Annotated in this window: 204 protein-coding genes and 12 pseudogenes (2 of these 216 cut by a window edge); 117 read left to right on the forward strand and 99 right to left on the reverse strand. The window is 41.9% G+C overall.

The features are described 5' to 3' along the window. The 3 genes in view from KP803_RS10810 to KP803_RS10820 are tightly spaced (at most 1 nt apart) and all read left to right on the forward strand, a layout consistent with a single transcriptional unit that may run on beyond the window. On the forward strand, positions 1-933 hold the final stretch of the coding sequence (locus KP803_RS10810; protein ID WP_248008853.1) for a sensor histidine kinase. It extends 1,368 nt beyond the left edge of the window; only the last 933 of its 2,301 coding nucleotides appear in the window; its start codon lies beyond the left edge, outside the window; the stop codon is at positions 931-933. Next, on the forward strand, positions 933-1,583 hold the full coding sequence (locus tag KP803_RS10815; RefSeq protein ID WP_248008854.1) for a hypothetical protein: 651 nt from the start codon (positions 933-935) through the stop codon (positions 1,581-1,583). The genes KP803_RS10810 and KP803_RS10815 overlap by 1 nt, the downstream gene beginning before the upstream one ends. 1 nt (position 1,584) lies before the next feature. Further along, positions 1,585-2,226, forward strand: coding sequence for an HNH endonuclease (locus tag KP803_RS10820; RefSeq protein WP_248008855.1), 642 nt, complete (start codon positions 1,585-1,587; stop codon positions 2,224-2,226). Positions 2,227-2,248: 22 nt separating this feature from the next. Here the strand turns inward: KP803_RS10820 and KP803_RS10825 are convergent. The 6 genes and pseudogenes from KP803_RS10825 to KP803_RS10850 form a co-directional block, all read right to left on the reverse strand. Continuing rightward, positions 2,249-2,572: pseudogene (locus KP803_RS10825) on the reverse strand (S24/S26 family peptidase); the annotation flags it as partial. A 128-nt stretch (positions 2,573-2,700) separates the two neighbouring features. Further along, positions 2,701-4,629: a PAS domain-containing sensor histidine kinase gene (locus KP803_RS10830; protein ID WP_248008856.1), complete on the reverse strand. Its 1,929-nt coding sequence runs from the start codon at positions 4,627-4,629 to the stop codon at positions 2,701-2,703. Between the two features lie 196 nt (positions 4,630-4,825). Then, positions 4,826-5,797: an ABC transporter substrate-binding protein gene (locus KP803_RS10835; RefSeq protein WP_248008857.1), complete on the reverse strand. Its 972-nt coding sequence runs from the start codon at positions 5,795-5,797 to the stop codon at positions 4,826-4,828. A 524-nt stretch (positions 5,798-6,321) separates the two neighbouring features. Then, a pseudogene (locus KP803_RS10840) lies at positions 6,322-6,420 on the reverse strand (IS5/IS1182 family transposase); the annotation flags it as partial. A gap of 254 nt (positions 6,421-6,674) precedes the next feature. After that, positions 6,675-8,306 (reverse strand): ABC transporter substrate-binding protein, encoded by a 1,632-nt coding sequence (locus KP803_RS10845; protein WP_248008858.1) that lies wholly within the window; start codon positions 8,304-8,306, stop codon positions 6,675-6,677. Positions 8,307-9,258: 952 nt separating this feature from the next. Then, on the reverse strand, positions 9,259-9,885 hold the full coding sequence (locus KP803_RS10850) for a helix-turn-helix domain-containing protein (RefSeq protein ID WP_248008859.1): 627 nt from the start codon (positions 9,883-9,885) through the stop codon (positions 9,259-9,261). 88 nt (positions 9,886-9,973) lie between these two features. On the opposite strand from KP803_RS10850, the gene KP803_RS10855 reads away from it, so the two are divergent. The 6 genes from KP803_RS10855 (at position 9,974) to KP803_RS10880 (ending at position 14,119) form a co-directional block, all read left to right on the forward strand. Further along, on the forward strand, positions 9,974-10,186 hold the full coding sequence (locus KP803_RS10855) for a hypothetical protein (protein ID WP_248008860.1): 213 nt from the start codon (positions 9,974-9,976) through the stop codon (positions 10,184-10,186). A 114-nt stretch (positions 10,187-10,300) separates the two neighbouring features. Continuing rightward, a complete protein-coding gene (locus KP803_RS10860) occupies positions 10,301-10,846 on the forward strand; it encodes a phage regulatory CII family protein (RefSeq protein WP_248008861.1) in 546 nt (181 codons plus the stop codon). A 368-nt stretch (positions 10,847-11,214) separates the two neighbouring features. Next, a complete protein-coding gene (locus tag KP803_RS10865) occupies positions 11,215-12,384 on the forward strand; it encodes a replication initiation protein (protein ID WP_345791559.1) in 1,170 nt (389 codons plus the stop codon). Between the two features lie 105 nt (positions 12,385-12,489). After that, the gene (locus tag KP803_RS10870) at positions 12,490-12,645 is read left to right on the forward strand and encodes a hypothetical protein (protein WP_248008863.1); all 156 of its coding nucleotides are present in this window, start codon (positions 12,490-12,492) and stop codon (positions 12,643-12,645) included. Between the two features lie 379 nt (positions 12,646-13,024). Continuing rightward, positions 13,025-13,513 carry a RadC family protein gene (gene radC / locus KP803_RS10875; RefSeq protein ID WP_248008864.1) on the forward strand — a complete coding sequence of 163 codons (489 nt, stop codon included), beginning with the start codon at positions 13,025-13,027 and terminating at the stop codon, positions 13,511-13,513. 162 nt (positions 13,514-13,675) lie between these two features. Beyond that, the gene (locus KP803_RS10880; protein ID WP_248008865.1) at positions 13,676-14,119 is read left to right on the forward strand and encodes a lytic transglycosylase domain-containing protein; all 444 of its coding nucleotides are present in this window, start codon (positions 13,676-13,678) and stop codon (positions 14,117-14,119) included. 152 nt (positions 14,120-14,271) lie between these two features. Here KP803_RS10880 and KP803_RS10885 read toward each other — a convergent pair whose 3' ends face one another. After that, complete coding sequence (locus KP803_RS10885; RefSeq protein ID WP_345791556.1) at positions 14,272-15,156, reverse strand: endonuclease I family protein; 885 nt, start codon at positions 15,154-15,156, stop codon at positions 14,272-14,274. 88 nt (positions 15,157-15,244) lie between these two features. Here KP803_RS10885 and KP803_RS21910 point away from each other — a divergent pair, with 88 nt between their 5' ends. Both KP803_RS21910 and KP803_RS10890 read left to right on the forward strand, forming a co-directional pair. Beyond that, positions 15,245-15,367 carry a hypothetical protein gene (locus KP803_RS21910; RefSeq protein WP_282437248.1) on the forward strand — a complete coding sequence of 41 codons (123 nt, stop codon included), beginning with the start codon at positions 15,245-15,247 and terminating at the stop codon, positions 15,365-15,367. 268 nt (positions 15,368-15,635) lie between these two features. Then, positions 15,636-17,573 carry a protein-arginine deiminase family protein gene (locus KP803_RS10890; protein WP_248008867.1) on the forward strand — a complete coding sequence of 646 codons (1,938 nt, stop codon included), beginning with the start codon at positions 15,636-15,638 and terminating at the stop codon, positions 17,571-17,573. A 1,374-nt stretch (positions 17,574-18,947) separates the two neighbouring features. Here the strand turns inward: KP803_RS10890 and KP803_RS10895 are convergent. Continuing rightward, positions 18,948-19,496 carry a TetR/AcrR family transcriptional regulator gene (locus KP803_RS10895; RefSeq protein ID WP_248008868.1) on the reverse strand — a complete coding sequence of 183 codons (549 nt, stop codon included), beginning with the start codon at positions 19,494-19,496 and terminating at the stop codon, positions 18,948-18,950. Positions 19,497-19,598: 102 nt separating this feature from the next. Between KP803_RS10895 and KP803_RS10900 the strand changes: the two genes are divergently transcribed. From KP803_RS10900 to ltrA, 3 genes are all read left to right on the forward strand, one after another. After that, positions 19,599-20,057 carry an HPP family protein gene (locus KP803_RS10900; RefSeq protein WP_248008869.1) on the forward strand — a complete coding sequence of 153 codons (459 nt, stop codon included), beginning with the start codon at positions 19,599-19,601 and terminating at the stop codon, positions 20,055-20,057. A gap of 277 nt (positions 20,058-20,334) precedes the next feature. After that, a complete protein-coding gene (locus tag KP803_RS10905; RefSeq protein WP_162497971.1) occupies positions 20,335-20,478 on the forward strand; it encodes a hypothetical protein in 144 nt (47 codons plus the stop codon). Between the two features lie 234 nt (positions 20,479-20,712). After that, complete coding sequence (gene ltrA, locus KP803_RS10910) at positions 20,713-22,185, forward strand: group II intron reverse transcriptase/maturase (protein WP_248009055.1); 1,473 nt, start codon at positions 20,713-20,715, stop codon at positions 22,183-22,185. A gap of 319 nt (positions 22,186-22,504) precedes the next feature. Here the strand turns inward: ltrA and KP803_RS10915 are convergent, their stop codons facing one another. From KP803_RS10915 to KP803_RS10925, 3 genes and pseudogenes are all read right to left on the reverse strand, one after another. Then, positions 22,505-22,804: a type II toxin-antitoxin system RelE/ParE family toxin gene (locus KP803_RS10915; protein WP_248008870.1), complete on the reverse strand. Its 300-nt coding sequence runs from the start codon at positions 22,802-22,804 to the stop codon at positions 22,505-22,507. Between the two features lie 7 nt (positions 22,805-22,811). Then, positions 22,812-23,054, reverse strand: coding sequence for a type II toxin-antitoxin system Phd/YefM family antitoxin (locus KP803_RS10920; RefSeq protein ID WP_248008871.1), 243 nt, complete (start codon positions 23,052-23,054; stop codon positions 22,812-22,814). Between the two features lie 377 nt (positions 23,055-23,431). Next, positions 23,432-23,854: pseudogene (locus KP803_RS10925) on the reverse strand (IS3 family transposase); the annotation flags it as partial. A 92-nt stretch (positions 23,855-23,946) separates the two neighbouring features. Between KP803_RS10925 and KP803_RS22025 the strand changes: the two are divergent. The 4 genes and pseudogenes from KP803_RS22025 to KP803_RS10935 all read left to right on the forward strand — a co-directional run. Then, a pseudogene (locus tag KP803_RS22025) lies at positions 23,947-24,084 on the forward strand (HipA family kinase); the annotation flags it as partial. A 384-nt stretch (positions 24,085-24,468) separates the two neighbouring features. After that, positions 24,469-24,591, forward strand: coding sequence for a hypothetical protein (locus KP803_RS21915; RefSeq protein WP_282437249.1), 123 nt, complete (start codon positions 24,469-24,471; stop codon positions 24,589-24,591). Positions 24,592-24,613: 22 nt separating this feature from the next. Continuing rightward, the gene (locus tag KP803_RS10930; RefSeq protein WP_248008872.1) at positions 24,614-25,777 is read left to right on the forward strand and encodes a YcaO-like family protein; all 1,164 of its coding nucleotides are present in this window, start codon (positions 24,614-24,616) and stop codon (positions 25,775-25,777) included. After that, the gene (locus tag KP803_RS10935; RefSeq protein ID WP_248008873.1) at positions 25,777-27,285 is read left to right on the forward strand and encodes an ATP-binding cassette domain-containing protein; all 1,509 of its coding nucleotides are present in this window, start codon (positions 25,777-25,779) and stop codon (positions 27,283-27,285) included. The genes KP803_RS10930 and KP803_RS10935 overlap by 1 nt, the downstream gene beginning before the upstream one ends. A gap of 576 nt (positions 27,286-27,861) precedes the next feature. On the opposite strand, the gene KP803_RS10940 is transcribed toward KP803_RS10935, so the two are convergent. The 4 genes from KP803_RS10940 to tssD form a co-directional block, all read right to left on the reverse strand. Further along, entirely contained in the window at positions 27,862-28,236 is a 375-nt protein-coding gene (locus KP803_RS10940) for a hypothetical protein (RefSeq protein ID WP_248008874.1), read from the reverse strand. Between the two features lie 549 nt (positions 28,237-28,785). Continuing rightward, positions 28,786-29,121 (reverse strand): hypothetical protein, encoded by a 336-nt coding sequence (locus tag KP803_RS10945; protein WP_248008875.1) that lies wholly within the window; start codon positions 29,119-29,121, stop codon positions 28,786-28,788. Positions 29,122-29,542: 421 nt separating this feature from the next. Continuing rightward, on the reverse strand, positions 29,543-30,271 hold the full coding sequence (locus tag KP803_RS10950; protein ID WP_248008876.1) for a hypothetical protein: 729 nt from the start codon (positions 30,269-30,271) through the stop codon (positions 29,543-29,545). Continuing rightward, entirely contained in the window at positions 30,272-30,781 is a 510-nt protein-coding gene (gene tssD, locus KP803_RS10955; RefSeq protein ID WP_248008877.1) for a type VI secretion system tube protein TssD, read from the reverse strand. 869 nt (positions 30,782-31,650) lie between these two features. On the opposite strand from tssD, the gene KP803_RS10960 reads away from it, so the two are divergent. The 5 genes from KP803_RS10960 (at position 31,651) to KP803_RS10980 (ending at position 36,341) form a co-directional block, all read left to right on the forward strand. Further along, positions 31,651-32,787 carry a hypothetical protein gene (locus KP803_RS10960; RefSeq protein WP_248008878.1) on the forward strand — a complete coding sequence of 379 codons (1,137 nt, stop codon included), beginning with the start codon at positions 31,651-31,653 and terminating at the stop codon, positions 32,785-32,787. 529 nt (positions 32,788-33,316) lie between these two features. Next, positions 33,317-34,387, forward strand: a complete 1,071-nt coding sequence (locus KP803_RS10965; protein ID WP_248008879.1) for a DUF6765 family protein — start codon at positions 33,317-33,319, stop codon at positions 34,385-34,387. A gap of 34 nt (positions 34,388-34,421) precedes the next feature. Continuing rightward, positions 34,422-35,366 (forward strand): hypothetical protein, encoded by a 945-nt coding sequence (locus tag KP803_RS10970; RefSeq protein WP_248008880.1) that lies wholly within the window; start codon positions 34,422-34,424, stop codon positions 35,364-35,366. Beyond that, complete coding sequence (locus tag KP803_RS10975; RefSeq protein ID WP_248008881.1) at positions 35,366-35,698, forward strand: hypothetical protein; 333 nt, start codon at positions 35,366-35,368, stop codon at positions 35,696-35,698. Before KP803_RS10970 ends, KP803_RS10975 begins: the two co-directional genes overlap by 1 nt. A 295-nt stretch (positions 35,699-35,993) precedes the next feature. Further along, on the forward strand, positions 35,994-36,341 hold the full coding sequence (locus KP803_RS10980) for a GFA family protein (RefSeq protein WP_248008882.1): 348 nt from the start codon (positions 35,994-35,996) through the stop codon (positions 36,339-36,341). A gap of 668 nt (positions 36,342-37,009) precedes the next feature. Here KP803_RS10980 and KP803_RS22030 read toward each other — a convergent pair. After that, complete coding sequence (locus tag KP803_RS22030; protein WP_427916946.1) at positions 37,010-37,204, reverse strand: Fic/DOC family N-terminal domain-containing protein; 195 nt, start codon at positions 37,202-37,204, stop codon at positions 37,010-37,012. 215 nt (positions 37,205-37,419) lie between these two features. Between KP803_RS22030 and KP803_RS10985 the strand changes: the two genes are divergently transcribed. The 4 genes from KP803_RS10985 (at position 37,420) to KP803_RS11000 (ending at position 39,829) form a co-directional block, all read left to right on the forward strand. Continuing rightward, positions 37,420-38,193 carry a ParA family protein gene (locus KP803_RS10985; RefSeq protein WP_248008883.1) on the forward strand — a complete coding sequence of 258 codons (774 nt, stop codon included), beginning with the start codon at positions 37,420-37,422 and terminating at the stop codon, positions 38,191-38,193. A gap of 16 nt (positions 38,194-38,209) precedes the next feature. After that, positions 38,210-38,509 carry a hypothetical protein gene (locus KP803_RS10990; RefSeq protein ID WP_248008884.1) on the forward strand — a complete coding sequence of 100 codons (300 nt, stop codon included), beginning with the start codon at positions 38,210-38,212 and terminating at the stop codon, positions 38,507-38,509. A gap of 484 nt (positions 38,510-38,993) precedes the next feature. Continuing rightward, positions 38,994-39,503, forward strand: a complete 510-nt coding sequence (locus tag KP803_RS10995) for a hypothetical protein (RefSeq protein WP_248008885.1) — start codon at positions 38,994-38,996, stop codon at positions 39,501-39,503. 8 nt (positions 39,504-39,511) lie between these two features. Beyond that, positions 39,512-39,829, forward strand: a complete 318-nt coding sequence (locus tag KP803_RS11000; protein ID WP_248008886.1) for a hypothetical protein — start codon at positions 39,512-39,514, stop codon at positions 39,827-39,829. Positions 39,830-40,108: 279 nt separating this feature from the next. On the opposite strand, the gene KP803_RS11005 is transcribed toward KP803_RS11000, so the two are convergent. Beyond that, complete coding sequence (locus KP803_RS11005; RefSeq protein ID WP_248008887.1) at positions 40,109-40,258, reverse strand: hypothetical protein; 150 nt, start codon at positions 40,256-40,258, stop codon at positions 40,109-40,111. A gap of 108 nt (positions 40,259-40,366) precedes the next feature. On the opposite strand from KP803_RS11005, the gene radC (KP803_RS11010) reads away from it, so the two are divergent. Next, a complete protein-coding gene (gene radC, locus KP803_RS11010) occupies positions 40,367-40,852 on the forward strand; it encodes a RadC family protein (protein ID WP_248008888.1) in 486 nt (161 codons plus the stop codon). A 132-nt stretch (positions 40,853-40,984) separates the two neighbouring features. Here radC (KP803_RS11010) and KP803_RS21920 read toward each other — a convergent pair whose 3' ends face one another. Next, the gene (locus tag KP803_RS21920; RefSeq protein ID WP_282437250.1) at positions 40,985-41,107 is read right to left on the reverse strand and encodes a hypothetical protein; all 123 of its coding nucleotides are present in this window, start codon (positions 41,105-41,107) and stop codon (positions 40,985-40,987) included. A 248-nt stretch (positions 41,108-41,355) separates the two neighbouring features. On the opposite strand from KP803_RS21920, the pseudogene KP803_RS11015 reads away from it, so the two are divergent. From KP803_RS11015 to KP803_RS11025, 4 genes and pseudogenes are all read left to right on the forward strand, one after another. After that, positions 41,356-42,535, forward strand: a pseudogene (locus tag KP803_RS11015) (alanine/ornithine racemase family PLP-dependent enzyme). 9 nt (positions 42,536-42,544) lie between these two features. Beyond that, positions 42,545-42,808, forward strand: coding sequence for a type II secretion system pilot lipoprotein GspS-beta (gspS2, locus tag KP803_RS11020; RefSeq protein WP_345791560.1), 264 nt, complete (start codon positions 42,545-42,547; stop codon positions 42,806-42,808). Beyond that, a complete protein-coding gene (locus KP803_RS21975; RefSeq protein ID WP_345791557.1) occupies positions 42,809-43,042 on the forward strand; it encodes a hypothetical protein in 234 nt (77 codons plus the stop codon). It begins immediately after the preceding gene. 474 nt (positions 43,043-43,516) lie between these two features. Beyond that, positions 43,517-44,434 (forward strand): Rpn family recombination-promoting nuclease/putative transposase, encoded by a 918-nt coding sequence (locus KP803_RS11025; RefSeq protein ID WP_248009057.1) that lies wholly within the window; start codon positions 43,517-43,519, stop codon positions 44,432-44,434. Here the strand turns inward: KP803_RS11025 and KP803_RS11030 are convergent. Beyond that, positions 44,414-44,946 (reverse strand): annotated as a pseudogene (locus KP803_RS11030) (hypothetical protein); the annotation flags it as partial. The gene KP803_RS11025 and the pseudogene KP803_RS11030 overlap by 21 nt on opposite strands. A 469-nt stretch (positions 44,947-45,415) precedes the next feature. Between KP803_RS11030 and KP803_RS11035 the strand changes: the two are divergent. The 5 genes and pseudogenes from KP803_RS11035 to KP803_RS11050 all read left to right on the forward strand — a co-directional run bounded on the left by KP803_RS11035 (position 45,416) and on the right by KP803_RS11050 (position 47,789). Beyond that, positions 45,416-45,772 carry a hypothetical protein gene (locus KP803_RS11035; protein ID WP_248008890.1) on the forward strand — a complete coding sequence of 119 codons (357 nt, stop codon included), beginning with the start codon at positions 45,416-45,418 and terminating at the stop codon, positions 45,770-45,772. 37 nt (positions 45,773-45,809) lie between these two features. Next, the gene (locus KP803_RS11040) at positions 45,810-46,196 is read left to right on the forward strand and encodes a DUF7659 family protein (RefSeq protein ID WP_248008891.1); all 387 of its coding nucleotides are present in this window, start codon (positions 45,810-45,812) and stop codon (positions 46,194-46,196) included. Positions 46,197-46,274: 78 nt separating this feature from the next. Then, a pseudogene (locus tag KP803_RS21980) lies at positions 46,275-46,573 on the forward strand (type I restriction endonuclease subunit M). A gap of 31 nt (positions 46,574-46,604) precedes the next feature. Next, positions 46,605-46,860: pseudogene (locus KP803_RS11045) on the forward strand (lytic transglycosylase domain-containing protein); the annotation flags it as partial. A 569-nt stretch (positions 46,861-47,429) separates the two neighbouring features. Further along, entirely contained in the window at positions 47,430-47,789 is a 360-nt protein-coding gene (locus KP803_RS11050) for a hypothetical protein (RefSeq protein ID WP_248008892.1), read from the forward strand. A 17-nt stretch (positions 47,790-47,806) separates the two neighbouring features. Here KP803_RS11050 and traI read toward each other — a convergent pair whose 3' ends face one another. The 3 genes from traI to KP803_RS11065 form a co-directional block, all read right to left on the reverse strand. Beyond that, positions 47,807-53,590: a conjugative transfer relaxase/helicase TraI gene (gene traI / locus KP803_RS11055; protein ID WP_248008893.1), complete on the reverse strand. Its 5,784-nt coding sequence runs from the start codon at positions 53,588-53,590 to the stop codon at positions 47,807-47,809. Positions 53,591-53,907: 317 nt separating this feature from the next. Beyond that, entirely contained in the window at positions 53,908-55,989 is a 2,082-nt protein-coding gene (gene traD / locus KP803_RS11060) for a type IV conjugative transfer system coupling protein TraD (RefSeq protein ID WP_248008894.1), read from the reverse strand. A 251-nt stretch (positions 55,990-56,240) separates the two neighbouring features. Next, on the reverse strand, positions 56,241-56,654 hold the full coding sequence (locus KP803_RS11065; RefSeq protein ID WP_248008895.1) for an antitoxin Xre-like helix-turn-helix domain-containing protein: 414 nt from the start codon (positions 56,652-56,654) through the stop codon (positions 56,241-56,243). Between the two features lie 372 nt (positions 56,655-57,026). On the opposite strand from KP803_RS11065, the gene KP803_RS11070 reads away from it, so the two are divergent. After that, positions 57,027-61,562: an AAA family ATPase gene (locus tag KP803_RS11070; RefSeq protein ID WP_248008896.1), complete on the forward strand. Its 4,536-nt coding sequence runs from the start codon at positions 57,027-57,029 to the stop codon at positions 61,560-61,562. A 640-nt stretch (positions 61,563-62,202) separates the two neighbouring features. Here the strand turns inward: KP803_RS11070 and KP803_RS11075 are convergent. Together KP803_RS11075 and KP803_RS11080 are read right to left on the reverse strand one after the other, a co-directional pair. Next, a complete protein-coding gene (locus KP803_RS11075; protein ID WP_248008897.1) occupies positions 62,203-63,078 on the reverse strand; it encodes an S-4TM family putative pore-forming effector in 876 nt (291 codons plus the stop codon). A gap of 1 nt (position 63,079) precedes the next feature. Then, positions 63,080-64,084 (reverse strand): hypothetical protein, encoded by a 1,005-nt coding sequence (locus KP803_RS11080; RefSeq protein WP_248008898.1) that lies wholly within the window; start codon positions 64,082-64,084, stop codon positions 63,080-63,082. A gap of 190 nt (positions 64,085-64,274) precedes the next feature. Here KP803_RS11080 and KP803_RS11085 point away from each other — a divergent pair. Further along, positions 64,275-64,523, forward strand: a pseudogene (locus KP803_RS11085) (regulator); the annotation flags it as partial. A gap of 29 nt (positions 64,524-64,552) precedes the next feature. Here the strand turns inward: KP803_RS11085 and KP803_RS11090 are convergent. Further along, a complete protein-coding gene (locus KP803_RS11090) occupies positions 64,553-66,289 on the reverse strand; it encodes an ATP-dependent nuclease (RefSeq protein ID WP_248008899.1) in 1,737 nt (578 codons plus the stop codon). A gap of 640 nt (positions 66,290-66,929) precedes the next feature. Here KP803_RS11090 and KP803_RS11095 point away from each other — a divergent pair. After that, positions 66,930-67,643 carry a KilA-N domain-containing protein gene (locus KP803_RS11095; protein WP_248008900.1) on the forward strand — a complete coding sequence of 238 codons (714 nt, stop codon included), beginning with the start codon at positions 66,930-66,932 and terminating at the stop codon, positions 67,641-67,643. 69 nt (positions 67,644-67,712) lie between these two features. Here KP803_RS11095 and KP803_RS11100 read toward each other — a convergent pair whose 3' ends face one another. From KP803_RS11100 to KP803_RS11200, 20 genes and pseudogenes are all read right to left on the reverse strand, one after another. Then, a complete protein-coding gene (locus KP803_RS11100; protein ID WP_248008901.1) occupies positions 67,713-68,267 on the reverse strand; it encodes a hypothetical protein in 555 nt (184 codons plus the stop codon). Between the two features lie 86 nt (positions 68,268-68,353). Further along, complete coding sequence (locus tag KP803_RS11105) at positions 68,354-71,155, reverse strand: conjugal transfer protein TraG N-terminal domain-containing protein (RefSeq protein WP_248008902.1); 2,802 nt, start codon at positions 71,153-71,155, stop codon at positions 68,354-68,356. A 2-nt stretch (positions 71,156-71,157) separates the two neighbouring features. Further along, positions 71,158-72,567 (reverse strand): conjugal transfer protein TraH, encoded by a 1,410-nt coding sequence (locus tag KP803_RS11110; protein ID WP_248008903.1) that lies wholly within the window; start codon positions 72,565-72,567, stop codon positions 71,158-71,160. 226 nt (positions 72,568-72,793) lie between these two features. Continuing rightward, entirely contained in the window at positions 72,794-73,207 is a 414-nt protein-coding gene (gene trbB / locus KP803_RS11115; RefSeq protein WP_248008904.1) for a type-F conjugative transfer system pilin assembly thiol-disulfide isomerase TrbB, read from the reverse strand. Between the two features lie 30 nt (positions 73,208-73,237). Next, positions 73,238-74,029 (reverse strand): type-F conjugative transfer system pilin assembly protein TraF, encoded by a 792-nt coding sequence (traF, locus tag KP803_RS11120; RefSeq protein WP_248008905.1) that lies wholly within the window; start codon positions 74,027-74,029, stop codon positions 73,238-73,240. Positions 74,030-74,051: 22 nt separating this feature from the next. Beyond that, the gene (gene traN, locus KP803_RS11125; RefSeq protein WP_248008906.1) at positions 74,052-75,797 is read right to left on the reverse strand and encodes a type-F conjugative transfer system mating-pair stabilization protein TraN; all 1,746 of its coding nucleotides are present in this window, start codon (positions 75,795-75,797) and stop codon (positions 74,052-74,054) included. Then, positions 75,794-76,501, reverse strand: a complete 708-nt coding sequence (gene trbC / locus KP803_RS11130) for a type-F conjugative transfer system pilin assembly protein TrbC (RefSeq protein ID WP_248008907.1) — start codon at positions 76,499-76,501, stop codon at positions 75,794-75,796. The genes traN and trbC overlap by 4 nt, the downstream gene beginning before the upstream one ends. A gap of 421 nt (positions 76,502-76,922) precedes the next feature. After that, complete coding sequence (gene traU, locus KP803_RS11135; protein ID WP_427916943.1) at positions 76,923-77,930, reverse strand: conjugal transfer pilus assembly protein TraU; 1,008 nt, start codon at positions 77,928-77,930, stop codon at positions 76,923-76,925. Further along, positions 77,927-78,601, reverse strand: a complete 675-nt coding sequence (gene traW / locus KP803_RS11140; RefSeq protein ID WP_282437252.1) for a type-F conjugative transfer system protein TraW — start codon at positions 78,599-78,601, stop codon at positions 77,927-77,929. The genes traU and traW overlap by 4 nt, the downstream gene beginning before the upstream one ends. Before the next feature lie 2 nt (positions 78,602-78,603). Next, the gene (gene trbI, locus KP803_RS11145) at positions 78,604-78,948 is read right to left on the reverse strand and encodes a type-F conjugative transfer system protein TrbI (RefSeq protein WP_248008909.1); all 345 of its coding nucleotides are present in this window, start codon (positions 78,946-78,948) and stop codon (positions 78,604-78,606) included. Beyond that, positions 78,945-81,539 (reverse strand): type IV secretion system protein TraC, encoded by a 2,595-nt coding sequence (gene traC / locus KP803_RS11150; RefSeq protein ID WP_427916944.1) that lies wholly within the window; start codon positions 81,537-81,539, stop codon positions 78,945-78,947. Before traC ends, trbI begins: the two co-directional genes overlap by 4 nt. Positions 81,540-81,541: 2 nt before the next feature. Beyond that, on the reverse strand, positions 81,542-81,928 hold the full coding sequence (gene traV / locus KP803_RS11155; RefSeq protein WP_248008910.1) for a type IV conjugative transfer system lipoprotein TraV: 387 nt from the start codon (positions 81,926-81,928) through the stop codon (positions 81,542-81,544). A gap of 12 nt (positions 81,929-81,940) precedes the next feature. After that, entirely contained in the window at positions 81,941-83,422 is a 1,482-nt protein-coding gene (locus KP803_RS11160) for a TraB/TrbI/VirB10 family type IV secretion system protein (RefSeq protein ID WP_248008911.1), read from the reverse strand. Next, positions 83,412-84,155: a type-F conjugative transfer system secretin TraK gene (gene traK / locus KP803_RS11165; RefSeq protein WP_248008912.1), complete on the reverse strand. Its 744-nt coding sequence runs from the start codon at positions 84,153-84,155 to the stop codon at positions 83,412-83,414. Before traK ends, KP803_RS11160 begins: the two co-directional genes overlap by 11 nt. Beyond that, positions 84,152-84,721 carry a type IV conjugative transfer system protein TraE gene (gene traE, locus KP803_RS11170; protein WP_248008913.1) on the reverse strand — a complete coding sequence of 190 codons (570 nt, stop codon included), beginning with the start codon at positions 84,719-84,721 and terminating at the stop codon, positions 84,152-84,154. Before traE ends, traK begins: the two co-directional genes overlap by 4 nt. A gap of 12 nt (positions 84,722-84,733) precedes the next feature. Further along, the gene (traL, locus tag KP803_RS11175; protein WP_248008914.1) at positions 84,734-85,036 is read right to left on the reverse strand and encodes a type IV conjugative transfer system protein TraL; all 303 of its coding nucleotides are present in this window, start codon (positions 85,034-85,036) and stop codon (positions 84,734-84,736) included. 17 nt (positions 85,037-85,053) lie between these two features. Then, a pseudogene (gene traA, locus KP803_RS11180) lies at positions 85,054-85,395 on the reverse strand (type IV conjugative transfer system pilin TraA); the annotation flags it as partial. Positions 85,396-85,435: 40 nt separating this feature from the next. Next, positions 85,436-85,813, reverse strand: a complete 378-nt coding sequence (locus tag KP803_RS11185; RefSeq protein WP_248008916.1) for a hypothetical protein — start codon at positions 85,811-85,813, stop codon at positions 85,436-85,438. Positions 85,814-86,271: 458 nt separating this feature from the next. Continuing rightward, complete coding sequence (locus KP803_RS11190; RefSeq protein WP_248008917.1) at positions 86,272-86,667, reverse strand: hypothetical protein; 396 nt, start codon at positions 86,665-86,667, stop codon at positions 86,272-86,274. 143 nt (positions 86,668-86,810) lie between these two features. After that, on the reverse strand, positions 86,811-87,395 hold the full coding sequence (locus tag KP803_RS11200; RefSeq protein WP_248008919.1) for a hypothetical protein: 585 nt from the start codon (positions 87,393-87,395) through the stop codon (positions 86,811-86,813). A 396-nt stretch (positions 87,396-87,791) separates the two neighbouring features. On the opposite strand from KP803_RS11200, the gene KP803_RS11205 reads away from it, so the two are divergent. Beyond that, the gene (locus KP803_RS11205; protein ID WP_011082348.1) at positions 87,792-88,076 is read left to right on the forward strand and encodes a type II toxin-antitoxin system TacA family antitoxin; all 285 of its coding nucleotides are present in this window, start codon (positions 87,792-87,794) and stop codon (positions 88,074-88,076) included. Then, positions 88,073-88,351 (forward strand): type II toxin-antitoxin system RelE/ParE family toxin, encoded by a 279-nt coding sequence (locus KP803_RS11210; protein ID WP_248008920.1) that lies wholly within the window; start codon positions 88,073-88,075, stop codon positions 88,349-88,351. The genes KP803_RS11205 and KP803_RS11210 overlap by 4 nt, the downstream gene beginning before the upstream one ends. Positions 88,352-88,641: 290 nt before the next feature. Here the strand turns inward: KP803_RS11210 and KP803_RS11215 are convergent, their stop codons facing one another. The 3 genes and pseudogenes from KP803_RS11215 to KP803_RS11225 all read right to left on the reverse strand — a co-directional run bounded on the left by KP803_RS11215 (position 88,642) and on the right by KP803_RS11225 (position 90,707). Next, complete coding sequence (locus tag KP803_RS11215; RefSeq protein WP_345791558.1) at positions 88,642-89,910, reverse strand: Y-family DNA polymerase; 1,269 nt, start codon at positions 89,908-89,910, stop codon at positions 88,642-88,644. Continuing rightward, positions 89,907-90,296 (reverse strand): LexA family protein, encoded by a 390-nt coding sequence (locus KP803_RS11220; RefSeq protein WP_248008922.1) that lies wholly within the window; start codon positions 90,294-90,296, stop codon positions 89,907-89,909. The genes KP803_RS11215 and KP803_RS11220 overlap by 4 nt, the downstream gene beginning before the upstream one ends. Positions 90,297-90,438: 142 nt before the next feature. Beyond that, positions 90,439-90,707 (reverse strand): annotated as a pseudogene (locus KP803_RS11225) (type II toxin-antitoxin system TacA family antitoxin). 986 nt (positions 90,708-91,693) lie between these two features. Between KP803_RS11225 and KP803_RS11230 the strand changes: the two are divergent. Together KP803_RS11230 and KP803_RS11235 are read left to right on the forward strand one after the other, a co-directional pair. Next, positions 91,694-92,158, forward strand: a complete 465-nt coding sequence (locus KP803_RS11230) for a hypothetical protein (RefSeq protein ID WP_248008923.1) — start codon at positions 91,694-91,696, stop codon at positions 92,156-92,158. Then, positions 92,124-92,432: a hypothetical protein gene (locus tag KP803_RS11235; RefSeq protein ID WP_248008924.1), complete on the forward strand. Its 309-nt coding sequence runs from the start codon at positions 92,124-92,126 to the stop codon at positions 92,430-92,432. Before KP803_RS11230 ends, KP803_RS11235 begins: the two co-directional genes overlap by 35 nt. 1 nt (position 92,433) lies before the next feature. On the opposite strand, the gene KP803_RS11240 is transcribed toward KP803_RS11235, so the two are convergent. The 3 genes from KP803_RS11240 to KP803_RS11250 form a co-directional block, all read right to left on the reverse strand. Then, complete coding sequence (locus KP803_RS11240; protein ID WP_248008925.1) at positions 92,434-93,024, reverse strand: GIY-YIG nuclease family protein; 591 nt, start codon at positions 93,022-93,024, stop codon at positions 92,434-92,436. A gap of 136 nt (positions 93,025-93,160) precedes the next feature. Continuing rightward, a complete protein-coding gene (locus KP803_RS11245; RefSeq protein WP_248008926.1) occupies positions 93,161-93,637 on the reverse strand; it encodes a hypothetical protein in 477 nt (158 codons plus the stop codon). A gap of 205 nt (positions 93,638-93,842) precedes the next feature. Further along, entirely contained in the window at positions 93,843-94,988 is a 1,146-nt protein-coding gene (locus KP803_RS11250; RefSeq protein ID WP_248008927.1) for a radial spoke RSP3 family protein, read from the reverse strand. A 382-nt stretch (positions 94,989-95,370) separates the two neighbouring features. Between KP803_RS11250 and KP803_RS11255 the strand changes: the two genes are divergently transcribed. The 3 genes and pseudogenes from KP803_RS11255 to KP803_RS11265 all read left to right on the forward strand — a co-directional run. Beyond that, positions 95,371-96,042, forward strand: coding sequence for a Rha family transcriptional regulator (locus KP803_RS11255; RefSeq protein WP_248008928.1), 672 nt, complete (start codon positions 95,371-95,373; stop codon positions 96,040-96,042). Between the two features lie 122 nt (positions 96,043-96,164). Beyond that, positions 96,165-96,941 (forward strand): hypothetical protein, encoded by a 777-nt coding sequence (locus KP803_RS11260; RefSeq protein ID WP_248008929.1) that lies wholly within the window; start codon positions 96,165-96,167, stop codon positions 96,939-96,941. A gap of 392 nt (positions 96,942-97,333) precedes the next feature. Then, positions 97,334-97,591, forward strand: a pseudogene (locus tag KP803_RS11265) (IMP dehydrogenase); the annotation flags it as partial. 115 nt (positions 97,592-97,706) lie between these two features. Here the strand turns inward: KP803_RS11265 and KP803_RS11270 are convergent. After that, on the reverse strand, positions 97,707-98,609 hold the full coding sequence (locus tag KP803_RS11270) for a LysR family transcriptional regulator (protein ID WP_248008930.1): 903 nt from the start codon (positions 98,607-98,609) through the stop codon (positions 97,707-97,709). A gap of 92 nt (positions 98,610-98,701) precedes the next feature. Here KP803_RS11270 and KP803_RS11275 point away from each other — a divergent pair, with 92 nt between their 5' ends. Then, positions 98,702-99,439, forward strand: a complete 738-nt coding sequence (locus tag KP803_RS11275) for an NAD(P)-dependent oxidoreductase (RefSeq protein ID WP_248008931.1) — start codon at positions 98,702-98,704, stop codon at positions 99,437-99,439. A 22-nt stretch (positions 99,440-99,461) separates the two neighbouring features. After that, positions 99,462-99,827 carry a VOC family protein gene (locus KP803_RS11280; RefSeq protein ID WP_248008932.1) on the forward strand — a complete coding sequence of 122 codons (366 nt, stop codon included), beginning with the start codon at positions 99,462-99,464 and terminating at the stop codon, positions 99,825-99,827. A 135-nt stretch (positions 99,828-99,962) separates the two neighbouring features. Here the strand turns inward: KP803_RS11280 and KP803_RS11285 are convergent, their stop codons facing one another. After that, positions 99,963-100,523 (reverse strand): Crp/Fnr family transcriptional regulator, encoded by a 561-nt coding sequence (locus KP803_RS11285; protein ID WP_248008933.1) that lies wholly within the window; start codon positions 100,521-100,523, stop codon positions 99,963-99,965. Between the two features lie 87 nt (positions 100,524-100,610). Between KP803_RS11285 and KP803_RS11290 the strand changes: the two genes are divergently transcribed. The 3 genes from KP803_RS11290 to KP803_RS11300 all read left to right on the forward strand — a co-directional run bounded on the left by KP803_RS11290 (position 100,611) and on the right by KP803_RS11300 (position 102,503). Next, entirely contained in the window at positions 100,611-101,354 is a 744-nt protein-coding gene (locus tag KP803_RS11290) for an SDR family oxidoreductase (protein WP_248008934.1), read from the forward strand. A gap of 81 nt (positions 101,355-101,435) precedes the next feature. Beyond that, on the forward strand, positions 101,436-101,831 hold the full coding sequence (locus KP803_RS11295; RefSeq protein WP_248008935.1) for a DUF2141 domain-containing protein: 396 nt from the start codon (positions 101,436-101,438) through the stop codon (positions 101,829-101,831). A gap of 9 nt (positions 101,832-101,840) precedes the next feature. Further along, positions 101,841-102,503 (forward strand): TVP38/TMEM64 family protein, encoded by a 663-nt coding sequence (locus KP803_RS11300; protein ID WP_248008936.1) that lies wholly within the window; start codon positions 101,841-101,843, stop codon positions 102,501-102,503. A 103-nt stretch (positions 102,504-102,606) separates the two neighbouring features. Here the strand turns inward: KP803_RS11300 and KP803_RS11305 are convergent, their stop codons facing one another. After that, complete coding sequence (locus KP803_RS11305; RefSeq protein WP_248008937.1) at positions 102,607-102,969, reverse strand: hypothetical protein; 363 nt, start codon at positions 102,967-102,969, stop codon at positions 102,607-102,609. A 786-nt stretch (positions 102,970-103,755) separates the two neighbouring features. Between KP803_RS11305 and KP803_RS11310 the strand changes: the two genes are divergently transcribed. From KP803_RS11310 to KP803_RS11320, 3 genes are all read left to right on the forward strand, one after another. Further along, positions 103,756-105,597 (forward strand): mechanosensitive ion channel family protein, encoded by a 1,842-nt coding sequence (locus KP803_RS11310; RefSeq protein WP_248008938.1) that lies wholly within the window; start codon positions 103,756-103,758, stop codon positions 105,595-105,597. Between the two features lie 117 nt (positions 105,598-105,714). After that, entirely contained in the window at positions 105,715-106,806 is a 1,092-nt protein-coding gene (locus KP803_RS11315; RefSeq protein ID WP_248008939.1) for an efflux RND transporter periplasmic adaptor subunit, read from the forward strand. Then, a complete protein-coding gene (locus KP803_RS11320) occupies positions 106,806-109,859 on the forward strand; it encodes an efflux RND transporter permease subunit (RefSeq protein WP_248008940.1) in 3,054 nt (1,017 codons plus the stop codon). The genes KP803_RS11315 and KP803_RS11320 overlap by 1 nt, the downstream gene beginning before the upstream one ends. A gap of 347 nt (positions 109,860-110,206) precedes the next feature. On the opposite strand, the gene KP803_RS11325 is transcribed toward KP803_RS11320, so the two are convergent. From KP803_RS11325 to KP803_RS11340, 4 genes are all read right to left on the reverse strand, one after another. Continuing rightward, positions 110,207-110,857 carry a MarC family NAAT transporter gene (locus KP803_RS11325; protein WP_248008941.1) on the reverse strand — a complete coding sequence of 217 codons (651 nt, stop codon included), beginning with the start codon at positions 110,855-110,857 and terminating at the stop codon, positions 110,207-110,209. A 102-nt stretch (positions 110,858-110,959) separates the two neighbouring features. Beyond that, positions 110,960-112,351, reverse strand: a complete 1,392-nt coding sequence (locus tag KP803_RS11330) for a magnesium transporter (protein ID WP_248008942.1) — start codon at positions 112,349-112,351, stop codon at positions 110,960-110,962. A gap of 256 nt (positions 112,352-112,607) precedes the next feature. Further along, the gene (locus KP803_RS11335) at positions 112,608-113,537 is read right to left on the reverse strand and encodes a LysR family transcriptional regulator (RefSeq protein ID WP_248008943.1); all 930 of its coding nucleotides are present in this window, start codon (positions 113,535-113,537) and stop codon (positions 112,608-112,610) included. Positions 113,538-114,041: 504 nt separating this feature from the next. Continuing rightward, entirely contained in the window at positions 114,042-114,251 is a 210-nt protein-coding gene (locus tag KP803_RS11340) for a hypothetical protein (RefSeq protein WP_248008944.1), read from the reverse strand. Positions 114,252-114,727: 476 nt separating this feature from the next. Here KP803_RS11340 and KP803_RS11345 point away from each other — a divergent pair, with 476 nt between their 5' ends. Continuing rightward, the gene (locus tag KP803_RS11345) at positions 114,728-115,108 is read left to right on the forward strand and encodes a hypothetical protein (protein WP_248008945.1); all 381 of its coding nucleotides are present in this window, start codon (positions 114,728-114,730) and stop codon (positions 115,106-115,108) included. 39 nt (positions 115,109-115,147) lie between these two features. Here KP803_RS11345 and KP803_RS11350 read toward each other — a convergent pair whose 3' ends face one another. Then, the gene (locus KP803_RS11350) at positions 115,148-115,720 is read right to left on the reverse strand and encodes a DUF2913 family protein (protein ID WP_248008946.1); all 573 of its coding nucleotides are present in this window, start codon (positions 115,718-115,720) and stop codon (positions 115,148-115,150) included. A 172-nt stretch (positions 115,721-115,892) separates the two neighbouring features. Here KP803_RS11350 and KP803_RS11355 point away from each other — a divergent pair, with 172 nt between their 5' ends. Both KP803_RS11355 and KP803_RS11360 read left to right on the forward strand, forming a co-directional pair. After that, entirely contained in the window at positions 115,893-116,489 is a 597-nt protein-coding gene (locus KP803_RS11355; protein WP_248008947.1) for a hypothetical protein, read from the forward strand. A 56-nt stretch (positions 116,490-116,545) separates the two neighbouring features. Then, positions 116,546-117,064: an NUDIX hydrolase gene (locus KP803_RS11360; protein ID WP_248008948.1), complete on the forward strand. Its 519-nt coding sequence runs from the start codon at positions 116,546-116,548 to the stop codon at positions 117,062-117,064. Between the two features lie 92 nt (positions 117,065-117,156). Here KP803_RS11360 and KP803_RS11365 read toward each other — a convergent pair whose 3' ends face one another. Then, positions 117,157-117,474, reverse strand: a complete 318-nt coding sequence (locus KP803_RS11365) for a DUF496 family protein (RefSeq protein ID WP_248008949.1) — start codon at positions 117,472-117,474, stop codon at positions 117,157-117,159. A gap of 189 nt (positions 117,475-117,663) precedes the next feature. Between KP803_RS11365 and KP803_RS11370 the strand changes: the two genes are divergently transcribed. The 6 genes from KP803_RS11370 (at position 117,664) to luxQ (ending at position 123,959) form a co-directional block, all read left to right on the forward strand. Continuing rightward, positions 117,664-117,909 carry a hypothetical protein gene (locus KP803_RS11370; protein ID WP_248008950.1) on the forward strand — a complete coding sequence of 82 codons (246 nt, stop codon included), beginning with the start codon at positions 117,664-117,666 and terminating at the stop codon, positions 117,907-117,909. 23 nt (positions 117,910-117,932) lie between these two features. Then, a complete protein-coding gene (locus tag KP803_RS11375; protein WP_248008951.1) occupies positions 117,933-118,604 on the forward strand; it encodes a YceH family protein in 672 nt (223 codons plus the stop codon). Positions 118,605-118,657: 53 nt separating this feature from the next. Then, complete coding sequence (locus tag KP803_RS11380) at positions 118,658-118,942, forward strand: GIY-YIG nuclease family protein (RefSeq protein WP_427916947.1); 285 nt, start codon at positions 118,658-118,660, stop codon at positions 118,940-118,942. 93 nt (positions 118,943-119,035) lie between these two features. Further along, positions 119,036-120,175, forward strand: coding sequence for a conjugal transfer protein TraF (locus tag KP803_RS11385; protein ID WP_248008953.1), 1,140 nt, complete (start codon positions 119,036-119,038; stop codon positions 120,173-120,175). A gap of 98 nt (positions 120,176-120,273) precedes the next feature. Next, positions 120,274-121,404, forward strand: coding sequence for a substrate-binding domain-containing protein (locus KP803_RS11390; protein WP_427916945.1), 1,131 nt, complete (start codon positions 120,274-120,276; stop codon positions 121,402-121,404). Beyond that, positions 121,404-123,959: a quorum-sensing autoinducer 2 sensor kinase/phosphatase LuxQ gene (gene luxQ, locus KP803_RS11395; RefSeq protein WP_248008954.1), complete on the forward strand. Its 2,556-nt coding sequence runs from the start codon at positions 121,404-121,406 to the stop codon at positions 123,957-123,959. Before KP803_RS11390 ends, luxQ begins: the two co-directional genes overlap by 1 nt. A gap of 26 nt (positions 123,960-123,985) precedes the next feature. Here the strand turns inward: luxQ and KP803_RS11400 are convergent, their stop codons facing one another. The 5 genes from KP803_RS11400 to yccS all read right to left on the reverse strand — a co-directional run bounded on the left by KP803_RS11400 (position 123,986) and on the right by yccS (position 129,354). Beyond that, positions 123,986-124,612 carry a PilZ domain-containing protein gene (locus tag KP803_RS11400; RefSeq protein ID WP_248008955.1) on the reverse strand — a complete coding sequence of 209 codons (627 nt, stop codon included), beginning with the start codon at positions 124,610-124,612 and terminating at the stop codon, positions 123,986-123,988. A 241-nt stretch (positions 124,613-124,853) separates the two neighbouring features. Beyond that, positions 124,854-126,113 carry a hydroxymethylglutaryl-CoA reductase gene (locus KP803_RS11405; RefSeq protein ID WP_248008956.1) on the reverse strand — a complete coding sequence of 420 codons (1,260 nt, stop codon included), beginning with the start codon at positions 126,111-126,113 and terminating at the stop codon, positions 124,854-124,856. Between the two features lie 88 nt (positions 126,114-126,201). Further along, the gene (locus KP803_RS11410; protein ID WP_248008957.1) at positions 126,202-126,555 is read right to left on the reverse strand and encodes a hypothetical protein; all 354 of its coding nucleotides are present in this window, start codon (positions 126,553-126,555) and stop codon (positions 126,202-126,204) included. Positions 126,556-126,746: 191 nt separating this feature from the next. Continuing rightward, a complete protein-coding gene (locus tag KP803_RS11415; RefSeq protein ID WP_248008958.1) occupies positions 126,747-126,908 on the reverse strand; it encodes a hypothetical protein in 162 nt (53 codons plus the stop codon). A 286-nt stretch (positions 126,909-127,194) separates the two neighbouring features. After that, the gene (gene yccS, locus KP803_RS11420) at positions 127,195-129,354 is read right to left on the reverse strand and encodes a YccS family putative transporter (RefSeq protein WP_248008959.1); all 2,160 of its coding nucleotides are present in this window, start codon (positions 129,352-129,354) and stop codon (positions 127,195-127,197) included. Between the two features lie 203 nt (positions 129,355-129,557). Between yccS and helD the strand changes: the two genes are divergently transcribed. After that, complete coding sequence (helD, locus tag KP803_RS11425) at positions 129,558-131,627, forward strand: DNA helicase IV (protein ID WP_248008960.1); 2,070 nt, start codon at positions 129,558-129,560, stop codon at positions 131,625-131,627. A 144-nt stretch (positions 131,628-131,771) separates the two neighbouring features. On the opposite strand, the gene KP803_RS11430 is transcribed toward helD, so the two are convergent. Beyond that, positions 131,772-132,227, reverse strand: coding sequence for a methylglyoxal synthase (locus tag KP803_RS11430; RefSeq protein WP_248008961.1), 456 nt, complete (start codon positions 132,225-132,227; stop codon positions 131,772-131,774). A 13-nt stretch (positions 132,228-132,240) separates the two neighbouring features. Next, on the reverse strand, positions 132,241-133,317 hold the full coding sequence (gene torT / locus KP803_RS11435; RefSeq protein ID WP_427916948.1) for a TMAO reductase system periplasmic protein TorT: 1,077 nt from the start codon (positions 133,315-133,317) through the stop codon (positions 132,241-132,243). A 109-nt stretch (positions 133,318-133,426) separates the two neighbouring features. On the opposite strand from torT, the gene torS reads away from it, so the two are divergent. Then, positions 133,427-136,402: a TMAO reductase system sensor histidine kinase/response regulator TorS gene (gene torS / locus KP803_RS11440; protein ID WP_248008963.1), complete on the forward strand. Its 2,976-nt coding sequence runs from the start codon at positions 133,427-133,429 to the stop codon at positions 136,400-136,402. 98 nt (positions 136,403-136,500) lie between these two features. On the opposite strand, the gene KP803_RS11445 is transcribed toward torS, so the two are convergent. Next, on the reverse strand, positions 136,501-137,805 hold the full coding sequence (locus tag KP803_RS11445) for an inosine/guanosine kinase (RefSeq protein ID WP_248008964.1): 1,305 nt from the start codon (positions 137,803-137,805) through the stop codon (positions 136,501-136,503). Between the two features lie 193 nt (positions 137,806-137,998). Next, positions 137,999-138,481: a CreA family protein gene (locus KP803_RS11450; RefSeq protein WP_248008965.1), complete on the reverse strand. Its 483-nt coding sequence runs from the start codon at positions 138,479-138,481 to the stop codon at positions 137,999-138,001. Positions 138,482-138,709: 228 nt separating this feature from the next. Here KP803_RS11450 and KP803_RS11455 point away from each other — a divergent pair, with 228 nt between their 5' ends. The 4 genes from KP803_RS11455 (at position 138,710) to KP803_RS11470 (ending at position 141,498) form a co-directional block, all read left to right on the forward strand. Continuing rightward, positions 138,710-139,246 carry a flavodoxin gene (locus KP803_RS11455; RefSeq protein ID WP_248008966.1) on the forward strand — a complete coding sequence of 179 codons (537 nt, stop codon included), beginning with the start codon at positions 138,710-138,712 and terminating at the stop codon, positions 139,244-139,246. Positions 139,247-139,384: 138 nt separating this feature from the next. After that, positions 139,385-140,050, forward strand: a complete 666-nt coding sequence (locus KP803_RS11460; protein ID WP_248008967.1) for an HAD-IA family hydrolase — start codon at positions 139,385-139,387, stop codon at positions 140,048-140,050. Positions 140,051-140,394: 344 nt separating this feature from the next. Then, positions 140,395-140,709 (forward strand): divalent-cation tolerance protein CutA, encoded by a 315-nt coding sequence (gene cutA / locus KP803_RS11465; RefSeq protein WP_248008968.1) that lies wholly within the window; start codon positions 140,395-140,397, stop codon positions 140,707-140,709. Positions 140,710-140,880: 171 nt separating this feature from the next. Beyond that, positions 140,881-141,498 carry a DNA-J related domain-containing protein gene (locus KP803_RS11470; protein WP_248008969.1) on the forward strand — a complete coding sequence of 206 codons (618 nt, stop codon included), beginning with the start codon at positions 140,881-140,883 and terminating at the stop codon, positions 141,496-141,498. Between the two features lie 128 nt (positions 141,499-141,626). On the opposite strand, the gene KP803_RS11475 is transcribed toward KP803_RS11470, so the two are convergent. The 4 genes from KP803_RS11475 to tesA all read right to left on the reverse strand — a co-directional run bounded on the left by KP803_RS11475 (position 141,627) and on the right by tesA (position 147,406). After that, on the reverse strand, positions 141,627-143,282 hold the full coding sequence (locus KP803_RS11475; protein WP_248008970.1) for an ABC-ATPase domain-containing protein: 1,656 nt from the start codon (positions 143,280-143,282) through the stop codon (positions 141,627-141,629). Positions 143,283-143,363: 81 nt separating this feature from the next. Then, entirely contained in the window at positions 143,364-145,277 is a 1,914-nt protein-coding gene (locus tag KP803_RS11480; protein ID WP_248008971.1) for a bifunctional diguanylate cyclase/phosphodiesterase, read from the reverse strand. A 188-nt stretch (positions 145,278-145,465) separates the two neighbouring features. Continuing rightward, the gene (gene fabV, locus KP803_RS11485) at positions 145,466-146,665 is read right to left on the reverse strand and encodes an enoyl-ACP reductase FabV (protein ID WP_248008972.1); all 1,200 of its coding nucleotides are present in this window, start codon (positions 146,663-146,665) and stop codon (positions 145,466-145,468) included. A 141-nt stretch (positions 146,666-146,806) separates the two neighbouring features. Continuing rightward, a complete protein-coding gene (tesA, locus tag KP803_RS11490; protein ID WP_248008973.1) occupies positions 146,807-147,406 on the reverse strand; it encodes a multifunctional acyl-CoA thioesterase I/protease I/lysophospholipase L1 in 600 nt (199 codons plus the stop codon). Here tesA and KP803_RS11495 point away from each other — a divergent pair. The 3 genes from KP803_RS11495 (at position 147,405) to KP803_RS11505 (ending at position 152,286) form a co-directional block, all read left to right on the forward strand. Next, positions 147,405-148,097: an ABC transporter ATP-binding protein gene (locus tag KP803_RS11495; protein ID WP_248008974.1), complete on the forward strand. Its 693-nt coding sequence runs from the start codon at positions 147,405-147,407 to the stop codon at positions 148,095-148,097. The two genes, tesA and KP803_RS11495, sit on opposite strands and share 2 nt — an antisense overlap. Beyond that, positions 148,094-150,547 (forward strand): ABC transporter permease, encoded by a 2,454-nt coding sequence (locus KP803_RS11500; protein ID WP_248008975.1) that lies wholly within the window; start codon positions 148,094-148,096, stop codon positions 150,545-150,547. The genes KP803_RS11495 and KP803_RS11500 overlap by 4 nt, the downstream gene beginning before the upstream one ends. A 293-nt stretch (positions 150,548-150,840) precedes the next feature. After that, positions 150,841-152,286, forward strand: a complete 1,446-nt coding sequence (locus KP803_RS11505) for an FAD-dependent oxidoreductase (RefSeq protein WP_248008976.1) — start codon at positions 150,841-150,843, stop codon at positions 152,284-152,286. A gap of 18 nt (positions 152,287-152,304) precedes the next feature. Here the strand turns inward: KP803_RS11505 and KP803_RS11510 are convergent, their stop codons facing one another. Genes KP803_RS11510 through KP803_RS11520 form a run of 3 tightly spaced genes read right to left on the reverse strand, consistent with a single transcriptional unit; the run spans position 152,305 to position 154,723 of the window. After that, a complete protein-coding gene (locus KP803_RS11510; protein ID WP_248008977.1) occupies positions 152,305-153,243 on the reverse strand; it encodes a 5-oxoprolinase subunit C family protein in 939 nt (312 codons plus the stop codon). Beyond that, a complete protein-coding gene (locus tag KP803_RS11515) occupies positions 153,243-153,938 on the reverse strand; it encodes a 5-oxoprolinase subunit B family protein (RefSeq protein ID WP_248008978.1) in 696 nt (231 codons plus the stop codon). The genes KP803_RS11510 and KP803_RS11515 overlap by 1 nt, the downstream gene beginning before the upstream one ends. Before the next feature lie 32 nt (positions 153,939-153,970). Then, positions 153,971-154,723 (reverse strand): 5-oxoprolinase subunit PxpA, encoded by a 753-nt coding sequence (locus tag KP803_RS11520; protein WP_248008979.1) that lies wholly within the window; start codon positions 154,721-154,723, stop codon positions 153,971-153,973. Between the two features lie 271 nt (positions 154,724-154,994). On the opposite strand from KP803_RS11520, the gene galE reads away from it, so the two are divergent. Next, positions 154,995-156,011 (forward strand): UDP-glucose 4-epimerase GalE, encoded by a 1,017-nt coding sequence (galE, locus tag KP803_RS11525; protein ID WP_248008980.1) that lies wholly within the window; start codon positions 154,995-154,997, stop codon positions 156,009-156,011. Between the two features lie 114 nt (positions 156,012-156,125). Here galE and KP803_RS11530 read toward each other — a convergent pair whose 3' ends face one another. The 6 genes from KP803_RS11530 to napF form a co-directional block, all read right to left on the reverse strand. Beyond that, positions 156,126-156,260 (reverse strand): TIGR02808 family protein, encoded by a 135-nt coding sequence (locus KP803_RS11530; protein ID WP_248008981.1) that lies wholly within the window; start codon positions 156,258-156,260, stop codon positions 156,126-156,128. Positions 156,261-156,274: 14 nt separating this feature from the next. Then, positions 156,275-156,847, reverse strand: coding sequence for a NapC/NirT family cytochrome c (locus KP803_RS11535; protein WP_248008982.1), 573 nt, complete (start codon positions 156,845-156,847; stop codon positions 156,275-156,277). Positions 156,848-156,877: 30 nt separating this feature from the next. After that, on the reverse strand, positions 156,878-157,333 hold the full coding sequence (locus tag KP803_RS11540) for a nitrate reductase cytochrome c-type subunit (protein ID WP_248008983.1): 456 nt from the start codon (positions 157,331-157,333) through the stop codon (positions 156,878-156,880). A gap of 84 nt (positions 157,334-157,417) precedes the next feature. After that, the gene (gene napA / locus KP803_RS11545; protein ID WP_248008984.1) at positions 157,418-159,907 is read right to left on the reverse strand and encodes a periplasmic nitrate reductase subunit alpha; all 2,490 of its coding nucleotides are present in this window, start codon (positions 159,905-159,907) and stop codon (positions 157,418-157,420) included. After that, on the reverse strand, positions 159,904-160,209 hold the full coding sequence (locus KP803_RS11550) for a chaperone NapD (protein WP_248008985.1): 306 nt from the start codon (positions 160,207-160,209) through the stop codon (positions 159,904-159,906). Before KP803_RS11550 ends, napA begins: the two co-directional genes overlap by 4 nt. A gap of 2 nt (positions 160,210-160,211) precedes the next feature. Beyond that, positions 160,212-160,706 carry a ferredoxin-type protein NapF gene (gene napF, locus KP803_RS11555; RefSeq protein ID WP_248009061.1) on the reverse strand — a complete coding sequence of 165 codons (495 nt, stop codon included), beginning with the start codon at positions 160,704-160,706 and terminating at the stop codon, positions 160,212-160,214. Positions 160,707-160,952: 246 nt separating this feature from the next. Here napF and narQ point away from each other — a divergent pair, with 246 nt between their 5' ends. After that, entirely contained in the window at positions 160,953-162,653 is a 1,701-nt protein-coding gene (gene narQ / locus KP803_RS11560) for a nitrate/nitrite two-component system sensor histidine kinase NarQ (RefSeq protein ID WP_248008986.1), read from the forward strand. A gap of 11 nt (positions 162,654-162,664) precedes the next feature. Further along, positions 162,665-163,297: a response regulator gene (locus KP803_RS11565; protein WP_248008987.1), complete on the forward strand. Its 633-nt coding sequence runs from the start codon at positions 162,665-162,667 to the stop codon at positions 163,295-163,297. 218 nt (positions 163,298-163,515) lie between these two features. Here KP803_RS11565 and KP803_RS11570 read toward each other — a convergent pair whose 3' ends face one another. The 3 genes from KP803_RS11570 to KP803_RS11580 all read right to left on the reverse strand — a co-directional run bounded on the left by KP803_RS11570 (position 163,516) and on the right by KP803_RS11580 (position 165,975). Then, the gene (locus tag KP803_RS11570) at positions 163,516-164,307 is read right to left on the reverse strand and encodes an EAL domain-containing protein (RefSeq protein WP_248008988.1); all 792 of its coding nucleotides are present in this window, start codon (positions 164,305-164,307) and stop codon (positions 163,516-163,518) included. A gap of 150 nt (positions 164,308-164,457) precedes the next feature. Beyond that, complete coding sequence (locus KP803_RS11575) at positions 164,458-165,246, reverse strand: lipase family protein (protein ID WP_248008989.1); 789 nt, start codon at positions 165,244-165,246, stop codon at positions 164,458-164,460. Between the two features lie 93 nt (positions 165,247-165,339). Then, entirely contained in the window at positions 165,340-165,975 is a 636-nt protein-coding gene (locus KP803_RS11580; RefSeq protein WP_248008990.1) for a hypothetical protein, read from the reverse strand. A gap of 187 nt (positions 165,976-166,162) precedes the next feature. Here KP803_RS11580 and KP803_RS11585 point away from each other — a divergent pair, with 187 nt between their 5' ends. The 3 genes from KP803_RS11585 to KP803_RS11595 all read left to right on the forward strand — a co-directional run bounded on the left by KP803_RS11585 (position 166,163) and on the right by KP803_RS11595 (position 167,745). Further along, a complete protein-coding gene (locus KP803_RS11585) occupies positions 166,163-166,411 on the forward strand; it encodes a DUF2164 domain-containing protein (protein WP_248008991.1) in 249 nt (82 codons plus the stop codon). A 228-nt stretch (positions 166,412-166,639) separates the two neighbouring features. Continuing rightward, positions 166,640-167,176, forward strand: a complete 537-nt coding sequence (locus KP803_RS11590) for a cytochrome b (protein ID WP_248008992.1) — start codon at positions 166,640-166,642, stop codon at positions 167,174-167,176. Further along, positions 167,176-167,745 carry a YceI family protein gene (locus KP803_RS11595; RefSeq protein WP_248008993.1) on the forward strand — a complete coding sequence of 190 codons (570 nt, stop codon included), beginning with the start codon at positions 167,176-167,178 and terminating at the stop codon, positions 167,743-167,745. The genes KP803_RS11590 and KP803_RS11595 overlap by 1 nt, the downstream gene beginning before the upstream one ends. Before the next feature lie 74 nt (positions 167,746-167,819). On the opposite strand, the gene focA is transcribed toward KP803_RS11595, so the two are convergent. Continuing rightward, positions 167,820-169,271: a formate transporter FocA gene (gene focA / locus KP803_RS11600; protein ID WP_248008994.1), complete on the reverse strand. Its 1,452-nt coding sequence runs from the start codon at positions 169,269-169,271 to the stop codon at positions 167,820-167,822. 377 nt (positions 169,272-169,648) lie between these two features. Between focA and KP803_RS11605 the strand changes: the two genes are divergently transcribed. After that, on the forward strand, positions 169,649-170,122 hold the full coding sequence (locus KP803_RS11605; protein ID WP_248008995.1) for a DUF1097 domain-containing protein: 474 nt from the start codon (positions 169,649-169,651) through the stop codon (positions 170,120-170,122). Between the two features lie 22 nt (positions 170,123-170,144). On the opposite strand, the gene KP803_RS11610 is transcribed toward KP803_RS11605, so the two are convergent. Together KP803_RS11610 and KP803_RS11615 are read right to left on the reverse strand one after the other, a co-directional pair. Continuing rightward, entirely contained in the window at positions 170,145-170,552 is a 408-nt protein-coding gene (locus KP803_RS11610; protein WP_248008996.1) for a hypothetical protein, read from the reverse strand. Between the two features lie 272 nt (positions 170,553-170,824). Beyond that, on the reverse strand, positions 170,825-172,456 hold the full coding sequence (locus KP803_RS11615) for an ATP-dependent endonuclease (RefSeq protein ID WP_248008997.1): 1,632 nt from the start codon (positions 172,454-172,456) through the stop codon (positions 170,825-170,827). A gap of 248 nt (positions 172,457-172,704) precedes the next feature. Here KP803_RS11615 and KP803_RS11620 point away from each other — a divergent pair, with 248 nt between their 5' ends. The 4 genes from KP803_RS11620 to KP803_RS11635 all read left to right on the forward strand — a co-directional run bounded on the left by KP803_RS11620 (position 172,705) and on the right by KP803_RS11635 (position 181,285). Further along, positions 172,705-174,444, forward strand: coding sequence for a bifunctional metallophosphatase/5'-nucleotidase (locus tag KP803_RS11620; protein WP_248008998.1), 1,740 nt, complete (start codon positions 172,705-172,707; stop codon positions 174,442-174,444). Between the two features lie 450 nt (positions 174,445-174,894). Next, positions 174,895-176,037, forward strand: a complete 1,143-nt coding sequence (locus tag KP803_RS11625) for an exonuclease SbcCD subunit D (protein WP_248008999.1) — start codon at positions 174,895-174,897, stop codon at positions 176,035-176,037. Between the two features lie 2 nt (positions 176,038-176,039). After that, positions 176,040-179,081 (forward strand): AAA family ATPase, encoded by a 3,042-nt coding sequence (locus KP803_RS11630; RefSeq protein ID WP_248009000.1) that lies wholly within the window; start codon positions 176,040-176,042, stop codon positions 179,079-179,081. A gap of 173 nt (positions 179,082-179,254) precedes the next feature. After that, on the forward strand, positions 179,255-181,285 hold the full coding sequence (locus KP803_RS11635; RefSeq protein ID WP_248009001.1) for a hybrid sensor histidine kinase/response regulator: 2,031 nt from the start codon (positions 179,255-179,257) through the stop codon (positions 181,283-181,285). Positions 181,286-181,393: 108 nt separating this feature from the next. Here KP803_RS11635 and cqsA read toward each other — a convergent pair whose 3' ends face one another. Together cqsA and KP803_RS11645 are read right to left on the reverse strand one after the other, a co-directional pair. Beyond that, entirely contained in the window at positions 181,394-182,572 is a 1,179-nt protein-coding gene (gene cqsA, locus KP803_RS11640) for an alpha-hydroxyketone-type quorum-sensing autoinducer synthase (protein ID WP_248009002.1), read from the reverse strand. Positions 182,573-182,808: 236 nt separating this feature from the next. After that, complete coding sequence (locus tag KP803_RS11645; protein WP_248009062.1) at positions 182,809-183,762, reverse strand: TDT family transporter; 954 nt, start codon at positions 183,760-183,762, stop codon at positions 182,809-182,811. A 643-nt stretch (positions 183,763-184,405) separates the two neighbouring features. Between KP803_RS11645 and KP803_RS11650 the strand changes: the two genes are divergently transcribed. Both KP803_RS11650 and KP803_RS11655 read left to right on the forward strand, forming a co-directional pair. Then, positions 184,406-185,389 carry a CobW family GTP-binding protein gene (locus KP803_RS11650; protein ID WP_248009003.1) on the forward strand — a complete coding sequence of 328 codons (984 nt, stop codon included), beginning with the start codon at positions 184,406-184,408 and terminating at the stop codon, positions 185,387-185,389. Positions 185,390-185,716: 327 nt separating this feature from the next. Beyond that, on the forward strand, positions 185,717-187,969 hold the full coding sequence (locus KP803_RS11655) for a methyl-accepting chemotaxis protein (RefSeq protein WP_248009004.1): 2,253 nt from the start codon (positions 185,717-185,719) through the stop codon (positions 187,967-187,969). Positions 187,970-188,068: 99 nt separating this feature from the next. Here KP803_RS11655 and ylqF read toward each other — a convergent pair whose 3' ends face one another. Then, the gene (gene ylqF / locus KP803_RS11660) at positions 188,069-189,013 is read right to left on the reverse strand and encodes a ribosome biogenesis GTPase YlqF (protein WP_248009005.1); all 945 of its coding nucleotides are present in this window, start codon (positions 189,011-189,013) and stop codon (positions 188,069-188,071) included. A gap of 650 nt (positions 189,014-189,663) precedes the next feature. On the opposite strand from ylqF, the gene KP803_RS11665 reads away from it, so the two are divergent. The 6 genes from KP803_RS11665 (at position 189,664) to KP803_RS11690 (ending at position 195,532) form a co-directional block, all read left to right on the forward strand. Then, positions 189,664-189,858 carry a helix-turn-helix transcriptional regulator gene (locus KP803_RS11665; protein ID WP_248009006.1) on the forward strand — a complete coding sequence of 65 codons (195 nt, stop codon included), beginning with the start codon at positions 189,664-189,666 and terminating at the stop codon, positions 189,856-189,858. Between the two features lie 128 nt (positions 189,859-189,986). Continuing rightward, positions 189,987-190,496, forward strand: coding sequence for a hypothetical protein (locus KP803_RS11670; RefSeq protein ID WP_248009007.1), 510 nt, complete (start codon positions 189,987-189,989; stop codon positions 190,494-190,496). A 2-nt stretch (positions 190,497-190,498) separates the two neighbouring features. Next, complete coding sequence (locus tag KP803_RS11675; protein ID WP_248009008.1) at positions 190,499-192,337, forward strand: hypothetical protein; 1,839 nt, start codon at positions 190,499-190,501, stop codon at positions 192,335-192,337. 258 nt (positions 192,338-192,595) lie between these two features. Beyond that, complete coding sequence (locus tag KP803_RS11680; RefSeq protein WP_248009009.1) at positions 192,596-192,994, forward strand: hypothetical protein; 399 nt, start codon at positions 192,596-192,598, stop codon at positions 192,992-192,994. Between the two features lie 201 nt (positions 192,995-193,195). Further along, positions 193,196-194,131: a phytanoyl-CoA dioxygenase family protein gene (locus KP803_RS11685; protein ID WP_248009010.1), complete on the forward strand. Its 936-nt coding sequence runs from the start codon at positions 193,196-193,198 to the stop codon at positions 194,129-194,131. 78 nt (positions 194,132-194,209) lie between these two features. After that, positions 194,210-195,532: an aminotransferase class I/II-fold pyridoxal phosphate-dependent enzyme gene (locus KP803_RS11690; RefSeq protein WP_248009011.1), complete on the forward strand. Its 1,323-nt coding sequence runs from the start codon at positions 194,210-194,212 to the stop codon at positions 195,530-195,532. A gap of 352 nt (positions 195,533-195,884) precedes the next feature. On the opposite strand, the gene KP803_RS11695 is transcribed toward KP803_RS11690, so the two are convergent. Next, the gene (locus KP803_RS11695) at positions 195,885-197,054 is read right to left on the reverse strand and encodes a YcaO-like family protein (RefSeq protein ID WP_248009012.1); all 1,170 of its coding nucleotides are present in this window, start codon (positions 197,052-197,054) and stop codon (positions 195,885-195,887) included. Between the two features lie 494 nt (positions 197,055-197,548). On the opposite strand from KP803_RS11695, the gene KP803_RS11700 reads away from it, so the two are divergent. The 7 genes from KP803_RS11700 (at position 197,549) to KP803_RS11730 (ending at position 208,545) form a co-directional block, all read left to right on the forward strand. Further along, on the forward strand, positions 197,549-199,789 hold the full coding sequence (locus KP803_RS11700; protein WP_248009013.1) for a hypothetical protein: 2,241 nt from the start codon (positions 197,549-197,551) through the stop codon (positions 199,787-199,789). A 295-nt stretch (positions 199,790-200,084) separates the two neighbouring features. Continuing rightward, positions 200,085-201,224, forward strand: a complete 1,140-nt coding sequence (locus KP803_RS11705; protein ID WP_248009014.1) for an efflux RND transporter periplasmic adaptor subunit — start codon at positions 200,085-200,087, stop codon at positions 201,222-201,224. Then, positions 201,217-202,476, forward strand: coding sequence for a TolC family protein (locus tag KP803_RS11710; RefSeq protein WP_248009015.1), 1,260 nt, complete (start codon positions 201,217-201,219; stop codon positions 202,474-202,476). Before KP803_RS11705 ends, KP803_RS11710 begins: the two co-directional genes overlap by 8 nt. Then, on the forward strand, positions 202,473-203,687 hold the full coding sequence (locus KP803_RS11715) for an ABC transporter permease (protein WP_248009016.1): 1,215 nt from the start codon (positions 202,473-202,475) through the stop codon (positions 203,685-203,687). The genes KP803_RS11710 and KP803_RS11715 overlap by 4 nt, the downstream gene beginning before the upstream one ends. Before the next feature lie 2 nt (positions 203,688-203,689). Next, positions 203,690-204,973 carry an ABC transporter permease gene (locus KP803_RS11720; RefSeq protein WP_248009017.1) on the forward strand — a complete coding sequence of 428 codons (1,284 nt, stop codon included), beginning with the start codon at positions 203,690-203,692 and terminating at the stop codon, positions 204,971-204,973. Positions 204,974-204,992: 19 nt separating this feature from the next. Then, entirely contained in the window at positions 204,993-205,682 is a 690-nt protein-coding gene (locus KP803_RS11725) for an ABC transporter ATP-binding protein (RefSeq protein ID WP_427916949.1), read from the forward strand. 814 nt (positions 205,683-206,496) lie between these two features. Beyond that, positions 206,497-208,545, forward strand: a complete 2,049-nt coding sequence (locus tag KP803_RS11730) for a type I restriction-modification system subunit M (protein WP_248009019.1) — start codon at positions 206,497-206,499, stop codon at positions 208,543-208,545. 282 nt (positions 208,546-208,827) lie between these two features. On the opposite strand, the gene KP803_RS11735 is transcribed toward KP803_RS11730, so the two are convergent. Further along, positions 208,828-209,205, reverse strand: coding sequence for a hypothetical protein (locus KP803_RS11735; RefSeq protein ID WP_248009020.1), 378 nt, complete (start codon positions 209,203-209,205; stop codon positions 208,828-208,830). Between the two features lie 209 nt (positions 209,206-209,414). Then, a complete protein-coding gene (locus tag KP803_RS11740; RefSeq protein WP_248009021.1) occupies positions 209,415-210,578 on the reverse strand; it encodes a YcaO-like family protein in 1,164 nt (387 codons plus the stop codon). A 438-nt stretch (positions 210,579-211,016) separates the two neighbouring features. Between KP803_RS11740 and KP803_RS11745 the strand changes: the two genes are divergently transcribed. Further along, positions 211,017-211,871 carry a hypothetical protein gene (locus KP803_RS11745; protein ID WP_248009022.1) on the forward strand — a complete coding sequence of 285 codons (855 nt, stop codon included), beginning with the start codon at positions 211,017-211,019 and terminating at the stop codon, positions 211,869-211,871. Between the two features lie 93 nt (positions 211,872-211,964). On the opposite strand, the gene KP803_RS11750 is transcribed toward KP803_RS11745, so the two are convergent. Further along, the gene (locus KP803_RS11750) at positions 211,965-212,432 is read right to left on the reverse strand and encodes a hypothetical protein (protein WP_248009023.1); all 468 of its coding nucleotides are present in this window, start codon (positions 212,430-212,432) and stop codon (positions 211,965-211,967) included. After that, positions 212,425-213,072, reverse strand: a complete 648-nt coding sequence (locus KP803_RS11755) for a winged helix-turn-helix domain-containing protein (RefSeq protein ID WP_248009024.1) — start codon at positions 213,070-213,072, stop codon at positions 212,425-212,427. The genes KP803_RS11750 and KP803_RS11755 overlap by 8 nt, the downstream gene beginning before the upstream one ends. Before the next feature lie 673 nt (positions 213,073-213,745). Between KP803_RS11755 and KP803_RS11760 the strand changes: the two genes are divergently transcribed. From KP803_RS11760 to KP803_RS11785, 6 genes are all read left to right on the forward strand, one after another. Further along, entirely contained in the window at positions 213,746-215,194 is a 1,449-nt protein-coding gene (locus KP803_RS11760) for a tryptophanase (protein WP_248009025.1), read from the forward strand. A 471-nt stretch (positions 215,195-215,665) separates the two neighbouring features. Beyond that, positions 215,666-216,043: a hypothetical protein gene (locus tag KP803_RS11765; RefSeq protein ID WP_248009026.1), complete on the forward strand. Its 378-nt coding sequence runs from the start codon at positions 215,666-215,668 to the stop codon at positions 216,041-216,043. Between the two features lie 135 nt (positions 216,044-216,178). Beyond that, positions 216,179-217,027 (forward strand): fructose 1,6-bisphosphatase, encoded by an 849-nt coding sequence (locus tag KP803_RS11770; RefSeq protein WP_248009027.1) that lies wholly within the window; start codon positions 216,179-216,181, stop codon positions 217,025-217,027. Between the two features lie 161 nt (positions 217,028-217,188). Beyond that, positions 217,189-217,794, forward strand: a complete 606-nt coding sequence (locus KP803_RS11775) for a hypothetical protein (RefSeq protein WP_248009028.1) — start codon at positions 217,189-217,191, stop codon at positions 217,792-217,794. A gap of 184 nt (positions 217,795-217,978) precedes the next feature. Beyond that, positions 217,979-218,452: a sensor protein gene (locus KP803_RS11780; RefSeq protein WP_248009029.1), complete on the forward strand. Its 474-nt coding sequence runs from the start codon at positions 217,979-217,981 to the stop codon at positions 218,450-218,452. A gap of 120 nt (positions 218,453-218,572) precedes the next feature. Further along, entirely contained in the window at positions 218,573-219,013 is a 441-nt protein-coding gene (locus KP803_RS11785; protein ID WP_248009030.1) for a hypothetical protein, read from the forward strand. A gap of 660 nt (positions 219,014-219,673) precedes the next feature. On the opposite strand, the gene KP803_RS11790 is transcribed toward KP803_RS11785, so the two are convergent. After that, the gene (locus tag KP803_RS11790) at positions 219,674-220,252 is read right to left on the reverse strand and encodes a hypothetical protein (RefSeq protein WP_248009031.1); all 579 of its coding nucleotides are present in this window, start codon (positions 220,250-220,252) and stop codon (positions 219,674-219,676) included. 247 nt (positions 220,253-220,499) lie between these two features. On the opposite strand from KP803_RS11790, the gene KP803_RS11795 reads away from it, so the two are divergent. The 4 genes from KP803_RS11795 to KP803_RS11810 all read left to right on the forward strand — a co-directional run bounded on the left by KP803_RS11795 (position 220,500) and on the right by KP803_RS11810 (position 223,126). Then, positions 220,500-220,979 carry a hypothetical protein gene (locus KP803_RS11795; protein WP_248009032.1) on the forward strand — a complete coding sequence of 160 codons (480 nt, stop codon included), beginning with the start codon at positions 220,500-220,502 and terminating at the stop codon, positions 220,977-220,979. Between the two features lie 151 nt (positions 220,980-221,130). Then, positions 221,131-221,772 carry a T3SS effector IpaJ family cysteine protease gene (locus KP803_RS11800; protein ID WP_248009033.1) on the forward strand — a complete coding sequence of 214 codons (642 nt, stop codon included), beginning with the start codon at positions 221,131-221,133 and terminating at the stop codon, positions 221,770-221,772. 203 nt (positions 221,773-221,975) lie between these two features. Then, positions 221,976-222,230 carry a hypothetical protein gene (locus KP803_RS11805; RefSeq protein ID WP_248009034.1) on the forward strand — a complete coding sequence of 85 codons (255 nt, stop codon included), beginning with the start codon at positions 221,976-221,978 and terminating at the stop codon, positions 222,228-222,230. 185 nt (positions 222,231-222,415) lie between these two features. Beyond that, positions 222,416-223,126 carry an HAD family hydrolase gene (locus KP803_RS11810; protein ID WP_248009035.1) on the forward strand — a complete coding sequence of 237 codons (711 nt, stop codon included), beginning with the start codon at positions 222,416-222,418 and terminating at the stop codon, positions 223,124-223,126. Positions 223,127-223,379: 253 nt separating this feature from the next. On the opposite strand, the gene KP803_RS11815 is transcribed toward KP803_RS11810, so the two are convergent. Beyond that, on the reverse strand, positions 223,380-223,973 hold the full coding sequence (locus tag KP803_RS11815) for a hypothetical protein (protein ID WP_248009036.1): 594 nt from the start codon (positions 223,971-223,973) through the stop codon (positions 223,380-223,382). A gap of 192 nt (positions 223,974-224,165) precedes the next feature. Between KP803_RS11815 and KP803_RS11820 the strand changes: the two genes are divergently transcribed. From KP803_RS11820 to KP803_RS11845, 6 genes are all read left to right on the forward strand, one after another. Further along, positions 224,166-224,921 carry a class I SAM-dependent methyltransferase gene (locus KP803_RS11820; RefSeq protein ID WP_248009037.1) on the forward strand — a complete coding sequence of 252 codons (756 nt, stop codon included), beginning with the start codon at positions 224,166-224,168 and terminating at the stop codon, positions 224,919-224,921. Between the two features lie 146 nt (positions 224,922-225,067). Further along, on the forward strand, positions 225,068-225,772 hold the full coding sequence (locus KP803_RS11825) for an EamA family transporter (RefSeq protein WP_248009038.1): 705 nt from the start codon (positions 225,068-225,070) through the stop codon (positions 225,770-225,772). 835 nt (positions 225,773-226,607) lie between these two features. Beyond that, positions 226,608-227,894 carry an aromatic amino acid transport family protein gene (locus KP803_RS11830; RefSeq protein ID WP_248009039.1) on the forward strand — a complete coding sequence of 429 codons (1,287 nt, stop codon included), beginning with the start codon at positions 226,608-226,610 and terminating at the stop codon, positions 227,892-227,894. A 465-nt stretch (positions 227,895-228,359) separates the two neighbouring features. After that, entirely contained in the window at positions 228,360-228,602 is a 243-nt protein-coding gene (locus KP803_RS11835) for a DUF4177 domain-containing protein (protein ID WP_248009040.1), read from the forward strand. Continuing rightward, the gene (gene yidD / locus KP803_RS11840) at positions 228,602-228,808 is read left to right on the forward strand and encodes a membrane protein insertion efficiency factor YidD (RefSeq protein WP_248009041.1); all 207 of its coding nucleotides are present in this window, start codon (positions 228,602-228,604) and stop codon (positions 228,806-228,808) included. Before KP803_RS11835 ends, yidD begins: the two co-directional genes overlap by 1 nt. Before the next feature lie 155 nt (positions 228,809-228,963). Then, a complete protein-coding gene (locus KP803_RS11845) occupies positions 228,964-229,305 on the forward strand; it encodes a hypothetical protein (RefSeq protein WP_248009042.1) in 342 nt (113 codons plus the stop codon). A gap of 124 nt (positions 229,306-229,429) precedes the next feature. On the opposite strand, the gene KP803_RS11850 is transcribed toward KP803_RS11845, so the two are convergent. After that, entirely contained in the window at positions 229,430-230,215 is a 786-nt protein-coding gene (locus KP803_RS11850; RefSeq protein WP_248009043.1) for an AraC family transcriptional regulator, read from the reverse strand. Between the two features lie 96 nt (positions 230,216-230,311). Here KP803_RS11850 and KP803_RS11855 point away from each other — a divergent pair, with 96 nt between their 5' ends. Next, on the forward strand, positions 230,312-230,686 hold the 5' end (the start) of the coding sequence (locus KP803_RS11855) for a multidrug effflux MFS transporter (protein WP_248009044.1). Its footprint extends 744 nt past the window's final position; only the first 375 of its 1,119 coding nucleotides appear in the window; its start codon is at positions 230,312-230,314; the stop codon falls past the right edge of the window.

Here is a 230,686-nt window from a genome sequence, read left to right on the forward strand (position 1 = left end):
ATTAGCAATATTAAAGAAAGTAAAAGAAGTAAAAAAAATAAAGGAAAAAAAGGGAGTAAGCCTAAACTATCACCAGAAAAACTTCTAGAAGCTGAGCTCGCTAAAATCGCGAATTTGGCTAAAAGGCAAGAAGTGATCCAAGATAAAGTAAATGATTTGATTGCTACTTATAGTGAACAGATTTCGGATATGGAGTATCAAAAAGATACTCTATCTAACCTTGCTTCAATCGGGATACTTACAATTAGTTTTGGGCATGAGGTAAGGCAGCATTCCTCTTTAGCTATGAGCGGTATATCTAGTGTAATTAAGAGATTAAACAGAATACCGGAACCGGATGATAATATAGAACGATGTCGACGGTTATCAAAACATGCGTTAGAAGGTGCTATGTATGTAGATAATTTTTCTAAGTTTGCACTAGATAATATAAAACCAGACAAAAGAAAAAGAACGAAAGTTAATGTATTAACAGTGTTGAATTATATATCGACGATGCTGAAAGATACTCTTGATAAGATGGATGTTGAATTCAAAATTATAAATGAACTTAGTATAGATAGTGAATTTAGAGTGTTTTCTTTTGAGATCGATTGGGAGAGTATTATAATTAACATGTTTACCAATGCTATATGGGCGTTAGAAACACAAACGTCAACTCGTGTTATTGAAGCAAGGCTTGAGGATAGTGTCGATGAATATGTTCTTACGTTCGCAGATAATGGTGTAGGTTTAGAGAGTAATAGTGAGGAGAATATTTTCCTCCCGATGGTCAGTGGAAAAAGAGATAAAAGTGGCAATTCGATAGGTACAGGTATGGGGCTTGCCATAGTTAAGACTCATGTTGAAGATCATATGGGAGGGCAAATACAAGCTAGTAACTGCTCATCTCTAGGTGGTGCTAAGTTCACAATTAGGATTCCGAAAAGATAATGAGTGATATAAAATTGAATGTTATATATATAGATGATGAAGAAGCTTCAAGAGATGTATTTTCTGAGGTAATAGACGATTTATACGATGATAAATTTAATGTCGTTAGCATTTCTCCAAATAAAAAGTTAGCCGACATGATATCAGTGATCGCTGATATCCAAGATGTAAAGTCAATAATTATTGATGAGAAGCTTAGTGTTTCAGCTAAAACAGAATATAAAGGGTCTGAATTATCTGAAGAACTAAGGAATATTTATGAAATAATGCCAATTTATATTTTGACTAGTCAGCCTTCTAGTTTGGAGCCTATTTGTGGAAGTGTGGAATATGTATTGGATAAAGGGCAAATAGAACAGGATTCTTATAAAGAACACGTCAAGAAACTTTTATCCCGTCATATAGCTAATACCGATGCTTTAGTCTCAGAGAAAAAAGAAAAATATGATCGACTGTTAACTAAGTCAATGAGTGAAGGATTAAGTGAGGTTGAAATGACTGAACTTGAGTCTTTGGAGTTGTTTAGGATTAAACCCCTTCTAAAAACTGAATCGTTAGTCGGTGAAAAAGATTTAGAGGCTTTAGATGAGAATGACAAGATATTAGGTGAGTTAGAAGAGCTATTAGCTTCGATGGGAGAGAAAAAGTAGTATGTTTTTTCCTGGATTAGTACGCAAAAGTGAAGAGCATTATTATAGCCAGCGAGGTGGTTTTTACGCTTCTTATGCCGAGAATTACAATAATATAGAGAACGATTGCAAACATCGTTGTGTTTATTGTGACATCACTCGTATGGAAAATGGTGGAGATCCATTATCTCTAGACCATTTTAGGCCAAAGAAAGTTTTTGCTACAAAGTTTACAATCACAGCCATTCATCCTTATAACCTTCATCTATCTTGCCAAAAATGTAACGTACTTAAATCAAGTGATTGGCATGGATGTCGTAACACCATTGATGGATCAACGTATTCTAACAATGCTGGTTATATTGATCGTTTTGTTGAAGATATTCATGAATATATGACAGTAAATAAAGGTGTACTTGTACCTTTAAAGAACCCCGCCCAATATATGATTAAGAAGATGCTTCTTAATCGACCTAATAGAGTTTATTATCGCTACCTTAGGCAACTACAGCAAACTAAGCAGGATATAAACGTTCGACTTAGTGAGTTAATGGTACTTACATCGGAAGAAATGAGAGGTGGGCTGATCTCATTTGAAGAGGCTAGCAAAAGAATGGAAATTTTTTCTCTAGCTCAAAGTACCCTAACTGAGATAAAAATATAGCATGGCCTTGCCATGCTACTCATCACTTCTTCTCCATAACCAACGCCACTCTACCCACAACCCTAACTTCATGTTCTTCGACTGTTAGAGTCGAGCCGTTAAAGCTGATCGCTAATTCCTTGCCTGGTAAACGTTGGATTTGGTTTAAAGAGAGTAGGCCGTCCATATCAACTAGGTACGAGCCACTTACTGCCTGGCGAACTTCTTTATCGACAATAAATGTAGTTCCATCGTGTTCGATGCCTATTACATTCTTTACGCCAAGCTTATCTAGATAGCTTTTATCGAATGCTAACGTTTCATTTCCTACCAGCTTTCCATTTACAAGAGTGAAGTAGTCGACTTCCAGCTTTAAGAATGACAAGTTAAACGAGCTTAAACCGACGACCAAAAACAAGCTATATGTTGCATGCACGAGAGCTCATTCATAATAGAACACAGTTAAGTGGTCGTCACCCGGTTGGATCTAAATGGCTAAAGTGTCGATAATGTCCTTGGCAAGGTAAGTGTAAATGTTACTCCTTGACCAAGTTCGGATTCAAACTTCAGCTGACCACATAATTTCTGCTTTATGAGATTAAACACCAAATTGAGCCCTAGACCGCTACCACCCTTACCGCGTTTACTCGTAAAAAAGGGCTCAAAAATTTTGTGGTGTAGGGACGCTTCAACACCGGAACCATTATCTTTGTAGATGAGAACAATATCATTATCACGTTGATAGTAATTAATCGAAATCGTTGGCTTCTCTTGATCGTCGAATGCATGATTAATACTGTTCATCACAAGGTTGGAGATAATTTGTGTTAGAACGCCCGGTAAACTATTCATCGTTACCATTGGATCGCCATCAATTGTAGGTGTGACTGATACTCGTTTAGTCTCAGGTTTTAGGCTCGTCATTAGCGCTTCTAGGACTTGTTGGACTTCAAACTCTATTTGGACTTCTGAAATTTGATCGACGGCGGTTTGTTTAAAGTCTTTAATAAGAGCCGCTGCACGTCCAAGGTTGTTTGTCAGCATGACGTTAGTCTCGCCAATTTGTTCCATCAGTTCATAAAAGTGGGCATTGGGAAAGGATTCACTCGAAACCTCGTTACTGATCTCGATGGTTAGATCTTGGATTAAAGAGGCCGCGGTGACAGCAATACCCAGTGGGGTATTCACTTCATGAGCTACTCCAGCTACCAAACCACCAAGTGCGGCTAATTTTTCAGACTCGATGAGCTGTTCCTGAGCCTGTTTTAGTTGCTCCATACTCTCTTTGAGATCTAATGTTCTCGCCGCAACCGCATGCTCCAAATTTTCATTGAGGGCTTCTAATTTCAGTTGTGCGGATTTTAGCTCGGTGATATTAATGCAAGTCCCCCGGTAACCGATGAATTTGTCATCCGAAAATCTTGCTAATGCTTGAAAAAGCATATGATAAGTCACGCCGTGAATAATGATGGTTTCAGAACACATCGAGAAATCATTTGAAGACCGGATTGCTTTATGAAGTTTATTCAAATCTTTGAACTCCGGGATATCAAAAATATCCGGTTTATTCAACATGTCCAGATCAAGTGCCTCTAACATGGATTCAGAGCCGTAAGTGAGCTTCCCTTGCATATCCGTTTCCCATAACCAGTCCGAGGAAACCTGAGTGAAGTCACTGAGGCGCTCTTGCTCTAATTTTACGTTGGTATATAGCTTCGTTACGTTATTCGTTATTCTCATTGTTTCATCGGCAAGCCAATTGAGTTCGTCATTCTTTTCCATGATCCAAGGTGTATAAAAAAGTACAAGTGGTTCTTCTGGTGGGTGTCTTGGAGAGTAATTTTTGAGATATTTGGCGATGATGAAAATACGACGATTGATGCTTTCATGGAAGACCTTTAAAATGAGAAAGCATACGAATGTGGTCTTTAGGGCATTGAGACCTAAGGTTAGCAAAAACTCTTTAATTAGAGAGTGGTAAATACGTTGGGCATCCGACTCTATGTAAATAACGCCGATCACCTCAGGTTTATCCACATCACTTTCTGCATATACAAGCGGGAAAGTAGACGAAATGGCATCGTCACTCATTTGCTCCCCTGCAGAAAATGAGTATTCTTCTGATGTGATAAGCAAGTAATCGATTTTAGGTAGATTAACCAATCCATCTAGTCTTTGCTGCAAAGCAATGAGTTCAAACCCCCATAGTGACGAGGCGAGCAAAGGCGCATGAACCACTTGAACTTCATGGTGACGCTGATCAACACCATTGAACTCTCTATTGTAATCCCAATAGAGTTGCGTCAAAGTTGTTAACAGAGTAATAAAACCACTCAAAATAAGAATAATAAGAATGATACGACGACCAATCCGACTATAAAGCGGATGATTAATGCTGTCTTCGAATTGCTTACTTTTACTCATAAGTCACCTGATTAGTTCACGATAACAACGGTAGAGCTGTTATTCGACGATATGTAACCTGTCGTGCATCGATTAAACTATCTAGTAGGCCTTACTGTACAATGCCGTTATATCCTTAAGACGCGCTGTTTGCTGTTGCCATCCACTTTCATTTATATACACCATAAGCAGGCCTAACAGGAGTATTTTATGTAACCTAATCCGTACCTGCCCAATGTGCCGGCGGTGTTAAGTTCCAACGAGCCGCTTCATGCTCACTATAAATTGCTTTCCCTTTCTTGCCTGTTGCAATAGGAATTGAAGAGACGGGTTTGCCTTTAAGTATCTGCCGGGCAACCACTCCAGCAGCAGCACCTTGGCTTTCGCCAAATAAAACCACACCACCAATGGTTTTCCCCTTACCAACAGAAAAGTCCCAAAATCCAAACAGAGGAAGGGGCGAATGTTGATTTGTCCATGACAGAACACTATTTGCGTCAACGTTGTTATTGTTATCGTCGATCAGCGTGTGATATAAGCCAATCATTATCGCGTCGTATCCCTGGTTTTTTGCGTCAGAGACTGTGCTCTTCCATTCGTTAATCGTTCCTATATTATGAGAGTCAATGTTAATGTTTAGGTGGGTTTTGGCGGCGTTAAATTTCCTACTAATGAATGAGTTAGCTATTTCAGAAGTCGTTCCTGAATCAAACAGTACCAGGACTTTTCCTTGTTTCAACGACATCAAATCAGCGATATCCTTGATGTTTTTAAGCAATAAAGGTCGCTCCAATATCCCGGTAATTTGGGCTTGGCCTTTATATTTTGAAAGGATCCATCTTGGGTTGGAGTTAATCCCTAAGAAAATAATACTAATGGGCTCGTCATATAATTTAGGAAGCATATATTTGAGAGCATTATCATCACCAAGAATAACAATATCTGGTTTCACTTGTTGGTAATAGCTCCAAGCCTTTTCCGCCATGGGCTCGAACTGCTCCTGTGGGATACGCTTGGTGTTCATTTGAAAGGTATCAAACTGATGACTCGCATCGATTTGACTTTCTATTCCCTGGATATATTCTTTGTCCCAAGGAAATTCAGAGTGATAGCTTTCGATGAGCAATATCTTACCTGCGAGTGCTGGTAAGCAAAAACAGGTGAGTAATACAATCATTAAAGTTTTCATGACAACTACCATATGTCATCTCAAGGTTAACTTTAAGTATAGTCTGATTAGGCAATAACCACTTTTTTAATGTGCTTATATTCCCAGTCTTTTTTTATTTATACGCATCAATGTTCCCTTTCAAAAACGTCTGCTTGCAACTTCAAGCGTCAACGTGATACACACCTGACAAACATGGTGGAACGCAGTCGCTCTCACTATCACCTCTCAATGGACAATCAATAAGGTCTATTGATTGTAGAGCTTCAAAAGCGAACGCCGGAACACATCAAAACGTTTTCTCAAAAAACGTACTCGTATGAATGAGTTGAGCTTTTATTTGAGAAGCCTTACTTGAGAACGCGAGATCTGATTGATTGAGGGCTTTACCGCTCTCGACAAGCTGCGATAGCCACCCTTTCCTAGCAATGAGTTAACGGAATTTGTAAGCTGGTTGCCACAAGAGATTTACTTTGAATGCCCTTAGTTTTCTATTGGGCGGCAAGGACGTTTTCACATCTTGAGCGGCTTTGCGCGCAGCCAATTACAGCCTCTCCATTAATCCAGAAGGTCAGAGATCCACGGTTAATGAGTGATTGGTGATAGTGTTTCCAGTTGGTTGTTTTGTAACGAGGTTTAGGCATAAGGATACGAGTGGGAGTGACAGTGGTTAAGCAGATCGTAGGTTCTGGGTTTAGTTCCACTGAATTACGCAACAAAGTTCTTGAACTGCTCATCAGGGGGCAAAAGCTGAGTCAAAGTCCAAACTGCCTATTTTTATCCTGCTTATGGTCAACGAGTACTTTGTCCATACGTTGACCAAAAGCCGGAGATAGAACATTAAGCCTCACTAATGGTAGGGCTTGACTATTCCTTATATTGGCTTAGCCAATGATAATTACTTGAGCGGTGGGGGTAAAATAATGTACAAATCTTTTGAGTAGACATTATTCTCAGGGTTATCGGAAGAATAACCGCCAACGCGGGGGCTCACGAGTTGTACTTGCACTGACTGATAAAGAGGGGCGATCGGCATTTCATCCGCCAGTAAACTTTCCATTTCTTGATAATATCGCGCTCTCCTCTCAGGTTCGACAGACTGCCTCGCCATTTGAGCGATTGTGTCATAGTCTTGATTTTTAAAATGGATCCCGCCGGCTGTGTTGTTGCTCTCCATCAATGAAGTAAACGTAGATGCTTCATTGTAATCGCCACACCACGCAATCAAACTGCCCTCAAACTCACCCAGGTTTGTGTTGTTGAGATAAGTTTTCCACTCCTGATTTTCAAGGATCACATTCACACCCAACGCTTTTTTCAGCATAGACTGTATGGCTACCGCCAGTTTTTTTCGATTGTTAGAAGTAGGGAACAATAACCGAAAAGATAAAGGGTTGTGGATATCATACCCTGCTGATTTCAAATACTGCTTTGCCAACTCAATGCGTTCTTCTTGAGATAAGGTTGAGTATTCAGGCGGAATTGGCTTGAAGCCTGCTATGTTATTTGGCGTGAGGGTGTAAGATGAACGCTGCCCTTGCTTTAATATTTTTTGAGTAAGTACATCACGGTCAATGGCATAAGAAATAGCCCGACGAATACGCACATCATTAAAGGGCGCGCTCACCGCATTAAAGCGCATGTAATTTGTGCACAGAAGCCCCTGAACAGAGACTGATTCTGGGTGCTGTTCTGTCAGTCTCTGAAAGTGCTCTAAAGGTACCGTCGATGTGATGTCTATCTCGCCAGCTAAAAAACGGTTCATTTCTGAAACGGCATCATCTATCGGTAAAATGGAGACACGATTAATAGTGGTATTGTCGTTATCCCAATAGTGAGGGTTTCGTATGAGGTCTATGCGTTCGTTAATGATCCATCTGAGCACGGTATATGCCCCGTTTCCGACGAAGTTTTCTGGTCTGATCCATTTATTTTTGTATTTCAAAACGGTCGCTTTAGGGACTGCGACGAGACTGGAATGACTGGTCATCATTACGAAATGTGGGGTTGCTTCGTCTAACTCTATTCGTAATGTTCGTTCATCAAGAGCGGTAACGCCAAGTTGATTGGGGGCTTTTTCCCCTGCGATAATCGCTTTCGCGTTTCGTACGGTCGCAAGTTCAAGAAACCAAGCGTAGGGTGAGGCAGTTTGGGGAGCCACTAAACGTTGAAAACTGAAAACAAAGTCAGCGGCGGTTATCGGCGTTCCGTTCGACCACTTAGCGTCAGGTCTAAGATAAAACGTGTATGTCTTATTGTCTTCGGTGGACCAGTGACTGGCTACACCTGGTTTAATGTTTCCAAATCGATCTTGGATCACCAATCCTTCAAGTACATCTCGGATCACATTCGATTCTGCTACACCCTGTGTTTTATGAGGGTCTATGGATGCAACCTCAACGCCATTCCCTTTAATTAAGGTTTGTATGTCTGCTAAACGATTAGCTGCAATAGCACTGGGGCCTGCTAAGAACGACAGACATAGAATAAAAGTGATAACTTTGTTTGCGGTTCCTTGTGGTACATGCATGGCAGGCTCTCATTTCTCATTGAATGTTGTACCCAACTAAACTATATGAGGTTGAACCGTTTCAAATATATTATTGATAACTTATCTCCCATTTCACCCACTTACATCCGTTCACTCGCTTCCATCAGAAAGATCCCCCCAAGCCAGAAGAGCCGTGATAATAGGGAAGAGGTGAGTGATCGATAAAACGCATATCAATAGTGTATGACTGAATATTATTGGCTTCTTGTTCGTGTGTGTCAGTAGTGCACAGAGCCAGCAAAAGACTGAGTCAATACCCTTTAACAAAGCCAGTTGAGGCTAGTGGCTCTGTGCGAAGTTCATTGTGCAGGTATCGATGTAAAGGGGGTAGTAAATAATTCATAAATAATGGTTAAGGTTCATTCCCACCTTCTGAATCGTTTGTATTACCTTTGATTGACGAAATTAAATTCAGAGTTTGTTTTTCTGGGGAGAGTTTTTGTGCAAAGTTTGAATTGAGAGTCGATGGATAAGCGGAACTTCCATCATGTTTAATCCACGGGTATGAAGTTCATTGATCGGAAGGGCGGCCAAGTTTCCCCCGAACTTGGCCTATCCAAACGCAGCAAGCAAAAGCGTTTAGGATGTGTGACTATAAATAGCGTACAACATATCTGAGTGGTGTGTACATTCATAATAGTACTCTGTGGAAAGTGTAGATATGTGCTCTTGCGACAAACGTAATTTTTCTGATACGGCTTTGGGACAACATTGGGGCAAAATGAAAGGTTGTATTAGGATGTATTACGCCACCAATTTCATCTGAACGGAAAATACTAGATATAAAAAAGGCGCTCAAGCGCCTTTTTTAATTCTTTGCGAAAGTGTTCGTGCCATTCCCCCGAGGTCCGGGTGAGAATAGGCTGTTAAGTATCGGTGACGCTATTAATCAAATTAGTTCCGAGTGCTCTTAAACAGATGAGTGCAACCGTTAACGCCTTTCCATCACGAACGCGACTCTACCTACAACCCTTACTTCATCTTCTTCGACGGTTAGAGTTGAACCGTTAAAGCTGATTGCTAGTTTTTTGCCTGGCAAACGTTGGATTTGGTTTAAAGAGAGTAGGCCGTCCATATCAACTAGGTACGTTCCACTAACCGCTTGTTGGTTTTCTTTATCAACAAGGTACGTACAGTCAATCTCTCGAATAGCCATTGGATTACTAACTTCAATCTCGTCCAAATAAGACTTATCAAACGTTAGTGTCTGAAGGTTTTCTAGTTTGCCATTCTTAATAATAAAAGAGTCAATATCGAACAGGAGTTTTGTCTCTATACGTTTTGATTGATGTTTTTGGGATTCTCCGTTCGGAAAAGGCTCTCCTTCACCGAGTGTTAACCACTTCAATAAGGCTCCAGTGTACATGTGAGCTCTAAGAACTATTTCAAACGGGCATAAACCACGCTTATGCCAAGTGGCTATTGTAGAAGCAGAAACGTCGAGTCTGTCCCCGAGTTCTCTAATTGTCTTTGTTCCAAGGATTTTATGAAGCCGATCTGTGACGAGCTTCCCACCTTGGTAATCAAAAGAGGTCAATTTGGCTTGATTTGTTCGCATATACGATCAATAATCCAGTTCAGATGGACTGCGAGCGATAACTCGATAGTCCTTTGTTAAACATTCATGTACCCAACAGGATATCACTATGCTCTCATATCAAGTAGTCCTAAATACGCCTTTCATGACGTACGACCGATACTCTCAGTTCTCTGGAATGCCAAAGCGCACCATCATAGATTGGGTAGCCGATGGTCGCTTACCGATTAAAACTAAAGCAAAAGGCAAAGAAACTCCCCTCATCAACATGATCGCCTTAGTTGAAATGGCGACTCGTGAAACCATGGAAAAGTTGGGGTAGGCCGTCATGCGTTTATCTTGCTTATTTCCGACGAAAGAGCATTGCCCATTGTGGCTCAATGTTCTTGGTTGGGGCTTCGTTTTCGTCTCGTTTGTCTTCCATTGAGTATTGGTTATGAACGACATTGACTCAATGTGCGAATTCCGTGGCTCTAAACAAAAGGCATTTAACGAAGCGTGTTGTGCATTTGCGAATTCAGAGAACATGACCTTGTTGGCTCAGAGTATTGGGATGAGCCCTGTTATGCTTCGCAATAAGCTTAATCCTGCGCAGCCTCATGTGCTCAGTTGTACAGAGCTCATCACCATCTCCAAAGTCACGGGAAATCACACAATCCTGAATTGTCTGCTTCTTGGGCTCGGAGTCGTGACCGCTCGCATTCCTTTGGACGTCAGTGAGGACTCTTTTGTTAAGAGAGCCTTAGACAGCTCGATGTACTCTGGGGAGCTGTCTCGAATGGCGTTAGAGTATGCCGCAAAGCCGAGGCTTACACGGAGCGAGAAGCACAAGGTTGTTCAGACCGCGCAGGCCAGCATCAGCGGTCATGTGTTACTCATTAATAGTCTTATTCAATGCAATCAACCCGTTACTCTGGGTATGGTAACTGATGCGATCGCCATCGATGAACCGGATCCATACGCCAGTTCGGAGGCGTTATGACTGGCCCCTATCATCAGCCTTGCCAGGATAGACCGGCTCACTCATTAACAGAGGGAGAGATGCAAAGGGGACTGCGGCATATCAAGCGGATCCGATGGGCTCTTTGCCAACATCAACTCTCTCCTTTACGACGTGAACTCTTGATTTTGATGCGTGAATTAAGGTGTTCGACGCACGTGCTCGTTCGAGGGCGAATTCACGTTCGACTGTGTCGATTGCAGAGGCGCATGTGGCGAATCAAGCAACGTTGGCTCTAGTTTTTAGCCTCTCATTGACAAGACGAATGGTTTGCAGAAAAGCACGCTTACTGAGTGGAGGGATAACCTATGCACGAACATCGGTCCGTAGCTAGGCAAAGAGGGAAACGCATGGTATCTCAGTCAGAACTCGCGGCGCCTTTATCAGTGCCTTCGTTGACTCGCTTAATGGAAGAAGCGCCTTATTTCGCTAGATGCAGCGATAATAAAACCGCTATGCTCGTAAGACCGCGTTGCTACGCCATTAGATGGCCGTATATGCAGGTCAACCGGCAAGACATGTTGGCGTGGATGGTCTTTGACATTGACCATGAGCATCATTCCCTCCCTAACCCCTACATCTGGCAAGATGAAGGATTGCCACCCCCGAACCTGATTGTTCGTGATCGCTCTAGTAACAAAGCCCATCTTTTTTATGCCATTGTACCGGTTTGCACGAGTGATCAAGCGCGAGCGAAACCCATTGCGTATTTCAAGGCCATTTATCGGGCTCTGGCATTGAGGCTTGAGGCTGACTTGAGCTATTCCGGTCCCGTCGCTAAAACGCCATTTCACCCTCGGTGGCAGACAACCGAACTTCATCGCAGCGTCTACGAACTTGGTGAGTTAGCGGATTCCCTTGAACTTGAGACAGATTGCCCTTGGCAACGCCAAGAAGAGGTGTTCGCTGACTCTCGAAATTGTACGCTGTTTGAAGAGACACGCCAGTACGCGTACAGCATTGTCGCAAAAGCCCGAGAAAAGGGGAGCTATACACAGTTTAAATCTCGAGTGGAGGGGGTCGCGCGATATAAAAATAGCGCGGATAGGATGGGTCGGTCTCCTTTGCCCTGCAGTGAAGTGAAGGCGTTGGTGAAGAGTGTTTCTCGATGGACCTGGGATAAATATTTTGCTCGAACAGACTGTCAGCGCGGTGTGATGAATTTGGATAAGAGGCTGTGCCTATTAGAAAAACAACGGATGGCCGCGCGTCGAACTCATCAGCTTCGGCGGATTCATACCTCTCGCCGTATTGTTCGCGCTTGCCAGCGTTTACTGCGCGCCAATCGAACGGTGACCATTTCTCTTGTGGCGCACACCGCACACCTCTGCCGGCAGACGGTAAGTCGTTATGCGTATCTCTTGGAACGAGTAGCGTCACTACCGATTTTTACTCGCCAGAATCGAACTGACGGTCGTGTTAATTATGCTGTACATCAGATATCTGCTCCTCCGGTACTTGGTTGGAGTAGGGCGATTGAAGATCAAATGAACGTACGGCCTAAATGGTCATCCCCTTGAGGCACCATGATTAATAGTTATTAGCCACTACAATGTGATGGCGCCCTCAGTCAGAGCAAGAGAATGGTGTTCACTGGTCTACTCAATCATTCGTTGGAGGTAGGTATGTCCGATCTACAGGAAAGTGAGTTACTTGAGGTGATGGCTTTTATTATTGACTCGGTCGCGCAGGAAACACAGAGCTCGGGTCGAGCTGAAATGGGTCTCTATCTGATCAGTTTGGTCATCGCAGAGTGTCAACGCAATTTAAATCGGAGGTGATAAACGGCTTCATAGGTCGCTTGGTATAACCGGGTTAGGGATCGTCTAAGGTTATATTCATGGCGCCGCTTGTCGCTACGAGCTGGGCTTGCGCTTGATAGAGTCCGTGGTAAGAAGCCGAGCCCTGCTCACCGTTCACCGTGTCCTCCGGCTGAATAGGGCGCTTTGTCTGTACAAGGAGACTGGGTGTGGGCAGCAGAAAGTGTGGTTATCAATCAGGTTCTTTTGTCTGTTGGCTCTTCGTACCTTCCTTTGAACCGTGCTCTGACAGAACTGGACTTTCAAGGGTGAAATGCACGCTTCGCGCCCTTGCAAATCAAAACCGTGTCAGCTCGCCGGGCAGTCAGACGAAAACGACACAGATAAAAAGGATCACCTGATGATTGCACTGACTCTGACATGCCAAAACCACACCCTGTTCACTGACGAAGAAAAAAAGGCGCTTGAACTCGCCGCAGACATCCTCAGAACTAAGCTGTTCCTCAATACGCTGCCAGCGCTGACTTCTCCGGATTTAGCCAAAGCCTACTGCCAAGCCTCACTGGTCGCGCGCGAGCACGAAGTGTTTGGTGCCTTATTCCTCGATAGCCAACATCGAGTGCGCTTTACTGAAGAGCTGTTTACCGGGACGATTGACGCAGCGAGTGTGTATCCTCGTGAAGTGGTGAAAGCCAGTTTGCAGAGAAACTCAGCTGCGGTGATCTTTTTTCACAACCACCCTTCCGGTGTGGCAGAGCCGAGTCAAAGCGATCGCAAGATCACTCGTCGCCTCACGGATGCACTGGCGTTAATCGATGTGCGAGTCCTTGACCATTTCGTGATCTCTCACGACAGCGTCGTGTCCTTTGCTGAAAGAGGGTGGATATAACGGTTTGACCGCTTCATCGCCTGAGCCCATGGCTCAGGTTTGTTTGGGCGTTAACCGTGATTTACCGGGTCGCTGTCTATGTTGAGTGAGACGTGACGAATACTGTGACGCCGCCATAAGCGTGACAATAAACCATCGAATTTAACGCGGAGTATTGTGATCATGAAAAGTTCGGGCTTACTGTTGCTCTTTCTTCCCGGTGCGGCCTCAGCGTTCTGTTTTGATGAGGCTGGCGCACATTACAATGTGTCTCCTGATTTACTCAGAGCCATTGCACAGGTGGAAAGTCATTTTAACCCAAGGGCATATAATGAAAACATCGACAAATCAGGTCGAGTGCTCAGTCGCGACTACGGGATCATGCAGATTAATTCGTCCTGGTTTACAAAACTTGCTGAGTTCGACGTCAATGAAGTGAGCGTTTACGATCCTTGTTTCAATGTGTCATTGGGGGCATGGATTTTAGCGTCAAACTTTGCAAGCCATGGTTATAACTGGAACAGCGTCGGAGCTTACAACGCTGGTTTTTCAGAACGCAGCAAGTGGGCACGACAAAGATACATTCAGAAAATCCAATCCGCCTATTCAGCCGCAGGCTATAAATAATCCCGGCATTTCTGATTGATAGCCCGTTCATGGAGCGTAGTTGAGCATTCGGTAACGAACTCTGTAAGCTTATTCAAGCGAATTGAACATGGCGTAAGTTTCACAAATTGTGCATCGTGACTTTTTAAAAGGTCAGTTCGCGAAACTAGCGGCTAGCATTGATGTCCCCATATCAGTTGCGCCCAGCCAGGTTCATCGATAAAAGGATTTCGATTCCCTTGAATGATGGCGACGCGATCGTTTCGTCTGCGTTCAAAGTCTGTCGGACCAAATGTGTGGTGCCATTCCAGTAATGTACAGAGATCGCCAATCTTTCCTTCTTTGGTGATCTGGTTTCCATGGATAAGTTGTAAATCTCCCATTTTTTCATCTGGCGTATTGTCTGTTTCTTCGTATCTCACCGCCATATAAAACAGCATTCTTGCGACTTGTCCTTTAGCTCGATCAGGCGGCTCGAATGACGATTGTGCTTTGTCCTTTTTCGCTTCAGTCCTTACCTTTGTACCATCTGATTTCTTATCAAACAGACTTTCCCCACCGACGTTATACCCTAGATTAGAGTGAGCATTGTTGATATTCCTATCTGCGGGTCTTAGGTGGTGCAGGTCTGTATAGCCGTCTTGGGAGGGCTTCTTGAAGCTTCGTGACTTGGGCCAGACGTGCTCTCTTTCCCATGTATCATGACCTCCGGAGCCTCTATTCGCAGTATCTACTGACACGATGTTCCCGGTGTACAGAAGAACGACTTCGTCGCAATCAAATCCATCGTGCTCACACGCAGCGTCGGTATAGGTAAGTGCTTCCCACACATCGATGTTTTGCCCATCTTGCCAGTTGTCATTACCGGACTCTGTGTACCTCAAGGCTAAATGACCGTCGAGAATGGAATGCAGGGCGACCTTTAACTCCTCCCCGGACTTACCTCTAGCCTCAGTGTAATAATCAATAGGGGGCGTAGCATACGTGATCAAAGGGACCGTTAGTAGGCAGCCGACTGTTAGTCTTCGAAACATTGTTCGCTTTCCTTGCTTAGTCATATTTTGAACGCACTGACTCGGTTAAAAACACATCATTACATTACTACGTTTTAGACCGCTAGGTAGTTCGGCACTTCACAAAGTGGAAATGGCTCACTCTGATGGGGCCGGTTTTGAACCAGTGGTTTGTGCCCATTCCATTGAGAACGTAATGATGATGGGCAGCGTTAGCTCGCCGTGGAGCCGCCAATACTCTGAGCAAGGCGGCTGATAATTTACGATTAATGAGTGTCATTCGATGGCGCGCTCTTGTACAAGTGGAGGGGAGTGAGGTTTTCAGTGCATGCAGACCTTCAGCACCTTGGATCCGACTCCAAAGGAAATCATGACGATGATAAAAATGCGGCGACGGCTATCTTTCTTTGACCCTTTCCTGCTTAAAGTGACAGCTCAATAACACTTATGACTTGAGTATAAGGCGTGAGCCGATCACGTAAAAAGGGGCATTGCAATATTCAAAAAACAGTGAGGATATAACAATGGAATCTAATCATTTTCTTTCAAGAGTTGATAGTGTGAGGGTTAACTATAATGTCCAGGTGGGGGCTTTAGTACTTGTCAACATTCATGGACTTAAAGTATTTCATGTTGAAAATGATGCATGGAAAGAGTTTGCCTTAAATACCCCAGTACACGCCCCTTTAGCGTATGAAGGGACGGTTAGCATCCAAGCCCTAGTCGCGGGTAAAAATAAAGCCACGCTCATTCATGTAGCTGAAGATGGTAGTGAAATCGATAGAATTGAAATCAATGTGGATGTATGTCGTGTATCTATAAAAAATGACAGTGATCGTGATGGTGATATTGACCTAAGTGATACGGGTAACGATGGTTGGGTTTGGGGGAGCAATCAAAGAGGGGCTGTCGTACTCGTAAATAATGACCTAGAAACAAACGAGCATGATCCATCAGGTCGTTATCATTCAGAATGGTCTAAATTAGTGGTGGAAGATACGTTGCTAGACGAGTTTCCACCAGGTGTCTTCTTGACTTTATCAACAGCTGAAGGGGCGGCATCAAGATTTACGGTCTATACAAAGTCAGACAGTGGAATCTATGAAAGAATATTAGGAGTAGATCCGTCTGGGGAAAGTGAAACGTTGCTCTCCTCTCCTCCGCTTTCTACGAAGGGGCAAGACTTGTATCTTGAAGCACACGAATACCCAAGTGCTAGTTTTGAGGGCTTAATCACTTTAGAACTATTGTTAGTCAAAGGTCAAAACGTTGTTTCTAATGACTCCGTTGTTTACCGGGTAGCCCCATGGATTATGACTCCGAACACACGTCCACCTGAGCGTGTATTTACGTGCAGGATTGTTAATGGGGATAATACAAATGAAAAGTTCATTGAAGGTCTCACAGAGGCTTTAGACAATATAAATGTTCCTTTAACAATCATAGAACCACAAGATCACCTTGGGGATAGATGGATCCAAGATGAAATAGAGTTTGGATATGCTCAAGGGTCGAGTCACATCTTACCAGTGGTTATGGATAGCCCAAGAGATAGAGGATTAGACGGATTTCCTGAGAAAGAACTACTCGGCGAAGACTTTGGCCATTTTCAAGTTGGTGGAAGTACACCGAACTCATTAGATTCATTTGGTAACCTTGAAGTTAGTCCACCAGTCTCGGTTAACGGGAGGGATTATCCTTTCGGAAGAATTATATTTGGCGGTAAGAAATATGGGGATTATTCTGAAGCCAATAGGCAAATGATGCCGCAACTGAGGAAGTTCTTATATTCACAGAAAGTTCAATCCCCTTTTGAGGTTTATACTGACTGGTTGACGGTTGGTCATGTGGACGAAATTGTTTGCTTTGTGCCCGCCGTAAATGACATTGGATTTTTGGTACTTGTCGCCTCTCCAGGGAGAACAAAGGCTATTCTAGAAAGATTGTCATTAAATGGTAACGGCAATACTGTCATGTTTGAAGGAATGAAACGTGGTCAGCCAGGAAGTCCGCAATCTGCTGAAATAACGGTTGATGAACTATTAAATGATGAGGTTTTTTGGCTGCACAATGATGATTATCAGAATGTCATGGACACCAACATCTCTATCATTAAGCGTGAATTAGGGGTTAGTGATGAGCATATCGTTCAAATACCTGTTCTTTTCCACCCCAGAGGAACGAAAAGAACAGCAGCATACTTTCCCGACATGGTTAATCACCTTGTTATTAATAATGTAAGCATCGTTCCAAAGCCACATGGGCCTATTGTTGAGGGAGAATGTGTTTTTGAAAAAGCATTTAAAGATGCAGTTCCAGAACGGGAAGTCGTATTCATTGAGGATTGGTATTCATATCACGAAATGCTTGGTGAGGTACATTGTGGTACGAATATTCAGCGCAAACCGTTTAATAATAAAACGTGGTGGTCATGTAAACCCGACGGAGGGTACGATATTTAAAACGACTAACGTCAAGCATACAAAGGCAAAGGAGTGAGTCACTGGATGGTCGACAGTTTGTATTTTGAAAGAATTCTTCCATTTCCTTACTTGGGTACAGCGATAAGCAGTGCTTGACTGCTTAATGGTAGCTAAATTAGAGGAATCACTGACACGTCTTTGTCCCTAAACGAGTCAGGGTGTCTCCGCTGACTCGGATTTTCCCCATTCAGTGCTGGCAATTAGGAAGAAACCCTTCTCAGTTGCTTTCCAGCTCATAAGTATTCCTCGCAGTTGAACTGTTGCCAAATGTGCAATACTTGCCTGAACGATGAAAAAGTTCAGTTGTTGCTGATTCTGCAACAGCACCCACCGACTCCATTTGTGCAACAGCTTGTTGCACAATTTGCCTAAAACACTTCTGCCCCAAACCTTCTCAGCCCCCAATATATTGACCAACCAACCAGTACTGTAATAGAGCAAATTAATCTAATCCGTACTTTGGGCACTTATACGGAAGTTTTCCATAATTCTGCCCAGGAATTCTTTGTCAACTCATATAACAGTTTGATACCTATTGAGTTTCATAGTGAATGGCAGCAACATAGACGGAATAAAAGTACGGAATTATTCCGTCTAAGAAGCGTTATAGCGCCGTGGGCTTGGTAACGTAAGGCAAACAAAATTATTACTTTGTTAATCTCAAGCCATACATCAATCAGCTGATTGCTAGTTGTATTTTTAGTTAGGCTTCAAGGAATGAAAAATGGCTATAATTCTATTTATGTATCTTGGGTATTTTATAGTTGCATGTCTTATCGCAAGCGCATGTATGCGAATTAGGTACGGGCTTATCAAGTATATCAATGTTGTGAGTCCAAGACGGAGAATACTACTCACAAAAAATACATATTCAGGTTTTTATATTCCTTTCAACCTATGTTTTGCTTTGATCGTCGCCGCCATTCTATTGAAAGCTGAGCCGGTGGTATTCTATACAATAATATTGGGTAGCTTAATCTGGCTGATTCTAAATACTATTAAGTTTATAAAAGAAATCAGTGATATAAAACTATGTACTCTAATAATACCTGTACTTTACCTATCATTGCCACTTGCGTTCATAGGTGTATATGGTGGTTTTTTTGTAAACCTTATATGGAGTGTAGCTATGCATTCTTCGCGCTATCGGGGCAATACAGATATTATTCGTAGTTACATGAGGTAGAGATATGTTTTACATCTGTGTTTAACCTCAGTAGATGCAGCGCCATAACAAGGCGCTCAACCGGACATACAAACGCTGGGCAATTTTAGTTTAGTTAGGCTTTGGTATTTACGGTGGTCATTTTTTAGCTAAGTGGTCGTGTTTGTCTACCAGTTAGCTTAGCGTTATCATTCAAGGCGGTGTAAAATCTTCACACTGTTCTCTATTACTTCAGAACTTGCGCCTGTCATATAAGCTGTTGTGATTGCCCCTTCTTTGAGTAAACATATCGCATTGAGCAAGTCGTCCGAATCTTCACTTAACTTGTTTTGTATTAATTGGCGCACTTGCGCTTTGTGGAAGCTACAATAACGAGATATTTCACTTTTAGCATCGTGGAATTCCGCAGAAGTATTTATAAAGAAACATCCGTTAAAATCGCCTAGTTCAGGCTCATGGCTTTCAAACCACTCCTTTAAAGAGTGAAATAGAGTGTCAATCAATTCACTATTATTGGTTGTGTTTTCAAGTTTAGCGCCCAACCATTGCATAAAGGTTAGATGCCTTTTCTCTAAAGCCCTAAGTACCAAATCTTCCTTGCTGCTGAAATGGCTGTACAGTGTCTTCTTTGCAACACCAGAAACCTTGATTACTTCATTAATTCCAATGGAATTAATGCCATGTCGGTAAAACAGTTCTAATGCCGTGCTTAATAGTAAGTCTCGTTTCTTGCTCATAAAGACACCTTAAAGTTGGTTTTGCGTATATTGACAAGGGTAGACCGATCTGTCTACAATTAAAAGTAGACAGACCGTTCTACTTTTAATTGTGAGGTTTATATGAATCATTATGTGTCTGCTTTAGTGGCAGGAGTTGGGGCTTCAATTACTCTTGGTCTTCTCTTGGTCGTGGAAGCCAATGTAGAAAGTGCAGCTTTGGTAATGGCCCCATTTGGGGCAACAGCAGTACTAGTTTTTGGTTTACCACAGAGCCCACTTGCTCAACCCAAAAATGTAGTTTTTGGTCATTTGGTCACAGCCGTAATTGGTATAGTATTTTCTCAGTACGTAGTTATAACACCCGTGAGTTTGGCTATTGCGACAGGGTTAGGTATTACATGTATGTTAGCCTCTAAAACAACGCATCCACCGGCAGGAGCGAATCCAATTCTAATTATGTTGGCAGGTCATGGCTGGTCATTCTTAGTTACTCCTGTCTTGATTGGCTCTGTCGTGATAGTTCTGATGAGTAAAGGTCTTCAAAAAATTCAACAATACACTTTAAAATCAGAATGCTAACAACGTTTAAGGTTTCAAGATATTTTTTCTAATCTGATATAAACGGTTTAGAGCAAGATGGCTAAATCGTTTATGTCCGTGCGACCTGAAGTCGTATGAAGCGTTGTTCACCGCTTTATGAGTGAACCGTCTGTATCACCAGATGAACCTACGAGCCTGAATAAAGCAGCGGCTCGGACAATGTAACGAAACTTGGCCGTTTGGCTGAGTGGGAAAAGAATCGTGAGAGGGCGTTCCTCCTGAAAACCACAATTCGGGTAAGTGCTAGGTAGTCAGTATGATGAACGTATGTGAATCCATTCAAGGTGCGTTATACGATGAAGCAGCGGAAGTGGTTAATACGCTGTGGCCAAAAGGCAATGAGAGTTGGAAAGAGGTTGGACAGTACTTTTTCGTGGTCGCCGTACTCTCCGCACTATAGTGGGCATCTAAGCTGACATTTTACGTAACATACGGAACAGGGTAAGCCTGTATCACTCCCTTTGGGAAAGCCTTTGTGGCCGATAGTGATGCAGGTATAGGAGGTCGGAAAAAGCGAAAGCTACATTGTAATGATGCAGATACAGACCTATGTCTGATCACGAAAGTGAGCCCACTTCCGACTGGTCTCCCATTGCGAGAGAATTTGAAGAACTTTATTCAAGGAGAAAAGCAAATGATGATCTCGAAAGAGATTAGTGCATCTTCTGACGGCGCTCAATGGCAGTCCATCGACTGGAAATCCATTGAAGCACACGTATTGAAGCTTCAAATGCGTATCGCAAAAGCAACTAGAGAAAAGAAATACGGTAAGGTGAAGTCCTTACAGTGGCTCTTGACTCATTCTCGCTCAGCCAAGCTTCTTGCGGTTAAGCGAGTCTCTCAGAATAAAGGCAGTAAAACGCCTGGAATAGACGGTGTCACCTGGAACACAGATACACGCCGTATGAAAGCAATCAATCAACTGAGCCGCAAGGCTTACTCTGCAAAACCACTCAAACGTATCTACATTCCCAAAAAGAACGGCAAGCTCAGGCCATTGGGCATTCCATGCATGATTGATAGAGCGCAACAAGCCCTCCACCTTCTTGCATTAGAGCCTGTGTCCGAAACGTTTGCCGACCTTAATAGCTATGGTTTTAGACCAAATCGCAGCACGGCTGACGCTGTCAGTCAGTGCTTCAAATGTTTGGCTCTAAAGCAATCAGCGAAATGGGTTCTTGAGGGAGATATTAAGGCTTGCTTCGACAAAATAGGGCATGAATGGCTGATGGACAATATCACTGTAGATAAACGAATGTTAGAGCAATGGTTAAAATCTGGCTATGTAGATAAGGGGCTGTTCTACGATACCGAAGAAGGTACACCTCAAGGCGGAATAATATCTCCAACCTTGATGCTAATGACTCTCGCGGGAATAGAGCAACAAATAAAATCTACAGCCCTGAAAATGGGTGCTAGGGCCAACTTTATCGGTTATGCGGATGATTTCGTGGTCACCTGCTCTTCAAAGGAAGTGCTAGTGAACGATATCAAACCGTTGATTGCTGACTTTCTGGCAGAAAGAGGGTTAACCCTCTCCGAAGAGAAAACGAAGGTCACTCATATTGATGATGGCTTTGACTTTCTGGGTTTCAATCACAGGAAGTACAAAGGGAAATTGCTCATTAAACCGAGTAAATCCAACACGTTGTTATTCTTGAGAAATCTACGAAAGCTCATTAAAAAGCACGCAACCATCCCTGTTAACGATCTTATCAAGTTGATAAATCCGAAACTCAGAGGATGGGCGAATTACTATCGCCACTGTGTTGCTAAACAAGTATTCGGGTATGTCGGCCACAAACTATTCCAAGCGCTATGGCACTGGGCAGTTAGACGTCATCCAACCAAGTCCAAAGACTGGGTTGTTCATAAGTACTTCCTCAATCGTAAAGGCCAGTGGCAATTTCACGGTTGGCAGAAAATCATGAACATGGACTGTCACTTCAATCTGTTCAAAATAGCGAAAGTGCCCATCGAGCGACACGTGAAAATCCGGAGTGCTGCGACCCCTTTTGACCCTCAATACCAAGAGTATTTGGTGAAGAGAAAATCTAAAAGGTTAGCTCGTAACTCTTGGAAAGAGCCTGTCCCGACTGCGTTATAAGTTGCTGGGTATCAATGATGCCTTAATGGAGGCTTGAGCCTAGTGCAGTGAAAGTTGCACGCTGGGTTCTTAGGGAGACGGCACTTGGTAACAAGTGTCGTCCACCCGACAGATATGTGTTAGGAGCAGTTTCTGCTAAGTTTCAAATATGTAGAACTAGAAAGCTACACATTTGCTACATGAGACTTTGATTTTTAGTGGGGTTCGCTGTTAAGTTGTTGAAATTTATCGTTTTATTGCTTGGGTGTTGTTCGTGTTAATGCGGCGTTAGTTTACCAATCAGAATAGCACCCTAACTGAACATGCTAGGGTGTGGTCATTATCGCAGATGGTTTTGCGGTAATTGCGATTGTCCAAGGACTGCAACGACCAAAATAAAGTCATCTTCTTTGGTAAAGTAAGCCGTGTGCTTGCCGATCGGGAAGTAAAAACCGTTTTGATATATATCGTTGCAGCTTCTACCTACTGCCGGGTTTTCAGCGAGCATCTGAAACCCAGTAAGAAGAGTGTCTTTATATGAGTTCCACTGCGCCTGGGAAAAGTTTGTAACAGTATAATTTTTGATTTTGTGTAAATGAGCCTGTGCTAATTTACTTAGTTTATATTTACTCTTGTGCATACTTTACTTACAACGCGCTTAAGAAGTTTTCACCGTCAACTGCATTACCTTGTGCTAAGTCTGCTTTTGCAGTCTCAAAGCAATGTTTTATATAATCGGCTTTCATAGCTTCAAGTTCTTCATAGTCTCTAATCGACATAACAACAACAGCATCTTTGTTGTTTTTACTAATTTTAACTGGCTCGCGTTGAGCGTTTAGAAGCAGTTCACCAAAATTACGTTTGGCATCATTTGCTGTTAATGTGTACATGTTTAAGCTCCAAGTCTGCAAGTACGGTATTATTATAGAGCATCACACTAAATGTGCAATTTAATTAAATCGTGCGATTTATTGGGGTGATTTCCCATACAAGCGTTTAAGAGGGGTTCTTTGCTTCTCTTTAAACTATTGTTTTATAATGGTTTGAATCTTTATTTTTCCCTCTAGGGGAACTGTAGAAAATAAGTGTTAATTGTGACTTTAATCACGGGTTTATTCTACTTATTGTTTTCGGTTCTTAACCGAATAGCTGCTCAAAAATAAAAGTACTGAAGAAACGGTTCAAGTTAATGGAGTTAATCTCAGTCTTCGAGGTACTTTTAAGATAGCGCACAAGCTTTTTAAAATAATATTTCAAACACGTTTTTGCCCTGGTTTGTCACAATGCTCGCGATGGTTCGAGCACCAGCAGAGCCGTTGCTTGCAACGTGGCTTTCGCTTACCAAGCTTAACCTTTTCAGCATTGATAACAGCAAGGTCTTTTTCGCCAATATTGATAGCTGCTTCGATGAATGCTGAACACTTCACACAATGTTTTTATGCTATAGCTCTGCCTGAGTTTCTCAATTATCGAGAATTGTTCAACGAGTCCGACATCAAGAGAGCGGTTGCCTTTTTTAATATTTTGTTATGTTCCTCAAGACGAGCTAGCTTCTTTTTAAGCTCGCGTATTTCAATTAGTTCAGGCGTTATTGGGCAGCTTCAGTAACTGAGTGGTTTTGATCGAGGACTAGCTGTGCTGCCTCTAGCTTAAATTCAGCGCTAAAAAGTCGTCTTGTACGTTTTGTCATAATGTCACCTGTTAACTTATGAGGTGATGATATCACCTCTAACTAGGTGGCCAAATTAACTATGCCACTACAACCACTACAATGAGAACAATAAGCATATTGTCAAAAGACGCAAAGCCACATCGAACGGTTTGGTTAAAGAATGGATCTGTGCGCGATTAGGTACAGCTTTTGGCTTGCCAATCCCAGATTTCTCATTAGCGTGGGCTGTGGTAAAGAATTTGAAATAGCAGGGGACACTTCTTGCCCTATTTCTACTTAGTTTTTGTTTTTGCTAAGAGGCTGGGTTATCGATTAAAAACGCCCCTATTGGAAGGGGTTGGGGTGCAAATTTGACCACACTGTTTTGACATTGAGACCAAGCCTCTCTTTTTCACGGGCACTTTGACTCAAAAATACAGGCTAAAAATGACAAGCTCATAGAGCGTGTTTATCGTACTAACGCTTCAAAGATTGCCAAGAAAATCCATTTAAAGCCACTCACACTAAAATATAATTAAGTATAAATAATTTAAACAACTTCAATGGGTCAGATAAGTTCAGGTCGACTGTGCACACTAATTCTTAGTCGGTACAGTCCACTTCATCTCTTAATGTAATGTTAAGGAAAAACTATGGGTAAAAAACGTACTGAAATTACCGAACCAACTGAGCCACCTCTGGGAGTAAGTCTTGAATTTGGCTTCTCCGAAAGCACAAATAGCAAAGAGCGCGATTTCTTAGCCTTCTTGGCTTAGCTTAAAATTTGAGGAGTGTTATATGTGTACATACCCAATAGAGCGCGAATTCAGTGGTCAACAGGCTGTCGAGACGATGAAACTTTGGTTAAAGGAGCATAACATTCACTCCTCACTTTACTCCACGGAAGACAATCTAGTGGCAACTGTCGAGCTTTCCTCTTTAACAGGAAGCCCCTTATCAAGTGGGTCAGGAAAGGGAAGCTACGCTGTAACAGGAGCGTATTTTGAGGCTTTTGAGCACATGATGTTGCAGTATCATTTTACTTCTTCACATATTCAAGTGGTTCCGTTGAAGGAATGGTTGAAATCAAAAAAATGCCACTCTCAATGTCTCTTTGGAAAGACACTGGCTGAATACGGGAATGAGTTATTGAAATTCTCAAGTTATCACTCCCTTTTATCCTTAGAAAACTATCTTGTGCCTGAAACTTTAATTAACCCTTTTTACATTGAAACTCTTCAGCCAAATGATGCGTATTGTTTCCTTAATAAATACACGTCAAATAGTGGTTGGGCATCTGGGTCTTCATATGAAGAAGCCGTGCTTCATGGAGCAAACGAAGTGGTAGAGCGCCATTGTTTGAGTGAATTATACAAACAATACATAGGTTATTCAGATTACTCTGGTGAATTCTACCGAGTCATCCCCCCATGGGAACTACTGGAAAAATATCAGCTATCTCTTCCCAATGTTGATGAGCTTTCTTTCATCATGTCTACCACACTCTTTGGTTCCCATTTTTGTGCGTGCGTGATGCACTCTGCAGCTAGCCCTATGGCATTTCGTTCGTCTGGTGTTTCGTATTCAGAATTTCATGCCGTAGAAAGAGCGCTCTCAGAGCTCATTCAAATTATAGAGAACTATGACGCTGTCGAACTTAATGATGATATTAAGGCAAGCGAATTGCTAAATAAATACGATAGATTATGTAAAATTACAGATCTTTCTGAGTTAGACACGCTACCTCTTATGGATTGCTCTGCCATGCAACAGGATTCAAGAGATTTTAAGCAGCATTACGAAAATCTAGTGAGTTCAGTTAAAGCTAAAGGGTATGACTTACTAGTCCATACGGCATTTAATCAGGAAAAAATATGGCTTACATCGACATATATACCCGGATTGGAGCGCTTCAATATTATAGATAAGGGGAAGTTGGTCGTACCATTGGGAGATATGTAATGCTTAAAGTCACCCACCTAAAGTATTTTTTGCTCTTTTTTATCTTACTTTTGCTTAAAGCTAACCTGGCGCTCCCTTCGTATTTAATCGGGCAGATAATTAACGTTGCTTCTCAGTCTATCTCGCTAGAAGGAATGGAGACTTTGTTAACGTATCTACTGTTGTCGACAGTAGTGACTATTAGTATATCTCCTATTTTTACCTATTTTTTTGAGCAAGAAGTACAACTCAACGTCGAGACCAAATCACGGATATTGTTTAGTCAGCTAATTCGTAAACCCTTTAGTCATTTCAAACGGTTAGAGATAGGTTCATTAGCCAGTAAGTTTGAAAGAGGCATAGGATCTTACGAGCAGTTCATCAATCTAAGCGTATCGCGAGGCTTACCTTTAGTCATTGAATTGCTGGTCTTTTGTGGCGCTATTGTTCTCTTTAGTGGATGGGGAACCTTTGCTCTAGTGATTGTTATCCTAGCGACTGCCGCATTGATTAAGACTCTAATTATCAGGCTAAGACGCCCTCACATCCGTCGAGTTAATGAGGCAGAAGATGAAATACTCGATCAACTTGTTGGTGTCTTTTCGGGTATACGCACCATCCAGTCTAATCGTGTCGAAGGGTTCTTTGAAAAGCGCATTGCTCCATTTTTCGAACATTATAGACAAACAACTGTATCGCTTGCCGTCAGCCGGAGTGTATTTGATGGTGTCGCTATAGCGACACACAGCTTAATGTCACTTTCCATTATCGCATTGTTCATATTTTACTTGTTTCCAGTGCAACACGCTGATGCTGGAGCGCTTGTCACAGCACTACTTCTCTCTGCTAGTTTAACGAGGGCATTCGCAGGGTTATTGGATGTCTATAGATTGCTTGATCAAAGCCAAGAAGATTTTTCAGCATTAAAGGAAATTTTAAGTCACAAAGGTGAAGGTTCTGAAGTGAGTGAGTTATTAAGTAAGGCCCTAGAAGAACTGGCAAAGCCAAATGTAAAGACCATTGCCGTTATAGGTAAAAGTGGACAAGGCAAAACAATATTACTCGATACTCTGGCAGGTTTGTTAACCCCAAAGCCCGTATCTCCTCTCTCTTCTAACTATCTAGAACAAAACAACTTTGTTTTCTCGGGAAGTGTTTACGACAACCTTTCCCTTGGGAAAGAAATGGATAGTGATTGGTTGACGAGTCAGCTAGATAAGATAGGACTGTCTTCTAGGCTGTCATTAGATTCGGAACTACATGGTAACGGTCAGAACCTCAGTGGCGGTGAAAAGCGAAGGCTGTGTTTTCTTAGAGCTTATATCCATTCCCCTGAATTATTACTACTCGATGAGCCGACAACAGGCTTAGATAGTCAAACTGGCCATGATTTGTGGAAGGTGATTTTTAGTCTATTAGAGCCACAAACCAAAATGGTTGTTGTAACGCACGACAATTCATATTTAGACCATTTCGATAAAGTCATCACTTTAGATGAAGTTGGCGTTGTACCATACCAACCTCCATAAACGATTAAAGACAAGATATATCCCCCTTAATTCAAAGGCGAATAACGACAAAGTCGCTTGGTAGTTAAGGTACGACAGAATCGCTTGGTGATCACAATGCTGGGATATTACTAGCGCGTTTGTGCCCCAAAGTGAGCCAGAGAGGGATTGAACTCAGTTTCAAATCCTGCAACTTGCCTTACTTTTCCTCATGGCTAGAGTTCCAACAATGTAGCTAAATGTTTTAATCCACAACAAACTAACCTTTAATCACACTTACGCACGAATATGTTGTTCAACTACTTTTAAGTCATTGAATAATAGAGAACTAACAGAAAATTTTTGATTGATAACGTGCCTTGAATCGGAAGCAATATGTGCTTACACGGTTTTCAACTAAAAATTAGAATAAAACTGGATTATATTTATAATTTTCAGTTGGTTAGGTAAAGATCTTGAGATGTGCTGAATACATCAATTCGCGCTGGCACGATATTAAAATGTTAGTTTACTTTGTGTCATGACGTTCATTAAATAACCTCAAATAAGGCGACTACTTTTTAATACTTGCCGCCTTTATGTTTATCTTTACAGATTTTAGTCTTGAGTATCTTCCGCTTTTATGACTTTTACTTCGTCATTTGGGAAATACCTAAACTCAAAATCTTTTTTACAACTACCATAAGATTGTTTAATCTCATCAATAGCCTCGGATAAAGTAATACTTCTTTCAAAGTGAGTACCATTAACAAACCCCGCTTCTAAGTCAATAACACCGTAGCCATTGGTACACTTTGCGACCCTAGCTGGTGCGAGATGACTTGGCATCAAGTACACTAGTTCACCCTCGGCCTCTAGTGTGAAGCGATCATTTGACGATGTAAGAAGCACGGTCTTAGAGTCTGAATCCGTAATTTTTATAACGGAGTTTGTATATACACGCCCGTTGCTATAAATTTGGTAAATAATCATTCGTAGATCTCGCAATTAAAAGTAGATTATAAATCTTAGTTGAACTTGCGAATATACATTTTGTCAAATTTAATCTGGTGTTAGCTATTGCTGTGGTTAAGTAAACCATACAAGGCGCTCAAGACGGATTCTGCAACGCTTGTCGTTTTCGCTTCGCTCAAAGTATAGGCAAGCGCAGCTCACACCTTGATCTGCACCATCAATACTGGACGCTACGTTAAGCGACTTTCCATACCTTTAGTTATCTATAAATTGCTAATTTAGGGGAAGCTATAGCTCATTTATGTCCACCTTCGTTTCAGTCAGAACTGGCTGAAACATTTCTGCCCCTAAACGTGTTTAGACAGAGGTTAGCTTTCATTAGGTTAATTTGGCTAAAAAGGGGGTAAGGCAAGATTGAATGCCAACTATATAAGAAGCTCTTACACAAAAGAATCAACACACCTTTCCCAAGAAATTAGCTATTACTCGACTTTAAAAAAGTTGGAGATAATTAAGTCTGCATTTTGATAGCGTAGAAAAACAGACTAATTAGGGTGTGATATTCCATCATAAGCAATTGATAAGGCGGGAGTAAATGGCATTGTAACCTAGCATTCCAACTATTAGTACTAAGGTGCCAAATATGGTTGTTAAGTGTAATTGGTATGAAGTTTTAATTTTATCATCGTCACTTTCAGTCGAGGCTGAACAGCCAAAAACAACCATATTTTTACCCTTGTTATAGTTTCTTAAGTGATTTTCAGAATGTAAGAAGGCTGCAACTGCAATAGCAGCAAGGATAGCGGCCTCTGTTGGGCTATAAATAATATTTAAAAGGATCGCTGACCATTGCACAATCTGAAGAAGATTTAATGCTCTATTGTTAATCGCGTATTTATTCATTTAGTATTTTTCCTGCTCAACTATTAGTAAGTGTAAGAATCAGTTGAGCTATCAGGCACTAGTGATTCAATACTTCAGCTGATAAGCAAGCATGTATGGCTCAAATTATTTTTGGTAACTCTAAAGTACACTTTTAATTAGCGTCAAAAACATGAAGACAAATGCAAGTAAAACTACTCCAATATTGAGGTAATAAGTCGTTTTTATTGAATCTACATTATCTGGGTTTTCTTCTGTTAGAGTACCAAATATTTTCATTGGTTTACCCTTGAAATAGTTCCTCATGTGAACCTCTGAAGCTATAAACGACATACCCCATAGACTAGAAGCTACTGCTGCTGCCTTTGGTTCAAAAAACAAACAAGCCACGACTATCATTATCTTGAAGAAGGTAAGGAGATTGAATAGCTTTAGTACATTTTCATTGTTCACGTTCATTTAAAATACTACCTATTACATAAGATGTTAAATTTTCAACTCTTGAAGTGACTGGGCGCGGAACACCCAAAAGACTAAGTCTGTAAGCTGCCCCTTTCCCTGCAGCATAAGCCCATCCAGGATTTAAGTTCATATCTGTGTAAGCAGATTGAAAGCTGTAGCTATGAGCTAGTACCTCTAACGGTTTTGCATACGGTGCGGCTATTAGCCCTACGTGCACAACATTCATGATATCTGATTGCTTATCTTTTGAAGCTGCTTCAATGTATTCTTGAAAAGCATCATCTTGAAGGTCATAGTTGGCTCCCCGCATTAAGCACTCGGAGGTAGCACAGCGAGCTCTAAAGCGGACATTAAATGATTGGTTGTTTATTGTCATATTACGACGATAGCTACCCTCGGCTATCGGTCTTTGCTCTGATCTATGCTTTCTATTTCTAGAAGCAGTGTTGATACTTCTAACTCCATCAATAAAGCCATATTTCAGTTTTACCAGTAGCTCCTCAGCTTGTGCATAGCTTAAGTTCTCTATTTGGTATGCTTTTAATATGGAACTCACAGCCAAGCTAAACTCTTGAACTGCCTTAGAATGTGTAGAGCGGTCTAAATTAAATTTAGATAGTTGCATTAATATGGCAGTGATAAATTGGTTAGATTTTTGCTCTAATTCCCAATAATGCTCATCGACTCTTTCTCTTGCAGTTATTGTCATTTAGTTTCCTAACAGGCTATCTTTAAGGCCATCTAATCCGTTTAACCAAGAAGAGTACCCATTAGTTGTTGCAGCTAAGTGTTTCCACTGAATATCGCGATATGAAATATCAACAATTTCTTGCATCTCGGATTCACCTAAATGGACGATATTTGGCATTTCAACATGAACATTTCTAATTAATGCACCAAGTAGCTCTATTTCATAGAACTTTTCTTGGAACCCTCCTGTTGGAGCATTTCGGTAAAAGGATATTTTACACTTCATCTCTTCACCATCGGCACAAGATTGAGCTAGCAGCGGGCTAGATTTATCAATTTTCTTGACTATCTGTACTGGTGAGTGAATCGAGCGACTTTCCCAAGCAAGATTATGTGAGAACCCTAGTACAGTGATCTCGTTTTCATGATTATCTTGAAATCCATTCCCCATGGAAGAGGCCGTATTACAACTTGTTGATAGACAGCCGTTATTCATGCTCTCAATAGTCATGTATGCGATAGTGGTCAATGGTTTATCTCCTTGATTTTAAGGAGTAAATAATAGCAGGGTATAAGCTGTAATGCACCGTTGCATACTGACTGGTAAAGTAGGCATATCTACTACCTAAACCTACAAATGTACTCGTGTTAATAGTGACTTTGGCATGAAATACTAAGCAAATAATAATAGTCAAACATGTGATATTCCAGCATGTAGTGGTGCGCTGAATTGAGTGAATTAGCTTAGGGTCAATGATAAAGACCTCTAGCAGTTTGCATTACCAGATATTATCCGAAAACAAAAAGAGGAATTGAGTCTCTAAGTAGCTTTTGTCCAGATCCTTCATAACATGAATTTACTCGTGTGTGTGATCACTAAGCAATTCTGTCTAACCTTAAATATCAACTCCTGTTAATAGCAAATTTTAGCTGCTCCTGTAGTTGTGTAAGTTTCTGACGCTACAACTCTCGTCTTTTTAATTAGGTGTTTTAAAAAGGCATCTTATGGTTTCAAGTTAGGACGTATTACGATTTCAATGAGCGGATTTTCGCTATCTACATAATTACTAATCAATACTTTATTCTTGCTAATTTAATCATCTGATCTATTGCGACTAAGCGCAGTGGCTAATAGGAATTAGGTTTATTCGTAATCAAATGTTGGTCAAAAGATAATTAATGTCGAGTACGTTGAGAGTACACAATTGAGAGCTCAGCCGTTAAAAACCACATTACTCTAGACTCGCTTATAGAAGAAACTAGCTAACGAAACTCCTTTCTGGACAGGAGCCTTCATTATCTTGCTTTACTTTTTGACTTAGCCATTTTGTGTACTAGTATTATGCATGCAATATCATATTGTACAATAATAACTAACAACTAAGAAGGCTTAAAGATATGGGTAGTACGACATTAATAACTTATCTAGATGCATTGAAATCAATTTCGATGCAGGACAAAAACGATCATAATATCAATGAGATAATCAATGAATTTGGAATGTTTCCAAAACTCTATAAGGAAGCGAATCCAACTGTTCAAATTAATGCAGAATTTAATTGCTTACAAAAAAAGTTAGACAAGTTCATCGATGAGGCAATCGCCAGTGAAGCTGCACAAATAGCAGCAGATGCCGCGATGATCGGATCTATTTTCAGTTTTGGTATCGGTGTTGGCGCGTGGGTGGTCGCAGAATCTGTAGCCATTGGAACAAAACTCGCTGCAAGTGCTGATGAAAAGGACTTTCAAGTGTCTGTTGGTAACATTGATTCTGAGCTAAATAAAACACTTCCACCTATGCTGGGAAGTTTCTCGGAAGCTGCGAAAAATAACAACAGTTATCTAGCGGGGCTGTTCCCTCTTTCTAGTGCTGAGCTATCAAGATCAATTTTTTATCAGTTCATGGGCCATATTACCAGTACTGGGGAAGCTCTTAATGTGGCTTCATTTAGAGAAAATGCAGAAGTAGCTAGGCACTACTACGAATCAGATGAGATAGATAAGGTCTACGATATTCTTGATAGCGTCAAAAACCCCGACGAGCTCGCAGAGGCACTAAAAAATATCAATAAACAGCTAGCTGATATTGCTGCTAAATCACCAGGTGTTGAAAGTGTAGGCCTAGGGATTGGGCTAATTTCAAACCTATCAACAATGATTTTTGCGAGAAAATTCTCACTTAGTAAAGCTGAATTATCACGAATTATGGTCAGTGCGGGTATAGAAGGTGAAGTTGGAGCTATGGCTGTGATCCGAAATATGTCGATAACAGGCAAGGTAGCGGGTGCGTTTATGGCTATTACGGTTATCGCCTCTGTCGTTATTGAAATACTCTCGATAATAAGCCTAGAAGATAAGCGCAAGAAATATCAGAATATGTTGAATGACGGTAAAAGTGGTTATCTTGATTTCTACACCTCACTTATTGATGCATCTAAGAAGTATGCCGATGATACTTCTGACATTACAAGTAATACTGTTAGCAATACCTTAGATAATGAACCAGTATTACAACCTACCCCAGAAGTTGCATAGTGAGTGATTTTTGTTATCAGTTGTAGCTATTTGAATGGACCGAGCTCGATAGAAGAGCTCGGTCTTTTCTAGGCGAGGACGTGGTGGCGGAGTGCAACACGTAAATGTCCCATTTTGATTCAGTCAATAATGTGTGATTATCGAAGGATTCCCGTGTTGTTCCTGTTGATGTTAGCTAATGGCCTTGTTCGCTAAATTCTAGTCAGTTACTTGCTAAGTATGCCTATATCACGGTTGGGCTCTGGGAAAAAACTAGTGTGTTTTTTCTTCAGCGATATCCTACTTAGATCAAGTGTTTGATCAAAGTTCATAACTATTTGTGACCCACCTCGTTTACATATTGGCGCCTCATATCAATTCGATTTCTTTATTTGTTATATTACCAATGTTTCATATTTGGTATGCGGTGACGAATCGATCGTTCACGAAGCACGAACCTCCCGAAATATATACGGTATAGCCGTTCGGGGTAGTTGCTTTATTCCCTGCTGCGTGCTCAATGTTAACAGTCATGCCAGTGGAGGCTAGAATGCAAATAGATGGACATCATACACTCACTTACGTTATCGCTCGATATGCTGGGGTTGAGCATCATGAGGCTGAAAAAGTTGCATATGCGGCACAATATGTAGATGAGGCGACAAATGATAAACCAATCCATTTTGAGAATGGTGCGATGTATGATCGTATTGTATCCGCTCATAAAATGCTCGACTATCGAAACACACAAGAGCTTGCAAATCATCAGGTGTGGATACCATTCCACTTTCTTCCTGGTAATAAGGGCTTTCCTTCAAACGTTAAATCAGATGGACGGTTCATACACCGACTAGTTTGCAAGCCAGACAGCCCTGTTGCAAGAGATATGCTGAGAATGGCAGCAATGCATTGGAACAAGCCTTACGGCGTTCATCTGATGGGGATTGCCATGCATGTTTATGCGGATACTTTTGCCCATCAAGGTTTTGCTGGGGTGATCCACGACTACAATAAAGTAGACAAGCTTGAATCTTCCGCCAGCTCTTTGTTGCAACGCATTAAAGATGACTTGGTTAGTGGTGGGGTATCTGCTTCTTCTCCTCTTGGACATGGTGCGGCTCTATCTTTTCCTGATAGACCCTACGCTTCATGGACTTATCAAAATGGAGAGGGGGAAAAAATAGTAAGAGATAATATCTCTATATTTTTACAAGCCGCCGATGCGATGTGCAAAGCACTGCAATGTTGGAAACAAGGTGATGTTGAGATAGATATCGATAATCAACCAGGTTTGACCTCTCAACAGCGCTCTATAATAGAACATGCCCTAAAAACCATAGATGATGAGGATGGTGAAATTCGCCATGCCGAGTGGCTTAAGTGGTTGCGAGAAGGAAAGTTTGGCTTTGCTACAGTCGATCTGTCGTTTGATAAGGATGGAGAGAGTAGTTGGAAACATAGGGCAAGGGGGCAAGGTTTCATACAAGATGGTCAACTTGTTTATCGCTATTCGTCATCCTTTTTAAATTCAGACTGGAAACTCTTTCATGATGCGCTCAAAACCTATCGCATAGAAGTGATCAGAGATGTCCTACCCAAGTACGGGATTTGTATCGCTTAGTGCGCCCACTCCTTAATACTAAAAGAGAAAATACATGACTAAATGGTTTGAAATCTCAGTTGTTCCAAGGTTACGGTTTATAACAACGACTTCGTTGGTCATGATAGGCCTTAGTGGTTGTGCATCGAATGAGTCGATTGAAATGGTGGGGGAGTACGCCAAGCAATCTACAGAGGTTCAAGGTGCCCTAATTGCTGTATATGAATCTGCCGATGACGCACGCATTAACGCAGAATTGATGAAAGCAACTAGGGATGGTATCACAGGGGCAGACCTAAATATTTCTACTATCGACAATGCTGGTCAAGAGGCTTTGCTAAAGACCTTGAATACATTTTCCCAGAGTATATATCTGCTTGCGACCGATGATAGAAGTGAAACTCTAGATAATTATTCAGAGAAGCTAAATTCATCGTTGGTATCTTTATCCCAGATGTCCCAAATCGGAGAGATTGATGTAAACGACGTTGAGTTAGTATCAACAAGCGTCAATGCGATCGCGCGTGCTTATACAGAGAAAATGCGTTATGACCTATTAAAGAAAATAGTCATTGATTCGGAGAACATAGTTCAAAGCGCATTTAAATCACTTGAAGGTGAGTTGAACTCTTGGAAGGAAGCGACAAGGGTTTCTTTGGAAAAAGAACTACGTATTCGCTTGTACCTACTCAACAACCCCAACCGTTGCGAGAACAATGACAACAAACGCTGTGTGACGTTCTATCATTCACTTGAAGATCGAGCCGATGCTTACAAGAAAGCTTATCAGATCAGAGTTCGCATAAATGAGTTAGATGCGAAGTTTGCAAAACTCGAAAGCGCTCTAGTTGATATTCAAAAGTTGAACCAATCGATAGTCATATCTTTAAAAAAAGATGACGACTTAACAAAAGAAGCAGCTAAGAAAGCACTCAAGTCTACTAAGACCCAGATCGATGCGATCAAAGAGTTTCGCGATAACCTAGAGGACTCTAACTAATGAACCATAGCCACAAGACCGCATACACTGAACTGAAAAGTATGTATGACGAACTTCAAAGCTACCTTGATTCCGTCATGTTAGATCCAGAAGATGAGTCGTTGTTACTACAATGCGAACTACTGGGAGATCAAATTTTTGCCTACAATGCGGCCATACTAAAAAACAATTCAGTCATACTCGCTAAAGGGCAAGGAAGTCTTAAGGAGCTTATTAATCAAGCTAAAGACGCTAAGGAAGAGTTAAAGAGCGCAGAGGATAAGGTCAAAGTGCTGGCTCAGGTAGCGAATGCAGTCGATAAGGTATTGGCACAGTTGGCTAAATTCTTATAAGTGCTGTGTGCAACTTAACTTCTAAGTATGGTGTTACTGGCTGAGCCAATAAGTTGGAGATATCGAAGTGTCGGACAGTTTCACGGGTACTTTAAGAAGCATGGCTAGTTGCACTTTTAGTTAACCCAGAATAGCTTGGTGATCCCCGGTTCTTGCAAAAACGAGCCGACGCATTCTGCGCCAAAACAGTTTAGAGTCCATACTCACACTCATTTCTAGGGAATGCGTTTGTTATACAAGAGCTATCCAAATTCAGAACATTTAGAAATTATTTCTCAATTAAGGGAATTATCGAATGAAATTAAGGTGTCACTGTGGAAACGTTAACTTAGTATTGGGCTCACCCCCTAAAGAAGTCGGTGAGTGTAACTGTACTATTTGTCGTCGTTATGCTGCGGCTTGGGCGTACTTTTCTCCAGAACAAGTACAAATCAACTTGAGTGAGAAAACCGCATTTTATTGTTGGGGTGACAAAGAAGTAGAATTCCACCGCTACAACTCATGTGGTTGTTTAACACACTACGTAACAACGGAGAAATGCTCCGAAGATATCTTGGCGGTAAATATGAGAATGGCTGAAAGTAAAGTGCTTTCGAGTATTCCAGTTCGCAAGATCAATGGTGCATCGTACTCATTCACCTAACAAATAAGGGTTCAGCGCTGCGCAACCAGCGTTAAATCCCGAGAGTTGAACAAGCAAGATGCTCTTATACAAGTAAATTGTGTGTTCATTGATGCAGGTGCGGGGCCAAGAGAGCAGGCTCAAGGCAATAGCTTCTTGATATGACGAAGATTATACGTAATGAGTTTTCGAGGGAGAGTTCATCTTATTATGAATCAACCTTCACTTTATCGTCCATGTTATGGTTTGTCCTCCAGAATGTGAAGAACACGTAAGCAGTATAGGTAGAAACGGTCAATAGCAGGAAGAGTACAATTACCTGAACTTACCGATGAGGAGGTTGAACGGTTTAGATATGAAATGGATTTTTGGGAATGGTGATTAAAATCTCTGTTGGAATAATATAAGTGCATCTTGAATGAATTCTAATATTATTATAATTCATGGCTAAAGAAGTGCTAAAAGTTAGAGGGTTACAAGGAGGAATAAGATGCTAACGCGAAAGCTTGCTATGGTAGCGATGCTTATCACACCAGTAGGTAAAACTGAGCAATTTTTGGGATTAAATTCGCGCGCGGTCGACATTGATTTTAAAATCATCCCAACGATGCTCCAGCGGTAAATAACCATGCGCGAGAAGGCTGTTCATTCCCTGGGTTATCCTTATTACTGGTGGCGTGTAAATGCTCTCACTCGTTCGTTGATTCTTTAAGTTCGTTCTTATGATCCACGGAGGTCGACTTGTTTGTCGATATGCTCGATCCAAATACGGCACTTGAGGAATCAAATTTATGCTTAAACAGTGTACCCGTCGTTGTCACAATATTTTCAATTTCAGAACTCGACTTTGATTCGAGTCTTGAGGTTTGGTTAAAAACAGGTATTGATTGGTGAGAAGCCTAATAACTTAATTCAACGCGGATAGGGCTCTCGCGGCTGGTGCCATCTTCTTTAGGGTTTTTACAGCCTTGATATTATCGATTAGTAACGGTAGATAACTTTAGGCGCTAATGAAAGGTGTAATACATATGTAATACATTGACAGGGTGCTGTTTGTTTTTTATTGTGTATTACGCATGTAATACACAAGGTGTCTATTATGAAAACAAAGATCATCAGTGCAGCGAACCAAAAAGGTGGCGTTGGAAAAACCACGACTCTTGTCAATTTAGGAGCTGAGCTTGCACGAAAACGAAAAGTGTTAGTTATTGACCTTGATCCTCAAGGGAACTGCTCCAAAACGTTAACCGGACAACGTGATTTTAACTTTGAAGAGACGATTGCTGCTTTGTTTGATAAGCCTAAAGTTGTGTCCATTGTCGATTTAATTCAACCTGCAAAGCTTAATGGAAACTCTATTGAAAACCTCTATGTCGTTCCCGCTGATGTTCAGTTGTCACGTGTCATTGAAACATCACTGACAAAAATTAACCGTGAACGAATTTTAGAGAAGCAATTGGCGAAGTTAGGTGATACCTATGATTTCATTCTTCTTGATACACCACCAAACTTATCCCTAACGACTCTTAACGCAATCCAGGCTTCAGACCTTATCTTAATCCCTGTTGACTCAGGTGCATTTTCATTAGATGGCATTAGCCCTTTACTCGAAGCTGTATCTGAAATTAAGGAGGATGAAGGTAATTATCTGATCCTGAGGAACGAGGTCGACTTAAGAAACACTATTATCAATGAGTTCATTGATGAGGAATTGGAGGTAGTGCAAGATAAATTGTTACCAGTATCTGTCCGTCGTTCTGAGCATGTAGGCCAAGCTAATGCCGTTTCTTCTCCTGTGCGTTTTTATAAATCGGGCTCTCTTGTTAATAATGATTACCGTAAACTCGCTGCATTTCTTCTAAATTTAATGTAATACATAGGTAATACATATGAGTAAGTTAAAGAAACGAGGAGCTATAACAGCTATCTCCACTCACAAGAACGAAGGTTCAAGTAAGTCGACTGGAATTACGACTGTCAAAAAGAAAGTGACGACATCTTATAAGGTGCCTCCTCTGACTCTTAGAATGTCACTGACTGATAAAGAACGGATAACTGATTGGGTAGCAAATCTGCAAGAGCAGACAGAGAGAAATGTGTCTGCAGCAAAACTGTACCGAGCCTTGGCTTTATATCGAGACAAGATCGATGATGAAGATCTCATCGAGTTGATCAACAAAATGAATTAAACATGTATTACCTATGTACTACATGTCTGATATAAAGGCTCGTTATATACTTTAAGCGATGTCATAGAGCCTACCTCGAACTTAACTTCAAACGCTGATGAACAAGAGTCTTGTTACCTGTTCTGAGCCTCATTTCCTTGTAAAGACAAACACTTTAAACGTGTCTTTATCACGACTCTTATGTTGCCTTAGGCGTCACCCTGCGGGCTAGGCCTGACTGCCCTAAGAGTCTGAGCGCCTTGTCGTTCCCTCCTCGTTGCTCTCTCTGTCTTTGAATAAGTTCGAATAAGGGCTTGTTTTCTTATGCGCCGATTTCTTTCACTCGCCTCATTTTCGGGCTCGCAGGCTGTTAACCGTCTCTCCCCACAACCTGTTTTTCAAGGGAAGCTTCGCCGCTGCGCGCCCTTGCAAAGCAGAACGATGTTGAGAGAGCGGACAGCCAAGCGGCTCCGAAAAGTGATACTCAAACAGAAAGGAAACTCTCATGGCGCAACAAAACTCAACCCCAACTCTCTCTAATTCAAATTCATCGACCAGCGTTTCGCCGCTGGAGCACGAAAGCTCACCAAAAAATGATATCTCTAGTCCTTTGGCGGTATTGAAGTTGCGCTATCAAGTCAAAAAGCGTCGTGATGAGACGAAAAGAAAGTCTGATTTTGTTGCCAAAGTCCAGCGTTTGAAAATGTTCAGTCGTCGTCAGTCGCCAGAGCAACAGGCTGATATCGCAGCGTTAAAAGAACAAGGGTTCGTTGAAGCTATCAAGCAGCAGTTTCCGCAATTGGTGTCGCGTCGTTTTGCTTTTCATGAAATCCGTGATTTTTTCATCGAATTAAATGGCGCTGGCTTTGGTGAATGGTTTCTTCACGAGCGAGTGGATCACATCATTATGTACACCACTTACGGGTCTGTGTTTCCAGCGTTTCGCTTTGTGGCAACGGGGGAGGGAACGTTTAAGTGCTCAGGATTTTGTTTCGATGTGCGTTTTGGCGCTTAGGGGGTCACATGACAGTTCGTTCTACAGGATCCGCAGACATATCCATGCACGTGATTTGGGTGAATTCAACCGACTTTGACTCCACCGTAAAGGTCGTCAAGGTTCATGAGATTTTGGTGAATGAGTTTGGGTATACCGACTCTTTAATACTAGAGGAAGGCAACCGAGGGAAGGGGGTGAGTATCAGTGTGTGCGATAACACTACCACCATGAAGCAGATGCGAGAAGACTACGCCTACGCCAAGAAAACGGAAAGGACGATAGAAACCACCTCCGAGCATCGCGAGTCGGCAAAGGCTTTACTCTCTTCTCTGTATGACGACTGAAGCCTGCTTATTGTGTAACGTCACAAACACTCATAAGAGAAGGTCATTAGTGTGTCTGGATTTTGTTTCGATATTCTAGCCGTTCGCGGCATTCAAACGGGTTGTGTTTTTCGACGAGCAACGCCTTGTTCGGTCCTGTACTAAGTGGTCAACGTTATCGAGTGAGTACGTTTAGGTTTTTTTGTGACAAATATGAGCACGTCGTCGGAGGGGGACGAACATTCGGTGTGAGAGCTCCCAGTCAAGTAAACCGAGGAAAACGCCTATCACGAGCTGGCATTAATCTCGAGCGGCGCAAGTCGAGTAACCGGCAGGGCGTCCTCTTAGTGGGGAAGGAACCTTTCTAACTGGGCGACGTGCTTTGGGTTGAGGTACTGGATCAGGCTGTCCTTTTGGCTTGTTGTCGCGACTTCCTTTAAACCGTCCCATTTGAGAACCCTCGCGCCAGGGAGGCTTCGCCGCTGCGCGCCCTTGCGCTACAGAACCTGCAACTGGGTACGGACAGTCAGACGCTCACCAAGACCGAAAGGAAATACCATGTCAGCACTTGTTCAATACTCAAATGTTTCGTTATTCACCTCAGAAGAAAAGGGCATCCTTGACCAGGCCGCAAGCATTCTCAAATCCAAACTGTTTATTTCAGAACAAACGCCATTAACCTCGCCTGAGTTGGTGAAATCGTTCTGCCAAACGTCCTTGGCCGCTTGTGAGTCTGAAGTGTTTGGGGTTATCTTCCTCGATAATCAACATCGAGTGTTGCGCACCAAAGAGATGTTCTACGGTACCGTTAATGCCGCTTCGGTCTATCCGCGTGAAGTTGTGAAAGCATCGCTGGCCACGAACGCGAGTGCGGTTATCCTCTATCATAACCACCCAAGTGGCGACGCCACCCCAAGTCAAGCTGACCGACACATTACCCGTCAACTGACGGATGCGTTAGCATTGGTTGACATTCGATTACTGGACCACTTTGTGGTTTCGTTTGAGAGTGTGGTGTCTTTTTCTGAGCGAGGCTGGATTTAAAAAAGCGGCTTATGGCCGCTGATTGAAATAGGGTAGGAGACTACCCTGTCATTACTGAGGGAACATGACGGGATAAGTACCAACCGATTCTGTCATGCCTTTATATTCTAGTATTCATACCGTTCGACTGCCTCACACATCGATATTCATCGACTGGGATTGCTTGACTCGCATCTCTCGTGTGTTGAGCTTCTCTCTTTTCCAGATAGTGATCTGCACCATCAATACTGAACACCAACCTAATCGACTTTCCATACGAATCGTTATTCATTAGTCGCGAATATTCTATTTTCCAAAACTCATTTCCATCCACCTTCGCATTCGCATTCGCCAGTTCTGGCTTGCCCCATTTAGTGGCTAATTATTAAACATAAATTATTTGTTTCGCGTATGGCGTGGGGATAGGTTAGCGGTATAACAAGCGGTTAGGTGTTCAACAATCGTCGCGCTCTAAGTAAGCAAGTACACCTAGATAAGCGTTATTTGAATTGGAGGTATTAAGGATGAGCTATCCTAGGTTAGACATCGATTGTGGGAAAATTCACCATAACGCTCAGTTCCTGATTACTCAGCTCTCACTGAAAAATATATCTGTTACGCCTGTAACAAAAGCCTTCCTCGGCCACCCTATCATCGCACAAGTTCTTATTGATGCTGGTGCAAAAATGTTAGCGGACTCAAGAATCGAAAATCTTCAAAAGATGACTGAATTTGGCATTGCTATCCCTAAAATGCTGATACGTACACCCATGCTCAGTCAAGTGGCGAGCGTAATAAAATACAGTGATATGAGTTTAAACTCTGAAGTTGAAGTGATTCAGGGGCTTTCACATGCAGCGGAACAACAAAATTGCTGTCACGATATTATTATTATGGTTGAGCTTGGCGATCTAAGAGAAGGTGTGATGCCTAATCATGTGATTGATTTTATCCGTGAGATTGTTTCTTTACCGAACATCACGATAAAAGGAATTGGTACGAATTTAGCCTGTCGGTATGGGGTCGCTCCAGATGATCAAAATATGAAGATTCTTTCTGGCCTTGCCGATGGAATTGAAGCTACATTTGGGATCAGACTAGAAATAATTTCAGGGGGTAATTCTGCTTCAGTTAACTGGGCTCTTCAGAGAACAGGTCTAACTCGAGTAAATAACCTTCGTATAGGAGAAGCCATTTTTTTAGGCTGTGAACCTTTAGAGTATGAATGTATCAAAGGTTTACATAGTGACGCAATTTCTTTGACCGCCGAAGTAATTGAATCCAAGATCAAACCGACTTTACCTTGGGGAAATCGAGGGTTAAATGCTTTTGGTGAAAAAGAAAACGTTCAAGATAGAGGATGGGTCTCACAAGCTATTCTGGCATTAGGTCGCCAAGATGTTTGTGTCAGCGGACTTAAGGCTCCAAATGGGATTAGTATCATATCTTCAACCAGTGATCATCTTGTCCTTGAATCCTCAAACAAGCCATTATATATAGGGGAAACAGTCACATTCAGTCTAGATTACAGTGCTCTTTTATCTTCTATGTCTTCACGTCATATCCAAAAATATTTTAAGGCACCTAAAGGAAGAAGGAGGACATAATGCTACGAATAACAGTAACTATCTTATCTTGGTCAGTGTCATGCTTAATGGCTGCCAGACAACCTCAATGAAATCTGATGAGCTTTGCCGATTATAGAGGACGGTTATCTCTAGCCAGCTGCCACAAGATTTAGGAGCACTCACGCTTGTTGGTGCTAAATCAAAAGCCAATATTGTGACCCTTGTTTTAGTAAAAAAGAAAACTGTAGATATGGACAGATTAGTTGCTCGAGTAACGGTCAGTTTTTGTGAAAATATTGAAATAAGACCTTTATTGGAATATGGGATTTCCTATCGAATTTTTACTTTAGGAAAAAATGATAAAGTAGAAAATATTAATGTCGTATCTCTAGCTAAGTGCTCTAGTTGAATGTTTAACACTCGAATGGATAAAAGCCAATACGAGTTGTTCAATCTCCTTAATGACATCATTTTATTGAAGTTTGATCGCTTTACGCCTTGGGGAAAAAACTTTATCACGGACCTGCACCACAAAGCTTTAACTAAGCAGACCATTTCAACTAAACAAGAACAACTTGTGTTAAAAATCTCAATGAAAGCTCACAAGCCAAAGAAAAAACGTACATACCAAGGTTTAATTTAAGTCTGTGTCTACCTAATGTTTTCAAGGTGTTCGGTATCTAGAAAACATTAATCGCATTTGGTTCAATGAGCTTAAGGTATTGATATGTATATTTAAAGGATAGCAACTTTCCAAGTAGTGACGATTGGTACAGCTAAGTATTCGAGCTCCTTTTCGACCAACAGTCAGTACCTTCCGAAAGCAGCAATGCATCTTCTAATTCAACTCCTAGGTAGCGGATAATTGCAAAAAGGTTCTGTCTAAAACTCTTACGCCATGCCATTAGCTCTGGTAGGGCAAAATTGATGAGGAACCTGATGATGAGCTTTTACTCTAAATAGGAAAGGGGCAAAGATTACTTAGAGTAAATAAACTAAATTGTGTGAATGGACTAAATTGATGTGTAGAAAGAAACCAACGTGGTGCAGGATTTTTATCCTGGTACGGATTTGACTTATTTAGTGTTAAGGTAATGGTGTGAAAAAGACCACGCCAATGCCTCACGATGCGCTCTTTAAGCAGTTTCTCACTCATCCTGAAACCGCTAAGGACTTATTGGATATTCACCTGCCTGCTGAGCTGCGTGAAATCTGTGATTTGACGACCTTAAAGCTCGAATCAGGCAGCTTTATAGAAGAAAACTTACGGCCTTATTATTCGGATGTCCTTTATTCTCTTAAAACGTCTCACGGGGAAGGGTACGTCTACGCGTTAATCGAGCACCAGAGTCGACCAGATAAACACATGGCGTTCAGACTGATGCGTTACGCTATCGCCGCCATGCAACAACATCTTGAAGCTGGCCATGAGCATTTACCTCTGGTGATCCCGTTGCAGTTTTATCATGGCAAAGTCTCGCCTTATCCCTATAAAATGAATTGGTTAAAAGGGTTCGCTAACCCTGACAAGGCTAAAGCACTTTATACTCAGGACTTTCCTTTGGTCGATGTCACGGTTATCTCCGATGATGAGATAATGCAGCATCGCCGTATCGCGTTACTTGAGCTTGTACAAAAGCACGCGAGGCATCGCGATATCATGGATTTCCTTGAGCCTCTGGTCACATTGCTCTTAACCGATTACACTACAGATAAGCAAGTACAGTCATTGATGAGCTACCTACTCCAAGTGGGTGAAACGAGTAACCTAGAAGCGTTAATTACGTCACTGGTCTCATCAGTACCTAAACACGAGGAAACACTTATGACTATTGCAGAACAATTGCGCCAACAAGGCGAGCAACGTGGCCGCCAAGAAGGGCGCCAAGAAGGTATACAATTAGGCGAGGAAAAAGGTCGCCAAGAAGCACTCAAGGAGATGGCGCGTAAGATGCTGCTTAATGGTCTAGATCAACAAACCATTATGGATGTCACGGGATTGAATACAGACGAACTAGCACAACTTTCTCATTAGCCGCTCAAGCATAAAGGGTTGTGTGGCAAAGTGGTGGTGCTGATAAAATCTGCCTGGAGATAAAGCTACATCGTCTATGGCTAACCGTGGGCTTCTAACTGGCATACCTAGAGCTATAATTTTGTTTATAGTTTTGACATTTACTATCATTTCACCTATTTGAGCGTTGTAATATATCAAACTCGCTTTAGCGCTTTTCCGCTTCATTTATTGAGTAACTCTCTTCCCAACGCCTTGCATTCTTTCGAAGTGCTCTCAATGAGGTAAAACCTTTCGCGCAACAAAACTGACTTCCACACTCATGGTTTCGAGTATATCGACATGAACAGCTAAGTGCAGCTTTTGCTATGTTCTGCGTTTCTTTGCATCAAGCTTTTTCACTTTTCACTTTTCACTTTTCACTTTCCACTCTCCCTGACCAAAAAGGTGGGGGCTAATTGAGTTAATGGCTAGACGGCGAATCGCCCTTTAGATTTATTGCTATATTTGACTTGAACCGCCTTCGAACGCTTACCTTTGAAAATTGAGTACGGACGGTTCTTTTTCTAACGCCAATCAACCTATAAAGTACGCATTAAACTTAAATATTGGGCGTTTTCCCTTCGGTCGACTCATTCCGTCGCTTCACTCCTCTCGCGATAACTTATGGCACTGTTATCGAGCAAGATCGATGTGACATTAAGTTACGGCGAACAATCACCCAACGCCTCCGCTACTGCGTAGCTGCGCATCGTCGTGCCTCCTTATTGCCTTTCACTGGCTTCAATTAAGGTCGAGTAAGGGCTTGTTTTCTTATGTGCCGATTTTCCTTTCGACTCGCATCACTGGATGGCGCTCGCAGACTGTTCACCATCCTCAATCAGAACCTTCTCTGCAAGGGTTAATAAACGCTGCGCGCCCCTGCAGAGAAGAACCCTGTTTGAGATCTGGACAGCCAAGCGGCTCCATAAAAGTGATACTCAAACAGAAAGGAAACTTGTCATGGCACAACAAAACTCAACCCCAACTCTCTCTACATTGACGCTCAGCGACCAGCGTTTCGCCGCTGGGCACGAAAGCTCACCAAAAAATGATATCTCTTTACTGCGTATTCCTCAGCGGACAGAGGAAGAAGAGCACGGCTTTTCTCTTACGCCGTGTAGCGACATTACCTTAGCTGAACTCAAAATCGCAGGATTTACTTCGCGTGATTCTAAGTTCTACCCATCCACTCAGGCTGAGGTTGAGAAGAGTATCTTGCACCACTTTAAAATAGGGGACTTAACTGACAATTTTATTGTGAAGGATGTATCAACCCCTTCGAGATCCCTCTTTTCGTTTCATCGATGCCCGTTTTAATTCTTGGGATATTTTTTAATAACGTAAGGAGTAAGTGATGAAATATCTCTCTCACTATATTCAAGCCAAACAAACGCAAGCATTTAATGAGGCGGGGGCGTTCTTTGCTTTTTCTAATAAGCAGTTCGATGGAGAAAAAAAAGAGGGCGTGAAATATGCGTCATTAGGTATGGGTTTAATTTGCCCTGTTGATAATGCGAAGCAATTAATGACCCGTTTAGATTCTATTGCTCAAGAAGGGATCGCCGAAGACATCGAAGAGAATGGTAAAAAAGCGATCATTCGCCGTGAGCTATTCAATCACGAATGTTTCTATACCAATGACATTTGTGATTGTGTCGAAAAGCTCGAAGGGTATGGCATTTCTTACGATGAAGTGTATGAGGTTTTTAATCACATTCGTAAAACGGAAGACGTTTATTAAACGCTAAAAGTAAAGCGCCTTGATATTTGCTGTATCAAATATCAAGGCAAATTCAATTTAAATACAGGGGTAAATAAATTGAACATTAAAAATGTCACATCAGGTAACGAAGAAACAAGAGAAAAAATCATGTTTGTACACAAGGCATTGCTGAACTGCTAAATAACAATATTGGTGTGAATTTACCGAATTACTTACATCGTCACCAAAATGGTAATTGGGGAAATGTCTGTGTTGAAGATAAACTTACCAATGACGAAGCCACCAAGACAGGCGATCGGGTTTTATTCAGTTACACCATTTGTAATAAACAAGTCTGGATAATTACCGAACGTGATCGTAGTTGCACTACGATTTTGCTCCCTAATAAATATTGATTACGTCAATTCACACGATATAATGGAGTTCTTTGGACTCATGCAAATTAACTCTAGATGGTTTTCTCGACTGGCTGAATTTAATGTCAATGAAACCAATGTTTACGAACCTTTTTTTTAATGTTTCATTAGGTGCGTGGGTATTAATCTCTAACTTTTCCAGTCATGGCTATAATTGGAATAGCGTAGGCGCTTATAATGCAGGATTTCTTAAACGTACCGAGAGCGCCAGAAAAATATACATCAAAAAATTTCAAAAAGTCTATTACCAGTCGCCATTTAAATAACCTTTATTGCACCATAACGGTGCAGCGCTAGTTGTGTCACGATCTTCTTTTTCCGTTTTACATTCCTTCCCTAATGGTCTCAATCACCCTAGATTCAATCGCCAACGGTTCGGCTTTTGAGCTCGACGTTCCTAAGACACACCCCAAGAAAACAAACTAGATGCAGACTCATTGGAGGTCATTGTTACCACTTGGGAATAATTCACACCCCACGGCGGATTGATTTTCAATCCGAATGGTTGTCTGTGGTAAAGATAAAGACTTTAAAAACAATGAAATAGTACGCTTCAGTGCGTAATCTAGAATGATGAAAAAATTTTCAAATTCTTCACTAAAATTTGGAATGAATGTTAATTGAAAATACTATAATTGTATTGCATTGTTATTTAGCCCTTTACTGGTAAGGGCTATCGGCCAGTTAAATACAGAATTAATGTTAGTGTATTTAAAGTGTATTTAACCCTTGCCTACCAAGGCATCCAAGATAATTCTTATCTTGTGTGTATTAAGATATTATTTGATAGTTATTGTAATATATTACCCACTTCTAACAGTAAGGAGAGTGGATTATGGCGAGAAGTCGAGTGTTACAAGCCTCCGTTAAGGGAAAATTGGAGACCGATTTTGATACCTACCTGCAAAGAGAAAATCTTACAGATGCGGAAGCGGTGCGCGATCTTTTGAGTTTTGCTTTACGGATCAAGTTGAATGATAGCGATGACGATCGTCCTTCGAACAGAGAGCTGCTGGAAGAAATGTATCGTCGTATTAGACAGACGCAGGGCACGGTCAATTTGGATTATACGCAAGGTTTCGATGGTGAAGCATTTTATCGAAATAAGCCGGAAGCAAATGAAATGCGTAATGCAGTAACAGCGGATGTTAATAATAAAGTCGATGAGTATCTTGAAGGCAAAAAAAAAGGGTAGCCAATGGCTACCCTTGTTTATCGTTCTAACTCCCAACCCTTATCAATGTTCGGCTCTTTATTTAAATCAAGTTCTCTTTGAGGAGAGTGTTCGTTATGATCAAAGTGCTCCAGTTCTTTACTTTCTTGAATTTTATGACTAGAAGAAATAATTTCATTAGGATGATTATCCGATTTTATCGGTAACTCCTCATGGTTGCTTATATCAATGTGAGCGTTCTTTTCCTTCCCTTCAAATAACCGCACACAATCGGTTATTTGCTTGATCATATCTTCTTCTGTAACAAAGTGGATGTTAGGGGAGGAGAACTGTTCAATGATCTTCTCCATGTTATTTGAATTGATTTCTAAGTTTTGGTTCGTTAATACAATAATGATATTTTGTCTTACCTCATCAGGGGATATGTTCTGTATATCATTTTTTTGGTTAACATTGATGATGTCATATTGGCCTTGAGTATGTTCGTTAATAATGAATGATTGCTCTATTCCTGTGCTGATAATAGTGGTGTTTAAATCCTGTCCTTGGTTAAAGAGGGTCATTTGCTTCGATTTAGTCCCTAATACTCTTGGGTTAATGTCCATATCGCTATCTTTATTGGCATCATGGTCAAGGTAGGTAATTTCAATCGCGCGTGTTTCTCCTTTCTGGTTATGAATGTTTACGATCATAGCAGGGTGAAACGCTTTATCTTCTGACGAGTAAACCGCGGGGTGGAAACGAACGTTATCGTTCTCAACGTCTTGAACGCCTAACTTATTGAGGTACTGTTCGGCTAATTTTCCTTTTAGCTCTTGGCTCTCTTGTAAATAATCTTTCGCTCGTTGTTCAAATTGAGCAACGTGTTTTGGTGTTGTATTCATAAGCTTTTCGTGGTCCTTGTTAATCGTAACTTGATAGTGGTCAGGATTATTTAATAGGTGATGAGCCTCGTTCATCGCCTCTTGATAGCTGAGGTCTTGCTGACTCATCATTAGATTAATCAGCGAGCCTTTTTCTCCTGTTGTGTAATCTTTGAAATAACCGCGATAGTCCCCCGTTAAACTGACTTTAATGGCGGACTTACCCGTACCAAACGTTAAATAGTCTCGCTCAGATTTCGATTTGTTCGGTGCTCCTAATAGGTGTGTCGCTAGGCTTTCTGTGTATTTAGGTAACTCAGAGTTAATGTGTTCTCTGAATTTGTTGTGATCAAAATCTCCACTCTTGTCTTGATAACGAACGTCTTCATGAGGAAGTGCGTTGTCATTAAAATACGTGGTGGATTGAGGGGCTATTTGCTTAACGGTTTCAATCGCACTGGCTTTGTTGACCTCTTTGGATAACCAGCTCTTCATCATCTGTTTTGGGTTATCGGTGTAGAGTCTGACGTGTTCACTCGCCCTTGTTAAATCGATGTAAGCACGTCTTAGGTTGGTCAGAGCGCCTTTCCCTTTGATAGAGGTAATGACGTGTTGGTACGTGGCACCTTGCGCCATATCTGCGGTTCGGGTGTAGGCGTAATCCCAATGACCATCCTTAAGTTTGTCTGGATCGATCGTTAATGATTGTCCATTTTTGGATTGGGCAATCACGGCGTTATTGTCAGCTTGAACAATGTGGTGTACGACGTTGGCCTTAATGCCGCGAGTTTTGTCTGTAAAGCGGGTGATGATCTTATCGCCTGTCGATAGCGGTTTATGCGAGGCCGAAAACAGGGCAGTAAACTTATGATCGCGATGCCTTGGTAAAAACGCGCTTTCTTTCCCTGTCTCGTGGCTCTTTACCATGACCACACCCTGTTCAGAATCGACTTTGGTGATGCTTGCGTATTGCCCTGGCTTGGTACTGAGCACCAGTCCTTTTTGGTACGGCATCATGGTTTTGAGCTCTTCGCCACTGGCGCCGATAGAGCGAAGTCTTGGCACAATGACATTTTCTCTGCCTAACTCGCCCTGTTTCATTAAACCGTGGCGAATGTGTTCAGTGATGGCATCTCGCTCACTGTTCGTGTAAGCGATGATAAGCGTATTTTCGCGCGTTTCTTGAGTACGTAATAGGTAATCTTGCGCCACTTCATAAGGAAGCTTCTCAGTCGCGATTTGCTGCGCTTTTCGAGGGTCTTGAGGGGTATCGGTGAGTGTTGAAATGACATGTTGCGTTTTTCCTTGTCTATCAGCGCCTTGTTGACTGAGTTTGTCGAGCGCACTGTCAGGTTGTTTATCGAGTATGTTATGCACCGCACCTAACGTCGCGCTATTGCGCTGACGAATGATGTCGGTCATTTGCTCTGAGTCGATGATCTGCGCGGTATCGATGATGCCTTTTGTCATGGCTAGCTCGAACGGCTTACCCGCATTAAGAGACAGTAATTGCTCTTTATCACCTAATAACACCGCTTTAGATTGGCTTTGTAGTACCAAGTCAGTGAGCTCCTTCGCTTGCTTATTGCTGACCATCGAACTCTCATCCAGAAAGAATAAGGTGTTTTGATAGTCTTCTGGTGAGGCTCGGCCCTGGCGAAGGTCGCTGAGTAAGCTCTCCAGTGTGTGCGCTTTGACGTCTTTACTTTCCAATTCCTCCACCGCTGAGTGAGTTGGGGCAAGACCAATAATCTGATCTGGTTGGTTTTTCCCCGCTTGGGTGGCGTGCTCGATGAGTTCGATGTTGGTGTCGAGCATCGTGGACTTACCCGTACCGGCTAAACCTTGAATACCGACAAAGCTATCTGGTGTCGTTGAAATCAAATGAATGGCATTACCTTGGCCATGAGTAAGGCGAGGGTGGTTTTCAAGGTATTGATGAACGTGTTTAGAGGTGCTGAAAGGCTGATGCTGTCCTTTTCCTTTCTCGATGTTTCCGAGGATATGCTTCTCGGTTTCGATTGCCGCCTCTGTCGTCCAACGTGTACCGTCACTGTATTCGGCTGAAAGGGCGTCACTGCGTTTCGCCAATTCGGCTTCAATGTGCGCTTTGGTGATCGGACTATGGGTTTCCTCAAAGGCATAACGTACCGCTTCAATCACTAGCTCTTTTTGAGTAAATCCGGCCTCTTTTTCTGACAGGTGGTTTAGGGCGAAATTAACCGCTTTCTCTGACACGGGCGCTTGTTGCGCTTTCGCGAGTGCACCGATAGCGTGTTCAATGTCGTGTCTGAGGATTGGGGGCGTGGCTTCAGATAGATAGCGGTCATTGATGTTCTGAGTATGCAGAACTCGCTCGATAGATGATGGCCTCATTTCGCCTTTCTCCAACGCGTGCTGCGCTTTTTCTGGATGATCGGTGAAGATATCTAAACGACGACTGTTTTCTGTTAGGTCATTGAGCAACTCTTTTGAGAGCGTAAAGGCTTTTCCCGACAGTAAGGTATGTGTTCTAGGCTCAAAGTGATTGGCTGAATGAGCGTAGTCATACGTGAGTGGTGCGTCTTTCAATTTATCTAAAGGGCGCGTACTTGATTGCCCTTGTTGATTGGTTAGCGTTATTGCGTTTTTAGAGATGGACGTGACAAGGTAATGTTGCCCAGCTTCGAGTTGAGAAGGAACGTGCTTATTTGTGGCCAGAATACGTTCACCTTGTGAGATCTCAAGGGCGTCTGGTTTGTACAATTGCATATTCATAGATTGAAACGCTTTAGACGAAAGGTCAAAAGTGCTTGTTTTGCCGTCCGTTTTGCTCAACACCTCTAGGGTGTTAGAGACTTTATCGACACTGGCGATCACAAAATCGTGAGGTTTTCCCTTATCCCATTGTCTGAGAGTCATACCGGATTGGTAATGCTTCGCAAATGCTTGTTGTGGCTTTGAAAGGTAATGAGGTTGCTGGGTGAAGACAGTGACACTGGTGCGTGAGAGTTGGCCATCGTTTTTCAAAGCGTCACGTATCTCATTGGTTAATCGCCGCTGTTCGACGCCAGAGGTGGCTAATACTTGTGCATTGGTTTTGTCGGGCAAGTCGGCGTAAGTGAGGGCAATGTTGTGCTCCTCTCGATGATGCAGTCGCACAACACTATCTGCTTGTTTGCTGTTGACCCAGGTGTGCGTCGTGACATTCCCTTTACTGTAAAGGTCGATAGCGCTGTGCGCTTTCATGCCTTGGCGGTTTGAGACACGGTTAAGTAAGATGACTTTACTGTGGCTCTTACCGGCTTTTTCACTGAGTGAGAGCAGTTCATTTGCACTCATTTTGTTTGCGTTATCGACCAAAATAATGTCCTTGTTGGTCAGTGGGTGCTCGGCGTCAAGTAGACCTTGTAAGGTATGACGCTGATCATCTTGAAATAAATGCTTAACCCAAGTGGCAAAGGTGTGGCTTTCTCGGGGGATGTTTTGTTGATTATGGCGGTGGTGTTGGGTGTGTTGAGAGACAAGCTGTACTCGCTTACCACTGTGGTTGCCTGCGTTAAGTAGGTTTTGCGCGATTTGCTCGGAAGAGCCAAACACGTTGACCACGTGAAACTGTTTGGTTGAGCCATAAATGTCGGCCACTTTTTGGCGATTATCTTGGGCAATATTGAGACGGTTTAGGGTCGGCTCATCGATGTTGGTGCGCATGTTATGAGTCCGTCCCTTAGTGATGTCCATGAGCGCTTTTTCGTTTTTCAGCATCGCTTGGGAGGTGTAGTGTCCCTTCTCAGCCAGTGGTACAAGCTGACCGTTTTTTATCCATTCATCGGCGACTTGCTTTAAATCAATCACGTTGGCTTGCTGTGCTCCTTTAGTAAAGTCTGAGGCCGCAACCTCAATCACTTTCTCAAGGCGTAATGAGGTTGAGTACTGCCCCAAGTGCGTCATTGCATGTGAAAATGCGTCACGGGCTTGTTGCATGGCATGGCCGCCTTTTTGAGGCAATGCTTGGCTTTGTTTGACCAAAAGGGCAGGGTCAAAACCTTCACCTTTTACGGTTTGTTGCCATTTGTGGTTTAAGGTCGCATCGCTGTGGTAAGTTTTTCTTTGTCGGGTATCAAGGGCTGCGGTGTCTCGACTTGCTTGGGTGTCATGACCAAACGCCATGACTTGCTGGTCAATTTGTTGTTTGCGTGTTGAGAACGCTTTATGTAATGACTCCGGGACACCATCGATATCAAATTGAGCGTTACCGAGTCCCTTTGTTTGAAAACCCAATTCTTCGGATCCTCTGGCAAACTCGCTTTGGTAAAGGGCAGTGTAATACTTCTGAAAGTTATAGATGCGTTCGCCACTGCCATTAATGACGCCGCCTTTCTGTTTTAAGTTCGACGCGAGTGTACGTAAGTTGCCTTCCTGAGCTCGGGTCATATTGGCAGCAAGGGCATGGGAGTGAACTTGTGGATCGTTGTTGCGACTGGTTTTATGACGAACGACCGCAAAAATCATGGACTGAGTATTGTGAAACTCGCGTTCCCCAGCTTCGTTGGTGTGCGTCGCCTGAGCTACGTCCTTCTCTAACTCTGAGAGGGCAAATTTCACCGCGTTGTTGTGCGCTTCAATCAGACGTGGATCACCTCCGACCAATGCCAGGATACTGGCGTTTTTAGGGGCAGAAAAAGTGAGGTCAAATCCGCTTTTATGGTCTTCTCGCTTGCCCTTAATGGTTTCATCATTGAGTGTGCCAGAGAGGATAGTCTCTAAGGTTGTTTGTTCTACCGGTTTACCGAGCAATCCCGCTTCTTGTGCTAATTTTCCATGCCAAAAGGTGTTCTCACCTTGTTGTTTTTCCTTGAGGTAATAGTTCTCGTTGCTGTCTTTTTCGAGAGAGGTGTCCGGTAGGTTTTGGGTGTTTTCTTCGTTTAAGTAGTATTGAGCTGCGTTAGAGGGCGATCTTAAAGGGCTGATGGACATCATAGTGGTGTTTCCTTTATGGGAACCACCAAGAGTAGGGGCGCTTAGAAACCAAGTTCACAAAGAGGCTACTATCAAGTTGCTTATACATGATTGAGGCCTCGCTTGAATTTATCGTTCATTCGGGGCTTTTTCATATCCATGTTTTGGCTAACGCGTCGACATGGTTATGTCTAAGTGCCCAGGAGCATTGTAACAAAATGCAGGGGATGGCTACTCTGGTGATTTTTGTAGGGGGAGAGGGTTAATAACAACGCTTGGCAAGGATAGGCTTTGAGTGTCTTTCATCGTCTTATCCTCATGGTTGAGTACGAACTTCATCAATCGCACATATCACTCACCTCAACCTCTTGAGTCATGGCGGCTTCGTCGATATTACGTTGAGCCTCCTCTTGATAGGCTTGCGCTTGTTTGAGCTTGGCCAGCTCGCTCACTGTCTCGCTTTTTATCGCCTGTTGAATCTGATCGGTTTCTGCTTTCATCTGCTCTTCGTTTTCAAAGTTCGCCTCTTGAGCGTCCGTTAACTTACGGCGATCTTCTTCGTTCAGATACAGTCCAGGCGCCACGCATTCATGGTAAATCGCCTGCTCATATACTTTGCTCATGGCGGATGAAAGCACAATGGAGCGTTTATCAAATGATGAACAAACATCGCGCATTTTGTCGAATTCCAGATCGAGCCGAGTAATGAGATCAATGCCAGGGGAACGTAAATAGCACTGTAGATCATCCAAGGCTTGGATTTCGCTCGCAGACACGACAGGGCGTGTAATGGTTTGATGGCCAAGAGAGACACCGTCACGCAAGGTATTTGCACCGTAGGAAACATTTTCTTTGGACACATCGACTTCTTGTTCACCCAAATCTTTAGCAGAGATACGCGCCATAGGCGCAGAAGGCGCTCGAAAGAAGAAGCGCGTGTTAAGTAAATCGAACATCTCTTCAGCGGCATTTTTTCCGTAGGTTTTGACGAGCTGCGCATACGACTGAATACCAATTAGATAGCATCCCCCAAACTTACGAACCTCGGCAATGATAGAGCCAAGTTCAGGTAATTTATGCAAGCTAGGCATTTCATCCATAATGACCCAGATACGGCGATCGTCGTCTTCTTTAAGCCCTAAAATTGCATTAGAGGCAATGGCTAACCACATCGATATCAGTGGTCTTAGTGAAGCATGTTGCTGAGCATTACTGGAGAGAAACAAAAAGCCTTTTTGGTTTTCATCTTGTACCCAGTTTGTAATTGAGAACTTTTGTTTGAGCTTATCGGGGCGATCTGCGTTATTCAGACCATCCAAAAAACGCAAGCTTTTGATGTAGGTGGCCAACACCGATTTGATGGAAATCGCGGTTTTCTTAATATCCTTTGAGACAAGGGAAGCGGACTCAGTGCCTTCTAAGAAGTTGCCTAGAGTTTCCAGTTCAGAAGTTAAGATCAAACTGAGCAATCGCTCAGTGGTACAAGGTTTGTCATCTTGACTCATGCGATAAGCGGTGGATGAGAAGATGGTGCGCGCTGAATCGACCCAGAACGGTTCGCCTTCACCGTGTTGAGGAATTAATGCGGCGGCCATGTTTTCAAAGTCAGGCGCCTCGATGGCATCACTCCATACATCCCAGTTAGCGCAGCGTTTATCAAACGGGTTGAGGAGAACGTCGGTCGCTGGGTTGTAGAATTTTCCTGTAAAGGTACATCCCTTATCGTAGATGATGGCTTTATCGCCCCGGGTGCGTACCCAGCGAACCAGCTTGCGGATCATGATGGATTTCCCCGCCCCTGTGGTGCCATCAATGAGTAAGTGCTGAACTTCGAAGTACTGCTTTAAAAGCGCATGACCATCGATTTCAAAACTCGATATTGACCCGTCCCCATAGCCTCGCTTCTTCTTGGCTTTTGCTCGTGCTTTGAGCTCTTTGGTGATGGCTTCTGGCGGGGCTAAGCGAAAGCCTCGGATATGAAAATCTTCACTCTGTTTTTCGCCTTGCTCTTTAAAAAAGCGTAGGACGATCATGAAGATGGCCATGCCTATCACTAAAGCAATCAGAAAGTAGATTTGAACGTTGTGCCAAATGGTGGCGTGAATATCGAGGAGGACAGAGTTTTGCAGTTGAGAGGTGAGGGTATCGGTGTAGCGCTCACCTTCCCAAATGGTGGTGACGGTGCTATCGAGGGGTTTACCTAGCTTTGCGTAGAGAACATTACGCAAGTAATAAAATTCCCCCCAAAAGGCATTAGGTGGCGAATTTAGGTAAGTCAGTAATAAAGTGAGAGCAACGACCCCCCAACCAATGAATTTCACAAGTTTATTGTTCACTTGGAAGAACATGGTGATGGCGTGAAAGGTCACTTGTCCGCCACGGGTAAAGTGGTTGCTTTTCTTGCGGGTAGGCGTGTGCATACATGCTCCTTTTTAGTAAAAAGAGAATAAGGTGGAGTAGGCTAAATTCAGATTAATAAGATAGATCTAACAGGGAAAGGGAGCACTTTCGAGCTAGACAGTGCAAGGGTAATTCAGTCTATGAAGGTTCTGGACAAAAAGTGCTTTAACTTATCTTCGCCGTCTAACTTGATATAGCCAAAAATAGATCAAACTATATTGGAGCTGACAAGCGTTAATGTTTTCGGCCATTTACAGCGGGGATCGCTGATTTATAGAAGTCGGGTATCGAAAGAAATTTCGTGTTTTTTTGCCTTATCGATAGGGCGGCGGTTACCCAAACCAACCACAGGGGATTTAAGCCATTCACACGTGGCTAAAATATCACCTTCAAATAAGTTGATTGTTTGGTTGAATATCTCAGCAAAACGATACAAACGATCACTTTCGTCTTTGTTAAAACGTCCTGCTTTCGATCTGCGGTTTAGTGTGGCTGGTGGAATTGTAACAGCGGTAGCTAACTCTTTCTTTTCCAATTTAGAGTGCTTGGCTAGCTTGTCAAAAACATCAAATTCCAAACCTTTATGAACAGACTCATAAAGGGTTACCCCTCGCGATGGAATACCTACTAGCTGCCAAAAGCTAGCGGGCTGTTTAACAGGCTTGAATGCTTGCATTTGTGACATAATCACAAATTCTTATCAGGTGATAGTGTCATTATGTATCAGATGATTATGATAGGAAAATTTACAAGTACATAGCTTGGAAAATTGGAGATTAACAAGTAAGTTTAGATCTTTATCTGGTTTTTTTGATTAAAGAAAGAAACGCGCAATTCCAACTGTCGCGAGACAATAAAGTCTGATCAGTTTCTAGCATGTCACCTACTAGATGATCAGTTTAATTGGTTTCGAGGCTTCTTTTTCTGATGTTCCTTTTTCCGTTCTAATATTTCCAGCCTACCTACTAAGCCTGTTATTGGCAAAGCAACTAATCAGTGATACTAACTTTGCATATCTACATGATATAATGGAATAAAAATATATAGGGCAATGTATTTGAGTAACTTAGACCAACCCAGCATAATTGAAGCAGAAGATGTGCTCTCATTACGAAGCGAAATAAAGTTAGCTGATGTCATACAAGCTGAAGTTCGCTCAATGCCATTCCACTTATTGACTCCAGATGAGTTTGAAATACTGTTGTGGGACTTATTTTATAGCGGCAGCAACGACACTGACTTACCGTTCGATAATGCTCGCCTAATGATAACTGGTGCTGATCAGGGGCGAGACGTTTGGTTTACACTCAAAGGCAAGCCATCAGGGCTCATTCAGTGTAAAAGAGAAGAAAAGAAATATAGCCGAAATGATGTATTAAAAGAAGTCGTTAAGTTTCTTCTTCATAGTGAACTCAATCCCTCTTTATTACCTCAGCCGAAAACCTTTACATATATCTTAGCGTTAAGCACCGACCCCAAAGGCGAAGTCGATGATTTCTTTGAAAACCCGTTAGCTTGGTTGAAAAATAACAAGTCAGAAGTAGGGTCTACAATTAAGAAAGTTATTAAAAGCTATCAACGCTTCAAAGACACAAAATCTGAAGATGTAATCGATAGTATATATTCGAATATCAAGAGCCTAAATTACCAATTGATTCGCCCACACGAGCTCAATCGTTGGCTTGATGCACACCAAAGTGTTCGCAAGCGCTTTTTTAAGTTGCCCCAAGAGAACTCTTTACCATTTTATGATTCTAATCTGGTGATTGGCGATCTAGAACAGGCAAGCTTACCACTCCGCAATTGGCAAAAAACAATTGAAAACCATTTTATCCAACGTACTGAGCTAGATGAATTAGAGCAACGCTTAAAGACAGATGAAAGCGGGTGTTACCTATTAACAGGCGGAGCTGGCTCAGGGAAATCATCTCTGCTCTCTTCACTCTATGGACGTCTACTTGACTCCAAAAATAAAGTATTAGCAATTAAAGCTGATGAATTAAGCAACGAGATCAGTGATCTAGAAGAGCTAGCTTCTTTCTTAAAATGTGAAGGCCATGGTAGCTTAGTCGCATCACTACTTGATCTTTCCAAAGAGTCACACCTTGTATTAATAATCGACCAGATGGATGCTGTTAGTGAGGTCATGGATCAGAGTTCTAATCGATTCCGAGTATTAATTGATCTAATCTTAGGCCTAAAAACACACTTTAAAGAAAGAGAAGCATATCCGATCCATATCATTGCATCTTCAAGACCATTTGAAGCTGGCTTTGATACTCGATTTACTCAACTAGAAGCGGAAGAAATTTATCTTGATCCTCTACCAAAAGAAGATGTCGAATCATTTTTTGAAGAGATAAACATCGATAAAGCTAGTATCCCTTCTTCTATGTACCCAACGATTCAGGTTCCATTTGCCCTAAGCTTGTATGTCAGCCTAGTGAAAGCTGGCTATAATAAAATGGAGATTACTTCTAAAAACCTACTGTCACGATGGCGAGAGAAAAAATTATCTAATGACCCTTTAAAACAGCAATACGATGAGTTCTTACAACTCTTAGCATCCGATATGGTACGTGAAGAAGTTCTTAGACGCCCAATTGGTGCATACTCTCTCAATTATCAGTCATTACTAACTAAGTTGGAATCTGTCGGCATATTAGTACGTTTTGGGGACAATATAGGCTTCAGTCATCAAGCGTGGTTAGACGACTTTCAAGCACAGTCATTCCTCACGAACGGAAGTAACTTTTACGACTTCGTTATCGAAAAACAACATGGACTCTTTTCTCGAAGTACGATTTTAAGAGGGCTTGAGTTCCTTCGAGAGCATGATAAACCTTTGTATCATCAAACAATAGACAAATTGTTGTTTGATCCATCCATACGTCGCCATATCTTTCATCTCTTAATCGATGTAATGACCTCTACACTTACGCCTGACTATGAAGACGCTGAACGAATATATCGCATCTTAGAAGAAGATGATGCTCTCGCGTCTAGGGTTATCTTAAAAACCGCAAAGAAATGGAGCCTGTGGCGTGACTATCTAGCGGATGAATTACCACTCGTAATGCAAAAACCATCACTTCTTGAAGATGCGACATCATGGCTCATACAGGAAACTTACTATGAAGAAAGTAATGTTATTTCATTGATTAATAGTTGCTGGAATGACGAAAAGTACCATTCATCTAGCTTTAACGTACTATCCCATTCAAAAGCATCTTCGGATGAAGCTATCAAATTGGCACAAGCTATCATCTCAACAAGAGAAATTAGTAGTTATGCTATATCAAATTACATCAATGACTTAATCAAAGATTCTAAACTTTCATCTGCATTAGAGTTATTTACAACGTGGCTATATGCTGAAGGTGACAAGGTCTTATGGGAGCGTTCTTTATCTGTTGAAGATTATGTACCTGTTCATTCATCAGAATTCATCGAGGTTCTATTTCCTTGGTTTATAAAGGTACTGGATGAAGGTGAAGTGCAAAAAGAAATTTCAAGAACTTTCAGAAGGTCAGCAGCTTTAGGCGGTGACTTTGAAGCTATATCTGATAACGATGGGATGGTTGGGATATTACTACAGGCGTTAGTTCACTTAGCCACAGACAACCCATCTGAGTTTATTGTGGTTGTAAAGAAATATTCATGTATTGATTTTGATGAGGTGCAGTCACTATTAGCAATAGCATTCGCCTCAAACCCAGTCGCACTGGCTTCTAATATTGCAACTTACCTGTGTGAAAATGAAGCTAGACTTGGCATTGGTTACGGCTGCTTTAACGATGAAGAAAATGTGATACGTTTGATAAATGGGCACCTGACTATGGTATTGCTTGAGGAAGCATCCCCCCACTGGTCTACTCTACAAGCAGAGTTAGTTAGAGATGCTATTGAGAATTATACCCTTCATCCTCTAAACGCTTACACTGACGCAGAAACTCGTCGATATATTCGCACAAGAAATGAAAACTATCGTTTATCTTTGCTAGCGCGACTACCAAGTCAAGTGTTAGAACCCCGTAGACAAAGACAAACCTCTGAACGAGATACATATGGACAACTTAAAATTGGTCAACGATGTAAAGTTGGAATTGCGTCACTCATCTCGTCGCCGATGTCTTTCGAGCAAATGAAATTAGCAACCTCTGAGAATATTATAAACATGCTAAATGCCCTAAGTGATCCATCTACGGATTGTGAAACAAGGCAGTATCGTTGGAGAGGTGCTGAGCTTTCTCAATTCTCACAAGTCTTTAGCCAGTTTGCCTCTACAGAGCCTCAAAAAGCTATCTGTATGTTAAAAACAGATTTTGTTCCAAATATGCACGAAAGTGTTGCTGGTGATGCCATAGCCCAACTCAGCTCCAATCAAAGCATAACTACAAGTGACGTCAAAGCACTAATTAACCTTCTAATTTCGAAGGGGTTCAAAGATAAAGAGTGGGTAAGCGGAGTAGCACGAGCCTATAAAGAAATAGCACGTAGGGATAAAGGGCTAACATCATCTGAAATCACTCTACTTACCGATTACCTCAACATACATATAGACATTGATAGTGATTGCCATGAAAGTCTTGAGCAATCGCGTGATGAAGGCATCCTGTTTGGACATCGAGGAGGGTTCTCTTACGGCTCTACTACGAGTATTGATCTATTGGGTGCTATCTATATGGGTCTATTGGCTAGGAAAAAAACAGCTCACAATCAATGGGCAGATATTCTCTTAAATTATCTGCGCAGTTCAAGCTCAGAAAGCACATGGCAATTTGTGCTAACTATACAAGGTGAGCAACTATACTGGGCTGATAAAGAAAAGATTAATAACCTTTTTGAATCATTACTGATATCCATCCCAACATTGTTTGAACGTCCTGTTCTGGTGCATACACTATGGAAGCTAGTTGAGCGGCTTGATGAACGGTTTTTAATAAAAATATTAGGCTTGTGGCTTTCAAGTAAAAGTGATGATTGCAAACAAGCCGCAGCAGAGTTGATATCTGGATTAATTATTTCAAACCGAGCAAGTGAGCCAATGATAGCACTTTGGGAAACAGCCCTGAATTCAGGAGCCCTAGCGGTGAAAAAAGGCGGTATTTATGCCGCTATTTCTGGCTGGTACTATCAAGGTGATGTGAGGACAAACTCACATAAGATGCTTATTCGCTGTGCACAATGCGATGCCAATCTTATTGGTTCAACATTTAGTTCTTTATTTTCCTTCAACAAGCGACTACCTCAAGATGCACATACACTAAGTCTACTTAAATTTTTATCTGAGCACTTGGATTTGGTCAAGACATTGGAGTCTAGTTGCCTACTTGAAGCTTTAGTGAACATTAACCCTCGACCAAGAGCTCTTCCTGCGATACTACTTATAGTCAAAGCTATTACTGAAGAAAAAGTAAAGGAAACACCTCGTAGTTATATTCCAGATGTGGACAAACTCATAGAGTTAGCCGTAACTTTGCAGCGAAGCACTAAATCAATAAAAACCGAAGCAATGTCATTATATGAGATGCTACTCGACGCTGGATCATATCAAGCAGAGCAAGCTGCTGAGGTGGCAGCAAGGTCTTAATACCCTTCCATGAAGCTAGATAAAAGCCTTCATGAAAAATGTCATAACGACCAGGCATGACTTCGGAGGGGGGGCTTCTTGTTGTCGCAGTACTTATAAAGCACAATCATATATTAGGGCAGAAGTGTTTTAGGCAAATTGTGCAACAAGCTGTTGCACAAATGGAGCCGGTGGGTGCTGTTGCAGAATCAGCAACAACTGAACTTTTTCATCGTTCAGGCAAGTATTGCGAATTTGGCAACAGTTCAACTGCGAGGAATACTTATGAGCTGGAAAGCAACTGAGAAGGGTTTCTTCCTAATTGCCAGCACGGAATGGGGAAAATCCGAGTCAGCGGAGACACCCTGACTCGTTTATGGACAAAACCTTGTCAGCACTATTGCTAAACTAGAAATTAGCGGATTACTTCCTGTAAGGCTAACGTGTTTATCAAATAGGCCACTACATTCACTTTGTTGGAAGTGTTGTTTTTGAGCTTCCACAGCGACAAAAAAGCAAGCCCGCATTTCCGTCTCATATTTGTGAGTTTTTATATATTGCAATATTGGTTGAAATTATCTTTCTATAAGCATTCAGAAATAAAAATATATCTATGAATTACACAATTAATGAAGTAAAGAGGCCCCACTAGGAGCCTCTTCTATCTTGTTTTAGTAACCGTCGTTACTAACTCTTGAAGATTTTTAGATTTAATTCGATTGAACCAATCAAATATCAATGGGTTAGATTTCCGATTTGTATATATCTGGAATTGAAGACTCTCGATTGTCTTTAAAGATACTATTGGTTTAGATAGTGCTTCATCTAAACTAACGCTTAGAGCTTTCTTTGAGTCGATAGCCCGTCGCTGCTCAACGTAAACTCCTCTAAAGTACGTTAGCAAAGGTAAGCTAGGAATTATATAAGATAAAATAAAATCAGTTAAAGATACCTTTTCATATAACGCAGTTGAAAAAATTGCTAGAAGATACAAAACGATAAATACACTTACGTAAAAAATGTAAGACGTTCTCAGCTCTATATCCCACCCCAAACTCTCGCTTTGGCATAAGAGAATGCCTTTTCTTTCATTGTGGTTGGAAACTTCTTCGGAGTACCAATTATTAAGCTCTGTTAGATTATGCTTATTTGAATAGGTAACAGCATGTTTACTAATCTCATGGATGGATACTTTGTTTCCTAGAGAAATAGGATTCCAATGCAAATTGTAGACATATCGGTCAAATTGCTCTTGAATCGTTGCAGCTTTCTCTTGTAACTGGATCACTTTAGTCTTGAGCCACAATACATCAAACAATGTCAATACAAGGGCCAAAATAGCTATCCAATTTGTTAAATCTATATTGAACAACGTGATTGCGTAATGTTTTCCAACTGTATTTGCCAGAATTAAAAATGGGATAGCCAGAAAAGCATAAATACCCAGAAGCCATTTGGCTGAAGAGTAAATATGCCTTTGTGCTGCGATTAACTCTATTGAACTGCGCTCATTTTGTCGCTGATTAATTAAGTTCACTTTAACTGACCTCGCCAGTGAAGCTATCCCCAAATATGGCTTTTAGTTCTTTAATTGCACGGGCTGGATTCTCAAACTCGTATTGGTCAGCAGTTTTAAGTCTTTCAGAGTCAAGTTTAGCTCTTGCACTAATGGAATTTTTACTATCCAAGTCAAGATTGTTTAGATCGCCTTGAATACCCTTTGGGTCACTAACAGGGAGATAAATAGCTTCAACAATGTAATTGAATAAATCGCGTATTGAATGCTCGATGTAATTGCTACTCGGTGAGTGTGTTTCAAAGTAATCTAGAACCATATTCTCGAGTAGGTACGAGCCCATTGTGGACATAGTCTGTCGCTTGTTCCAATATTTTATGATTCGAACCAATTGGAGTATTTGCCCGTTGTGGGATTGGTTAACTCTAGACGAACGATCTTTATCTGATCTAGGATCAGTTTTCTTCCAGTTCCCCTTGCCATCAGGTATCAGGTAATAGTCTTTACCTTGAGCGTCAGATGCAGTGAAGAAACATGGAACGATGTCGAAATTCCAATCATAAGCACTTGCTTGCAAGGTAGCAGCCTCTCCATTTCTATGGGGCGTATTTTTGTACTGTCCTATACTGTCCAAAGACGTAACCATGAGGTTAACCATTTTGATTGAGCTTATTTTGGTATTGTCGAGAGTACTGGCTAGGTGCTTGTATGTATCATTGTCACTATCCATATTAATGAAAACAGTGCTTCCTTCTTCAGAGTAATGCATATCCCCACGAGCAGAAAAACAAAATAGTTGATCGATATCGTCCAAAGGCCTTTTTTTCGTGCTTCTATGAAATGAACCAAATCCCTTATGTTTTCCTGAGTATCTAGGAGGAAAATTTGCTGTTTTTTTAGCCATTGATTCAAGCTGTTCAAGAAGCCAATCTCTACTACCTCTGCCTTTATCTACTGTATCTTTATTTAAATCGATGTGACCAGAGACAAACACTTTAATCGCATTGTTAATTCTAAAATCCGACATATAAACCTCATTGCAATGAAATTAAGTGATTATACAACGTTATGTCTTTGTTCGAAAAGGAACTTGGACTGATTTTTACCTCTAACAACATCACGAAGTTCACAAACAGAAATCGGAAAATGGATAACTTTTGGTTGGGGAAACGCACGTTAACAAGATATGAACGAGTATTTAATCTAACTGATTTTGGGGCAAAGATATTCCTAAAGAGTGCAGGCGTCTAATGCGGTTAGCCACAGGAAGGCAGTTATCTATTGGCGAGGACTGGAATCAACTCAAAATACATCTCAATAAACTTGAACTACCAACAGGACAGTTGGTTAGTCCTCAACAAGTATAAGCAGGGATCGCGTTGCTAGAAATACAATCTGAGCTTGAAATCAAAAAAACGACAAAATTGTTAAAATACGCGCGAGCCATATCTAAGTTCAAACAATAGTCAAAAGGGCTCGTTAGAGCCCTAAAAGATTAGTGTTCAAGCATTGACTTTAGATAGGAGATAAAAGGCACTTTGAAAAAATCAGGGTGATCCAAGTTTGGATACAGTGTGTTCTTCCAATAAAGATTTGCATTGTAGGGTTTACCTGCACTGGTGCTAGTCTCACTAAACCTTAATTCTTGAGGTAAAAGTGACGACTGATGTGCTGGTTCAAATGTTGTATCATGTACACGGAGTAACCCTACAGAGTACGTAGTTTTATCTTCAATAAATTGCTTACTTATCGAACCTTGAATGTGAGTATCGAAACGAGGGTTTCCGTCAGTGTCAGTAGAGGAAATTGCTCTTCCATCTGTATCAAAGATAGCGTGATACTTAATCTTAAATTTAGATAAGATTTTTTGATAAAACGGAATGTTAGTTACGGTTCCACAGTTTAAAATGAAAAAATCTTTTGACGTGGGAAACTCTTGTAAATATGCGCGCGCAAGAACTTCTTCCGTTGGTCCTTCAATCAACAAAACTTCATCAGAGTAAAACGCTTCGCAGACATGAGGGTTGAATCGAAGCATTTCGTTCATTTCCTGCTTTAGTTGCTCGTCCGTAGTGATGTTTTTTGCCGACTTCAAAAAGTGGTCATTGATTTGATAGATATTTGTTCCTGACTGATCTTTTACTAAGCGGATAATAGAAGACTTCGGCTTTGATATATCAATCATCGAGGGAGAATGAGATGCACATAAGACTTGATAAGGTAAGTCATCTTCACTAACTTTATAAATTAGCTCTCTTAGTTCTTTTATTATGCGGGGGTATAAGAACAATTCTGGCTCTTCGAACAGAACCATATAGTCCTTTCTACCTTCTTCACGTTCAAACTTTTCTGCTACATCCTTCATTAATAGTAACGTGAATATCGCCGTTCTAATCGTCCCATGCCCAACCTTGTCAGAAGTTGCAGGAATTGACGAGTCGATAGAACCCAGATTATCTAGCTTAGCAAATTCAACATTAAATTCTTTACCTAGCTTGTTTTCAGTCCATGCCAAGCGATCTTTTGACTCCGTGATTCTAAGTACAGTATCGCCAAAGATCTGTGAAAAGTAAGAATTAACTGACGTTTGATAGGATTCGATTAATTCAGGATTATACATTTTTGTCTGCAACTCCTGAATTTTTGTTTTTGCCTCTTCTAGAGCTGCCAAGTCATCCGCCATAAGAGTATTTTCTGCCATACTTTTCAAGATAGAATTCAGTATCTCTTTTGCTTCATCTTCAGTAGGCATTGCCTTAATAAAAACTGGTTGAGGGAGACAAGATTGAAATACTTGGTGAAGACCAATACTCGCGTAGCCAATATCTTCAAATTTTTCGGTTTCATAGTTATATGTTTGGTTTATCGGCTTCGCTGTTTTACCAACCTGATTCCAAGTTTTTTTAATCCTCATACGGTCATCGTTGAGGTACTTTTTATAAGATTCTCGTTGCTTTGGAGCCGCAGCTTCGATACGAGTTTTATCAATCGGTAACAAACGCACTTCAATTTCAAACTCAAGATGGTTTTTGACATCGCTTTTATAGAAATCCTCTTTAACCGGCTTCTCGTCTTTATAAAAGTACTGATAAGCCTTCAAGAAGGTTGATTTTCCAACGTTGTTTTGTCCATAAATGAAAAGTGTGTTTGTATCTTCAAAGACAATCTTGTTTTGATCTAGTCCTCCAGAGATTCCACGAAAGTTATTGATAGCAAAATAGTTAATTTTCAAAATGAGCCCACCGTGTAGCATGTTGTATATGAAGTCATATTACACAGGTTGAATATTTCAGTCTTAAAAAATATTTTGTCTTTTCGATAAAACATTACTAGGGAATCTATTAGAGACTTTCACCCCGTATCACATCTCGGGGATTAACAGCCAACAACATGAGAAGAATGGATAACTTTTAGTAGGGCAAAACCCCATGAACAGGATATTAATGAGTATTTACTCTGCCTTATAAAGGGGCGAAATGATTTAGGGTGCTCCCGGCCTTGCTGCACTGCCTCCAGCAACAGCCTTGAACAAATACCAACGATATAGAACATTGACACCCATTCTAACACCCCCCATAATCCCGTTAAATCACTGGCAAAATCCAGTGTCGGGCGTAGGAACCCGTTTTGTTTTCTCTCGGCGCATAGACGCCAGCTTTTTGCTGGTTTTTTTATGTGCAGCTTTGGCACACCTAAACATGGTGGCTTTGCTTATCTATTAGGCAAAATGCAACTGAATTATGGTGGGCTGGGCAGGGCAGTTTCGGCTGGCCGTGTTCCGAGAGAGCGGTATTCCTACCCCTGTTCAGTTCACCACCCAAAGCGTAGGAACTCTGAGTGGTGACTCAATCAAATTACTCTCGGAGGCCATCATGGCTAATCTAACAATCCTTTCCAAAGACATTCGTTTACTTGATAACTTGTGCTCGTTAAATGACCTGCATAAAGCGAGTGGCGGAGCACCCAAGCACCAACCAGCTCTCTTTATGCAGAACCAACAAACAAAAGCACTCATCTACGAAATTGAAGGTGATCTAGGAATTCCTAGAACAGTGTTAACGCAGCGCGGTGGAGCAAATCGAGGCACCTGGGTATGTAAAGAACTGGTCTACTCATACGCAATGTGGATAAGTCCCAAGTTCCACCTCAAGGTGATTCGTGCCTTTGAGAGCATAAGTACCAATCAAATACTGCCACTACCATCTCCAATTCCCCAATCTGACTTATCACTGAACGACCTCATCTACGAACTCGCTAAAGCCAAAAACGTCAACACGCAGAATATCCACATTCATTACAACTCGGTCTTCAACTCCAACGCTTGGTCACATGAGCAAGCCTTCGAGCATGCGCTAGCAAAAAGAATATTAAAGCAGGACTTAGCCAACGCACTGCGCACTCAGTCACCTCAATTACAGCAAATTAAACAACAAGCCAAACAACACGGCTTAACGCTAATAGATGAGCAAGAGTACCAAGGATTCCAAGGCCGGATGCAGATGCAACAGCAGCAGATTGATAAGCTAGTCGATGAGGTTATGGCTTTAAGCCGAAACCACAACGCTTTGATGAGTCAGGTGTTGTGACGCGCGGAAAGAAATCACTGCGTGACACAGCAAGTGTCACGCAGTAAGCAGGGGCTGTTAGTATAATGATTAGTAAGCCCAGGTCCCAACTCGGTGCGCTTGAGGGACTTTATCGTAACAAGGGTACTTTATTTGTAAGCCATACCGGATAAGCCCAGACATGGGTTTAAACATGCCTTTGCCTTTTGGCAAATTATTTGGGCGGCGTTGTATATCTATTTCCAATGTTTCCCAAATCAAGTTCTCAATAAATTGAGTAGGGTTGTCTGCATTACGACTGAAAGCAGGCAAGGGCCCACCTTTCGGGCAGAACCAAGGGACAACATTAGTTTGGATTTGTTGATAATTACTATCAATGTGTGTTTGTTGCACCCCCCATAAATACGCCTTAAGCAGCTTGTACTCAGGCGTATCTGGTTTATCGATGTACTGAATAAAAAAGGACAGGTTATCGACTTGAGTCATTTTTTCTTGTTTTAGTTCAGACAGTTCATCAGACGCATAGTGCTGTTTTAATTCAACAATCAAAGCGTCAAGCTCTAGGCTTTTGCTCCAAGTGCTAGCCTGTGCCCATACGGGAGCGATGAGCAACACACTTAATAGAGCCGCAAATGTCTTTTTCATAAACCGTTCTCCTTAAATATCCCTTCATTCAGCGGCTATAATAACACTGGTTGCACTCTGTATAAATAAACAGTATCAATTATCCACTATTTTTTGGAATTGGAATCGTATAATTGATAGCCAGTATGCGGGGGTCTGTCCGTATCCATCTTTGGTGGCGTAATAAGTTGGTCTTGGACGGTTTTGGCGACATCCGAGTTTGGGTCAGTCGTGGGGGTAACAGGCTGCTCTGCTTCGTTTTGCATGTGTCCTCCGGCCACTAATACATTGCCTTTCACGTTACGGTACACATCATTGTCATACAGCTCGTCAATGCCTGGGTAGTTGATCATATCGATTGTTACCTCCTCGATCTTACCTTTCGCTCTTTCTGAGCCACTTTTGATCCCGGCTTTCTGCTCAGCAGACGAAGTTGGCATGTTCCCCAGATTGCGAGGCTGATACATAGCAGCCAGACCCTCTAAATCACTGCTAGAGGTGGATACCCCAAAGGCGTTTTGAAAACTCTCTGTTCTTGTGTAGTCATTGAACTCTCTACGTACATCTCTTAAATCTTCTGGCTTGGTGGCGTTCATGAGGCGCGTGATTTCTCTTTTATCATCAAACTCCGACTCCAGGTATGTTTGGAAACCTGTTACCGCACTGGCACTAAAGTTGACCGAGTTGGTATCAAGGCGGGATTGAATGTTTTGTAAGCTGTCAACTTCCGCATTCGATTCACTGACGGAGGCAGCGCTGCTTTGCAGGCGTTGATGGTTAAGCGCAAAGTCATGGGCGTATTGCTCCACCGCACTGCGGTTATCTTTGGTATCCATGGTTCGACCTGCTCGCTCCATTGAGGTTGAGCCTTCACTGTATTGCTGCGTCGCTTGTTCAAGGGCTTGTTTCTGCTCTGCGCTCATGTTGCTGTACGCCTCACGTTGGTCGGTGCTCCACTGAACGCCCGCACTGGCACCACCGCCCAGCACACTTTGACCGGGCGTTCCTATGCTAACGCCTGCATTGGCTGAAATGGCATAGGCTCTGGCTTGGTCATGTGTCCAGCCCATCGTTTGTGAGATGGTATCGATGGCCGATTCCATCGTCGTGTAAGATTGACTGATTTGACCTTCGGTAGAGGCACTATGGCTATCCCCATACGAGAGACTGCGTGACCAGTTATCATTCCAGCGGTCGCTTTGCTGCATGCTGTTTGAGTAGTTATCTGTGAAGGTGTTCATATTCTGTTTTTGCGCCGTCAGGGCACTGGTGTATTGGTCACTGACGCTGTTTTGCAACATGGTCGAGGTTTGCGCTTGCCAAATCGGTTTAGATTCAGCGTCTTGCGCGTTATAGAGTTTGCGTCCTCCATCATTTATGAGGGTAATAATTGAGGCGCCATCTTTTTGTTGAATCGTGGCCATACCCGCTTTCACTAGCATGTTGTCATCTAACTTATTGGCACTGGTGTTATTGAAACTGTGGTTTTGCATCTGCAAATTACCAAAGTCCATATTACCGGTTGAGCTAGCCGCGGAGACCCGGGCGTTGGTGCTGTTAATCATTCCTGCTAACTGGTAGTTCATGGCTTGCGCCGCTGCAACGCCCCCTTGCAGCACTTTTCCGGCCAAGACCGGAATGGTCATCATAAGAAAGCCTGCCATGTAGCCAAAGCGAGTGTGGAGCTCATCAAGGGCATTGGCATTCGAAAGAGAGAGGCCATTCATGGGGTCTGCGGTGGCCGATGAGGTCACTTCCAATGGCCAAACCATAAGGACATTTAATATCGCAAACAGGGGAGGCCAGGCCGCTAAATACGCAAAGGTCTTGATGTAGTTCACCAAGACCATTTTGGTGAGCGCTGGAATGAGCGCGGCGGCAGCAATCATAAAGCTTAAGCAACTGAACAGGAAAAACAGCATGGTGTGCATCATGGGAATGAACTCCCGTGCTTGCATGCCAAGTGTTGCCCACATCGAGGTTTGCTGCATTTTATTGGAGGTGTAGGCGTAAGTCATCGCACTGGCATTCGGGTTGAGCATATGAATGCTGCGGCGCATCGCATTTATCGTCATATTTTGTCTAAGCACGTCCACGGCGTTATTGCTGATGCCAATAAAGTCCTGATAACTGTTTTGCAGCGCATTGCGAACGTGAGGGGCGTAGGTCGCCGCTTTTGCGCCATGAAGATACGTGCCCATCAGGTCAAGCTCGTCTGCAGACGCGACGCCGAATTGGCTTTTTAAGTCCGGGTAAATCTCACGGCAGGTTTTAAAGTCCTGATCCATGCCGTTTATCATGACGCCGCGAAGAGGGCTCATCGATTGCCCATCGAGAAAACCAAAAATATCAGGGGCGCTCAGTAGGGCTTGCCATGTGTATTTACGATTGATTTCGACGTCACCAATGATGCAGTTTTTGAAAAAGTCATTCCAAGTTCGACGGACTTCTATATCTCTTAAATCCGCTTGTCTGGATAACTGATACAACTCTGAGCCAAACATCATCCCTGTCCGGCCGTAACGTTTATCGTCCGTGGTCATGAAGATGGTTTCAACGGCTTCCGTCACACCCACCATCATGGTGCTGAAAAACCATGTGGGGACGGCGACAAGATAAGGCACATTGTCCACCGAATAGACGCCGCTTGGTTCGGTTTTATCAATGATTTGGACGCGCGCGGTTTGTTGCAGCAGCATGGATGGAACAAGAGTAAAGACAATCGCCCAAACAAAAATGTGTTTGGTGTTGCGGGTGGTAAAGAAAAGCGCCATGGTCATGATGGCCCCAATCATTAAGGCGATGGAGGTCATGGAGGCAAAACTGGCCGATTGAAAGAAGGCTGCGATGGCATTAAGGGCGCGTTGCAGCGTCGCGCCTTGGGTATAAACGTAGTATTCGAGTGTCATGATTAGTCTCCGAAAGTTAAGTTTTGTTGGAGTTGTTCGTTGAGTTTTTGCCAGGCTTTTTGGTCATTGCTTTTATGCGCTTGGATAAGCTGCGCTTGCTCAAGCAGTTGTTTGGTGGCCTTGTCGGCCAACCCATCGGTGAAGCGTTTGGCTCTGTCGATATCACGAGTAATAAGTGCAATGTCTTTATGGCTGACTTGCGTGTTCGCCAGCGAGCTCTGCACAACGTTCAGCATATTCGCTAAGTAGCGGTTGAGTAATTCGATAGAAATGAGTCGTGAATAAGCAGAAAAGTTTGGAGAACGGTTTGCTTGTGTCGCACTGATGAAAATGGCTTGTATTGGGGTCTCGGTGTACTCAAGAAACGACTTTTGAGTGCGTGTTAACGCGCTGTCGTTAGCAATCGCCCTATAAAGCTGCTCCAAAAGGGTTCGAAGTCGCTCTTGAAGCCCTTTTGATGAGGCTAATGTTAAGGTGGCTTGGCTTGGGTTTAGGCACTGTTTGCGGTGTGTGTTATCACATCGGTAATAAGACACTTCGCCCCCTTCAAGCAACGCTTGAACCACGTTATTGTTGTCGGTCAGCAAGCTTGCGTAATAACGAGGTTTACCACTGGCGTCATAGATGTACGTACCCGATAAGCTCATCAGAAATTCCGCGAGCGCGGTATCACGGGAGAGAAAGCGGTTTTTTAGCGTGGCTGACCAAACGATGTTGTGATTGATCTGGGTTAAGTCTTCCAGTGCGGCGTTATTTCGCGCATTGGCCAATTGGGCATTCGCTTGACCGCCGACACCACACTCTTGCTGTGCGGCGACCCAATCCGAGAACGCGTTGTTGTGCGTACCCATAGTCGCGCAAATGTGCTTTTTCGTTTGAGGGTTATCAAACGCGCCAGCAAGACCGCTGACCGCCGCTTGCGCGGTTTCACATGAATTGATGGATTGGTTAAGCCACTTATCGGCAATGTTTTGTAGATTATCTCGGATTTGCTTGATTTGAGGCGCCCAGGTTTGCAGCGCCAAATCGACCGCAAACGGCACCGCATTCGAGACGACCGCTTGGCCAAACTGAACCAGTTGGTCTGAATTGATGTGACTGAATCCCCCCATAAAGGCATCGATACCGCCACACCCCATACTGATGGATGGGACGGTCGCAGAGACCAATTGAGCGTTTTTCATTGGGGATCGTACATACAAAGAGCCGCCATTATAGTAGTTGGCGCCTTGGCCTTTGTATGCGTTTGGGTTAGACACGTTAGTGTGATAGCCCAAATCGTTAAAAAAATTATCCAGTGAGCCACTGACGCCAGCGGCGTGTACTTGACAGGTGAGCATCAAGTAAAAGGCAAGATATTTCAATCGTTTGAGTGTTTTTTCCACAGCTACTGTGGATAAATAGGCGTTCATCTTTCGACTTCCTTATGGCAATGGTCGTCAAATAACCTGGTTCATGTTTTGCGTATGAGACAGGTAATAAATTAAGGATCAATATTTCTGTTCGTCGTCAGGGCAAATTGGCGGGGAGGAGAAAGGTCGGCGCGGACATAGGGTATCGGTTTACTGTGTGACCTGGGTTATGGCTGCTTGTTATCGCGATGATCTTACTCCGTGCTTTTTACTCGAAGTCACAGGATCACTGCATCGCCTCTAATAGGGCTTTATCACTCAATATGCCCTTGACGCTTTGTTCTAGCGCGTCGTAAGTCACGTCCCCAACGGATACTTTGACAAACTTTTGGCTGTTGACGTTGAGTAAAAATGTCGCGGGAACCGTGATGTTTCTTGGGCTCTCAAAGAACAATTGAATGATCTCGAGCGTGGCCGGAATAGGCACGGGGTATTGTGCTATCGGTCGGTTATCGAGTGAGAAGACGTAAGTTTGTAACTGCGCTTGCTGAGTAAAGGCTTTGAACTTAGGGGCAAACTGGTGGCAGTAAGGGCAGTCACTACGATAGAAAAAGACCATCGCATACTCATCTTGCATGACGGCATAACTTGACGAGGCAATGGTTATGAATAAAAGGAAAAAGAGTGCACGTTTGAGCATGGTTTTTCTTCCTATGTGTGTCGTTGATGGTTAAAAGTCAGGGGATTGGTAACTGGTTGCGACGTTATAGAAGCGCCCCAATAAGTCGTTTTGTGAAATAAACCCGTAAGCGAGTGGCTTAAACTCTGAGGTGGTGGGATTGACCAAGATCAGGGCAGGGGTAAACGGCACGACAACTTTGTCATTATTGAGGCGGTTTTGACGGATAGTGTCGATGAACACGCCGTCGTTACTCACGCCGAGCAGTTCAATGTTGTACGTATCGGCAAATTGCTGCATTGAGGGAGCCAGACTCTGAGTGAGCGGATCGTCCCCTTCATAAACAAAGAAAAAGCCCCAACCCTCGTTTTTCATCTGCTCCACCATATCGATCTTCTTTTGGCGCTCTTGTTGGTGATAGGGACTTCTTGCGGCTTGCTCCACCGGGCGATCTTTGACGTAAGAGTACTCTGGATATTTGAGTAGCAGCTTTTTAAACGTCATGCCTGTTTGGGCCGCCTTTTCACCAATGAAGTGATTGAGCTGCATCAGTTTGAGATACTTCTCTTCATCATCGGAGTGAAGGGTGGCGTCAGCCTTTACCTCCTCATAAGTCTGATGAAACCACTGCATCTGCTCAGTGGCGCTCATTACGGTGGTCTTCGTATTTGAGGGCAGGGGGGTGGGCGTAGGCTTTGGTGTCACTGGGTGGGTTTTCGGTTCGTTATACCATTTCCAGCCTTTCGGGGTGGTTGGGTTGGCAGAACTTATCTGGGCATGACTGAACGCCCAGATCAACAGGGCCAATAGCCACGCTAATTTTGTCTTATGTAGGTATTTCATCATCGCTTCCTTTACGCATGGACTATTGCCCATACGTACTTTGTAGGCGGTCTTGGATTTCGGAGGCGGAAGGAAGGTTCGTGTTCTCGTGCATATCCTCATAGAAATCAGAAAAGTCGATGTGTTCGAAGTTGATTTTCTGTAGCTGCTCAGGGGGGATGGGCTCGCATAACGGGTGTTCGGCAGAGCCCAAACTGATGCCAAGCTGGCCTTTCACGCCTTGCTCTTGAACGATGCGAGCAAGCTTACTGCCGTAGACGCAATAACCCTTCTTTTTGCGCGTGCAAACCCCTAAGACTTTACTGGCACAATATTCCCCTAATGCAATCGTGATACCTTTCTCTTTGGCCTGTCCGAGGGCTTTCTCTTCTTCACTGCATTCAGCCAGACCAACCCCCGTTCCCCAGCCCCCATCTTTGCAGCAGTCGGCAAAGCCAAAGGCTTTGTCAGTACACTGCATGCCTTTTCCGGTAAAGATTAAAGGTGGATCGCCTAATCCCTCTGCGGCTTCTGCGATAGCCGCCAGTCCCGCCGCGGATTGGTTAAAGTCCTGAGAGCGAGTGGGTGTGCCGTTATAACAATCGCCATCGAGACAAAAGGTGGTGTCGAGACATCGCAAATGGGTGGTGCTGCATTTTTTTTCAGGGCATGACTTTTGAAGCTCTTGCTCAACACACACGCCATTTTGCATCAGACTGCAACGGCTTGAGATCGTCTCACAATCGCTGGCAAGCGTTGAGCAGGTGTCCGGTCGGTCGCATTGGTGGTTCACTTGGTATTTCCAGCAATCGAGCGTGGTCGGAATGCCATTGATTATGCGAGTTTCTCGTCCTTCAATGCATTGTTGACTGGTGATCTTGCACGAGTTCATTAGGGTGCATTGTGTTCGCCAGCTCATGGTGTTCTTGATGCAGTTACCACCGGAGAGGGTGAATCCATTTGAGCAGCGTAATGTGGCTTTGATGCTCTGTGGGACAGGGCCGCAAATTTCGTACCTGTTTGTCCAGTTGGTTCCTTGACACGCGCCCCAGGTTGTAAAGCTTTTTAGTGCGCCCATACGATAGCCTTGGCTAGGAAGAACGCGTTGGCCATTCCATGTATAGCGTGTTCCTCGAGAGGCGCAGTGACTATTGCTGCCACTTCGAGAGACCCTATTGTGACCATCGTAACGGCACTGCTCAATGGTGCGTACACAATTGACCCCTTGCCTTGTCCAGCCCGCAGGACAGCGGTAGGAGACATGGCCAGTCACAACGGTGGCCACGGGGACTTTTGTGCAAGGGACGTTGTTGTTCGTTGGGCGATGACACTGCTTAGAAATGTGTTCGATGATGCACTGGGCGCCATTCTCGCAATCCACATAGGTATTAGAGATGCCATGGGTAATTTCATACGCATTTTCCTGACCCAATAGTGCATATTGGTAAGTGGGGTCGGACTTGACGTTAGGTCGGCCTTTATCAAAGTTGTCTTGCATGGCGCCAGCGGTGTCGTTGGAATAGAACTCCGCGGTTTTTTGGTTATTAATGGCGCTGTCATTGAGCCCTTTTTGTGGCGGATCATTCACTTGCCGGACACACTCTGCATCATCACAATAATCCGCGAGTTTAAGATTACCATTGGCTTTATTGGGAATACCTTGTTGAGCACTTTGCGCCCAACCCACGTTGTCTTGATACTGTTTCTCTTGCTCTACAATAGTGAGGTTGGAGGCAAAGGTATGAGCGGTGAGCAACCACGATAAACACACGGCGATGACGACGTTCATTGTTTTCTCCTTTGCAGTACTTGGCGAACAACCTCAGGATTTTCCCCCTTCGCAAGGTGCGCCAATGCGTCTGGAAGAGACACGTTACCTTTGACGATGTCGTGATCACTTTCACTGCAAGGCTGCTTGGGTAAGCAGCGTCCTGGTTTTACCACAACGAACGTGGGCACTTCTTGAATGTTGAAGGTCTGAAACCATTCTGGACTGATGGCGAATCCGCTGTTGATGGGGGTCTTTTCGTTTGTTTGTAACAGGGATTGAATGTGATTGGCGGTGGACAGAAAGCCGTCAGGTAAAACCCCTCGAATAACCAAAGGCACTTGCCAAGTCTCGCTTTGCTTCAATAAGGCTTTGAGGCTGCTTTCGGGCATGGTCAGAGAGACAAACACCATCACACCCGTGGGGGCGGCATTTGGGTTGTCTGTTGGTGTGGGGATATCGACCATGCCTTGCAACGAATTGGGGTCAAGTTTCTCCTGCCATTGCCGAGCTTGTTGTCTTGCATAGGGAATAAATTGATGGCTGGCTTGTTGTTGTGTCTCAATGGCCGATAGGGGGTGTTGAGAGGGCGGTTGCGAAGAGCTTTGTTGCTCTAGCTTAGCGAGCGCTTTGAGCTCGTCTTGTGTATAGCCGATGTTCGCCAGAGCAACATGACTATAAAACAAGGTCAGTGATCCTATGAAACATGATCGAATGAATATCATGGGGTTTCCTTAAATTTGTGTTCCCCCTATAGGCATATCGCTTCAATAAGCAAGAACCCTTGTGTCTTCCCATTCAGGGGGGAATTGTTGACGTACTTGCCATCAATCGTAAGGTGTCCAACCTTGGCGCGGGGCAGCGCAGCGAGCATGTTGTGGGGGGAGTGCTTTAAATTCTTGGGGGTTTCTGTAGAGGCAGACGGCCCCCTATTTCTCTATCAGTTCGCTTTGCTCAGGGTGTGTGAGCGTTCAGTGAGTGATGGCCGCAAAGCGAAGCGCTTTTGATGAAGTGATGTACTGTGCCCCTTGGCCAGCGGCGAACGCTATAATGATTACGGTAAACAACTACGCTTTTAAGAGTGCTTTTAAGAGTGCTTTTAAGCGTGCTTTTATCGGGCTTGGTAACCTCATGAATTATCCCTTGTTATAAAAAGACACAGTTGCGTTTACGCCATTGGACATATCCAAAGTTATCGCCAGTGGTGGGGTTATCGTGTCCCATTTCCCAAATTGCGGTGGTGGTGGTGTAAGGGTGGCACCATCCTGCATCAGGGATCGGGGCGCTCATCTGATAGCGGTAACGAGATTTGGGTAAAATAGGCGTTGGGTATTGATAACAGATTGCGCCATCTTCACCACTCGTTTCCCAGACAATGCCTTGCCTGTGCAGTTTGTAATTCAACCTTTCCATGATGAGTGTGCCCGCTTGGACTGGCGTATCTCGGTAGTTAGTATTGCCCGTTAACGGATAGGCGCTGCCTTGAGAGCCTAAACACCAAAACAAAGCATCAAAAGGCAATACGGAGTTCGTAGTGGTCGCAATGGCTTCGGGGACACAGGCGAGCTGCGCGATGGGGTTGCCAAATAAAATGGCTTCAGGGTTTAAGATGAAAGACAGTTCATCATCATCCCAAAGGGGATCGAGCTCTGTCAGGTAGGCAACGTCAAAGGCATCGGTGGCCATGCAGGCGGTCGATTGCATTAACTGGAGCCAGTAAATGATAGGGTACTTGTACCAGTGAGCATGATAAAACCCGCCGTCACTGCTGCCAGACTCTCTCGCGGTTGTGCGTCCTCCTATTCGTTGCATGTTAGCGCCGCCTAGCGCCATCCCCATGTTGACCATGCAGTAAGGCACTCGCGTGACATCGGTGAGAGCATACGGCTCCCAATAGCCGATATTGAGGCCAATTTGCATAAAAATGGGCGGGGGTTTCGGGCAATAGGATATCGGCATGCTGGGATTACGTGTGTCGGGGTAGCTCGATGCAATGATAGGGGCCGAGCCCACGGTCATCGGAAACATGCAGCTCCAACAAATGTCACTGATGGGGTTGATAAAATGGCCAGAGCACGTCGCACTGGCCCGCGTAATAGGGCTAATGGCTAGCGTCACCATCGTTACTAATACGAGACTGATTTTGTGTCTCATGGTTTGAAGACCTCGTTGCTGACGTCAAACTCCGTCACTTTCCAGTGAATACCAGATTGCTCAACTAAGCTTGGCACGGCTTTGATGTGCATCTTTTTGGATAAATCCCCTTGTTGGTCAAAGTAAATGCGACTGTTGAGGTGCTCTGAGGCTTGATTGGGGCGACCTCCTGTCAGTATCCACTTAATGGGCTTTGTTGATTTAAAGGTTTGAGCAAAGGCCAATTGTTGCTCATCCCTGGCATCAAAGAAGACCAATACTTGTGAGTATTCAAAGGGGTGAGGTGGACGACTGTGCTCTGGCCAAGTGGTTGTATCGAAAGGATTAATGCGTGTCCCTGCTTGCGCAAAGACCTGGCCTTTGGCATCGGTTAAGTCCTTAGCCAGCGTTAAACTGGGATCAACCAAAAACGTATCGGGGGTGGGGGTGGTGGTCAGTGAGAGCGGCGGCGGGATCTCAACACTCTCAGCCACTTTGTCGATAAACTCTTGTTGCATATCCGCCAGTTTGCCCGATTGTTCAAACCCCTTTAAACGCTGCTCTATCCAGATCAGCATATCGATTTCTCCAATGGGAAAGGTCGCCCCAATTCGACCTAAATCTTTCGCCCCAACATCGGGCTGAAATAAGAGCGCCACGCCCCATAGGGCGAGCGGCGTTATTTTTTTCATGGTCACTCCTTGTCTTGGTAGTGTTTGACGATGGCCCTTTGGATCTGAGGGGTGACATCCACTGCGCCGCCGACGACGGCCGCGCTGACGAACGCAATGGTGTTGTGCTGTGCGTTATATGCCTCGATTTCTTCGTGCATAATGTCGGCAAACTGCGTTAACCGCTCAGTTTGCTCGTCAAGGCTCATCTCTTTTTTAATGAGCGCTTGGTGATAGGCATCTAATGTGCTTTTCACATCCACACTGACAAACGTGGGCGAGGGTTGACTGAGAAAGGTGTGAACCGTCAGCGTCGAAACAGCGCTGATACTCACCATCATCGCAATCAATGAAAATGACGGCTTCATGGGGCCTCCTTAGCGTTGAGCGCGTGTTCAAATTCGGCAATTTCCTTACCGTAAAACTGCTCAGCGGTGGCGTTAATGGCTTCCATTAACGGCACGCCTTTATTCATCAGGGTTTCACAGAACTCAAACTCATGAGGTTCAGTACTTAAACAGGCGCGTGAAAAAGGGTCAGAGAACATGCGGTGATACGAGGTATGCCCACCGGCTTTGACGCGAACACAGCTGTAACCGGCGTCACTGGCTCGCGGAAAACTTTTAATGATCCGCTCTTCCACCTCACTGAACGCTTTCGGGTTTTCGGTTAAGAACTTATCGAAGCCGTCACCTTGTCTCAGTACCATATGGATATCGCTGTTGTCGTAACTCGCCCGGGCTTCCTCATTCGCAAAGAAGTCAATAATGCCTTGTGTGACGGTGCAAAATGAGCCGCCAAACTTACGGGCCGTGCGATAACCAGTATTGATGAAGCTTCGGGTCTGAGCGTTAGCGCCACTCATTAAACTCCAGGCTTCTTCAATGATGCACATCTTAGGCGTAGAGCGAGAGCCAGATAGGTACATCTGTTGGTTGATAGAGACAATCAGAGCAAAAATGACCGGACGCAGAACGTCTTCGTTGAAACCATCCAACTCCAAGGTGGTGATGTCGATGCTTGGGTCGAGCATCGACGGTTTATTAAAGGTGTCGCCGTAAATGCCATGGCTGCAATATTTGTTAAGCTGCACGGCAATATCATGGATACGGCGATCGTCGTTGTATTCGTTTGACAGTTCAAACAAGGCGCGTTGAACATCGTCCACCAAGGTTTCGGTGTGCTTTCGCTCCCAAGCGCGAATGATGGCATCGCCAAGTACCGCCATTTGGTAGCTTTCTAGCTCTTGATAAGGGGAAGCGATAGTGGCAAACAATGCGGTAATGTTACTGAGTGCTTCTTTGATAGGATCAACCGCTTCATGTTGGCCATCGTCGTTAACAAATTGCAGGGTTTCTTTGGCTTGTTTCGCGCTGTCGATCACTTTACCAAGGTGAGTGAATGGATTGAGGTAGATGTTACGGTGGTCGAGGTATGAGCCACCGAGCATCAGGGTCAGCTTTTTGTAGCTGGCACCTTTATCTAAGATCCAACATTTCCCTCCATACGCGTAAACCGACTTGGCCATGCTTTGAACGAAGAAACTCTTCCCTGCGCCCGAGCCGCCTGTTAAGGCAATGTTCTTATTGTCACTGCCACAGTTGAACGGGTCAAAGAACGAAATTTGGCCACGCATGGTCGGCAGCAATAATCCCCCAGTCACACGTTTGACATCCAGCACAATAGGAAAGAAGTTGACGAGGTTTGAGCTTTTCATCGAGCGTACTTTGCCCGCGACACCACAATCTCGCCATAGCCCTTCACTCATCGTAAAGGGCAGAGCTGTCAGCAGACTTTGTGTTTGCAGCATAATTTGAGGCCGGATATCAAGGCCTGTTGCCGAAAAGGCTTCTTTCGCCGCTTGTACATCACGGCGTTGTTGCGTCTTGTTGGTGAACAGCGTTAGGTTCAATACCATTGAGCTGATGGTAAACTCTTTGTCGCTGAGTCCTTTTTGCAGTCCTTTTCGCTCTCCCAGTTCATCTTTGGCCGTTGGCATGATCATGGCCAGCGAGGAGCCGACCGTTTTGGTGAGATCTGAAATCTTGCGGTTATTTTTATGCTCAAAGTTTCCCGTCACTTCTTGACGAAAGTTTAAGGTCAGGACGTGAGGACACGTAACATGCCGAGCGATATTGCGGATCGATGCGAAGCACTCGGGGAGCGAGTAGAGCCGAAAGTCGCTTGGGGTTCTAGCCAGCCCCATGCAGACCGTGCGTGCTCGCGTGTCGACGCCTCCTTGGTTCGTATGACGAGTGGCGATATGGTTGCGACGAATAAGCAGCTCAGTATCACTCGACATCACCTGTTGATTGATGGGATCATAACGGTTGTAGGCGCGCTCGGTAGGGCGCGCTTGCATCGCATCAAAATTTAAGATGTCGCCAGTAAAGGTAATAAGCCCCTCAGGTGACAACCTTTGAGTTTCAATGCCAAGCTGGCTGAAGGCCGTTTCAATGGTCGCTCGTAAGTCGCATAGCGATTCATCGTCTTTTGTCGTGGTGGAGACAAAGAAATACGCTTGGTGATCACGGAGATCAAAATGATGGCGTTGTTTGTGGAAAAATCCTTGTGTGGCGGCAAATTGCGCGTATTGCGCCTCCTTCGCGGCGAGGGTTTCACAAATCCCCCCACGCTTACTCATAAGCGCTTGATTCGCTTCAATGAAATGCGCCACTTTGTTGTGGCCAAACAGCGACAGTTGGTAATCCCATTTATCCCCTTGAGGCAATTCGCACACCAACGTATTGAGTGAATGAATGAGCTCATCGTTAGCGCCGCCTAAGACGTTGAGCGTAAACCCAATACCATGGGACGCTCGATTGAGGAAAATCTTGGTGTCATTGTCGAAGGTGCGATAGGGGAGCTCATGATGGAAGTGATTTTGATGCTTTTTGACGTCTTGATAAAACGCCCCTAACGTGCCCGTTTTGGGCGTTGAAAAAAAATTCATGAACATAATCAGTCCTTCCATATGGCGCGCACTGGGCGACCTGTCCAACGGCTGTCATCAAGAATGATATAGATGTCTGTGGTATCAACGTAATGACCGTTTTTATCAATAAACGGAAAGACGGTGACCTTTTTCACGACATCGTCCGTTCGGGTTGGCTCACCTTGTCGTGTGCGCCTTGGTAAAGTCATAAAATCCATTGGAACGCGGTCAGCTTGCGCAGCGGACGTTTGGTTTTCTGAGGTGGCGTAGAGATCGATATGTCGACGGACTTCGTCCATGCTGGTGCAGCCTTGTACGCCGCCGACTTTGGTGCAGCTGTAATCTTCGCCAAGACCTGCTGCGCAGCCTGTTAAGAGCAGCGCAGCAAAGAGCATTGATGAGAGTTTTAACATACTCATATTCCTTTATTTGCGGCCAAATGGAGTTGGGGAAACGTCAATGCCTTGTGTAGACAACTCTTTCGCCAATGGATTAAGAGGGGTGTTGGTGATCACATCGAGGAGTTGATTCGATTGACTCGACATGCTTTGCTCTGCCAATTGCTGGCGTTCGTACTCTTCAGCCATGAGTGGATCCAGTGGGAAGCCCTCTAAGAAGACAATATTGACAACCGCGCCTGGGTTGATTTCTACGATGGGGTGGTAGAGCTCAGCAAGGCCAATGTAGTAATCGGAGAGTTTTTCTCCCACACTTGAGGTTGCATTGCCCAGCAAGTTCAACGCGGCATCTTGGCTGTTGATGCTTGAGGTTGTGCCTAATGCTGAGGTGGAGGTGGTTTGTGAGAGCGCTTGACCTGTCTCGCCGATGCCAGTCAAAATGCCGGAAATCCCTGCCATTTGAACAATCTCACCATTTTTTAGAATGGTGGTGCCACGTATGCCATTGCGCCCGAAGTTGAACGCCGTTCCTTTGATGGCGACGTCTAAGATACGCCCTTCGTCTTGGATGCAGCTCATGCGGTTAGTGCGGACAATACCTCGACTTGACGATATCTCACCATAGGATGAGCCTGTAATGGTACAGCTGTTGAGCTTGGATTGTTCACCATTGGGTAAGATACCCTCGTGGATGGTTTGAAAGACGACGGGGGTGGTATCGCCTTGGCCAAGCACGCCAGCATTGGTGTCAGCACCTCCTGTCACCACTGCAGTGACAAAGGTGCCCGTTGGCACATAGTTCTCAGTGGTGCGGTGATAGGTGTTCTCATCGCTTTCCCAAAAGAAATCAAAGCTATCAAACTCATTACGATTGAAAGGGGTTTGCTCTGAGGGCGGATAGTGCATCTGCGCCATATCCGGGTTGTCGTTAGAGGAGGCAACGGGTCTCGGCGGAAGCTTGTGCTGCCCAAATGTTTCTGAACGGTTAATGGCTCCTTGAGTATGGACGCTACGGTATGGCTCGGTATTGACGACCTCCGACGTGCCTTGTTCGAGTTCATCAATACGGGCTTGAAGCTGCGCGTCTTTACGTCGAAACTCGTCACGTACTTGCTCCTCAACTAAGCGAGCGGTCTTCTCTTTTGCTTGCTCGATTTTACGTTGCGTCTCTTCTTGATGAGTGCGCACCGAGTGGGTCAAGTCGGCGAGTTGCTTTTCTAGGCCAGACAGCGTGTTTTGTTGTAGGGTGAGCGCCGATTGGTTGTCTTTTTCGACAAAACCTTGATCAATGATGGCACCAAATTCGACAGGCTCTTGAGGGCTTTCTTCTTGTGATGGCGCAGGCGGTCTGGTGTATTGATACAGTCCTAATGCGGCAAGGAGCAGGGCAGAGACGGCGATAATGGTGACGGTGTTGTTTCTTGATGCGGTGCGTTGATTAATCTCGCCACCTTGCTCAAAGTCACCATCCGTGTCACTAAAAAGGCGTTTTCTCCAGTTATCGAGCATGATTCACTCCTCCCCCCGTCACCACATACAGGTGCGTGGTTTGATTTGGGCCGAGCTCAAATGTATCCAGCGCCGCACTTCGAGCGGCATAACTGTAGAACTGTGCGGTTGTGAGCGTGACGGTGTCACTCGAATTGTTTTTGACTTCGTAAATGATGCCTGAGTGATCCCTGCCAACGAACACGGTTTGCGGAGTGACGGGCAGTAAGGAGTCCTTTTTTGGCAAGGTGTTAGGGTCTACCGGATGAAGGCTAAATCCTGAAATTGGTGTGCCATTTTCTTTCCATGTCATCATGGCTTTGGTGAAGTTAGCGATGGCCGAAGGGTAATCAAAGCCGCGCTCAAACACGGAAGGCTGAGATAGATGGCGGTCGGTGGGTGTAAACGCAGTGACGATGCCTGGTGTTGCTTTTGGGGTAATGAAGAGCGCGAAAAGACGCCCTTTTTGAGTGAGGACATGGGCGGTAAAGGGGAGCGCGACATTCAGCTTTAAGGACACCGAGCCCGTTTTATCTTTTTGGATACCGTTAGTGGTACAAAAACCGTGAGGGCAGGTGATGTTAAGGATTTTATCCTCTTCGACCACGAGGCGGTTGATGTTCACAGACGATAAACTCACGGGAATGGTGTCGCCGTCAGCAAAGGGAAACGTGGCTTTTTGGACATTACTTGCTAACACGAAAGGGCTAAGCGTGGCGATAAACACGGTCATCAGCCATGATAATGGTTTCATTCTTTTTCTCCTTGTTTCTGGATGCCAATGAGTTCAATCACACCGTTGCTGTAATCCATTTGAACGGTATAGGTCACAAGCTCTGATGGCAGTGTGCGGTCGCCGACGGTCTTTGTCAGGTGGCCTGTCTGTTTGAACTGCCTATTTTCAATCGAAATTTCGGTTCGCCCAGGCAGGGCGTCAAAGCGACTGGTCGTGTTGTACTTTTTAAGATGCTCGGCATCTTGGATTAATACCGGTTGAATGGCTGACCAGTTTTCTGCTGGAACGTACTCAAGCAAAAGGCCGTATTGTCTAACGACATTCGCAGGGGTCACGTTGAGTTTGAGTTTTAAAAAATATTCGCCCATAAGCTGAAGGTAAGGCGCATCAATGGCCGTATCTGAAATCGTAAACGCTTGTGAAATCTTTGGGGGAACGAGAGTGCGACTCTTTTCTGATGAAGTTTTTGCCAAGCTTAGACCTAAGGCCACGTTCACGAGCATCGATGTCGCAAACCCAAAGACGAGAAGAAAGTTCAGTAACTTACTCAGTGCAAGTAAGTTACCTTGGTGTTGGTTATCCATAATGTGTCCCTCTTAAGAGAGCCAGTAACGCTTTTGCGCCGCGGGAGTGTGTTTGAAGACACTGTGATTGAGTGAGCTGTTCCCCCACCAGTAGAGGGTTAAGGCGATGATGTTTTCACCGTACTGAACTTTGATATAGCGAAGTCCCATAAACCAGGTGGCCGCAAGGATAAGGCCTATCAAGTATTTACCGGCTAAGAAGAAGAGCACAAAGAGAAGAAACCCTGGCAAGACTTCGTCTCGGGGTAAGCCTGATATGCGCTTGCTTTTATTGAGGTGTTTGGGGATAGCAAAAAAGAGCGGTTGGTTATCCATACATCACCTTCCGAGTCTTAAGCTAAGCCGACAAGCGGTTTAATGACTTCCCAGAAAATCATACCGCCAGCAAACCCCCCAATGGCGGCGAACCAGTTTCGTGTCATAAATCCGGTTGCTGCGGCGCCTAGTGCACCTGCGGTTAGTAAGGCCATTTCAGCCGCTGAATCGTCACCTGCGGTTGATTTGATGGTGGCTTTACCACCTGCAAACAAGTCTGCGGTGAATGATGGTGCAGCGAAGCAGAGCAGTAAAAAGGTGGCTAGCAATAGAAAAAGAACGTGGTGGGGATGTTTTTTATTAATAAGAGGCATAAATGGCTTCCTTATTTGAGTTGAAATAAAAAAAGACTCAACGCTGGATGACGTAGAGCCTTTTCGGGATTAAAAAGTGATGAGATTACGCCGCTAAATGATCGCGTACCCATTTAAGACCTCGGTTGCGACTGATGTGCAGTTTCCAATTCGACGTATTTAAGGGCTGTCTCTTTTTGAGTTTTTTACAATAGGTTTTGCGCTGCTTGGCATCCATAACCGCCGTATTGACGAGATGGGGTTTATAAGGCTTGTGGGTGTATGTTTGTTCTTTTACAAGAATGCAGTGGGGGAGAACGACTGGGAAATGAATAGGCTCAGGGCTATCAACCAGCGCGGCAAAGGTTAATCGATTATCAATGCGTCCAATAGGTTTGGCCGCAATGAAAGTGCCTTGTTGGTCAAGCGTTTTGCCAATCAGTTCCATGGGATCGTCCTTGTAATATCCGTAGACGATGATCATAGGCACTCCTTGTAGTAGGACATTGTTGTGTAGACTGTAAAATCCACACAACAATGGAGCCCCTTACAGAGCTCGTGCTACAAACTGGCTTGTGAGTTTGTGTAGTCAAACTCAATCCCTTTAGTTAAGGGTTTAGGTAATACTCCCAATTAGTTCCAACGAACCGAGAGATGATGCTTGCATACATACTCAGAACATTGGCATTGGTCTGCGCCTACCTAACTGGCGCCTGAATTTGGTTAGGTTATTTAAGCTGTCCTGCGCCCATCGGTGGCGCTTTCAGCAGTAAGAGCAGCCAACTCTCACGATGTTGCGATGCGCGTCTCTTTAAGATGTAGGGTACTGATCTTTAAAACACTGCTATGTCAACGCAATCAGTATCGCTGAAATGTGCTCATGCAACAATGTGCGAATACATCGTAAACGCACAATTGGACACAAACGTTTATTAGATATGTTTACTCTTTACTAGCTGGTTGATTCAAACCAGGGAAGCTACCAGCGAGCTGCTCTTCAAGTTTATTTACTTTTTTACTGGCTTCAGAAGGTGACAAACCTTGATCTCTCATTTCCCTATGGATAGAAATCAACCTCCGTCGGTAATCCCAATGCCACTCAGAACGTTGTTCCCATTTAAAAGTTTTTTGAAGCAAAATTATAAATGCAGGAATTGAAGCAACTGCAGCAATAACAGGTGAGTTGTCATACCCGAAAACCTGTGAAAAACCAGCAAAAGAGCTTGCTATAACGGTAATAAGAACAAGTACATGGTTGAGGATGAAATCAAATCTAGAATAATTCCTCCTATTTTTTATTTCGCTCTTTATTTCTAGCAAAATCTTAGAATCGTCCATTACAAAATCTCCATATTCTGCTTAACTTTATATATACCTAGCGCCCTATTAAGGTATGAGCAACGCAATACCAATGATCCCGCATACGACCTTAAACACTAAAACCAACACATAGTAAACATGCCATGCGTTACGAATCACTCTTAAACAGTTTGGTAACTTGACTCCATCACCTTAACTTCAGAAACTTTTTGCTGAAGCTTTGCAAAAGCTTTTCCTAACTCTCTTGTATTTAAGTCTATTTGTTCGCACAGATTTCTTGAGCCTTTATACTCTCCATCTCTCAATCCTAAGTAGGCTTTAATTGCGAGTACATGAGCTTCCCGGAAGTCAGACAGTTCACTCTCTATTTCTGGAAAGAAATTTGGAACATATACATTGATATTGAACATTGGCTTTGCAATATCTGTAAGTAGGTTAAATTGTTTATGAAGATAGTCTTTTGCCTCTAACTCATCCGGCTCATTTTGACGGCTAACCCAGGCAAAGTCTCTTTGGTTCATAGAAGTTTGGTTAACTAATGAAACTAATTCAGAAAGCTCTGACACTACTTTTTCGTACACCGAAACTTTATATTGATATTTTTCAAACTTGAGCTTTTCGTAAAACTCTTTTTTAATTCGATAGTTCGCTAGAGCTTGCACGAGAGCAGTTGATATTAAGGCTATGACAGCCGTTGTCAAAGCTACATGCTCTGGACTTATCTTGCTCAAAATACTTTCTTCCACTTATTCCCTCTCATGTCTAATTTGATTAGCAAGTAAACGCTTATCAGACGGATATTTTTCACTGTTTTCATTCCACCTACAATGCTTATATACAACATAAAGATCATATATTATCAAGCTGTTATGTTTATCAAAAATTATTTCGGGGGACAACTACGGAAAGTTTCCGTATAAGCGTCCAAAGTATAGATTAGATTAATTGGGTCTACTGTAATGCTCGCCTGACGGTAAGTTTATTAGGGCTAACAAAGTTTGGGGCATAAACAATTTAGTCGTCTTGCTCTAAGCCGCTTAAATTTTATTAGAAAAAATATCTTGAAACCTTAAGTGTTTGTTAGTTGCCCATCTCAAAGGCTAGTGCTAACATTTGTACTCACATCAACAAAGGAATACATCATGGACACTAGAATTCAATTTCGTGTTGATGAAGAAACAAAACGCCTAGCTCAACAAATGGCTGAGAGCCAAGGTCGCACTCTGAGTGACGCTTGCCGTGAACTAACTGAGCAACTCGCTGAACAACAAAGAAAAACATTATCTCACGATGCATGGCTAACTGAACAAGTAAACCTAGCATTTGAGAAGTTTGACTCAGGAAAATCCGTTTTCATTGAGCACCAAACTGCTAAATCTCGAATGGAAGAGCGCAAAGCCAGAATCCGTAATCGAGGTAAGCAATGATTTTATGGGAAGAAGAGTCACTTAATGATCGTGAAAAGATCTTTGAGTTTCTCTATGACTTCAACCCTGATGCGGCAGAAAAAACTGACAACCTCATTGAAGCAAAAGTAGAAAACTTGCTAGAGCAGCCACTTATGGGCGTGCAGCGAGACGGTATTCGTGGGCGATTACTTATAATTCCTGAGATTTCGATGATCGTCTCCTATTGGATAGAAGACGACATTATCCGAATCATGCGCGTTCTCCACCAGAAACAAAAATTTCCTATGGATTGATTGCTTCCTATGGGGGAACTAACGCTTATAAGACGGAATAATTCTGCTTTTGCTTTCCGTCTATACTGCTTAGATCTCATATGTAACTCAAGGCACATAAACGATTCATGTGAAGTACGCTCAGAGAGTTACGGAAAGAATCCTCCTAATAAACTAGGAACCGAACATTAGATAAATTTGGCTAATTTAGGAAAACAAAAATACTGTCGAGTGGACACTCTAAGACAATTTGTGGCATAAGTTTGTTACATCTAAGCCCTCAGCATATTAAAGAGAAAAATATTCTTATTCTACTGACAATGGGCTGTCGGCAAATCAGCCCATTTAGTTAGGTAGGCCGGTGAAAGTCGGTCTTGAGTCATCTTAGCTTTAGCGTCAAACCCTTCTGCACCTAAGCGTAAGATACGTTTACCTGCGTGAGTATTAATGATATCCATCGCCTTCATCAAACGCGTATCTTGCTGCGGAGCAAACATGTCCCCCTGAGCCTGCTGCATGTCACACAATTCAAGGCAGCGGCACCCTATCTTGTAATAGCGCTGCCCCTCCTGATATAGGCTATTGTTCAGCGCCTCAGTCATCGCCTTTGTTAGGGAGCGCGTATCATCAAGAGCCGTTACAAATCGTACTGTTTCACTACGAGAAAAAGGCTCTGTGGCATGTTGACCTGAAGAAACATGAAATTGCACACATCGGGTACCAAGCCCAGCTTTACGAAGCTTAACCGCTGCTACTGCTACTCGTCCACTAAGTGCCTGGTGAAGCTCATCAAACGTTTCAGCTCGAACAGTAAGGCTTAAACTTGCCCCTATCTCTTGCTTGCTTTGAACATCTGGAAAACTACGGAAGTTGTAAACTAATTCACCATTAAGTTCACGAACAACTCTCTCCAAATTAATCGACCCAGCTTGCTTAGCCAGTTTTAAAGGCATTCGGGCGAGTTCTGCTGCGGTAGATATTCCCTTAGAGTTAAGCATTGCTGCCGTTTTCCGTCCAACCCCCCAGACTTCACCAACAGGAATCTGTTGTAACATCTGGTATTCATTCTGGCTTGTTAATAGGGCGATACCCCGATAGCCATCAAAATTTTTCCCAACGTAACTGGCCACTTTCGCTAACGTAAATGTTCTTCCAAGACCACAACCTATTGGTAACCGAGTGTTTGTCCATGCTAGTCGACGAACCTGTCTTGCTGTCATTATCCATTCACTATCAGTGAACGAGACGTTATCAATAGCAGCGAAAGCTTCATCAATGCTGTAACGGTGATAGTGTGTGAAAAGTTGTGAGTCTTCCAGCGTACTGTGTAGCCTGTTAGACATATCTGCATAGAACTCATAGTTAGAGCTGAACACGGCAACATCAGCAGCCTCTAGTAAGGCTTTTTGCTGAAAATATGGTGCAAATTTTTTGACCCCTACGGCTTTGGCTTTTTTATTGGCTGCCACTATCATGCCATCCCCATTACTGAGTACAACAATGGGTTTGTCACGTAGGTCCGGGCGAAATACAGTTTCAACTGAACAGTACATAGCATGAACATCACACAGGAAAATCATGGATTCAATGGGCGATGACAACGAATAGATTGGACGACGACGCCCTCAATCAGTGAAGCAGAGTTAATAGCAACTGGGGCATACTCTTCGTTTGCACTAATTAAGCGCTTTTGGTTTAAGTCTAAAAGCTTGACCACGAAAAGCCCTTCATGAGTTGCTACCACCACATCTCCATGACGAGGAATACAGGCTCGGTCTATCACTAGTAAGTCACCATCATAGATCCCAACTCCTGTCATACTGTCACCTTGTGCACGAACAAAGTAAGTTGAAGATTTACGTTCACCCACAATGAGGTCATCTAAGCTTAATGATCTTAGCGCTTTATATTCTGCTGCAGGTGATTCAAATTGACTAATTCCTGCACTAGCACTGAGTAGTGACATTTCTGCCTCGATAGTTACTGTTTTTATATACAGTAATTATCGCTAATCGGTTTTGGCTGTCAAGCTAATCGATCTGGATAATGGTTTGCTTGAACAAAGTCTGTACACAATACTTTGCTTGACGTTAAATCTAATCCCCAACTCACTTGATGCCACTCTCATCTGTGAATTTTGCTGCTTCAAGCAAAGCTTGATTAGGTGCTCTTGCTTTATTACATGCCATTATAAATTCATCGAAGACACTATCTTTAACTACGATACTTTCGTGTTCTTTAATAACATGAGTGCATCTTCGTCCATTAACCTAACTACATACTCTGTTAGGCTTTTAAGACCAAGCAAAGCCGATGCTTTTTATGCTTTTGCCTTGATCTCTTCGTCAAGGCGAATATCTAAACGTGCTGTTGCCATAGAACCTCCTACGTACGGATATATTCCGTAATAATTGCGATTATAGTGCAAAGATTGGACTTATATAATTTGTACGGAGAGTTTACGGAAACATGCCGTATGACTTCCTCAACATTTGGATTAGATTAGATTAGAGTATGAGCTTATCATTGTTTTTTTAATGGTAGATGAAGAAGTGCAGTGCGAAATCAACAAAAGCGAAGGGGCATTAGAATTCAATCATGACAGGAATTCCCATAATTAATGGATAATTAATTATTAATAATCGAGTTATCGTTCCATGATCAGGTTGGTATGAGTGGACGAATATCAATGGAAAAAGCAAAAGCACCTATTCAAGCACCCTGATGATTTGCCAATATATATAGCGACTCCTTTATTGCCTGAAAGTTGGAAAGTGGCAACACCTGAGATACGCTATATTACGTCAATATAATCATGGTAGAGAGCTTTCCAACGATTTAAGCAACAAAGCCCATCTGTAGTTATAAAACTGAATTAAGAAAGCAGAGATTATATTAAAAAATCTGTTATGAAACCAAGCTAAGAAAGTGCCTTAACGCCCAAAGTATTAATATGAAACTACTCTAAGAAATTAAGAAAAAATTTAATTAATATTCTATGTGGTATCCAAGTCATTCAAATCTTTATCGGTGTTGTAACGTGTTGATATCTATTAATTTTATATAAATAATTTGATATCTTACTTAATTTTTTAAATTATACACAAAGCTAAAGCTCTAAATATTTACTTGTAATAGTCGTGTTAATTATTAAAAATGCATTTCAAATTATTTGATGGATGAACCAATGAGCAATATCGAGTGTAATAAATTTTCATGCGCTTTCTGCAATGAGGCCCATATTATCGAAAGGATGATAAATGTGTCTGTAATGTTATTAAATGGAAAATTGTACATACTAACCTCAGATGAGAAAGGGAAGCGATATGTGCTTCCAGTTATAAAACTATCAGGTGGAATTGTATGAAAAATATATTAATAGCACTGATTCTATTGCCTCTTTACGCTCATGCAGAAAATGTATCGAAACAAGAATTAATTGGTAATTGGCAGTGTAAATTCACGTTTCCATTGGTGGGTGACCGTATACTTTATGAAAGTATACAACTGAAAGATGGCAAACAATTTACCGCACAAGGTGACTTTACCTACTTTCTTCCTAAGGAGTCACAAAATGCCACGTTTAGTTTTGAGTCTGATGGAAAGTGGGAGTTTTACAACTTCGAACTCAAACTTTTCTATCAGCCATTTGAAATCATACCGCTTGACGATTTCAGCAAGCGATTCCTAGATGATCTTGAATCCGAATACATAAAACCATCCTTACTAAAAGGTACAAGAAGGGTCTATTATTTCTTGGAAAACTTAACCGCTGAAGAAATGATCTTGGGAGATGACTACGACAGTTGGCAGTGTGTTAGAAAATAGCAGAGATTACATAATCAATGCATTAATAAATTACCAAAGGCTACAAGCCCCAAAGACATGGATAGGTTCAAAAGAAGAAAATGTGCTGATATTGCTTTCTGAACTGATGCAGGTCGTAAAAGAACTAGCGGATACCCTCGCCACGCACACCCACAGTGGCGTAGTGGCTGGCCCTGCAACAACGAAAGGGCCAGTTCAAGCGAGTGTGATTACTGAGCATGGTGTTGATAGTGGTGACTTTAAAATCAGAGTCGATGTAGTAACAAAACGATAAACTAAACATAAACACATACGTCATGTTTATCCTGAAGTAACTGAGCCATAGGGGTTAAATCAGTTCTTCGTGGTCTAATTACTTTATTGCTCTTACCCTTTTTACCTTTCTGCTTTTTCTTTCTAGGATTTAAATTATCTTCATCTCTAGGTTTCGCGAAAGGCATTGGCTTTTTATTTAAGTGTCTAACTTTAGTGCCAAAACGCTTAATTGATTTGTTGAGTTCACCAACTTCTTCTGGCAGTAAACGATAACGCAAAGCATCGAGAATAGTATCTAAAGGGCAGCTATATAGCTCTCGGCAGTATCCATTCTTTGCGCTAAAATGACGGTGCATATTGAATCTCTTTAATGAAGTGGCGAGTTGAGTTTCAATAACCCCTGTAATTCGAGGACCAATCTTTATATACCCAACGTAGCGCCAATCACCGCTGTCGTCAGGTCGATGGGAATTCAAGTTACGTAAGCGGTCATGGATGTTTTTAGTAATACCGACTTTATAGAGGTGCGAACGTTGTGAGTATGCAATGTATAGATGAGTTGCTTCATTGTAGCTAATCGAGAAACCTTCATTTCTATTTCGTTTTGTCATAACTCCCCCAATTTTCACTAGAATCTAATGGTTAAATTATGTTCGAAATTGTAAGCTCTGAACATATGCTAGTAGTTATGTCTGACATAAACGGTGGTTATGTCCTTCAAAAGTGAATCGGTCGTTGGAATCACTTTTAGAGCGCTTTATTTACGGTTTTGTCAAACTTCCCCAAAGTAACGTCTGTCATAGCTTTTTTATAGTCATCAGCTTCAAATGAATAGGCCATAAAAACACTTATATCAGTGCCTTCGCGTAGCCTTGAATCTACCCATGCATTTCCTTCTGGTGACTTGATTACAAATGAAGTTTTATTGTAGTCAGTACACCAAACCCAAGTTTCAATTCTTTGGTCATTGAACTTGATTGTTTCGCTAGTGGCACTAGCAATATCCTGCCTACCATCTACGCAAGTGTTTGGGTATTTTTTGACAAGTGCGAATACACCTTCACGGTTTATCAATTGAGTGCTATATGTATTCGATCCTGAACCAAAAGAATTGGCTGACGATATAACAATCGCTTCACCTTCATAATTTATTGTGGTCCAGTCTTTAGCAAAAGAAGAGAATGAAATTACTATTGTTATGGATAGAGTTAGAATTCTCTTCATGCGCAAATTCTCTTTAATTGAATATAAAAATATAAAGTTTTTAGATAGCACTTAGAAAACGCCATCTGATGCTTCAACTATATTTGACAATAAGGCACATGTTTGAGCATTAGAAGACTCATTTATGAGTGTAGGTGAGAGTGCAGAACATAAAAGGACTGCAATGACAATCCTTTGGGCTTGATATATGAAGTGATACTGAACTTTAAACTGCAACTGTCGACAGTAACTCCGTAACCTTACTTAATTTTAGAGCGGTATCTGCGGCAACACCTACACTTTTTACGATATCGGTGGCTTTACCCAAGTACTTTTCAACGCGAGAAGGATCTGGATTTCCTTCTTCAACTAACTCTTCGTGTGCATTCTCGAAATGACGAATCGCAGGTGCAAGTTCAGGTTTTTCTTCATCCTTTAATGCTGAAATTAGTTCCTGTAATGCTGTTGCTTGTTCATTGACTTCGGATACATTCTTGCCGATTTGTACGTTACTACTTTCAATTACATTTCCACTGTTATCACCTTGAATAACTCCAGATGAGTTATCTGCGGAATAGCTGCGATTATCTTCTGACATTTTGTTCCCTAGTAATTGTTGTTGGGTAATGTATATCTGAGGTGTATTGGTCGTAAATGCTTGTCCAAGGGATTGAGAGAGGTTTTGGTAGAGGTCTCTCTGTTGTTTCAAATCATTTACTTGGCGTTTTAATGTTTTTAGCTTCTGCATTGTCGTCGAAGCATTATCAGAGTGTATAGGGTCGGCATCTGGTGGTGCCGAAAAACCCTTCCGTGTATGAGTCATCGCTTTTAAATATTCAGTAATGTTCTTTTGAATTTCATTATGTGAATGAAATTGCTCTCCAGGACGCAATGAAAATTTGTAGCCGATTTGATTTGATATACTAGAGTCAATTGATAATGAAACCTCATAGCCAAGAAGGCGAGCGTAATCTTCAAACCCTTTCAGCATATCCGAAAAAGTTCCTTTAATATCCTCATCGATAGGGATAAAGAAAAAGCCTGATTGCTGATCTTGAGATTTGGACTCTTGATTTTCTGGACTGCTAGATTGTTCTTTCTTAAGCTTAAGTGCGTTTGGGAATTCAAGTTCCAATCGCATTCGCTGTAGTTCAGCTTCTTCAGAAGCTTGCTGCTGCTCAAATTTAGCTTGTTGTTCTCGAAGTTGAAGCTCGGTTTGTTCCTTAACCATACTCATTTCAAACTGGCGTTCTTCTCGTCTACTGCGGGTTTTAACACTAAATGTTGCAAGCATTAATATGCCGACTAGCATGACAAAAGAAGCTACCAGCACCACGTTTATAATTCCTCCAAAAGCCTCGATGGATGACAAATTAATACTCCCAAATTTATAGATATAACGTATGAGAGTTTATACCATATTATATGCAACGATATTAAACATTTGACACCGATCTTTGACGTAGCTACTCTATAAATGCACTGGCAAAATCCAGTGTCGGGATTAGTACCCCGCATTTTTCTCAAGGCGCATAGACGCCAGCTTTTGCTGGTTTTTTTATGTGCGGCTTCGGCACACTTGAACATAGTCGTTTCGTTTAAGAATCGTACTATCAGTATTATGGTGAGCTGGGCAAGGGCGCTTCGGCGCGCCGTGACCTTGAGAGCGGTAGTACTAACCTTGTTCAGTTCGCCACCCGAAGATTAGTACCTCCGTGTGGTGATTTAGTGAAATTACTCTCAAGGAGGCCATCATGCCTACAACTTCCCTTACCCTGACTGTATCTGATCTTGTCTTTAATCAAGGCGAGAAAATTCGCACCACTTCTCTTAAAGTCGCAGAAGCTTTTAACAAGCAACACCGCGACGTTATTCGTAAGCTAAACAACCTTGAATGTTCCGACGATTTTAACGCGCGCAATTTTACGCACGTTGAATATGACGATAGAAAAGGGGAGTCACGTAAAGCGATTGAAATGACCAAAGACGGCTTTATGTTTTTAGTCATGGGCTTTACGGGAAAGAAAGCCGCGCACATCAAAGAAGCCTACATCAACGCCTTCAACCAAATGGCAAACCAACTTCGAAGCTCATTACCCACGCTACCACCTTCTCAATATCAATTACCGCCAAGCCGACTACCAAACTTCTTCGACTCCGGTTGGTTACCCGCCCTCTACGAACGCTGCGATTCTAAAAGCCATTGGACATATCACATCAAATTCCAAATCCGCCCAATTGGTGGCAAGTACTGCGCAAAGTTTGAATTAGGAATAGGCGGCAAAGAAGAAACCCAACCGTGGTTTTCATCCAGTGGCGCAGAGTTCATCGACAGCGGCTTCTACCTAGAGTACCGAGACCTAGATGAACTATGGGAAAACGTAAGAACCGTTCTAGAAAAGTATCAGGCCTATAGCCCGTATTAGAATCTAAATCAAATAATATACAAATAGCATGTGCAAACTGGTTCGTAACGTGATCTCGCTTCCAAGGAGTCGTACTTTATCATCCTATGCTTTGGTTGCTTTTTAACCAGAAGGAGCGTCAGATGGCTAATAAATTTGGAATACTTACCCTTCATGGTATGGGTAAACAAAGCGTAAACTACCATGAGAAGTTCATATCCAGAGTCGAAAAAGAACTTGGAGTGACTAAAGGTTCAATTCCGGTTGAGTCAGTGTATTACCACACAGAAATGCAGAAAAACGAATATGCAATGTGGGATCGAATGACAAAAGCACATGATTTAGATGTACGGAAGCTTCGTAAGCTAATGCTGTTTTCATTCAGTGATGCCGCGAATATTCAAGACTATAGTACGCCAGAGAGTATGGGATCGATTGTCACCAGTTGTGTTCATGACAAGTTGAATCGACTCTTGGCAAGACTTGACCCTGAAGCAGTGGTTGTAGTGGTAGGGCAATCACTGGGTAATCAGGTGTTTTCTAATTATGTGTGGGATATACAGCATGAAACGGGAATCTTTTCTCCGGGAAGAGAAGATGTAATTGCGGCACTTGAAAACCTAAAACGGGTGCGAATTTGGTTTAGTACAGGAAACAATATGCCAATGTTTGTGTCTGGATTACCGGAAGAGAGAATAAAGGCGATATCGAAACCAAACGAACAGTTTGAATGGTGGAATTTCTTTGATGTGGATGACGCACTTGGTTGGCCAGTGTGTCCTATGGGAGGGGATTATCAAAACAACCTAAACGTAAGAGACTTTGAAATAAATACGGGCTTCACTGTGATGTGTCATTCCAAATATTGGAAAGATAGGGATTTTATAGAACCGTTCTGTGACAAGGTTAGTTCACTTTAGGAAGTAAACCCGAGCTCAGTAAGAGCTCGGGTTATTTAGTAATAGAGCTTTAAAGGCGTGGCCGAGCTTCCCCCGAAACTCGCCCGATTCCAAAAGCAAGCGACTATATGGAACCACCTCCATAAGAGGCACATTAGGATTATAGGTGCTATAACATTAATGATTCATTACCAAAGGCGGTTGTTGCGAGTAGGGTGGTTATTCGAATGTAATCGCCTAATCAGTCAGTTAGACGTGCTATAGATTGAGAATACGCCAAACTAAAAGTGGCGGCAAAAATGGCGACACCCGCTGATATTTAGCGGATATAAGTGTTAAAAACCGTAAATATCCATGTATATCCATACAGTTGATTTTGTATATATTGTTGTTATTTAGGGTTATTTTGTTTTTTTATAAAGTTCTACGGCATGTCTTCTCAGTCAGCTATGTCTAAGCACTCTGGCGGCGTAGCGAACTACCGTGCAGCTGAAGGTAAAACCGTACTGTTACCATTCCGTGGTGACGTAAACGACACTATCAATGACATCCTTGGTGGCGTACGTTCAACGTGTACCTACGTAGGCGCAGCAAAGCTTAAAGAGCTAACGAAGCGTACCACGTTCATCCGTGTACAAGAGCAAGAGAACAACGTTTTCGGTAAAGAGTAATCCGAAATAGCTTTGTTATTCTGAATATTAAAGGGTCGCTATTAGCGGCTCTTTTTTTTGCCTGAATCAAGTAACAAAGTCATGACAGGTCTATAAATCACACTAGTATGGAAAACTAAACGTTATAAATCTTTTTAAGTTCTGATGACAGAAAATCGAAAACAAACCGAACTTTAGCACTTGTTCGAAGTTCTTGGTGGCTGACTAACCAAACGGGTAAGGTCATCAATGGTCCCATATCTTCAAATGCTCGTTCTAGCTTTGGTTCGATATCGCCCATCTGTTCTGGAAAAAATATCAAGCCTTGCCCTTCTTTACATAACTCCAATTGTAGTAATTGAAAGGGTGTAATTATGGAAAAGTTTTGCGGTGATAAATTCCAACCTTGTTGATTTAATATGTCGGTCACGGCACTGGTTTGATCAAAGCCGATTATTTGAATGTTTTCAGGTTTTTCTTTAATTAGTACGTCAGGCAGTGTACTCAAATACTTTTTTGAACCATATAACCAAATCACTTCATCCCCGACTTTTTTGGCAATTAAATCATTTTGTTTAGGGTGAAAACTACGAATGGCAATATCAGCTTCCCGCCGTTTAAGGTCACTAGGTTCGTTAGTGACAACGACTTCAATCTTGATACCAGGTTCAGCCCTACGAATTTTGGCTATGATCTTGGGTAATAGGTAGATTGCCGTTAACTCTCCTGCTGAAATTACCACTGTTCCTTCTAATTGCTGTGATCGGCCAGAAGCCGCCAAAGAGAAAGCGAGCGCGCTGTTTCCTATAACACGGGCGTGCGTTAATAACTCTAAACCGCTGTTCGTAAGTATTAATCGTTGGCCGACTCGTTCAAATAGAGTGACATTTAGCTCAGTTTCTAGGGCGCTAACTTGTCTGCTTAAGGTTGGTTGTGTCGAGCCCAATTTAACGGCTGCAGCCGACAAAGTTCCAAGCTCTGCCGTGGCTAAAAATGCTCGAATATGATTCCAATCAAAATTCACTGAGTTCCAATTCATACAAAAATGTATACCTAAAATGCATTACTGCGTCTATGTGTCGTCAAAGTGTATAGGTAAACTTGTTCCAGTGAAATGATTTGGAGAACAACATGGAAGTACTGGTTCTAGGGGCGAGTGGAAAAACAGGGCGATTATTGGTTAGTCAGCTATTGGCGAAGCAGCTCTATGTTCGTGTAATAGTAAGATCTACAACAGATTTTCTGGCACTATTTCCTAACGACTTAAGTAAAGAGAGTCGGTTAAGTGTGACAGAGGCGAATATCCTAGAGCTGTCAGACCAAGCTCTGCAAGATCAAATAAAACCCTGTGGCGCTGTTATTTCATGTCTTGGACATAACTTAAATTTGAAGGGCATATACGGCCAGCCAAGGCACTTGGTGACTGACTCAGTTAAGCGTATTAGCGAAATTGTAAACAACAGGGTTGAACACGTACCGATTAAATTTATTTTAATGAACACCACGGGTAATCAGAATCGCAAAGAAGGCGAGAAAGTATCATTCGCGCAACACGTTATTATTTGCCTAATAAGAAAGCTGATACCTCCGCATAAAGATAACGAAGATGCCGCTGATTACTTACAACATCATATCAAGAAAGCCAGTGAAAAAATGGAATGGTCAGTCGTGCGTCCTGACGGCTTAATTGACGAACCAAGTCACTCTGAATATGACCTTTATTTTTCACCGATTCGTAGTGCTATTTTTGATGCAGGAAAGACGAGTCGCATTAACGTTGCTCATTTTATGACGGCGTTAGTCACCGATTCAAACCTATGGGCGCAATGGAAAACCAAAATGCCTGTTATATATAATAGAGAAACCTAATCTCAATATTTGGAGTAACGTGATGAAAATGAACTATTTTGTGTTTGGAACCAATGACAAAGAAAAAGCAGTCATTTTTTATAATGAATTATTTGATGGATGTGGATTAAATAAAATTCACGATCAAGGGCGAATGACTCTTTGGGGAAATGACGAATTTATGTTTGCGATTGCCGAACCATTCGATGAACACCCAGCCTCAAATGGAAATGGCACTATGCTTGGTCTTCATGTGGACTCAATGAATGAAGTCAATCGATTACATAAAAAAGCCCTTGAGTTAGGCGGCGTTAGTGAAGGTGAACCTAGAATACGCTCGAATATGCATTCTGCTTACATGAGAGATTTAGACAATAATAAAGTCTGTTTTTATACGAGTAATACCTAGTCAGAATGGAAGGTTATAACGATATTGCATAGGTATTAGAAAGTGTCGCTCGGTATTTTTCATTTCATGGGAAGAGGGCACTATTTAACTTGATGAATACTTGAAGTGTCGAGCAATCTGACGATTATTGGATGACTACTTCAAAGGCGAATTGTGCTTAGATTTGCTCGCATCAATCAAGCGGTGTTTAATGCGGCTTAGACCAACTGGCGTCACCCCCAAGTACCGCGCGATATCATTTTGAGTCACTTTCTCCATAAGAGCCGGAGATTTATCTAACAGGTTTTGATAACGCTGCTCTGCACTGAGGCACAATAGTTCGCGTTCTCTCGCTTCTTTTTTCATGGCAAATGCTAAGAGAATATCGATAACTTCTCGTGCTAGCTGGTGGTTGCTTTGGCTTTGCAGGTAAAGCTGTTCGAAATTAAATTTAAGTAACTGCGTGGGTTCTAAACATATGAGGCCAAAGGTCGCTTTCTGCTTTTGATAGGCTGCAGACATACTACCAATCACGTCATTGTCAGTAAGAAAAGACTTTACTCGCTCTTGTCCATCAGAGGTCAGGTAATAGGCTTTCACTACCCCCTGTTTGATTAGATACAAAGAATCATCACTGTCACCCTGCATGAAAACATGGTCTCCTGAGTTTTTAGATATTTGCTGTCCTTCGCTTTCAATAAATTTCGAAAATTCCATTCGTTTTAACCCAAGTTAACGCCCAAGGCGAATCGATTCATTAAATTAATTCCTAGCTTAACGCACACCGCGTCATGGGAGAAGCGAATGAAGTTATTAAACCAAGTCATTATTATAACCGGCGGCACCTCGGGAATTGGTCTAGAAATCGTCAAGCGACTAAGTAAAACCAATGAAGTGATTGTCCTTGGTCGAGGCGAAGCCAAACTTGCTCAATTGTCTGCAGATTATGGCGTAAAAGGTTACAAAGTAGACCTTAGCGATTCGAATGAAGTAGAGTGGGTAGCCAGTGAGCTACTCAAACGCTTCCCTAAAGTGAACGTGCTCATCAATAATGCAGCCGTTCAATTTCCTGCTGCATTTAACAGTGATGACTTTAATTACGATACGATTCAGTCGGAAATCACCACCAACTTTACTTCAGTTTGCAGTCTTTGTTACCTATTACTGCCTGCGCTTGGTCGTTCAGGCAATAATGACATAAGCAAAAGTCTCATCCTCAATATCAATTCCGGTCTTGCCCTCGCGCCAAAAAGATCCTCTGCGGTTTATTGCGCAACCAAAGCAGCGCTCAACTCTTTTTCGATCTCATTACGGTATCAACTTGAACACTCGAATGTTTCTGTGATGCAAGCGTTGATGCCTTTAGTGGATACAAAGATGACTCAAGGAAGAGGAACCAACAAGATGACGATTGTGGAAGCCGTAGACCGACTGATTTCTGGCGTAGAAAAAGGCATTGAAGACAATGATATAGGTAAAGTGGGACTGCTTCGCTGGTTGAATCGGTTGTCCCCTAAAATGGCGTCCAAGCTGATGAAAACCACTTAACTAAACGAGCCATTCATACTGTCGAATACAATCGGTAAGGAGAAAGTGATGAATTGGATACAGGTAAGTGTAGGAGTATTAATGATGAGCACAACAATAAGCACATTAGCGAGCGAAATAAAGGTAACGGGAATTGAACACAAGCGTGGTGGCAATATTATCGTGTTCATTTTTTCGAACGAGGGGTTTCCCAAACAGCATGAGTTGGCTATTCAACAGCAAACGCAAAGAGCACAGGGTGACACCATGACATTTCATTTTGATGTAAATGAGCAGGAGGTCGCAATTAAGGTATTGCACGACGAGGATGAGAATGGAAAAGTGACGAAGAACTGGACGGGAATTTATCCTGCTGAAGGGCTCGGTTTTTCTAATAAACAGAAAGTGTCTTTAACGGGGGCTCCCATTTATAAACGATCTAAGATCAAATTGGCCGACCTTCAAGCTGGGCTGACGATTGAAATGAATTATCCATAGGAGTGAGTGATGAGACACTTAATAAAAGTCATGTTAGTTGTAGCCATGGTATTTGCACTCACCTTTATATCGTTAAAAGCAGCGGGGGTTCTAAGTGTTGAACAAATCGAAGCTTGGTTAACGTATGCACAAGGCTTGTCGCCTATTTATGCTGGTGTTCTAACAGTCGCGTTACTGCTTGCTGATATTGTGATCGCGATGCCAACACTCACGGTCACGATTCTTTCTGGGTTCTTTTTAGGCAGCAGTCTTGGTGCATTATCTGCGATTATTGGAATGAGCTTAGCGGGTGTTACCGGGTACCTCTTAGGTAAGCGCTATGGTGATAGTATACTGATGCTGTTACTTAAAGATGAACACAAGATCAATGACGCTAAATCGGCATTTCAGAGCCATGGATTAGGGATGATTCTTCTGAGTCGAGCGATTCCTATTTTACCAGAGGTGACCGCCTGCCTAGCCGGCGCCACTAACATGACCTTTTCACGATTTATGTTCGCATGGCTGTTGAGCACGGTACCATATTGTCTTATCGCCGCTTATGCGGGCTCATTAAGTTCGTTGAGCGATCCGAAGCCAGCGCTAATTGGAGCCGCTGTACTGACAACAAGCTTGTGGATTGGTTGGTTTGTATTTAGAAAATTCAAATTAAAAAGCAGCGCCGTTAATTAAGGGTGATCATTTAACGCTAAAAAGTCTGCTTTCGCGTCACTCTAAATTTCAAACTTATGGCTAAGTATCAAAAGCTAATATGACCATAAATACCTTTAAATCACTATAAAGTATTCAAAGAAAAGCATCGATTGCCAAGCAAAGACGTTAAGGTTTTGTGCATGGGCTTGTTAATGTAATCACTTTCTACGACTACGTTATCGAGCCAATACACATCGGCAAGGAGATGAAGATCGTCAATCAACGCTTGGCAAGCCTCTTCTGTCATTTTTGAAATGTCACTAGGGTAATCATCACTAAGATCGACAATGATCACCCGTTGATGCTTTTTCAGCTTCAGCCTTACAATACCTTCCAAATCGTCCATGGCTATTTCCCTGTGGAAAATAAACATCACACTTTGTCCTTCTCCGATGTCGTAGATTTTATAACGTTGATCATTGAGATAAATAATATTGAATTTCATGTTATCGATTCCTCTAGATTGATATAACCCGCCAAAGTGACAATACGTAGTAGGGTTAGACGTTTGTTTCAACCTAATGTGGCTTGACGTTAGTTTGCTTTACTTGAATTAGGGACTCAAAGAATTCGAGAAATTCAAATGTGAATCGGTCAAGTCATTTTTGAATTTCTGTAAACCGTATTCAGAACGTTGTTAGTTATTTATGATCACCGCATTCAAGGTTTCCTAGGAAAGGAAACTCAATGCAGCAAAGGAGATAGGCTCAAAAAGAACCTATGTAGCTTCAATACCCTATTGTTAAACCAATGAAAAAATCAAACAAAAAGCTTTTGTTATTCTCCCTTATTGTGAGTGGCTTATTCTCACGTTTTGCATGGTCTTCGAACTTAATGCTGAAAGACGCTTCTGCAAAAACCAAGCTTATTTATGACAATGAGCCTCAAAACGTTGCTTATAGGGATTACCCTAGGGACTTGCCCTTCAGCGGTGATCAGTACAACAATAACGGACCGGTTTGCATCAGAGCATTATAAGCCCAACGCCACTTTGTTAGATGAAGGTGGTGATCCTACACATCTTTAATGTGATTCTTAGCAGCTAAAAATAGCTGATTAAATGTTTAACCATAGGTGTTTAGATACATGAGAAAAATAACCTCACAACCATTAATTCTTTATGGGAAGTTGCCATTCAAATATATCTACCTTTTCTTGTCTTCTTATGTGTTGGTCATGTGCGGCTTTTTATTTGCGATGGAAGGATTGAGTTGAAAGGAAGTAAATTTATATGAACCTAGCTCGTATCTCTTTACTAAATCAAAGGCCAATGATGCTAACTCGACTATTAACTCTTTTCTTTGCTATCCACATTGTTTTGTATAGTTCATTGGCTTACAGCCAAGATAAGCTCGGTTTTGTGGACACCGCGACGCCTGAAAGTACTTTGTCGGGCTTTGTTACGTATTCTGAACTCGTAATTAAGTATTGGCAGCTTGAACAACTTCATTTACCCGAAGCCCAACATGCTTATGCCCAAGTCATTCGAACTATGGATTTGTCAAACCTTCCTAACCGCAGTCGAACTGTGGTCGTGATGGAAAGAATCATTTTGCTGCATGAGATCCTAGATAGATTAGGTAAAGACGTTCAATTACATTCTTCAGTAATTACATCGCCAACAGATGACTCCACGAGCCAGTGGCGTTTAGGAAATACTGATATATTAATTGCCAAGCAAATAGATGGAGATAAAGTCGGCCAATATCTATTTACGACCACTTCCATTAATAGTTTATCCAAATGGTATCGTTTGATATTAGCGTCTACGGAGAAAAGTGAACATGAGGCTGACTTGTACCATGAGTTTTTAATTCGTCCTGGCCCACTGTTTTCAACTCCTTTAATCCAGTCTTTACCGGAAAGCTTTAATACCTTATACGCATCGATTCCTCTCTGGCAGTGGTTCGCTTTAGTCAGTGTATTTTTGTTATGTCGATTCATGATTAAGGTTAGCTTTTCTCTTGGTGAACGTTGGAACTTACGTTGGTATAGGAATGGGTTGAAATGGCAGGTTGGTCGGCAACTATCTCTGGTTGGGGTCGTGTTAATCCTGTTTATTACTCGAAAAGTGATTGATGACGGGATATGGATCACCGGGGGGATCTATCAGTTTCTGTCGACTTCATTCTTGATAGGGCAGTTTTTCTTTGTGGCTTGGTTAATCATGACCATCTTCAATTACTTCGCTGAGCTGTATGTGTTTAACAAACATGAAGGTAAATATGTCGACGCCTCTTTAATAACGGTACTCGCGCGCATTTTTGGTGGTCTCACGATCGTTATTCTAGGTATTTATCTAGTTGATTTTATGGGCTTCTCTATTTCCCCAATTGTCACGGGTTTAGGGGTGGGCGGTTTAGCGGTGGCTCTCGCCATTCGTCCGGTTTTAGAAAATGTGATTAATGGATTAACTTTGTACGCTGATGGTGGAATAAAAATTGGTGAACTGTGCCGTTATGGTAACAATCTAGGGACGATTGAGAGCATAGGGTTACGTTCTACGCGAATTAGAACGCTAGAGCGTTCTTTAATTACTATCCCTAATTCCGAGTTTGCCAATATGGAGATTGATAACCTAGAGCGCCGTGATAAACGTCGGATGGATCATCGCTTGAAGTTGCGCTCCGAGTTGACGCAAGATCAACTCAAACTCCTTGTCGTTGGTATCAGGCGACTGTTGTTACAACACCCCAAACTCGATGACGATCCTGTGAGAGCAAGGTTTGTTGGCGTCGGTGAATTTGCGATACACATTGATATACTTGCCTATATCATATGCAAAGATCATGACGAGTTTCTTGCTGTGCAAGAAGATGTGATGTTTTCGGTGATGCAGCAAGTTGAGGTGGTAGGGGCGCAATTGGCATTTTCTAACCAATATCAACTTGCTCAGGCACTTAAACCTATTGATGATGAACTCAAAGAGAAAGCGACCGAAACCGTAATGCAGTGGCAAGATAATAATAACTACCCATTTCCTGACTTTAGCTATGAATTTAAAGATGGAATTAAAGACAGTATTATATACCCAGCGAAAAACTCAGCGGTTCGCGCAAATGGGAATGGTTAATTAAACAAGCTTTACCGTAGGTGATTATCGCTAATTTGAATTTCTCTAATTCATCGTGTTTGCCTTCTATTTACTCCAAAGTAGCGTCAAAATATTTAAGCTACTTTGGAGATATCCATGCCTCGTGTTCGTCCTTCACGCATACTTCTTTCTTTTTCTATTTTACTTATGTCGACCGGGTGTTCGACCGAAGACTTACCACTGATAGGTGATACGCCTCGCCCTGTCCGTTTGACTGAAGTCCAGCCTGTGGGTCATCAAGAGATAAGACGTTTTCCTGCTCAGGTCTCTGCATCTAAGGAAGTTGAGCTCGCTTTTAGAGTGGGTGGGGAGGTGGTCGAATTTAACTTAAAACCGTCTCAACGAGTGACGAAAGGAGAGGTCATTGCTCGACTTGATCAGCGAGATTTTAAAACTGAAGTCGTGTTAAAAACAGCGGAGTTTGATTTAGTCAAAAGGGAATTCAATCGAGCGACTCAAATGATGAATCAGAATCTATTGGCTCAAGCGGAGTTTGATGGTATTCAGGCTCGTCTTCAAGTCGCACAAGGTGCTTTGCAACTTGCCCAAGATAGATTGAAAGATACGGTCATTACTGCGCCTTACAGTGGCCGAATTGCGACGACTCACATTGAGAACCATCAACAAATACAAGCTCACCAAGGTATCGTGACTCTGCAAGATCATGAAATGATTGATCTTACTATCCAGTTACCAGAGAGCATTATTAGCCAGATGAATGCTAAAAGAATTGACCCATATTACCAACCATTGGCAACGTTTAACGGTTCGTCGGTTTCTTACCCTGTGATTTACAAGCAGCACAAGACGCAAGCAACAACTGGTACACAAAGCTATGAAGTAACCTTTACTTTGGTCGCGCCAACAGATAATCATACGGTATACCCCGGAATGGGAGCAACGCTTCATCTCGACCTCGATAAAGTTATTATCGATAAACAAGAAGTGAAACACTTTGTCGTTCCTGCTAGCGCCATTCTAGACAATGACATGATTGGTCAGTCTCAGGTCTGGGTATTTCATAACGGGCAAGTTTCTCCGTTAGATATCACCATTCAAGGTGTTTCGTCACGTGGTGCGATTGTTTCAGGAGATCTTTCTCAGAATAGTTATGTGGTGAGCGCGGGTGTCAGCCAATTATTTGATGGAATGAGAGTCTCACCCATCGTTCGTGAGCGAGGTTTATAATGAACCTGACTAATTACGCACTTAAAAATAAAGTCATTAGCTGGCTAGTGGTTGCGATCTTATTAGTGGGTGGTGTGCTGTCGTTTCGTGGTTTAGGGCAACTGGAATTCCCTGCATTTCCTATCCCACAAGCTATGGTCAATACAACTTACCCTGGTGCGTCGGCAATGCAGGTTGAAGAAGAAGTCACCTTACCGCTTGAGCGTGCAATTTCTGAGCTCGAATATGTCAAAGATGTCGAATCTTTTACCAGCGCAGGGCTGTCTCAGATCGCGGTGGTGTTGAAAGAGACCATACAAGCAGAACAGCAACCTCAGGTATGGGATGAATTGCGCCGCAAGGTGAATGATATTCAACCAAAAATGCCGCCAGGGGTTAATCCATCGCAAGTCATTGATGATTTTAGCGATGTGTATGGCATTCTCTATAACATTACGAGTGATGAGTACAATTATCGCGAACTGCAAAATTATGGTGAATACCTTCAACGTGAACTTCTTACCATTAAAGGCGTTAAGAAAGTTAATTTAGCGGGGCTAGTCTCTGAACACATTGTGATTGAGATTGCTCAACAAGATCTCAATACGTTGAACCTTGATCCTGCGTGGCTATCTCGTTTGATTCAAAATCAGAATATGGTGTCTAACGGTGGTGATTTGCTACTTGATGGACAGTCGATACGTATCCATTCTTCTGGTGAGTTCAATGAAATTGAAGCGTTAAAGTCATTTAAATTTAGCCCGCCGGGAAGCAATGACCTGATCCAATTAGGTGATATCGCAGAGGTAAGCCGCCAGTTTCAGGATAAAGCTTATACCTTGTATCGTAGCAATGGTGAACAAGCCATTTCTCTTGGGATCTCGTTTGCGAACAGCGTCAATGTGGTTGATGTGAGTGAACGTGTCAGTAATAAATTGTCTGAACTCGATTTTGCTCGCCCAATCGGGATTGAATTAAACAAGGTGTACGACCAAGGCGATGCGGTTGATAAATCGGTATCTGACTTTGTGATGAGCCTAGTCGAAGCGGTATTGATTGTTATTGTCGTACTGTTATTTGCGATGGGCTTGCGTTCTGGCATTTTAATGGGGGCTATTTTATTACTGACTATCCTCGGTACCTTCATTGGAATGAGTATTCTAGGCGTTGAGATTCAAATCATTTCACTTGGTGCTTTGATCATTGCACTCGGGATGCTGGTTGATAATGCGATAGTGATAACTGAAGGTGTCTTAATCGGCCTGAAGCGTGGATTGACCAAACGTAAAGCCATTGAATCTGTGGTTAAACAGACCCAGTGGCCGCTGCTTGGTGCAACACTGATTGGTATTATTGCATTTGCCCCTATTGGCTTGTCTGCCGACGCAACGGGGGATTTCTTAGGGTCTTTATTCCAAGTATTAGCGATTTCTTTATTACTAAGTTGGGTGCTTGCTATCACGTTAACGCCGTTCTTCTGCGAACTGATGTTTAAAGAAGAAATCGCTGAAGGTGAGTCAGAGCATATCGATCCTTATCGAGGGCTGATATTTACCCTGTATCGCACGGTTCTTAATACCGCACTAAAAAACCGTGTCGCGACTATGGTTATAACTCTGGTCTTGCTTATTTCTGCTGTGATCGGGTTTGGCTCTGTAAAACAAGCCTTTTTTCCGCCATCGAATACGCCAATTTTCTATGTGGATGTCTGGCTGCAACAAGGCACAGACGTTCGTGAAACCGAACAGCGCCTAAAGCAAATTGAACGTACCGTGAGTGAGTTTCATGACGTTCATAATGTAACGACCGTCGTCGGTGCGGGCGCTCAACGATTCATATTGACTTATGCCCCTGAAAAATCATACAGCAGTTACGGGCAATTGATTGTTGAAGCGAAAGACTTAGCCGCGATCGAAACGATGTTGCCCCAGATGAAATCAAGGCTCGAAAGCCTACATCCGGATATTGATTTTAAGTTTAAGTTAATGGACTTGGGCCCTGCCCCTGCCGCTAAAGTAGAAGCACGCTTTTATGGTGCGGATCCACAGGTGTTGAGACAACTTGCTGCTCAAGCGAATGAGATCATGCGTAATGAGCCCAAAGCAACCGCGGTTCGTCACTCATGGCGAGAAAAAACTCAAGTGCTTGAACCGCAACTTGATGGCGCAGCAGCAAGGCGTGTTGGGATAACCAAGAGTGATCTTGATAGAACCTTGTTACGTAATTTAAATGGTGAGCAAATCGGTTTATTCAGAGATGGCAGTCATATCATGCCGATTGTGATGCGCGCGCCAGATGAAGAACGTTTTGATATCGACAGATTACCTGAGCTACAAGTGTGGAGCCAAGATCAAAGCCGTTATATCCCAATAACACAGGTTGTTTCCGACTTTAGTTTGACGACGGAAGACTCTCTAATTGTTCGTCGTAATTTTAAACGCGTGATTTCCGTTATGGCCGATGTGACGCCATTTGGTGATGATACAGCTGAGTCTTTACGCCGTTTGGTCGCTCCTCAAATCGAAGCGATTGAACTCCCTCAAGGCTATCATTTTGAGTGGGGCGGTGAATATGAAAGTCAGCAAAAGGCGACCAACAACCTAATGGGTTCATTGCCAATGGGATACCTGATCATGTTCTTGATTACGGTCTTGTTATTCAACACCATTCGTCAGCCTTTGGCTATTTGGTTGACAGTACCACTGGCATTAATTGGTGTGAGTGCGGGCTTACTATTAATGAATATTCCGTTCTCGTTCACGGCATTGCTAGGACTATTGAGCTTATCAGGCATGATTGTGAAGAATGGTATTGTGTTGGTGGATCAAATCAATATCGAAACCGATCAAGGTTCAAACCTTAACCGTGCGATTGTGGATGCGAGTGTGAGTCGCGTGCGACCGGTCTGTATGGCGGCAATTACTACCATGTTAGGTATGATCCCGCTGGTATTTGATGCCTTCTTCCAGTCGATGGCAGTGACCATCATATTTGGACTTGGGTTTGCCACGTTGTTAACATTAATCGTACTGCCTGTGATTTATGCCTTGCTGTATCGAGTAAGCTATCGTTAACACGTCAATGTTTAATACCTCTCATTAGAAAAGAACGTCCAGAGTTGTTAAAGATAAAGCTGATGCCAACAATGTTGGTGTCAGCTTTTTCATTTGTGTACTTTGAATCAGATGTGTAGGTAATACGTTTTGTCAGATAATTTAGTGCCAACTTATGGGCAATTGATGCGTGAGCAAAGGTAAGTTTTCAGGCAGGAATGAAGTTCAAGCGGGCTATTGGAAAATGATTGGGTGTAATTAATAGGGGTAAGCATCGTGGTCGTTGGAACGAAAACAGGAACTCTTTATATTAAATGGCCCCCACATTGTAGGCTCTCAATCTACAGCGTGGGGTAGATGACACAGAATTAAAGCAATGCGCCGATGTCTTGTACGATCTCAGTAATACCGATAGTAAAGAACTGCACACCCATACAGATAAGCAGAAAACCCATAATTCGGGTAAACGCGTTAATCCCATTTTGGCCCAGTGCTTTAAGTAACGGGTAAGCCATGCTGAGAATAAAAGCGGCAATTAAGCTAACGACCCCAAATCCAGCTATCACCCCAGTATAAATACTAATTTTTTCTAATTCTTCTTCACTGGATGCGATTTCAGCGGCAAGGCTAATGATCAGTGCCATTGTACCGGGCCCGCACAGCGATGGAATGGTAAGTGGCACCAATGCGATGGAATCTTGTCCGACACTGCCGTCCATACTTTCTGGTTTTGGAAACAGCATGTTGAAGCCAATCGCACAAATGATAATCCCACCACCTAAACGTAAGCTTGGAATGGAAATACTAAATAACTCAAGAACAGAAGCGCCAATGAAAAAGGTAATGCACATGGCGATAAATAAATAGAGCCCAACAGTTTTCGCTTGTGAAACGATGTAACTCTTGTCTCGGCCTTTACTTAAGCCAAGAAGAACGGTGGCAGCAGCTGGCGGGTTCATCATCGGCAACAAGCCGAGAACGGTGAGAGTCAAATAGGTGAATAACGTTTCTAAATGCATACGGTTCTCTTTAAATTTTGGTGGATTTCTGTGTAATTGGTGGCGTTTAAATTATTAGGAGATGGTTTAATATCGAATCTAAGTAATGACTAAGTAACGAAGCTAAAGAAGCATTAGCTGGGCGAGATACAGAACACTAAAGAATGAAATCGCGTCGGTTAATGTGGTAAGTAGTGGACTGGATAGCATGGCTGGGTCGAGGTTGACGCGCTTCAGAAGTAGAGGCAAGGCACCACCGATCATGACAGCTAAAGTGGACGATATGGTGTAGGCAGTAGCAACCAGTACCGGTAATAAATGACCTTGCTGGCCATGTGTAAACAACATGAGTAGAGCAATAACCAGACCAATAGCTAGACCATTTATAGCGCCAATAGGCAACTCTTTGGCGACGACAAATAACCAGTCTTTAGCGGAAATATGCTTAGTCGATAGCTCTCGAATCGAAACGGCAACGGATTGGTTGCCCGCAGCCCCAGATAGATTAGCCACTAAAGGCAAAACGGCGGCTAATACGGCAACTTGCTCGATAATATGTTCAAAGGAAGCGATGATCGATACGGCGGCGTAGCTCAAGATTACCGACGGAAGTAAAAAGGTGAGGCGTCGGATATTACGCGGTAATAACGGCATAGTACGAAATTCATCGCCACCAAATATACCGCTTGTTTCACGTTGTTGTTGTTCAGATTTTTCATATAACGCCTGGTTTAATTGCGTGTGACCAACAATGCCAATTTGAAAACCGTGTTCGTTGATGACAGGAACGGTAGAGTGTGAGGTAGAGTCGAGCACACTTTTTAATGATTGGAGATCAAAACTTGCTGGTACGGTGGGAACACCTCTATCAATGTGGTCAATCAATTTGTCCCAAGATTGAGCAAGAAACAATTCTCGAGTTTTGATTGTACCTAAGTAGTTGCCATGCTTATCGTGCAGGTAAACGTAACGCCATTCGATTCGTTCTGAGCTTTTTTCACCTTCACGCAAGATAGTTTCTAAGTCGGAAACGGTTGCCCAACTTTCCAGTTTAATGATCTCATTTTTGCAAATACGTCCGACGGAGCCATCAGGAAATGACATCGCAGCTTTTTCTTCGTTTTCCCAAGTTTCGGGCAGGGAGGATTCAAGGGCTTTATGAAGCGATTTAGGTAAGCTGCGTAATAGAGAGCGGCGAACGTCTGAACGCATATGTAAAAGAATGTCTTTTGCACTGTCGATCGGAAGGTTTGAAAATAAAAGAGCACGCTCTGGCTCGGTTAAGTAATCCAGAAAGTCAGCAGCCAAATTCGGCTTTTGAGTACAGAGCAGCTCCCAAAACCGTGCACACTGTGCGCTGGTGAACTTTCTTATCACAAATGGAAGATTGGTTAGGTTTGCACTTTCTATCTGTTTGATAATGCAATCACTCGTACCAGACTGCATTGCTGAAATCAACTCGGAGTACAGTTGCTCTGCTTCTGAGTTAGGTAATGGGACGGTTATTAAGGTCATGATAAATGGCTACACTTCAATGTAATTTTGTTTATGGATAACTCGAATAGAGAGGGCTATGAAAGCAATCACCATTGGTGTCAAACTGGCGGGTAGTGATTTGCTTATAGTTTATGGTTGTGGGGAGAGGTTGAATATGAATTGGAGAAATTCATAAATGCATGAGTATTCACCTCAAATCTGAGCTTCACTCATCAACGGTATTCTTGACACGTACAGCTTCGTTGTACTGGTTGAGTAACTTGAGATTAAGAGGCTACTTTTCTGGTTGAACTATCTGATCGAAGTAGCTTTGTATTGTTTGGTGCAGCAGCTGGTTCAGTGGAAAACCACGTTTAGATTGTAGGTATCCGCCGTTTATTTGAATCGTTCTCATCTCTTTAGGAACTTTAGGAAGTGGGTAACAACTCAGCTCGGGATCATTATCAGTCACTAACGTACTGCCAAAAGACAAGGCGTCAGAATGTTTTAATTCATTAAGTAACACTCGTATACTGTGAGTTGATAAAACGATATTAGCTTTATACCCTCTCGCCAAGTAAAAATCTTCAACAGGGGCGCGCTTTGAGTTAATCCCATCAGCCAGTATCCGAGTGATAGGGAGGTGATGGATGTCTTCTAGGGCGCTACTCTTACTCAATACTGGATGATCTTTACGAGCAATCAGGCAGAGTTTTATTTCTTTCAAACGGTGCTGATATACCTCTTGTGGCAATTGGTACTGAGAAAAAAGGAGTAAGTAATCTATTTGACCATTAAGCATTTCATTTAAGCTTTGTTCTTGCCAATAAACCAATTTAAAACTGGCGACAGGTAACGCTTCTCTTAGAGCACTAAAAATGCCATCTCCCCATTGTTCAAGCATGAAAATGTTCATTGCGACTGATATTTCACCAGTAAATGTTTGAGGGTCAAAATTTTGATAAGACTCAACGACTTTAACCAATGGTGTGAACATTTCATCGGCCGCTTCGGCAAGTTTTTCGGCAAGTTCTGAAGGTTCGACACCATGAGCTTTACGGATAAAAAGCTGATCGCCAAAGGTTTCTCTGAGCTTAGCTAAACCGCGGCTTACACTCGTCTGAGATATTCCTAATCTGTCCGCAGCTTGATGTGTGTTACGTGTTTCCACAACGGCTTGCAATAGCTTCAGCAGGTTTAAATCTAAATCGCGAAGTTCTTTCATTGTCAGCTCTTATCTATTGAGAGACTTCCATTGTAGTGTTCGATGAGAATGACGCAAACATCTTTCTGTTCAATGGTAAGTTTGAGAGCTGAATGGCCAGTTGACGAATATCGAATCCGAGTAAAAAGTCAGCGGCAGGATAGCGCCATTACATATTTACCAAATGCGCTTTACCTAGTTTGTCAGTTCACAAAGATATTAACTTATGGCAGTTTAGCTAAAAAATAAGATAGGTCTGTTTTTACATTTTGAATATTTAGGGAGCGATTTTAGCGGCTCGTATTTTTCGAATGGAGGAGAGTGATTTGGAGTGCTGTAAGAAGAGTGAAAAAACAAATTTGATTTATTGAGCCGCAGGCTGTTTTCTTTATAGAGGAATTAAAGAATAAACAGCGGAACTGATATTTAGTGAGCGAGGGTGAAACTGAAATGCATGCGACTAAAAAATCGTTCAATTGCGGCTTTGTACTGATTTGTTTTTACTTTACGTTTTACTTCTGCTCATCATAGGACTGTGAAATGTCCTAATTTGGCACCTGAGACCTTCATAACATGACCGATTTGTGAAACTTCATCGAATTGGAAGTTTATGGGGCTGCTGAGGTTTTGGAGCTTTGGCAATATATGGCGAAGTAAAATATCACTGTTGAGCTGGTGTATCTCTGCGACCCAAGATAGGTCTTCGTTGTATAAGTTTATTTCTATTTTGAACATTTATTTCCTTTTGAATGAAGCGTGTTTTTCTTGTTTTTTAATGTGTACCAATGGATTTGGCGGCTCGTTCTTCGAGACATAGTGTGTACCTTTTTAATAAATTAATTAAGTTCTTATCCTAGATTTAACATTTCAATATGAAACATTTATGAAGGACAAATTGGTTTGGTCTAATTAAAAAGCTATTGAATGAACGATTGAGGTAAAGCTGACGCAGAGAGGGTTGTACGAGGTTATCGAGAACGATCTATGAGGGAACTTGGACTAAATGTAACATTAACAACTCTTAGGTAAGAGCCAAGGTTGCACTATACTCCAACTTTTCAAGATAGCTAGTGTTTCAGTGCATATTTTTATACTTAGTGATTGGTAATCACCCAAATCCTCACATTATGATTTTAATCCTCAGATCAAACTGCCAAAAAATTAAGAAAATACGCTATACTGTGTTTCTGTACAGTTGTTTTGGTTTTGCTATGTATCAATCTATTCAAGTTAGTGTCGGTTTTAGTCTTTTTAAGGTAAATGAACAAGGGCCGATAGGGGTAAACAAAAACAATGACGGAAAGGTAACGGCACTCTTAAAGCATGGTAATCAATTTTCAGCGCCGTTTGGTGGTTTCATTGAGGCAAAGAATGTTATTGGTCTTAAACGAGTCAAGCTGATTGATATTAAGTATCTATGCACAGATGCAGAAGCAGAGGTTGTTGAATACGTTATACAAAAAGATCACTACGTCGTCGGCACATACCGAGACAGCAGGCTCTACATTCTACTGTTTGGCGGAGATCCTAAGCATCACCAAATAAGAGGCAAAGATCAGGATGGGAAAAATAATGTGGTTGGGTTGTTTTGATGTGTAAATTGAGGCTTATTGCCTTTTTGATTTACCGCGTTAACAGCGGAGTAATTCAATGCGTAAGTGCTGTTCATCTTCATAAGCAACAATGGCTTGAAAATGAGCATCTTGTTCCACGATATCTGAGAATAGATCTTTACGCGCCATATCCCCAATAAACAGAAGCTGAGTTGTTCGGGTCATCAGCCCGTCTTCATCAAAGCTGGCGTTTAGGCTTTCATCGACAACACAAATGAGTACGTCACCAAATCGAGCGTCCAGATCGATATCTTTCGCCAAAGAGTACTGCACTTTAGTTTTAAGCTCAGATTCAACACGCATAATAAGGTTTACAAACTGATGCAAATCGGTCGCGCAGGTTTCGACTAAGCTTGCATGCTCAAGTCCAAGAAACGCTTCAAAATCAATATTCGGGCGGCGACCCGCTAAAAGCCACTGCTTTGTGGTTTTCTTTACCGCGCGAAAACGGCTGCTCTTAACCACTGGCTTAATAAATTGAACCAGCAACTGATTTTTATCAGCAGTGCTTAAGTGGCGTTCAAGTTTTTTAAATTCAATGTGCAGTAATGCGTGGGTACTGATGTCTAAGAGTAGTTGTGATGGGTGCATGTAAATATAAAGTAACGATAGATGCCAAAGATCATAACATACTGAAACGGTGTAGAGTTACCCCTGTTTTGGTATTAAATCACTTATTTTCATTGTGATGGCATCTCTTTGGTGCATCTATTAAGATGTGCGCCTATCGCCATGAATAAAGTTATTAGAGAACGAGTTTTAAATGAGTGAACTGACGCCCCAACAAGAACAGGCAATTGCAACGTTTAAGAGTAATCTTCACCTGCCTAATGATGGCTTTCACACTTTGATTACCGAGCTTTGTAAGGAGTACCAACTGCCATTCCAAAAGGTTCGCTCAACGGTTGTTAAAGCGCAAAGAACGGTAGAGAAGCGGATTCGTCATGAGTTTGAGCAATTGAATGACAATGATTTAACCAAAGAGCAATGGTTAAAATCGATTAACCTGTCGCTTGTGGCGCTTGCCAAAGATAATCAGTCGGTGATGGAACGGTTAGAGTCAGACACTAACTATGTCAAAGCCCTTGAAATGTTAGACTCTTCGATAGACTCTGAGGATCATCGTGAAGAGCTCCTTGAGCTCCTCTATTTGGCTTACGAGAAAACGGTATTTAAGCCGCTGGCGGCGATGCTTCATACTAACCCGCTATATTGGAAATTGATGCTGGCGGAAGAGTTATATCAAATGACTGAAGAGACTCGACAAAAATTCAGTGATTACCCTCAATACATGGAAGCGGCTGAGACACTATTTGAGCTTGACCAAAAGGCACGAGCGTTAGAGCTCGGCATGAAGTAACCGCAAGTATTCTATTGTGGTACTATCGCGCACATTAAATTTTACGAAGATTCATTATGAGACACCTAACCACCATGGTTCATCCTAGTTTAGAGCACTTAGATGAACAGTCTATTTATAAGCGAAATGCCGCGAGAGCGATTGTTATCGATGGCGAAGATATCTTGCTTCTCTATACTGAGCGTTATCACGATTACACTATTCCTGGTGGTGGTTTAGATGAAGGGGAAGATGTCATCGCGGGTATGGTACGTGAGCTTGAAGAAGAGACAGGAGCTCAGAACATTCATGCGATTAAGCCGTTTGGTATCGTTGAAGAGTTTCGCCCTTGGTATAAAGATGATGCTGATGTCGTGCACATGATCTCGTATTGTTATACCTGCAAAATTGACCGTGAACTGGGCCAAACTAACTACGAAGATTATGAAATTAAGAATGGTATGAAAGCATTGTGGATCAATATTCACGATGCCATTGCTCATAACGAAAAGACCATTGCTGAGAGCGATAAGAAAGGCATGAGTATTGAGCGTGAAACCTTCTTACTGCATCTGATCGCTAAAGAGATGATCTAAACCACACTGACCAGTTGTTGAAAAGCAAAGGTCTCTAAAACAAAAAATCCGAGTCTAGAGAGACTCGGATTTTACTTTATAAAGAAGCGAAATTATTTTTTAGCTTGGTTTGTCTGCTTGTCTTCTTCAGTCAGTTCGCGGATACGACGGCTGATATCACGACGCGATTTTGAGATTTCTGCGCTCTTGATGATGTGGTCATCAACACGGTCTTCGTAATCGGCTTTCATGTTCTTCACGATAGCAACAATCTCATCGTGGCTCATGCCTGAGTGGATGTAGTCTAGTAAGTTTTCCAGAAGATCAACACGCTTACGGTTATCACGAACCTTCTTTTCATTGTCTAAAAGTTCACGTTTCAACTTATTCTTACGACGTGCTTGGCTTACGATTTCTAATACACTACTCATAGGTTTCTTTTCCTAAAAAATTAACGTTAACTACCACCGATTAAAGCACAACACCTTGAGACATAAAAGGCTTAAGATCAATACGGGCTAGTTCTTGTCCAATTAATCAACAACTGTTCATGAACACGTTGTTTTATCAAGCGGAGTCGCTATATTATGACGTTAAATTGAAAGAGAAATGAAATTCCCATGAATCGTTCAGACATTATCATTCCGATAGAGACGTATGCAGAAGCTGCGGATGACGCCTGCCAACAAGATATGAATGCCCAGACTGCAGAGCAACCATCGACGCTTTTAAGTAAGTTGGGTACTGCTTATCGTTCTGAACGACATAAGCTTGAAGTTACTGAAATTGAATTGAATCGCTCTCGCATTTTTATGATGGATAAAAATGGCAATATGAAAGTTGTACCACTAATGTCATCACATTAGTGGCGATAAATAAGGAAAATACAATGACCATAGAACTAAGCCCTATCGAAGCTCGAATTATCGGTTGCCTAATTGAAAAAGAAGTCACCACGCCTGACTACTATCCACTGACTCTCAATAGTTTAACCACCGCGTGTAATCAAAAAAGTAATAGAGAGCCGGTTATGGCGCTGACTGATGCAGACGTTCAAGATGCGTTAACAGGTCTAATTTCTAAGCGTTTAGTGAGTGATGAAAGTGCTTTTAATAGCCGTACAAGAAAATATAGTCATCGCTTTTGTAATACCGAGTTTGGAGATTTGAAATTCTCTGAGCAAGAGCGTGGCATTGTTTGTTGTATGCTTCTTCGAGGTGCACAGACACCCGGTGAAATTAGAACCAGAACAAACCGTTTATGTCAGTTTACTGATGTAAGAGAAGTAGAAGCAATTTTAGAGGCTATGAGCCATCGTGAAGCGGGAGCCTTGGTGGTCAAACTGCCTAGAGAAGCGGGTAAACGTGAATCTCGTTATCAGCATCTGTTTAGTGGTGAGGTTGATGTAGAGGCTTTAGCTGCGGCAATGCCAGCACCAGTCGCGGGAAACTCTAGAGTTGATCAATTAGCGTTAGAAGTTTCAGAGTTAAAAAGTGAACTAGCGAGTCAAAAAGCAGACATTGCCGAGCTTAGAGAACTCATTGAAAGCTTAACAAGTTAATGCCCCACGACTCTGCGTTAGAAACACACATAGAGTTAACCGTGAATTCAGATATGAGTTCTAACTGGTACGTCTATTTGGTTAGGACACCGAATAACTCCCTCTATTGCGGTATTACTACTGATGTAGAACGTCGCTTTAAGCAACATTGTGAAGGTAAAGGTGCGAAGGCGTTAAAAGGTAAATCACCGTTGATCCTTGTCTGGCATGACAAGGCTGGCAGCAATCGAAGTGAGGCTTCTCAAATTGAGTACCGTCTTAAACAATTACCCAAATCTAAAAAAGAAGCACTGGTTCTAAAAAAAATAACCTTAGATAACTCAATTAACTCTAATTAATCATTTTAAAAACAGATGGTTATAAAATGTCGGTGCAAGTTGTGATCATGTATTAACCTTATTATGGGAACATTAAAAAAGGTTGGTAAGGAAATGAAACAACTAACAAAAATATCAGTGGCGTTCGGCTTATCTCTTTTAACTACACACTCTCTAGCCGCTACGTCTGTTGCGGATGCGCGAAGTAACGGTATGGGTAATACAGGAGTGAGTACTGCAGATTATCTATTAGCACCATTTCACAATCCGGCATTAGTTGCCGTCCATCGAGATAACGACCGTTTTGGCGTACTCTTTCCAGGGGTAGGGGCAAATGTTAGGGATACCGATAATACAATTGACGAGATAGATGACCTCCAAGATACGATCCAAAATTATGAGAATGGTGATGTAAGCGCAATTGAGACGCTAAACAGTCAACTGGATGCATTGGAAGGAAATAAACCAATTGTTGCAAGCGGGGGGGCAACAGCAGCCGTCGCTATTCCACTAAATGCCCTTTCGATGAACGTATTCATACGTGGTTATGCTGAGGTATTAGCGTTTCCAGACATCGAGCCTAATACAACACCTGTTCCAGATCGATATGAAGACTCTACCGTTGATATGGTGGCGTTTGGTTATAGTGAATTTGGGGTCGCGTTAGCTAAGCGGTTCTCTTTTGCGGGGCAAGATATATCACTCGGGGTGACACCAAAGTTCCAAGATATGACCACCTACAAACAGGTTTTAAGTGTCGAAGATTTTGATATTAGTGATTATGACCAGAGTGAAACATCAAAAAGCTCATTTAACTTAGATCTTGGTGCTGTATGGTTTTACAATCAATTTAGAGCTGGGATTGCGGTTAAAGATCTGTTTTCCCAAACTATTGATACCGTTGTTGCTGTTAATGGTGCTACTCAATATAAGCTAGATACTCAGGTAACGGTATCAGGTGCGTATACGATGGATTACTTTATCGCGACGATGGATTGGGATTTAACCGATCAGTCACGTTTTAGCGGCTACGATGATGACACTCAGTTCTTGCGCTTTGGAGTTGAAGGAAATGCATTTGGTTGGGCACAACTTCGTGCGGGCTACCAAATGGATTTAGAAGATACGCTTGATGACTCTCTGACCGCCGGTATTGGGATTAGCCCCGGGGACTTAGTAAGCCTTGATTTTGCAGGTAACTATGCAGGGGATAACCAATATGGTCTTTCTGCGAATCTGGCGTTTACTTTCTAATAGTGCCTTAGCGCGTTGAAATTTAGTGGAGAAATGCAATTAATTACATTTGCGCTCTTACCTTTCGTGATAAGAGCGCCTATAGTAGCCACCCAAATATGAAAACTATCTTAACGACAACGCTTATGCCGTTTATTTTAAAACTTCTTGCTTTCGTTTTCTGTCTGACATCATTTTCTATTAATGCACACTCTACACAAGAGTTATCAGACTACTGGGATTACAATGAGTATTTAGACGCTCACCCTGTACAAGCTGAACTTACCGATCATTTTACAAAACTGGTACGTGATGAACCAAAGCCACTTAGAGTGGAGCAACAACGACCGGTGATTATCTCCCTTGTCTATCCAGGTGATCAGATTTCAGATTATTGGGTGAGAAATATCAAAGCGTTTGAAGTACGAATGAAAAAGCTTGGTATCGATTACGAGTTAAATCCGGTAAAAACTCGAGTAAATAGCGATACTAGGCAACAGAATCAATCGTTAATGGAAGCACTGAAAAATAAGTCTGATTACTTGGTGTTTACTTTATATACCGCAAGGCATCGAAAGTTCATTGAACATGTCTTAGGCTCTACGGACACTAAACTGATTTTACAAAATATTACCTCTCCAGTAAGAGCATGGGATGATCGCCAACCTTTTATGTATGTTGGCTTTGATCATGTACAAGGAACAAAAATACTAGAAAACCACTTTAAGAGAACGGTTCCTAAAGGAAGTTCATATTCAATGCTCTACTACTCTAAGGGCTATATTAGTGATGCAAGAGGCGATACCTTTATTGAGGGGATGACTCATCATGGCGACTATCATCTTGCTTCGTCATTTTATACACAGGCAAACAGAGATTCAGGGTATCAAGCAGCAATTAGAGCGATTAAAAACCAATCCGATATTTCATTCATCTATGCGTGTTCAACCGATGTTGCTTTAGGCGCAGCACAAGCGTTAAAGGAAGCGGGTCGACAAGATATCCACCTAAATGGTTGGGGCGGTGGTAGTGCGGAACTTGATGCGATTGAGTCGGGGGATCTAGATGTGACAGTCATGAGAATGAACGACGATACGGGTATTGCAATGGCAGAAGCGATTAAACTCGATTTAGAGGGAGCAAGTGTACCGCTACTTTATTCTGGAGAGTTTGAGCTAGTAACGACTGAGGATGTAGGGACAAGAATTGACGAATTAAAGCGTCATGCATTTAGGTATTCAGATCTGTAATGTATCTTCAATTATTTTCAAAAAACAAAACGATTAAGCTTGCCACATTAATTACACGTGCTGTTTATACGGTCATGTTAGTCGTTACGCTTTTTGTGCTTTTTCAGAATTTTCAAGCGACATCCAGAGCGGTAGACAACGAGATAGAAAGAACGAGAGTTCAAACAAACAGCTTAGTTCAAGCTCTGTTTAATTTAGAGCTGACATCATTAAGAAGCCAGCAAGACAGCTACAGCCGTAATGATACCTTGGTTCATGCTTTAAACACGGGCTATGTTGAGCTGCTTGATGAGTTCTTTGCCAATATAGACGAGTTAAACCCGCAACTGACACCAGACTTTCGCTATATTATTGCCAATGAAGAAATATCTTGGGGTGATAACAGCTATACGTTTTTTGGTATTGAAGAAGAGTCTCTGATCGAGTTTAGCCATGATCTGACTCGAAGCAATAATTGGCACTTAGTCAAAACCCCCTCATTATTGGGTACCAAGCATTTATTGATAAGGCGAACGCCAATTGTTGATTCAAGAACCGGTGAAGTGTTGGCAATGTACTATATTGGTACGGTACTCAACCAAAACTACTCCTTGATTGACGCATTGAAAGCAGACAGTAACTCAGACAGTGCAATTATGGTTATTGATGGTGAGGTTATAGCTTCGACCATCGTAAATCAAAATACGGCGTACACTGAAGAACATGTCCTTACTCGTTTCGCTGAGCAATCAAATTCTGAAAACTATATTGTGATAGAAACACCGCTTAAAGTGAGCGGAAGTGAAACATCTATCGTTATTTATGCGGTTCAACAAAACCTGTCTGCCGCCGCCTTTCTTCAGCACTACAACTTCTTAGGCCGAGTTTTACTCATTTTTATGCTTATTTTAGGTGCTGTGACATGGTATTGGTTTAACAAGCGAGTATCCCTTGAACTTGCGTCTTTGACTCAATACACAACACAAGCGGTCACAAAGCGAAATAATATTACGTTCACTGGTAGCCCAATCAAGGAATTCGATCAAATTGGTCATACGTTAGAGAGCGCCTTAAAGCGTTTAACCGAACAAGAGAAGCAGTTTGAAGATCTGTTTAATTTCTCTCTGTCACCCATCTTATTTTGGAGTGTTGATGGGCGGGTAAAGAAGATAAACCCCGCAGCTGAACGACATTTCAGTGCCTTTAAAGCGCAGGATGAGACGTACCAACAGCTTGTCGATAATCTATTTCCTCAGATAAAAATGGCGGCACAAGGTGCAACATTAACAGGGGTCAATATTCCTATTGGCGAGCAAGTATTTCGTTGGAACCTTTCTCCGGTAATTTTAGATGAAGAAGTTAAACTGGTCATTGCACAGAGCCAAGATATCACAAGCCTGATTGCCGCGGAGAAGCAGAGTGAATTGGCACGTGTAGAGGCGGAAGAACTCGCCAGAGTCAGGGCCGACTTCTTAGCCAAAATGAGCCATGAACTACGCACGCCTCTTAATGGGATTTTGGGGGTATCACAACTGCTTCGAGATTCATCTATCGACGCCAAGATGCTTGAGAATGTCAATGTTCTTTGTAACAGTGGTGAGCATCTATTGGCGGTTCTTAACGATATTTTAGATTTTTCTAAAATGGATCAAGGGAAGTATTCAATCCAGGTATCCGAATTTGACCCTATTGAGACACATCAAGCGGTCGATAAAATTTTCTCATCATTGTGCAATGAGAAAGGCGTTGAATTTATAATAACCACTGACTTTTCCCAAGGTACCGTCATTTCAACAGATAAAGTCAGGCTAACTCAAATCCTGTTTAATCTAACCAGTAATGCAGTGAAATTTACTCATAAGGGCACCGTTAAAGTTGCGCTTACCCATAGCAATAAAGGCGAAAACTCAACGCTGCATATTGCGGTTTCTGATACCGGCATTGGTATTGAAGAAGCCTATATAGATCGAGTATTTGAACCCTTTGTTCAGGCCAGTGAGTCTACGGCCAGAGAGTATGGTGGAAGTGGTTTGGGGTTAACCATTATTAAGAACCTGGTTGAAATACTTGGTGGTGAGTATCAAATACGAAGTGAGTTTGGGGTGGGAACATCGTTTACCGTTGATTTACCAATCCGATGCATTGAAATTGAAACAGTGGCTGAACAAGCGTTGGTAGCAATTTCACCAGAGAGTTTATTTGATCGAGAGTTAAATGTACTTCTAGTGGAAGATAACCATACTAATGCGTTTATCGCGCGAGCGTTTTGTGAAAAATACGGTATGAATATTACTTGGGTGAAAGATGGGCAAGAGGCAATTGATGAGGTTAAACGCAATACGTTCGATCTTATACTGATGGATAACCAACTGCCTAAAGTGGATGGGGTTGAAGCCACACGAATTATAAGAGAAGAGTTAAACAATCAGGTACCTATCTTCGCCTGTACAGCCGATGGTCATCAAGATACAAGGCAAGATTTTATGAGTGCGGGTGCCAACGATATTATTCTAAAGCCAATTAAAGAACACGAACTCTATCAGGCCTTTGAAAATCTAAAAAAAGAGTATTTGTAAGGCGATTAATCAGAATATGAATACGATTACAAACTGTCAGAGTTGACGGCTAGCTCTAGTACTTTGCGCTTAATGTTATCATCCATTTCAATCTTTTGATTAAAGTGGACACCGATTTTATGTCCATCTTTATGCTTCTGAATATTGGCAATCGTATATTTGATTGTTTGTTTAATGAGGTTGGTAACATCGGACTCAACCTCGATAACACTACTCAGTGTTAGTTCATTTTCACCCGCTACAAACAACGCACACCCTGAGATTGAAATGTCGATTAAATGTGCGTGATAGGTTTTCGTCCCTTCACAAATAGTTGCTGGAATATCGAACGAGAAGCGCTCGTCAGTACGTGCTGGCTTAGAAATAAAGTGTTTAGGGATACGCAAAAACATAAGACTTGCTGGGCGAGATATTTTATTCAGTATGCGTGTTTTGAAAGCGATGACATGACCAAGCTTGGTGTTGCAAATACCACGAATAATGATAGAAACATTGTCAGTCTTTCTCATCAAAAGCGCTTCTCTTGCTTTCGATGGAATATCAATAATGATGTAGTGGTCAGTTTTGAAACCAATGATGTGTGTTGGAAACGAAAAACTGTCTCTTGGACCAAACTCTATCGACGCTGAGAACTTAAGCCCAGGTACGAGCAAAGGATAAAGGTCATTAATTGAGTTTGAATTTGGCGCCATAAGAAATAAAGGTGATTATTCAATGGTTAAATTATACACCGCATAATAAGGGGCGGTGTAAATTTGTTAAATTAAGCACCATAACCGAGAACAAGCTAACAATTTACATAAGAGAAGCGTCAATATGGTTAAGGTGCTCTAGAGCAAGATGTAAATGTCCAATTGTGTTGTGTTAATCACTGTTACCTCGAATTTCAAACGCTTACCGAGCGAGCTTATGATGCGCTCTTGAAAAGTGCCCAGCACAAAATGCGCCTACGATCGAAAGTTCGCCAGCCAAACAGAGTACCGCAGCGACTTCAGCCAACGCTTGTGATTTTCCATTGCCATGCAGCCCAAGTATATCAAGACACGCTTTTTGACTGGGTAACCCAGTGCCACCGCCGACCGTCCCAACCATGATATTTGGTAGTGTCACACTTGCATATAGTCCGCCATATTTATTGATCTCCATTCGCGTCATTCCCACTGCGGATTCGCCCACACATGCCGCATCTTGACCACAGGCAATGTAGAGTGCAGCGAGCGCATTCGCGTAATGAGCATTGATACCAATAGTGCCGCTAAGCGCCCCTCCGACTGTTGTCATCTGCCCAAACTGCATCATTTTTTCAGGGGTTGTATGAAGATACTTAGCAATGAGTTCTTTTGACAAGTGGACTTCTGCGGTGACTTTTTTCCCTCTCACACTGCGTAGAGAGTGAGCATTCGGTTTTTTGTCACCCGATAAATTACCATCTAAAAATGCGTATTCAGGAGCAACAGGGGTCGTTGACAAAATGTATTCAAAGACAGCGTTGGTCGCGATGGTGACCATATTTTGACCAGAAGCGTCGCCAGTTAAAAATTCGAAGACCAAATACACATGGTTACCTTCGATATTGACATTAATATCGGTCAGCTTGCCGTGTGATGTCGTAGATTGGGCGATGTCTTTAAAGGTGTCGTACTGGGAGACGATCCAAGCCACAAACTCGCCGGCTTCTTTCAAACTATAGAAAGCGAAACCAGGGGTACGAGTAACACCTTCATTGAGTAGCATGGCACTCGCACCACCCGCTGCTGTGATTAACTGCGAGCCACGATTATAAGATGCAACGAGTGCCGCTTCGGTTGTCGCGAGGGGGACTAAGTAATCATCTTGAGCAAATAACCCGTTGACTCGCAAAGGCCCCGCGATTCCAACGGGAACTTTGACTGTACCGATAAAATGCTCAATGTTTTTAGAGTAGGCATCTTTTTGTTCTAAGGTCGATGGATCGAGGAGCTCTGACTTATCAGTCATCGATTCTAACCTGCTCCAACGTTTCTCTAGGTTTCTTTCGGTGAGGTAAGGGCTAGGGGTTAGACGAAGGGACGACTTACTGAGATTAGGCTTAAATATTTGCTCTAATTTAGTGGATTCATCATCCTGAATCAGAATGGAAACATAATCACGTCGATGTAAATTGAGTTTAGGCATAGTAAGTCAAATCTATTATTTTCCTGCGATTTTACTGTGAAAGTGAATAAACTCAACGCCTGTTATTCACTTAATACCAAAAAAAGAGCTAAATATGAATATCAAGCAGAGTCCCAATCATATCTTGATCTCTTTGTAACATGTTTGTTCCGATCTTGTTGTATTGGTGGGCTTGACTGAGTTCAATTAGTGGGTCAATCAATGGGGGCACTGATTCTTCGTTAGCGTCGAATTTAACTTTGTTGAATGCCAACTCGCTATCAGCTGCTGAGTATGCGCTATTGATACCAGAGGGAGAGATCTTGGTTTCATTAGGGTCGATTTCTGCCTCGAAAGAGGGCGGTGGTAGGGATTGTTGTTGGATTTCACGTGCAGCGTCTTCAGTCATCCGAGATGACTGCTCAATAATATGATATCCAGACTGAATATTAGACACTGACATAGGGCGACCTCTACTATTAAAAGCTTAAGACCCGTTTGCTATTTTCGCAAGTTGTGCTAGCTGGTTGTAAACACGTCGCACATGCTAGAAACTTGTCAGAGTAGGTAACGTCAACGCAATGCTATTGATATATAAAGAGATTAGGCGTAAGAATCGCGTTTGTTAAACAGGGTTCTTATCATTTATGGTGTTTAGTTGAAAAGACTAGTAATAAGATTAAGCTCTTCATCGGTCACTAGTTTGGTCTGTGATGTACTTAAGTTACTGTGAATTTCATTCTGGAGTGACTTAAGTTGTTGCGGCGTCAATAATTCCAGCTGCATTTTTAGCTGTTCGAATTGAATCTGTGTCATGTTTGCTCCCCTCATCGTGGGCTCTTTGCCGCTACCTTGGCCTATCAAAACTCTTTCATCCTGAATAAAGCGTAATGGTTAACACAAATACTATGGAATGAGAGCGCAATGAATGTCCGAATAACGTAAATGTTATGTCAATCAGTGGCGTTATTCCTTATGGAATCTTGGTTAGTTAGGTGTAGATATTGAAGGGGTACATAAAGATAGAGAAGAGCCACTTAGATAATGACTCTTCTCTGAAAACTAAAATATAGGTAAGTGTATAACGCTTGTCAGCCTATCGTTACGATGTTTTTGTTCTCACCGCAAGTTTTGAGGCTAGCGAATGAAGCTCTGGAATCATACGGTAGACTAGGTGAAGCTGCTGCAAAACCATTCTTGCAGAATTCTCGTCATCTTCTCTCCATTCGTTCAGTCGCCTTGTGAGGTCCAATTCATCAACCAGTGTGATGTCGCAACTGTCACATTGGTTGTTTAGCTGTTGCTGAATCATATTCAGGTGCTTATGAACAACATTGTAAGTGTCGAGTATGAGCTGGTGGATCTCTAGATCGTTAATTCGTGTTCTATGAGCACCAAGTGCAGAAACATAGCTAAGTAATGCATGGTTTAGAGTTAGGAATCGAAAACTCTCATCGATTGCAGTTTGATATTTACCCGGTTCGGCTAGCATGGCGTTAATGGCGTACGTTAGGTTAGCATCATTGTCATGAGCACTGCGACGAGCAACACGGTAATTGAGAGTGTCCTTTTTACCTATTCGATATTGAGCGATGACCTGTCCTAAATATTGGTTATTTGCTTTAACTGCACTTGCCATGACTTTATGTAACCTTTTAGATTGCCAGTCAGGGAAAATAAACATGACTGCTGCTACGGCTAATGAACAACCAATCAATGTATCAGTTAAGCGTGGCAGTAAAACGGCGTACCCTTCACCTAGTTGGTTGAAACAGAACAGAACCAGAAGAGTAATAAACCCCGTTGCAAAACTGTAGTTATTCATCCGGAATGCAAAGAACATGACACCAGACAAAATGATCAGAACGAGTTGGCTCTCTTGCGAAGGAAACAACATCAGCAGGGGGGCACCAATAAGTAAGCCGGATACCGTTCCGATGACTCGAGCGGTTAGCTTTTGTTTGGTGGCGCTGTAGTTAGGTTGGCACACAAACAATGTGGTCAACAAAATCCAATACCCACGTTCAAGTTCAAAGAATTGAAGTATGGTGTAACCGAGTGTTAATGCGATTGACAGGCGCACGGCATGCTTGAACAGCAAAGAGTCTTTGTTGAAATTGCTCTTAATACGTAGCCACATAGTTTTGAGGGTATGGGCATCGGTATCAAACAAGTCACTCTCTTCTAATTGATTTACCTCAGGTGAACTCACATGGTTGAGCTGCTTCTCGACAGTGGTGAGGTTATTGAACAGATAGCCTAATTGAGCGAGTGACACTCTAGATTTTGGCTGCTCATTCTCTTTTAGGTGATTGAGTGAGGCCTGAAGTTCATCGAGCGCCGTAATGGATTCTTGCGGGTGTTCATAAGGACGCCCTAAGCGAATGGACTGTGCGATGTTTCGGCACGCTCTGGCTTGTGACTCTAATACATGCTTAAAGCGGAACATCACATCGGAACGCTGGAAATCTTGCGCCAGTTCTTGGTAACGATAATGGCTTGAGCTAACACGCTCATGAATATCCTGAGCAAGAAAATAGGTGTTCATATAGCGACTATTACGACTGTCGACGCGGCCTCGTTTTGAACGTGCTAATAGCGTCGATTTACACTGGTTTAAGGCCGTAACTGTCGTGGCATTGAGCTTTGCCTCGGCAATTCTGTGTGGCTGTGGGATTAAGTTGGAAACGGGATGAAATAGATTACTTTTCGATTCCAAGTAATGAGCCAGTTGTAGAAATACATTCGCTAGATTCTGCTGTACATGCTGCATTGGCCATACAATGTGCCAAATCATCGACATAAAGTAATACCAAGCCGCGCCACTTATCAGCAATAAAGGTTGGAACCAGATGTTGGTACTGTTGTGCGCACCTAACATGGCATAAACAGCAATGAGCAAGGAACCAAATGCAATACTGGCGTAACGAGGGCCAATGGCACCGAGCATAATAAAAGTAAAGGTCGAAAGCGTTAGACCTAGAGCAAACAGGATTGGGTGATTAAAGAGAATTTCAATTGAAAAAGCAGCAAAAGCGAAACAACACAGTGTTAACAGTGATGATTTAAGCCGGCCTGTAAATGAATTGTCATTTTCAGCAAGTGCTGCGGCAATAACCCCAAGAATAAGCGGAATGATTAGAGAGTTAAGCTGATAATACCAAGCAGGGATAACGACCCCTAATAAGGTAACTAAAATGAGGACGCTGTAATTTATGGTTTTGTTTGCCCAATATTGGCGAATTTGATTGGAAAGCGGCACGATTACTAGCTTTAAGTAGAAAAGGGCAGTGTATCGGTTTTAACGAAAGGACGCTAACCTAATGAGCCTCAAACGAAACCGTTAAACCTAATTTATTGATCTTAATTAATTTCATATCGAAACCTTCAAATTTTGACATTATTTTATTATTAGGACTAACGCCTGTAATATACTCATCCAACAGCAATTGTGGACCTATTTCAATGCAGTTAACCGCCAACAAAACCGCCCAATATTTTGTTCAGACCGAGTATCACCATGTTGAGCTTCAATCCGCTCTGTTAATTCTCTCCTCTCAGTCAAGTGAGGAACACATTCCATTTCATGTTTGGAATGGGGCGTTGACACTAAAGCGTGGCCTATTTTGGGGCAGTATTCAATTTTTCGCTCATGAAGAAAATGGTGAGCAACGCTCTTGGTTAGTTCAAGGGTTACCTTGGGGGCAGTGTCGTGAGTTTGTTCGACGTGTGGTAGCAAGTTATCAACGCTGGCATAAAACCCAATGTGACCAGCTGAATCGTTGTTTGCCACAGTGGGAAGAACAGCTCACACTCCTTACTAAACGACCTGCATACTTACCACACTCACAAGTGTCAGCTTGGTCCAAGCAGGTATTAGATGATCTCACCGAAATCGAAATGACGCTGGAAGAAGCTGCACAGAGAATGCCAATTCGAGTGAAAGCGATTGAACCTTGGCTGACGGATTCCGAAACCTCGCTATTGGGGCGTAACGAGTTTTGGATCGAGACGGAACGACTCAATTGGGAAGTGCTATTCAGTCAGTTGGAATCATCACCTCTTAATCTTTCACAACAAAAAGCGGTGTTGTTGAACAATGATCATAACCTAATCTTAGCGGGCGCGGGCTCAGGTAAAACGAGTGTGTTAACCGCTCGTGTCGCGTACTTGCTTCAAAGTCATGCAGCTCAAGCTGATGAGCTATTATTGTTGGCATTTGGTCGAGATGCCGCCAACGAGATGAGCCAAAGATTATCGGAAAAAGTTGGCCTGGACGCTGATAAGGTGAAGGTGAATACGTTTCATCAACTTGGGCTGCACATTATCAATACTGTTGAAAGCCAGCGTGTTGAACTTTCTCCTGTTGCGGTTGATGACAATCTTCGTCAGGCATGGTGTATCGATTGGTTGAAAAAGCACTGGATGACGCCAACCAATTTTAAGCGTTGGCAGAAACACCTTTCAAAGTGGCCTATTGCTTACCTTGCGGGTGACGATGAACTTGGAAGTCATGTCGAAAACCCTAAGTTGATTGCATGGCTTGAGAAGCAATTGACACAGCTTTCAGCCACAGGGGCGACAAAAAAACAGATTCAAGAGAGACTGCTATCGAGTGACGACTATACTCGCTTAAATAGCGAATTGGGACTCGTATGGCCTTGCTATCAAGCGTGGCAACAGATGTTAAAAGAGCAAAGCCAGATTGATTTTAACATGATGATTCGCCGGGCCACTCAATACGTGACTAAGAATAAATTTAAAGGTAGTTGGCGCTATATCATGATCGATGAATACCAAGATATCTCGCCAGATCGTTTAGCCCTTATTGAAGCGTTATGTAATCAAAACCATCATGATGATTCGTGTGTCCTCTTTGCCGTGGGTGATGACTGGCAGTCCATTTACCAATTCGCTGGGTCAGATGTGGACTTAACGACAGGTTTTGAGGCTCGATTCCCTCATTCTACGGTGCATTATTTAGATACGACGTACCGTTTCAATAGCCAAATCGGCGCGGTTGCGAACGCTTTTATTCAACAAAATCCTGCTCAGTTATCTAAGGAACTAAAAAGCCATAAAGAGGTGAAGCAGAAGTCAGTTTACTTAACGCCAATGAACCGCGTAGAGAAAGTACTGGATCAGCTAAATAATCAAGCTAAGGGTTCAAGATCGGTGTTGTTACTAGGCCGCAATCACTACCACAAACCAGAGCTGTTTAATGATTGGAAAAAACAGTTCGGTGCGTTAGAGATTGAATTCATGACCTGCCATGCCAGTAAGGGTAAAGAAGCGGACTTTGTCTTGATATTGAATGTTGATGAAGGGCAGTTTCCAGCTAAAGTAAAAGCTTTGCATTTGAATAGCGCACTTACTCAATCAAAGGATAACTTTACCGACGCTGAAGAACGACGTTTATTCTATGTGGCAATGACTAGAGCGAAGGAAAAGGTGTGGATTTGCCATTCTGGAAATGGCTCTCGCTTTGTTCAAGAGTTGGCGGATTCGGATTATCCGATTGTGAAGCAAAAATAGTCGGCACCCTGAAATGAGTGCGCTCGCTGAAGCTAGTGTTTAGTTAAGCGTTGAAGTAGAAAAAAAACAACGGCTTTCTATCATAAATAAAATACGCCCTAATACCATTGTGTATTAGGGCGTATTTTATGGTGTTCAATTGAGTTACGTTCGGTTAGCTAAATAAGCGGCGTAGTCCGGAATCTCAATGTCCACTTCTCTATCTAGTAGAGGAGACTCAATCATAAAGTTTGCCGTTGCTCTATTGGTAGCAACAGGAATATTCCACACACTAGCAATACGTAATAAAGCTTTCACATCTGGGTCGTGCGGTACAGCATTTAACGGGTCCCAAAAGAAGATCATCATATCGATCTTACCTTCAGAGATAAGCGCGCCAAGCTGCTGATCGCCACCCATTGGGCCACTGATTAAACTTTTAATGGCAAGCCCCGTTTCTTTGCTTAGCATGTGGCCAGTTGTGCCAGTCGCATAAAGAAAGTGACCTTGCAATTTTTCTTTGTTCTCCTGAACCCAACGCAATAACTCAGGTTTATAATGATCGTGTGCAACCAGTGCGATGTTCTTGTGCGCTGGCATGGTGCGAGTCGTCTTTTCCATGTAGGAATCCTTATTAGTTGTTATCCCTATCATTATTAATATTTTCCAATGAATCAATAGTGCCGACTGAAAAAGTAGGTCTGTAACCAGAAGGAGAGAGAGAAGCACTAATATCACTCTTCTCTTTAGCCATATTGGTACTGTCTAAGGAAAACGTTTGAATCTTTGGGGACAGAACGAGCTCGTAGTGTCTGTTTACTAGAAAACTGTATGCCTGACGAATGGATAACTGCCCTTGTTTGACCATTTGATCTGTTGGAGCAAACTCGACTCGGCCGCGGACGATGCCACGGTAGACACCATGACTTAAGTACATTGAGACAAGTTTAATCTCTTCCTGCTTTTGTGATGTTCTAATCTCTGTTATAGCGGCCTCAGTAGCCACGGCACTTCCCACGATATAATCAATGTCATTTTCAGTAATGAGTTGTTGAACTAGGTTGCGTTGAAGTTCTTTATCGTTATCTGCCCATAATGTCTCAATGACTCGAATCTGTGTATTTTTTATGGCATCGTAAAAACCGTTTACAGAGGGCTTTGTTCCGCCGCTAGATTCCGGCCCAGGAAGAAGCGCAATATCGACAGGCTCAGTCTTGTTTGAGTACTTATGTGCTAAGTATTGTCCGGTATAATACCCCATCCAATACCAATCAACGCCAACTTCACCTTTTAGGTACTGTTGATTCTTCTTGTTTAACGATAAATGGTTAACCGTCGAGAAAATAGGCGTATTACTAGTATATTCATTGAGGTCATCATGATACAAATTAGGCGCTACCGTCCCTAGAATGATGGCATTAGCCCCCCAGTCTACACACGCCTTTAACTGTTGTTTTTGTTTTTCATGGTTGGGGTAGCCGCCCGATTCAAACACTTTCAAGTTAACCCCCAATTGTTGGGCTTCTATGACCATGCCATAGTTTACTGAAAGCCAGTAGGAGTCTTTTAGATGAGGGTATACAGCACAGATACTTAATGGACGTTCAATCTCCTGAGCAGATACATAGAATGAAGCCCCAAAACAGAGAGATAAAGCCCAGAATAGTAAACGGATTCGTTGATATCTGATAATGTCACCATAGCCGTACATAAGAGTGTGTAGAAAGGATGAAGTAAGCACATCGTTATTCATTGGCATCTTAATCCTAAACACTGCAAAATATAGTCGATTAATCAAAACTTAAGAAGTGAAGTCTATCATGTTGTTGGCCAAAGCGAGTATTGGACGCAAGTTACTTATTGCCTTTTCATCGATGGCTTTGATTGTATTGTTGTCAGCCTTGGTTGGTGTTTTTGGCTTTTCGTTTGTCGCACAAACGGAACGTAACGTAGTCAACCGTAGTATTCCCTCAATGATTGAGGCACGGAAAGTCTCTGAACTCAGTGCACGAATCATCACCTCGGTTCAGATGCTCGCAGGCGCAAAGACAAAGCAAGAACATACTGATGCAGGTGTGGTTCTTTTTAGCCAATTAGAAACATTACTTTTTCACATCACTCAGCTTGGTGCTGATACGTTTGATTCCAATTTACTTAATACTCTTGAGCAAGATGTTCAGCTTATTATCGACACCTTAGCCAAGTTAGGCATCGTTGTTGAACAGAAATTACAGTATTCATCTGAAATAAATCAGCAAGTCAGTGCAATGAGAAAGCTTGCAACAGAACTTGAGCAGCTGGCACGTACACAAGTGCTGAATACCAGTACCATTGCCGTTGCCAATGTTACTCATATTTATGAGTTGCTTGATAAAAAACAGACCAACAGTGTTTATCAAGCGTTGGATGATCTTGTCGAAGTTGATCTTGACCTCTCAGAGCGCTTACACGAATTTCATCTACTCGCTTATAAGGTTCTTAACCAAATTGAAGAGATTCCAACCGTCACCGATATTGAACGGATATCGCAAATAGGTCGCGAATTTAATCACAACGTATCTATCATGCTTAGGCGCTCGACGATGGTAGAAGATCCGACACGTTCTCAGCAGATGGTTGTGTTACTGCAAGGGCTAGAGGATAGAGGCAGTATTTTTGAACTGTTACATCTAAGGCATCAAAGTAACTTATCCTTGCAGCAATTGATGCAAGAGAACATGCTGCAAATGGCTGCGATTAACAATACGGTCAATCAGTTGGTGGATGAGTCTAATGCCTCGACTCAAAGAGCGGTTGAAAATGTGAAGTCAACGCTTAATACCGCTCAGTGGACATTGACGGTCCTGACCATTATTGGCTTTATTATTGTGGTATTAATTGTTTGGCGTGTTGTCTATATTCAAGTCGTTAAGCGTTTAGATGAGTATTCATCGGCATTACTCTCTATTGCTAAAGGAGAGCTAAACGTTGATGTGTCAGTCAAAGGCAGCGATGAGTTGGCCGATATGGGGCGAGCGATTATTACAGCTCGAGATACCGCACAGACCCTGCAAGAGCATAAAGAGCATTTAGAAGAACTCATCACAGAGCGAACTTCACAACTACAAGAAGCGAATGATAAGTTGAACATTGAAGTCGTTAATCATGATAGAGCGAGAGAATCGGCAGAGCTTGCAAACCGAGCAAAATCGGCCTTTTTGGCAACAATGAGTCATGAGATAAGAACGCCAATGAACGGGGTTCTCGGGACGGTGCAATTGCTACTTGATACAAAGCTTGATTCGAATCAAAGCCAGTATGTCGATGTGATAAATCGAAGTGGTAAGACCCTTCTGGCCATTCTTAACGATATTTTAGACTACTCGAAAATCGAAGCGGGGTATCTAGAAATACGCCCAGTGAACTTCAATTTACACAACCTTGTGTCTGATGCTCATCAACTCTTTGCGGCACGCGCCGGTGAAAAAGAATTAGAATTTAACCACTGTATTGAAAGTGATGTCTCGCCATTTTGGTATGGCGATAGTACTCGTATTAGTCAGGTACTCAGTAACCTAATAGGCAACGCAATCAAGTTTACTCACTCGGGGTATATCGATGTGTATGTACATATCGAAGAGGAGGTTAATCGAAACAGTGAACTCGTCTTTGAAGTGTCAGACTCAGGCATTGGAATTTCACATGACGATCAGCAAAGGCTGTTTGATGCATTTACTCAAGCTTCCAAAGTAAATTCGTCTCATGGTGGTACAGGCCTTGGATTGGCGATCAGTCAGCGCTTGATAGAAGCGATGGGTGGGCGCTTACAGGTCGAGTCAGAGTTTGGTAAAGGTAGTGTTTTTCAATTTACGATTCCTTTGGAAAAAATAGAAGAGAGTGATTGGGTATCGACCACTGAGCTAAAGGTGAACCCTAAACCCTTTCAGGTTCAACTTGGTGATAATCATCGTCTAAGCGTGCTCTTAGTAGAAGATAACCCTGTAAACTGCATGGTTGCGGAGGGCTTTCTTCATAGCCTAGGGCATGAAGTCGTCGTTGCTAACAGTGGAGAGCAAGCTCGACAATACTTCCTAGGCAATTTGATGAGCGAAAATGTTCATGCTGACAAAGGCGATACTGATGTAAATTCATCTCATGATTTTGATCTACTGTTGCTCGATATCAACCTACCTGACTGCTCTGGTCTCGATTTATTAGCCGAGTTTAAGGCCCACAATAATAGTATTCCGATAATTGCCGTCTCTGCGCATGTATTTAGTGAAGAGGTGGAGAAGTATCTCTCTGCTGGTTTTGATGGTTATCTACCAAAACCACTGGATAGGTCAGCCTTAGGCGAAATGTTAAGCTCTCTCACTCCGGAAGATAAACAATTACACGCGACTAATAAAATGGCGAAAGCAGCGTGCCGAGCGAAAAAAGAGAAAATTGAAACGGATGACCTCATAGAAGAACAAATGATTAACCCCAATGTACTTATTGAGGACATCAACATTCTTGGCATTGATACGGTTGTTAAGATTGCTCGCCTTTTTGATAAAGGATGCAATGAAGCCACGACGAACTTACATCAAGCAGAGCTTAAAGGTGATCCTGATTTGGTCAAAATGACCGTTCACAAGTTGAAAGGTTCTGCTTCAAGCCTTGGTTTAGGGGCGTTGTATCAAACTTGCTTGGCGATTGAAAAAAGCCCGAATCCGTTGCATGAGTACCAAAGTAAGCTGCAGCAACTTAATTTACAGATCGAACAGTCAAAGATAGCGGTGGCAGAGTTAATTGATTCGAGAAGCGAGCGTTGACACTTTAGGGGAGTTTGATTTAAGCATGGTAATGAGACTTATCGTTGCCCAATCAGGCTAAGCACTTCACTTAGCCTGATTGAATCTAGCTCTTGCGATTAACGATCCCAGTATGTCTCTTCTAGGCTATCTTCACGCTCAGGTAGCGCTCTTGATAGGCGAGGAGAGTGTTGGGTTAACACTTCGTAGCTCACACGGTTCGCGTACTTACACACTTGCGATAACGAAGAGTAAGTCAGGTATGGATGGTCGTGCTTTGCAGAGTTAGGAACATTTGATTCATGGTAGCTATTTGCGGCCATATCGTGCAGCACTGCTGATAAAGCGCCATCGCCCGCGCCATTCGTGTTCTTAATTTCTAATGGGCCACCTAGGTAAGGGCCAATATGAGAGTATATTTTAACCGGAGTCTGGCAGTCAGACTTACGCATTGAGCGGCTAAACTCATATTGATTAAACTCTGGAATATTGCCTGGCAGCAGAGGTAGCTCGGTTAATCGTTTCGCTGAGTCATCAACATAGCCCGCCATGTAAAGTCCGATAGGACCTGCCGTACATAACACAAGATCAACCCACTCTAGCGCTTTATCTGCAGCAAGCAATGGATCTTTTTCACCGGTAAGTGCTTCACCTTCTTCTTCATTCATCGCAATGATAGTGACGTTTTCTTTAATGTAATCTTGCCACCACTTTTCAGCCCCTTCGATGACATACTTAGTACCCAAAGTCAGTACTACTGGGATGTTTTTCTGCTTAGCAATTTCAACCGAGCGAGCGACAGCTTGAGGCATTGGGTCTTCGGGTTTACCTCTCATGAGATACGAAGAGACAACCAGAGCGGAGGCTTTATCAAATACATGCTCAGGGACACTGTCTGGACGTAGCTTATTCATGTGACCTTCGTTAATCGCAAAGGTACGCTCGCCATCTTCAGTAATGAGCGTGTAACACCGACCAATTGGGCCATCAACCATCTGTAAATTGTTGAGGTTCATGCGCGAGGATGTGCGGCAAAGGTAGCGATACGCATAAGAACCAACTTCAATGTTTTTGGACATAACACCGAGTAGAACAGATTTACTGTCAGCTAAAACGGAGTAATTATGCAACGTATTACCAATGGTATCGCCCGGGTACTGATGAGTAATCAGTTCTTTTTCTACGAGCTCTTGGTATAAAGCGTCCGCTTTACTCTCTTCTAATACTAATGAATGACCTTTACTCAAGTCATATCTTGCAAGAAACTCGCTATCAACTCTCGCTTCAATATCGACGATCGTTTGACCAACACCGACGATAATAGGACGGTGCAATTTCGGTGTTTGCTGAATTTGGTTAACTAACGGATCGCGAGCGTGAGTAGGGAAGTAATGCTTAGACTTTCTTTGGCCAGGAAATTTCATAAGAGAAGAGTTGTTGAGGATTTTGTTGAAGTATATCACATGATAATTGGTTTATTACATTCATTTGCATTAGATACGACTGGTAAAACGTTTGGCTAGTTAAGAATTTTTGCCATTTCTGTTTTAGTAGGCAGTTATTGTGCGTACAGCAGTCTAACGGTTAGTAAGACTGCTGTGACGTAGTGAGTACTTTTTATTGAGATACTGATGAAATCTCGGCGCTTTCGGTATACGCTTTGGTTCCCCATAGCGGCACTGTAGAAAGGCTGTGCTTGAAGCTTCCATCAGTCTCTTTAGTTGTATACGACAAGTAGAGTAGTGTCTGATTTTCAGCGTCATAGATACGTCTAACCTTCATTGTTTTAAAGAAGATGCTTTTAGACTTTTTAAAAACGATTTCACCAGACTTACTTTTGTCGATTGTTGCGATCATTTCAGGAGTAATATCTCCCGTTTGACGACATGAAATAGAGCTATCACTAGGGTCAGATAAGCTTAAGTTTGCTTCAATAGAGGCAATATGACACGTTACCCCTGCAATTTTTTCATCGTCGAGATTGGACACTTTGATGTCTTTTAGTGTGAATATACCTAAGCTGACATCGCCCACTTCGCTACTGTCACACGCGGTCATTGAAAGTGCTAGTGCGGCGATGAGTGCAATTTTCTTAATCATTATTTATTTGCTCATGTAATTTAGGCTAAGGATCAGTGTATAAAGGGAAGCTAACTAGGTAAACCTATTTATTTAACGTTATGCCCCATTCTGGACTATGCTGTGATTCTTCTGATAAATGAGATATTTATACAGAGTGTGGGGCCACCAAATTTATCAACAATAACGCTTGTGACTCTTACGTTGTGTCGTTATCCTCAATCTAACTCCTTAGTTTGGAAAATCAGCATGTCCCTCAGTTCTTTGCCTATCGCTAATGTCAAAAATCAATGGTTACTTCAGCATGTAGATGTTAAATACCCAACTAAAGAGAGCCTCGAAGGCAAAGCGTTATACGAACAGCGTATTAGCTCCGTAGAGTATGACAAGTGGGACTCTAGTGCTTCTTATGATAAGCCTCTCTTTGACGTAGAAAATGTATATCGAGTCGATTTTCACAGATTAACGGTTATGTTTTCTCTACTCCAATCATCCCAATGGAAAGGTGAAAAGCAGCAAGCTAATGTATTAGAGTTCTTTACCCAAATTATTCTGTCGCCCCCTTGCGAGTTATACATTGCTTTTCTAGATGGAGAGCCTTCTGCGGCTGCGATAGTGACAGAGTCGGACGATACATTGCTCATCTCAGATATTGTCGTTACTGATAAAAACAATACGATAGCTGAAGGCCAAGACGCGCTGAGAATGTCGTTTGTTACCCACCTTATTGGCCTCACAAATGAAAAAACTGAGTCAGATAGAGCGGTATACATTGAGTTAAAGTAAAGTAACGTGCCCCAATTTAGTGACTGAGCCGTATTTTTTCATTGTTAACCAACGTGATTATTACGTAGTGTTATATAGATCCAATTTTACGTTGCGACTTCTAATATGATGAGAACGTATGCAACGTGAGGATGGAAAATGGCTCGAGATATAAAGTGTGTTATTTTTGATTGTGATGGAACTCTTATTGATAGTGAACGCTTATGTTGTCAGGCGTTAGTGAATGTTTTTGCAAGGTTCAATATAGAGTTTCCGCTTCAAGATGCCCTTACTCATTTTGAAGGAGGAAAGTTAGCCGATATTCTATTGGCTGCTTGTGAGCATGTTGGCGTTCAAATCTCCTTGGATGTTTTAGAACCTCTGTACCGAACTGAGCTAAAAGTTCTGTTCGAGCGTGACCTCAAATCAATGAATGGCTCAGTTGAGTTACTTAATTACCTAGATAATCAAGGTATCGAATACTGCGTTGTCTCAAACGGCCCTTTGGACAAAATCAAATACTCCCTAGAACTGACCGAATTAGCTTCTTATTTTAATGGAAAAATGTTCTCTGCGTTTGATGCAAATAGCTGGAAGCCAGATCCTGATTTGATCTGTTACGCGGCAATGAATATGGGCTATTCACTCTCTGAGTGTATTTATGTAGATGATACGGTGAAAGGAATTGAGGCAGGACTTAGTGCGGGCGTTAAAACGTTTCTACTTAGTAGCTCTGGGTCTAACAAGCACCAAGTAGAAACATTTTCTAAACTCTCATCAATTCAAGAATGGCTTAATGAATCGAGTAGCTTGCAGAGTGTATAAGTTTGTTTTTTAGTGACGCGCAAGGGGACAAAATTGCTGGCTGTAGATGGGATACTTGAGTCAAATGCGAGCCGCATTGGGCACAAATAAGGGTTTCGTTATCCTCTGATAATAAGAAATCATCGCTGGCACATAACGGACAGCTCGTAGGGTTGTTTATTATATTATTTTTTTTTGTCATAAAGTGTTCTCGGCAGCTTTACAGCACCTTAAGCAAGATGCATAGAACTATCTTAGCCTAGATCTCAATTTGTTAAATCCCTTCGATAGTTTTCATGTGTACTTTGAGAAGCAATTCATAAATTTTAACATATGGTTGTTCCATTTATAAGGAAACGTTGCAAATGAAGAACTGCATGGTCTTGACCACGGTACCCAATGACAAGCAAGCAAAGCTGATTATTCAAAACCTTTTTGATTCTCGTCTAGCGGCATGTATTCAATCGATGCCGATCGAAAGCCATTACGTTTGGGAAGGGGAGTTATGTTGTAGCAAAGAAATTCTCCTTATTATTAAAACCAATCAATCGTGTTATCCCGACATTGAAGGGAAAATTACCGACCTTCATGAGTATGACGTTCCCCAGATTGTCCAAGTTCCTTTTAGTGATGGCTTAAGCCCTTATTTAGAGTGGATCAAAGCGAGTGTAGATGTCTAATCTCCTTGTACTCACACCCCAAAGGAGTATGGAAGATCTTTACGAAAAAATGGGGAAAAACGTCGATTTTTGCCGCAGGGCTCATATCGCGAAAAGTGAAGCATACAAATTATTCGACAAATTACCGTTCCTGCTTTTCAATTAAACTATGAGCCCAAAACGAACTAGACTATGACGGAACAACACGAGCTTACCGCTACTTTTCAAAGTTACATGGAAAACCCTTTGGTCTGGCCCATCTTAGATGTGTTGAGGAAAAAACCTTCTGGTTGGAAGGTACACACGCTCGCGTCACATATTACCGAGCTTGGGTTTGTTCCGTTACTTGATGCTCAACCAGAAAAAGACTTGTTCAAACGTAACTTTTTGATAATGAATGCACTGTATCAGTTGCAAGAGACGCTATACCCGGATAACTGGTTGCAAGTAAAGGCGATGGATATTGCTCTATTGTCGTCTTCTACAGCCCCTCAGTGCTTTATAGATGTTGAAGACCCGTTACGAGAATATTATACCCAGTGGGTAAACTATGAAGCGGAAGAGGGTGAGGTTAAACGGTTGTTGAATGAATTTTGGTCGAGGTACCGTGAATTTGTTGGTAGTACAAATGGGAAAGATATGGACAGGGCAAGAGCACTTTCTTTGTTTGAACTGAGCACAGATGCGAGTAATTCACAAATTCGCAAGACATGGCGAAAGCTCGCTTTGAAATGGCATCCTGATAGAGATAACGGTAACGCTGATAAATTCAGAGTCCTTTGCGAAGCGTGGAATATTCTACGGCATTAATCGTCGTAGTTTAGTTATTTAACGACAGTGAATGAGAAACAAAAAAAGATGGCTAACTAGCCATCTTTTTTCATTTCATTAGAGGTTTGAATCTCTTTCGCTTTGGTAAACCTAGTGACTGACTTTAACTAGCTACTGGCTTTAAATTGCGATTTGCGCATACGGTTTAGTGCTGACATAACATCAAGTACACGAGGCTTGGCAAGATCACCGTGATTTGGCATGTTAACGTGCCAATCGTCACCGAGCAGTTGATCAATTGTTTTCGCAGGGTTTTGGCACCATCCTGGTGTTTGAGCAAATTGGAACCATGTCCAACCAATTGCGTTGATCTCTGAGCTCGATTCAAGCTGCTCAAGGGCGGAAATGTCAGTGAACTCTTTACCAAATCGAAGCGCGTCTTTTCCTTTCGCCGAGACGCGAAATTTCCCTTCGGCTAGCTGAGTCTGCAAAGCGGCACAGTGAATGGCACGAGGCTTGAAAGTCTCAAACGGTGACTCACATTCGTTTGTTCTTTCTGTTGGGTGTTGAAGAATCACTTGCTTAGCTTTTTCTGTTACATCAACAGCTTGATAGTCATGCATCTGGATAACGGTATCCGCGACATCAAGATAATCACCTGAACCACCCATAACGACAATCGTTGAGACATCAAGGGAGTCTCTTAATTGCCCTATACGGTCAACGAGAGGAGTAATTGGCTCTTGACCTTTTGATACGAGCGCTTGCATACGTTCATCGCGAATCATAAAGTTAGTCGCCGAGGTATCTTCGTCTATTAATATAGCATGAGCACCCGCTTCAATGGACTCTTGTAACCAAGCTGCTTGAGATGTCGAACCAGAGGCATCTTGCGTTGTAAAGTCAGTGGTATCTTTACCCATAGGCAAGTGGTTAATATAGTTTGAAAGATTCAAATGATGCACACAGCGACCATCTTCAGCTCGAATTTTCATTGCTTTTGTATCGGTGACGACACCTTCACGTCCATCCCCAGGAATATGGTTGTAGATTGAACGCTCTATGGCGTTAAGCAGTGTAGATTTACCATGGAAACCACCACCGACAACCAACGTGATACCTTTAGGTATGCCCATACCCGTCACAACACCTTGATTTGGAGTGTCTAGCGATACGGTTAGTGATTCTGGAGCCTCAAAAGCCACGGCATCTTTCATTGGGAAATCACAGTTACCAGCAACACGAGGTAACACGCTGCCGTTAGCAACAAAGGCTGTTAAATTCTTTTCAGTAAGTTGAGCACGCATTGCAGCTTGATCTTCGATTACCTGACAATGGTGAATGAGTGCCTCTTTATCCATTTCACGTTCAATGGTTGATTTACGAATGAACTTAGGAAGATGGAAGGTTAAGATATTATTGGCTTTCTTTGCCAATATACTACGCCCGTCTGCCGGTAGATTAATTCGAAAACGAAGCTCAATGCCTTCTTCGGTAAAAAGAACAGAGGTACTGTCTAATACGGTTTGACCAGATAGGGCGATACTTACATTATTGTCTTGCTTTGCGTACTCAGCGAAGTTTCGAGCAATAAAATCACGCGCTGCAATTTGGTAATCAGCGGACTGATCTTTTAACCAGTCTAGGCCAGTTAGGGACCAAGCTCTGGTCGCTCTAAATCGTGAGGCAGAAGCATAAGGATCAGCTTGGATATGGTCAATATGTAATACAAAATCACCGAAATCATATTGCCCTTTGATTTGCTGGTAGGCACGGTAGTTTTGTTTTTCTAGTTTCTTAAGGACGGCAGTTAGTTGGTCCATATCCATTTTGCTCACGTAAAAATATTAAGGCGGCGATTATAGAAACCACCGCCAAGAGAGTAAAGACAATTCAACACATTATTAGGGTAGCGCTATCTGGTTATCGCTGGACTGATTTTGGTTGAACAAACCGAGCTCAAACTCATCACATGGCATAGGTCTGCCATATAAGTAGCCTTGCCCAAACTCGCATCCTTCACCTATGATAAAAGCCTCCTGGCTAAGCGTTTCAATCCCTTCGGTCGTAACCGTTAGGTTTAACTTTTTCGCGACACTGATAATAGAGCGCACGATCGCACGATCTTCTTCGCTACTGTCCAATTGCTGAATGAAGCTTTTGTCTATTTTGATGCAGTCAAATGGGTATTTTTTAAGATATTGGAATGACGCATAGCCTGTTCCAAAATCATCAAGTGACAATGTCACACCAAGGTTGTGTAATGCGGTTAATGTGTTCTTGGCCACGAGTTCATCACCAATGAGTCCACTTTCTGTTACTTCAAGTTCTAAGTAGTGTGCAGGGAGTTGATAGGCTTCCAACAAATCTTGTACCTGATTAGCAAAATTGATGTTCTTTAATTGAATTGCTGAGATGTTAATTGCCACTTTAAAGTCTGAGACTTTTTGTGCCCATTGAGCGGCTTTTTCGATTGCCGAACGTAAAACAAAGTTACCCACCTCAAAAATTAACCCGTTTTGTTCAGCTATATGGATCAGTCTTTCGTTTGATATGTCGCCTAAAATTGGGTGACGCCAGCGTAAAAGCGCTTCTGCTCCCGTCCACTTATGTGTCACAGGGGCCACCTTAGGCTGAAAATAGAGCAACAAATCATCGCTTCTCACTGCTTGAAGTAAATAGCTTTCTAACTGGTTCATGTGGCTATGGCTTTCAGAGAAGGTTTGAGAATAAAAACTAAATTTATGACCGGAGTCTTTGCAAGAAAGCATCGCTTCGGCGGCAAATTTTAGTAACTCTGCGCTTTCATTCGTGTCTTCAGATGTCGCAATACCAATATAAGCGTGTAGGTGAACATTTTCTTGCTCAATCACAAACTCGGAATGACTTACCTCAACAAGTGTATGACAAAGCGCCTCAACTTGTCCCATAAGTTGATTCGCTCTAACGAGCAATACTAAGTCTGTAGAAGTTGGCCTAGCGGTAATTATGTCTAGATTTTTTATGCTAGTGCTAAGTCTATGGCTATAGTGCGTTAAAATTCTGTCCCACTCATTGTAGCCGTATTTAGATTGTAACCGTCTACCGTTAGTAAACCCTATGTGCACCAACGCAATATGCTCTCGTTGTTCAATGGCGTGATTCAGATGATAGGCTAATTCTTTTTCTAGGGCGTTTCGGTTGAGAAACCCAGTGCCTATGTCGTGATGTTTTTGGTAATGAACCTGTTCTTCTGCTGCTCTTCGTTTATCGATTTCTTTGTTAAGAGAGAAGTTAAGGCTTGCTAGGTCTTTGGTTCTATTATTCACACGATTTTGTAATTCGTGATTTAGTACATAAAGCTTTTCATTTTGATAAAGAGTGGTTAATTGTGATTCTAATAAAATACGAAAACGGTCTAAAAGTTGACGGTAGGTTAAACTAAACTGATTCTCTTTTTCGTCGAGAATACAGATCGTGCCAAAGTGTTCGCCTGTTGGCCAGTTAAGCGGTAAGCCACAATACGAAACCATTCCAAGTTTAATGTCTGGGTTTTGAGACCAATTCGCATCCTTGGTGGCATTGGACACAAGTAATTCCATACCTTCATTGATTACTGTCTCACAGTAAAGGCCTTGTCCAAGGCGTTCTCTATCACCCACTTTGTATGGGTTAGGGAAGTTAGTATTCGAACAACAGACTTCAATGGTATTTTTATGTACCCGCATGATTAGTGCTGAAGGGACTGCCACTATCTCTGCTAGCAAGTTCAATGTACTTTGCCATCCGTCCAACATTTCTGGCGGGACGCTGAGTCTTTGAGCATCGATCTTGGACATATCTATTGCTCCTTGAGGTTTAAGTTCATGCAGTGCTTCCGTTGCTTCAACATCTGTAAGTTGTGTGCTCAATGTTTGTTAACTTCTTAATTATAAGAACGCTTTAGTAATGTAACAAAAAAAATCCCTACATTGAGTTAGGGATTTTACTCTTTAGTTGCAGTCTTGTTAGTGAGACTCTATATTTATTAGTTGTTTGAATTGATAAATACATCAGTATTAACTGGAAGCATGTAATCAATTGTCTCAAAGTTGAAACCATTTAGTTTAAGGAAATCAGACTTAAACCCATCGTAATCGCCAATCTGGGCAAAATTATTGCTATTCATATGAGTTAAAATCGTACTCACCTCTCGTTGAACTTCTGGTAGAAGTTCCCAATCATCCATTCTGATCAAACGTTCGCAATCTAAAGGTACCTGTTTTTGGCCAAACAAGCGGTCACGATAGAGACGTTGCATTTGTTCTATACAACCTTCATGTAATCCTTTTTCTTTCATTACTTTGTAGAGCGCAATCATGTAGGGCGTAAGGCCTGGAATAAAAACACTGGCTTTTGTTACTAGCGCCTTACAAACCGTCGCATAGGCACCGCCTCGGTAGTTGGCTAGTTTAAGGTTGAGTGAATGACTCGTCTGGTGCAGGTCGATTTTTGCACGGCCTAATGTTCCATCAAGATAAAGTGGGTGTGTCACTTCGGGTCCTACATAGGAGAAAGCGATGGTTTGACACCCTTGTGCGATTGACTCTGAATTAATTAGCGTATCTATCCAACTTTCCCAGTCTTCCCCCCCCATAACCTTAATTGTTGTCTGTGCTTCTTTTTCAGTAGCTGGCTCCAGAACCACATCTGACCATCGATCATCTTCAAGGCTAATTAGATTGCTCTTGATACGTTCACCAATGGGTTTAATGGTAGAACGCCAAAGTTCGCCTGTCTCTGGATTAGGTCTAGCGCCGGTTGCGAGGCTATAGATGATAAGGTCTACTTCACCCTCAAAATACGTTTCAATAGCCTCAATAACATGTAACCGTGTACTTTCTGCGAACGCGTCTCCGTCGATATTGATCGCAATATGTCCACTGGCTTCTGCGTGCTGTTTAAAATAGTGGTTGTTGAACCACCCAGCGGATGCCCCTCCTTTGGCACAAGGCCCTCGCTCTAGGGAGACACCGATCGTATCCGCTGAACAACCACCAAACGTCAGTGCTATTCTTGAAGCAAGGCCAAACCCCGACGAAGCACCTAGGATAAGAACTTTTTTAGGCCCGTCTTTAATGGGGTCTGATTGTTTCGCGATTTTAATTTGTTCAAGTACGGCTTGTTCGCAGCCTAGTGGGTGAGCGGATCTGGCGACCATGCCTTGGATAATCGGTTTTATGATCATTGTAGGACCTTATTGATAAACCGATGGTGAAAAAGAGCGAGCTTTCTAGGTTTGTTCATGCTCAATTCACCATCTATACGACAAACTATTTGTTAAAATAACGTAAAGTCGTGGCACTTGAATTGAGCTAGACCATTAAAACTATAAATGTTCGTACAAACTTGTCGCTACAAATTCAGCGATCCAGGGCTGAGCTTCAGGTTTTGGGTGTAAACCGTCATCCATCATCCACTCAGGTTTGATCACAACGTGTTCGAGGAAGAAAGGAATGATGGGAATGTTTTCTTGTTCCGCGATTTTTGGGTACATTTGATAGAAAGCATTGCTATACCGTTTACCATAATTGGGTGGAATACGAATTTGCATTAAAATAGGCGATGCATTTGACTGTTTAGTGATCGATATTAGGTCGGTTAACGTATTGGAGACGAGTTTAGGGGAAAAGCCTCTTAATCCGTCATTAGCACCGAGCTCAATGAGTACGTAATCTGGTTTATGTTGTTCGAGAAGTTGTGGTAAGCGAGATAGACCATTACCCGTTGTATCACCAGAAATACTACCGTTAACGACTTGAATAGTTTTATTATGTTTTTCTAACGCTTCGCTGAGCAATGAGGGCCAAGCCTTTTCTATCGGCATATTATACCCAGCGCTCAAACTATCGCCTAACACCAGTAACGTACTGCTGTTAGCGACTGCAGAGAATGAAAAAATAAAAATTAAGGAAAATAGCCGAATCATGCAACCATCCATTATCAGTGCAAAATGTGTATCAAAAGTTATTTCTAACAAACGAGAATCTCTTACCATCCTTAACGAAATTGATATCGATGTCAAAGAAGGTGAGACCATTGCCATTGTCGGTACGTCAGGCGCTGGGAAATCAACCTTGATGACGTTACTTGCTGGGTTAGATACGCCGACAAGTGGCAGCATTGAGCTTCTTGGAGAGCAAATTTCTTCAATGAGCGATGATGAAAGGGCGTCACTAAGAGCTAATAAAATTGGGTTTGTATTCCAAAGCTTTCTTTTGGTACCGACCTTATCTGCATTAGAAAACGTCACGTTACCCTGCTTGTTAAATGGCGATGAGGTGGATGAGTCGAGAGCAAAACAGTTGCTTGAACAGGTAGGGTTAACCAATCGACTTGAACATACGCCTTCACAGCTTTCTGGTGGTGAGCAGCAGCGTGTTGCGTTAGCTCGTGCATTTATGATCAAGCCGAAAATACTTTTCGCGGATGAGCCAACGGGTAACTTAGACCAAAATACCGCTTCAACAGTCGTCGAGCTGCTGTTTGATCTGAACAAGCGACATGGTACGACGTTAGTGTTGGTGACTCACGATTTATCCTTGGCGAAACAATGTGACCGCACCATCTACTTACAGTCCGGTCAAGTTGAAGCAGAAGAAGTCGGTGAGCGTGAATGAAGACTTCAACCATAACTAAGCCAAATAAATCTAAAAATGCATGGTTGTTCGGTTGGAGCGTAAAAGAGATTCGCCATGGTCAATTATGGCCGATTACGTTATCACTATCACTCATCATAGCCTGTGTTTTTGCTCTTTCTGCACTGGCAGAGCGAATTGAACAAGTGGTTGTCAAACAGGGTAAAGATGCATTGACGGCTGACCTCGTTTTTCAATCGTCTAACCCGTTACCATTGTCGTTAGAAGAAATTATAGAAACGGAACCTGTTACAACAGGACGGGTCACAAGTTTCGCTACGATGGCTTTCAGCGACAGCGAAATGCAGCTGGTGTCCGTTAAAGCAGTGGAAAGTCGTTACCCACTGCGTGGACAGATGCGTTTAGCCACGCTTGCGGGTGAGGTAAACCGTGTTAGTAAAAATCAACTTTGGTTAGATTCACGGTTACTAACTCAGTTAGATACTGAGATTGGCGAAACGCTTGCGATCGGTGATGCTGAGTTTGTCATAACAGGTACTATTGCTGAAGAACCTGGGCTTTCGTTCAATCCGTTTCAGCAAATGCCTACCGTGTTAATCCATTATTCGGATATTGAACAAACCGGAGCGATTCAAATCGGTAGCCGAGTACGTTATCAGCTCTTCATTAATGGAGATCCAACATCATTAGATAACCTCAAGCAACACGTAGAGTTAACAGCAAGTGAACGTTGGAAAGATACGGATACCGCAAGTCGAACCAGCGATGTGTTTAACAATACAACTCAATACCTATCATTAAGCGTTGCAATTGTTATTTTGATGGCCTCTGCGACCTTGATATTGACCTGCCAAAGTTATGTGGCATCTAGGCGTACGACGGTTGCAATGCTTAAGAGCCTTGGCGCTACGAAGCAGTGGTTGAAACGGTGGGTAATTATGCAAATGGGAATTCTCTTAACGGTATCTACTGTCGCTGGGTATAGTTCTGGATTGCTCCTTGAGTATCTATTGAGACTACCTCTTAGTGGTGTATTGCCAGAGGAGCTCCCTTCGTTCGGTTTTTTACCTTACTTATTGTCGTTATTGACTTGTGTCCTAATAGCGATTCCGGCGCTAGGTATTCCTTTGCTTAATTTATTGAACATCGGAGCGGCGCAAGCAATGCAGCCTGCCTCAACACTCTCTATTAGCCGTCGATATTTGGGTTTGATAGCGGTGCCTATTGTGCCTTTGATTACCTATTATGCAACCAACCAGTTAGTTTGGATGTTACTCGGTGGTTTAGTAGGTTTGATTGCTTTACTCGCGGCGATGAGCCTAGTTGTGACGAAAGTCTTTGAAAAAATGCCACTAAGTCCACCTTATAAATTAGCACTCAATCGCATTCATCGAACGCCAGTGATGACGGGATTACAGTACAGTGCGTTAGGGCTCTCACTCATGCTTATTGCAACACTATGGCTAGTGCGAACCGATTTATTACAGGATTGGCAGAAAACGTTGCCAAGCAATTCTGCGAATGCGTTCTCGTTAAACATATCAGAGCAAGAAAAAGACCGATATTTGGCGGAACTTGATACTAATGGTATTGAGCGTTCACCGGCATTTCCAATCATTCGCGGACGTTTGACTGACATTAACGGAATGGATGCTAAGGAATACAGCGGTAGTGAAGATAAAAGCGATGCACTAAGGCGAGAACTGAATTTTACCTGGGCTAACACATTACCCGATTATAACCCAGTACTCGAGGGCGAGTGGGGCAAAGAAAAAGGGGTATCTGTAGAATCTCAAGTTGCCCAGGATTTAGGAATCAAGATAGGAGATACGCTTGCGTTTACGATAAGTGCACAAAGAATTGAGGCGAAGGTTAACTCGATTAGGGAAGTCGAGTGGCGAGAAATGAAACCGAATTTTTACTTTATTTTTACGCCTGACTTAATGGAAGGTCATATGGCGAGTTATCTTGTCAGTTTTCGAGTTGAAGCAGAAAATGAAGTGTTGCTATCTCAATTGTCACGCCAATTCCCAACGGTCAGTTTAATGGATATTCGCGAGATGGGGAGCAAAATTGAATCCTTACTTCGACAGTTTGTCTGGGCGGTTACGTTACTCGCCAGTCTTGGAGGCGTGGCTGGATTACTTCTTATTTTTACATTATTGCAGTTAAGTATCACACAGCGCCAAGATGAACTTCGGCTATATCGAACGTTGGGGGCAACGAATAAGTTCATCAAAAGCACAATATGGGCAGAGTATGGGCTAATGGCATTAGTAGCAGGACTAGTTGCATGCTTGGGCGCTGAGCTGGTTGTAGGTGGTATTATGAAGTTTGGTTTTGAGTTACCTACCACGTGGCATGTATGGCTGTGGCTTGCGTTACCGTTGGTTGCTTTTTGCACACTTTTGGCCGTTGTGGGTAGTTTAGTTAAAACTCTGTTAACCCCCGTGAATAAAGCGATTGCTTAAAGTTAAAGAACTCATTTTATGCAGTTATCCACAAAAACGGTGGATAAATCCTTGGATAACTTACCCTGTAGATAACTGCAATCTTGGCTCAGCCCTTTAAGGGCTTTATCTGCGTGATTTAAATTATTCACACAGTCGTAAAAATCTGAATTTAGAATTATAGCGTCAAGCTTTTTTTAGACTTTTTTAACATTTACATTTGCAAGAAAGAGTCACTGCTAGTTGCAAATATCGGTTGAATAAGCGCTCTAAGGTTCTAAAATACGCAAAGAATTAATTTACTGATGTTTTTTATGGAAAAAGAAGTAAAGAGCTTAAAACAAGTGAAAGCCGCGATTATTGGCGGGGGGGTTTCTGGCTCAACTGCAGCGGTTCATTTAAGCGAGTTAGGTATTTCTGTAGCACTTCTTGAAAAAGGCGACAGCTTAGTTAACGGCCCCCCTATTTGCCACTTGCACGCGGGTGGTAATTTGTATCGTGAAATCTCATCCAAACAGTGCTTGGAGCTTTTAGAGCAATCGATAACAACCGTTCGACTTTTTCCTCATACGGTAAATCGTCGACCTACCGTAATTGCGACTCCAATGGCTGATAGTGGAGACCCCGAACAAGTACTTAATCGACTAGACGATATAAAACATTGCTATGAGGCGTTAATCGCTCAAGATGGTCGAAATGAAGTGTTAGGAAAGCCGTGCAATTATTTCAAGTCTTACACGAAATCAGACTTACTTCACCTACAGAGTAGGGCTCAACCCTCTAGTCCTGAATCATTTGATGATTGGATCATTCCTTTTGCTCAACATGCAAATCTTGATTCATTGAAATATCCAGTCATTGCCGTACAAGAATATGGATGGAGCGTGTTTCGTTTAGCCGCGAGTGCAGCACTTATCCTTGATAAAGTCGCTACTTGTGAGGTGATGACAAATTCAGCCTTAATTAGAGCACAATATGATGAGTTAGGTTGGCTTTTGACGTATCAAGATAGCCATGGTGAACCGCAGCAGATTCGAGCCGAGTATCTGATCAATGCATGTGGTTATCAGACGGGTTCAGTGGATGACGAAGCAGACTACTCTAGAGACCGTATGGTCGAATTTAAGGCGGCTTACCTAACAAAGTGGGATTCATGTAATCAAGAGTGGCCTGAGGTAATCTTTCATGGGCCGAGAGGCACGCCACAAGGTATGGCGCAGTTAACACCTTATGCTAACGGTGTATTTCAACTGCATGGTATGACAGAAGATATTACTCTATTTAAAGATGGCTTAGTGTCCTCTACGCGCAGTTCTGCGCAACCAGTATTACCGTCTCGACTACTAGGTAAGATAAGCAGTGGTTGGCCTGATGAGGTTATGTCTGAACGAACGTCGAAAGCGATTCATCACATGGGGCAGTTTATTCCCTCTTTTGATAACGCAAAGATGGTTGCAAAACCTCTGTTCGGAGCGCAGCAAATCCCAGGTAATGATGCAACTTTACGGTCAACTGATGTGAGTTTTGAGTCTCAAAATTATGCTCGGATTGAAGTTGTAAAAGGATCTTCAGCATTAGAAGCGGCAAAAAAATTGGTGAGTCATTGGCAATTGTCGTTGCCTAATAATGACAGCATAGAGGAGCAACACCCTGTATCGCTTTCATTGGATTACCAACAAGTTGAAGAGAAAGCCAGACAATTGGCCGACGAACGTGCTTACCCACAAGAGCTTGCTTTAAGAACCGGGAGCGTTCAGTAAATTCATGCGAGCATAGCGTTAGTAACCGAAAAAACGAGCCCATTGACACCATACGTCTTGTAATCCCGCTAAGTCCCCTTTAATAAACTGAACGGCTTGACCCGGCCTAGCTTGAGCTAGGCGGGGGAGGTCTATTCGAGCGACACAGCCAAGTTTTGGATATCCACCTATCGTTTGTCTATCATTGAGTAAAATAATAGGTTCACCGCTAGGGGGAACTTGAATAGATCCTAGAGCAATGCCTTCACTTAGGATATCGCCTTTTGGTGGCGGGATTTTTCCACCAGTAAGTCGATAACCCATACGGTCAATGTATTGGCTAACAGAAAATGGCTGTTGATAAAAACGCGTAATTGATTCTGATGAGAAATTGGCAAATTGATAGCTTTCAATCACTCTAAGCTTAAGTGGTAAATTGTAATTCGGTGTAAATCTGAAAGTGAGCGACAATGGCTTCAATTGCTGGTGGTGTGGTGAAAATGAGAGGATTTCGCCCCCTTTTAGTGGCAAACCATTCTGTGTGAGACCTCCTAGCTTATCTCTTGTTACACTGGAGCAACTACCTAGTTGTGGAGAAACGTTAAAACCACCCACGACAGCCAAATAGGATCTCAGACCATTCTTTGCTAAACCAAACTTCAGGGTTTGCCCCTGATAAGCATTGAAAGTACTCCAGTTGTTAATCGGAACGCCATTTAACGTTACACCTAAATCTCCACCTGTAATGGCAAGCGTGCAAGGTTGTAGTACCTCATATTCTGCTTGGCCTAACGTTATCTCAATCGTGGCACAATTGACGGGATTACCTAGTAGGTAGTTAGCCCAGCTATACGCATAGTCATCAACTGGACCACCTTGCGTCACGCCTAGGTGACTATAACCAAAGCGGCCATAATCTTGTATAAGACTCAATTGACCAGGCTTAACAACTTTTAGGCCTTTTTTATCAATATCCATTAAACGTCCTTACCGGGTATTACTCCCCCAAGAGAGAGAAAGGCTTCTTTTGACACCGATTTAAACCTAACTATCGAACCGATTGAAAAGGGCGTCATAGGCTGCTCAAGAGGGTTGTATAGAGGAATTGGACAATTTCCAATGATATTCCATCCACCTGGTGATTGATTAGGGTAAACTGCGGTTTGATTGTTGGCAATTGCAATACTCCCTTTAGCAACGGACACACGAGGAGTATCAAGACGGGGCTTTTGAAGTGTTGAGTGGACACTCGTCAAAAATGCAAAACCGGGTGCAAATCCAATGGCAGATACTGTATAGGTTTGTTGGGTATGGAGTTCGATGATCTGTTTCAAACTTAACCCATCATTGAAGTAACGGTAAAGATCGGGCCCTGTTGATTCGTCATAAAATGCAGGAAGGACAATCGACTCTTTTTCGGGAAAAGGGCTTGCTTCAAGCCTTTTAAGGGTTTGTTCGATCGACTGAATTAAGTTTGCAAGTGACACTCTATGGGGAAGGTAGTCGACCAAAATAGTCCGGTAAGACGGTGTGATATTCATAATCCAATCAGAGTGGGACTCTAGGATAGCGGTGGCGCACGCGCCGATCTGTAATGAGAGTGATTTTGATGACTCACAATCAAAACTGACTAATACAGAGCACTCTGCAACGGGGTCAATGGAACAATTCAAAACTAACTCCGACTTATAAAAGGCTAGGTGTTTCAACGATTTGATTTGCCCTTGAGAAAAGTGGAAATCTCTTGGATCAGTTGAATTGAATCATCGTTGTCGCCATGAACACAAATGGTATCGGCTTCAATAGGAATAATGAAACCGTCTAGTGTGGTGACTCTTTGGTAGTCGACGATTTGTTTTAATTGGCTAAGTATGTCATCTCGATGCGTTAACACTGAGCCCTCTATTGTCCTTGGTGCAAGTAACCCGTTAGCGAGATAAGCCCTATCTATAAAGGCTTCAAAAAGTAGCGGTACATCGAAGCGATCGGCGATTTCTAGTTTTTCATCATCTTGTTGGGAAGCGAGAGTCATCAGAGGAACACGAAAGCAAGAGACCGCATCAATTACTGCTTCGAAAATACGATGGTCAGTTTGCATGTCATTATATAAAGCACCGTGAGGTTTGACGTACTTAAGTTCACTATTTTTACTCTCACAAAGTGCCTTGATAGCGCCAATTTGGTAAATAAGTAAATTCGATAGCTGCTGTGGTTCAAAGACCATTGAACGCCTACCGAAACCTGCAATATCGGGGTAACTAGGGTGCGCCCCAATTTTTACGTGATGTTTCAAGGCTAAATCAATGGTTTGACTCATAATCTCAGGATCGGATGCATGAAAACCACAGGCGATATTAGCCATATTGATATACGGCATTACCTTTTCATCTGAACCCATTTTCCAGGCGCCGTAGCTCTCACCCATGTCACAATTCAAGGTAATTGTTGTTTGTCCCATATTTTACCTAGCCCATAGAGTCATCCTTTGACTCCATCTCATAGTGAATGGATTTAATCATAAGTAAATATAAGTCAAATAACGGTGATGAGCCTTTTATTTTATGAAAAGAACAAAAGTTAAGAAGGTCACTAAAATTGCTTGTGAGGTCTATACTTCGTTGTATATGCGAGAAAAAAATCGTATATACTGAGGGAAAATTACATTGAATGACGTAAAGTATTCAAACATTTACAACTCTCATAAGTAAAGAACTTAAAGGATTGATGAGATGAACGTTTTAGTAACAGGTGGCATGGGTTACATCGGGAGCCATACATGTATTCAAATGATTCAGTCTGGTATGACCCCAGTTATTTTTGACAACTTGTACAACAGTAAAAGTAGCGTTTTAGACTGTATTGAAAAAGTATCAGGTACGCGTCCTGTTTTCATTAATGGAGATATTCGCGATAAATCATTACTGATTAAAGTAATGAAAGAGCACGATATTGAAAACGTTATTCATTTCGCGGGTTTGAAAGCGGTCGGTGAATCTGTTGAAAAACCACTTGAATACTACGACAACAACGTTAACGGAACATTGGTTTTAGTTGATGCAATGCGAGAAGCCAATGTTAAGAGCCTAGTATTTAGTTCATCTGCAACGGTCTACGGCGACCCTGCTTCTGTGCCAATTACTGAAGACTTTCCGACCAGTGCGACGAACCCTTATGGTCGCAGCAAACTTATGGTAGAAGAGTGTTTAACGGATTTTCAAAAAGCGAATTCAGACTGGAGTATTACGTTACTTCGCTACTTTAACCCTGTTGGTTCACATCCAACAGGTGAGCTTGGCGAAGATCCACAAGGCATCCCGAATAATCTAATGCCATTTGTTTCTCAAGTGGCTGTAGGCCGCCGCGAATTCCTTTCGGTATTTGGTAATGATTACCCGACTCCCGATGGTACTGGAATCAGAGATTATATTCATGTTATGGACTTATCAGATGGCCATGTCGCTGCGCTTGAGAAAGTGGGCGCTAAGCATGGATTACATATCTATAACCTAGGGACAGGCAATGGATATAGCGTGCTAGATATGGTTAAAGCCTTTGAAAGTGCGTCAGGTAAGCCGGTGCCTTATAAAGTCGTTGCTCGTCGTGCTGGCGATATCGCAGAGTGCTGGGCAGACCCAGCTAAAGCGGTCACAGAGCTAGGATGGAAAGCCGAACGAACGCTTGAAGAGATGACGCAGGACACTTGGCGTTGGCAATCATCAAACCCGCAAGGTTATCCAAGCGAGTAGTAGTTGTTTACAGACATTTTAAACACTCTATTTGATTAGCACTATGTTTGATTAGACAGAAAAAAGCCACCAAATTTGGTGGCTTTTGTTTGGATGATATCTAGAGGGTGATAATTAGACTTCTTTATCTGAACCCAATGACAGTAACCAAATACAGACGGCTGCAACTCCGGCAAAACCTGCGAGGATGATCACTGGCATTGCGCTGTAGCCCAGAATATGCCAAATAGCAGATTCAAGTGTACTCATATTCTGACTCCTTATTACCAGCCTTCAACACCATGCATGTCTGGCAGTTTGTGTGCGATTCCTTTGTGACAATCTACACAAGTCTTCTCTCCGGACGCTAAAGCAGTAGAGTGCTGTTTGGCACTACGAGAATTTTGCTCTGAGAAGTCCATGAATTCAAATTCGTGACAGTTACGACACTCTAAAGAATCATTTTCCTTAAGTCGTTGCCACTCTCGGTTAGCAAGGTAGCCCCGTTTCGCTTCAAATTTTTCTTGTGTGTTTATCGTGCCCATAAAGTGGGCAACCAACTCTTTCGAAGCCTGAACTTTCCGGATTATCTTATCTGACCATTCATGTGGTACGTGACAGTCAGAACAGATTGCACGAACACCGGAACGGTTAGAGTAGTGTATTGTCTCTTGGATCTCTTTAACGATAGGCGCGTGACAACCAGAACAGAACTCTTCTGTATTTGTTGCTTCCATACCCGTGTTAAATGCCCCCCAAAACAGTAAGCCACCAGCAAAGCCCATGAATAAAACAACGCCAACGGCGGCTTTACTAGGGCTTGATAGGCGCTTCCAAAACGCTTTAAGTAATTTCATATAATAGCCTCTCTTTCACTCCGGCTACGATTAGCGTAACGAGTCAACAGGTTTAAATTCATTCTCAACTAGCGGCTTCGCTGCTGCTTGAGGAACGTGACACTGAAGACAGAAGTAACGACGAGGTGATACATCTGCAAGTACTGCGTCTTCTCGGTTGACATAGTGAGTCACACTGATTTTTGTTGCGCCCATTTCTTTCGCATTCTTCCAGCTATGACACGCTAAACATTTATTGGCATTCAGTGAAACTTCGTAGCCTCTGATTGAGTGGGGAACAAGAGGTGGCTGATAAACGAATTCGCTATCTAATACTTGTTCTTTTGGAAACTTCTTAAAATCGTCAGCTGGACGAGTTGCTTCAAGTTCACTTACACCACGAAGTGACTCAACACCACCGATACCACCCGGGTTATCAATTTCTGCTTGAGCGACACCAGTTAATAAAACACCAACTGACAATAGAGCTGTAATCAGTTTTTTCATGTTAATTTCTCCGCCTATTGGCTAATCCTTTGATAAGCAGCTGCTTGATATGGAAAACAGCTGCCGTACGTTCATAATTCTCTATTACGCGACTTTAGTGATCTTGACAGGACATTTTTTAAAGTCTGTCTGTTTAGACAGAGGATCGGTCGCATCTAAGATCAATTTGTTAATGAGAATCCGTGCATCAAAGAATGGTACGAATACCAAGCCTTGTGGTGGACGATTTCGGCCACGAGTTTCAACACGAACGCGTACTTCACCACGTTTGTTTTCGATAAGAACTTCGTCACCGCGACGAATACCACGAGCTTTCGCATCTTCAGGATGGATATAACACAACGCATCTGGAACCGCTTTATACAGCTCTGGTACACGACGAGTCATGGTACCTGTGTGCCAGTGTTCAAGTACACGACCTGTACACATCCAAAGGTCAAACTCTTCATCTGGTGACTCTGGTGGCGCTTCGTATGGTGCAGAAATGATCAGTGCCTTACCATCTGGTTTACCATAGAAGTCCCAACCTGAACCTTTCTTAGCGTATGGATCCGCACCTTCTTTGTAACGCCAAAGTGTCTCTTCACCATCAACAACAGGCCAACGTAAACCACGTACTTGGTGATAAACATCGTAAGGGGCTAAATCGTGGGCTTTACCGCGACCAAAGGTTGCGTATTCTTCGAATAGACCTTTTTGTACGTAGTAACCGAAGTGGTGTGCATCGTCATTGAGTTCACGAGCTTCTTCAATTGGGTACTTGTCAACTTGACCGTTTTCAAACAGCATGTCGTACATTGTTTTGCCACGGTATTGAGGCGCGGCTGCTAGCATTTCTTCAGTCCATACTTCTTCCATCTTGAAGCGCTTAGAGAACTCCATGATTTGCCATAAGTCAGACTTCGCTTCGCCAACAGTATCGACTTGTTGGTACCAAGCTTGTGTACGACGTTCTGCGTTACCGTAAGCGCCTTCTTTTTCAATCCACATTGCTGTAGGAAGAATAAGGTCAGCCGCTTGCGCAGTTGTGGTTGGGTAAGGGTCAGAACACACAATGAAGTTTTCTGGGTTACGGTAGCCCGGAAGACGTTCTTCGTTAATGTTTGGACCAGCTTGAAGGTTGTTATTACACATAACCCAGTAAGCGTTTAGTTTACCGTCTTTAAGCATACGGTCTTGAAGTACGGCATGGTAGCCTGGCTTCGGTGGAATAACGCCATCAGGAATATCCCAAATTTTCTCAGCAACCTTACGGTGTTTAGGGTTTGCTACAACCATGTCTGCTGGAAGACGGTGTGCAAATGTACCTACCTCACGAGCAGTACCACATGCAGACGGTTGACCGGTTAGTGAGAATGGGCTGTTACCTGGAGTAGAAATCTTACCTGTTAGAAGGTGTAGGTTGTAGATTAAGCTGTTAACCCACACACCACGAGTATGTTGGTTCGTACCCATTGTCCAAAGTGACATCACTTTGGTGTCTGGATCTGCGTATTGCTTCGCTAATTCAACCAGTTTGTCTTCTGGTACACCTGACAGTTCAGTAGTGTACTCGGCCGTGTATGGCGCGACAGATTTTTTGTACTCTTCGAATGAGATATCACTCATTGCACCTGAGTTAGCATTCTTGGCTTGTTTTTGTAGAGGATCGTCGTCACGCAGACCGTAACCAATGTCAGTTTCAGCTTGCTTGAAGTTTGTGTGTTTATTCACAAAGTCCCAATTAACCGCATCGTTTTGGATGATGTAGTTAGCAATAAAGTTTGCGATAGCAAGGTCAGATTGTGGTTCGAAAATGTAGCCTGTATCTGCTAACTCAAAAGAACGATGGTAGTAAGTCGACATCACGTTAACTTTAACGTGTGGGTGGCTTAAACGGCGATCGGTGATGCGAGTCCATAGTACAGGGTGCATTTCTGCCATGTTTGAACCCCAAAGCACGAAAGAATCTGCGTGTTCGAAGTCATCGTAACAACCCATAGGCTCATCGATACCAAAGGTACGCATAAATCCTACTACCGCTGACGCCATACAGTGGCGAGCGTTAGGGTCAATATTGTTAGAGCGAAGGCCAGCCTTCATCATTTTTGCCGCGGCGTAACCTTCCATTACTGTCCATTGGCCTGAACCGAACATACCGACACTTGTCGGGCCTTTATCTTTTAATGCTTGCTTCCATTTCTCAGCCATTACATCAAAAGCTTGATCCCAAGACACAGGGGCGAAGTCGCCATTTTTGTCGTATTTTCCATCTTTCATACGAAGTAAAGGCTGTTCTAAACGATCTTTACCGTACATGATTTTAGATAGAAAGTAGCCTTTAATACAGTTTAGGCCCTTGTTTACTGGTGACTCTGGATCACCTTGGGTAGCAACGACTTTACCGTTTTGAGTACCAACAAGTACAGAACAGCCAGTACCACAAAAACGACAAGGCGCTTTATCCCATGTTATTTTTGTTTGGTCAGAGCTCGCAATCAGGTTTGTTGCGGTTGCAGGAAGTGTTACGCCTGCAACGGCAGCTGCTGATGCTGCTGCGTTTGCTTTCACAAACGCACGTCTTGTCATTTTCATACTTCACCCTCTGTGTAGGAATGTTGAATTCCAGTGTCTATATCCGTATCGTCTACGCCTGTTTCAATTTGGTGATACACCAAAACAGTACTTAGAACATTTGGTAAATTGTTAATAGCATCAATGGTATCTGTTACAAATCCTTGGTTTTCGGTTTCTAAAACCACAATGATTTTTCCTTCTGGGCTATCGCCATATATTTCAGCGTTCTCAAATTCTTCAATTTTCGCTTTAATAGTATTTAGATGCTCAGGGGCAACATGAACCACTAAACTAGAAATGTGCACTTCGTTTAGTGCCATAGTTATCTCTCGTTATTATCGACATTACGTACATTGATTGATGAAGTTGGGCAGACCGAAACGCATGCGCCACATCCGTTACATTCATCAAGATTTAATTTGGGTTGCGCGACTTTTCCTAATTCAGGTTTAAATTGAATAACCCTTGATTCGCAGACTTCACTACAGCTTCGGCATTCAATATTTTTAAAGGCTAAACACTTATCATTAATCACTATTTCAGCACGCCATGGTTCACTGTTTTGCGATTCGAACAACGGTTCTGGACATACCTCAGCACATTGGTAACAAAATGTGCACTCGTCGATAGAAAAGTCTAGCGTAGGAAAACCACCTTCACCTTTAATTATGATTTTGTTTTCGCAATTTTCGATGCATTTTCCGCAGCGAGTGCAATCATTAACAAAGTTACTACTGCTTTTTAGCCAAGGTAGGCGAAGGGCGTTATCATTCACCTTCGTCCTTGAAAATAGTCGTCGTCTTGAAAGGTTTACCACTGTTTTACCTTTGATTTGAGCAATACCCCTTAAGGGTAGTCTATTTTTCTTGTTCATAAACAGTATTTATCTATACACAAATTGTAGTTTTTGACATATTTGAATAAATACCTAGAAGGGGTTAATTAATGGGTAAATATGTTTTAGATCAACAAATTCCGATGAGAGTGATCACATTCTTATAGATGAGCAATTAGAGGAAATTGAATGTGTTGATAAAATACACAATATGCGAAGGGGTGTACTTTGCTAAAAAGGGTTAAACACTCGGTGACGAGTACGATTGCAAAAGCGATGTTATTGATTGTTTCGTTGTCATTGGTGACGACAAGTTTGGCAATCGTTACGCTTGTATCGAGCATAAATGATGCCGAGGCGGTCAACGTTGCTGGTTCAATGAGAATGCAAAGCTATCGTTTGGCTTACGATATTGAAACTGACTCAGTAAACTATGATTCTCACATCTATCAGTTTGAACGTTCTATCTACTCACCGTCGATGAAACAACTTCAGGGCTTCATCGTACCTAAAGATATTACACAAGATTACTACAATTTGATTAGTCGTTGGCATGAATTGAAGATGATTCTTACAAGCCAAGATAAAGAACAATACTCCGCAGGTGTTGCCCAGTTCGTGTCACAAATAGATGATTTTGTATTTAAACTGCAGATGTTTTCAGAGCGAAAAATGATCATACTTGCATGGGTTGGAGGGCTTGGCTTAGGTACTATCATGCTTGTTAGTGTTTATGTTGTTCTTTATATTCGAAGAGAAATCGTTGGTCCGTTGAAAGCTCTAGTGACGGCTAGCGATCAAATTAAAAACCGAACGTTTGACGTGGCACTCGATACATCAAGCCAAAGTGAAATGGGTATTCTAACTCGTGCATTTAATAGAATGGCAGCAGATTTAGGTAACCTCTATTCTGGATTAGAGAAAGCCGTTAACGATAAAACACATCGATTACAACACGCCAATCAGTCTCTTGGTGTCCTCTATAAATCCTCTCAAGAGTTAACAGCATCTAGAATTACTCAAGAAAATTTTCAGGCGATACTCAACCAGATCGCAAACATTGAAGGAATAAAAGCCGCGCAAATTGAGATATCCGAAGCTGGGGTTAAAAATACAACACTGGTTGCTGGTGAGGTTTGTGATAATTACGATAAAAAGAAGCCTTTTGAATTAGATGGTGTTCAATTGGGTTTTCTCTATTGGAAAAGTGGGTTACCTTGCCCAGATCAGGCGTTGATTGACAATTTTGTACAAATATTATCAAGAGCCATTTATTATAATCAGGCTCAAAGACAAGCAGAGCAATTGTTGATCATGGAGGAAAGAGCCACTATTGCACGTGAATTGCACGACTCGTTGGCTCAGTCACTGTCTTATTTGAAAATTCAGGTATCGTTGTTAAAGAAAGTGTTAGCAAAACAAGAGCCTAATCAACATACCGCTAAAACAGAGGTTGTCATTGGAGAAATTCATACAGGTATTTCATCGGCATATACTCAACTTAGAGAGTTATTAACAACGTTTCGATTGACGATAAAAGAAGGCAGTTTCGGTCAAGCGGTACAAGAGATGTTGTCACAGTTAGAACAGCAAACAGAAGCGGAAATTCAGTTGGATAATGAGCTATCATCGATTGAGCTAGACGCACATCAGCAAGTACATTTGCTGCAGTTGATCCGTGAAGCCACTATGAACGCCATTAAACACGCTAATGCTTCAAAAATTGAAGTAAAATGTTTAGAAAAAGATAACACAGTTACTGTTTCTATTGTCGATAACGGTATCGGCTTTGAAAAAAATGTAGAGAAATTGAATCACTATGGAACGACAATAATGCACGAACGGGCATCTCGCTTAAATGGTGATTTACAAATAAGCTCTTCGAAACACAACGGGTGTGCAGTAACCCTTACATATCAACGAGCTTAAGGAAGTAGATTTTGACGAATTGTAAAGTAATGCTGGTGGATGACCACCCGTTAATGCGACGTGGTATTAGTCAATTATTAGCTTTTGAAGATGAATTTGATGTTGTCGCGGAAGCGAGTAACGGTGCTGATGCGATTGCCAAAGCACATGAGATCGATCCAGATTTAATTTTGCTTGATCTCAATATGAAAGGAATGTCGGGGTTAGATACGCTAAAAGCGCTACGTGCTGATGGTGCGACGGCGGCGATTGTTATTTTGACTGTTTCTGACAATGCAGCAGACATCGAAGCGATCATTAAAGCGGGCGCAGATGGATACTTATTAAAAGATACGGAACCTGATGACCTTGTCACACTATTAAAGCAAGCGACAACGGGCACTAAAGCTTACAGTGAAGAAGTCGTGAAATACCTAGAAAATAGAGGCTCGGAAGAAGACATATTCTCCCAACTCACGACACGTGAAAGGCAGATATTACAAGAGGTGGCAAAAGGGTTTAGAAACAAACAAATTGCCGACAGGTTATTTATTTCTGAATCGACGGTAAAGGTGCATATGAAGAGTCTTTTAAAGAAGCTTAAAGTCCCTTCGAGAACCGCAGCTACGGTTCTTTATTTAGAGCGTTATGGTGATTCTAAGTAGAGCGGCGACCAGTACAACTATTAGTCACCTTTCCTGCTATAAAACGATGATATTTTAAGGCCTCTTAATTATTTATGAGGGGCCTTTCTATTGAACAGTAAACCGACGAAGATGCAATGTGAAATTGGGGGAGAGGCAATTACGAGTACCATTTGACAGATAATAAGCGGGAGAAATAACTCTATTTTATTGTCGAGGAAGGGTTTTGTATGTGTCGGTTAGACGACTTCTTTTACGTCAGTTCGGATTGCTTCGGGGGTACCTAGATAAAAGCCTTGATACATATCCAAATTTAGTTTGATCATAGAGTCATAGTGCTGTTGAGTTTCTATCCCCTCTACAATTACTTTTGCTCCAATAGACCTTGCTAATTTGATGCCTTCGAGAAGCCTATTTGTCTGTCCAGACATATGCTCTAGTAATAATTCTCTGTCTAATTTAACGATATTAGGCTGAAGTGATTTAACGCGCTCCATCGTCGATGCACACGCACCGAAGTCATCAATTGCAATACTGTATCCAGAAGTAGAAAGTTTTTTAATAGCTTCAAGGAAGAGATACTCGTTATTAGCATTCAGTTCTACGATTTCCATAATAACTTGAGAACGGTCGATGTTAAGCTCGTTCAAGCGATTGGATAGCAAGCAGTTATTGACATCATGTAAAGCAAAATACTCACTAACACTAGGCAATATATTCAGAAATAATTTTAGTTTTTTGTATTCAGAGATAGCGAAGTTTCTGATATGAATGACACGACTTAACTTATCCAAATTGATTTTGTCTTTTATAGAAATCTCTGTTGAACTGAAAAAAAGATCAGGGCGAACTGATTTCCCTTCCAAGGTAGTGATTCTAACTAATGCCTCTACTCCTACAATTTTATGACTACGCCCAAATATTGGTTGAAAAACACTGTGTATTCGCCAATTCGAATAACGAGCAATATACTCACCATTCTCATTAAGAGAGATTAAACTTTGAAACTGTTTTCTCGTAGTTAGAATCATAGTGTCTGAGCAATTATTAAGCTTCTTTAAAAATCATATACATATACTAATTAAACGTTTAAAGAGTGACACAGAATTTGTAAACAAATGCGATCATGACTCAAAATATACTCATCAACACATGAAAATTCAGACTGGTTTCAAATTTTTTCAACGCTCATCAAAATAATCTTTGTTACGAATATATTTGCTCATTAGATGATAAGTAAAAGGCCTCAGAACCCAAGAGCTAATTGATCGTAAGAATCTTATGATAGTCGGGGTATTTTCGTAGATCTTTTGATTATAGAGCCAAAGAAGTTTACCAGCATGGCAGTAAAGAAAGGGGATAGGCGGTAAAAACGTGACGATATCGAGGTCACAACAGATCCGATACGTTTTGTGTTTTAGTGAATATTTATTCGAAAAAAGTCGGCCACCAATTGCTGGTTGTCCGAAAGTAACGACTCGTTTTATCGATTTAGGGTATTGCTTTTCTATTGCATCACCAATGATGCACCCAATCGCACCTCCAGAGGAGTGTCCGGTTAGAGTGATCCGTTTACCTTGTTTAATTAGCGGTGAAATGACGGATAACAGTCGTTCAAAAACCGTGACGCCTAAGGTGTCATGATTGTATTTAGGAAGGCTTTCTTGAGAAAGAAGATGATGAAACCCAGAGTGAATAGAGTATTCTAAACCAAACTCCTGACAGCTTTTATGCCAAATCCTAGTGGTCAGTACCCAGTCCCATAGGTTATGAGAACCTTTAATCACGATAATTACTTCATCATCGTGATTGTTCCACAACACTCTTATAAAAGTCTGCCCGAACCGATTATTGATAACCCTCTGTCCTCTGGGTGAGAAACCATAGTTACTCTGCTTAAAAACCCTTTTGTAACTAAGGTTGCACAGTACGGCATAGCGCTCATATTGATATCGTTTTAACGTTTTCACTTTTTATGGACTAGATTCAATCACTTTGATGGGTAGAGTTAGTGTATGACCGATGAGTGAAAGAAAAATGACAGAGAAGGCGTGTTCAGTTTTTTAATTCCATTGAATGATAGCGTAAAGCTGAATGTACTTTCTCACCAATTGCTGGTTTTTAGAGTGCTTCAAAGGATGAGAGAATTTAATATAGTAAGGGCTTAATTGATATTGCTTTTCCAGTAAAAAGGTAAGTTGAGAGTCGCTTTCATATAAACTGATACCTTGAGCGCTATATTGATCAATCTCTTCAGGGAGTTGGCCTGTCCACCAGTGCAGTAATTCTCGACTTTGTTTACTGCGGCTGATCCAGTGATCTGAAAGCAACAGTAAAAGGTCATTGGGTTGAATAGCGAAGCCATATTCTTGTTGCCATTCACCTATGTCTTTCATCAACTTTTTTCGACAAGTTTTGCCTGCACTGACCATATGATGCGTCAATATCCAAACAGTACCGACGTCTGAGCTGACACGGTAGTGGTGAGGGTTTTCACTTGCTTTGGTGGATTCGAGGGCACTGTAATCACAATAGTGACCGAACTCATTGAGCGTACGGGTAAGGCGTCGTGAAAATGCTAAGCCTAAATGGTGTTGACTCATACCTTGATTGTGAATTGTTGGGTAGTGCTTTTCACACAACTTCAAGCAATCAGCTTGAAATTCGTTAACACTTTGAATTAACACATCTAGTAGCAACGGTTGTACCTCAGAAAAGAGAGACTGGCTTAGGTTCGGGCCGAGTCAATTATTTCTAAAGATTACCATAGCTACGATGCAGTTCAGTGCAGAATGTCTAACTTCATGATCATTCCCACTTTTCTACGTAATAAACGAAGAAAAACTTGATAACATGGATGTTGATTTATACATAAGGAAGAATTTAATGTCAGACATCGAGTTTACCAGTAAACAAAAACAGGCGATGAGTGAAGACTTACAGCACTATCTAGAGAATGAATTTGACGTTGAAATAGGCCAATTTGATGCTGAATTCCTGTTTGAACATATTTGTAAAAATTTTGGTCCTGCTTTCTACAACAAAGGTCTTCAAGACGCGCAAGCAATCGTGGAGAAAAAAGTGATGGACATTACCGATGAAATCTATCAAATAGAAAAAATATCAGATTTTTAATAAGTTAGGTTGTTTCTTGAGCAACACCTGCTAGTTTTAAGTAACGTGTCAGTAACCATTGATCATACGCATCGTTCCTAATTGAATCTTGTTTAAAAATTTTGAACGACTTCTTCGATGTAGAGACCTTTTATAACTGTAAAATTTGGTAAATACTCTGTACATAGAATCTCACTCTCTTATTCTTAGTGAGTAAGATTCGCATTCTTAACTATTATGGAAGACACAATGAGTAGTAATGTACAGATTTATAATTTGCCGGCTCGAATTGTTCACTGGGTATCCGCACTAGCCATCATAGGGCTATTTGGTGTTGGTTATTGGATGGTTGATTTGAGCTACTACAGTGAGTGGTATCGGACTGCTCCTCATTGGCATAAATCGATAGGCATATTACTAGGTTTACTGACCGTGTTCCGATTGTTGTGGAAAATGTTTACCTCGTCTCCTCAAATTGAAGGTAACCATTTTGAAAAAGTCGCGGCGAAAGCTGCCCACGGTCTTGTCTATGTTCTTCTCTTTTTACTATTTACTACTGGTTATCTAATTTCAACGGAAGACGGTCGTGGTATAGACGTTTTTGGTTGGTTTACTGTCCCTGGTATGGGCGCCTTTTTTGAAGGCCAAGCGGACCTTTCTGGGGAAATTCATGAAATCGCAGCATGGAGTCTGATTGTACTAAGCAGTGTTCATGCATTAGCGGCACTCAAGCATCACTTTATTACGAAAGATAATACGCTCAACAAGATGATAGGAAAAATCTAATGAAAAAAACACTAATGGCAGCAGGAATGGCGATAGCAATGTTCTCTTCAATGGGAGCAAGTGCGGCGGATTATGTAATTGATACAAAGGGAGCGCATGCTTCGATTAACTTCAAAGTGAGCCACCTTGGTTATAGCTTCATTAAAGGTCGCTTCAATCAATTTGACGGTGAATTTTCATTTGATTCATCAGACGTTGAGAGCTCTAGGGTCAAAGTTAATGTCGATACTCGTAGCTTGGACTCAAACCACGCTGAGCGCGATAAGCATTTACGTAGCGACGATTTTATCAATGCATCTAAGTTTAGTACCGCAACTTTTGTGAGTAATAAAGTTATTGATAATGGTGAAGGGCAGTTCGACATTGTTGGCGATCTTTCGTTGCATGGGGTGACTAAACCTATAACGATCAATGCGGATTTAATTGGCGAAGGAACAGACCCTTGGGGTGGAGAGCGTGTTGGTTTCGTTGGAACAACGAGACTAGAACTTGCTGATTTTGCAATTAAAGTGATGGGCGATTCAAGCTATGTCGATATGGAGTTACATATCGAAGGCGTTAAGAAATAAATTCGTGCAATTTGTAAGATAATTAGCCCATGGCGATGATGACGCTATGGGCTTTTTTGTAGAAATCTACTTAGTTAGGCGGTTTCTTGACGGTGCGTTGGCATCATTGTTAAACGTTCACCATAAATTGGACGCAGAGCCAACATGATATCGTTTCTTGATATAACCCCGACAAACTCTTCACCATCTAAAACAGGAATACATTGAGGTTTAGTGACTTTCATTGTTTTTGCACGTACTTCTAATGGAAGAGGGTTGAGCGTTGTTGCTATACCGGCATTGTTAACCGGATACAGTTGCTCTTTGTCAATACACAAGAACTCTGTTACATCAATTACGCGCTCATTTGATTGTATTGCGATTACATCACGAGTCATCAAGTCGACGACTTTTTGCGTTGTTTTTGGTGAATAGTTTTCACACCAAAGATCAACCATCACGTCATGAACTGAAAAGTATCCAACAAGACGTCCTTTAATGTCACAAACCGGTGCGCCGGAAAGCTTATTGTCCGTAATCAGGTCAATCGCAACAGATGTCGGCATTTCTGTCTCTAAAACAATCGGTTTAGTGTTCATAATCTGTTTGACTAATAGGTTGTTACGGTGCTCGTTGTTTTTAATTGACATGACGTTGGCTGTTCGTCGAATTGTTGATAAATTCGCTGCTTTTAGTTGAGGACGTCGGTAAATGCTCCAATTCGCTAGGCCCACGAGTACAGCACCACCAACGATGTTTCCGAGAGTGACCGGAATAAGATTAGCAGTGAGAAAATTAGTGACATTGAGATCGGCATAGTTACTCGGTGAAGCGCCAATTTGTACCCAAAAACTCTCAGGAGCAAAGCTTTGCAGCACAATGCCGAGAGGAACCATAAACATATTCGCGACACAGTGTTCAAACCCAGTAGAGACAAACATCGCGACGGGCAGAACGATTAGCATTGCTTTCGTCATCGCATTTTCAGAACAAAAAGTTAACCAAATGGCTAAACATACGAGCAAATTACACAGAATGCCCAAAGAGAACGCCTGTACTGTGGTGTGGTGTAATTTGTGCTGAGCAATATTGAGAGCGTTCAGCCCCCATTGTCCGTCATTTAGCTGGTAAAGCCCCGCTGCTGTGACGAGTAAAAGAAGTAACATCGCTCCCAAGAAATTACCGACATAAACCTTTGCCCAAATAGAGAGCATTTTGGAAAATGAAATTTGTTTATTAGCCCAAGATATACTTGAAAGAACAGAGCTGGTAAATAACTCCCCACCACAAAGAACAATGAAAATTAACCCCATACTGAAAGCAAGACCGCCCGCTAGGCGGCTAAGGCCCCAACCAGCGACGGCACTACCGGTCGTCACGGTAATGTAAAATATAAAAGCGAGACCGATAAATGCACCAGCCATGACGGATAGCCCTAATGTCATGCCACTGGTTTTCTTGGCTTTACTTAATGCGAATTTTTCGGCTTCAGCCATCATTTCACTCGGAGTAAATAGCTGATTATTTGTTGGTTGGTTTGTCGCCATAACAGATCCTTTGTTTTGGTATAGTTGAGTAACATGTGGCGATAGTCATACGTACCGTTACTCTCTTCTCATTACTGCAATATGTTACTTACTTAATAGCAATTGATCTTACTTGTATAAGAATAATTAATCTTGATTGATATCATCATAAGTATATTTGATGCATGGTGTTAGGTTCTGTGTGTGAAATAGATGTATATAATTACATTTAGTGTTGTAAAAACGTTTGCCATCTAAATATCAAATTTATGTTACATCACGATCTTATTTTAATGTGATTTATATCACTCATGTTGCAGGCGGGAAGACTTAGTATCCATGCTTGATTTGAGAATAATACCTCTTTGTCATTTCGAAGCTAGAGGTAAGGAGAAGCTATGAGTGTATTAGTTGCCATTTCTTTAACAACGGGCGTGTTGTCTGGCATATGGGGTTGGGTTTCTATATCGCTAGGGCTATTATCTTGGGCTGGATTTTTAGGCTGTACGAGCTACTTTGCGTCACCGAATAGTGGCTTGAAAGGGCTCGCCGAAAGTTTGATTACCAATATTACTGGCGTGTTCTGGGCCCTTGTTATTATCTACTTTTCTTCAATCTTTAGTATCGAGATCATTGGGTATATTGCAACAGCGGTTGTGGCATTTTTTATGTGTATTCAGGCAAAGCAAACTTGGTTAAGTTATATCCCTGGTACTTTTATTGGGTCGTGTGCAACGTTTGCAGCGAACGGTAATTGGCAGTTAGTCGTACCTTCAATTGTTTTAGGTGGCATCTTTGGTTACCTGATGAAAGCGAGTGGTTTGTGGCTTCACAATAAATTGAATCAGCGTTCGCTGGTTACTGCACGTTAGTAGTTAAACTCGCGGTGCAGCCTTACCTTTCAAGTATAAATACCTCAAGACATATACTGAATATAATGCAATCTTCCCATAAGGAGGGTGTTCCGGTTCTAATCGGCCCTATAGAGACGAATCGTAACCGTTTACTTTTATCTGGTCGGCAATAAAGGCGATCCCATCTGCCAGTTGTATCCTTATATACGATGATGTTAGGTGTCTTTGGGCACAGAGGTAATACGTCATTAAGAACACGTTCAGCTGAGTTTGTGATTGAGTGACCTCCTTTTTCTTTGGATTCATCCCAAAGGATCAGCGCAATAACGTTCTGCTTAGTATCTTCACCTAGTTGAAACCGATACGGTGTTTGTTTGTTGTCGTAATCGTTGACGGCAACACGTTGACCCTTTGCCAATAATCTTGAATCGGTTATTTGATCGTACATTTAAGCCTCATTACACTAACGTTTATTGTCTTAATTAATAAGTCACTAGATAAAATCCTATTTGAGTCAGTGCGTTCGATATTCGTTGTATCGATTAGATTAGGGTTTACTCATATGCAACTTGTTGTTTTTCTACTTTGACGATAGACGTAATTGGGCAAAATGTGAAATATTTCGATTGAAAAGTGAGCGCAGTAAAGCGTGTCCATTTCTGCTTAGCGACGGGTTGGAAGTAGGCGTTGTAAATAGGCGCTGGAAATGGAAAAGGGAGGTTAAGTGTTCCCATTTGCCATAGTAATGGCTCTTTTTAAGGTCCAGCGAAGTAGAACAGGAATAAACTCTATCCCTTGTTCTTCACAATACGAGACGATAGCCAGAGCCAGATCCGGTTTGGCATGTTTTTTCAATACCTTAGCAACAACTTTTTTAGCAGGTATAGGATGGTCATAGGGAATTTTCACCATGTCTCTAAAAAAGTGCTCAAACCCATGAGAATAAAGATAATGCTCAATATCCCGATCGGGCAGTTCGGTTAATCGATGTCGCTCTAGATCGTTGTCTAATAAGCTACGAACAGATGCGGAATATTTTTTTCCTGCAGCATCACCGTCAGTGACAACATGCCAATCTATACCAAAGGCTTTGGCGACTTTTATGAGAGACTTTAGGCCAGATTGTGCAAACTCAATAATTTGAACACCCTCTGCAGCCAGATTGTAGCCACACTGATTAGCCAGTTCATTGAAAAGCCATACTTCTGTTTCTCCTTCAACCAGTAACCAGCATCTCGCAAATAGAGCACCAGAACGATGAAAACGTATATGAAAACCGATTCGGCGCAGTTCATCTTTGCTAAAACCTTTGTTTGGTAAGCTAGTGGCAATGGTTCTGTCAGATTGTCTCACTAAACGGCGAATAGTGGACAGCGGGACTTGAGACAATAAATCACCACTATTGGTTGTGAGAATCTTTTGCATTGGTAGAAGTTGTAACAAACTCCATGCCCGGGCAAGGTGTGTTGGGTGTAGTCGTCCCTCTGGGTCTTCTAAAATGAGTAATGGCCTTGCGCAGCGACGTAAATCATTTGGCCCTTTAGCTTGTAAGTAGGCGTTTAGAAGACCCATCATAAGCAATCTAGTCGACTTATTCTTTGTTTCTTCAACGACTTGAGAAACACTTTTTTCACTAGGCGAACTACTATAAAAAAGCCCATCTCGTTGTTTTCTAGGGCTTCTACGGGTGTTACTTTTAAACGAAAAGTAGTGATCAACCAAAACACCCATTGAGTTCAAGCTACTGCGCATCTCGCCTTTGCTGACATGACCAGGCGTGGCTAACAAACGGCGACAAGTATTGTTGATTCGTTTTTCTACCCGAGTATTCACCCCTTGCTTCTCATTAAATGGACGCTCAAAACGCCTCGAGTCTTTAAGTCGAATAACGGGGTGAAGAGACATAAGCTCATGGGCCAACTTCTCAGAATGATGCAAAGGAAGAGGATTCCCTTTCGTATCTAAAAAGGTGAACTTAGTGGTGACATCATACTGAGAAAGAGTGGCACTAACGCGATAATAAATATAAGCATTACTGTCTTCATCATAGACCCAAATGGGTTTGATTTTACGGTAGCGACCAGAACGAATTTCATGTTTGTCGGTTGATTTAAGGGCAAGGATAATTTGTAGATGTTGCGTCTGCGGGTGAGCGATAGAGTGGTCAACATGGAAATCTTGCATTTCAAATTGATAGGGCTGTCCATCTGCAGGTAGGGCAACAGATAATGCATCTAACAGTGATGATTTTCCCCAAGTATTCTCACCAATAAGGGTGGTCAGCTCCCCAAGAGGTAAAGATAAGCGTTTGATTCCTCTGAACCCAGAAATTTCAATTCGCTCAATTTGCATAGGCAAACTCCTATCCAGACAGCACTAATGCGATTTCTATAAATCTAAGCATAATCGAAAAATGCTGAATAAGCAGACTGTTACCTCACATATCTTAGTGTTTATTTGCTTATTGTATTTTGAGCACATCCATTAACAAATTGGATCAACACATCACGAAAGGAATTTCTTTTTCAAGACCGTTTCATAAAAGTCACGATTCTGTCATGATTTACAGGCTAGGATGAGATGGAATAGAAGAGAAAATAATGAAGAAGAATATGAAAAATAGACCAGCGACGATCATTCTGGCACACATAAACGATACTCACTCTTACTTTGAACCTACCTCGCTTCAGTTAAACCTACAAGTTAATAACCAAAATTTGAGCCCCTATGTGAGTGCGGGTGGCTTTGCACGCATTGCAACGAGAGCTAAGCAGTTAAAGCAGCAGGCTTGTAAACAGAATACTCCTTTTGTGTTTCTCCATGCTGGTGATTGCTTTCAAGGGACACTGTATTTTTCTCTTTTTAAAGGAAGAGCCAATGCCGACTTACTTAATGCGCTCGAAATAGATGCCATGGCACTTGGGAATCATGAGTTAGACATGGGTAATGAACCTGTAGCTCAGTTTGTCAAAAGAACAGCATTCCCTTTGTTATGCGGAAACTGGGATTTGTCCCAAGAAAGAGAAGACAAGCAGCATCGCGTGTCAGACTCAAGCAACGTATTTAGCTACTGCCCTGAACAAAAGGTAGCGCGATGGATCACCAAAGAAGATAATGGTGAACAGGTCGCTATTTTGGGCCTTTCACTGGATAAAATGGCAGATATTGCAAATCCAGACCCAGATACACCATTTGTAGACGCAAGAGAAACGGCTATACGAACTGTTGAAGCGATCAAAGCCTCTGGCATTAACAAGATCATTTTATTAAGCCATTTGGGATATGAAGCGGACTTAAAGCTTGCTGAGGAAGTCGACGGCATCGGGTTAATCGTTGGTGGGCATAGTCATCGGTTACAAGGTGACTTTAGCTCACTTGGATTAGAAAAAGATGATGATTATGGTATTAAGGTAAACGGAACTTATATCGTTCAAGCGGGTTTTCACGCTTTGAGCATTGGGCATTGTGAAATTAAATTCAATGACGTGGGTGAAGTGACCTCTCTAATAGGGAAAAATGAACTGCTATTGGGGCGTAGACTATTCTTAGACGCAAGAATGTCGACAACGGGATCAGACGATGCTCATCTACAGGCGAGTCAATTCTTGAAAAACCACCCCAATGTTGTGGTGTGTAAAAAAGACCAAGCGACACAAAATATTTTATTGGAAAAGTACATTCCTCGAGTTCGTAAGCTTCAAGAACAAGTTATCGCTCATGCGCCGAATAAACTTCGGCATGTACGAGTGCCTGATGCTCAAGGAGGAAGTGAACTCGCCCCAATGGTCGCGGAATCGTTTCTCGTGGCGATGAATAGAAGAGGGCATAAGGTTGATTTTGCACTTCACAATGCGGGAGGAGTGCGAAACTCGTTAAACCCTGGTGATGTATCCGTCGCTGACGTTGCCGGAAAGTTACTGCCGTTTGCAGTCCCTATTGGAACATACCGAATAAAAGGCAAATATTTATCGAGGGTTTTGGAAGGCGCAATTAATAATGCAACCAATAATGGTGTTGTCGGTACGGGATCGGGCTCCTATCCCTATACTCATAATCTGACGTTTAATTACGATGAATCGGCGGAATTAAATAAGAGAATACAAAACCTTAAAATACATAACGTGACAAAAGGTTGGATAGACGTTGAGCCTGAAACGGTTTATACAGGCGCATCATCAGCCTACACGATGAAAGGAAAAGAAGGGTACGATGCCATTCTTAAAATGAGAGATGACGGTGTAGTTACGTCACTATCAATGGCAGATTGCTTTGCTGAACTTTTGACTCATTATCCTGAAAGATTGCATCAAGTGTTTGATGCTAAAGCAATTATAAAGTAACTAATTATAATGGCTTATTCCTTGCTTATCTTAGCTTAGTCGATAGGCATCTTCATCGGAGAGGGTGCACGATGAAGGAGGTATGTATGTGGAGTCGTGATTGGTTCGATGTCATGGTCGTTATGACATGGCTGGGGTTTTGGTCAGCGTTAGTCTATTTTGCGCCGTTCTCTAGCCTGTAAGTATTTGTAGGTCTATAAACAATAGGTGCATACCCAAGTAACTTGAGTCGCAGTGAGGCAACGCGTGAAAGAGATCCTATGAGCATATCGAATCTATGTCATTGGTGAGAATAAGCGTTGTTAATACAATTTTCACCTTCAAGTACGAGGGTATGCCTATAGTCATACATCGAGACGATAGCGTATCTTTTCTCATATATCATTCCTATTAAATTCAATTTCTTGCTAATATCAACACCCATTACTGCAATTCGAAATACAGGGTTTTATGAAGTTCCTTCACACATCTGACTGGCACTTGGGTCGTCAATTTCACAATGTATCCTTACTAGAAGATCAAAAAGACGTTCTACGACAAATGATGGAGTACATCAGTGAAAACCCTGTAGATGCGTTGATTATTGCCGGTGATATTTACGACCGCTCTGTGCCACCCACTGCTGCCATTGAATTGATGAACAAAACGGTGAACTATATTTGTGGTGAGCTGAAAACGCCCATTATTCTCATTCCTGGCAACCATGATGGTGCGAAACGTCTAGGGTTTGGCGCAGAGCAGATGCGTGATTCTGGCTTGCATATAATTAGCACGTTTGAAGAGATGATGAGCCCTGTTGTCATCGAGACTAAACAAGCAGGTAAAGTAGCATTTTATGGCATGCCATATAACGATCCAGAGCTAGTCCGCTATCATTTTTCTGAGCCGGTAACGACGCATGATCAAGCTCACCAATTCCTTGCTTCAAAACTTACATCGCAATTTGAACCGGGTCATAAAAATGTTTTATTGAGTCATTGTTATATGGATGGTGCTATTGAGTCCGATTCAGAGCGTCCATTATCAATTGGGGGTTCTGATAGAGTAAGCCATGAACACTTTAAAGCGTTTGATTACGTTGCTTTAGGCCACTTACACCAACCACAAAAAAAGGGTGAAGACTACATACGCTATTCAGGTTCGTTGATGAAATACAGTTTTTCAGAGCAACATCAAAAGAAAGGAATGACACTCGTCGAGCTTGATAGTAATGGTTTTAACTCCGCCACACATATCGACCTAACCGCACCACACCAAATGAGAATCATTGAAGACGAACTAGATAATATTCTCACTATGGGGAAAACCGATGCTAATTCACATGATTATTTGTTAGTTCGATTAACCGATAAGCATGCCATTTTGGACCCAATGGAAAAGCTAAGAAAGGTTTACCCAAATGTGCTTCATATTGAAAAGCCAGGCATGTTGATCGGTATTGAGCAGACGTTAGGTAAGGCAAGGCTCGCAAGAGGTGAAATAGATATGTTTAATGATTTTTTCTTAGAAGCCCAACAAACTCAGCTTTCTAAAGAACAATCTGAAACTATTTCAAATGTGATTAAAGAGCTGACACAAGAGCATAAGGAATAATCATGCAACCATTGAATTTAACTCTGCAGGCTTTTGGTCCTTTCGCTCAATCTCAAAATATCGACTTTACGACAATGGGAAATGCACCGCTCTTTCTCATTAACGGCCCAACGGGTTCTGGAAAAAGTTCAATTTTAGATGCGATTTGCTTCGCTCTGTATGGTGAAACTACGGGGAGTGATAGAACGGGTGAACAGATGCGCTGCGATTATGCAGACACCCAGTTACTTACAGAAGTCACCTTTGAATTCAAACTTTTTAATCGGGTTTACAAAGTCGTACGCTCACCGGATCAGGAAGTACCCAAAAAGCGTGGAGAAGGGACAACGAAAAGGACCCACTCTGCAACGCTATATCAATTGGACAATGGTGAAGAGACACTACTGGCAAATAAACCCACTCCTGTACTAAAAGAGGTTAGAGGGCTAATTGGCTTAGATGTTAAGCAGTTTCGACAAGTCATGGTTTTACCACAAGGGAAATTCAGAGAGCTGTTGACGGCCACCTCTAAGGAACGAGAGCAGATCTTTGGCCAGCTTTTTCAAACGCACATCTACTCTGCTATTGAGCGAGCGCTTTTTGACCGAGCGGCAGGGATACGTAAAGCAAAAGATGAATTTGATAATCAAACGAAAGGTGTGCTTGACGTTGCTGGTGTCGTTGATGAAAACGAGCTTGAAGTACGGTTAAAAGAGAATACCGAACAACTCACATTAGTGGAAGAACAGCTGTCTATTGCTCGAAGCACACTTGAACGTGCACAAAACGATGAAAAAAATGCACTGGACCTAGACAATCGTTTTAGTCAGCTTAAGCAGAAAAAAGAACAACTGACGCAGCACTTAGTTGGAGAAAGTCATTTTGCTGAGCTAAAAGTTCAAAGGGATAAGGCATCGTTAGCACAGTCCTTGGATGTTATCCATTCACAATTAACGAGCAGTACCCGCTTGCTTTCAGAAAAAGAGCACGCTTTAACTCAAGCAAAAGACGTATCAGTAATAAGCGCCGAAGCAACCGTAACGGCAAACAAAGCGTATGAAGTGGCGGCAAAACGAGTTGCCGATTTACCTGAGTTGCAGAATCAAACATTTAGTCTTGAAGCGGCGCGTTCTAAGTTAATAGAAAGACGCGAATTTGAATTACGTTTAGCGCAATCTAAGAAAGATTATACAATAGCGGAACAGAACCGAGATAATTTACAAAAAGCGATGGTCAAGTTAGAGCATGATCTCACAATAAAGAGAGCGTCATTTGATCAAGCGAAACAAAATCAACAACTTATTCCCGTTGTTTTACAAGAGTTCAATAGTCTTGTTGAGCAGCGAGAGTTAGAAAAGAAAAGTCAGGCGCTTAAAGAAACGCTTCATGGGCAAAACGAAGTTCGTTTTGTCTTAGAGAAAAAGTTGGCGATAGCGAAAGACCAAACGTCGGTAGCCACTGCGTATGCAGATAACCTTGAATATCAATGGCATAGCACTCAGGCGGCTCAACTTGCAAAACAACTTCGATTAGGTGAACCTTGCCCCGTGTGCGGCAGCGCAGATCACCCAACCCCGGCACAATTCTTAGAAGAAGAGGTGACTAAAGACAACGTCGATGTGGCAAGAGCCCATCAATATGAGATGCAAACACTAGAAGTCAAAGCCGCTGAAAACTTAGCTGACAGTGATAAAGAGATTGCGTTAACGCAACAAGCCATTTCAGGAATTGAAGAACAGTTACGATTAAAAGAACCGCGTACCTTTTCACAAATTACAGAGCAAATAGCGCAACTCGAGCTGCAATTAAGTGAGCTTAAAAAGTCGACACCTGAAAAAGCAGAGTTTGATCTTCAACAAGTTGAAAAACAGCTGTTAGAGGCAAAGTCGAACTTAGATAAACAGGTAGAAGTCGTTGGCGCAACTAAAATACAAATCGCTAGAGAACAGACAGAGATTGAATCACGAACGTTAGCCCATGCTAAGAAAACACATGATTTACCGAGTGTTGAAAAAGAGCTAGCTCGAATTAGACAGTTAATTGAGGAAATAACGCAACAAGAGATAATCGCCAGAACCCAAAATGAACAGGTTCAGCGAAAACTGTTGTCTGCTGAAACATTAGTAAAAGAACTCGATGAGCAGCTCCAATTATTGCAAAGACAGAAGGGTGACATTGTCACTCAATGGCAAAGTATGCTGGATACTAGCCCATTCATGGGTGAACAAGAGTACTTGCTAAGCCGACGAAGTAAGCCTGAAATCGATGTGATGGAGAGCGACATTACTCAATTTGAACAACGTCGAACGGCGTTATCGTCCGAAGTAAGCACCTTGGAAGAGAGTATAGAGGGTAAGGTCTTACCTGAGTTTGAAACGCTAACTGAAAAGAGAAAAGCGGAAGAAGCTAATTATGCAGATGTTATGGGTCGGTACACCCAAACAAAATCTGTTCAAGATCGATACCTTGAAGTACAAAAAAAATTAGCAGTGTTACTCAAAGAAAACGAAAAACTCACCAGCGAATACAAGATCGTTGGCACATTGAGTGATGTAGCCAATGGTAAAACGGGATCCAAAATCAGCCTACATCGATTCGTGCTTGGTGTGCTACTTGATGATGTATTGATACAGGCTTCTATGCGTTTACGTAAAATGAGTAAAGGACGTTATGAACTCAAGCGTAAAGAGCAGAGAGCTAAAGGGAATGTTGGCTCTGGTTTAGATTTAATGGTGGAAGATGGCTACACAAGTAAACTAAGGGATGTGGCAACCCTGTCTGGTGGGGAGTCGTTCATGGCTGCGCTAGCGCTAGCATTGGGGTTATCTGATGTCGTTCAGTCTTATAGTGGTGGCATTCGTTTAGATACATTGTTTATTGATGAGGGTTTTGGAAGCCTTGACCCAGAATCACTCGATCTGGCCATTGAAACCTTGATTGATCTTCAATTAGGAGGCCGAACCATCGGTATCATTTCTCACGTCAGTGAGTTAAAAGAGCAAATGCCACTAAGAGTAGATGTTGAACCCAGTCGAAAAGGCAGCGTAATTCGGTTGAATAGCTAACTTATTGACAAAATATTGAGTATCTTCATAGAGTAAGTAAACCTAATGCGCTAACTTTAACAGAACAAGGCAGTAATAATGGTAACTGCCATTTATCTGAAGTTCCCAATAATTGAAAAGTCATCATTTTGTATGAAATGTTGATACCAATGCATATTTACTAGGATAGTGACATGGCTGTGGTCAACAAAATATACAAATATGCAGAACCAAACCTAACGATAGTGGGTTGGATGGGCTTTATCGGCTTTCCAACCTATTATTATGTTTGGGCCTATTTATTTCCACAGCCTTATGAAAATCTAACATTCCGACTTATCTGTTCACTCTCTTTGTTAGCGCTTGCGCTTAGAAACTTCTTCCCTCATTACCTTAAAAAGTATCTACCGCACTACTATTTGTGGTGTATTGGTTTGTGCTTACCGTTCTTCTTTTCGTTTATGTTGATGATGAATGATTGGTCGAGTGTCTGGGTCATGTCATTTATGGCGTCGATCTTTTTGCACATATTATTGGTTCATGAAACCAAAGTATTGGTTACTCAATGCGTCGTATCGATAGGGTTTGCTTTCGTACTCAGTTACTTGATAACTGGAGAAGTAGAGATACACGAAATAGATTGGTCTTATGTGCCTGTTTTTGGTTTCACCTACTTATTTGGTAACTTGTTCTATTTTCGCAATCAACTTGAGCATGAAGCTAGGATCTCATTGGCAAAATCATTTGGTGCAGGTATTGCTCATGAGATGAGAAACCCTCTTAGTGCGCTTAAAACAACGGTGGATTTGCTGAAGGCAACACTTGTAGGCAAAGAACCTAATTCTCCTCTTATATCATCACACGATCGTAAAGAGATGAGTGACCTACTTGATGATGCAAATAGTATTATTCAAAATGGTAACGAAGCCATTGATCTTCTTTTAACCTCTATCGACCAGAACAGAGTATCCCGCTCTACGTTTTTAAAGCACTCCGTTGACACCGTATTGGAGGATGCAATCAGCAGTTACCCTTATCAGTCTTTCGATGCTCAAAAGGCCGTTACGGTGGATGTAAAGGGAAGCTTCGATTATTTCGGTAGTGATACTTTACTTAAATATGCTTTGTATAACCTGTTCAAAAATGCGTTTTATTATCAGAGTGAATCACAGTTTAATCTTCATATTGAAGTGATTGCAGGAGAAACTACCAATATATTGCGTGTGAAAGATAATGGGTTAGGTATTGAAGAGAGCAAAGTTGAAGCAATATTTAATGATTTCTATACCTTTGGAAAAAATGGAAGCTACGGGCTAGGCCTGCCATTTTGTCGCCGTGTAATGCGTTCATTCGGAGGGGACATCGAGTGCCGTTCAGTAGTAGGGGAATGGACAGAGTTTACTCTTCTCTTTCCTAAATATCGTTCAAGTACCGTTCAAGATATTAAGTTTGATCTTATTCGCAGCAAGACCATTCTTTCCATTGGGACCGAGTTTTCTATCAATCGAAGTTTCAATGAGCAATCATTCTATTTGGGTTACCGTTTAAACTATGTCTCCATAGAGAAGGCACTAAAACTGGAAGAGTATCAATTTGAGTACGATTTGATTTTTATTGATCTCGATAGTATTTCTGAAATGGATTTAAATGCCTTGGAGACTAACTTGTGCTTTACGGAAGCGAAAATTATATATCTGTATGACCCTAGCATTGAGTATCACACTAACTTCAATCGGTTTTTACAGCTATCTGCAATCAGTAAACTTGAAATGGTTAATTCGTTTAACGATACGTTAGATAGGCTAATTTTTGTCAATGAAGTGGAAGACCGAAATCGAGTACCGAAGAAAACCACATCGTTTGATAGAACGGTATTACTCGTGGACGACAATGACTCAGTTCGTTCGTTAACATCGATATTGCTTTCGCAACAGGGGTTTCAAGTCATTGAGGCCAAAGATGGCAATGATGTATTGAAGCTAGTTGAAACAGAAGAAGTTGATGTGGTGATCATGGATATTGAAATGCCACTGCTTAATGGCTTTGAGGCAACAAAATTGCTTCGCAGTTCATTGAGTGAAAAGGCGAATATACCCGTCATCGGACATACTGGTGATAACAGTAGTGAGTGTATCGAACAAATGAAATTAGTGGGCATGAATGATTATATAATCAAACCAGCGACGAATGATGTTTTAGTCTCTAAATTAGAACATTATATTTAACGTACACTTTTAAGCATTAAACATAACACTACGTGCCCCTTTATACGTTGAACACGTAGTGTTTAAGTCCTTTTTCATTGATGGTTTTATTTAAGGTTTTATCGTTGTTTAAATGAAATACAATTCGGGATTATTGTAAGCCTTCTTACATACTTCGACGACATGTGAAACCTCCTTTTTAGTCATATCGCTTTTTACTGATAATCGAATAATATTTTTGTTATTTGGTGTTGCGGGAGTACAAAACACAGATCCTAATACCCCATTGCGTTCCAAAAAGTCTCTTACCCTAATTGTGTTTTGCGAGTCACCCGTCTCAAGGGCAATAATCTGCGATTCGCTCCTAATATTAAAGCCAATCTCTTTTAAGCCCTGAATGAGTGCATTTGAATGGGTGAAAAGAGCGTCTCTTTCTTGGTTACTCGATTTAATAACTCGTAACGTTTCGCTAATGCGTTCTAACTCATTGGCCATCATCGCTGAACTAAATATTGACGAATATGCAGCATAAGGGAGAGTTTCCCCATATCGGTTATTGCACCAGATCCCACCAGCTCTATAAGCAAATGTCTTTGCTAGGCTAGCCGTTAAGAAATCAACATGTGGCGTAAGCGCTAAGCTCTGAAGTAAGCCTGAGCCTTGTGGTCCGTGGGTTCCCAGTGAATGGGACTCATCAATGACGGTGGCGCAGTGATATTGATTTGCGACGTCGACAATGTCTTCAAGAGGCGCAACGGTGCCAAGTGTACTGTAAATAGAATCGGCAACAATTACCCCTGGTCCGTACTTCTTAATCAACCGCTTTAGGTGCCGTGTATTGTTATGCATGAAGGGATGAATATTAGCACCTGCATAGCGAGCGCCTTCCCAAAGCGACATATGGGTAAAAAAATCGATGTAGACATTTGTGGAGGAGTGGCAGATTGTTTGCATTAACGCCGTGTTCGCAATCCATCCTGACGGGACAATGGTACAGTTATCAAAACCGGTAAATTCAGCCATCTCTTGCTCAACACGTTGGTTGATTCCATCATTATGGAGAAATACATTCGACATAAATGCATTATCTGTTGAGGAAGCTAATGAGGATATTTGTTTATCTATAATCGAAGGGTGGCTACCTAAGCTTAAGTAGTCATTGCTCTGCAAAATAACATCATTTACTTTAGGGCTTCTACCTAGAACTAAGTTTCTCCCTTTATCTTGAGGCGTAATTAATGCCTCAATACTTTTAGACAATTGTTTTTCTAGCACATAGGGCAAAGCCAAATTTGTTGGATATTTCATAGTCATACCTTTTAGTATTTAACGGTTCAGTGCCAGCTGACTCATTATCTATGACAGCAAACTATGAACTGGTCGACTACGAAAAATCTATTTTTTAGCTAAGGTTACAAATAAAGATCCTCAGAAATACAGTTAGATACAAATCTATATTCCATCGGAAGTCTACATTGTTAGTGGTAACGAGAAATCATATGGTGAATGAAAATTAAGAGATGACCATGACCATCATAATAATACTAATTTTTACCGAGCTTTTCGGGCCAGTACATTTTCACATAGCGTAAAGAAACCCATATAACGAGTACCGTTGAAATGGTTAACTCAAGGAAACCAAATTTATGTAACCAATGCCAATGTGGATGGTACTCTTCGAAGAAATCAGTTAATCGAAACATTGCTATTGAACTAATTACCGAAGGGAACGTGACGGCTGCAATGGATGGTCTGAATTGAAGTCGCATTAACCTGAAATAACACAAGTAGATAAACAGGGTCATCGTCACGGCTATGCCAGCCAATGCACCTGTCATTATTGGATCTGGATTCGAAAAGTTAACTAGGTAGCTAGCAAGCGTTAAATTAATTGGTGCCGCCATAATGGCAAGGGTAGGCTTCGCTCTAATTGAAAGTGCCCCTTCAAATACAAGACGATACAAAACCACAGGTAACATAAAGAAATAGATACCGATGCAGGTATTAACCAAGGTTGAAGAGAAGACATTGTACCCGAATTGTGTGCCAGCCAATGAGCTACTGATCAAGCCAACAGGGTATAAAAACCAACTCGGTACGACATTAGACATCTTAAAGTTTGATAGCTGGAATGTGAAAAACAGTATCATCATGGTTATGTGCAGTATCAATGCGGCAGCCCAAATAGGGTAGGCAATGATGGGAGAAATAGCGGCAAGGTAATCACAAAGAATAAGCAAAGACATACTTATCGGAGCCATTAAGCTGCCACTTAGCGGATGCTTAAGATCACTAATAAACATTCTATAGCTCGTTAAGTATTTGAGCAAAACCGGCATAAGTAATATAGCGCCTAACCCTGCTAGAAAAGGACGTATTGGGCCTCCAATTTCTGGAACATATAAATCCCATGCTTGGCCTAACCCAATAATACCTAGCGCTAATGAAGCCTGAGAAGGGGGGACACTATTAAATTGGGTAAACCTTTTCCAGTTCAACGAATTACTCCATACGAGAACGCGGTAAATGAAGCCTAGGGGACGCTTGGCTTTTGTGATGCGCATAGTATCAATCTATTAGGTTTGTATGCAAATACTACCAATGTCGCTTAATACGACTTATTCAAATAAAATAAGACGTTAGTGAAGAATATGACGTAATTAAACCCTATAAATAAGACCATTGGCATAATTTTGGCCGGTGAATGAATGATATCCAACACAGCTGGAAAATAAGATTTTTAAAATACTCACTCAACCAAGAAGTAGAATTGAAAAAATTGTGTTTGAAAATGGGATGTACGTCACTTTCGTCGCTTGTAAATGACGAAATTTGAACCATAGTTAATGTGTAAGGCAATCTGAACCACCGACTCGCAGGGAGGAACACTAGGGCCTTACATACAATTTGGATGGATTCAAAGAAACAAAATTTAGCTCCTCGTAAAAGTTCAAGTCGCAACATAAGTTGGCTTGATTCGCGAACTCACGATTGAGTAACGAGGGATAGGGCGCGCTCATTGTAGTGCGCCTTTCGTCGTTTAGAGACTTACTCCTTTACTCTTTTTAAATCAGTTTGATATTCAAAAATATTCAATTCCCGATATACTCTTATGAATAATTCAGACGCTAAGGCTATTTAATGGAAAAGCGAATTCCAACCAACATAATTACTGGCTTTTTAGGTGTTGGTAAAACGACGACTATCCTCAACTTATTGAAAAACAAACCGGACAATGAAAAGTGGGGGGTATTGGTCAATGAGTTTGGAGAAATTGGAATAGACGGAGCGATATTGACCGAACAAGGTGCACAAATTAAAGAAGTACCTGGCGGTTGTATGTGTTGTACCGCTGGAGTGCCAATGTCCGTGGGAATCAATGCGCTACTACGAACCAAGCCTGATAGATTATTGATTGAGCCAACAGGGCTTGGTCACCCTAAGAAAGTCGTCGCAACATTGATTTCTCCACAGTACGAAAAATACGTTGATCTAAAAGCGACCATTGCTTTGGTTGATCCTAGAAACTTGAGTAATACTAAATATACCGAAAATCAGAATTTTAATGATCAACTCGACACTGCTGATGTGGTTATTGGTAGTAAGGTCGATCAGTGTACCGTTGCCGATATCGATGCGTTTAACGATTGGATTACCGATCAAGCTCCTGCAAAAACCTTCAGCAAATTGATTAAGCACGGTGAGTTGCCTTTAGAAGTTCTAGACAACGTACGCTTGCATGGTAGCGCTTCTTCCCAAATAGAAGACCATCACCATGAACACGCAGAGATGGAGCCTCAGTTCCAGCTTCCTCCAGGCCAAACGTACATTAGAAAAGAGAACTCAGGACAAGGGTATAAGAGTTGTGGTTGGTTATTTGGTCCGGAAGTAGAGTTTAACTTTGATGATCTGTTCTCCATGCTAAGCGACTTAACAGCAGAACGAGTGAAAGGTGTTATCAATACTGACCAGGGATGTTTTACCTTTAATAAGGCAAATGGCGTGCTGTCGGTGAACAATTTATCATTGCAAGGTTTTGAATCTCGCCTTGAAGTTATTGATTCTCAGTTACTTCCTTGGGATCAATTAGAAAAAGTATTAATAAAACTAGCAGATATTGAGTGATTTAAGAGAGACATAACCCTTAATACCCCTTATAAAATTATGTGTTATTAATGAAACTATCGACAAGAACCGTCTTGATAAAATGATCTAGATCAAATTATTGAAGGCGGTTTTTTTATGCAACCAGTTCTCTACTACGATTAATAAGTCAGAAAAATAAGTGACAAAAAGTCACTACAAGGCTAGGTGCGAACAGCACCCAAACAACTTACGTATTTTGCGCAATACGAATTATTACACGACCTAATACGTAATCGTCGTTCTATTTAACGTTCCCTATGACGGTACGGCTAACTAGACAACACCTCGTTGATTGGGAAGGTAACCATGTCATTGAAATATAAACTACTGATAATATTGCTTATTATTGGTTTAACCCCAGCGTTGATCATTTCCACTTGGTCACTGTATGTTGCGAACAAAAACTTCGAGAAACAAACCTTTAGTCAGTTAATCGCATTAAGAGAAGTTAAAAAATCGGCGGTAATTGAATACCTAAATACAAGAGTAGAACAAGCAAACTCTCTTGCTAATAATCAATCCATAATAGACGCGACCACTGCTTTTTCTAATGCCTTTAACGAGTTATCGACAAATTATAATGTTGAAGCTGAATCGGGTATTGATCGAAAGCTTGCTAATTATTATCGCGATAATTTTATATCAACGTTAATTGAAAAATCTCCGAATACGAAAGGCAATGTAACAGCGTTACAGTTAACTAGAGATATCAGCCCTAGCGGTAAGCTTCTCCAACTCGATTACATTGTCAATAATCAAGCCGCAGTAGGGAGCAAAGATAGCCAAGTACGATCTGGAAGAAATTCAAAGTACGATGAAGTCCATGCCGGCATACACCCATATTTAAACGATCTTTTAGATAGGTTTGGTTACTACGATATCTTCTTGTTGGATATTGATACGGGAAATATTATTTATTCCGTCTTCAAAGAAGTGGACTACGGAACGTCCATGATAGACGGTCCTTATGCAAATAGTGGTCTGGCAAAAGCATTTCAGAAAGCGAAATCAGCAGATCGAAATGAGGGGGCTTCACTCGTTGATTTTACCCCATATTTACCATCCTATAACGCACCTGCGGGATTTATTGCCGTACCCGTCTATGACAATGGGCTGAAAGTAGGTGTACTCGCGTTTCAGTTTCCGATTGACCGCCTTAATATGATTATGTCAGAGCGCTCTGGCTTAGGAGAAACAGGTGAAACTTACTTAGTTGGGGGAGATAAATTGATGCGTTCGGACTCCTATTTAGACCCAACGAACCGAAGTGTTAATGCATCATTTGCCAAGCCTGAAACTGGTAGCGTGAATACAGAATCAGTGAAGAAAGCACTCAACGGTGAAGCGGGAATTGGGGCAATATACGATTACAACAATACGCTTGTACTGTCTGCTTATGAACCTTTAAATGTACACGGACTCAATTGGGCGATTATTACCGAAATCGACGAGAAAGAAGCGTGCGCGGCGTTCTATGATCTTAGGGACATAATGTTAACGTTAGCTGGTGTCGTTATTTTGTTTATTGTCATCATCGCAATGGTCATCGCTAGAAGTATCATGAAACCTTTAGGGGGCGAGCCTAGTGCTATGCAGCGAATAGCCAGTAACATTGCTAGCGGGGATCTTTCCGAAGAGTTTGAGATTCATGAATCAGCTGGTGGCGTTTATTTGTCCATGCATCAAATGGCGAATAGTTTAAAAGAAATGCTAATGAAAATATCGGACGCGGCATTACAACAATCAAACGCATCACAGCAGTTAACGAAGGTCACCAGCGATACAGACAGAAGCGTGAATCAACAGCGTCAAAACACTGATCAAGTGGCCAATGCAATGAATGAATTGTCAACTACGGTTGCAGAAGTAACGAAAAGTACCAATGAAGCCGCTGAAGCCTCTATACTCGCGCAAGAGAAAGTAACGACAAGTTATGAGCAAGTAACTAACGTTTCTGCCGAAATTCGCCAGTTATCTGATGGTCTCAATAATTCTCGAGAAAAAATCACGCGTTTAAACAGCAGTGCAGAAAATATTTCCAATATATTAACCACCATAACATCGATATCAGAGCGGACTAACTTGCTTGCACTGAACGCAGCCATTGAAGCGGCGAGAGCCGGAGAGCAAGGGCGTGGCTTTGCTGTTGTCGCTGATGAGGTTCGTTCTTTGGCTTCTAGTACCAAAGAGTCAAGTGAAGAAGTGTCGCAGATGATCGCCATGTTGCAACGAGATGCAACAGAAACGAGAGACGTCATGGAGCATGGCATTGAACACGCTGAGCATGTTGCAAACTATGCGTTAAAAACAACGGAATCATTAAAAGTGGCCTCAGAATCGGTAGACGTAATTGCAGATATTACGACTCAAATTGCAACGGTTGCTGAAGAGCAAAATAGCGTTACAGAAGAGATCAATCGAAACATTCAGGAGATCAGCTTAATGTCGATAGAGGCGGAGCGCTCTGTGCACCAAATATCAGAATCAAGTGGGCAATTAGATGAGCTTTCTAATTCGCTTGAAGCTATGGTCGGGGAGTTTAAAGTAGAGACTAGGTAATCTGTTACGCGCATATAGGGGGTCTTGTGCTCCCCTATATAAAAAATACCGCTAATAGCAGCGGTATTTTAAATGACGTAAAAAATTAGAACGTGTGAATTAACGCTTATTTCTTAGGTAACGTTTTCTACGTTCTTCTTTCTTTTTAATCTTCTGTTCTTCTTTTTTCGCGGTTTCAATTTCCACTTCAACCAGCTCTTGAGTAATCATTTCTGGAAGTTCTAGCGTGATTTTCCCTAGTGTTCCGCTGCGCAATTCATGAAGAAGGATCTCTGAGGCTTTGTGTAAATCAACACGGCCACCAGAACGGAGCGCACCACGGTTACGTCCAATCTCTTCCATAAGTTCGAGATCTGATTCAGGCAGCTCTTCAATGTTGTAACGTTCTTTTAGCCTATCTGGATACTGTTTGGCCAAATACTCAACGGTGTAGAACGCAACTTCGTCATATTCCATTGCCGTATCTTTCACCGCGCCAGTGGCTGCTAAACGAAAGCCACTGTGTGGGTTTTCAACTTTTGGCCATAACACTCCAGGAGTGTCAGAAAGTACAACACCGTTTTGTAGGTTGATACGTTGCTGGCGACGAGTTACAGCGGGCTGGTTACCTGTGACTGCAATAGTTCGGCCTGCAAGCGCGTTTATGATGGTTGATTTACCAACGTTAGGAATCCCCATGATCATGGTACGAATATTTTTGCCGATCTCTTCACGGTGTGGCGCAAGTTTACGAACAAGCTCCATAATCTTAGATACTTCACTCGCTTGAGATGTCGTGATTGCGATGGCTTTTACACCTTGCTCTTTCTCTAGATGATCGATCCAAAGTTGAGTGAGCTCTGGGTCAGCGAGGTCGCGCTTGTTAAGTACTTTGACTACAGGAGTCTCGCCACGTAATTTGGAGATGACTGGGTTCTCACTACTAAATGGTATACGAGCGTCGAGAACTTCGATAATGACGTCGACTTGAGGGATCGCTTCTTCAATCTCTTTAAGGGCTTTATGCATATGCCCAGGGAACCATTGAATTGCATTGTTAACCATTTGTTTTTATTACCTTAGTGTGAATATCTAGAGCTATGGGGTACATAGTGGGGTACATAAATCTAGCGCTATTCTAGTTAGCTTTAATGAGCATATTGTACTTGATAATCGAATTGTTATCTATTTATGTGAACGAAAGATTGATGAACTATCTAGGGCGGATGAGTACACGATGAGTCTATCTAGTCACTACTTTGTATAGAAAAATAATAAATTAATATGGTCTGTTATTCATAGTGTATATCGAAAGTTAGATTAGTAATATATAGATTCGACTCACAGAACTGAATATTCTATAAAGAATCCAGCTCACAATAATAATGAATGGTAAGTTTGTTTTTCTAATATGTGCTTGAGCCGGATCTAATAACGTCACTAACTTAAAACTAGGTTTATACACATATGGTTTAACATGAATCGCCACCCTTTATTGTTATATTAATTATATAACCAACTGATAACAAAGCTATTTTATGTGAGCGTCTCATTGGGTTTGACCGAAAATATTTGTATTTATTATAGAGAAAAAGCCCACTTAATTACCCTTGTTCTATTAGTTTTTAGTGAGTTTGATATTATTATTTTAATGTGTTTTTATTGTTTTAAAGCAGAGTCAATTTAATTTAAGTAATAAGGTGATAAGGGTTGTTATGAAGGTATACAGTGCGAAACAGGTTTGTGAAATGCTGAGTATTAGTCAGTCTACATTAAATAGAATGATAGAGCGGGGTGAATTCCCCGATGCAATTCTTATTAGTAAAAGAAGAAAAGGTTTTACAGATAAATCGATAAAAAAGTGGCTTGAGGAGCGAGAAAATAGAAAAAACAAACAACAAGAAAAGTAAATCATTTGGCAACATATTAATACTTCAGATTGCAAGGGTTGACTCTATTTTGTCATGTAATGTGGGCATTAAATAGCTTCACATAGATAGCAGCAAGTATCCTCACATACCGTACAGGGTGATAACTGATGGAAAACTCATATAACAATATTGATGTTATTGCATATGTAAAGGCAAAAGAAAACTTCGATTTTTTACTAAATGCAATAATAACATCAGATCTTGATTCGATTATTAGCGTCAAAACAAATCTTAGTAAGCACTATGAAAGTTCAGAGTTCATTGAGCATTTGGCAGACTTAATAGTCAACAACACTAATAAGCTAATGAGAAAAGATATCAGACTTACGCTTAAAGAAAAAATACGCTATGAGCGTCTTTCTAAGTATTTAGACATAAGCGTAACGTCTATTATATCGAGGCTTCTTAATGTTAGTGATGAAACCATTCGAGAGGAGCATAGTGTAGAGTTACTACTTTTTCTTCAATGTGAAATGAATGCAATGCTCGTTGAATTGTCAAAAATTTCATCATTAACTAGTTTGACATCTAATGAGTTAATATTGCTATCAAATATTGAAATCAAGCTTTCTACATTGATGAAGTATATTTCAATAGTATATGGCAGAGATTACTAAGCATGATTGTAATAGTGTTGAAAGATACTGGTGTAAACCTGAATAATGACTCTGATAACATTAGGGTACTAGATTATCTTATATCTGAATTTGATTATCTTAACGCTAAGGACTATGAGGAAAGACGAAATCTAAGAAACCTCATTGCTGAAGTGATGAACTCTGAAGATTTAATTGAAAGAGATGTTAAGGGGTTGTACGAACTTGAACTATCTCAAATAACAGGTGCTCGAAGGTTGATCGATCCGGTGCTTATAACAGTTAGTAATCGAGGCTTAGTCGAGAGTTTTCTATTAAATAGCAAGGCTAAACATAAATATACATCATTAGTTATATCTCACGCTAAAGAAGATACGGAAAAAATACTACGTAATAAAGAAATTCTGGATGAAGAAATTGAGTTATTGAGTAAGTTTATGTTTGCCGGATTAGATAATCGAAGAAAAGTGATGTTTATTATTCGTCATCTAGATAAATTAAGATTTGAAACTCATATAATCGTTCCTCGGTATAGCTGCTTAGATAATCGTAATTATAACCCGTTACCACCAGTGGTAAACACTAATAACGCTATTTCTTGTATGCAAAGCATCATAAACTTAAAGTATAAACTAGCAGATCCTGACTCTTGCGAACGAAAAAGATATTTTGAGAAAGTATCCAAGTACGATAAAAATAGTAAACTTAAGAATAGAATTATAAAAGACCTAGAGAAAATAATTGGTCGTGATAATGTTACTGCATCATCATCAATAATTAAGTATCTAAGCTCTGACGAATTTATGGATAAGTATAAATATGAACTAGATTATAACGGCGACGGGTTTGTTAGATTAAAATCAGATAAAGGGAAAGTCATATTACTGAGAGGTTGGGCATTCATAACTGGCTTTTCTCCTGGTTCAGCAGAAAAAAGTGTCATCGATAAATGTATTGGAGATGCCATCAAAGAGCGTCGATTATTAATGCGGTTGATTGATGATTTCGCTGAGTATTGTAATATTCAAGCTGATTATAATGCTCGATTTCGTACTAAATATAAAGGTTATATAGAAGAACAACGGAAAATTATATCACCAATTCAATTGATAGATAATCTAGTTAGATTAACTCCATCAATAAGCACTGAATTAGATTTATTTAGAAATATAATAAATGAAAATGGACTATTAGATTGCACAGTGGAGGAACATGTTCATATGTTAAACCGTTGTTCTGTATTACTTGAGTGCGAGGTTGATAGCCTTGCTGAACATGACTTACTCATGCTTTTTGTCACAGAAAACTTATATATAGATCATAGGAGATTGATTAATGAACGCTTTAGAACGACTGTTGAACCAAACCATAACTCCAGTTTCTCGAGAAATCGAGGTGCTGAAACAAGAATTTCAAAAACTACAACGAACGCAACAAGTGCAGAAAAAGATGATAAGCGAGCATCACAAAGTAAACAAAACAGCGCAGAGAGATCTAACCTTATTGCAGAATCAATTATTAGATTTAAAAAAACAATTAAAAGAGTTAGATCAAGACTCTTCAATATTACAAGATGGATTTTCAAAATTATTACCTTACTTGAAAGACATGTTGATATACAAAGAAAGCGAGATAAACGAAATGAATTTGATTTCGGAACACTCAGACCGTCAATTGAAAGAAATCGAAAAGTATCACAATTATTTAAACAAATTGGAAACGGATCAGATATTGGAGGAGTTGGCGACGCATCAAGTCCATTATATAGAGTTAAATCGGTCAGTGAGCAGCTTAGAAAATACTGTAGTGCAGCTATTAAACGAAAGAGAGCAGTAGAAAGAGATAAGTCAGAGCCTAGATAGTCATTAGTCGCTAATTATTAATCATTAATTATTTGCCACGTAAAGAGCGTAGACATAGCTTACTGGTTAAGCTAACTGTTGGGTGCTCTACAATCGTTGCGTTTTAAATTGGAAGTGACCCAAGCTTTTTATAGTGTTCACTCTCTTTGATTTTTGTTGTCCTGAGTTAGCGAAATAGAGTTAGTGGCTAGTGATTAGTTCATTGTTTTTTAGGTCGACTTCTCGGACTAATAAGCCTTTATGATTGGAGGGTTTAAATTGAGTAAGTACATTATTTCTGTTCTTTTGTGTTTGTCTTTCTCTGCTTTATCAGATGGCTATGAGGCGATAAATATTGAGCAAGTTGTTTCTGAAAGGTTCGAGTTAGCTTTTCCAAATGAAGATAATATTGAACCGAATATAAGCGATTTTACGGTTATTAACTATATATTGCTGAGTGAAGAGGGAGGTGAGCGTTGGGCTGTTGTAACGTTGAAGAACGAGTCAAGTAGCCGTAGAACATTGACAGAAAAACATTTATTGTCAACTTTGGCGAATGGCGATTACATATTCCCTTCGAATTTTTCTCAGAGCTTTAAAGGTAATGAGGTAATGTCCGTAATCATCAGTTTTGCAGTTAATAAGTTTCCTATTTTGTTCATAAAAACAAGAAATTAACATAACGAATTGTTTAAGGAGGTAGGCATATGAGGGAATTTCGTTCTTTAGTTGGGCTGCCGTCTGATTTTCTGAGCGATTTTTTACAGCGACACTGCTTCCTTTTTCCCTAATAAATTATCCTTAAATTACTTCCTATCTAATGACGACTTGGCAAATTAGAGATTGAACTAATACGTGATGTTAGACAAAGGAAGCTAAATGAAATCTGAAGGTCTTACTGAACAACAGATACAGTGTTTTATCAATAATGGTTTTATAGGTCCGCTGCCTCGATTTGCTAATGAGGTTTTACTTACTGGCGCTCTAAAAGTAGTTAAAGAGATCATCTCTAACCTTAGCGTGCATCCCTTGCATAGACGTTATTCAGTTCATGATTGGCACCTCGTTTCACCAGTCATCGAAGAGCTTGTTACACACCCTACATTGGTGTCATGTTTGCGATCGTTAGCAGGACAAGATTTGGTGTTGTGGCGGTCGAAAATATGCCATAAGAAGTCCCATGAAACCGGTACAGGCTGGCATCAAGAGTGGGGCGATTTTGATAGGGAAGAAATAGGAAATAATATACCGAGTCTGAAGCCCAAATGTAGAGACAAGGCTTGGTGGAATTTAAACGTTTGGATTGCGTTAACAGACGTTGAAATCGAATGTGCGCCTCAACGTTTTATTTGTGGTTCTCACAAAAAGCAGTACCGAAAAACGATGGTAAGCATGCCTAAGTATGAATTTTGGCGAGACCTATTTTTAGAGTGCAGTACGGTCGAAGACATTGTTCAACGGGTGAATAATCTCGCCTTGGTTCTAGACGTGGATACCTCTGCTATCTTTCACGATTATGATTGGCTAGGGGAACCTTACGAAGAGGTAAAAGCATATGCCATGGCGAAACTTGAAAAGATAATGGTTAAGAAAACCTTTTGGGTTAATGATGATGACGCCGACATCGTTACCATGCCTATTAGTAAGGGAGAGTTTGTCATCTTTGCTGAGCGTACAATGCATTGTTCATTGGCCAACATGTCGAACAAAGAAAGATTGGCCATGAATATTCGAATCACCACAACGGATGCTGAAATTTATTCAAGTCGACATATAAATGACACTTTTGATGGCTCAATCCTTAACATTTCATAGCACACAAATTTACTGGTTTCTGGTTTGGTTTTGTCTGGTGGTAGGAATAAATACCGCCAAGAGTGAGGAGGTTCTGCTTTGCTTTCAGAAAATAGTTACCACGACCTTTCCCTAATCAACAATGCTGAAAAACTGGTGGTGACGTTGACGGGAGATAGGCTATATCAACACCTTATCAGCATACTTGATAGGCATAACGAGATCCGTGGCAAGCAAGGAATAAACCTTGTCGCCGCTGATGGGCCAATGAGTCGTCAGGCTCGCCATTTATTAAGCTGCGAGCTTGGCACTCGTGCATCGTGTGGTGAGATAGGCCGTAGGAGTCGTTATTTTACAGGGCTTGATCAAGCGGATGAAATTGAAGCGCTGGCCATTTCACTTATTAACGACCTCTTTCAATGTAAACATTCTGATCCAAGACTGATGGGAGGGGTACACGCCAATACGGTGGTGTATTCAATGTTAAAAAAACATTTGAACATTACAAATATGTTTGCTCTCAATCCATTCCATGGAGGGAATTTATCCAATCATAAAATGGGGCCACCTGGAATACTTGATTATTCGATTATTGATCTCCCTATTGAGCCACAAACACTGAAAATCGACTTGAATAAATTTGAATGTCTTGCGAATGTTCACAAACCGCTTTTAGTGAATTTGGGCGCTGGGGTACATCTATTTCCTTTTCCTGTTAGAGAAATAAAAGACATTATTTCGCAGTGGGGGGGGCGCGTGTTTTTTGATGGTGCACACCAAGCGGGGCTGATTGCTGCGGGTGTCTACCCCAACCCGATATTGGACGGAGCAGATGTTTTTACGGGCTCCACAGGGAAAACGTTTAGTGGGTCTCAAGGCGGAATCATTTGTTGGAATGATGACCACTTGTCCAGGCCTATAGAAACCATGGCCTTTCCAGCGTTAACCGGATCTCATCAACTAAATAGAGTCGCTTCACTGGTTGTTACATGCATCGAAATGAGAACTTTTGGTAAAGAGTACATGAGAACGGGCATAAACAACGCCAAACGGCTTGCCTCACTCTTACACAATGAGGGACTTGAGGTATTAGGCGCACCCGAGCATTACACTGAGACACATCAGATAATAATAAAATGGTGTTACCCAGAGGGGGCAAAAGCTGCAACGTATCGGCTGGCGAACGTTGGTATATTTGTTAATGCAGTTGCTTTACCGGGCGATGGACACCGGCTTTCAGGTATTCGTATTGGAGTCACCGAAGTGACTCGCTTAGGGATCACCCATAACGCTCTTATCGTACTCGCTAAGGTCATTGCCGGTTGTCTTTTAACGCGTTGTTTTGATGACCATGCTAGAATCGTCGTGGCGGACTTAGCCAAGGCGCTTCAAACCTTCAAATACTGTTTGGATGATACCTGATGCTTTGGGGGTGCAACGTTGTAGCCAAAATACTACATAAAGTGTTACCCAGACAGGTAAAGTCTTGCTGTTACAAATTTTACTACTGTGTGCCTACGTTGAAAAAATAGATTGGGTAAAGTTGACCAGTCAACCGACTAGGCTAGTGTTACCCAGTTACCCCTCCTCTTCGTCACTTTCTTCTTCAACGCCACACAATGCGATGTTGGCTGATTTAGTTTAAATAGTGTAATAAATAATGGGTTATTTATTTTCCGCATCATATATTCGTGATAATTGATCAACCTAATGACCGTAGTGGTAACAAAAAATACGTGCTCGTCTATGTTGTATCAATGAAAGGGTGACATCATCATTTAGTCCCTAATGGTACAACCCAGTGACCTTTGTCAATGACGTTGAATCGCTCTAACCCGGGAATAAAGACAGACACTAGCCATATATTGGTGGTTTGAAAAGCGGTATGAAATAGTAGGGTACAGTTATTATCGTCTAAGGCTTGTATTAAGTTCCTATAATGGTCACAAAACTTGTATTCACTGGTGGGGGATAATGAGGACAGATCCTTATAGGGGAGCTCGTCTAGACTCGAGAGTTTAATCAATCTGCTTAGTTTAGGCGTACAGCTTAATAAGTTAGCTGCTTGGATCTCGCCGTCACGTCGTTTGGTGTTGAAGAGCTCGATGGTTTCCTCCAATTCAAACAATGCTTGCTCAATGGCGTGATATTCTGAATATGAGACGCCTGATGAACGTAGCGCCATCGGGCTGAGGTCGGACAATAGAACACAAGTACAGAAATAAGATCCTAATATTGTTTTCGACATAACGACCGTAACTTGGTCAAGATCGGGAATGGATAAGGGGTGCACCAAGAGAGCCGAGGGTAATTTTATCTTGTAAAATCCCTCCGAGCCAGAGGAGGGATTATGACCAATATAGTGTTTGTAAAGCTCACTCATATGATGACATTCGATCACCTCATTCGCTCCATGCACAATGGCTTCTTCGAACGTTGAACCAGAGGCCCAACCGCTGTTGACTGAATACGATTTAAGAAATTGAAACGCGTCGCTATTGATAAGAGGCTCTTTATAAAAAGGATTGATGAGCACTTCAGGGATCAGGTAGGTTCGCGCATTGAGAAGAGAGTAATATCGAGAAAACGTCAAAGGCCCATCTTCGTATGCTTTAAGAGGCTTCCCAAAAAGACAGTCTGCGTGATGATCTTCTGATCCCAACCAGTAGTGTAAAGAACGAATTGACGTATCGGTTGAAATAAACTGATGTTCTAATAGAAGATGTTCAAACGCTTCGTAGTATGCCCCGATAATTGCCCAAGGGCCTTTACCCGCCCCCGAGGCTAAGAATTCGTTTTTGGAATTGAATAATTGGACGGTTGCCACTAGATAATTACGGCTTGTTGTAAGAGAGCTGTGTATGTCGTGCGCTTCAAACCATTTTATAATGTTTTCAATAGCATGATTAGCGTTTAACTGACGTTCTGTTGGTACAATGTCCATCATTAACTCCTTACTTAGCCTGACCGTAGAAGGCCTTAAATTGACGCTCATTGCTGCTAATCGTAAATAGCCGAGTTATAGGCGTTATAGGTTTAATTGATCCTAGGAAATAACTTTGATTAGTTACTCTATAATAATGTCCCATCTTTACGGTGCTCTTATTGGTGTACGCTCAATATTATTCGGTGGATTTATATAAACATGCACCTCGAGTATTAAGGAGTAATTTATTGGCTATTTAAGTGTTGGAATTAGGTATTTTCCTTCTGAATGTAGCGCCTTATTTGGTTGTAGGCATATAAGACTGTTTATTTCTATTTGAATTTGTCCAGGGAAAGTGCGACTGATTAAAATCTGATGCTCGGTTAAAGTCATGAATAAATAATAATTAATTATCTGTAAGTCTATTTACTGTGTCCGTGTTTCCTGCCAGTTTTCTTATTGTTAAACGATGAGCATGTGTTGTTGCTGCGAGGAAACTAGGGAGGAAAATAATGGCGCTTATTGATGAATTGAAAGAGATATTGCGACAAATGGCACCCTATGGTTGGGGCGATCTATTTAGTCAGCATGGGCTGGATATATGCGCTTCAGACCTGTCTTCTGAACTTCAAAAACCACTGTACATTAATCGATTGATTCCTGGTTTTCGAGAGTTCGCTAAGGAAGGTAATAAGGCTATTACACCATCGAAACCCGCGCATAGTTTGTTGTATCATGCTTTCGCCTCACCGCTCGTGATGTGGGCAGACACAGAAAAAAAGGTTCCTTTAACCAAATTTCCTTCGTTACATGCGCTAAATGTAATTGAAAACAATGTTTACGCCCTAGCGAACTTGAAACTACACCAGTTACAGAAACACTTAGATTCAAGTGAATGTGCTGTGGTTGTGTTCGCCAATCAATACCGAGTTTCGAATGAAACCGTTCACAAGAAGCATGCCGACATGGTGTACTCTCGAACGGGGATCACTCGGGTAGGAAATGCCCCTCCATTCTACGATGAAAAACGACGGAGTTTTGTCTCGAGATTCGCTGACGATACTCACCGCACTCGCGTCTTGCCTGCTAAGTTCGATGCCTATCTAGCAATGAAGGTAAAAGGCAGTAAATCCATATTAGGACATCGCTTTAATGTGGGTGAGCGAGGCGATCCTTTTTCCTCTTATCAAGATGAACAGTTGGAATTCTGGGTGCCGATCCACAAACTCTTTAATGGGAGTGAATGCGTAAAAGGCTTAAACTTAGATCTTGAATATTCAACATATCACGCCAACGAAAAAATTAAGAAGGTACATGATTTTCTGTCGGACGGTATGGCTCTAAAAGTTGGCAGCAAACCAGAACAGCGGGGTGACTATCCGTTCAAAATAAATGAAAATATTGCAGATTATGACGCTGAGTTGGGAATACTGTGTCCAACCATACACGCCGAATTGATACAGGTAGCTAAATCTGTCGAAAAACTGGTTGGGCTCAGAAAGCCTTTTTCACTTCCCCTGGTGAAGAAACGCCACCTAATTAATTTATGTCACTCTAGCCTACGTTTGATGCCTCGCGCTGTCGCCATTGCTAGTCGAATGAAAGCAGGCGAAAACTTGTCTATTTTTCCTCGATCGACACCAGAGCTTTTGTACATAAGGCATGCCATCAAAAACCAATTCACAGGGATGACTCAAGATGTAAACTGGCAAGATGATCTCAAGACCTTCCTAGAAACAAACGAAGATAACATTCTTCATTATGTGGATCACACTGGGGACGGGTACGTCAAGGTATCGGCCATTTATGGCGGAGGGAGACTAAACCGTTGTCTCAATATTGCGGCTTACTCCATTGTTTCAGCACCGGATTTACTACCGTATTGTCGACAAACCGAAATATTCGATAACAAGGATATCAAGCCCCTTTGGTCTGCACTTCCTTTCGCTTTGTCAGACACACGTTTACTCCCTAATATACAAAGCCACCCTGTTCTTTATCATGATCATATTGGCCTTTTAGATACTTGTACGGCCATCCTTTCAACGCGTGGAAATGGAAAGCGGATTCAGACTAAGTCAGAAGGAAATGGGCAACAGATATCTTATCTTCCGGATAGTGCGACGGGGGTGTTCTGTGCTGGGTGGGATACAAGTTTTGATGTGTTCTATTACCAAGGTGTTTACACCCCGCATCTTGCAGGATATGGGATAGCGAGTCCTTATTCCGAAGCGGCTGCAGGTGCGTTTTCGTTAAGATCTGGAATTAAGCCCGATATTACGCGTTCATTTTGGTCAAACCACAATTATAAATACACCGTGGTGCCTTTAACGGATCAAGAAATAGGGGTGAATGGTGGAGTGGGCTGGGATGGTGAAATCGGTCCTATTTTGTTTACCGAAGATGAAAGACTGTTGGTTTCGTACGCGGATTTCGACAGAGTAGATTACACAAAGAACACCATAGGACATCGGATAAATTACGACATCCTTGCCCGAATTGACACTAAAGAATACGTGGAACGAATTAAGAACTTTGCTTTAGTGAAAAGAGACCCTAGGGTCACGATAAAAATGAAACTGTTGAGCTACATAATCACCCACACTAACGATGTTCGAGTTGAACGTTATCTATTCTCAGAAGTTATTGATACCGGCCGTCGAGATTGCTTTCGAGTGATCGCCGAACGTAAACATTCTGTTTGTTTAGAGCTAACGAGCCCACCAGGGTCTTTACGTGCACTCCCCATTTGAAGTACGGAATGAACGAGCCCGCTCGGCAGGACGAAAAATGCCGTCAATTGCTGTTGGTCATTGTAAGGCGCCTCTCACAGTCTCTTTAATTCGGTTTACTTCTCTGTCCGTGTCAGATTGAGGCTTTGATTTCGAATCCACGAACAGAAATTTGGTTAAGCATAACGTTAACTCCCAGCTTAGGTTGATTCAGCATCTAATGAAAAGACGAAGCAGGTAAATAGATATTGAACATCACTACAATTTTGTATCCATGCGATGTTCACAGACAACACAACAATAATTGGTATCAATGATGGCAAAAACTTGGCTGGTCTCTGCTGTGAGCGCTACATTGCTAGGCGGTGGCGTTTATTTTTATTTGCAATCTTCGGTTCAGCCGAATGATTTCACTACACTTCCTGCAGTAGTAAGAACCATTGAAAAACAAGCCATAGCGGTCGGCAATATTGTTCCGGCGCACTCGGTGTTAATTAAGTCGCAGATTAACGGCATCGTGGGCGAAATCTACGTCAAAGTTGGTGAGGAAGTTAAACAGGGCCAACCGTTGATTAAAGTGCGTCCAAATCCAACCCCTCAAGCACTTACGCTAGCTTCTACGGAGTTGAAGCGTAGCGAAGCGGACTTGGAATCGCACAAACAAAAACTGGCTAACTTGGAAGGCTTGGTGAAGCAGAAAATCATCCCCAAAAACTTTGACGCTTATGTCAGTGCACGTTCGGCGGTGAAATCAGAACAAGCGAACGTCCAACAAAAGCGTCATAACCTAGAGCTGATCAATAGCGGTGAAGCCTTTATCGGTCACGCTCGTGTGACCTCAACCATCACTGCGTCAATTGATGGCACGGTATTGAATCGCAAAGTTGAAGTTGGTGAGCCCATCATCTCGACAGAGTCGAGCCAAACCGCGACAGAAATGATGTCATTAGCTGACATGAATAATCTGATCTTTAAAGGTCATGTTAGTGAGCATGATGCAGCACAGCTTTCTCAGGGTATGGCGGTAATGGTGACTGTTGCTCCTTATCCCGATGTCGAAATATCGGGCGTGATCACGAAAGTGGCGATTCAGTCAGAGAGCCTAAACTCTTCAGGCAACAATTCGAAGGGGGAGAAAAGCTTTGATAATGGGTTTGAAGTGGAAGTGGGTGAGCTCAACATTCCACAAGACGTTCGACTACGTTCGGGCTTCTCCTCAACCGCTAAAATTACGTTGAAGCGAGCCGAGAATGTAATAACCGTCCCTGAGCGCGCCCTGCAATTTGATGGCGATACGCCATACGTGCTGATCCCAGATAGCTCTAAGCAAGGTTTCCGAAGGCAGAAAGTGACGTTGGGCTTGTCCAATGGTATCCATGTTGAAGTGTTGGATGGTGTCGAATTAGGTGACCAAATTATCGACAACAGCATGATGATGGGAGTACCACATGGTTAAGTTCCCCCTATCTAGGTTCGGGTGTTTGATCTTGGCTACGACCGTCAGTTTACCGTGCGACGCGATCTCAATTGAACAAGCTTGGCACCAGACGAAACAAAACGATCCCGGTTACAAAAAGGCCAAGATAAGTGTCCAAGCTAGTGACGTTGGCGTGGACGCTATGCGAAGTCCACTATTACCCAGTTTGAGTGCAAAGGCATCGGTAGGGTGGAATGAGTCAGCAACGACCCCCCCTAATTATGGCGCATCCCTTAATCAGACCATTTGGGACAGTAGTGCGTGGTCAGGTTTGGATAAAGCCAAAGCCAATTATATCAAAGCTAAGTTAAGTCTTACTTTGTATTACAATAACTTAGCAGGAAAACTGCTTTTGTGTTACTTGGATGTGGCAAGTGCACAGAGCGAAATTCAATTGGCGAAATCCAAACTAGAAAAATCCAGCAAGCTGCTGATGATTATTGAGAAGCGTTACCTTGCGGGTAAAGTGAAATCGGTCGATGTCGAAGAGATCAGCGCTAATCACGTCGAGGCAAAAGCAGGGTTGTTGAATGCTCGAGCTGATCTAGAAGTCAAACGCGTCAAACTGGCGGCGTTAACCAACTTACTCCCGAAAAATGTCGATCAAATCCGCACGGAACCTCTCGTTCAACCCCCTATGCGCTTAGAGTCTAAACAGCAGTGGGTGAAGTTAGCTAAAGACAGTAACCCAAAACTCTTGGTAGCAATACAGAATGTCAAAACCAGTGAGTTAGAGAAAAAGGAGGCGACAGGAGGCTATTACCCAAAGATCACCAGTAGCGTAGCGTATGATAGCAATACCGACGAATTTAGCGCCGGCGTTACTCTCGATGTGCCAATTGATATAAACGGCGCGATAAGCGCCAAAGTCGATACCGCATCACTCAACGTTCTCATTGCGAGACAAAATTTACGTGAAGTAGAAATCGATATTCAACAACGCGTAACCCAACAGTTTATTCAAGTGGATATCAACTGGGATAGAGTGCTGATCGCGAACGAACTAGTAACGTCACACGAGAAAGTGCTGAGTAGTAAAGAGAAGCTCTACGAGGCGGGCTTGACCGAAGTATCGGAAGTGATCAACGCATACAATCAACTGTTCGAGTCAAAACATAAATTACAAACCCACTTATACAACTATTGGCGTCAACGCATCGGCTTATTGAAGATCGCAGGTAAGTTGGATGATGATTCCATGGCATTGATTTCCAAGTTTTTTAGTTCATGACAAGTTTATTACAGCAAACATGGCAAACGCTGGTGGCGCATCGTGTGAAAAGTATGTTGGCCATTATTGCCATTACTTGGGGGGTGATATCCGTCGTGGTGCTTATCGCGTTGGGTGAGGGCTTTTATCGCTATCAAATTCAGCAGTTGTCGTTTATGGCCAAGAATGTGCAACCTGCGTACCCACGGAGCACGAGTAAACCTTGGCAAGGAATGCCTTCAAGACGCCTAATTCATATTTCGCAAGAGAAGGTCGATATGATCACACAGTCAGGTTTTGTCGAGGCGGCAGTCAGCGTTTACGCCAAAATGGATGCGATCGTAACCAACGACAAAGGACAGAGCTTAACAAACTATGTGAACGGCATCTCACCGGCTCACTTCTCTATGACGCTACAAAAGCTAGAACCAGGCTCTCGCAACTTTTCACCAAGTGATATGGCCAACCACACACGCGTTGCTGTGTTAGGCGCTCATATCGCACAAGTGAGTGAAATCCACATTGGGCAAAAGATCAAAGTAAATGGAATCCCTTTTAGGGTGATAGGTATCATAAAAGACGAAGACGCAAGCAGCATATATATTAACGGCCAGATCGTTTTTATCCCTTATACCACGTATCTCGACTTGTGGGAGGATAAGCCAAGCTCGCTGATGTTAAAACCTATCAGCGGTATGGCGGAGCCGGTTTTTCGACAGGCCATCGTCACCTTTTATGCAAAGCAATTGAACTTTGATCCCACAGATAACGAAGCCCTTTACCTACCGGACTCGAGTGAAGGCCGCGCCCTGTATGAGAGTATTTTTCGGGGCATTCAACTCTTTCTTGGTGCAAGCGGAGCAATGACCATGGCGGTTGGTGCGCTTGGAGTGGCTAACATTATGTTCCTTTCTGTAACGGAACGGACGAGAGAAATCGGTGTGCGATTAGCGATTGGTGCCACACAAAAATCGATACTTACTCAATTTATATTTGAAGGATTGTTTTTGGTTATGGTCGGCACCGTGTTTGGCTTGACGATTGCCTATATGACGGTTGATTTACTTGCGTTTATGGCTTTGCCTAATTGGCTAGGGTCTCCCGTTATCACGCCTAATTCCATTGTTTGGTCATTATTAGTGACACTTGTTCTAGCATTGTTGGCGTCTTATTTCCCTGCAAGAAGAGCATCGCGTCTTGCGCCAGTGGTGGCTTTGAGTGCGAGGGCATAATCATGTTGTTACCAATGAGACAAATATTTCAAGAGATGGCCGCAGAAAAACTTCGTTTGGGATTGACCATTGTTGCTGTCACATGGGCGACACTGTGTATCGCAGCCATGTTGGCGGTGGGCGAAGGCATTCTCCAGGGCGTAATGAGAACGGCGAAAAATGGGAACGGTAACCTGATTCATTTGAGCGCTGGCCGGATAAGCGTCGATTATAGCGCGTTTTACGCAGGCAAATTAATGACCTTAAAATTGGACGATACGGAAGTGATTCAAGCTCTCCCTGAAGTGAAAAGCGTTTCACCAACGGCAAGGTGGACGGAGCGTATTACCCATGGTGACCGCAGCGCATGGCATGAACCATTGGCCGTGACAACAGAATATGCCTCCATGACGAATCTAGTCCCAATGGAGGGGGGGCGCTGGCTAAACCCGTTTGACCAAAAGCACAGACGCAAAGTCGTTGTATTGGGTTACACGTTGGCTGCAAACTTGTTCAACTCTTCCAATGAGTTCTCATGGTCTGCTCCAGAGGTATTACAAAGCGACCCTGTTGGAAAAACGATAAAGATTGGCAGTGAAGCGTTCACTGTGATTGGCGTGTTAAAAAAAAACAGTGCTCGAGTCGAGCTGGGCGAACAGATCAATTATTCCAGCTTTGTGCCATTAACAACGTGGAAGCGTTTTTATCTCAATGGTGAAATCGAAGGCATTAATGTCGAGCCACAAGCGAGCGCAGACCGAAAAAAACTTGCAGCCACTATTCGCCAAATCATGGCTCGTAAATATGGCGTCAGCAGCAGTGATACTCAGGCGGTGCAAATTATAGATATGCTCCTACGCCAAAAAAGCATGCAGCAATTCTTGATTGGCTTACAAAGCTTCCTTGGCATCATTGGTTTTGTCACGCTTGCTGTAGCGGGGGTCGGGATTGCTAATGTGATGTATGCCACTGTGAAGCGATCTACCCGAGACATAGGCGTGCGAATGGCCGTCGGTGCGACTCCTACCGCCATTCGTCTGCACTATTTAGTGCAATCTTTGATGACCATGATGTTAGGCGGCGTATTGGGTTTGGGCGTCACTTATGCGCTTGTATCGGTAATAGGCGCGATAAGTCTAGAAGGAAACAAGCTCTATGAGGAATTAGGCAAACCAGTCCCTGAACTGTCTTGGGGCGTTGTTGCAATTGTGATTTCCACCTTAGTGATCGTTGGCGTCGTATCTGCTTGGCTGCCAGCGCACCGAGCCGCAAAAGTGAGCCCATTGGAGGCATTACAAAGTGAATAGCAAAAACTCTGGAAAGCACATATCGTGTAAGCCGCTTGTTGAGCTCACCAATATATGTAAATACTATTCAAGCGGAGAAACGGAAGTACGCGCATTAGATGGCGTTGACTTAACCATTAAACAAGGTGAATTTCTGGCCATTCTTGGTCCCTCGGGCTCAGGAAAATCGACATTGATGAACATGCTTGGCTGTCTAGATAAACCGACCGACGGACAATACCAACTTGGTGGTCAAAATGTGGCGATCCAAAGTGCAAATGAGTTAGCAAGGATTCGAAACCAGAAGGTAGGGTTTGTATTCCAGAGTTTTAATTTACTGGAATACGCGACTGCATTGGATAATGTCGCATTGCCTTTGGTGTATTCGGGTATCAAAGCGAAAGAGCGTCGCCAACGTGCAGCCAAATTATTAGAGCAAGTAGGGTTAGGTGACCGCTTAAACCACAAACCAAATCAACTCTCAGGCGGCCAAAAGCAACGAGTCGCCATAGCTAGAGCTCTCGTCAACGATCCCGAGATCATCCTAGCTGATGAGCCAACAGGAGCGCTAGATTCAAAATCTGGTGCGGGGGTTTTAGCTTTGTTTAATCAACTCCACTGCGAAGGCAGAACTCTTATCATCGTTACCCACGATAACGCCTTAGCAGACCATACCAAGCGTATTATCACGATTAAAGACGGCATGGTGGTTTCGGATACCGAGAGGTAGTCGCGACGTTCACTAAGTTGTTATAAACGGTTTACCGTGATCGATGAGCGATATCAAGTGCCAACCACAACGTAAAAAGCGTACTGAGCGAAATAGGAAGCCCTAGCGCTTCCAGTTACTTCTATTCGCGTCGTCACGTTAATTAATGAGCTTGCCCAATGATCATCAACAGCCAAGTCAGGGGGCACAAAAGCCGCTCTCGCTATCTAATGATGACCATTGCTAATGGGATTGATAAAATTGAATCAAGAAGTTCTGATTCAATAATTGTTGAGTTCAGAAATGAGAGGAATAAAGAGGCTACAGAACGCTCTATTGGGGGAACGCTCTGTAGCCAAACACAGCAAGTAGTCGAAGGAGACCAGAATGTAACAGCACTTCCTTGCGCGGTATTATACTGTTATTGCTGCGTACAACCATGAATAAACAAACGGTGGGAATGTCGTTGGGCAGAACGACACAGGCTAGGCTGTACCCGCTCATTTAATCACACCGCCAACGATGACAGGTATTAAAGGGTGGGTGTAGTAATTAATGGGTAATTAATGGCAACACTCAGAAAACACGCTAACTACCCAGCATAACAAATGCTGCTGAATGTCTACTTTGAAAATTAGACTCAATTGACCGGATAAAAATGAAATTGAAGACGGAAAGCGGCGGTTTTATCAAGGCATAATTTATTCATAACTAATTACCCATCCTTAGACGCTGAGGCTAACCTATTTGCTCATTAAAGGTAATGACAAGGTTATTTTTATGAGTATGAAGACGTTTGATATAGAGGTCGACGGATTACCGTTGATGAGCGCCTATGAAAATTGAAAGCCAATTCGCTGCACGAGCTGCCTTTCTATGGTCGGTCGCCGATCTTCTTCGCGGTGACTTCAAGCAATCTCAATACGGTCGAATCATTCTTCCTTTCACACTATTAAGACGGTTAGAGTGTGTACTTGAAGCCAATAAGCCCGACGTCCTTAGTAAGTATGACGACATAAAAGAAATGCCGTTTGAAGCACAAAACAAACTGCTGACGCACATCGCCAAGTTAAGCTTTTACAACACCTCTCAAATGGATCTAAATCGGCTCGGTGAAACTGGGGTGGCCAGCAACCTTGAACATTATATTCAATCTTTTAGCCCAAACGTCCGCGAGATCTTCGATCACTTCGATTTCTGTAACACCATCGACAAACTTGAAAAAGCGGATCTGCTATATAAAGTCGCCAAACGTTTTGCAACCGCAGACCTTCACCCAAAAGCCCTTAACAACCACGGCATGGGGCTTATATTTGAAGAGCTCATCAGGCGCGTTGCTGAAAGATCAAATGACACCGCGAGGGAGCACTTCACACCCAGAGACATTGTTGATCTCACGACCTCGTTACTGTTTGCTAATGAAGAAGCATTAAATAACTCTGGGTTGGTGCGGTCAATTTACGACCCAACCGCCGGTACAGGCGGTTTCTTATCATCAAGTATGGAATACGTTCTTCAATTTAATAGAAATGCTGAGCTCTCGGCGTTTGGTCAAGAACTCAACCCTGAATCGTATGCGATCTGTAAAGCCGACATGCTCATCAAAGGCCAAAATATCGACAACATAAAACTGGGAAATACCTTATCAAACGATCAACTGCGTACAGAGAAGTTTGATTATATGCTGTCGAATCCACCGTTAGGGGTGGGCTGGAAAAAAATTCAAAAGTGCATTTACGACGAACACAAAGAGAAAGGCTTTGGAGGACGTTTTGGTGCGGGGTTGCCCCGTGTGTCAGACGGTTCATTGCTGTTTTTGATGCACCTGGTGAGTAAAATGCGTCCTCGTTCGAATAAAATTAGCCGAAACGATAGTGGTTCACGCATTGGCATTATTTTGAATGGATCTCCGTTGTTTACCGGTGGCGCAGGTAGTGGAGAGAGTGAGATTAGGCGTTACATTCTTGAAAATGATCTTCTTGAAACAATCGTCGCACTGCCAGCTGACATCTTCTACAACACGGGCATTGCTACCTATGTGTGGCTTTTATCTAGCCATAAAGCAGCAAACAGAAAGGGCAAAGTTCAGCTTATAAACGCAACTAAAGAGCACGCTAAAAAAGGCGGTCGTACTTCTTTTCAAAACACAGACGTTGATGATGAAGTAAAAGATGAACACGTATTTTATCAAGCGATGCGCAAATCGTTGGGCTGTAAGCGTCGGGAACTCACCGAGGACGGCATAGAAATCATTGTGAACACCTACGGTCACTTTATTGAAAATGACGTCAGCAAGATCGTCGATTATCGAGCGTTTGGTTACCGAAGAATCACAGTAGATCGCCCATTAAAATTGGCGATTTACCCAAAGGATGAGAGTCGACTCATTGCATTGCAAGCCGATAAAACCTGGCTTAAATTAGCGAGTTCAGTTCAAAGCAATATTAAGGCGGCTTTAAGTTGCATTGAGAAAGAAAAACAGAACTCGCGTGACACGTTTCTGACTTCATTAAACTTGATCATCACCGGTATTTTTGGGGGTACAAAGTTAACAGCGGCGCAGCAAAAGTTGATTGTAAAACACCTTGGGGAACACGATGATGAGGCCGAAGTGTGTTTGCATGAATCAGGAAAAGCAAAAGGCACACCAGAGGCCAACCCAGCGCTTCGTGATTATGAAAACGTTCCACTCACGCAAACCGTCGGGAACTACTTTGTACGTGAAGTGTTACCGCGCGTGTCAGACGCCTGGATTGACATCAATAAGAAAGACCCACTCGATGGGGCAGTCGGAATTGTTGGTTACGAGATCGATTTTAACCATTTTGATAGTAAGGAAATAAAGTCGTTGAGGCCTCGAAACCGCCGCCGTCGCTTCTGCTGATAAAGCACAGTGCAGGTACCGCACCAAAAGATCCGAAAACAGAGCAACTTAAAGCAATGATAGAACGGATGACCGATCTGTTTTAATGAGGCCTTATCAGGTAATGAAACGATTGATGTCCAATGAAGAGGTGGCAAAAGGCTTTGCGGGTATAATGTTTGATGTATTAATAAAAGAGGTACAACGCTCATTTGCCAACCCGTGTTAAAAAGACCAAGTATGTAGGCTCATCTAATTTTCATAGTATTCCTTTTCCGTACTGTGATTTCCCAATGAGTCGTATTACATGATTAACCGCTGAAATACATCGAGTCGTCTGTGTGGTCCATAGCTGTTTTCACCAGGCATATAATAATTTGCTTTATCTGGATTCGGTTTTGGCAAATATTTTATTGGTACAATTTCATATTCGTCATTGGTTATCCTCTGTATATAGCAATCGTTGATTTCTGGCTGTAATTTATCCCCCTCTTCAATATTCATTGTTTTCAGTAACGTTTCTTTACATGGTAGTGCAAAATTTAGTGATTCTTCGTCAGTTCCAATGTCGGGGATTTTTCCATCTAGGAAGTATGTGCCATTGAAAATATAGATATGGCCATCTTCATCGATCATTTCATAACTGTCCGGGTCTTGATGCAGTTGTGAAATGTCGATCATTATGGGTTCTCCAAGGTGATTATATACATCGTTAGCGACAGCTAGGGACGAGTTAACTCCAATAATGACTGTAAGTATATAACGCGATCTTGCAGTGTTTGTTAGCATATATGTGCTCCTTTCGTTGTGGTTATTTTTAATAGCAAAATACATATTGTTAATAATTAATGTATCGTGGTGAAATTAGTGAATGATAGTTCTGAGTTTTATTATCTTAAAGGTATGACCCACTTACCTTTGTCAATGATATTGAATCGCTCTAATCCGGGGATATAAACGGAAACAAACCATATATTCTTTGTTTGGAATGCGGTGCGAAATAATAGAGATGAACGATTTTTATTTATCGCTATATTTAATTTTTTGTAATGGTAATAAAAGCTGTGTAAGTCAGGCCTAAGAGCGGTTAGATCCTTAATTGGCAGATCGTTAAAGTTTGAAAGTTTGACCAATCTACTTAGTTTCTCAACACTATTTAAAAAGTTTGCGGATTGGATATCTTTTTCATGCTTAATCGGGTTAAAGAATTCGACGGTTTGAACCAGTTCAAACCATGCGCGTTCTATAGCGTGGTATTTAGAGTATGAAACGCCTGACGAGCGTAATGTCATAGGGCTGATATCTGATTCTAGGATACAAGCACAAAAATAAGACCCGAGCTCAGTAGTCGACATAATCAGTGTGACCTTATCAAGGTCTATTGTTGATAACGGATTCATCTCTAATATCGATGAAGGTATCGATACCCGATAGAACGAACCAGTATATTGAGAATGACTAATATACAGCTTATAAAGTTCACTCATATGATGTTTTTCAACAAGCTCGTTCGCACCATGCAAAATGGCTTCTTCGAATGTTGAGCCAGAGGCCCAGCCACTACTCGATGAGTAAGCCTTAAGAAATTGAAATGCATCAGTTTCTATAAGAGGTTCAGTGTGAAAGGGGTTGACAAGCACTTCTGGAACTAGGTAAGTGTGTGTGTTAGTGAGAGAATAATAACGCGAGTATTTCAAGGGGCCGTCGTCATATTCCGTTAAGATATTCCCGAACAAGCATGCACAGTGTCTCTCTTCTGATATTAGCCAATGCCTTAGATATCGGACTGATGTGTCTGATGAAATGAACTGATATTGCAGCAGCATCTGTTCGAGTGCCTTGTAATATGCGCCGACAACTGACCAAGGTCCTTTACCTGCGCCTGTCGTTAAGTATTCGCCTTTGTTGTTTGATAGTTCAACGGATGCGACTAAGCCATTTTGACTCGTCTTGACAGAGGAATGAATATTGTATTTTTTCAGCCAATCTGTAATGTTTTTCAGTGATTCATTCACATCTATTTGACGTTCCGATGGGACTGCGTATGTGTACATCATCCACTCCGTATTTCTTATTTTAATAAGGCTATGAACTTTATTTACATGACTGTTATGGTGTTGGTTCCGTAACAGGTTATTCACCTAAGTTAGAATTAGTTCGTTTTTTAAAACATAATTCAACTTTATCGCTATTTATCGCTAGGGGTTCTGTGCCTTTACTGCATGATTTTTAACCTATATAACCACGTATGTTCATTCGTAAGGAGTAATTAATAGATTATTTAATGTCTATGATGGTTATTTATTTTCGTACGTAGTAATCGTCGTTATGTCATTGGTTTTGGTTTGAATAGGGTGAAATTTATTGATGTGTATCCAACGTGGATGGTTCGTATTAATTATTATAAATAGCTGGTCTTTGTTCTATTTCTACATAATGTTGACTCGTTATCGATCATTAATGAAAAGAATAAAGACAATAGAGGGGAAATAATGAAATCACTCGGAAAACCATTAGTAATGTCATTAATGTGTTGGGCAACCGAACCAGTCGCAGATGATCGTACAAATGATTTGGCTACGTTTGAATCTGAAAACACCATTGTATGCATTCCACCCCTAAATATGTCAGAAGGAGACACTTATCGATGTGGAGCAAGTATTACAATGTCTCAAGGATTCAGATGTACGATTGATTCAATGGATAGTGACCGCCGATGCGGTGTCATTAAACTTGGGATTGTATCCAAAATGGGGGCGGCAGATGAATTTGATTGGGAAGCGGAGATTAGGCAAATATTTGAGACGTATGGTGATGAAATTAGACAGCGACTCGTGACGCTACAAAATACGTTTAATCGAGACCACGCTAACGTGTACTTTAACAAAGAACCAATGTTACAGCATAAAGTCATACGCGATAACAATAACCCAAGGGCTAAGAATGCGATTTTTTTTAGCGAGGTTTCAACGACAAGGGGGGATAAAAGAAGTGAAAAGCTCACTGTTCGGGTTATGGACTATTCAGCAATCATCAAACAACCGATAGCTATCTACAGCGTTCATGAAGAAGTGGTGACTAGGGCTGAAGGTGGGGTATACGATTATGTATCAACTCTAGATGCGGGTAATGGTGCTTTAGTTGTCGATCATGATAGACGTATTCTTATAAAGGGTGGCAAAGAGCAGTACTTCAGTATGTTGATGCTGATTACAAGTTATGATCGCTTTGGTGATTGGACCATAGGGGCAAATACAAACATGGAAAGTGCCGATCTTGTTCGCATGGATTCTAAGGTTCAGGGTCTTGTGTCATGCAGGGCTGTAAATAACGATGATATTATATAGTCACTGATCATTTGGCGATCAATAAGTTATTAAAAAATTCAACCATTACCCAGCCATACTTAGGTAATGGTTTAGCAAATATTTTTCGAGGAATTACAGGCTATTTATGTACTCACTAAGGCTCGTAATACCGTGTACTTTACCGACATAAACAGTCGGGGTAGTGTAATTCTCCCAAAGGTATACTTGGTCACCCACTCGATCAATTTTTGTGAAGCGGGCAAACAATTTTTCGTTGAGCAAGTTTTCGACATTGACATGATTGTTATCCTCGAGGTTGCCTACGACAAGCTCTCTAGTTTCAAATATCCGTATCCATTGGCTCCCAAACATCAACTGATAAGAATTAATACGCCATTGGGAAATAATATTGCCCTGATCGTCTTCCTGAGTATGTAGCGCGGAGACATAACCACGGTTAGCGGCAATCGTAGCGTGACGATGCTTCAGATTGATCTTTATTTCAAAATTGCTCACATAGCCACCGAACGCACCAAAAAGAAAAACAGAAAACATCAATACCAATAAGGTGAGTGAGAACCGTGTTCGAAAGTCATTCATTATTTTCCACCTTAATCCAGTTTTGACCACTTAAATAGAAAGTGTCATTAGGTTGGGCTGATAATGTGCTAGGTATTGCAATTGATTGGTGTTTTTCCCTTGAGTTATAACATACGTTGACCATGTCAATAACCGTACACTGGGTAGTTACCCAGGACGTACTTACAAACAATATACATAAAACAGTCATGCTTAATACGGCATAGAAAATGACTATGCTAAATGCATAAGACAACTGGTATTTTTTTACTCCCTTCTGAGGTGTGTCGTCCATTGAAGGGGTGACACGTAGCTCGATCGGCGGGATCTCTAGTTTATAACCGATCCGTGGAACATTCGTAATCTCCACCTCAGCCAGTTTAAGAATTTTTCGAATGTTAGTCATTGCAACGGGGAGTGAATTAGAACCGATTATATCGGGTCGCCCCCAACCTGCGATGATCAAGTCATGCTTACTGACTATGTTTCCGTTGTGTTCATACAAACAGCGTAAAATTGCACTTTCGGGCTGCGTCAGTGAAAATGACTTTCCATTCTGAAGCCGGATTTCGGAGGTCGAGTCGTCTTTTACAAGAATGCATTTACCTAGCCGGTATTGGGTTTGTTGATCAATGTCTTCTTGGCTGTCTGTCATAACCATGGTCACTTATTATTCCGTTATTAGTTAGTGTAGCAAGTGTCATTGTAGGGAAGCAGCTCTGTTTCTTGTCCAATAATAAAAGAAGAAATGAGCGTTGTTTGTTCAGTGTTCCTTACACAGGATTTTACATATAAGTAACATGTTAATTTCAGGTAGGAGTGATAATTAATGGTTATTTATATTTTCAATCTTACAAGTCATTGTATATTAAAGGTTTATTTTCCATGGGTACTTTGTGGTTGGCGATTTTCTTGCTAGTGATTTAATCGTATTTGGACTCGAAAACACCGTTTTAAGTGACGTAATTGTGTTTAATTGGTCTAAATCGTGATTCCAAGTTTTGTTGAGTTTGTGCTTTAGAGCATTACGAATATAAGAAGACGTTCATAATATGGCTCTGTGATAACCGGCTAATTTCCAATGTAATGAACGATGTTTTTACTCCCGTTTATTTTTGGTCATGGTCATCCTTGTTGGATCGAGTGCTATAATTAATGAATAAATTAAGGTTGGATTTTTGAATAGAAAGCTATGGTATTTGTTCTTTTGGAATAATCAGCATGTGTTTAGGTGCGGTTACCATAAAGCTAAAATTAGGCATGAAACCGATATAAATACTTGTATTTGAGCGGTAGTTCATGAACTTCATAATTCAATCAGTAAGGTCTACTATATGAAAGCAGAACTATATGATCCGATGTTAAGCGATTCTATTCATTTACCCGAACCATTTAGAATCCGAGTCATTGAACCTATTACTCGAATTTCTAAAACGGATCGAGTAAGGGCATTGGAACAAGCTGGTCTAAATACGCTTTTGTTGGACAGTAAAGATGTCTATATCGACTGTTTGACGGATAGTGGGACGGGTGCGGTTACTCAATCAATGCAAGCGGCGATGCTACTCGGTGACGAAGCATATAGTGGCAGTAAAAGCTTTCGAAAACTGGAGTCAGTTGTCACTAATATTTTTGGTTATGCTTTGACGATTCCTACTCATCAGGGAAGGGGCGCAGAGCAATTGTATGTTCCTAACTTGATCAAATACAGAGAAACTCACCACGGTTTAGATAAAAGTAAGATGGTAGTGATCTCAAACTTTTTCTTCGACACCACGCAGGCTCATGCGCAAATAAATGGCTGCACGATTAAAAATACCCCATCTGACCAAGCATTTGACACTAGCGTAGATGGCCTATTTAAAGGCAACTTTGATCTAGAAAGACTTCGCGATACCATCGAAACGCATGGCCCCCACAATATCCCGTACATTGTTAGTACGATCACATGCAATTCAATCGGTGGACAACCCGTATCCATGGCTAACCTTAAAGGTGTGTACACCATAGCAAAAGAATATGAGATCCCCGTTGTCCTTGATTGTGCCCGCTTTGCTGAAAATGCGTATTTTATCCAACAGCGAGAGCCTGGGTATGAAAATGTAAGTATTGAGGCGATTACTAAAGAGATGTTTGAATACGCTGATTTAATGTCTATGTCGGCAAAAAAAGATGCAATGGTACCTATGGGCGGTTTACTGAGTTTCAAAAATCGTCAATATGAGGACGTCTTTAAAGACTGCCAAAACTTATGTGTGGTTTTGGAGGGTTTTCCAACTTATGGCGGACTAGAAGGCGGCGCAATGGAAAGGTTGGCTGTTGGACTGTATGAATCGATGCGACAAGAATGGCTTGAATATAGAGTAAAACAGATCGAATACTTAGTTGAAGGGTTAGAAAAGATAGGGGTTGTCTGTCAGCAACCCGGTGGCCATGCTGCATTTGTAGACGCTGGAAGATTACTGCCTCATATTCCCCCGACACAATTTCCCGGAATGGCGTTAGCCAATGAACTGTATTTAATTGCTGGAATTCGAACGCCAGAAATTGGTTCATTGCTACTCGGGCGTGATCCAAAAACAGGAGTGCAACTGCCGTGTCCTGCTGAGTTATTACGTATCACGATCCCAAGAGCGACTTACACTCAGTCTCATATGGATTATATCATTAAGGCTTTTTCTATAGTGAAGGAAAACGCAAGCCAAATAAGAGGGTTAGCTTTTTCTTATGAGCCGCCTGTGTTGAGGCATTTCAATGCGAGATTTACGCAAGTAGACATGTAACAACACGATAACTACAAATGCTATGCAAGCCTGTAGAGCGATTAATAGATCGCGTGGGTAACGAAAGTAAAAAAGAAATGTTTCTGTGTTACTACTCGGCCCAACCTATTGATAATCGCATATTCACTTCGTTTGTATACACCAATGAAAAGCGGGCTGTATTGTATCCCCATCCAATACAGCCCTGATCTGCACCATCAATACTGAACACCAACCTAAGCGACTTTCCATACCCATCGTTATTTATGAGTCGCGAAACTTCTATTTTCCAAAACTCATTTCCATCCATCTTCGCCTTCGCCAGTTCTGGCTTGCCCCATTTAGTGACTAATTATTAAACATAAATTATTTGTTTCGCGTATGGCATGGGCATAGGTTAGCGGTGTAACAAGCGGTTAGGTGTTCAACAAACGTCGCGCTGTAAAGTAAGCAAGCACACCTAAATAAGCGTTATGTGAATTGGAGGTATTAATGAAACGATTGTATCTTTGGCTAGCTATTTTTCTGTCTCTCCCTAGTGCTGCTGAAACCATTACGTTTAATGGTGAAAATGTTCAATTTTCTATAAGACAAGCTAACTATTATCAGGTTAATGACAAGCTTAGCGTCGACATAGAGATAGAATTAGTAAACAAGCGCCTTCCATCAAAAGAAGAGATAGCTGCGGTTAGCGAAGTTGTACTAGTTAATTATCCAAAGGCAAAGATGACTTGGGTGGGGTACTTTTTACCAGGTATGCCTTCGAATGCTGGCTATTATGCTACCGACTATCGTGCACCAGATCCTGAGGGCGTGAAAATCCTTGATTTTATGTTGTTCAATACCCCGTATGAGGATTTAGTTGAGTAATTCACATCGCTTGGAGCTCTCACTTTTAGCCAGTTTAGCGTTTATGGCACAATGCGTTAGGTAGGGTGGTTGCGTTTTCAGACCTTAATGTGGCGTTTCAGAACTACGAAAAAATTATAATAATAAGGAATCTATATGAGTGAAATGCAGTTTAAAATTGATGGTGAAAAATTGGATCATGGTGTTCCAATTCATATTGCTGTCGCTGCATTGGATCAATTTCAACGCATCGTAGATAAATCTTATTTAGGAATTACTGGCTCAAAGCGGATAACTGCAAAAGAACGTGAAAAGTATTTTTTACAAGCAACAGAATTTCGACATGGTTCTTTTCTTACTTATTTTGATATTGCTTTACAAGGTGTGCAACTTGGTCTTCCTCTTGTCTCGGCTTATGGACCGCAAAACTTATGGGACGCAACAAAAGATACATTTAAATTTTTAAAAACAGTTTGTAGTGCTGTCCAAAAAGGCCAGCAGCCGACATATGAATTCAATAATGATGGAGATGTAAAGGTTACAATTGGTAATGAAGTTCATAATTATCATGGGACAGTAATACAGATCGGTAAGCTAGCCTTATCTAACTATCAAGAACTAGCTCATATGCTTGGAACTGACAAGTTAAATGAAATTTCTGCAGGTGAAGTAAAATCCAAAGAAATGGACATCTATTTAGGCGTTGATGATGCTAAGCAATTTGATGTGCCTACAATGATTCAAAAAGACACTATTGAATTAGAATGTGAAGTTTTTGATTTTAATAAATATAAAAATTCAGGGAAACTAGCTGTTTCGAATATAGAGCAATCAATTCCAGGTGGCGAGTATAATTTCGCAATATTTGGTAATCAGGATAATGTGGATTATATCTATTCAATGCTTAAACCAGTAGTAGTTTTAAATTGTTTGGTAGAGTTGGCTATTAGCCCTTTTAGTGGAGAGGAAATACACCTTTTACACGTGATAGGTATTAGCTCATAAAAACACACCAAAAAGATTTTTACATTCGTGATTCTAGATTTCTTTGGATTTACCGTAGTAAATAGCAAGTTCAAAATTTATCTTCGTGGGAGAAAACGTGTTATTCAGGCGCTATTCCTTCGTGTCCTTTTCGAAAATGTAGTATAGGAATAATTGTAATAATGAAAACAAAGTTAGTTATCTTGGTAACAGCATTATTAGCATCTCATTCGGTATCGGCAGCGTTTAAGTCGAACAACTGGAGTGATGAAATGAACGATGTAAAAGTGTATGAGCAATATACTTCTAATCGTGGTAGCTCTATTGGGTTCAGGTGTGATGTTCAAAAAGGCAAATATAAAGACTTTATGCTGACTTTCGCAAGCAAGGAAAATGTAGCAACACCAAGTAATGGTAGAGTCGCAATTAAAATGCGTGTTGATGATGGTGAAGTCTACAATTTAAAAGGAAAAACATTTTCGAATTCATATAAGAGCGGAGTTATTAAGAGCTTTCCTGAGTCGTTATTAAATAGCATTCGAAGTGGCAACAAGCTGCTTGTTAACATCCATGTGTATAATCAACTAAAAATGAACCAAAGCTTTAGTTTGTCTGGATCTGCTAAGGCATTGAAGGAGACTGCTGATAGATGTGATTTCGTGGTAAATAGCAACCCTGATTTAGATCGAAAAATTAAAGAAATTGAGCGTAAGAGAGACAAGGAAATTAAAGAGATAACTAGCAAGTACGAAAACGAAATTCAAACACTTAAGTCTAGCTACAAGTAACGGTATAACAATAAATTTAAGAGTTATTCACAACGCTTAGTGCCTTAATTTCAAGCTAACTTAGTGTTCGTTGCGCAATGGTGTAGGTCAGGTGCAAGTGTTGTTTACACCTTAGCTTGCCGTTAACTGTGTTTGTAACTTTAAGCTCTACTCGGCGTTATTGATTGTTAAAGGTAATGTTTTGATGAAAAATTGTTTTGTCTTTTTACTTCTGTTTTTATCTGGTTGTGCCGCTAAACATATGCCTTATTCCGCCAAGCTAGAGCTAAGTGGAGAAGCCGCTGTAAAAATCATTGAGCAGGTTGTTATGGAACAGCCTTTAAATTACAGACCTGAAGACATAGTTGTCACCGATTCGTATATTGGTTTATCTGACGGTTTAAAAACCAGTAGTCACACTATGAGCAATATTAATGAGGATTCAGGCATGGTGTTATCTTCTTTAAAAATAGAAGCATCTGACATTAGCTCAAGATACTATTTCAATTCCATATCTGCCTTGGAACTTTTCAGTAAGAGCGATTGGTATATCGTTCAAATGAAAAACGATGAAAATCTCGTGGTAAAACTTTTTTATACAAGAAGTTTAAGCAAAGCAGAGCGCCTGATTGACGCAATCAGCTATATGATAATTTCAGCTAAACCATTTGGTTCTTAGTCATACGGCTAATAAAGTGATTTGTGTGACGCTGTAACTGGTGGCATTTTTGCTTCGAAAAAAGTATATACCAAGGTTTCGTACGAGTTAGCTAAGCGTTATACGTTTGAGGAAAAACATATGAAGTTTATCTCTAGTCTTAGTTTGTTTGTGCTGGTGGTGCCTCTAAGTAGCCATGCTGTTCTTTATTCAGCGGAGCAGCTTTATACGGTCAATCAGGACTATGCGAAATGCTTGGATGTCACGTTAGGTAATTTTAAATCAGATGGACAAGCCCAAAAGGCAATGTCCAAGTTTTACAGAGAAATTACAGCGAATACGGACAAAATCCTAGAGTTGCAGCTTCAAGCTAATGATGAGGTGATGCAAACGTTTTTAGAAATGCTGCAAGACCGTCAGATATTGTTAGGCTATATGGTCGCTAAAATGTCTGAACCCGACAAAGCATTCGAAGTTGAAAAAGATGAGCAAAAAAAGGCATTTTATTTCGATTGGAAGCTAGTTAATCAAGAGTTGTGGAGAACGAATGGGTGTAATGCTATTTATCGCTCACTTGATTAAATTCTAATGCTTCTCTATCAGCCGGTTCTACCTATCAGCTGGTGGTTGGTATTTGCGGTGAGTGGCATAGCGGCATTGCGGATCCAAGTATTAGTTTTCGCGGCTAGTTTGTAGAAACGCCTGCACGGGCTTCTGTATTAACTAATTTGGCGTTCGTCTGGCTAGCATTGATTGAGTGGTTTCAAAGGCGAATGTACAGTCCATTCGAATAGGTAGCAATGGCACTTGTAGTTGTAGCAATGATGTTAATGAGACTGAATCACGAGAAGTCGAATAAAAAATGAGGAGGACAGCGTATTGATACCAAGGTTTTTTAAGACTGTTACGCTGGAATAAGTTAACGCTTATGCTCAATCTTAGCTTGAACAGTTACTTGTAGTGATGGGTGAAAGTGGTTTCTATGTTAGAGGTTTTCTGATGGGACATGAAATACGAAAATTCCCCAAAGCTTCTTAGATTGCAAGAACTGATACGTTTTTGTAACTCAAAATTAAACAAATACAGCTATTAAAAAGTTCCTAGCTTACTAGACGGACTTTTTCCGTAATCCTCTACTCAATCTTGAAATAAAGCATTGATATATCTTGAGTTGCATATAATCTTTTAGCAAGATAGACGGAAAGATAAAAATGGAATTATTCCGTCTAATAAGCGTTAGATTTATTCGCCAAAATGGTGCTTAACTTCAGGGTATTTAGATAACGTTTTTTGCTTGTAACGTAATACATAGTTGGTCAATAGTTTTGCTGACACTGCATTAAACTCTTCTATTTCGAGCATGATTTTCTCGGCTTCCCCAACTAGAATTTGGTTATTAATAATGAAAGAGTGGTGAATTTGGGTTGTTTGATCTTGTGTGTAAGGTATCAGAGCTTTAACATCGAAGGACAATCTAGCCTCAATATGTGCAACACATAGATTGTTGTCTAGCTTTTGAGTGAACAAATTTACGCCGTACCGTCCATATGCATTATAGCTGCTAGCTTCTTGAAGCGAAATATCGAAATATTGGTGCTTGTCTATTGCTTCCACGCCTCTACTATTGATTTCAGAGAGAAGGGCGTTGTCGAATTCCTTCTCAGACAAACTCAAGCAACTTGAACCATGATGATAACTTGCAACATATATGTTTTTTAATGTTCCAACTAAAGGCTCTATTCCAGTTGCATGGCTTTGTAGCGAAACACCCATAAGGCAAGCGATGAATATGGTGAAAAAGGTACGTACAGGTATACTCATAATTGGGAATAACTCATTATTTCTATTTAGGAAACACAGTTTAGGTGAAGCTTGCCTCTTATGCTTAACAACTAAACAATTATGTGAGCAAATTAGGCAATTTAATCTAACAATAAATTTAAGAGTGATTCACAACGCTCGGCGCTTTCACTTCAAGCCAGTTTAGTGATTATGGCACAATGGTTTAGGTAAGGTGGTAGCGTTGTTCACACCTTAATTTGGCGTTAGAAATTACAAGGAATGTATCGTGCGTAAAAATAAGGTCTTTTGGGGCTTGTCTGCCCTTTGTCTGAGTATGCCCATTACAGCGAGTAGCGCTGATAAATTGCTATTAGAAGCGAACTCAAAGTTAGCATTATCGTATTCACCTTATCGCCTTGCTGAAGTTGAAACTACCGATTCAAAGTCGGTATTTAGCCAAATAATGGCAGGAACTCCTGGGCAAACAATTGCAGTAGCAGACAAACTTGTACTGAAAGATGTACTTGATAGTTTTCATCAAATGTGTGGCTATAAGCCAAGTCAAGTGACTGGCATAAATGTAGTCTCACATGACTACCCTGAGTTTTATGAAGTGTGGGAGTTTGATGACAATGACTCACATATGGACAACGGAAAGTCAGCGCTATCATTGGTTTTAAAGGCTTTACCCAATAATGGTGGAACAGATATAGACATTTATGGGGATTGCCACCCAAAACCACTGAGTTTCACGAACCTAAAGTAATTTCTAACAATAAATTTAAGAGTGATTCACAACGCTTGGCGCTTTCACTTCAAGCCAGTTTAGTGTTTATGGCACAATGGGTTAGCTAAGGTGTTAGCGTTGTTCACACCTTAATTTGGCGTTATGTGTTCATATGGATTTCGAGGGTGTTATGAGTATATTTCCAAAGATGAGGCAGCCAGAAGGAAGTCTGTATTGCGGGGCTTATTGTATTGTTGCGTGTTTAAAAAGCTTGAATAAGCTGCCTCTTACGTCGTCTTTTGAGCTACATAAGTATGACGCTAAAGAGGTTGCATTTACGGGCTCTGCTATTGAAATTAGTGATTCAAAGGAATTAAAAGACTTCGCTTTGGAACTCTATAAAGTCACGGGAATAATTACTCCCGGCGAGAACCCTGATTACATAGAACATTCTGGCTATAATTCATTAGGAGCTATGCTGTATGTTCTTCGTCAATTTGGTCTGGAGTGTGAGGTTATTATTCGAGATGAGCAAACGAATGAATATTTGCGTCGGGCTTTCCCTATCGAATTTGAACTAATTGAAAAATTAGGTGTTTCTACAAAAATGTTGTCGTTAGGCAAGTCTACACCAGACAAAACAATGTTGATATCAGTTATCTCGGTGAATGATTCGCTACATTACATACTCAACGATGCGCAAGGTTACTGGTTTGACTCAGATATTGCTGGTACTAGCGCTGAGTGGGATTTCATTGAGAATTGGCACTCTACAGCTAATAAGCGTGAAGGCGCATCTTGGCTAGGGGTATCAATTAGAGTCAAATATTGAACACATAATAAATTGCTTAAGAATGCCGGCTAACCTTTGGCATTTTGGGTTCAGTTGGGTTTAGTGTTTACGGTGGCTTTGCTTCGGTTCAGTGGTTTAGCCGCACCTTAGCAAGGCGTATATGATTATCTGTAATAACGTATATTCCTAATTATCGATAGGAATACTCTAAGATAAGACTTCCATCTTTTTAGGGTGTAGTTATGGGTAAGTCTTGGGTTTTAATTGGTGTTGCATTTATTGGGTACTATTCTTTCGGTAAGTTTAATGACCATATGAATAACGTAGTTCTAGCTTCGTCAAATGACTATCTTCAAAAGCTTCACCAGCATGTAATGTGCGATAACAAGCCAGATTTAACATTTTTTGAGTCTTTAACTTCAACCAAAGCTAGTTGGGCTTTGAGGGAACGAGGTCGTGTTGATTTAGCAATGGAAGTATCGATGAGTTGTAAGTAACAACATAACAATAAATTTATGCAGATTCACAACGCTTGGTACTTTTGGTTTGAATCAACTTTAGTGTTTACAGCACAATGCATTAGTTAGGTGGCAGCGTTTCTCACTACCTAATTTGGCGTATGCTTCTTCGAAAAATTAGTGAAATTGTATGCTTAAACGTTATTCAGAATATAGAGGTAAAAATGAAACTAGATGCAATACTGTGGGACTATGATGGAACTCTTGTAAATTCCGTACCAAAGAATATTGATATCACAAAGTCTATCCTATCTATCGTTGCGCCACGCTTAACGGGTGAGAATTTACCGAAGTATTTACACGATGAGGATTCGTACCATGAAGCGAATCATGGTGCTAAAAATTGGCAAGAGCTTTACGTTGATTATTACGGCTTAACTCATGATGAAATGATTATAGCTGGGAGTTTGTGGGCTGAGCATCAAGAGAAAAATAAAACAGAGGTAGCATTGTTTGATGGAATCAAGACTGTGGTAGATAAATTTTCTCTACTACCTCATGGTATTTGCTCTCAGAACTCACAAAACAACATTCGCCGTGTATTGAAAAGCAATGGTATAGATACTCCATTTAAGGCAATTGTCGGCTATGATGATGTGTCAAATGGTAATCAAAAACCTCATGCCTTTGGGGGTATTAAGTGTGTTGAGTCAATATTTGGTCACACGGACAGCGAATTGCTCATGTATATCGGCGACCACGAAGCAGATACTAAGTTTGCCCGCAATTTGGAAATGACTCTTGGTGGTAAAACTAAGGTAATTGCCGTTGCTGCGGGTTACAGTCGTTCTGAGCCAGAGCTATGGGAGTCTCAGCCTGATTACACCGCACATACTGTAGAAGATCTCTTGAGTATTATCGGAAAATACGCATAACGAACGTTTAAGGTTAAAGATACTTTATTTAATTTGAACGAAGTGCTTTTTAGCCCAACATACTTAAAACGTTTGTGTCCATCTTCGAGCTAGCTGGCATAGCGAGCTCAGGTTTTCCCTATTCTGAGCCAGTGCGAAATTGAATTTGATTTCAAATTCTTCATTTAGGCTTACTTTTAACTAATGACATAGTGCTTCTGTTAAGAGCTTCATAAGGTTCGACGGAGGCCTATTCACTTGGTGAGTTAAGAGTTTAGCCAGTAATCTTGTTGTCGTTGTCGTTGTCGTTAATGAGATGTCGCTTCTCTAACCCCAAAGCGACCAGATGATGAAATACTGTTTGCTTCCCTCCTATTGCTGAAAGCATCGTTTCTCTCATTGTCTTCACTATCACGCACCGGGTTTCGCCCCCCTCAGTGTTAGCGTAAGACTCGCGAAACTGTTGAGACGCCATTTTGCTCTGTTTGAGCAAAGAAAACGTTGTCCCTATGATGTTAAAAAACTCGGCGCGTTTAATGTGGCTGAAGGTGTCTACACCGCAACAGGTTAATCGTTGATGAGAAGTTGATGCATGGGCAGTTTGCCGATCAAAGGCGTTAATGAGTGCACTGGCAGCATCGACACTTTTTTCCCATTCGCATCGAATAGTTTCATTCGTTAAAGATTGGGTAGAAATGCCATACCTTCGGTGCTCTGCTACCCCAGCTCGTACAAGTTGCCTTATTTGATTTTGACTCAGCGCGAACTCCCTTAAGTCAAAATTACAATAAGATCTAGGAAATTGATTGGCGGATTGCAAGATCGCCAGAGCCAAAGGCGTTCTCAACTGAGGCCACATCTTTCCCATAAATAAATACTCACTGAACAAATATCTCGGCATCATAAGCGTATTGTCGTCAAAAATATTTAGGACAATTTAAGCTGAAATAATCCGTCTAACTTACTAATTAATAATAAATTAATAAATGTGAATTTGGTGTCGAGGTAACATTGAGGCGACTGTTTAGCGAAAACAGAGGCCTGAACGAAAATGAACAATATGGACGATCGTTGGAACAAATTACTATGGCATGATGAAAAACACTTCTCTATTGAAGAGATTCATTTTCATTTAGTGTCTTGGGGTAGCCCTAAAAAGAAAACCACAATAAACAACTTCGTTTTGGTTAAAGACCCGTTATTCTCCCAATCAATGGCTCGAATTTGCGCGCCGTTAACGCCTAAACACATTCTTGAGTTTGGGGTGTATCACGGTGCTAGTCTGGTGTTGTTGGATAAAGTTTTTGCCCCCAGCAGCATAGTCGGTATTGATGAGCGTCAAGAGCATCCCGTTTTAAGCCAATATAGGAAGGGCGCGTCAGCACATGCTGAGATAACGCCGTATTGCGGAATAAAGCAAGATGATGTGGAAAAGTTAAATCAAATCCTGGAGCTACACTTTCCGAAAAAAGATGTGGATCTGATCATCGATGATTGCAGCCATTTATATGAGCCTACCAAAACTGCGTTTGTCACCTCCTTTCCATACCTTAAATCAGGAGGCATATACATTATAGAAGATTGGGGGTGGGCGCACTGGCTTGGGGTTTTTCAAGAGACAACGCCATTTCCCGGGATCCCTCTAAGCAAATTGATTTTTGAATTGCTTATGCTGCAAAGCGTCATTCCAAATGTTATCGCCAAAATTGAAACAGACTATAATCATGTCGCCATTACAAAAGGGGAGCAGGGCAATGAGACAAACCTGTTTGACCTTATAAGGTGTAAAGCGTCGATTGAAATTAACAAGCAATGAGCACGTCTTACTCGATTTTGGCCCTGGCTATGTTATTGGGCTCATTGGATAAATGGCTTTCACGTATTTGTTTAAAAAAGACGCCATTGTGCAATGAGTATTTATTCGCCTATCAAATAACATGCAGCGTTTTGGTCGGGGTATTTATGGCTATTGAATTAGGCCATGCTCGCATACTATTCGATGATGAGACTAACCCGTGGGCGCTCGCGTTTTTGATCCTTGCCAGTATTTTCTCCTGGATGGGGTTTGCTTACTCTACGTTCAGAGCGCGCGCTTCAACGGAATTAGGCATTGTTTCTGTTATCTCAAAAACCAAGGTGGTTTGGAGCGTTCTGTTCGGCATTGTTTTTTTTAATGAGAGTCTGACCTCCTTGCAAGTCTTAGGAGGGCTGCTGATACTGCTTGCGTCAATGCTCATCGGTAAACCCAGCCAAGTAAGCCTCCGTTTATTGACTCATTTACACGCTTGGCTCGCCCCGATATTTCTAACCATAGCGATGGGCGTTGATAAAACACTAACCGAGTATTTACCTTCCAGCGTGATCTTGTTTATCGGGTTTTCTGGGACGGCTCTTTTAACGCCAATACTCTTTAAAATTCGTTATGATTTGATAAAAGAGGTCGCGCTAAATGCAATGATAACAGCCGCTTGTGGCTCTATAAGCTACTACCTGTTATTAAAAGTGCTCAACATGAGCGCCTTTAGTGTCGTTATGGCTTTGTTTCAATGCGCCTTTATGTTGGATATGATTTTTGGCTACTTTGTCTTAAATGAACATACTCACCTTAAAAGAAAAATGGCGTCTTGTTTACTCGCTACCCTTGGCATTTTGACGCTTGTCTCGTGAACGCATCGACTTGGCCCATTTGGATCGCTTTTGTTTAAGAACTCTCGTTGAGCGCACCTTTGAACCACGTCCTCTATAGGATTAGAGAGCCGTTCGCTTTTTCTATAAGTGAGGATCGGTCGTTTCAAATCCTGAACGCCATGTTCAGGCTAACTAATGCTCAGGTTAATTTGGTTTTCGATCGATTCGTTTCAGTGTTCATTAAGATAAATCGAAAGAAAAGAGGCGATGGAGTACTCTTTAATGAGGTGCTCCATCGCCGATGCAGCAGTGAGTGTAAGTAAAGCAAAGGGCGGGTTTGTTTAACGTACGGTTAATGCTGCGTTCAAGTAAATAGGATGACGGGGTGAGGGTGCCGAGTAGTCGTTGCTTGACACAGACCTGAACTAGGTTAGTCCCGTCTCGCTATTTACATGGCTAAAATGACACGATAGTACTGAGTGAGGTAGTAAATAATCGGTAATTAATTTGCTATATACCCTAGGTCATATTCAACAAAGAGTGGTTTTGCTGTCTTGTTGCCGATAGGCTAATTCTGACCTTCTTAAAACTTTATTCATTTTAGCAGGTGGTGATATCTCTACGAAATCTATTTTATCTCATCACCGCTACTCGTAGCATTTATATATTCAACGTCCTTTAGCGTTGATAGCAAGTATATACCAGCAATAAATAACCATTATTTAGGACCTCTAACTCTTGATACGTGCGACCATCTGTTCGCAAGATATTGGTAGCATCTTGAGATCTTGAGGAGTGAGTAAGTTCTTAAGTTATTGTCTTGGTATGGGCGGAGGTGAATCTGATGAAGAATTAAAATTAAGTGGAGCTAATAATGGATAATATGTTTGGTAATGAGTCAGTTAATCAAAAACAAAGCAAAAAACCTAAGTTATTGGGAGGGTGCAGTATAATTGCTTGCATCTGTGTCGGCACTGGCACGCTAACTCTCCCTGCCGCTGGAGCGGGCGCTTGGACTATTTGGTCAATACTCACCCTTTTAGGCGTCATGGCCATTATGATCTCAAGCGGGTGTATTTTGTTAGAAGCCCTAAAGGCTTACCCATATCGTTCATCTTATTCGACCGTGACTAAAGATATATTGGGTAATCGCATTGCGCTTATAAATAATTTGGCAGTCTATTTTGTTGGAGTGATCCTTCTCTATGCATATATCACCGTTTCTGGACTGATTTTAGAGGAATATGTAAGCATAAATGCCCCTGTTGCATCAGTGTTGTTTGTCTTGGTATTTTCGTTCTTAATTTGGCACTCTACAAAGTGGGTTGATAGAGCATCACTTGTACTACTCTTGGTGATGGTGTTTACTTTTATATTCGCTATTTTAGGCCTTGTAAAGGACATCAATGTCGACTTTCTGATGTATTACGATCCTAGCGGATCCCAAAGCAAATATGTACTTTCATTCCTGCCTATTGCTCTTGCAGCGTTTGGGTTTCATCACGCTGTTTCGACAATGCGAGACTATTATCGTGATGAATATGTCGCTCAGAGAGCGTTAGTCGGTGGCGCTCTGATCGCACTGGCAGTATATGTTATTTGGGTACTCAGTATTTACGGCAATATAGAGCGATCTAGCTTTTGGGACATTAATGCTGCTGGTGGCAACGTTGACTCTTTGATGTTGGCGATAATTGAGGGATTGCAGGATGAAGCATTAACTATTGTGATCGGTTCATTTTCATCAGCGGCTATCTTGTCGAGTTTTATCGGTGTGGGGCTAGGGCTATTTGACTTTCTTGCTGACGTTTTTAAGTTTGGAAACTCTCGTATTGATAGGACCAAAACATGGGCTGTAACATTTTTACCACCATTGATATGCTCTCTACTTTATCCGATGGGGTTTCTTATCTCGATTGGATATGTAGCTCCATTTGCAGCTACCTGGACATGTATAATCCCAGTTCTGATAGTGAGAAAATTGCGTAAAGATTCTCTGATGGGATCTAATACTGAAACTCAACCTAGCTCAAGTGCTAGTCAATATCGATTTGCGGGTGGAAACGGCGCTCTTTTTGTTGTTTTCTCATTCGGGGTTTCGATCGTCCTCATTCAATTTTTGGATATACTTGAACTATTGCCTCGTTTTGGCGTTTCTTAATGGTATTCGCGCTGGGGTAGTTTGTACTTCATTTTACTAGCAGGTTTACTGCTTATTTCTGAGCCGCGCACATGAAAGTGCTAAGGTTGGCTAGAGCCAAAGCGAATATTTGGGTCTTTTGTTGTTAAGAAGATGATGGATCTTAAAGGTCTATCTAGCTCTCCAATTTTATTACTTTTTCATGTCCTGCTTTCCCCCTAAGAATCAAGGCTCAATCGTGCTTGGAACAAAGCTTATCGGAGCGCTAGCCTGATATGTTTTTGTAACTCAATATTAAGCCAAAACAACTAACGAACAGCCTTGGCTTACAAGACGGGATTTTTTCGTAATCCTCTATCAAACTTCAAATAAAGCATTGATACATAGTGAGTTACCTATGATGCTTGAGCAAGATAGAGGGAAAGCAAAAGCGGAATTATTCCGTCTAATAAGCGTTAAATTTTTTACCATTCAGGAGGAGTGATTATGTTTGAATATAAAATGGTACAAACTCCACCCAATATAGCCGTTGAAATGAAATCTCATAGAGGCAATGAAGCTGCGGCCTATTTAGAACGAGTAGTTAATGAGTACGCCGATGATGGGTGGGAATTTCAGCGAGTAGACAGTATAGGGGTTCAAGTGCAACCAGGGTGCATGGATTCTCTATTTGGTAAGAAAGTTCAAAATAATAGCTACTACGTGATTACATTTCGAAAAGAAAAGTAGTGTTAGTAAATGTATCGTTAAAATTAATTTATCTCTATCGTCTGATCGCACCTAGACGGTTTCGTGATTCATGTTTGTTTGAACCTACTTGTTCTGAGTATGCGATCCTTGCTCTTAATAAGTATGGCTTCTTCACGGGGTGGGTTTTAGCGCTCAGAAGGATTGGCCGATGTAAGCACCCAAATGGTGGAGTCGATCAGCTATAATATAACAAACGCTTCAAGCCGATTCGTAACGCTCGGCGCTTTTGGTATCAATGTAGGTTTTAGTGATTACGGTGTTAAATTTGGCGTGGGTGGAGCGTTACTCACGGTTTAGGCGGGAGTTATATGCCAATTCGAGAATAACGGAGAGATAGTCGATGGAAAAGTGGCTTATAGAGGCGAATGAAGCATTAGACGAAGCACTGTCTGCTATTTCTTTTGGTGAAATCTCCAAGGAAAACATGTACCAATTGGCATCAGTTCTCTATGCTAAACGAAATCAAATGAGCAATGATGCGTTGTTTGAAATGATGAACAATGAAATTGATGAACAAGTAGAAACAGATTGGTCATTCGATTCCAATTCAAAAAAACAATACAGATTTCACTTTGTATCATCTTATCTACTTTGTTATGTCATTGCGGGTAAAATCGACGAATTTTTCTATGATGAAGTGATGGACTATGTGAATGAAAACTTAGGTTTATTTGAAGATTAATTGGTCTTTAACAAGCACGTAAACGACTATGTCGTCAATAGCGAGTTTTTTACGTTGTCAGAAGATTGTTCCGAGAATGCCGTCTAACACGCTTTTGTTCAGTAATAATCTATACTGAGTTAGCTCACTTAAGAGGAACGGTACGGCTTTTTATAAAACTTAATGGTGTCTTCCCTGTTTGATACTTGAAAAAGGCGATGAAGGCGCTATCAGAAGAAAATTCCAGCCAATTGGCAACATCGCTAACTTGCATTTCTCTAGATAGTAATTCTATTGCCTTTAACAAGCGCCATTGCTGCCTCCAATCTTGGTAAGACATCCCTGTTTCTGCTTTAAATAATCTCGTGACAGTTTTGGTACTTGCACCTACGGAGTGAGCCAGTGTGGTAAGAGGCGGCACCAAAAAGAATTCTTGCATCACTTGTTGGCGGAATCTTTTTAATCGACGATCTGAGGGCATGGGTAATTGAAAAGAATGACATTTAGCCTCATAGAACTCTTCCCAAAAAAGAGCCGTCGTCTTTAGCTGTTCATTTTCAGGTTTATCCCATGCCCACAGTGCCATCTTATCAATGAGAGCCTTAAGCAAAGCGTTCACTTCTATCATAGTTATATTACTAGGACACTCAAAAACGGAGCAATCGAAATATACTGAACGATAAGCCACCACGTTCGTCATCATCGCTTGATGTTGGGTGTATGGCGGAATCCAGACAGCTTTTGTCGGCGGCAAAATGCAGATTGAGTTATCTAAAGCAAAGCTCATACATCCTTGAGGGGCATAAAGTAGTTGACCTTTCTCATGCTGGTGCATCCCCGAATCGTGTTTACCGATATCGGCAGCTATGCCCACAACGCTAGCTGCTAATTCATCTACATCAAATTGGGTTTGTTCATCAATAATTGCCATTTGTCCTAATCTTGTTGTTTTTGGTGTTAATGTTATTAATGGGTAAAGGATAGTCGAATCTATACTGTGTTCCTAATTTGTTTATGAAGACACAAGATGAACACAAAACCTTCTTTATTGTTGATGGTTGTAATGTTGATGTTTCCGCAAATCGTGGAAACTATTTACAGCCCAGCTTTGGGCTCTATTGCCAAATCATTTTCTGTAAGTGACTCCCAAGCAGCTCAAACGTTGTCAGTCTATTTTTTAGCCTTTGCTATTGGCGTTGTTGTATGGGGAGTGATGGCAGATAAACTTGGTAGGCGGCCAACAATGATAATCGGGCTGTTTGTTTACGGCTGTGCCTCATTGGCTGCTATGCAAACGCAAAGTTTTGCTTTAGTTATGATCGCGCGAGTATTCAGTGCATTTGGAATTGCTGTTGGCTCAGTTGTGACGCAGACTATGCTTCGTGATGCGTTTAGTGGCGAA

It is taken from the genome of Vibrio amylolyticus, assembly GCF_023145695.1.
GTDB classification, from domain to species: domain Bacteria; phylum Pseudomonadota; class Gammaproteobacteria; order Enterobacterales; family Vibrionaceae; genus Vibrio; species Vibrio amylolyticus.

Excerpts from the sequence above, each read along its gene's own strand:
- KP803_RS11665 (WP_248009006.1), top strand. The coding sequence starts at position 189,664 with ATGAAGGTATACAGTGCGAAACAGGTTTGTGAAATGCTGAGTATTAGT.
- KP803_RS11760 (WP_248009025.1), top strand. The coding sequence starts at position 213,746 with ATGAAAGCAGAACTATATGATCCGATGTTAAGCGATTCTATTCATTTA.
- KP803_RS10820 (WP_248008855.1), top strand. The coding sequence starts at position 1,585 with ATGTTTTTTCCTGGATTAGTACGCAAAAGTGAAGAGCATTATTATAGC.
- KP803_RS11595 (WP_248008993.1), top strand. The coding sequence starts at position 167,176 with ATGAAAAAAACACTAATGGCAGCAGGAATGGCGATAGCAATGTTCTCT.
- KP803_RS11605 (WP_248008995.1), top strand. The coding sequence starts at position 169,649 with ATGAGTGTATTAGTTGCCATTTCTTTAACAACGGGCGTGTTGTCTGGC.
- KP803_RS11330 (WP_248008942.1), bottom strand. The coding sequence starts at position 112,351 with ATGACCTTAATAACCGTCCCATTACCTAACTCAGAAGCAGAGCAACTG.
- KP803_RS11355 (WP_248008947.1), top strand. The coding sequence starts at position 115,893 with ATGAGTGAACTGACGCCCCAACAAGAACAGGCAATTGCAACGTTTAAG.
- ylqF (WP_248009005.1), bottom strand. The coding sequence starts at position 189,013 with ATGGTTAACAATGCAATTCAATGGTTCCCTGGGCATATGCATAAAGCC.
- KP803_RS11235 (WP_248008924.1), top strand. The coding sequence starts at position 92,124 with ATGACTACGACAGTTGGCAGTGTGTTAGAAAATAGCAGAGATTACATA.
- KP803_RS11275 (WP_248008931.1), top strand. The coding sequence starts at position 98,702 with ATGGAAGTACTGGTTCTAGGGGCGAGTGGAAAAACAGGGCGATTATTG.
- KP803_RS11160 (WP_248008911.1), bottom strand. The coding sequence starts at position 83,422 with ATGCTCGATAACTGGAGAAAACGCCTTTTTAGTGACACGGATGGTGAC.
- KP803_RS11790 (WP_248009031.1), bottom strand. The coding sequence starts at position 220,252 with ATGAGTATACCTGTACGTACCTTTTTCACCATATTCATCGCTTGCCTT.
- KP803_RS21975 (WP_345791557.1), top strand. The coding sequence starts at position 42,809 with ATGTTTAACACTCGAATGGATAAAAGCCAATACGAGTTGTTCAATCTC.
- KP803_RS11310 (WP_248008938.1), top strand. The coding sequence starts at position 103,756 with ATGAACCTAGCTCGTATCTCTTTACTAAATCAAAGGCCAATGATGCTA.
- KP803_RS11035 (WP_248008890.1), top strand. The coding sequence starts at position 45,416 with ATGGCACAACAAAACTCAACCCCAACTCTCTCTACATTGACGCTCAGC.
- KP803_RS11340 (WP_248008944.1), bottom strand. The coding sequence starts at position 114,251 with ATGTTCAAAATAGAAATAAACTTATACAACGAAGACCTATCTTGGGTC.
- traW (WP_282437252.1), bottom strand. The coding sequence starts at position 78,601 with ATGAAAAAAATAACGCCGCTCGCCCTATGGGGCGTGGCGCTCTTATTT.
- KP803_RS11650 (WP_248009003.1), top strand. The coding sequence starts at position 184,406 with ATGGAAAAGCGAATTCCAACCAACATAATTACTGGCTTTTTAGGTGTT.
- KP803_RS11220 (WP_248008922.1), bottom strand. The coding sequence starts at position 90,296 with ATGTCACTACTCAGTGCTAGTGCAGGAATTAGTCAATTTGAATCACCT.
- KP803_RS11205 (WP_011082348.1), top strand. The coding sequence starts at position 87,792 with ATGGACACTAGAATTCAATTTCGTGTTGATGAAGAAACAAAACGCCTA.
- KP803_RS10895 (WP_248008868.1), bottom strand. The coding sequence starts at position 19,496 with ATGAGCAAGAAACGAGACTTACTATTAAGCACGGCATTAGAACTGTTT.
- torT (WP_427916948.1), bottom strand. The coding sequence starts at position 133,317 with ATGTACGGCTATGGTGACATTATCAGATATCAACGAATCCGTTTACTA.
- KP803_RS10965 (WP_248008879.1), top strand. The coding sequence starts at position 33,317 with ATGCAAATAGATGGACATCATACACTCACTTACGTTATCGCTCGATAT.
- traI (WP_248008893.1), bottom strand. The coding sequence starts at position 53,590 with ATGATGTCCATCAGCCCTTTAAGATCGCCCTCTAACGCAGCTCAATAC.
- KP803_RS11745 (WP_248009022.1), top strand. The coding sequence starts at position 211,017 with ATGAAATCACTCGGAAAACCATTAGTAATGTCATTAATGTGTTGGGCA.
- traD (WP_248008894.1), bottom strand. The coding sequence starts at position 55,989 with ATGCACACGCCTACCCGCAAGAAAAGCAACCACTTTACCCGTGGCGGA.
- KP803_RS11255 (WP_248008928.1), top strand. The coding sequence starts at position 95,371 with ATGCCTACAACTTCCCTTACCCTGACTGTATCTGATCTTGTCTTTAAT.
- KP803_RS21920 (WP_282437250.1), bottom strand. The coding sequence starts at position 41,107 with ATGGAAAGTCGATTAGGTTGGTGTTCAGTATTGATGGTGCAGATCACT.
- KP803_RS11535 (WP_248008982.1), bottom strand. The coding sequence starts at position 156,847 with ATGAAATTACTTAAAGCGTTTTGGAAGCGCCTATCAAGCCCTAGTAAA.
- KP803_RS11505 (WP_248008976.1), top strand. The coding sequence starts at position 150,841 with ATGGAAAAAGAAGTAAAGAGCTTAAAACAAGTGAAAGCCGCGATTATT.
- KP803_RS11350 (WP_248008946.1), bottom strand. The coding sequence starts at position 115,720 with ATGCACCCATCACAACTACTCTTAGACATCAGTACCCACGCATTACTG.
- KP803_RS11530 (WP_248008981.1), bottom strand. The coding sequence starts at position 156,260 with ATGAGTACACTTGAATCTGCTATTTGGCATATTCTGGGCTACAGCGCA.
- KP803_RS11830 (WP_248009039.1), top strand. The coding sequence starts at position 226,608 with ATGGATAATATGTTTGGTAATGAGTCAGTTAATCAAAAACAAAGCAAA.
- KP803_RS11615 (WP_248008997.1), bottom strand. The coding sequence starts at position 172,456 with ATGCAAATTGAGCGAATTGAAATTTCTGGGTTCAGAGGAATCAAACGC.
- KP803_RS11270 (WP_248008930.1), bottom strand. The coding sequence starts at position 98,609 with ATGAATTGGAACTCAGTGAATTTTGATTGGAATCATATTCGAGCATTT.
- KP803_RS10885 (WP_345791556.1), bottom strand. The coding sequence starts at position 15,156 with ATGACTAAGCAAGGAAAGCGAACAATGTTTCGAAGACTAACAGTCGGC.
- KP803_RS10890 (WP_248008867.1), top strand. The coding sequence starts at position 15,636 with ATGGAATCTAATCATTTTCTTTCAAGAGTTGATAGTGTGAGGGTTAAC.
- napA (WP_248008984.1), bottom strand. The coding sequence starts at position 159,907 with ATGAAAATGACAAGACGTGCGTTTGTGAAAGCAAACGCAGCAGCATCA.
- helD (WP_248008960.1), top strand. The coding sequence starts at position 129,558 with ATGCAGTTAACCGCCAACAAAACCGCCCAATATTTTGTTCAGACCGAG.
- KP803_RS11845 (WP_248009042.1), top strand. The coding sequence starts at position 228,964 with ATGGAAAAGTGGCTTATAGAGGCGAATGAAGCATTAGACGAAGCACTG.
- KP803_RS11835 (WP_248009040.1), top strand. The coding sequence starts at position 228,360 with ATGTTTGAATATAAAATGGTACAAACTCCACCCAATATAGCCGTTGAA.
- KP803_RS11510 (WP_248008977.1), bottom strand. The coding sequence starts at position 153,243 with ATGGATATTGATAAAAAAGGCCTAAAAGTTGTTAAGCCTGGTCAATTG.
- KP803_RS11695 (WP_248009012.1), bottom strand. The coding sequence starts at position 197,054 with ATGGACATTGTACCAACAGAACGTCAGTTAAACGCTAATCATGCTATT.
- traE (WP_248008913.1), bottom strand. The coding sequence starts at position 84,721 with ATGGATAACCAACACCAAGGTAACTTACTTGCACTGAGTAAGTTACTG.
- KP803_RS11785 (WP_248009030.1), top strand. The coding sequence starts at position 218,573 with ATGAAGTTTATCTCTAGTCTTAGTTTGTTTGTGCTGGTGGTGCCTCTA.
- KP803_RS10850 (WP_248008859.1), bottom strand. The coding sequence starts at position 9,885 with ATGCGAACAAATCAAGCCAAATTGACCTCTTTTGATTACCAAGGTGGG.
- KP803_RS11365 (WP_248008949.1), bottom strand. The coding sequence starts at position 117,474 with ATGAGTAGTGTATTAGAAATCGTAAGCCAAGCACGTCGTAAGAATAAG.
- KP803_RS11620 (WP_248008998.1), top strand. The coding sequence starts at position 172,705 with ATGAAGAAGAATATGAAAAATAGACCAGCGACGATCATTCTGGCACAC.
- KP803_RS11105 (WP_248008902.1), bottom strand. The coding sequence starts at position 71,155 with ATGACACTCGAATACTACGTTTATACCCAAGGCGCGACGCTGCAACGC.
- fabV (WP_248008972.1), bottom strand. The coding sequence starts at position 146,665 with ATGATCATAAAACCGATTATCCAAGGCATGGTCGCCAGATCCGCTCAC.
- KP803_RS11370 (WP_248008950.1), top strand. The coding sequence starts at position 117,664 with ATGAATCGTTCAGACATTATCATTCCGATAGAGACGTATGCAGAAGCT.
- KP803_RS10940 (WP_248008874.1), bottom strand. The coding sequence starts at position 28,236 with ATGATTATTTACCAAATTTATAGCAACGGGCGTGTATATACAAACTCC.
- KP803_RS10995 (WP_248008885.1), top strand. The coding sequence starts at position 38,994 with ATGGCGCAACAAAACTCAACCCCAACTCTCTCTAATTCAAATTCATCG.
- KP803_RS11005 (WP_248008887.1), bottom strand. The coding sequence starts at position 40,258 with ATGGGACGGTTTAAAGGAAGTCGCGACAACAAGCCAAAAGGACAGCCT.
- KP803_RS11775 (WP_248009028.1), top strand. The coding sequence starts at position 217,189 with ATGAAAACAAAGTTAGTTATCTTGGTAACAGCATTATTAGCATCTCAT.
- KP803_RS11815 (WP_248009036.1), bottom strand. The coding sequence starts at position 223,973 with ATGGGAAAGATGTGGCCTCAGTTGAGAACGCCTTTGGCTCTGGCGATC.
- KP803_RS11190 (WP_248008917.1), bottom strand. The coding sequence starts at position 86,667 with ATGGACGATTCTAAGATTTTGCTAGAAATAAAGAGCGAAATAAAAAAT.
- KP803_RS11430 (WP_248008961.1), bottom strand. The coding sequence starts at position 132,227 with ATGGAAAAGACGACTCGCACCATGCCAGCGCACAAGAACATCGCACTG.
- KP803_RS11825 (WP_248009038.1), top strand. The coding sequence starts at position 225,068 with ATGGCTATTGAATTAGGCCATGCTCGCATACTATTCGATGATGAGACT.
- KP803_RS11800 (WP_248009033.1), top strand. The coding sequence starts at position 221,131 with ATGAGTATATTTCCAAAGATGAGGCAGCCAGAAGGAAGTCTGTATTGC.
- KP803_RS10830 (WP_248008856.1), bottom strand. The coding sequence starts at position 4,629 with ATGAGTAAAAGTAAGCAATTCGAAGACAGCATTAATCATCCGCTTTAT.
- KP803_RS10860 (WP_248008861.1), top strand. The coding sequence starts at position 10,301 with ATGAACGACATTGACTCAATGTGCGAATTCCGTGGCTCTAAACAAAAG.
- KP803_RS10855 (WP_248008860.1), top strand. The coding sequence starts at position 9,974 with ATGCTCTCATATCAAGTAGTCCTAAATACGCCTTTCATGACGTACGAC.
- KP803_RS21915 (WP_282437249.1), top strand. The coding sequence starts at position 24,469 with ATGGGTAAAAAACGTACTGAAATTACCGAACCAACTGAGCCACCTCTG.
- KP803_RS11100 (WP_248008901.1), bottom strand. The coding sequence starts at position 68,267 with ATGAAAAAGACATTTGCGGCTCTATTAAGTGTGTTGCTCATCGCTCCC.
- KP803_RS11755 (WP_248009024.1), bottom strand. The coding sequence starts at position 213,072 with ATGGTTATGACAGACAGCCAAGAAGACATTGATCAACAAACCCAATAC.
- KP803_RS10900 (WP_248008869.1), top strand. The coding sequence starts at position 19,599 with ATGAATCATTATGTGTCTGCTTTAGTGGCAGGAGTTGGGGCTTCAATT.
- KP803_RS11480 (WP_248008971.1), bottom strand. The coding sequence starts at position 145,277 with ATGTCCAAGATCGATGCTCAAAGACTCAGCGTCCCGCCAGAAATGTTG.
- KP803_RS11305 (WP_248008937.1), bottom strand. The coding sequence starts at position 102,969 with ATGAAATTCAATATTATTTATCTCAATGATCAACGTTATAAAATCTAC.
- KP803_RS11260 (WP_248008929.1), top strand. The coding sequence starts at position 96,165 with ATGGCTAATAAATTTGGAATACTTACCCTTCATGGTATGGGTAAACAA.
- KP803_RS11315 (WP_248008939.1), top strand. The coding sequence starts at position 105,715 with ATGCCTCGTGTTCGTCCTTCACGCATACTTCTTTCTTTTTCTATTTTA.
- KP803_RS10865 (WP_345791559.1), top strand. The coding sequence starts at position 11,215 with ATGGTATCTCAGTCAGAACTCGCGGCGCCTTTATCAGTGCCTTCGTTG.
- KP803_RS11360 (WP_248008948.1), top strand. The coding sequence starts at position 116,546 with ATGAGACACCTAACCACCATGGTTCATCCTAGTTTAGAGCACTTAGAT.
- KP803_RS11455 (WP_248008966.1), top strand. The coding sequence starts at position 138,710 with ATGTCCCTCAGTTCTTTGCCTATCGCTAATGTCAAAAATCAATGGTTA.
- KP803_RS11570 (WP_248008988.1), bottom strand. The coding sequence starts at position 164,307 with ATGATTCTAACTACGAGAAAACAGTTTCAAAGTTTAATCTCTCTTAAT.
- KP803_RS11590 (WP_248008992.1), top strand. The coding sequence starts at position 166,640 with ATGAGTAGTAATGTACAGATTTATAATTTGCCGGCTCGAATTGTTCAC.
- KP803_RS11670 (WP_248009007.1), top strand. The coding sequence starts at position 189,987 with ATGGAAAACTCATATAACAATATTGATGTTATTGCATATGTAAAGGCA.
- KP803_RS11025 (WP_248009057.1), top strand. The coding sequence starts at position 43,517 with ATGCCTCACGATGCGCTCTTTAAGCAGTTTCTCACTCATCCTGAAACC.
- KP803_RS11215 (WP_345791558.1), bottom strand. The coding sequence starts at position 89,910 with ATGATTTTCCTGTGTGATGTTCATGCTATGTACTGTTCAGTTGAAACT.
- KP803_RS11385 (WP_248008953.1), top strand. The coding sequence starts at position 119,036 with ATGAAACAACTAACAAAAATATCAGTGGCGTTCGGCTTATCTCTTTTA.
- KP803_RS10960 (WP_248008878.1), top strand. The coding sequence starts at position 31,651 with ATGGGTAGTACGACATTAATAACTTATCTAGATGCATTGAAATCAATT.
- KP803_RS11550 (WP_248008985.1), bottom strand. The coding sequence starts at position 160,209 with ATGGCACTAAACGAAGTGCACATTTCTAGTTTAGTGGTTCATGTTGCC.
- KP803_RS11710 (WP_248009015.1), top strand. The coding sequence starts at position 201,217 with ATGGTTAAGTTCCCCCTATCTAGGTTCGGGTGTTTGATCTTGGCTACG.
- KP803_RS21910 (WP_282437248.1), top strand. The coding sequence starts at position 15,245 with ATGGCTCACTCTGATGGGGCCGGTTTTGAACCAGTGGTTTGTGCCCAT.
- KP803_RS10980 (WP_248008882.1), top strand. The coding sequence starts at position 35,994 with ATGAAATTAAGGTGTCACTGTGGAAACGTTAACTTAGTATTGGGCTCA.
- KP803_RS10970 (WP_248008880.1), top strand. The coding sequence starts at position 34,422 with ATGACTAAATGGTTTGAAATCTCAGTTGTTCCAAGGTTACGGTTTATA.
- KP803_RS11335 (WP_248008943.1), bottom strand. The coding sequence starts at position 113,537 with ATGAAAGAACTTCGCGATTTAGATTTAAACCTGCTGAAGCTATTGCAA.
- KP803_RS11050 (WP_248008892.1), top strand. The coding sequence starts at position 47,430 with ATGGCGAGAAGTCGAGTGTTACAAGCCTCCGTTAAGGGAAAATTGGAG.
- KP803_RS11685 (WP_248009010.1), top strand. The coding sequence starts at position 193,196 with ATGAAATCTGAAGGTCTTACTGAACAACAGATACAGTGTTTTATCAAT.
- traF (WP_248008905.1), bottom strand. The coding sequence starts at position 74,029 with ATGAAATACCTACATAAGACAAAATTAGCGTGGCTATTGGCCCTGTTG.
- KP803_RS10815 (WP_248008854.1), top strand. The coding sequence starts at position 933 with ATGAGTGATATAAAATTGAATGTTATATATATAGATGATGAAGAAGCT.
- KP803_RS11630 (WP_248009000.1), top strand. The coding sequence starts at position 176,040 with ATGCAACCATTGAATTTAACTCTGCAGGCTTTTGGTCCTTTCGCTCAA.
- KP803_RS11110 (WP_248008903.1), bottom strand. The coding sequence starts at position 72,567 with ATGAACGCCTATTTATCCACAGTAGCTGTGGAAAAAACACTCAAACGA.
- KP803_RS10845 (WP_248008858.1), bottom strand. The coding sequence starts at position 8,306 with ATGCATGTACCACAAGGAACCGCAAACAAAGTTATCACTTTTATTCTA.
- trbB (WP_248008904.1), bottom strand. The coding sequence starts at position 73,207 with ATGCTCAAACGTGCACTCTTTTTCCTTTTATTCATAACCATTGCCTCG.
- KP803_RS11500 (WP_248008975.1), top strand. The coding sequence starts at position 148,094 with ATGAAGACTTCAACCATAACTAAGCCAAATAAATCTAAAAATGCATGG.
- KP803_RS11735 (WP_248009020.1), bottom strand. The coding sequence starts at position 209,205 with ATGATCGACATTTCACAACTGCATCAAGACCCGGACAGTTATGAAATG.
- KP803_RS11705 (WP_248009014.1), top strand. The coding sequence starts at position 200,085 with ATGGCAAAAACTTGGCTGGTCTCTGCTGTGAGCGCTACATTGCTAGGC.
- KP803_RS11000 (WP_248008886.1), top strand. The coding sequence starts at position 39,512 with ATGACAGTTCGTTCTACAGGATCCGCAGACATATCCATGCACGTGATT.
- KP803_RS10880 (WP_248008865.1), top strand. The coding sequence starts at position 13,676 with ATGAAAAGTTCGGGCTTACTGTTGCTCTTTCTTCCCGGTGCGGCCTCA.
- KP803_RS11290 (WP_248008934.1), top strand. The coding sequence starts at position 100,611 with ATGAAGTTATTAAACCAAGTCATTATTATAACCGGCGGCACCTCGGGA.
- radC (WP_248008864.1), top strand. The coding sequence starts at position 13,025 with ATGATTGCACTGACTCTGACATGCCAAAACCACACCCTGTTCACTGAC.
- KP803_RS11540 (WP_248008983.1), bottom strand. The coding sequence starts at position 157,333 with ATGAAAAAACTGATTACAGCTCTATTGTCAGTTGGTGTTTTATTAACT.
- KP803_RS11280 (WP_248008932.1), top strand. The coding sequence starts at position 99,462 with ATGAAAATGAACTATTTTGTGTTTGGAACCAATGACAAAGAAAAAGCA.
- KP803_RS11520 (WP_248008979.1), bottom strand. The coding sequence starts at position 154,723 with ATGGGACAAACAACAATTACCTTGAATTGTGACATGGGTGAGAGCTAC.
- KP803_RS11675 (WP_248009008.1), top strand. The coding sequence starts at position 190,499 with ATGATTGTAATAGTGTTGAAAGATACTGGTGTAAACCTGAATAATGAC.
- KP803_RS11635 (WP_248009001.1), top strand. The coding sequence starts at position 179,255 with ATGGCTGTGGTCAACAAAATATACAAATATGCAGAACCAAACCTAACG.
- KP803_RS11410 (WP_248008957.1), bottom strand. The coding sequence starts at position 126,555 with ATGTCAGTGTCTAATATTCAGTCTGGATATCATATTATTGAGCAGTCA.
- KP803_RS11065 (WP_248008895.1), bottom strand. The coding sequence starts at position 56,654 with ATGTCACAAATGCAAGCATTCAAGCCTGTTAAACAGCCCGCTAGCTTT.
- trbI (WP_248008909.1), bottom strand. The coding sequence starts at position 78,948 with ATGAAGCCGTCATTTTCATTGATTGCGATGATGGTGAGTATCAGCGCT.
- focA (WP_248008994.1), bottom strand. The coding sequence starts at position 169,271 with ATGGCGACAAACCAACCAACAAATAATCAGCTATTTACTCCGAGTGAA.
- KP803_RS11095 (WP_248008900.1), top strand. The coding sequence starts at position 66,930 with ATGGCTAATCTAACAATCCTTTCCAAAGACATTCGTTTACTTGATAAC.
- galE (WP_248008980.1), top strand. The coding sequence starts at position 154,995 with ATGAACGTTTTAGTAACAGGTGGCATGGGTTACATCGGGAGCCATACA.
- traL (WP_248008914.1), bottom strand. The coding sequence starts at position 85,036 with ATGGATAACCAACCGCTCTTTTTTGCTATCCCCAAACACCTCAATAAA.
- ltrA (WP_248009055.1), top strand. The coding sequence starts at position 20,713 with ATGATGATCTCGAAAGAGATTAGTGCATCTTCTGACGGCGCTCAATGG.
- KP803_RS10990 (WP_248008884.1), top strand. The coding sequence starts at position 38,210 with ATGAGTAAGTTAAAGAAACGAGGAGCTATAACAGCTATCTCCACTCAC.
- traV (WP_248008910.1), bottom strand. The coding sequence starts at position 81,928 with ATGTTAAAACTCTCATCAATGCTCTTTGCTGCGCTGCTCTTAACAGGC.
- traK (WP_248008912.1), bottom strand. The coding sequence starts at position 84,155 with ATGAAACCATTATCATGGCTGATGACCGTGTTTATCGCCACGCTTAGC.
- KP803_RS10915 (WP_248008870.1), bottom strand. The coding sequence starts at position 22,804 with ATGCACAAGAGTAAATATAAACTAAGTAAATTAGCACAGGCTCATTTA.
- KP803_RS11780 (WP_248009029.1), top strand. The coding sequence starts at position 217,979 with ATGAAAAATTGTTTTGTCTTTTTACTTCTGTTTTTATCTGGTTGTGCC.
- KP803_RS10975 (WP_248008881.1), top strand. The coding sequence starts at position 35,366 with ATGAACCATAGCCACAAGACCGCATACACTGAACTGAAAAGTATGTAT.
- KP803_RS11375 (WP_248008951.1), top strand. The coding sequence starts at position 117,933 with ATGACCATAGAACTAAGCCCTATCGAAGCTCGAATTATCGGTTGCCTA.
- KP803_RS11380 (WP_427916947.1), top strand. The coding sequence starts at position 118,658 with ATGAGTTCTAACTGGTACGTCTATTTGGTTAGGACACCGAATAACTCC.
- torS (WP_248008963.1), top strand. The coding sequence starts at position 133,427 with ATGTTGTTGGCCAAAGCGAGTATTGGACGCAAGTTACTTATTGCCTTT.
- KP803_RS11475 (WP_248008970.1), bottom strand. The coding sequence starts at position 143,282 with ATGGACCAACTAACTGCCGTCCTTAAGAAACTAGAAAAACAAAACTAC.
- KP803_RS11765 (WP_248009026.1), top strand. The coding sequence starts at position 215,666 with ATGAAACGATTGTATCTTTGGCTAGCTATTTTTCTGTCTCTCCCTAGT.
- KP803_RS10835 (WP_248008857.1), bottom strand. The coding sequence starts at position 5,797 with ATGAAAACTTTAATGATTGTATTACTCACCTGTTTTTGCTTACCAGCA.
- KP803_RS11300 (WP_248008936.1), top strand. The coding sequence starts at position 101,841 with ATGAGACACTTAATAAAAGTCATGTTAGTTGTAGCCATGGTATTTGCA.
- KP803_RS11210 (WP_248008920.1), top strand. The coding sequence starts at position 88,073 with ATGATTTTATGGGAAGAAGAGTCACTTAATGATCGTGAAAAGATCTTT.
- KP803_RS11610 (WP_248008996.1), bottom strand. The coding sequence starts at position 170,552 with ATGTACGATCAAATAACCGATTCAAGATTATTGGCAAAGGGTCAACGT.
- KP803_RS10905 (WP_162497971.1), top strand. The coding sequence starts at position 20,335 with ATGATGAACGTATGTGAATCCATTCAAGGTGCGTTATACGATGAAGCA.
- KP803_RS10945 (WP_248008875.1), bottom strand. The coding sequence starts at position 29,121 with ATGAATAAATACGCGATTAACAATAGAGCATTAAATCTTCTTCAGATT.
- KP803_RS11715 (WP_248009016.1), top strand. The coding sequence starts at position 202,473 with ATGACAAGTTTATTACAGCAAACATGGCAAACGCTGGTGGCGCATCGT.
- KP803_RS10930 (WP_248008872.1), top strand. The coding sequence starts at position 24,614 with ATGTGTACATACCCAATAGAGCGCGAATTCAGTGGTCAACAGGCTGTC.
- KP803_RS11245 (WP_248008926.1), bottom strand. The coding sequence starts at position 93,637 with ATGAAGAGAATTCTAACTCTATCCATAACAATAGTAATTTCATTCTCT.
- KP803_RS11700 (WP_248009013.1), top strand. The coding sequence starts at position 197,549 with ATGGCGCTTATTGATGAATTGAAAGAGATATTGCGACAAATGGCACCC.
- KP803_RS11740 (WP_248009021.1), bottom strand. The coding sequence starts at position 210,578 with ATGTACACATACGCAGTCCCATCGGAACGTCAAATAGATGTGAATGAA.
- KP803_RS11805 (WP_248009034.1), top strand. The coding sequence starts at position 221,976 with ATGGGTAAGTCTTGGGTTTTAATTGGTGTTGCATTTATTGGGTACTAT.
- KP803_RS11730 (WP_248009019.1), top strand. The coding sequence starts at position 206,497 with ATGAAAATTGAAAGCCAATTCGCTGCACGAGCTGCCTTTCTATGGTCG.
- KP803_RS10950 (WP_248008876.1), bottom strand. The coding sequence starts at position 30,271 with ATGACAATAACTGCAAGAGAAAGAGTCGATGAGCATTATTGGGAATTA.
- KP803_RS11325 (WP_248008941.1), bottom strand. The coding sequence starts at position 110,857 with ATGCATTTAGAAACGTTATTCACCTATTTGACTCTCACCGTTCTCGGC.
- KP803_RS10870 (WP_248008863.1), top strand. The coding sequence starts at position 12,490 with ATGTCCGATCTACAGGAAAGTGAGTTACTTGAGGTGATGGCTTTTATT.
- luxQ (WP_248008954.1), top strand. The coding sequence starts at position 121,404 with ATGTATCTTCAATTATTTTCAAAAAACAAAACGATTAAGCTTGCCACA.
- KP803_RS11040 (WP_248008891.1), top strand. The coding sequence starts at position 45,810 with ATGAAATATCTCTCTCACTATATTCAAGCCAAACAAACGCAAGCATTT.
- KP803_RS11820 (WP_248009037.1), top strand. The coding sequence starts at position 224,166 with ATGGACGATCGTTGGAACAAATTACTATGGCATGATGAAAAACACTTC.
- tesA (WP_248008973.1), bottom strand. The coding sequence starts at position 147,406 with ATGATTCGGCTATTTTCCTTAATTTTTATTTTTTCATTCTCTGCAGTC.
- trbC (WP_248008907.1), bottom strand. The coding sequence starts at position 76,501 with ATGATATTCATTCGATCATGTTTCATAGGATCACTGACCTTGTTTTAT.
- KP803_RS11285 (WP_248008933.1), bottom strand. The coding sequence starts at position 100,523 with ATGGAATTTTCGAAATTTATTGAAAGCGAAGGACAGCAAATATCTAAA.
- KP803_RS11405 (WP_248008956.1), bottom strand. The coding sequence starts at position 126,113 with ATGCCTAAACTCAATTTACATCGACGTGATTATGTTTCCATTCTGATT.
- KP803_RS11450 (WP_248008965.1), bottom strand. The coding sequence starts at position 138,481 with ATGATTAAGAAAATTGCACTCATCGCCGCACTAGCACTTTCAATGACC.
- KP803_RS11770 (WP_248009027.1), top strand. The coding sequence starts at position 216,179 with ATGAGTGAAATGCAGTTTAAAATTGATGGTGAAAAATTGGATCATGGT.
- cutA (WP_248008968.1), top strand. The coding sequence starts at position 140,395 with ATGAAGAACTGCATGGTCTTGACCACGGTACCCAATGACAAGCAAGCA.
- KP803_RS11495 (WP_248008974.1), top strand. The coding sequence starts at position 147,405 with ATGCAACCATCCATTATCAGTGCAAAATGTGTATCAAAAGTTATTTCT.
- KP803_RS11445 (WP_248008964.1), bottom strand. The coding sequence starts at position 137,805 with ATGAAATTTCCTGGCCAAAGAAAGTCTAAGCATTACTTCCCTACTCAC.
- KP803_RS11345 (WP_248008945.1), top strand. The coding sequence starts at position 114,728 with ATGTATCAATCTATTCAAGTTAGTGTCGGTTTTAGTCTTTTTAAGGTA.
- KP803_RS11390 (WP_427916945.1), top strand. The coding sequence starts at position 120,274 with ATGAAAACTATCTTAACGACAACGCTTATGCCGTTTATTTTAAAACTT.
- KP803_RS11810 (WP_248009035.1), top strand. The coding sequence starts at position 222,416 with ATGAAACTAGATGCAATACTGTGGGACTATGATGGAACTCTTGTAAAT.
- KP803_RS11415 (WP_248008958.1), bottom strand. The coding sequence starts at position 126,908 with ATGACACAGATTCAATTCGAACAGCTAAAAATGCAGCTGGAATTATTG.
- KP803_RS11720 (WP_248009017.1), top strand. The coding sequence starts at position 203,690 with ATGTTGTTACCAATGAGACAAATATTTCAAGAGATGGCCGCAGAAAAA.
- KP803_RS10920 (WP_248008871.1), bottom strand. The coding sequence starts at position 23,054 with ATGTACACATTAACAGCAAATGATGCCAAACGTAATTTTGGTGAACTG.
- KP803_RS11240 (WP_248008925.1), bottom strand. The coding sequence starts at position 93,024 with ATGACAAAACGAAATAGAAATGAAGGTTTCTCGATTAGCTACAATGAA.
- KP803_RS11850 (WP_248009043.1), bottom strand. The coding sequence starts at position 230,215 with ATGGCAATTATTGATGAACAAACCCAATTTGATGTAGATGAATTAGCA.
- KP803_RS11080 (WP_248008898.1), bottom strand. The coding sequence starts at position 64,084 with ATGTCGGATTTTAGAATTAACAATGCGATTAAAGTGTTTGTCTCTGGT.
- KP803_RS11460 (WP_248008967.1), top strand. The coding sequence starts at position 139,385 with ATGGCTCGAGATATAAAGTGTGTTATTTTTGATTGTGATGGAACTCTT.
- radC (WP_248008888.1), top strand. The coding sequence starts at position 40,367 with ATGTCAGCACTTGTTCAATACTCAAATGTTTCGTTATTCACCTCAGAA.
- KP803_RS11655 (WP_248009004.1), top strand. The coding sequence starts at position 185,717 with ATGTCATTGAAATATAAACTACTGATAATATTGCTTATTATTGGTTTA.
- KP803_RS11750 (WP_248009023.1), bottom strand. The coding sequence starts at position 212,432 with ATGAATGACTTTCGAACACGGTTCTCACTCACCTTATTGGTATTGATG.
- KP803_RS11185 (WP_248008916.1), bottom strand. The coding sequence starts at position 85,813 with ATGATCATCGTCTACGGATATTACAAGGACGATCCCATGGAACTGATT.
- KP803_RS11470 (WP_248008969.1), top strand. The coding sequence starts at position 140,881 with ATGACGGAACAACACGAGCTTACCGCTACTTTTCAAAGTTACATGGAA.
- traN (WP_248008906.1), bottom strand. The coding sequence starts at position 75,797 with ATGAACGTCGTCATCGCCGTGTGTTTATCGTGGTTGCTCACCGCTCAT.
- KP803_RS11625 (WP_248008999.1), top strand. The coding sequence starts at position 174,895 with ATGAAGTTCCTTCACACATCTGACTGGCACTTGGGTCGTCAATTTCAC.
- traC (WP_427916944.1), bottom strand. The coding sequence starts at position 81,539 with ATGTTCATGAATTTTTTTTCAACGCCCAAAACGGGCACGTTAGGGGCG.
- traU (WP_427916943.1), bottom strand. The coding sequence starts at position 77,930 with ATGAGACACAAAATCAGTCTCGTATTAGTAACGATGGTGACGCTAGCC.
- KP803_RS11230 (WP_248008923.1), top strand. The coding sequence starts at position 91,694 with ATGAAAAATATATTAATAGCACTGATTCTATTGCCTCTTTACGCTCAT.
- cqsA (WP_248009002.1), bottom strand. The coding sequence starts at position 182,572 with ATGAAATATCCAACAAATTTGGCTTTGCCCTATGTGCTAGAAAAACAA.
- KP803_RS11295 (WP_248008935.1), top strand. The coding sequence starts at position 101,436 with ATGATGAGCACAACAATAAGCACATTAGCGAGCGAAATAAAGGTAACG.
- KP803_RS11320 (WP_248008940.1), top strand. The coding sequence starts at position 106,806 with ATGAACCTGACTAATTACGCACTTAAAAATAAAGTCATTAGCTGGCTA.
- KP803_RS10935 (WP_248008873.1), top strand. The coding sequence starts at position 25,777 with ATGCTTAAAGTCACCCACCTAAAGTATTTTTTGCTCTTTTTTATCTTA.
- KP803_RS10985 (WP_248008883.1), top strand. The coding sequence starts at position 37,420 with ATGAAAACAAAGATCATCAGTGCAGCGAACCAAAAAGGTGGCGTTGGA.
- KP803_RS11585 (WP_248008991.1), top strand. The coding sequence starts at position 166,163 with ATGTCAGACATCGAGTTTACCAGTAAACAAAAACAGGCGATGAGTGAA.